Below are 230,686 nucleotides of genomic sequence, written 5' to 3'. Positions count from 1 at the left end.
TTCGTTTTTGATGAACGATTTAACTCCATCGAGCTGATCTATAAGACCTTGAAAATGATTGAAAAGACCTTTGATGAAAAGGATGCAGGTCTTTGGGAATTTAGAAATCTGGCTCAGCATCATTGCTACACCTATTTATTTCACTGGGCTGGAAGTAGTGCAGCTATTCAGATAGCCAGAGCACTTAAAGATGAGAAGATAGGCGAACTAGCAACCAAGTTGAAAAAGAAGTCGGCAGCCATGATTGAAAAATGCTACGTAGGAAACAAAAAAGGATATTCACAAGCGGTTCGTGTTGATAGAATGGATGCAAGTACGCTTCAGCTTATTATGATGAATTATTTATCTCCGGAATCGGATAAAGCCAAAGATCATCTAAAGGCACTTGAGAAAGAATTGCATGCGGGAGATGGTCTTTTCTATAGGTATAAACATACTGACGATTTCGGTGAGCCAGAGACAACATTTTTGATCTGTGCTTTTTGGTATGTGGAAGCACTGGCTTGTACTGGAAGAATGGAAGATGCAATTAACTATTTTGAAAATTTGTGCAGCTACAGCAATCATGTAGGACTTCTAAGCGAAGATGTAAAAGCCACTGACGGAAGTATGTGGGGTAATTTTCCACAAGCATATAGTCATGTAGGGTTATTGAATGCTTCCAGCAGAATCGCTAGAAAGTTGGACAAGCCTAACTTCCTAAACTAACCATCAGCTTCAAAATTTCACGTATGTCATGGTTGTCTTTGACCCGGTAATTTGCCGAAGATGATGATGTTCCTACCTTAATGGTGAAAGCATCTGCCGGCATTACCTTGAAAGTATCTTCATCAGTTCTATCATCTCCACATGCCATGCAGAAATCATATTGTTTACCTTTTAACCAGTTAGTCGCAGCGTTTCCTTTATTAACCTGCGAATCTTTTACTTCTACTATTTTATGTCCCTCCATGATCTGAATATCCTTTTCAGAAGAAATGTATTTCAAATGGCTGGTGAGTTCTCGTGTCCTCAAATCACCTAATCCTGTCTCCACTTTCCTGTAGTGCCAAACCAAGGAATAATCTTTCTTCTCCACAAATGATCCTGGTGTTCGATCGACGTACATTTCCAGAATTTTTAAAAATTCATGCTGCCAGGATGTATCCAGTTCTGCGAATTGCTTCCATTCTTCATTATACTTTTTGTACCAAACTCCATGTTCGCTAATCAAGTCCAAACTCAATCCATCCAACCAGGAACCTAAAGTATGACGATCACGACCACTTATAACAACTACCTTATTTTTAGCATTATCACATAATTTTTTAAGTAGTGAAATCAATTCCTTGTCTGGTTTAGAATCTCCTGGATTTGGATGGAATCCAACAAGAGTTCCATCATAATCAAGAAAAATAATTCGCTGTTTCGCTGATAGGTAACTTTCCTTGATAAGAGTCTTTACTTGCTCATCAAGTGGTTTCGTTTGAAGGTTAGCCTGCTCATTCTTGATAAAATTCAATCGCTCCATAAAAAGATTTACCCAGGCATGAATATTATATCTTTTCAAAGATTTTTGCATGATGTCCATTCTTCTTATCTGCTCCTCTTCAGGCATTGTTAAGGCTTCTTTCAGGACATAAACCATCTGTTCAATGTTGGTAGGGTTGATAAGAATTGCATCAGAAAGTTCTTTGGAAGAGCCGGCCATTTCACTCAAAATAAGTACTCCTTTTTTATCCAACTTACTCGCAATGTATTCTTTGCAGACGAGGTTCATTCCGTCTCTCATAGGTGTCACTAAAGCAACATGGGCCATTCGATAAAATGCACTCAAGGCATTCAGAGGGAAACTTCTGTAGAAATAATGAATAGGAGCCCAGCTTATTCGACCAAACCTTCCATTGATCCTTCCAACCAATAGTTCAATTTCCTCTTTTAGTTGAGCATATTTTGGAACATTATCTCGAGAAGGAACCACCACCATGAGAAGAGAAACAGACCCATGAAATTCTTCATTCTCCTCTAGAAACCGTTCGAATGCAACTAGTCTTTGTGGTATTCCTTTTGAATAATCTAAGCGATCTATTGATAAAACGACTTTTACATCACCCAATGAGGTTCTATATCTTACCTCTCTGTCAAGCGTATCAGGTTGTGCAGAAGCATTTGCATACTTATCATAATCAATACCCATTGGAAGGGCATCTGCAAGTACAGGTCTGTTACCAACCGTGATCTGTCCATTCGTATTGCCAATTCCTGCTAGTCTATTCACACTTGACAGAAAGTGGCGCATGTCATCATAGGTATGAAATCCTATAAAATCTGATCCCATCATCCCGTTGAGTAACTCTCTTCTCCAAGGCAATAATCTGAAGGACTCGTAAGATGGAAATGGAATGTGCAGGAAGAATCCAATGCTTAAATTTCTTTTAATCTCCCTGATCATTGCCGGAAGTAACAATAATTGATAATCATGAATCCATAGCGTATCTCCCTCCTCCAGATGCGATTCTATCTCTTTAGCAAACTTTCTATTTACCTTTTTGTAAGCCTTCCACATTTCTTCATCATAGACAGTGTATTGATTGAAATAGTGGAAATTTGGCCATAGCGTTTCATTACTAAAACCTTCATAGAAATCATGAATTTCCGCTGCAGTTAGGAACACAGGACTCATATTTTCACCTTTCAACCGCTCAATGATTTCATCCTTTTCCTTTGATTTATTGATTGGAAGGCCAGGCCAACCAATCCAGATGTTATCTCCTTTTTTGTAAATGGAACCAAGGCCTGTCGCAAGCCCTCCCTCACTAGGTAAGTAAGTAAGTTCACCTTGGTTATCTCGCTGAATTTTAATTGGTAATCGATTTGAAACAATAATGGTCTTAGGCATTGAATTGAAATTTAGATTGGCTCAAATCGCGCGGAAAAGTGGGGTGAATCCACGAACATCTGATTTTATAACTGAAAAATAATGTGTTCATTTTCAATAAGTTAATAAATAACTTGATTTTTATTTCCATTAAAGTTTGGAGAAACCAAATTTCCTGCTCTAGGTTTGCATCATCAAATCGATAAGGTATCGATTTATAGAGAAGCGCCGAGAGACAGGCTCTATGACGCGCTAGCAACCCCCAGTAAAATGGCTGGAAAGGTGCTAATTCCTGAACGATAAATTGATTGCTATGAACAAACAAATTCACATCGTTCCCAAGGTAGCTGACAAACTGGTCAGACAGGGAAATTGCGTTTCCTCATCGATATTCCACCTCATGTGCATGTGTTGCTGTTGCAGCAACAGGTAATTCACATTTGATCCATCAGGGTTTGCGATCATCTAAGGACTGAAGTGTGCCTTCATCCGGAAAAATCCCTTCATAAATCAACTTGACAGTTATTTATGATAAATCCACTCTTCTCATTTTATCAATCAAAGAATTACAATCATGTCACACGAATTAAAATACGAAACATTACAACTACATGCCGGACAGGAAATCGATGAAACTACACGCTCCAGAGCAGTGCCTATTTATCAGACTTCCTCTTATACTTTCAAGGATTCTGAGCATGGGGCGAACCTGTTTGCTTTAAAGGAATTTGGAAACATCTATACACGGATCATGAATCCAACCAATGATGTTTTCGAAAAGCGCATTGCCGCTTTGGAAGGTGGGGTGGCTGCACTGGCAGTGGGTTCCGGACAAGCGGCTCAGTTCATCGCATTGAACAACATCCTTCAGGCTGGAGATAATTTCATTTCCACTTCCTTTCTCTATGGCGGAACCTACAATCAGTTTAAGGTTGCGTTTAAGCGACTGGGAATTGAAACTCGTTTTGCAAAAACAGATAAAGCCTCCGATTTTGAACGGCTGATCGATCAAAATACGAAGGCGATTTACCTGGAAACCATCGGAAACCCGGGATTCAATATTCCTGATTTTGAGGCCATAGCTGAAGTTGCTAAAGATCACGATATCCCCCTCATCGTTGATAATACATTTGGCGCTGCAGGCTACCTGTTTCGACCTCTGGAGCATGGAGCGTCCATCGTAACTGCCTCGGCTACCAAGTGGATTGGCGGACATGGCACTTCCATTGGTGGAGTGATCGTCGATGGAGGAAATTACAACTGGGGCAATGGAAAATACCCTCAATTTACCGAGCCATCAGAAGGTTATCATGGATTAAAATTTTGGGAAGTATTTGGCGAGGGCAATCCATTGGGCTTACCAAATATTGCTTTTGCAATAAGAGCACGAGTGGAAGGTCTCCGAGATTTCGGACCTGCGTTGAGTCCATTCAATTCCTTCCTATTACTGCAGGGATTGGAAACACTCTCGCTTCGGGTACAACGTACGGTAGACAATGCATTGGAACTGGCAAGCTGGTTGGAACAACATCTACTGGTAGAGAAGGTAAACTACCCGGGTCTCGCTTCCAGTCCATATCATCAGCTTGCTAAGAAATATCTGAAAAATGGATTTGGTGGTGTGTTTTCATTCCAGCTTAAAGGAGAAAAAGAAGAGACCACACAGTTTGTAGATAGCTTAAAACTGGTAAGCCACCTGGCTAACGTTGGAGATGCCAAAACGCTGATTATTCAGCCTTCCGCAACCACCCATCAGCAGCTATCGGAAGAAGAGCAAAAGGATGCAGGTGTTTTGCCAAACCTTTTAAGAGTGTCTGTTGGGATTGAGCACATCAATGATATCAAGTCTGATTTTGAACAAGCATTTGAACAAGTCTATGCAAACGCTGCTAACGTCTAAGTCATTTGGTTTTAAGGTTGAGGAACCTTTGGTCCTGGAGTGTGGAGAAATGCTCCGGGATCTTAGGATCCAATACACTACCTGGGGTGAGTTGAACATCAATAAATCCAATGTCGTCTGGATTTTTCATGCCCTCACCGCAAATAGTGACCCTTCCGAATGGTGGGAAAATTTCTTCACTGAGGGTAGTCCAATCAATCCGGCAAAAGACTTTATTGTGTGTGCTAACGTGCTTGGGTCTTGCTATGGCAGCACAGAACCAAAAGGTTTTGATTTTCCATTGATCACCCTTCGGGATATAGTGGAAGTACACAAACGGTTAAAGTATCATCTTGGAATTGATAAAATCCGCCTGGGAATAGGTGGATCACTAGGTGGTCAGCAATTACTAGAGTGGGCAGTACAAGATCCGGATCTTTTTGAAGTAATTGTGCCAATAGCAACTAATGCCAAACACTCGGCTTGGGGCATTGCATTCAATGAAGCCCAACGAATGGCCTTACAAGTTGATCCAATTAATGGATTGGAAACAGCAAGAGCAATTGCAATGCTTTCCTATCGACATTACGATACGTATGAGGTGACACAGACAGATCAAGATGGAAGAAAGGATGATTTTTCAGCTTCCTCCTATCAGCGCTATCAAGGAGAAAAGCTAAGCAAACGATTCAGTCCGTACAGCTATTATTTCTTATCCAAAGCAATGGATAGCCATGACGTAGGACGACATTTCGGAGGGGTAGAAAAAGCACTCAATCGAATTCAATCCAGAACAATTACCATCGGATTGGATACTGATATTTTGTTCCCGATTCATGAGCAGGAATTTTTGACTCAACATATATCAAACAGCTCGGTGCATTTGATATCTAGCCTTTACGGTCACGATGGATTTTTAATAGAGACGGAACAGATTAATGACATTTTAAAAAAGGAATTACAATGAAGTCAGCCCGAAAAATAGGTCTATTTGGTTTTGGGACGGTAGGAAAGGGATTTTACGAGAATCTAAAGAAACATCCGCATTTGCCTGTGAGCATAGAAAAGGTTTGTGTGAAGCGATTGGATTTGCCAAGAATCGGTCACGAGCTTTATTTCACGGATAATCCGGATGAGCTGCTCTCTGATCCTGAACTTGACATCATTATTGAGTTGATCGATGATGCTGAGGCAGCTAAATACTATGTAGAAAAAACCTTATTGGCAGGCAAAGATGTAATTAGTGCCAATAAAAAAATGATTGGAGAATCCCTCCAGGATGTGGATAATTGGCATCAGTCTTTTGGTTCTCATTTTTTGTATGAAGCTGCTGTAGGTGGCGGTATTCCCATCGTCCATTCTGTTGATGGGTTCCTCCGTGATCAGGAAGTAAAAGAGATCAGAGGTATTCTCAATGGGTCTTCCAATTATATCCTAACTCAAATGCAGGCAAACCAGTGGGATTTTAATAAAGCACTCATTGATGCTCAATACAAAGGATTTGCTGAACGAGACCCATCATTAGACGTTAGCGGCATTGATGCATCCTACAAGCTTGCAATTCTTGCTTATCACGCATTTGGAGAAATTCTTTCAATGAAAAGTTTTGAGATTGAAAGCATCGAAAGCGTCACCAAAGAGAACATAAAAAAAGCTAAATCAAAGGGAAGAAAAATAAAGTCGGTCGCTACCCTTAAAAAAACAGATCATGAGATCATTTGCTCAGTGAAGCCTGAGAGTGTTAGTCCGAATGATGAACTCTACGCTGTTGACTTTGAAAACAATGCAGTAAGTGTAGAAACACTTATTAGTGGAAGACATGTATTTGTCGGGAAAGGTGCTGGATCATTACCTACTGGTTCCGCAGTACTTGAAGACCTGAAGCGCCTCCTCGACGGCTACAGTTATCAGGTTAGTAAGAGGGCTAGAACTGTAGCATAAAAAAGCCCCTAACAGAAATGTCAGGGGCCTAATCTATACTTTTCTTTCAATTACAAATGAATCACCTCATCATAAGCCGCTGCTGCAGCTTCCATCACCGCTTCACTCATTGTAGGGTGAGGGTGAACAGTTTTGATGATTTCGTGACCGGTTGTTTCTAGTTTTCTAGCTGCTACGGCCTCAGCGATCATTTCAGTCACATTAGCTCCAATCATGTGAGCACCTAGCCACTCACCATATTTTGCATCAAAAATCACTTTTACAAAGCCATCAGAAGCTCCAGCTGCTTTTGCTTTCCCTGATGCAGAGAATGGGAACTTACCAACCTTGAGTTCATATCCAGCTTCTTTGGCAGCTTTTTCAGTATATCCTACAGAAGCAATTTCCGGAGAGCAATAGGTACATCCAGGGATATTATTGTAATCCAAAGGTTCAACGTGCATCCCTTTGATTTTTTCCACGCAAATAATACCTTCAGCAGAAGCAACGTGAGCAAGTGCCTGACCTTTTACAATATCGCCAATGGCATAAACACCATCAACGTTGGTCTTATAGTAATCATTAACTACTACCTTCCCTTTGTCTGTCTTAACGCCAACATCTTCTAGGCCAAGGTTTTCAATATTTGTAGCCACTCCCACTGCAGAAAGTACTACATCACACTCAATCTGCTCTTCACCTTTTTTCGTTTTCACGGTTACTTTACAGCCTGTTCCTTTTGTATCAACCTTAGTCACCTCGGAGCTAGTCATGATTTTCATTCCAGCTTTTTTGTAGGTTCTTTCTAGTTGCTTACTCACTTCTTCATCCTCAACCGGCACAATCCGATCCATAAACTCAACGATTGTCACTTCTGTGCCAATGGATTTATAGAAATATGCGAACTCCACCCCTATCGCACCTGAACCAACAACTACCATTTTCTTTGGTTGCTTATCAAGAACCATCGCTTCACGATAACCAATGATCTTTTTACCATCAATTGGCATTGAAGGAAGCTCTCTTGCTCGTCCGCCAGTTGCTAAGATGATGTGATCTGCATTGTAAGTAGACACTTTTCCATCTTCAGCTTTCACTTCTACTTTCTTACCCTTCTTCAGCGTACCATGACCAGCAATATGATCAATCTTGTTTTTCTTGAAAAGGAACTGAATGCCTTTGCTCATTCCACCTGCCACATCTCTGCTTCGCTTCACCATGCCTGAAAAATCAGCTTTGGCATCTTTTACTTTGATACCATAATCTTCTGCGTGATTGATATACTCAAAAACCTGCGCGCTTTTCAATAAAGCTTTTGTTGGAATACAACCCCAGTTTAGACATACACCTCCAAGCTCTGCTTTTTCCACTACACCTACCTTCATTCCAAGCTGAGAAGCCCGAATAGCTGCTACATATCCCCCAGGTCCGCTTCCAATTACTATAAGATCATATTTTGACGCCATGCTATAAAAGATTTATTTGTGGCGCAAATCTAAAACTCTTATTGCTTTTTACTAACCGAATTGCTTTGAACTGAAGCCGGACCCGCTGAGTTACCAGAAGAGCTGTTGCCAGAACTATTTAATTGACCTTTTGAGTTTGCATCTTTAGACCTGAATTCTGAATTACGTTCACCTCGGTTATTAATACGTGCATTAAATTTTATATTACTTGAAACATCAGAGCCTTTAGATATAACTCTTGTCTCCGGATAGTTGAATGGAGTATTCTTTAATCCAACTTCTTGCATCTTAAATCTTTCCGGATCATATGCTAATTTTCTTACATCTGAATCTGATAATCGAACTAAGATTTCTGACGGATAAATATCAAAAAGACTTTTGTCCATCACATAAAGCATCATATTAAGGTTATCCTTAGTATCGTAGAAATACTGATAGACATATGGGCTTTGAGAAAATCTATACCAATGTTTTTGTGTAAACCACAAATAATAATCTGCCCATGATTCTACGGAATAATAGGTGTTATTGTGCACGAGCCATTCACCTCCATGAACAGATTCAAGTGAATCACTTAGTTCGCCCTTGGCTTTTATAAAAGGAGCTGGAGATAACTCGAAGGTGGTTGGGTTATCCCAGTTATACTGATTGATCTCCTGGTTCTGGGCTAAAGATGAAAAGGAAATCAAGAAGATTAAAAAAATTGAGGAATAGATTTTCATAATGTTTAAGATTTGGCTTGGACCATTAAGAGCCAAATTCATGCCATTATACTTTTTATGTACTTTCCTGGATTGGATACCGAATGAACGTAATCAATATTTATCTTCGCATGACAATCTAATCAGAAGACAATGAAACTACTTGAAGGAAAAACGGCGCTCATCACAGGAGCATCAAAAGGAATAGGCAGAGCAATTGCTGAAACTTATGCTGAGCAAGGTGCTAATGTTGCATTTACCTATTTATCTAGTGTAGAAAAAGGAGAGGCACTAGAGAAAGAACTAGCATCAAAAGGAGTTAAAGCAAAAGGATATCGCTCCGATGCGTCTAACTACCAAGCTGCACAAGATCTGATCAATAACGTAGTTGAAGAATTTGGTTCGCTAGATATCTTGATCAATAATGCCGGTATTACAAAAGACAACCTCCTTATGAGAATGAGTGAAGAGGATTGGGATGCTATTCAAAATATTAACATGAAATCATGTTTCAATACAGTAAAAGCAGCCTGTAGAACCATGATGAAACAAAGAAGTGGCTCAATCATTAATATGTCTTCAGTGGTTGGTGTAAAAGGAAATGCTGGTCAAGCGAATTATGCTGCTTCAAAAGCTGGAATTATTGGTTTTACAAAGTCGGTAGCATTGGAACTCGGCTCAAGAGGTATCCGGAGTAATGCAATTGCACCTGGTTTTATTGAAACAGAAATGACAGATGCACTTGATGAAAAGACTGTTCAGAGTTGGAGAGATGCAATTCCATTGAAAAGAGGTGGTTCACCAGAGGATGTTGCAAATGCATGTGTCTTCCTTGGTTCAGATATGTCTTCCTACATTTCAGGCCAGACCATTCAGGTAGATGGTGGAATGCTGACCTAATTGAGCAATATTAAAATAACATTTCTAACCCGCCAATGAGCGGGTTTTTTATTGCCTTAACAATTAATTAAACTATTTCAATATTTTTTATCATTTATTTTATAATAAATGAATTACTTTTAGTGTTGTAATATCAAAACAGCTCTGATGCCATTAAATGTACTAACCAGCACATTGGGAAAAAAGAGAGCTGCTCACCTTCTTCGACGTACGTGTTTCGGAGGATCAATTACTGAAATTGATTCATTCGCTTCACTTACTCCTTCAGAGGCAGTTGGTCAGCTTTTCAATACATCATTACCTGATCCAACTTTACCGGTAGATCCCCTAACAGGTAATGAATGGATTACCACAGGTAATGCGCAAAGTGAAGGCTTTGAATTAGAAAGGTATTTTCTTGCCTGGCACCTGGGACAGATGCTGGGAAATGGAATTGATCCCACGGTAAAGCTATCCTATATTCTTAGAGAGCGGTTGGTCTTCTTCTTTCATACTCATTTTACTACCAAACGTTCTGTCGTTAATAGTTCAAGAGGACTGTATTATCAGCAAGCGTTATTCCGCTTATTTGCATTTGATCTGGAAGATATCATCATCCCCCCAGAAGATCCTGATGATCCCGATGCTATGGATACCATTGTGCCAAGAAACTTTAAAGAGCTTACAAAAAAGCTAAGTGTTGATAATGCAATGCTTGTTTTCTTAGATGGTCGTTTTAATGTAAAAGGAAGCCCTAATGAAAATTATGCCAGGGAGCTTTTAGAACTGTACTCCGTGGGACGTGGGTTAGAAGGTAATGTACCGGAACCAGAATTCGCAGGGGATTATTTCTATTTTACTGAAGAAGATGTGCAGGCTGGTGCTCGTGTGTTATCCGGCTTTAATGTAGATCCAAGCTTTTCAAATATTGATCAAGATACGGGACTTCCACGTGGTGTCGTGAGGGGTGGAAATATAGCTTCAAGCCATGAAGAGGGCGACAAAACATTCAGCATTCGGATGGGCAATGGAGTGGTTACCCCTGATCCTAACATAGAATTTGCTGGGAATCCTACAGAAGAAAGCGTTTTAGATGAAATCAGTCAGTTTGTGGACCTCATCTATGATCAGCCGGAGACTGCACGAAGTATCTGCAGGGAAGTCTATCGTTTTTTTGTTTACCATCAAGTAGATCAGACACTTCAGGATGATATCATTCAGGAAATGGCAGATATTTTCACAGTCAATGAATTTAAGCTGCAACCAGTATTGGAAGCACTTTTGACAAGTGAGCATTTCTACGAAGCAGGCTCAGGATCAGACGAAAACAACTTTGGAAGCATCATCAAGTCTCCTATGGACATGGTTTGTGGTTTTATCCGAAACTTCGAAATCCAGCTACCTGATTATCAAAGTGATCTCAACACGTATTATGAATTTGCTGGTGGTCTTTTGAATGAAATCAATCTACAAGGGATGGATTACTATGAACCATTTGAGGTGGCAGGATACGCTGCTTACCATCAATTCCCAATTTTTAACAGGAGTTGGATTACTACAAACTATCTAACGAATCGATATAATTTCATTCGAGGGTCAATCACAGCTGATCCAATGGTAGAAATGGGTGAAGTAGATATTGTTCAGTTCGTTCAAAATAATTTTTCAGGTGTAGCCAGCAATGCTCGGGATTTGATCATTGCAATAGCTGAATATTTTCTGCCTACTACAGAAAACCTATCCTTTGATACTCCTGATGTGGGAGAGCTCACTGTTGAGCGGCTCAATTATTTCTTATCTGCATTTTTATTTTCACCTCAAATTGACCCGGATCCAGAAGCTTCATGGACCTTCCGTTGGGATAATGGAATAGACATGGATACAGTTAGAAATCAACTTACAGGTCTTTTTAATGCGATGTTGCAATCACCGGAATATCAATTGATGTAAACAAGATGGGGCATTGATATGAAAAGAAGAAATTTTATAAAGAAGATCGGTTTTGCAGCAGGGGCTCCAATTGCTTTTCAGGGTGTGCCTTTGAAATTGCTTGGCTCTCACCAAGAAATCCAGCATTTGGCTCAACAAAGCACCAATGATCGGGTACTGATTATACTACAACTTCATGGTGGCAATGACGGGCTAAACACAATCATACCGATTTCCAACTATGATGAATACTACAGTCGTCGTGCAAACATTGCAATTCCATATAAAGTAGGTAATCGAACACTCATTCCATTAGACAGCACGGTTGCCAGTGAAGAACAAGTTGGACTGCATCCGGATATGCATGACTTTAAAAGACTTTATGATTCTGGTAAAGCAGCTGTTTTTCAAGGAGTTTCCTATGAAAACAACAATGGCTCTCACTTCAGGGGACGTGACATTTGGTTTATGGGTGGCGATGCAGATGATTACTTCAGTTCCGGATGGATTGGAAGGTATCTTGGAAAAGAGTATGAGCCTTTGTCCTACCCTGCAGATTTTCCAACTGAAGAAATGCCGGACCCGCTTGCGTTAGAAATGGGCAATGATGTATCGTTGTTGTTTCATCAAGAAGGAAATATCCCAACATCTATTTCTCTTGGTAGTAGTCCAGGTAATCTCGCAAACCTCATTGATCAATTAGAAGGATTTGTTGATGAAGGAGTAGATCCACGAGGTAATCCACCAGAATTTCTAAATGCCTCACCTTATGGCCAGGAAATGAACTGGATTCTGGGGCTGGAAGACAAATCGGAAACTTATATAAAGAGGCTAGCTGAAATTTATGATTCTGCGGCTGAAACTTCCGTGACTTATCCGGAATTATACCCGTTCAATGCTCCGGAAGGAGCGAGAAGAAACCCACTTACCAGTCAACTACAATTAGTTGCAAGATTATTAGCAGGAGGTGTAAAGACCAAAGTCTTTCTTGTTAAAATGGGAGGATTTGATACACATGCTTCCCAAGTAGAAGATTATGACCCTACAATGGGCGTTCATTCCGCATTGTTATATCATATATCCTCCGCTATGAATGCCTTCCAAAAAGATCTACGTTCTAGAGGATTGGAGGATAGGGTGTTAACCATGACCATGTCTGAATTTGGTCGACGAGTAGGTTCCAACGGAAGTTATGGAAGCGATCATGGTACTGGTGGCCCGATGATGATGTTTGGTTTAGGAGTAAAGCCAGGAATTTATGGTACTGTCCCAGACATGGCTCAAAGCAACGTTGGATTGCAGTTTGACTATCGGCAGATTTACGCCAATGTTTTATTTGAATGGATGGGAGTTGAACAATCGGTCATAGCAAACGACATTTTTTTTAGAGATTTCATCAATGGTCCAAACCCAGAGGGAGGTAATTATGAGCCAATGGACCTAATCAAGGAGGTCATTTTAGGTGAAAAAGAATACCTAAAGAAAAATTACCGTATTGAATCAGTATATCCGAATCCCGCTTCAACTTATGCTCAGGCTAAAATATTTGTTAATAATTACCAAGATGTAAATGTTGAATTAATCAACATTCGAGGTGATATTGTAGCTAGGCAAAACAGAAGGGTTCCTCCAGGTGATCATTCATTTACATTTATGTTAGATTCGTTAAGTCCTGGATTTTATTTTATTAAAGCTAAATCTGAAATGCTCGATGATACTAAGAGGCTCATCATTCGTAAATAGACTTCAAGGATTTGTTTTCCTGATGTTATTATGCCCATTGCTAATGGCTCAAATGAAGCCAGAGAAAAACCCGCTAGAAGCTTTTCTGGACACACAGTTTTGGCTTGGCTTAAAGATGGGAATCAATTACACTCAAGCTTTTCCAGAGACAAGAAATACAGGTTTCAGCCCAATAAATTATTCAGCCGATACTCTTCAAAAAAGTTATAATGACTTTGCGCTTCCAGGTGCTCACATGGGTCTAGAAATGAATTTTTATCATCGGGGCTTTTCCGTATCATTCCAACCTGCTTATAAAAGAAGTAATTATAAATACAATAGTCTGCTTGCGTGGAGTGGAGATAATTCCGGGAACAGATTTGAGACTCGATATGATATTGTACAAAGACTTGATTTAATTGAATTGCCACTAATGATAAAATACGATGTGATTCGATCGGGTAAGATTCGCCCGTTTGTAATGCTGGGGGGATTTAATACACGGATACTTGCCGCTCAAAAAGAAGTAGAAATCACGCAAATTGATTATTCATCGGGAAATCCATTGATGTCAGATGGAGGATCAACATCATTAGGTGTCAAAGATGCATTTAAGGCGTTTTCAGGAGTTGCTGGTGGTGTTGGTTTAAATCTGGATTATTGGAATATACGAACTGTTTTTGAGATTAATTACAAGCGATCGCTTACTTCAGCAACACAGCCTAACGTACAGCAAAATGAATTAGCTTCATTAGGAGAAACCAACGATGAAGTCTTTCTTAGAGATTTCAATGTTTCATTAAGCTTTGTTTTTCCATTCAGATTCATTGATTCTCAGTTTAAAGCGTACTAGTCGCTCATTTATTCAAAACAAATGAAGAAATACTATCATATCGTAAGAATAACTAGCTTTTTCGCTCTATCTCTTGCGTTACTTTCATGCACAGATGACGAACCTGCTTTAAATGAATCATTCTTTAAAATCTATGACGACTCTAATTTGGATGTCAGCTACCGTCCCATAGATGTGGTGGAGACCGTGGATGGATTTATCATTTTGGCTGGGACTGAGCTTTCCAAATCTGACTTTATGGGAGTCAAGTTGATAAAAATTGATGAGGAAGGCAATTATGAATTTGAAAGCGACCTGGATGACTATGTGGTTCCTGTTGGAGACATGTATCTAAATGATGCCGATAGCAATAGCTATTTCTTTGCTATGAATCCTGCGAATCTTGAAGCAGTATTAATTGCTGTCAATCCTCAGCTTGAAATACAAGTTGAATCAGCGATTGGCAATATAAATTACCCGCTTTCATCAGCCATATTAAGCAATGGTAATCTCTTACTTCAAAGCTATGACCCACTAACTCAAGAAACAGAAATTTCAGAAATAGGCCTTGACGGATCTCTTATAGCTGGAAATAGCTATTCCATTGGGCCTGGAGATGATGTTCAGGAAGAAATAATCAATCATTACCTAAATGCAAGTGAACGTCCATTGCCATTTTTATGCGGAGAGGTTTCTTCTGGGAACTATTATTTTAATGGATTCTACAATTATAGTTTTTCTTTGGTATTCACGGACTTTACTGCAACACCAACAGGCGTAGTTCAAGGGCAGTCGAGCAACGCCGGATTACGTGCAGTAATGCCACTTTCTGACGGCAACTTTGCAGTGGCAGGGTTTCAATTTGATGCTAACTATCAATTAGCTTCAACTACATTATCAACCAATGGTACTACTTCAAGTGTAGACCTATTTCCAGGGAATATGGCTGAAATAAAACCGTATACTCCTGCAAAAATTATCAACTATTCTGACGCTTCATCGTATTCAATATTTGCCTCAGAAACCAAAAGCAGGCAAATACTCCTCAATTTTTATACAGAAAACGGTGAAATAAGTGGGATGCACAAAATTGGCTATTTAAATCCCTTTACATTTTCCTCGATCAAGGTGGGTAGTGATCATTCACTATTAGTACTTGGGACCACTTTTGTAGCAGGTAGGTTTGAAAGAATTGCCTTGAACAAAATTTCCCAAACTGAACTTACCGGATATTTAAATTAACCACTCAACAGAAAATAGTATCTATCAAAATACTGCATCGTATTGTTCTTTGAATTAGTTTTCAGGCTTTCAGGTAATTTCCTCATGAATAGAAGCTTTCTTCAATTAGAATATTCGTCTTGGTGGATCATTCTCATCATTCTGGCAGCTGCCATAGGATCATATGTTCTTTATACAAAAAAGAAAGTACCATGGACCAATCTTCAAAACTGGATTCTTGCTTCCGTCAGGTTTCTTGGTATACTTTCCATTGCCATACTATTACTTTCGCCATCATTTAGACAGGTAGAAAATACAATACTTGCTCCGGTTGTTGCAATAGCATTAGATAATTCTGAATCAATGGTTACCCGAGGTGCTGATGAAACATCCATCAATGGGCTCATCAACCAATTGCAAGAAGAAATCGATGAAATTGGACTAGAATCAACTATTGTCAATTTTAACGACTCAACAGGTTATAATTCATCTACTTCCAATCTGGCTAATCTATTAGACAGAACTCTTGAAAAGACTGATGACCAACATTTGATCGGAATCGTTTTAGCATCTGATGGTATTTACAACAGAGGGAGTTCACCGCTCTTTAAAAATTATATCACTCCAATTTATACACTTGGATTAGGCGACACGATTCCTCCAAAAGACATTAGCATCTCCCGAGTATTATTTAATAAAATTTCATACAAGGATAATGTCACACCTATTCGTTTGGAACTACGACAAGATGGATATGAAGATAAAATTGTATCGATTGAATTAACCGAGAAAGGAAAACTACTTGACAAGAAAAACATCACCTTACGCAACAAGCTAACAAATGTTGAATTCACTTTAAAGTCAGAGGACGAAGGGCTAAGACATATTGTAGCATCAGCTACCGCGTTTGAGGATGAATCAACTCTAGAGAACAATAAATCTAACATTTTCATGGAGGTGGTAGATGGTAGTCAAAAAGTATTAATTGTGGCTGATGCACCTCATCCAGACATCAAAGCTATTCGAAGCACCTTAGATAAAACTGGCAACTACCAGACGGAAATTTACATCCCACAAATACATGACGACAAACCCAATGAAATCTTTGATGTAGTCATCTTTCATGGGGCATTTACTTCAGGTGTCAATTTTACCCCTAAAGAAAATCCCGGTAAATGGTACATTCTGAGTAATGAAAGTTCTATTACATCGGCCAACAAAACATTGCCTTTTATAAATATTGAAAGACGTGGATCTCAACCAGACAAAGTGGTAGGATCTTTCAATCAAAATTTTAGCAAATTCAAAATTGAAGATGTTTCTGCGTTTGAAGATTATCCGCCAATTCAGGTTCCATTTGGGAACTATAAAATAAGCGGACCTACAGAAATAGTTATGTTTCAGAAATTAGGAAGCATCATTACTGATAAGCCCTTAATGGTAGTTTATGACGATGGAGATGAAAAAAAAGCGGTACTTCTAGGTCAAAACATCTGGCAATGGAAACTTCAAGAAGCAGCAGTTAATAATAACTCAGATCAATTCAATAATTTAGTTACCAAAACAGTACAATTTCTTGCCATCAAGAATGACAAAAAACAATTTCAATTCACCATAAGGAAGCTAAACATAACTGATACTGAATCAGCTCAATTTGATGTGGAAGTTTATAATGACATCTACGAAAGGATATATAACAACAGAATTTCGATAGCATTTACTAATGAAGATGGTGAAGTACAAAATTTTAATTTCACAGACTCTGAATACAATTCAACATTCCGATCCCCTATCCTAAAACCCGGCATTTATCAGTATTCAGCTGCCGTAAATATTGGTAATAAACAGTTTACAGATGTAGGAGAATTTTCTGTTCAAGACATAAATCCTGAATACATCAACCTTACCGCTGATCATAAATTATTAAAAAGTCTATCGGTTAAAACCGGCGGTGTTTATGCTCACTCTAATGATTTTGAAACACTTGTTAATGCATTGGAAGAGAAAGATTTTAAATCCAGAATAAAGACTGAGGAAAGTTTAAAGCCACTCTATAAAATGTGGTGGTGGTACCTTATCATCTTTATTCTTTTCTCTTCAGAGTGGTTTTTAAGAAGGTACTGGGGCGGTTATTAAAAATTAATTACTATCCCTAGGTAGCCTGTTCTCCTTGAATAGAAGTTTTGATCTCTCTCGGAGTAATCAAAATTATAAGAGAAGTTTCGTGGATTTTTTCTATCCAATACATTATTGACACTTGCAAAGGCAATGACATTAAACTCAGCCGATAAAGCGAATATCTTACTGACTGAAATGCCTACATTGGCATAATTCTCAAAACGTTGGTTGTTTTCACCGAAAAAAGGTTGATAGGCATCTAAACCTGCATTATAATCTGAGCTAAGTACAGGAGAGTAGGAAGAACCTTGACGAGCTACCAATGTGGATTCTATTGTCCAAAATCTTCCTGGAGAATATGATGCATTGCCTCGAATAAAGTATGATAAATCATAGGTGTAATCGTCTGAATCATTTTGCGCATCCAAAAGAGTGATCGAACCTGATACTCTAATCCTGGAAGAAAGTCTATAGTCAGTGAAAATTTCGACACCTCTAGCATGATAACTTGAATTGTCCACTTCCCCTTCCTTATCAAAAAGACTTACTGCAATTTCTAATCCATCTTCTTTCCGTTTAACATCAATGGATTTTTGAAAATTTTCAGCTTGGAACGGTTGACCTGTGTTTTCGAAAAGTCCATATTTATTGTATAGCCCTGCACCTATCGTGATTGTCCATACCTGATCCGAGTAAGAAAGGTTTGCATGGCTACTTAAATAACTTCGGTCATCCTCAAAAGGAAGATTTTTACGCAACCCTGTTCCAAATGCGAGTTTATCCGATAAAAAATATTTGAAATAGCCAAAGCCTTCTAAAATTCTTACATCAGCATCTTCATTTAATGTAATTGTTGGGTGATTAGGTCCTAGTGCATAGAAAAATTCATGAACATCACCTCTTACTTGAGAATATCTATGATCATAGCTAATACCTGTCTTGACACTAAAGTGACTATTATTCAACAGGTAGTTGATTCCTGCAAAAACATCTTTCTTGTCCACTTGAAAAGCAACATTGGAATAAGCATAATTTCCTGCACTATAACTTATTCCATTATTTAAAGTAATTGACCCTGCACCGAATGGTGATGTTAAAGATGAAATTAGAAAACTTCTTTGCTTGCTTTGATCAAAAATTCCTTGGAACGTCGGATGCTCGAAGTTGAACTGATAGCCTTCTGTCACTGAATAATTCAGAATTTTCCACTTCAATTTTTCATTTGACCCATACCAATAAATCCCCAAATCATTTGATGTAAATGATTCAATATCTTCCAATGCTTTTTCATTAAGCTTCTTGATAGCTCCGCTTGGTTGCCAATTCGAAAATATTTTCAGGCTCTGATTTTCATTGATTGCTTGCTCACGTGAATACCCCACATTAGCCAGACTTAAAATCAGGGAGTTTGTATTATCCTCAACAACCATGTCATCAGTTTCCATGGAAATAATGCCAGATGTAGCATTTCCGAATTCCAATGGTGGGTTTCCAGGAAAAACAGTGACATTTTTAATGATGGCCGTATTGAATATACTGAACGTCCCAATTCCATTTAGTTGTGAGTAGCGAATTCCGTCATAAATAGGAACATTATTCAAAAACACTCCTGTTTCAATAGGGCTACTTCCTCGTAAACTAATATTAGCTGACTCATCAGTAGTGGTTGATGAAGGGAGAGAATTCACAGCCAATAACGGGTCAGCCTTAGCAGCAGGGTTTGTATAAATGTCAATCTTTTTAATTTCCATGTATTTGAATTCCTCTGCAATCAATGGTTTCGCTGTAACGACCACTGTCTCACCTTCCTTTTCCATTGGTTCCATAACAATCGTTACCTTATCTGAGACTGGAATAATCACTTCACGAAATCCAATATATGAGATTACCAGCGAGTCATTTTTTTCTGCATCATCTAATATTAATGTGAAGTTCCCTTCTACATCAGTGATTGCTCCCTTTCTCCAATTATTTAGCAAATACACATGAGCACCAATTAAACCCTCTCTTTGATCAGCATCGACAACTTTTCCTGTTATCGGGTGCTGACCATAAGAAAATAGGCAGGCACTAAATACCAATATGAATAAGTGAATTTTAATATTCATGACTTATCAATCTGACTCAGTACAGACTTAGCCCAATGGTATTGTGGCTCAATAGACACTGCATGTTTCAAAGTCTCTTTAGCCGCTTCGTTTTGATCTGTTTTGCGGTAGGCCATGGCCAATCCCATCATTGTATCCAGGTAAAGCCAATTTTCTGCTGTATCAATGGTTTCAAAAATTTCCAAAGATTTTGTGAATGCCTTAATAGCAATCTTTGGGTCACCACCAAACATTTCTGGCGTGTACAGTTTAGAGCCTCCATACAATTTCTGAACAAGTGGTGATTCTGGTTGTAATCTCATAGCTTCATCCATTAGAGATGAACTTTTCATTCCTAAAAACATGCCTTTCATAGGGCTATAAGCCATTACCAAACCATAAGTGGATGATAAGACGGCACGAGGTTCTCCCCAATCTGGGTTCTCCTCAATCAGTGTTTCCAAAAGCTCGATTGTCGCATCCTTGTAGTCATCAAAAGTTTCCTCATCCTGGGTGGCCATTGTATTATTTAGTAGTCCATACATTGCCATAGCAACCATGAAACTATCATTACCACTTTCCTTTTTAGCCTGCTCTATGCTCCTTTCCCACATAGTTTTACTTGCCTTTAGATATGCGGCATACTGGGTTTGTTTAGAAGTTTGAGCATAGGTGCTTATTGCCAGCACCACCATTAAAATTTTTACTAGTGTTTTCATAATTCAGATGTTTTTAATATTAATAAAATTTGTATAAACTAGTTTATTTTATAAACTATAAATTCAAAAAAATTTATTCTATGTATTGCTTAAGATTATTTACATAATCTTCAAATGCCTTTATTCCAACTTTTGTAATGCTACAAGTAGTTACAGGTTTTTTACCTTTAAAAGATTTAGTAACGCTTATGTAGCCAGCATTTGAAAGTTTGTCCAACTGTACACTTAAGTTACCCGCTGTAGCTCCAGTTTTTTCTTTAATAAATACGAACTCAGCAGAGTCTACACCAATTAACAGAGACATGATTGCCAATCTTAATTGCGAATGTAATAGTGGATCTAATTGTGCAAAATTCATTTTTCGGCCTTTCTAAGTAAATATCCAGGAATCAAATATCCTGCTAAAATTCCGATAGCCCCTACTATATATTGATCTATCGGATTTAAATTAAATGCCACAATACTTGCAATCCAAAGTGCTATTCCACCCATAGAAAGCGGATTAAATCTAAGTGCCTGACCAGAAATAAAGGTTCCTATTCCTGCAAAAGTCAAAATAATTGCATTGACGTTATAATTGACATTATCCATGAAGAATAAAATAATCAAGACACCAATAAAGACCGCTAGCCATATTTGGCTATAAACTCTATCCAGATGGCTTTTTACTTGTGCAGTTTTGCTTCTTCTCGCTCCATGAACCATAGATACTATAGCTGCTGGTATGGTTAATATCCAAACAATGTATGGATGTTCATACCAAGCAAACTTGGCAATCAAGTAATGACCCAAGTTTGCAATCAGTACAACCCAACCCCAAAGCAAGAAGTAGAAACTTCCCCCTCTGGCTACATTCCTTTTTGCCTGACCAATCATGTCAGTGATTAAGGCCAAACTTTCATCTTTAGTTAATTCTTTATTACTCATAATTTTTATAGGTTTTACTATAAATACGAAACAAATATAAATTAGTTTATATTATAAACCTAATATTCATAAAAAGAGGGACTTAAGTGTCCCCCCTATTAATTTATTTCTCTTTCTTATCCTGGGTCTTGGAACTCTTCTTCTTTTTCAGCTTAATGCTAAGTTCTTCTTTCTTGCCATCCCACTCAGCTACTAATGTATCCCCCTCTTGAATTTCACCTTTAAGGATTTCCTCAGCGACAGGATCTTCCAGATGTTTCTGGATAGCACGAGCCAAAGGTCGTGCTCCATACTGCGGATCATATCCTTTGTCAGCTAAGAATTCTTTTGCCTTCTTAGTTAACTCTATGTTGTAACCAAGGTCTGTAATTCTTGAGAAAAGCTTACCAAGAGTAATATCAATTATTTTAAAGATGTCGTCTTTCTCAAGGGTATTGAAAATGATTACATCATCAAGTCGATTTAAAAACTCTGGGCTGAAGGTTTTTTTCAAAGCATTTTGAATGGTTGATTTCATAATGTCATCCAGGCTGTCTTTTCTACTTTGGGTCGCAAAACCAATACCTGCTCCGAAATCTTTCAAATCCCTAACTCCAATATTGGACGTCATGATGATCAAAGTATTTCTGAAATCTACCTTTCTACCTAGACCATCAGTTAATACTCCATCATCCAAAACCTGCAAGAGAATATTAAAGACATCCGGATGAGCTTTCTCGATTTCATCCAGAAGAACAACACTGTAAGGCTTTCTTCTTACTTTTTCTGTTAGTTGACCACCTTCTTCATAACCTACGTATCCCGGAGGCGCTCCTACTAAACGCGATACAGAAAATTTCTCCATATACTCACTCATATCTATTCGAATGAGTGAATCTTCCTTATCAAATAAGAAGGTTGACAAAACCTTTGCCATTTCGGTTTTTCCTACTCCTGTTGGGCCAAGGAATACAAATGATCCAATAGGCTTTTTAGGATCTTTCAATCCTACCCTTGTGCGTTGAATGGCCTTTGATAGCTTTTTGATAGCTTCTGCCTGACCGATGACATTTAGTTCGAGCTCCTTACCCATTGTAAGCAACTTAGCGCTCTCATTTTCGGCAATTCGCTTGGTAGGAATCCCTGTCATCATTGCAATCACATCTGCCACGTTATCTTCTCCTACTTCATATCTTTTTGTACGTGTCTCTTCTTCCCATCTAGTCTTTTCTTCGTCAAGCTGAGCGATTAGTTTCTTTTCTCTGTCTCTCAACTGAGCCGCCTCTTCATATTTCTGGCTTTTGACCACTTTGTTCTTTTCCTTCTTCACATCCTCAATCTGATCTTCAAGCTCAGTGATGATTTTTGGTACATTAATGTTATTAATATGCACTCTTGCACCCGCTTCATCTAAAACATCAATGGCCTTATCAGGCAAGAATCGGTCAGAAATATATCTATCAGATAATGTCACACAAGCTTTCACCGCATCCGGTGTATAATTTACATGGTGATGGCTTTCATATTTATCCTTGATGTTATCTAGGATTTGAAGTGTTTCTTCGGGAGATGTAGCATCTACCATTACCATTTGAAATCTTCGAGCTAAAGCACCATCTTTTTCAATATACTGTCGATACTCGTCTAGCGTCGTTGCACCTATGCATTGAATTTCACCTCGTGCCAGTGCAGGCTTAAACATGTTGGATGCATCCAATGATCCAGATGCGCCACCGGCTCCTACAATCGTGTGTAACTCATCAATGAAGAGGATAACTTCTGGAGACTTTTCAATCTCGTTCATCACGGCCTTCATTCGCTCCTCAAACTGCCCACGGTATTTCGTTCCAGCTACAAGTGAAGCTAAATCAAGAGTTACCACTCTTTTTCCAAAAAGAATTCTTGATACTTTCTTCTGAACAATTCTCAGAGCTAAGCCCTCAGCAATAGCAGTCTTACCTACACCAGGTTCACCAATAAGAATTGGATTATTTTTCTTTCTTCTACTTAAAACCTGAGCAACTCTTTCAATTTCTTTTTCACGGCCAATTATTGGGTCAAGCTTATCTTCTTCAGCAAGTTTTGTAAGATCTCTTCCGAAATTATCTAAAACTGGAGTCCGCGACTTCTCAGCACCTTTTTCTTTACCCGAAGGAGCTCTTCCTGATCCTCGAGGACTACTTGAATATAATTCATCTCCTTCATCATTAGGATCATCAGTATCTGCTGAAGCAATTGGATTTTCAGTCTGATACTCAAGCATCTCTTTTACCAGATCGTAGTTCACTTCAAACTTTTCCAAAATTTGAGTAGCCAGATTATCTTCATCTCTAAGAATAGAAAGCAATAAATGTTCAGTGCCAATTAATGCACTCTTGAAAATTTTAGCTTCCAGATATGTGATTTTTAAAACTTTTTCTGACTGCCGAGTAAGTGGAATATTCGCAAGATTTTTTACGTTGCTTGTAGCAGTCCCTTTAGTAGCTTGTTCTATAGCTGAGCGTAATTCTTTCATGGATAAGCCCAGCTTTTTCATAACACTTACTGCCACCCCTTCTCCCTCTCTAATCATTCCTAATAGGAGATGTTCTGTACCAATATAGTCATGACCCAGACGCAGGGCTTCCTCCCTGCTAAGGGAGATAACTTCTTTGACTCTATTTGAAAATTTTGCCTCTTTTGACATGCGTTTTGCCTTTCGCTTTTAAGTAAAAATATAGGATATGTGAATCAATATCCTTTAATGTAGATGAAAAAACGTGAGCAGTTTCAGATTTGTTCATTCTGTAGTCGAAATACTTTGATCTTCGACCAACTGCTAATCAATTTCATCATTATATGAGCTCATCAAAATATGTGCCGCATTAGGGCCCTCATTCATGATCAAATCAATGATGCTAAGATTAGGAACAAATGTATCACCAAAAAGCTGCTGATAAGCGTTTGAATGATATATTTTTCGATCAGAGAAAGGTTTCTTAGGATTGATGATATCACGAAAGTCGACATCTGCATTTTTGTCATACTTTTCTGTTGATGTCAACAACAAATCACTCTGTAAAATTTTAAAAGTGAGTTTCATGAATGCCAAATTCAATTCGCATAGGCTTTCAAACCTAACATCCCAAATTGCTTTAAAATCATCGGCAAAATATTCAAAGAATGGTGCCTTGCCATATCCTGAATAAAATGCCCCCCAATGATCTTTTACCCATCGCTGAGAATAGTCAATGGTGACATCCTTGGTCTGACATCCGGTTGAATAACGTAATGGAACAATTAGTGGTTGAACCTTATTGGATGTTAAGAAATACGCTCTGTTGCGGAAGGTTTGTTTCTGAAAAACATCACAAACTTCCAACTCAACTTTATCATATTGAAGGAGTAGTGCGTAATATTCAAGGCTACCTAGATAATGTGGCTCAATAATAAGTTTACTCATCCAATAATATTGATATCACCAATTCCCTCTCTTACTAGAGTTGGCTGAGCACCTGTGCAATCAATCACTGTACTCGGATGAACTTGACCATATCCACCGTCAATAACAACATCGACAAGATTCTTAAATTCATCATAGATCAGTTCTGGATCAGTCGCATGTTCATGTATATCATCATCATGAACAGACGTTGTGATAATTGGATTACCAAGCTCGTTAACTATATCCCTCGGAATATTATTATCAGGCACTCGAATACCTACCGTCTTTTTCTTTACATTCAAAATTTTCGGAACTTTAGAAGAAGATTCCAGAATGAATGTGTAAGGACCTGGCAGTGCTTTTTTCATCAACTTGAATGTTGGTGTATCTAAGTGTTTGGTATACTTTGAAATATGACTAAGATCATAACAAATGAAGGAAAGGTTAAGATGTTTCCCTTTTATTCCTTTAATCAGTCTAATTCGCTCTATTGCTTTTTGATTGAAAATATCACAACCTAATCCATAGATAGTGTCTGTTGGATAGATAATAACTCCACCATTTCGTAGCACTTTCGCTATCTCAACAATCTTTCTTCTTTCAGGATTTTCGGGATATAGCTTTATAAATTCTGCAGTCATAAATTCTTCTGATCAAATGAAGATACAAAAAGGTGCTAAAATCAGCGATTTTAAAATCAAATTACTGATTTGTAAGATTATCCGCTGCGGATTAATTTATTTTGCGCAAAAATTCTGATCAATTTAGGGTGGGTGACTTCTCTTTTATGACAGATAGTAATACGCACGAAGTTTAATAGAACACACAATGTCAGATAAAAAAATCCAACAACCTAACGGCAAACTAGGAATTCTCACACCCGGAATGGGCGCTGTAGCCACTACATTTATGGCTGGAGTATTGAGTATTAGAAAAGGTTTGTCTGAGCCAATCGGATCTCTTACCCAAATGGGAACGATTCGTTTAGGCAAGCGAACTGAAAAAAGAAATCCACTTATTAAAGACTTTGTGCCTCTAGCTTCACTAGAGGATGTGGCCCTTGGTGGGTGGGACATTTTCGAAGATAACGCCTATGAAGCTGCCATGCACGCAAAGGTGTTGGATAAGGATTTGCTTAATGATCTCAAAGATGAACTAGAGCAAATCAAACCAATGAAGGCAGTCTTTGACAAAAATTACGTAAAGCGACTGGAGGGCGTCTATTATAAAAAAGGTGCTAACAAAATGGAGCTGGCGGAAATGTTGATGGAAGACATTGAGAACTTCAAAAAAGAAAATAATTGCGAACGAGTAGTAATGGTATGGTGTGGATCCACAGAGATCTACATCGAGGAAGGTGAAGTTCATTCTACAATTGAAAAATTTGAAGAGGGTTTAAAAAATAACCACCCGGACATACCTCCAAGTATGATCTACGCTTATGCTGCAATTAAATTAGGTGTTCCTTACGCGAATGGTGCTCCAAATCTTTCTTGCGATGTGGATGCACTTGTAGAACTTGCTAAGCAAACAGGGGCTCCAATCGCCGGTAAAGATTTTAAGACCGGTCAAACATTGATGAAAACAATTCTTGCTCCGGGTTTGAAAGCAAGATCCTTAGGAATAGATGGCTGGTTCTCAACGAATATTCTAGGAAATAGAGATGGAGAGGTCCTTGATGATCCGGATAACTTTAAAACCAAAGAAGTTTCAAAACTAGGTGTATTGGAGCAGGTGCTTGAACCTGAACTTCACCCAACACTTTATGGTAACCTTTATCACAAAGTAAGAATCAATTACTATCCGCCAAGAGGAGATGACAAAGAAGGATGGGACAACATTGACATCCGTGGATGGTTAGGGTATAAAATGCAGATCAAAGTCGATTTCCTTTGTAAGGATTCGATCTTGGCAGCCCCTTTAGTTCTTGACCTGGCACTTTTCTTAGATCTTGCCAAAAGATCAGAAATGAAAGGAATCCAAGAGTGGCTTTCTTTTTATTTAAAATCGCCACAAGCGCTTAAAGGGCTAAAGCCACAGCACGATATTTTCGTTCAGTTAATGAAGCTCAAAAACACGCTTCGCCACTTAGCTGGTGAAACGCTTATAACAAACTTAGGATTAGATTATTACGATTGATTTCTAAATCAATTTTCGCCTTTTTATACTAAATCCCTAAAGGGAAAGGCGAAAATTAAATTTGGCACCCTTTAGGATTGGCGTATGCCAAACTCGATTGATCAGAGTCTTTTCTGATCCATTAAATCTTTAGTACTTCGGAGGTCATCTGGATTGTCAACGTCATTCCAGGTGTACCCTTCCACAAGTACTGATTTGGCTTGTTTATCAGCAATCAGTTTTGATACAGATTCTGATATGGTATACTCTTCCTGATCAAAGGATTTTTGAAATACATCGAATATCTCTGCTTTTAATCTGAACAGCCCTGTATCGTATCGGTTGTACTCTGGTATCGTTTTACTGATAGACTTTATGAAGTCAACATCGTCTACAAGAACTTTAGTTACATCATCAATATCTATGTGTTTATTAGATTCCCCCGGCATATCTACAGCAAGCTGAAGTGTATTTTCAAGAACATTAGATTTTCTCACAAATTCGCCAACAAATTCAGGATCGAAAACGTGATCTCCCATTGTTAGAAAAAAATCACTCATGCCATTATTCTCCACCCACTCTTTTGCTCGAAAAACAGAAAAGCCATTTTCCAGATCAAATCGCTCATTGTGAAGGATCGTTATATCAGCGTCATGTGCTTCTTTAAGTTTGGGCAAAGCCACTTCCAACTTATCCGCTCCATAACCACTGATAATGCAGAACTTATTTACCCCATGCCGCTTAAAAATTCTAATGTGCCGAGACATCAGGGTTTCACCATTTAAAGTGACTAAACTTTTTGGTATGCCTGTGTCTAAACGGGTATTTTTACCAGCAGCGAGTATTACAAGATTCAAAATGAAATGATTTTCGTTTAAAAATGAGTTAATCTTTCGATTCAAATCTCAATGTTACGAAAATGTTTCCAAGTGATATAACTATTTTTGCGGAATGGGGAATTTTCTGAGAGAACGATTTTCAAGCTTTAAGCTAGCAGAAGATGCTAAAAAGAACGGATACTATGCTTTTTTCCGAACTTTTCAGTCAAAGCAGGAGACAGAGGTAAAAGTAAATGGTAAGGATGTTTTGATGTTTGGTTCAAACAGTTACCTGGGTCTTACTACCCACCCCAAAGTAACCGAGGCTGCCGAAGCGGCCGTTAGAAAATATGGCTCAAGTTGCTCAGGTTCCAGGTTCCTCAATGGTACCACTGACATGCATGAAGAGCTCGAATATCGATTAGCTAAATTTCTAAACAAAGAAGAGGCACTTGTTTTTAGTACTGGATTTCAGGTGAACCTTGGTGTATTGCCTTCAATTGCAAAACAAGGTGATGCGCTACTCCTTGATCGTATGAATCACGCCTCAATTTATGAAGGGGCAAAATTGAGTGATGCGTCAACGATCATTTTCCGACATAATGATATGCAGTCACTTGAAAAGCGGTTATCCCAGCTTCAAGATGCCAATAATCGCATAATCGTAGTGGATGGCATTTACAGCATGGAGGGGAATATTGCTAAAGTTCCTGAAATTGTTGAATTGGCGAAGAAATATAAAGCATCAGTCATGACCGACTGTGCGCATGCAATTGGTGTTCTTGGTGATCATGGGAGAGGAACTCCGGATCATTTTGGATTAAATGATGAAGTAGAATTAATTGGTGGGACATTCAGTAAATCACTGGCATCATTGGGTGGCTTTGTAGCTGGAGATAAGGAAACTATTCAGTACATCAAACATATTGCTAGGTCGCTCATTTTTAGCGCTAGTATGACGCCATCCTCTACTGCGGCAACACTTGCTGCTCTTGATATCATGGAGTCTGATGATTCCAGAAGACTTAAACTCTGGGAAAATACGCATTATTCTTTAAAGAGATTAAAAGAACTAGGCTTTGATACTGGTCATGCTGAAACTCCTATTATCCCAATTTATATCAGGGATAATGAAAAAGCTTACAAAATGACCATGCGTCTATTTGAGGAAGGGGTTTTTGTCAATCCTGTAGTAGCGCCTGCAGTTGCACCAACTGATACATTAATACGCTTCTCGTTGATGGCTACTCATACCATTGAACAGATAGATATCGCTATAGATAAAATCCTCAAAGTAGCGAATGAATTAGAAGTAAAACGTCAAACTGAAGCGGCATAAGTTGAAAGTTGCGATAACTGGTGCCAATGGTTTTTTAGGATCTTACTTAGTAAAAGAATGTCTCCGTCAAGAGATAGAGGTATATGCTTTAATACGGTCCGGTGCAAACACATCACTACTCTCTGAAAACAGAAACCTTCATATAAAGGAGGTTCATTATAAGGGTGATTTGACCGAACAATTTCTAAGCCTCAAATCGGAGGTAGGTCAGCTTGATTATTTCATTCATAATGCAGGAATGACAGTAAGTCTAAAGAATGAAGAATATTATCAAGTGAATGTTGGCTTAACCACTTTGATTTGCGATTCTCTACGAACATCTAAACTTCTAAAAAAGGATGGTGTATTTGTCTATACATCATCTTATGCCGCACACGGTCCTGCAAATACAAAGTCGCCTGTCTCACATTATGGGCATAGTAAACTCCAAGCCGAAAAAGTAATTCAGGATAAAATGGAAAACTATCTTCTTGTACGGCCAACTGCCATATATGGTGCTGGAGATGAAGCTTTCTTACCTTTATTTAAAGGCGCTAAAATGGGTCTATACCCAGTAACCAATAGTAAGCAGCGAATGAGTATGATCCATGGTGCGGATCTAGCGCGTATGATTGCCTATGATATGCAAACGGAAACCGGTCCTTTGCATTACAATGATGGGAACACTTACCTACATCAAGATTTCATTGAAATCTTTCAAGAGCTATTTAAAAAGAGAATCCGCAAATTACCTCTTCCAAAATGGGTTGCTAAATTATCAATGGGGTGTTCTGATGTTTGGCATAAAATAATAAAAAAACGCCCTGGCATTACTTTGGAAAAGTTTGAAGAAATTTCACAAAATTGGGATCTTCATGCCACAGAAATAAAGCACACATCAGTAAAATCTGAAATATCTTTGAAAAATGGATTTCAAGATGCCTTGAACTTTTACAAAGAAAATAACCTAATCTAAATGTCACTAGAAATTAAGGAAATCAATACCAAAAAGGAATTGAATCACTTCATTAAGTTTCCTTTTAAACTGTATAAAGAAAACCCTTACTATGTGACCCCCCTTGTTGACTTTGAAATGAGCACTTTGCTCAAAGAAAAGAATCCTGCATTTGATCATGCAGAGGCTAAATATTGGATTGTTGAAAAAGATAATCAAATAGTAGGCAGAATAGCTGCAATAGTTCTAGAAAAGGAGTTGAAAGAAAAAGGGCTTGCAAGGTTTGGTTGGATAGATTTTATAGATGATAAAGAGGTGTCCCATCTTCTTTTAGAAACCGCCAAAAGTTGGGTTTCATCCAAAGGGGCAAAAGGAATTCATGGACCGATGGGTTTTACCGATCTTGATTTTGAAGGCGCATTAATTTCAGGTTTTGATCAGATTGCGACTCAGGCGACCATTTATAATCATCCTTACTACATTGATCATTTTAGAGCGTGGAACCTTGAAATTGCTGCTACTTGGGTAGAGTTTCGTGGAAAAGCTCCTGCGAATAATCCTGAAAAAGTCACTCGCGCAGTAAACTTGATCCAAAATCGATATAATGTGAGAGTGAAGGACTTCAAGAACACGAAAGAGATGGTGAAATATGCTTATAGTGTCTTTGAAGTACTTAACCAAGCCTATTCTAATTTATATGGTTACGTCCCTTTGACTCAAAAACAAATCGATTATTATGTCGACCAATACTTTGGTTTCATTCGAAAAGAATTTGTTTGCATTGTCGTCAACGACGCGGAGGAAGTTGTTGGATTTGCGCTTACATTCCCATCCTTATCCAAAGCATTTCAAAAAGCAAAAGGGTCTTTATTTCCATTTGGGTTTATACACGTTTTAAAAGCATTCTTTATTAATGACACAGCCGATTTATTCCTTATTTGTGTTAAGCCTGAATATCAACGATTAGGAATTCATGCGTTAATATTCGATTATCTACAAAAGGTTTATAAAAAGAAAGGAATCAAATACATGGCTTCAGGACCAATGCTTGAAGACAATAAAAATGTTCTTAATACCTGGAGAGAATTTGATCTGGACATAGGAAAAATAAAGCGTAGTTGTTTTGTTAAGCATTTCTAATCTGAGTTTAGTAGTTTCACTGCATGGAAATGAAAGATAAAACAGCGTTGATTATAGGAGGATCGAGTGGGATTGGTCTTGCTTCAGTAAAAAAGCTGGCATCACATGGATGTGATATAATTATCATTCATCGGGACCGAAGGCAAGGTGTAATGGATTTAGAGGAGATTGTTCATTCACTTAAGCAAGCAAATAATGTATCAATCATTTCCCATAATATTGATGCAACAAATCCTGAGAAAATTTCTGAAACTGTTCGATCAATTAAGAGCTCCATTTCGCAGATTGATGTTGTGATACATGCAGTTTCGAGGGGTAATCTCAAACCATTCATATCAGATGGAGCGAAACTATCCATGCAGGATTTAAGTCTGACCATAGAAGCTATGGGTATCAATCTTAAAGTGTGGGTTGATGAGTTACTGGATTCTAATCTTTTGCAGAATGGCTCGAAAATACTCACTCTTACTTCTGAGGGAAATGATAAATTCTGGGAAGGCTATGGAGCCGTAGCTTTAGCAAAATCAGCCTTGGAAACCTTGTCTCGATATTTATCAATTGAATTAGCTACGAAAGGAATTACTGTTAATACTATTCAAGCAGGAGTTACAGACACCCCTTCACTGAGACTAATTCCTGGATCTGACAAATTAATTGAGCAATCAATAAACAGAAATCCATATAAAAGGTTAACAACACCTGAAGATGTTGCAAATACAATTTTCCTATTAGCTCAACCTGAGGCAAACTGGATAAATGGTGCACTTATCCATGTAGATGGAGGTGAACATTTGATATGAAGGCTTACGATAAAATCATAAAATTACTGCCGTACGAACGCCCGTTTTTATTTGTAGATGAAATCATTGATCTCAATGATGAAGGAGCAATTGGGAGTTATACTGTTCGAAAAGATGAATTCTTTTTAGAGGGACATTTTCCTGGAAATCCAGTAGTCCCGGGTGTGATTCTCACAGAGATCATGTGTCAAATTGGGTTAGTTACCCTTGCCATGTTTTTATTAAATCTCGATGAAGATTCAAAAGTTCTTCCTGCGTTTACAAGTGCTAATGTTGACTTTCTGTCAAAAGTAAGCACCGAAGACAAACTTATTGTTGAATCAAAAAAAGTCTATTTTCGCTTCGGAAAGTTAAAGTGCAATGTAACCTGCAAAAAGGAAGATGGAACTGTAGTTGCAAGAGGTGAGTTAGCAGGTATGGTTGTCAAATCAGAATCGTAAATTTTGAAAAAACATAGAGTTGTAATCACTGGACTAGGAGTTGTAGCTGCCAATGCAATTGGAGTTGATAACTACGAAAAAGCGCTCAGAGAGGGAAAATCTGGAATAAAACGATGGGAAGAATTAGAGAAACTTAATTTCAGATCTCAAATTGGAGGAATTCCAGATTTAGATTCTGTTAACCTAAGCGATCATTTACCTCGTTTATTAGCTGAAAAAATTAGCAATAAAGGCATTATTTACGCGATGCTTTCGGGTTTGGAAGCATGGTCTGATGCAGGCCTTGAACCTAACTCTGAAAATACAGATTTCAATTCGGGAATTATTATTGGAGCCGGAGACCTAAGTTTCGACACCTTCATAAATAGAGATTTTCCAGCGTATCCCATAGACAAAGGAGAAAGCAGAAAACTTGGATCTCGTACAATTTCAGAATGTATGAATAGTGGAGCTGCTGCCTATTTAAATACAATTCTGGGCTTGGGAAATAGAGTACAGTCAAATTCATCTGCTTGCATAACTGGTTCAGAAGCTGTCCTAATGGGGTATGAGTATCTTTCTGAAGGAAAAGCAGATCGAATGATATGTGGGAGTACCGAGGGAGATGGACGGTACATATGGGCAGGTTTTGATGCCATGCGAGTATTATGTTCAGATTCCAATGATAACCCTGAATATGGATCAAGACCCATGAGTGAAACATCCTCTGGATTTGTTCCATCTGGTGGTTCTGGAGCATTAGTTCTTGAAACTCTTGAAAGTGCACAATCAAGAGGCGCTAAAATCTATGGTGAAATCTTAGGAGGACACGTTAATTCTGGCGGTCAACGAAATGGAGGGACGATGACAGCAGCAAATCCAGAAGCAGTTCAAGATTGTATTAAGCGTGCCATCAAATCTTCCAACATTAATGCTCAAGAAATTGATCTGATAAATGGCCACTTGACATCCACAAAAGGCGATCCAGCTGAAATAAGAAACTGGGTTGCGGCCTTGAATAGATCTGGAGAAGATTTTCCTCTGATCAATACACCAAAATCGATGATCGGACATGCTGTTGCCGGAGCTGGTTCGGTAGAACTTGTAGCAAGCGTATTACAACTCCACAATGACTTTGTTCATGCCAATTTAAACGTTGAAAATATTCATCCGGAAATTTTATCAGAAATTTTTGGGGGTAGCATTCCTACAACTTGCCTAAGCAAGGAAGTAAACACTATTATCAAAGCTAATTTTGGTTTTGGTGATCTAAATTGCGCGCTTGTTTTAAGGAAATACAAAGAATAATGACAAGAGAAACTGTAAAAACCGACCTGATCAATATAATTAAGCCTTATTTACCTGAAGAAGTTAGAGATAATGAAGTATCTGAAGATAAGCACTTGATCAATGACTTAATGATCAACTCAGCACACATCGTTGATATCGTACTTGATATTGAAGACAAATTTGATATTATGATCGACGATGATGTAATTGGGGAAATGAATACTGTACAGGATTCAATCGATGTAGTTTTACAAAAAACTGCCTAAGAATTCAGCTCATTTAATAATTTCTGATCGTATTTCCGCTGCAACATGTTAAGGGGCACATAACCTATTGTCCAAATCAAGCTTGCAACCAAGTATATTTCGTATCTTCCTAAAATAGCAGATACTATCATCGCATTTCGGTGAGTATTGCTTCCTCCTAGCCACGCCCACCAAAAAAGTGTCCTCATATTCATTCTTGAATACAATGGATCAAATTTTTCAGGCATCTCTTTCGATAATTGTCGCATCCTTTTTCGGTCTTCAACGGTACGTGTTGTTGATCTGATTTGCTTGCCTGTGTAATCTAAATTGATGTAATGAATGATTTTATGAAACAGCTTATCACCTGTTGGCTTTATTTCATCTTTTGTTAGCGGAATAAAGCCAGCGGGTGATTTCCCTACCAAATAGAGGTATTCAGACTTATAAAATTCATACAAACCAGCTTTATAGCTATGTGCCAATCCTGCAGCAATCATTAGGAGAATCACCCAATAACCGTATTGAGGTATTAGATAAAGGGTACCCCCTATATAGCAGGAAATAAAAACAAGATTATCAATTAGTCCATCGATTTGACGCCCGATCTCCGAGGACTGACCGGTCATCCGTGCAAGTTGACCATCTGAGCTATCAAGAATACCTGCCCAGATTATCAGAAAACCAGCCAGTAGCGCAATACCAAGTGTTTCCTGATAATAAAAAAGAGCTCCGCCAATGACTCCAATAATGAGACTGATGACAGAAACATTTGTTGGAGTAAGATTTAACCACTTAGCAGCTCTGGCAAAATATAATCCATAAAAGCGGCTGAAATGCAAATCATATCGCTCTTCGATATCAATAAGCTTAATCGTAGATAATACCTCGTCCAGGTGGTTTTTATACCTCCTTTTTAAATATTTCAGCATCAATTACTTATTACGCTTGACACGAGAAAAAAGTGAGATTTTGTTATCAAACAAGAATTGCCAAATTACTTTTGAATAGCTTTTATGAGCATATAAAGTTTCATAATGTTCAGGCGCAATCTTTTTGAGTTCTGGAAGTTTAGAGCCAGGTATGGTAGGAAAATCATGATGTTCGTTATGGTACCCTACATTCCATATTAGCTTATTCCACCAACCATAGTATGAATAAGTCTCCTGGCCGTCTTTATATATGAAATGCTCGGCAACAAAATGTCCTGAAATAGGATGAAGTCCGGTGGCAAGAACAGTTGAACATCCTAGGTAGAGTAAACCTCCCCACCCTGCTAAAAAATATAATCCAACCATAGCTCCAATCTGCATTACTGCATTGATTATTTGCCATTTATCAGGCACCATTGGATGTACAAATAATGGTCTTACTGCATAAACAGGGATTTGAATGATCAGCCAAATAAATTTTCCAATTGGTCCTCGGAAAACTTTCGCTTCCCACTTTACCGCAAGATCTGTATCCACACCTTCTTTTCCTTGATGCCAGTGATGCTTTGCATGATAGGCCTTAAATGCCATAGCAAAAGGAACTAGCAATGGGAAATTCACAATTATCGCTAGCCAATTATTCAAAACTTTCTTTTTGAAGGCAAGGTCATGGGTGATTTCATGAATGGCTAATACAATTATATGAGTTAGAGTGGTTCCAACTAGGATTACCAAAAGTGCAAACAGCAAGGGATTTTCGGGAAGAAAAAATATTGGAATGATTAGTTGTAAACTAGCTACAAACAATGTCTTAATAATCAAAGATGGATCATTCCCAAATAATTTTTTCACTTCAGGGTGTTCCTCCATGATCTTCTTCCTTCTCAGAAAGTGAGGTTCTTTCTCTTCGCTCCAGGTAAAATCTTTTTCCTTCATATCAACCGCAAAATTAACTAATGGGGACGTAAAAAAGTTCTTGATGCAAGACCTCCAACTTTATTAAGCATTTTCATCAAAAAGTCTGCTTTTCGTTTTCCAAATGCAGAAACAGACTCTGAGTCAAAAACTTCTACATCTTTCAGTACTTTTTCTGTGAAATCTCGTACTAAGTCGCTCTCTTTTGAAACAAATACCACCTCTTGCTCAAAGTAATAACTAACCAAATCATAATTACTGCTCCCGAAAATAAGTTTTTCATCATCTATTAAAATAGCCTTCATATGTGACATCCCAGGATATTTTTTTAAATGAAAATATCCTTTCTCCCACTCTGAAAGAATAATGTTTTTAAAGATGGACTTATTATTCTCTTGCGGAGAAATTACAGTAATCTCTATACCCTTGTCAGCTAAAAATCTTAAAACCCCTAAGAGCGGCTCAGAAATATATGGTGAAATAACCTGAACACTCTTTTTGGCATTTTTGATATGCTCGAAAAACTCTTCATAAAGTTCTTTGCTTTTTGATCCATTAAATAGATACAATTGACCGAGTTCAGTATTGATGAATTTTGATTGGTTGTGATTCTTCCAGGTCATCTCAAAATCCTCTATCAGGCTAACCCCTAACTTTGGATCTGCAACTTCAACCATCATGTCATGCCAGGCAAAATTATGATCACTGAAATTGATGCCGCCTAAAAAGCTTATCTCACCATCAATGATGACCATTTTTTTATGATTGCGCAAAGGATATTTAAGTCCTAGAATGCCAATTGGATTGGTGAATTGAACATGAATTCCATTCTCCTCTGCTTTCTCAACTAGTCGTTGAGTTTCTTTTACCTCATCTCTAAAATCTCGATCCCTTAAGTATTTAATTGAAGGAATGAAATGATCATTGATTACCAGCTTCGAATAGCTATCAATAAGTAGTCGTTTTTCTTTTGCAGGGCTTGAAATCATCACATCTATTAACCACTTTCCTGCGTCATCACCCTCAAATGTCATCGCCTGAGCATGAAATGATTTACTAGCACTAGATGCTATTTCTTCCAGCCTTTGCATGAAGGCTTGCGAACCCAACAAAATTTGAGATTGTGCCAATGAAAATCTTTTGTATGGCAAAGTTAAAGGATGCTAATCCATATACTCTACTTTCTCTAAGTCAAATACAAACGAACCTACGGTCATATCGATTTCAAGCCTTAAAGGATACCGATTTGGATCGTCACTCATTATTACCTTGCCTGTTTTCCCGCTATCAAAATATTCTCCCTCAGGGAAATCCAAGCCGAATTCAAGTGCCCGAACTTTACGATTATCATATTTATGAGTCGTATTTTTCCCAGGCAACATTCGGAATTCGTAAAGATCATTTGAGAAAAATGTTCTTATCTCTACGGTTTTAGTGAACTGAGATTTGTCTCTACTTCTTAGCCACATATATGTGCTTAAAGCGTCACGAACTGGGGTATTTCCTGATGGAAACTTGTGATATCTCCATTCGTCGATATCCTCGATATACGCCTTTACTGAAATGGAATCTGCATAAGAGAAATAATCATGTCTTATATCGATTTTACCCTTCCCTTCCATGTCTCTATCTGACCTCAAAGGTTGAAGCTTATCCGCTTCTATCAATGACTCCATACAGACACTCAGCTTAGAGAATACTTTAAACCAACTTGCAGTCGCCACTGTAAATTGAACTTTATAATGTGGTTGATTCTTTGCCTTTGGATATTGGAATTCCGGATCAAGCCAAACGACTGCCTCACCTATATTAAACCAACCAAACTTCATGTTATAGGTCAGTTTCTCGCCCGGTTTAAAAGGATATGATTTATTTTGGGCCTTGATTTGGAAACTGGCAGAGATCATAAAAATCATCATCAACACCGCCACCTTCCATGCTCTAAAAAAAGTATTGAATGAAGATAGCTCTGGTATGTCCGTATGATTTCTCACGCCCCGGTGGTGTAAAGTCTCATATTTTGAGTTTGTCCAAACATCTTGCAATAATAGGTCATCAGGTCAAAATTATTGCTCCCAATATTAATGCCAGTTTGGTAGAAGAGAAAAATGTCCATTTTTTTGGTCGCAATAGATCTGTAAATATTGGTGGTACCAAGATAGATGTAAATATTGCCTTAGGAGAAGAAAAGAAAATTTTAAAAGAATTTTTAAAAGAAGAGGCGTTTGATATCATTCACTATCATACCATTTGGAATCCTTTTGTGCCTTTGCAGGTATTGAAACATTCTAAAGCCAAACAAGTAGCAACTTTTCACGATACACCTAAAAGTCAATTTGTAGGAGACTGGATAATGCCTGCCGTTGCAAAAGGCATATTTAAGTTCTTAGATCAAATTATTAGTGTATCCAAAAGCCAATCACAATTCATTTCACGCTTTTCAAAACGAAAAATACACATCATCCCCAATGGGATAGATTTGGATGAAATCAAGAAGCTTGCCCCAAAGAATTCCGAAAGACAAGATGAATCTTTTCAGATGTTTTTCATGGGAAGATTAGAACCTCGAAAAGGCGTCATGCACGCTTTACAAGCCTTTCATAAGTTAAAAATCCGATATCCGAAAATGAAACTGCTTATTGCCGGAGATGGTGATGGACGAGCTGAAGTGGAACAGTATATTAAAGACCATTCCCTGGTTGATGTGGAATTGCTAGGTTTTGTTAGCGAAGAAGAAAAATATCGATTGCTTAAAGAGTCTGACATATATCTGGCACCTGCATTATATGGAGAGAGTTTTGGTATTGTTCTCCTTGAATCAATGGCAGTTGGAACACCCATGGCTGGTTATGCTAATGCAGGCTACAAAAACGTAATCACCGAGGAGATGAACATTGGATTTGCTGAACCGGGTAATCTGGATGAGTTTGCTTCCTGCATTGAAAAATTGATTCCCTCTTCCACTCGAAAAGAGCTTTCAACACATGGCCTGAAAGAGGTTAAAAAATATGACTGGTCGGAAGTATCGAAAGAAGTGAACGAGGTTTATTTGAAATGAAACATATTATCATTCCCTATTCACTTGCGAGAGCGACGCGAACGAGACTTGGGAATCCAGTCAATCTGAAGTAAATACCATATGAGATTCCCATGACTCGGCTTACCTTCGCTTAGCCTCCCAAGAGAATGAGGTCATAAAATTTATTTAAAATAAGCCTTCACCTTCTCCATCACATAGTCCATATCCTCCTCATATAGGTCTCCAATCACAGCCACACGGAACGTTTTGCTTTCAGGTATTACTCCTGGATAGATGGTGATTCCATGCTCATAGAGATAATCATGAAAATGATTGAAATCCAACCCCGGCTTATCAAGGTTTAGAGCTAATAAAATTTTTGACTCTTGTTCTAATGGTAGGAATGGTGTGAATCCAAGTTCCTTAAATCCATCATACAGTTTCTGCCAGTTGGCCTGGTAGCGTTTCCAGCGATTATCTAATCCTTCTTCTTCGTGCTCTTTAATTGCTTCAAGAAACGCGTAGCTTGTTTGCACCGGAGGAGTAAATCGAAGCTGATCTTTTTTCTGCAGGTTGTCCCACTGCTTGTATACATCAAAGTAGAAGCCGGTACCATTGTTTTTTAAATCTTCCAATCGATCCTTATGGAAGATCACAAATGAAAGTCCTGCCATGCCATGGATGCATTTATTCGAACTGGAGAATAAATAGTCTATCTCAAGCTGCGCCAGGTTCATTGGGTACGCACCAAAGGAGCTCATCGCATCCACAATGTATTTAACGCCCGTCTCTTTACAAATCTCTGCGACTTCCTCTAACGGATCCATCATACCTGTAGAGGTCTCGTGGTGCACCATCGCCAGATGCGTGTATTCTCCTGAGGCAAGAGCTTTTTTGATTTTTGCTGGTTCCGGGTAATCACCGAACTCAAACATGGAGGAATTTTTCAATCCGTATTCATCGCAAATTGCTTTGATTCGAATACCATATGCACCATTTGTGATAATCAATACATGATCATCCTTACCGATGGCCGATACCATACAAGCTTCCATTGCACCGGTTCCACTCGCTCCAAAAAGTGATACGCAGTGAGTATCCTGCGCACTGCCTACTTTAAGGATACCATCACAGATGTCGTGCATCACTTGTCCGAACTCCTTTTCCCTTGGGCAGATATCTGAAACCAACTGCGCTTCTTTCACTCGCTGTGAGGTGGTGGCTGGGCCGGGATTCAATAAAATTTTACGATCAAGTTCTTTTTTGTGTAGCATCTTACTTAGTTGCTAAGGTTTTTCATGAAAGCTTTCTTGTTCTGTACAGGTGTGGTTGTCGGCCTACCCAAGTCAGCTCTGGAAGCTTCTGTGGTTCTTACTTCCAGCATCACCGGTCCGTCTCCTTGCTGGAACTTCTCCCAAACAGCAGGTAAGTCATCCATGTTATCCACTAACCAGGTTTGTTTGTAGCCTGATGCCTCTGCGATTTTCTGAAAGTCAATTGCAAAGCCCACAGTCGCTTGTCCACCCACTGATTCGTGGCAGCCATTATTGATGAGAATATGCTTGTAGTTAATTACAGACTGGTTGCCAACAATCGCACCAGCTCCCATATGCATGATCATCGCACCATCTCCATCCAGGCAGTAAATCGGTCGATTCTTTTTACCTAAGGCAATACCTAAAGCAATCTGCGAAGCATGCCCCATTCCTCCAACTGTTAGGAAGTCTTTGCCATGACCCATGTTGTTTCGTGCCCTGATCTCAAACACTTCACGGGAAGATTTTCCGGTAGTAGAAACAATTACTGCCTCTTGCTCCATCTCCCTTAGCATCCATTCAATCACTTCCTCGCGGTTGATCGTATATGGATTCTCTACTTTCGTTTGCAGCTTGTATTTCTCAAACGTCCCTTTTCGTACGAGCAGTGCAAAAGGAGCATTCGTTTCTCCCATTGTCTTTACTGCGTCTTCGAGTTGCTTTTCTGCTTCATTCTCCTCCTCGGAAAGAATGGCGTATGGAATCTCCATTGCCTGAAGCAACTCCTCAGAAATTCTACCTTGCTTTACATGCTGAGGTTCATCCTTTACTCCCGGCTCTCCCCTCCACCCAATCATTAAAAGCATCGGGATAGAATACACATCACTATCTGCAAGGGATGTTAAGGGGTTCACGCAGTTCCCAAAACCGGAATTCTGCATGTACACCAACGGAATTTTACCAGTTGCGAGGTGATGACCCATTGCTAATGCAATAGCTCCTCCTTCATTTGCTGCGATGATGTCTGAACCTTCGTCGGTCATCACTGAACAAAAGTCTTTCAGCAATGAATCAGGAACACCGGCTGAAAACTCAATGCCCTGAGATCGGATTGCTTTTAAAAAATTCTGAGGGTTTAGCATTGTTTAATTAGGGAGTATAGTCAGGATTTCTTTGATCGACATGCAAAACTCATCAGCTTCTTTCGAGCGCTTGTTTTCCAAAATCGATTCCGCCGTTTTCTTCATCGCAGGGAATGCCGCCCGAAGCAAATGGTTTGCATAAATCACAATACTGAAACCTGCTTCTTTCAGTTCATCTTCTGTAAACTGATTGTACGATGAAGGCACTGATACAACAGGAACTTTGTATTCAAACTCCTGATAATGCTTCATGAATTCCATGATCTCAGAACCGTCTTTATGACGACTATGAATCATGATTGCATCTGCACCAGCCTCGATGTAAGCTTTCGCCCTTGTCAAGGCATCTTCCATGCCATGCTCAGCGATAAGGCTTTCCAGTCGCGCTATGATCATGAAATCTTCAGTAACCTGAGATTTTTTTCCGGTATTGATCTTCTCGCAAAACCCATCAATTGTATCTAGTTCCTGCTTTACCTCTGTTCCGAAAAGTGAATTTCTTTTAAGACCTACCTTATCTTCGATGATTACCGCAGAAACACCTAATCGCTCCAGGTTCTTCACCAACAACGCGAAATGTTCCGTAACACCCCCAGTATCTCCATCAAGGATGATTGGTTTGGTGGTTACATCCAGAATATCATTTATGGTATTGAATCGAGAAGTTCTGTCAACATACTCAGTGTCAGGTTTTCCTTTTGCCGTAGAGTCGGTCAGTGAACTTACCCACATCGCATCAAACTCACGTGATTCATTTCCTGCATCCACTTTGGTATCCTCAACAATAAGCGCCGAGATGCCATTGTGTGCTTCAAGTACACGAACGATATCCTTAGATTCAAGAAGTCGTCTCAACATTCTTCTTCGGATGTCCGGGGTTGTGCCTACTTCTTTCAATGCCTGTCGAAGGCCCGTTGATGAGATACCTGAAGTATATTCCGGCTCTACCAGTTCTCCTCCCCACTCGTTGAGTAGTTTGATCACTTTTTCGCGTATATGTTTCTGTGGGCCTGTTTTCCAATCAGTTCCGTGAACCACATAATCGGGCTTAAGGTCACGAAGATTTTTTTCGTAATCCAAATCTTCCTGAAGAATTACTTCCTTCACTCCCTTTAGATTCTCGAGGATTTTCTTTCGCTCATCGTAAGATAAAAACGGCGTTCGGCTGTATTTGCTTACTGCTTTATCTGAGAGTAACCCTACAGTTACCTCTCCAAGCTCACGAGCGACTTCAATAATATTTATGTGTCCATGGTGGATGAGGTCTGTCCCCATTCCTACGTATACTTTCTTCATTTAGCTATGAAAATTTTCTAATAGGTGTTTGTAAATTCATTTACCCCTAAACAGAATATTTTTAATTATGAATTTATGCTCACCTATTGCGATTTAGAATATTCTATCTTCGCGCAAAAGTAATTGGAAACCGAGGGAATCTCCTCCTTATTTTCTAAGAGATGACGCAAACGATTGAAACTGCCGTAATATTAGCCGCCGGAAGAGGGACCAGGCTACAACCATACACTTTTGATATTCCAAAAGGATTTATGCCAGTAGGTGAAGAACGGTTGATTGAACGATCTGTCAGACTTTTAAAGGAAAATGGGATCAAAAATGTAATCATAGGAACCGGTCACCTACATGAGCATTACGAGAAATTTGCGAAAGAACATGGTTTGACAACTTTCTTAAGTCCTGACTATGCGACTACTGGCAGTTTCCACACTTTGATCTATGGATCGGCTTTGATTAAAGGAGATTTTCTCTTGTTGGAGTCGGACTTGCTTTACCATTCTGATGCAATAAAAAGTCTGATCGATGCAGATCAAAAAGACATCATTCTGTGCAGTGGATTTACACAATCCAATGACGAGGTTTATGTAGAGGTGAAAGATGGAAAACTAAAAAGTCTTTCAAAAAAGAAAGAAGAGTTAGGCTCAGTGGATGCCGAACTGGTGGGAATTTGGAAAATCTCAATGGCCCTGCTTGAAAAATTGAAGCAGCATCATAAAGAAGCCGAAGATGGCACGAAAAAAGACTATGAAATTGCTATTGCACAGCTTTCTGATGATCATAAAGTAGACGTACTAAAACTAGATAACCTAGCCTGGTGTGAAATTGACAACCAAGATCACCTGGAGCGCGCGAAGGAGAAAATCCTTCCTCGATTAGATTAGCAGAGATTCGATGTAAAATTCCATTTTTTTTGCCTTTAATTTCTGTCTTTTCGACCTAAAGGAGAAATAATTATTAATTCATAGGTCTGATATTTTAGCTAGGAAAATATTTCTTGCCAAGAAGAAATCTCAATTTTTCGATTTGACAGAAATTAAGTGGTTAGAATTTAAAAAAAATCAAAGTTTATTAAGATTTTGGTGGGTGCCACAGTCCCGTTTTTTGATCTCTCCATCCCCCTGTTCCTAAATAACCGTACATGAGCTCTAGGTAGCCTAACGTATCGTTAGGAACGGTTACTTTTTCTCCCAGAAAAGAATCCTCCTTCAATGGAAAAATCAGCTTCTTGGGAATATGCTGACGCTCATTAGGGTAGTTGGCCTCTACAAATGTGCGGACAGAATCGCCTTTATCTTCATAAAAGAAAATGTCAAAATCATAGCCTTTGTATGAAAAGTAAACCTTTGGCCCTTCATGATTTGCTGAAGTATCATAAAACTGTAAGCCATTTGGCATTTTATCCTTTAATTTTTTAACGGATTCATAAGCACTTTCCATCATTGCCACATCAATGTCAATGTCATGTGGGATAATACCACCCGTCCGATGATAGCCAAGCAAAGTCCCGAAATCCAGCCAGTAAGGTTCTCCAGATTCTTTGAGTACACTTATGGACTTTCGAAACATCTCCTCCAAAATCTCAAGCTTTCGCTGGCGGTATTGACCGGGCAAAGCGAATAAAACTACATTTGCAACGCGTTTGAGATATTGGATGAGGCGTATCATGACGCAAAAAAAGGTAATTCAAGTAAACTAATTGATTCTTTGGGTAAACAAGTGTTAGATAAGCCAATAGACTTAGTATATACATGGGTAGATGGCAATGATCTGGAGTATCAAAAATTGGTCAATAAATACTCTAAGAAGCCGCTGGATCTAAACCCAGAACGTTATCGTGATCTCTTTCACTTAATGAAATATAGTTTGCGATCAGTGGAAAAATTTGCCCCATGGATCAACCACATTTACATTTTTACCTGCCGACCGCAAAAACCTGACTGGCTAAACACTGATCATCCGAAAATCTCAGTAGTTCATCATGATGAGGTCTTTGATGAACAGGATGTACCGACATTCAACTACAATGTAATCGAAAGCTACATTCATAAAATCCCGGGATTATCCGATGATTTCATTTATCTCAATGATGACTTCTTATTTGGTAATGAAGTACATCCTCAAGATTTCTACACTAAAGATGGAAAGGTATTGATCCATGGAACACTCTTTGGTGAAAACCTTGGATGGCGTATTTATAATAAGAAAAATGATATTGTAGGACTTGGTCTTATTGAACACTCCCCGCTTTTGATTCGGAAAGAATGGTGGCAGGGAATGCAGAATGCGCGTCCGGAACTAATTGATGAGATTAAATCCCATAAGTTTCGGGAAGGTACAGATGTGATGACATACAAGTTGTATCGATGGTATACACTTAAACATCAATCCGAGCACTGTAGACCAATTAAACTGCCTGAATTACTTAAAATCCATTCTTTTCATAAGATCACCAACAATCTGAAAAAACAACAGAGAGCCTTTAAATGGCTTGAAAGAAAAAAGCCGAAATTTTATTGCTTAAATGATGATCAGGGAGAAAATCCAAATTTAGAGGTAGTGAAAATTGTTCAGGAATTTCTTGCTTGGTTCTACAATGAAAATTCTTCATTCGAAAACTGAAAACCATAATTTTTGAAAATCCCAATTAACAAAAAAGGTAAATATGCCCAAAGATTCATACCATACATGTGGCCATGGTCTCATCCTGATGGGATTAAATATCCAAATTTTTGGAGTTGGGTGATGTCAAGAAAGTTTAGCCTATTTTATACGTTGACCATTTGGGTTCTTTTGGGAATTCTGGGGTATGCTGCAAGGAGAAATTGTGATGAAGGACCATGGCAAATCGTTTTTCAATGTGATTGGTCTGTTTGGATGGGAGAATACAAAACAAATTTTTGGCATTTCTTAGGCACAAGTTTTACTGCTCCATGGTTTCATAATGATCTCCCTCATTTACTTTTTGTGACCTTTTTTGGATTCTTTTTTCCAGTGCAATCCTTTGAAGCTCAACATGGCACCAAAGCAACAATTACTATTTATTTCTTATCATATGTTTTTGTCTTACTATTTGTTGGCTGGCTTTTTAACACACTTTTAATTTATTGGCCAGATGTACATGGAATTTCTTATCCATTTACTAGAGCCTGGATGGGGGGGTCCGTAGGAATTTTTGCCTTAATAGGTGGGCTGTCCTATTTCAGCAAGAAAAAATGGTTTACACTTAGTCTTGTTTTAGTATTTGAGCTAATCAATCATTTTATCATTGGCATGAACTATTACATATCACTTTACCATATATGTGCAAGTTTGTTCGGATGGTTTTCTTGTTGGATTTGGGAGAATAGTGTGCGTTTCAAGCTAAAATCCTATTAGAAATTGCATAACCTTACCAATTGAGGCTGTCATTTTCGACCTGATATTGAAGCTAAAGGATTAAAAACGTAACCCAAATTGAGAAATGAGTGGTAACAAACGTATTTTTGCACTATGAATGATCAATTCCGTGAAAGATTCATGGCCTTTGATGAGGCAAAGAAAATCCAGGATAAAGGGTTATATGCTTTTTTTCGGCCATTTAAGGCTAGACAAGAAACGATAGTTAATGTCAATGGAAAGAATGTTCTCATGTTTGGATCAAACAGTTACCTTGGTCTAACCACTCATCCCGAGGTTATTGAAGCATCAGAGAATGCTCTTAGGAAATATGGTTCAAGCTGTTCAGGGTCACGATTCCTAAATGGCACCACCGACTTACACCAGGAATTGGAACAAAGAATGGCCAAATTTCTCGGTAAAGAAGAAGCTTTGGTTTTTAGCACCGGTTTTCAGGTAAATCTTGGAACTATTCCCACGATCACAAGAAAAGGTGATACAATCTTTCTAGACAAGTTAAATCATGCATCTATATATGAGGGTTCTAGAATATCTGAAGCCTCTTATCTGAGATTTAAGCATAACGATATGCAATCTCTGGAAGAAAAACTTGGTACCTGTAAATCTGAAGGTATTAAATTCATCATTGTGGATGGCATTTTTAGCATGGAAGGTGACATTGCCAATTTACCTGGGATCGTTAGCCTTGCAAAAAAATATAATGCTGTGGTTATGAGTGATTGTGCTCATGCTGTAGGCGTGCTGGGAGAGAATGGACGAGGAACAGCAAGTCATTTCAATCTAACCAATGATGTTGACTTAATCGGCGGAACATTCAGCAAATCGCTAGCATCTGTAGGTGGCTTTATCGCTGGCAATAAGGAAACTATCCATTATATAAAGCATAAATCCAGAGCATTAGTTTTTAGTGCCAGTATGACTCCTTCTGCTACAGCTGCTGCTTTGGCTTCATTAGATATCATTGAAAAAGATGACTCTATACGACAAAAGCTTTGGGAAAATACTCGATACGCGATGGAACAATTAAAAGAAATTGGATTTGATACCGGAAATACTGAAACCCCAATCATACCAATTTACATTAGAGATAATTATAAAGCATACGAATTTGTTCACAAGCTTTTTGAAGAAGGACTTTTTGTCAATCCTGTTGTATCTCCGGCTGTTGCCCCATCAGATTCCTTGATAAGGTTTTCGCTAATGGCATCACATACTTTTGATCAGATCGATGAAGCAATATCTATGATGGTCAAGGTTGCAAAACAAATTGGCATCCGCTTACAATCAAAAGCAGCCTAACTAAATAGTTTTAAACTTTTATAAGATGAAAGTCTAATTCAAAGATTAGATTTAAAATATCTTACAAAAACATTCCTTTAGAAGATTTTAGAAATATTTTTGGGTCTTTATCCTGAAAAATTGTTTTAATGTCAATTCAGATCAAAGAGGTTACGTCTAAAAAAGACCTCAAAAAATTCATAAAGTTTCCATTTGAACTATACGAGGGTAATAAGTACTATGTCCCTCCAATGGTCCAATTCGAAATGAGCACCCTCTTGAGAGACAAGAACCCCGCCTTTGAAAATGCTGATGCAAAATACTGGGTAGCTGTAAGAGATGATAAGATCGTAGGTAGAGTAGCTGCAATTGCTCTTGATTTGGAACTAAAAGAAAAGAAGCTAGCACGATTTGGATGGATCGATTTTATAGATGACAAAACTGTATCAGGAGCGCTGATTAGCACGGTTGAAGAATGGAGTAAACATAAAGGAGCTGAAGCAATTCATGGCCCCATGGGATTTACAGATCTGGATTTCGAGGGTACTTTAATTAGTGGATTTGAACAAATGGCTACTCAAGCTTCCATTTATAATTTCCCATACTACCAAGAACATTTTGAAAGTTTAGGATTTGAAAAGACAGTTGATTGGATTGAAAAAAGAGGTCACGTTCCAAAAGAGATTCCAAAACGATACGAAAGATTGGCTGATGTTATATCAAAGAGATTTGGCATTAAGGCGTTAAAACTTAAAAAAGCAAAAGATGTAAGAAAGTATGCTGAGGAAATGTTTAAAGTGCTGAATGAGTCATATAGTCACCTCTATGGTTATTATGAATTAACACCCAAGCAAATTGATTATTATGTTGAGCAATACCTGGGGATGGTTCGAAAAGAATACATCTGTCTGGTTGTCGATGAAAAGGATAAAATAATTGGTGTTGCAGTCTCTTTCCCATCGCTATCCAAAGCATTCCAAAAAGCCAAAGGATCCCTTTTTCCTTTTGGATTTATTCATATTCTCAAAGATTTTAAGTCAAATAAGCATCTGGATCTATTGCTAATTGGAGTTAAGCCAGAATATCAAAAAAAGGGGGTGACTTCATTAATATTTAACGAGTTATTCAAAAGTTATATTGAAAATGGTGCAGAGTACTTTTCTACCGGCCCCATGTTAGAAGACAATGCTACTGTCCAAAACTTGTGGAATGAGTACAATGATATTTTAGATGACGTAAATATCAAGAGAAGGTGTTATCAAAAAATAATTATATGAAGTTAGAATAAAAAATAATCCGATTCATCTATTCGGCAGTAAACTATATTGCAATTTGTTTTTCACAGAAGGTTAAATATGGAAAGTAAAAATATTCATTCTCAACTATCACAAATCATTGGCCTGTATTTACCAGACGATATTAATGCCGATTCTATAACCGATGATCAACATCTAATTAATGACCTTAGAATTAATTCTGTACATATAGTAGATATTGTATTAGATATTGAAGAGCAGTTTAATATTACAATTGACGATGAAGCTATCGGGGAAATAAACACTGTCGGTGATGCCTTAAAAGCTATTAAAGAAGCTACTAACAATTAAATATATTCAAAAGGTTGCTCAGCAACTAAATTTTGATCCCACGTTTTATTCAGGTTCATAGTTGCCCTAATGGACGCATAAAGCGCTAAATAATTGAGTGCATGTACGTTAGCATGTGGGTTTTTAGCTAGCATCTTTATAACCCTCTCATGCATAATGGCCTCTCTATCTCCCATCCTTTTTACTTTTCGAATGATTTTGAATAATTCTTTATTCACACTTCTAAAGGTTTTCAAATTTGCAATTTGATGCGTTCCGCCCAGGAGTTCGATGAACTTACACAATCGATCACCAAAATTGTCCGGTGCATACATGTTATTCATCAGCCATTTTGAACCGATTTGAGCCTCTTCTTTGGAAATGTTTTTAAAATCAATGTTAGTTTCATATGCATTTCCTGCAACTGTACCATCTTTTTCGAGTATTAGTCGATTAGCTTTGTTTAGCCTGTCATACAAAGGAGTTTGATCAGGTGCATTAAGTAAACCGTAGGTTACATAAGGAATAGAAGACTCTGTCACAAATTCAAACTGTCTTTCAAAGATTTGAGGAGTGTCATTATCAAAGCCAACTATCATTCCACCATATATACTTAGGCCATGCTCAAATACTTTATGGATTTGATCGACTAAATCAATTTGAAGATTTTGAAACTTTCGAGTTTCTTTTAAGCTCTCAACGTTAGGTGTTTCTATTCCAATAAATACTGCAAAAAGACCAGAATAGGTGCACAGTTCTAACATTTCTTCATCCCTAGCAATGTCTATAGAAACCTGAGTTCTAAACAACATTGGGCCGTCTGGTTGCTTACGATTCCAATCACCAACTGCTTTAAGAATTCCTTTAGCTTTTTTGCGATAGACTGTCAAATTATCATCTGCAATAAATGCTTCTCGGTAGCCGAATTTATAGAGAGCATCTAACTCTTTGATGATATTTTCTATTGGCTTATGCCTCTGCTTCCTTCCCAAATATTCAATTACATCACAAAACTCACATTGAAATGGGCATCCGCGTGAAATTTGAATGGATCCCATTAGAGCTCTCTCATTTGGATAAAGATCCCATCGAGGTACTGGAGAAAAAGACATGTCTGGTTGTGTTCCGATATACTCTGCCTTCCAATTTCCAGATGAAATTTCAGAGAACACTTGATCCGCTATCTCTTCAATCTCTCCTCTTATCAAGATATCACAAAAGGGACGTACTTTTTCGAAAGAAAGAGATGCATATGAACCGCCTATTATTACAGTTTTCCCTCTTTTCTTAAACTCTAAGGATAGCAATTTCATGTGATTCCACTGACTTATTTTGCCTGTGATCGCAATAAAATCAGCATCCGTATCATAATTAATTGGATATAGAGAAGCTTCGCAGATTTCAACTTCAAAATACGGTTCCATTAACCGTGCAACTGTTGTTGTTGCTAAGTCTGCTATATAAACATAATCTGTAAGACCTCCTTCATCATTTGGCCATTTGAAATATCCAACATCTGCTTCGATAGGATTGATTAAATAGACTTTTTTCATACCTACATCTATTATAGTTTGGAAGGTAATAGTAATCTAAACATAAAAGCCCTAATTCTTAATTAGGAGAATTATAACTTAATCAGATTGAAGCACAAAGAAGAATCTCCCTACATCACTCGAAATTTGAGCTTTAAGGGGAAGATTTTTGCTGTTAGCTAGAACATAATGATCGTCATTGGCAATGTCTGCAACACCAGGAAACTGTAAGTTGAATTTCTTAACCAAATAATCATCCTTTACCAATACCTCATCTGAAGGTGATATCTCTACTTCGTTGAGTCTATTATTAAGGTAAAAAAATATGTTCTGTTTAGAATAGAAAATATCTTTCTGTCTAAACCAGATGTAAGCACTTAGTGCATCTTTTACTACTTTATCTTCAGCGCTAAACATAAAATTTCTTACCCTTTTTTTTCGAAACTGTCTTGTGGTAATTTTTACAGAATCTGAATAGCCGAATTTATCATGTTGTATATCTACGGTTTTACCATGATATATTTCTCTCTCAGAATAAGTTGGATTAGAATCTACAACTGATATGTATGATTCATAACAAATATGTAAATCAGAATAAAAAAACTTAAGAAGTCCGGTAGATGAGGCTTTGAATGTAACCAGATAGTAAGCACTATCATCAATATAATGCAACTCGGGATCTATTTGCATCACAGCCTCCCCAACTTTGAATATGCTATATTTCACATCATAAACTGTCTTTTCTCCCAATAACATATTGGGATCATTCTGTGCATGAAGGAAAGTAAAAATTTGGAAATAAATGAGAAATAAGAAGAGTCGCATGTGACTAATTGTGTACCCGGATTTAAAAGCTTTCTTCTATAACGAAAGTTTCAGCATCTTATGTTTTTCACTGCTTGCTATCTTGTTTTTTTCCTGTAGAGTTGAAAATAAAATCCCAAAGTCCGGAGCTCACACCGTATTTCGAATTTGATTTTTGATAGTGGTGGCTCATATGATATCTTTTTATTGCACCAAATAATTTACTCTCTGCTGATATTGCATGAGTTGCAAAATGAATCATATCATAGCATAGGTAGCCTAAAACATAAAAACTATAGAAAATTGGGTGAAATGCATCAACACCCCATGGTATTAAGCCAAATAAAAAATACACAATCACTCCAAGTGGAATACTTACAGTTACTGGAAATACTAATCGTGTCAGATCATTCGGGTGGTCATGATGAACTCCATGCACAACATAGATAAACCTTTTCCAGAATTCTGAATCTGCTTGGTAGTGAAAAAGAAATCGATGTGTAAGGTATTCAGTCAAAGTCCATGACATAAATCCAGCAACAGCCACTAAACCACCTTCAATCAAGTATTCTTCACTTAAAGATTTGAAACCTTCAAAGGAAAAATAAGACACAACAGGAATAAAAATCACCAATGGCAACCACCATGGACTTCTAGATAATGCCTCTAAAACATTGTTTTCATAAAGTCGAGTTGTTTGATTTTTGGTAGTTTCCATAGTCTGATCCTTTATGCAAAATTAGAAAGGAAAAATCATACCTAGTTATAATTCAATTCAAACCGTCTATTCAAGACAAGCTACCTAATAGCGTTTCTATAGATTTCGATCAGATCTGAAACCATTTTACTCCAGCTTTGAGATTCTGCATACTGTCTTGCCTGTTTGCTCATTTTAAAGAGCAATTCTTCATTTGATGTCAAAAATTCTATTTTTTCAAGCATTGCATCTATGCTTTTAGGCTTAACTAAATAACCAGTTTTTCCAACTTGAACTATGCTTTTGGGACCACCTCCTTCTGCTGCAATGACAGGTAATCCTGATGCCATGGCTTCCAAAACCACATTTCCAAAGGTTTCACTTATAGATGGGAAAACAAATAGATCACAAGATGCGATAGCTTCTGCCAGCTCTTCTCCTTGCAGCCACCCTAAAAACCGAGTATTAGCCGGGTTGCTTTCCTCGATCATTTTCTTTTTTTCTGGTCCTTCGCCAATTACAAAAAGATCTAGATTGTTAGGTAAGACATGGCTTAGTTTAATTAGTGTGTCTGTCTCTTTATAGTTTACTAATCGACTTACAAAAAGCAATTTTTTATTCCTATTTAAATCATTGAAATAAGATTCATTCCTTTTTGTTGGATTGAATAATCGACAGTTCACTCCTCGACCCCATATTTTAATTTTATCTTCAGGTAAACCTATTGAAATCAAATAATTCTTCATTTCACTAGTAGGTGCTAATACCGAAGAGGTCTTGTTGTAAAACTTCCTTAAGATCTTATTTGCACGTTTTGTTAAAAATGATTTGAATGGTAGCCATCTGAAATAATCTGCATGACTTACAATGTGTGTATGATAGATCGCAATGTTAGGAATTGAACGCTTTATAGAATAAGAAACCGCAATTTTGCCAAGCAAAGATGGAGTACTCCAGTGAATAAGGTCAGGTTTGAATTCATCAAGTACTTTAAAAATCCTCTTTCTACTAGGAATAGCTAACCGGAGATCTTTCCAATACGGCAATGGTATATATCTCGTCTGGTAAACTCTGTACGGAAATTTTGGATTTTCAGGAGGTAACCCTGTTATGAATAATGGCTCAATAGCGTGTTCGCCTAACCTTTCAATGATTTGGTGAGATGTGTTAGACACTCCATCAAGACCTTCCTTCAGGGTATCAATAAAAAAGGCTATTTTAATTTTCTTCAAAGTGAATCTCTCTGATTGATCATTTCTCTATAAAACTTGCTTCATTCACCAACCAGAAAGTTAGAATACAACATGTATTCCTTTTTCGTTGCACTTTTGTTGTCAATTTTGAAAGCATTAAAGGTAGAAGCCGAAATATTATTGTTCCTAACAAATATCCCCACTCCATGGGTGGTATGCAAAAACAAGTTTTGAATCAACTAAAAAATGCATTCCCAAAATGTTTAGAAACTAATTTTGATTCTATCGCCATGCATAAAATTGCATGCGCCTATTATTTAACTTAAGGTCAAAAACACTTTATTCATGATAGTAAATTCCATTGGATGCTTTCTATAGTCGACTGTAACAATTTCTGGAGCCCTTCTGGAGGTGGTGTTAGGCGCTACCACCTAGAAAAAATGGAGTTTTATAAAGACAAACCTGATATCAAATATATTTTCATCATGCATGATGAAAAAACATACACTGAGCAAATTGGTGAAAATGCGTTTATTGAACATTTGAAAGTTCCAAGAATAGATAAAAGCGGTGAATACCGTACATTATTCAAAAAATCTATCATAGAACCCTTATTAGTAAAATTAAATCCAGATGTTATTGAAGTAGGATCACCATATTTTATGCCCCGAATTGTTAATTCTGTCGTTTCTAAGCATCAATTGAAATCAAAAGTTTTTGGGTTTTGGCACGCAGACTTTCCAGTAACCTATGTAAAGAGATATCTTCAGAAATTAGGTTCACCAATTGCTAATGCAGGTGAGCAAATAGCGTGGGCATTCGCTCGAAAACATTATAATAAAATGGAAGGCGTGCTTGCTTCTAGTGAAGCTATTATCCGTAGAATGGAAAGCAACGGAATAAAAAATGTTCATTTTGTTCCTTTAGGGGTGGATCATAACCTTTTTAATAAAGAGCGATTTAATCAAAAGCTACTGGAAGAATTAAAAGCTGGAGATGATGACAGACTAACCATGTTGTTTTCTCATAGGTTTAGCAATGAAAAAGGAATCGACTTATTAATAGATGCATATCCCTTGCTTTGTCAACAATTAAATTGTGAACCAGCCTTAGTCTTTGCGGGTAGTGGTCCTCGTATTAATAGAGTTACCAATATGGTTGAGAAGTATAGAAACGTCCATTTTGTAGGCTTCATTGAGGATAAAGTTAAGTTGGCAGAATATTACGCTAGTGTTGATCTTGGTTTTGCTTTAAGCGAATGGGAAACTTTTGGACTTTCACAATTAGAAGCATTAAGCTCCGGTTTACCTATACTCGTAGCAAATGATGGCGCAGCGTTAGAACATGCTAATAATTCCGGAATTCCCATCATTCTTAAAGAGAGGACCCCCACTGAATTAGCAAAAGCAATTGTTGCTTTTGCTAAAAGCCCAAATCCATCATTTAAGAAAAAAGCCGTTACTTATGCCAAAAAGTTTAGTTGGAGAAATTGCTTTGAGAGACAGCTTGAGATTTATCGTTCGATTTAATGAATCCAAAGTTATTCCCCATGAATAACTTCATATGCTCTGTATTTGCTACCAAAAACCGCCGAAATTGATCCTTTAGCTATTGCCAATTGCCGGGCGTTAAAGATGCGATCAGACTTACGAAAAAAGCCATTTCTAATATTAAGAAAAAACCACTTCAGTAAAAAAAATAAAACATGCAGAAGGCTTATAACAGAGGCTAGCATTTTTCCAAATCGGATTACATTCCGTAAATGGGTAGTAAAACCAGTCTTAAATGCTCTTTCCAGGATGTAGCTTTTTGTTAGTCTCTGTGGAGGAACAATCTCATATGTCACTGCCTCCTCGCACCAAATGGCTTTGCCACCTTTTCGTATTAACCTGTGACAAAACTGGGTGTCTGAGCTACCCGTTTCATTTAGTTTTTCATCAAAATAAACGTTGTGCTGTAGAATAAATGGTAGAAAATACATAACATTATTCGTGCTTGCACTGGTGACTCTGTCTCCCGTTTTGTGATATTTTAACCCATAGAAATCTCGTTCCTTTATCCAATTTGGGCAATCCTCAGGTATTTGATATTCTACCTTTCCTGCCACTATCTGGGCATCATATTTCACTATGGATTGGTATAATTCTTCTATCCAGTCGGGTGAAGCTGTTTCATCATCATCAATGAAGGCTAGGTAGGTTCCCTCTAAATCATTTGCAACATTTAATATCTTATTTCTAACATGAACAATCCCCCTTTTCGGCTCACAGTGATAGTGAATTTTAAAGGGCAGTTTGTTTGTTGCTTGATGAACAATATTGCGAGCATTTGAATTTGCTTCATTATCTACAATAACAAGTTGAACAGACAAATCTGCTGGTACTTTAAGTTCCTGCAATGATTCCAAAGCATTTCTCAGCATTTTGGGACGTTTATACGTCCCAATTCCGATAACTATCAACTCTTTATCCAATTGAGCTCGGTTTATAAGCTTTCATTTCTCCCGTAGAATCCATCTTCAACAAACGTTCAGATATGCCATAGCTTCCATTGTTAGCTACTAATAAACCCTTTCTGATATTTCGTTTCGCCTGTCTTTCATTCAATTTATTCATCTTTTCAAAAGACATATTCTTTGGCTTGTATTTTTCATGTTTAACGGCCTGATTGAATTTTTCGTCATTTTTTTTAAGCAACTTTAAGCCCACCGCTTTTGCTCTTCTTATCAAATCATTATCCTGCCAACCCATTTCAAGAAGGGACTCATCATAGCCTCCTATTTCTTTAAACACTTTAGAAGAAATGGAAATTCTACCAAAAGATCCACCGTATTTGACTCCAGAGTATTGCCAAAAAATAAGCTCTTTGTCCGAGTTTTTGAATTGATCAATTACAAATTCAGCTCCGTTCTTGCCTACAAAATTATCGCAATCGAGATTTGTCAAAATTGATCCATCAGCAAGCATATGAGAGGTGTTTTTTGCTATTGAGGCTGACCATTTTTTTAAGGTATCTGTTTGAAAAAACTTAAGGTATCCAATTTTAATGTCTTCAATGAAATTGCTAGCAATCCAATCTCTGATATTCTCATCCAATGAAAAATCGACTAATACAAATTCAATTTTTTCACTTAAGCTCCTATTATCATCAAGGTTCTTGCTTAGTGTTTCTTTAAGGTATTCAAATCTGTTTTGATGCGTAATACAAAAACTTAGTAGCTTTTTTCCTGGATCAAAATCGATTGACTTTCTAAATTTTTTTTTGCTAAATAGCTTCATTGGTTATGTTGCAAATCTCAAAATATCATTTCTTTGATATTCGTTGGGATTCAAGTTAGTGACAAGGTTATTAAAATTATTCTTCCATGTTTAGAAAAAAAGCAGGGAAATTATTAGGAGCGATATTTATTGTTTACGTCTCACTAGTTGCTACTCATGATGGTGAGTTTTGGCCATTTAGCATTTATCCGATGTTTTCTCAGGCAGGAAATCCTTGGGCTCGAGCAGTTTTAAGAGATGTCACTGATGTGTCTGATTCTATACTATGGGATACATACAATTATCCCGATTTGCCAGGAAAACCTATCGATGTAGAAACTATAGGAATCAATCAAATTGATTTTTCCAACTTCATTCTTAAGACACAAAATTGGGACAGAATAAGATGTCAGGCTTTGATACAGATGATGAATGCTGATCAACTTGAAGTGAAAAAGCTAATGGCTTGTATTATTAAAGGTCAATTAAAGGATAATTCTGTTGAAGCAAATGGACTTCCGTTTATAATGTTACATAGGAATGAATATTATTTTAACCCTACCATTGATTCATCTTTCTACTTTAAAAAGTCAAAATGAAAAAGCTGACTTACTATTTATTTGAAGAAGAAAAAGAACTGAGCGTAGGAAGACACTTGCACTTTAGAGTATTAGAACTTGCTGTTATCTGGTTTGCTTACAAATTCTGTTGGTATTGGATATCTTTTATGGACAGAATATCCGATGTTGTGCTTCCTCTGGGCATAGCTAAATACATTGACATCAGTTTTATGTTTGGGAGCCATTATCCAAGATATATCGGTATTGCATTAACCACATCTTGTATTCTGGGATACCTCAGAATAGGCACTAAGTACATGTATTCAATTGGGTTTATTTGCTTCCATTTACTTTTTGTAGCAAGGTATTCGCTTGGTGAGATTCCACACAGCTCAAACCTTACTGGAATAAGTCTATTATTAATTGCTCTTGGTTTTATGTTTTTTAAGAAAAAAGAAGAGCGAATTGCATTCATTTTTGGGTCGATATTTTTTTTTACAGGCCTGGCATATACCTCTGCAGGTATCACCAAATTAATAGGTACAGGTATTAACTGGTCAGATGGGAGACATCTATGGTTATGGATGACTGAGAAAAGTGTTGATCATCTGGGCATATATGGGTTTCATGAATTTAATTTCTTACAGCAGATCGCATTTGAATACATCCCATTTGCAACTTTGATTCTTACAATTGGCCTACTTACAGAGCTTAGTGGATTTTTGTTTTGGTTTCGAAAGACAAGACCATTCATAGTTATAGGAATAATCGGACTTCATGTAGGAATATTCTACTTCATGAATATTTGGTTTCATGCATTTATGGTTGAACTCCTCATTTTGGGATTTCCATGGGGAAGATGGGTTGATTGGCTAATGAAAAAGTTAAAATTTATTAGATCCTAACTTCCATGCACATTCTTGTACTCCGTTAGACTGCCGCCTGTCATGGCAAATACAATTCCTTTCAGTCTATGCCATTCCCTTTTTGTTCTTACTCTCATCGGTAAATTATAAAAAGGCCAGAATAGTGAACTGAATATTGACTTGGAGAAAATACTAACCACAAGTTGAATTAGACTTAGATTGGCAACAAGAGGTTTTTTACTCAAAAAGTATCTTTGTGCTTTAACATAGCCGAACATAAAACTACGTTCATATAACCATGATATGGTTGCTCGTGACTGAGGCACCTCTTCAAAAGTGATTGCTTCTTGACAGTGGACTGCTTTGCAACCTTTATTTATTAACTCCTGGAAAAAGAACGTATCCTCGCCTCCAGAGAATCTGAATTCACTCCTAAACCACACATCATAATAAGCAATCCTTTTCAGATTTATTAAAACATTGCCTGCACCAATGATTTTTCTTTCAGACCCTGTTACGCGAGGTTCTTTATTATAAAAACCCGGCAATTGCATCCACTCAGGGGTATTTTTAGGTAGCAGATATTTTACATAACCCGCTACAATTTCCGCATGATAATTCTGAGCCGTTTCATAAAGATTTATAATCCAATCAGAATCAGCGGTTTCGTCATCATCAATAAAGGCTAAATAGTCACAATTCAGGTTCATCGCTTCTTTGAGAGCTCGGTTTCTAACAATATCTAAACCGTTAGATTTCTCAGAAAAGTAAAAGCTACTTAAACCAATTTTTCCTTCTTTTAAGACAGGTTCAGCTGTTTTATTTCTATCATTATCGATTATTAAAATAATCGTTTCAGTATCCTTCGGCTCTTTAAGGTATGTGAGGGACTGCAATAATTCCTTCAGCATTTTAGGACGTAGATAGGTGCAAATACAGATACCTATTTTGGTTTTTGATTGCTCCATATTTCACCTCTTCCTAAATAAAGTATTATTTCCCATCTGTTTCATTGTAATATTCAAACGGCCTCCCCATTATTGAATGCACTCTTCCCTTTGCCTCTGAAAGCTGCCTTTTTATCCATGCTCTATTCTTCGGATTTCTATTAAAAAAGCGGACACCACAATCCATCCAAATGCTTAGACATCTTAAGATGGATATCCGTATCGCAGAATGCTTACCATATAAAAGAGCATCTTTATTGAATGAATTATAACCCACTTTGTACCGGCGATTGAAAATATATTCTTCGTTTGTTCTTGCAACATCTACGTCAGAATAAACAATTGCCTCATCGCAATGAACAATTTTACCGCCTTGTATCGATAATAGTTCAAAAAAATGAGCGTCCCCTCCCCCAGTCAAATTGAATTTAGGATGAAATGTTAATTTATTTTCAGTCACAAAACCTAAATCAATTAAGACATTTCCAGATCCGCATCTTTTAAGTAAAGTGCCTGTTTTAGTTTTTCCAGCTGCTAAAGCATAAATTCTTTTTACTTCATCATCCAAATCACAATCAGATGGCCACTTGAATACCATTCGGCCAGCGGATACATGAGAATTATATTTTTTCATACACACCCAAAGCGAATGCAACCAATTTGGATCCGGGTAATCATCATCATCAAAAAATGCCAAATAGTTTTGATGCCTTTCATTTGCATAACTTAATGCTGCATTACGTGCGTGTGAAATTCCTTTGTTTGATTCCTTGATATATTCTGATGGGATTTCAAGCTTTTTTACTTCACTATCAAAGACTTGCTTAGACTCTAACAAAGAACCATTATCTACTACCAATAGAAGAATATCCAAATCAACCGGAAAATGCAGCTTTGCTACAGCCCTAATTGATACGCTAAGTCCCTTTGGTCGATTATGTGTACAAATTGCAATTGTGCAGCTATATTTCTTTTCAGCTTCCATGAATTTGCTTGTATTCTGCGAATGGCACACCCATCATTGCATAAAGTACACCCTTGGCTCGATTGTACCTTTTCCATCGTTGAAATCCGGGTTCATCAACAGGTTTTTTTCTTAAAAAAAGAATGACCAGTACTGTTCTAATGGATTTAAAAAGATAACCCAATTCAATCCAAATAGCTTTTGGTTTACCATGAATTTCCATAGAAATCAGGTATTTGGAAAAACCATTTCTAAAGCATCGCGAGAGAAGCCACTCAATGGTTGATCTAGAGGAAGGAATTGTTTCTGACGCCTCAGCCTCTCTGCAAAAAAATATTCGAGCACCTTTATTTTTCAGTTGCATAAAAAAAAGAGTGTCTGATCCTCCAGTCAAATTAAACCTGTTGTTGAAGCGAACATCGTACTTATATACTATAGATAAGTCTATAAGCACATTTCTTGTAGAGGCTACTTCCAACTCTGCACCAGAATGTATGTCAAGGCTTCCTGGAAAATGTTTCACTACAATATTATCTACATCATCTGAAATGAACTTTTGCTCTACATAGCCTTGAATAACATCTGCGTGGTATTTTATTCTTGCATTGTTAATTTGTACCAACCAATCTTCCTTTACCACCTCATCGTCATCAAAAAATGCAAGAAATCCAACATTAGCTTTTCTTGCCTCATCCAATATTGCATTGCGCATGTATACAATGCCAACTCTTTCTTCTTTAATATATGAAGCTGGAAATGGGAGCTTACTTTGATACTTCTCTACAATTTCTAGTGCTGACGATGAACTCCCATTTTCACATACCAACAATATCACCTCCAAATCACTTGGAATATGAATCCTCGATAATGATTCAAGAGCTTGTTCCAGCATTTTTGGTCGCTCCTTGGTCCCCAACCCTATAGCAATGAGTGGCTTCATTTTTTTCTGGGTCATTAAAGACTTTTAAAGGTCACATTTAAGAATGAAAAATTTTTTCAATACCCATCACCTGATTCATATTCTTTAAAATCTTTACCAATGATTACTTGAATCATGCCTTTGGCTTTAACCCATCTTTTTTTCAGTTCTATTTTTCGTTCGTGATCTCCACGATAGAAGAAATACTTCCTCCACAATTTAAATCCTCTAAAAATTAGTCCAATCTTCTCTATGGTGCCTTTCTTACCATTAAGTAATTCTTCTTTTAAATAAAGTGTTTGACCTATTCGAAATATTCTCTTCCAAATAAATTCTTCACTGTTTCTATCAGGGATAACTTCAGCAAAAACCAAGGCCTCATTACACCAGACCAGTTTACCATTGTTTTGTCTGATCTGTTCAAAGAAAAATGAATCTTCACCCCCGAGTAAATTAAACCTCATATTGAAGCGTAATTCATGCTTTCTTACAAAATTTAAATCAATCAATACATTATTAGTTGCTAATCTCTCCCTGACGTCCCCTGATTCTCCAGATACAGGGTTATTATCAATAAATGCTTTAACATGAGAATCCACATGAGTTCCTTGAGGCCATTTCATAATTACCGGTCCTCCTATGGCAGCTGAATCAAATTTTTTGATGCCATCATAAAGTGAAACTATCCAATCTTGATGAACAACTTCATCATCATCGAAATAAGCTAAGTAGTCTGCCGCTAATTTATTGGCCTCATCCAGAATCTTATTTCTCATATACACCAATCCTTTTCGAGGTTCGTGCAAATAATGTGATGCCATATTTAAGCTCCCTTGCAATGAAAGAAACAACTCCTCGGATGCAGGTTGAGGCTCATTATCACAAAGTAAAAAGACTACATCAGCATCTTTCGGTAAGGTCAAGTCAGCAATTGATTCCAATGCTCTCTGCAGCATATTAGGCCTTTTATAGGTACCTAATCCAATACAAATAATTGAACGCTTATTATTCATCATTCAAATGCCTATATAGGGGTTTGTAATATCTTTTTTCATGATTATATACTTCAATCATGGTTTTGAATTTTATCCAGGAGGCTGTCAGTCCATTCAACGAATTTTCCCTTTTAAATTTTCGTTTTCTCTTCTTAGCATAATTTGCTAATTCCTCCCTTTTCCCTCTGTTCTGAGGGTTTAGATATGCTCTCAGAAGTTCTTGTTTAAACTCCTTTTCGGGCTTATGCTTTAAGGGATTAAAAGATTTGATCTCATGATCATGATAAATGATTGAGTTGGAATCTACTCCGATTTTTAGCCCCTTATCATGCAGACGGTGCACATAATTGTCGTCTTCACCATAATGAAAAAACAGCGGATGAAACAATCCGACCTTCTGCAAAGCAATTCTAGAAATCATCCATGCAGCCGCGTTCACAAAGTCTACCTCATATAGCTCATTGTTTAGACGACTAGATTCATAATGTTTTAAAAAATCACTGGCTTCATTTTTTTCCATGAAAAATTTGAAGTCATGTTGCAAGCGGTCTCCAGTTCCATTCAAATGGATTGGAGAAACGATACCATAGGATGGATTCGTTTTCAATGCAGCGATGATTTGCTCTATAGCATTACCCTCAATCCAAGCATCCTGATTTAATAGAAAAAAATATTGATAACCCTTCTTGTAAGCTTGTATTAGACCAATATTATTAGCTTTTCCAAAGCCCAGGTTTTTTTTGTTTCTTATAACTTCAACATTTGGAAAATTATGCTCAATTATCGAAACTGTTTGATCTTTTGAATCATTGTCGACGACCAATATATGTAGATCTTGAGAATGCCCTTGAAGCGATGAAAGGCATTTCATAATGTATTCCTCACCATTGTAGGTGACGACAATTACACACACTTTAGGCATAATTCTCTTCTACATTTTTGAGTTTTCCGTCTTTGATTGTCAAAATCCTATCTGCCACAGAATAAAACTTATCATCATGAGAAATCAATATGACAGTTTTTCCATTGGCCTTTAACCCAGGGACAATTTCTGTATAAAATTTTTCCTTGAAATAAATGTCCTGATTAGCCGCCCATTCATCAAAGAAATAGATTTCTTTCTTTTCGAGTAATAACCTTAAAAGATTGAGCCGCCCTTTTTGTCCATTGGACAATTCTGTCTTTGTAATCTCGAATTGCTCATTGATTCCGGTTTTACTACTTAGCCCTAAAGATTCCATCAAATTGGAAACTTCACTTTTATTCTTGTTTAAGTCCAGATAGCTAAGATTATCGAATAACGGCGAATCTGTGAAGTAGCATGAAAAATAGTCGCGATAAGATTTAAGATTTTTCTGAGTAACTGGTTGATTTTGAAACAAAAACTGACCCGAATCCGGAGTATATAGACCTGTAATCAATTTAAACAATGTGGATTTACCACTGCCATTGTACCCATTAATTATTAGGATTTCATTTTTAAAAACTTTGAATGAATCTACGTGGAGTTTGAAACCATTTTTCTCTTTGTATTGAAATAGCATATTATCTACTTCTACTAATGGATGGGCACTATTCGGATCATAAGGAATCTTCTCATCGGATTCCATTTCATGCTTTCTAATGTCAACGTTTAGAGCATCTACCTGCTCTAGTGCATTCTCAACATTTTTCACCTGTTTGAAGAAATTCGCTATCTGATTCATGTAAGGACGGATATATAGAATCAAAGCGAGATATTCTATCAATTGAAGTTGGTTGAAACCATAAGTTGTAATTGACAAGAGTAAGATTGTACCAAAGCCAATCAAGACAAATGCATTTACTGACTTGGTAATAGAATTACGAATGGTGTAATTCTTAACACTCAACCTTGCCAGCTCATTGCTATGTGATCCAATTGACTTATTCACATAAGAATTGGCATGTGTTCGATTTACAGCTAAATTTTTAAACCCTTTTTCAAGTCTATCTAAAGAAAAGTGTATTTTGAACCGAACCTCCGACATTAATTTATCTAATGCCTTGAACATCGGTAGTGTAAATACATTAACCAAAGTGACTACCAAAAACAGAGGAATTAATATGAGTGTCAACTGCCATGAAACATAAAATAAGTAACCAATAACAACCACAGTCTGAATAAGGGCTACCATTACAATAGGAATCTGCCGGCCAAATCCTCCGATAGCACCTATCTCAAACAGCAACACCGGAACTAACCTGTCTAATTTCTCTTCAATTTCCTGATAGTTTGATCGTAAGACTCGATCTGACAACTCTTTTCGGTAATTCGAGATTTTGAATTCATAATGCTTTGTCACTATGTACCCAATTATAAAACCTATAATTGATGAAAGTGTAATTGATACTATAGCATAGACCAGCGATAATTCTGGGCTTAATTCTGGGCTTTTAATAATATCTCCCAAAAATTTTATTCCCAGCAAATTGAGACCCGCGGCAACAACACTTCCCACAGTTGCCAACACAATGATTTGCCATGATGACTTGAAAAAAAAGCTGATTACTCTAAGCATACCTTCCTACTCCTATTAAATTCAATAATCTTAGCTGAGAAATATCTTTAAAGTGCAAGATTACTAATTAATATTAAGCCTTCAATGCCTGCTGGCAAATCAAAAGGAGAGACTGAATGCACTTTCTATCAGTTGTAGCTATTTTCAAAGATGAAGCCCACTGCCTAAAGGAATGGCTTGATCATTACTTAAACGAAGGAGTGGATCACTTCTATTTAATTGATAATGGGAGTACGGATAACAGTGAAAAAATTCTATCTAACTATCTCCAGAAAAATCAAGTGACCTTAGTTAAAGACGAAACTCGCTGGGCTCAAGTAGCTCTTTACAATAAATATTTTCTAAAGGAAAGGAAGAACAATAGATGGTTTATTGTCTGTGATATGGATGAATTTATCTACTCAAGAAGAGGGTTCAAAACCATTCGAAGATTCCTTAAATTTTTACCTCCCCCGATTGGACTTGTCAGAATTCCATGGAAGATGTTTGGATCATCCGGGCTTGAAAAACAGCCTGATCAAATCATTCCTAATTTCACAAAAAGAAGTAATTATAATGGAGTTAAAAATCAGGGAATGAAAGATGAGCAGTACGGACTTGGAAAAGTAATCGTTCGGTCTTCTTGTTTAAAATGGTTTGATATTCATCACTGCGACACAAAGAAATTTTGCTTGTCGATCACGTCAGATTTGAAAATGTACTTTACGAACGATAAAGATTTTCAAAAAATCAATGAAGACATTCTACGAAAGTCATTTCTACACCTTAATCATTATCCAATTCAGTCTAAGGAATGGTTTCTTAACGTTAAAGCGAAGCGAGGAAGTGCAGACTCAAAAGACAGTGAAAATATAAGGGACATAGAATACTTTGAGATCTATGACCAGAAATCCAATGAGTTATCAGATGTTGAGTTAGCTGAAAAAAGCTAGATCCAGTATTCAATAAAAATCTTCAATAATTAATCTGGTCAGCCTTAACTATTCAGAAATACATTGAGACATCCTTCTTTAGGGCCTTAATCTTAACCTTGAGTGGCGGATTAAAATATTTCAAAACCTCTGAACCAATTTTTTTCTTCATTCTAAACCACCCATTTTTCTCAAGCTTAGATTCAACCAGTGGAGAAAGAAGTGCCATGACATTTTGTGGCCCAATAAAATTTCTAAGTTTCTCATAATTTGAATCCGTACAAATTTTATGGGCCATCAATACCATATCTAGATCAGATACATTTATTCCCTCTCGACCCATGTTCTTGGCACCTTGTGATTTAGAATGAACTCTAAATTGATGGAGTTTCTCAGCAATAAAACCAGTTTCTATATTACTCATTAAGCGAAACCAAAATTCAAAATCTACCAATTGAAACATCTTTTCCTCAAATTTTCCACATGTATCAAGTACACTCTTATTGAATAAACCCAATATTGGTTCTCCAATAAAATTATGTTCAATTGAAAGTTTAGAAAACAGCTCTGCTAAATCCTTAGGCTGAATGACAGATGCGCTTTCAAAATGGTTTGATAATCGTTGCAATTTTTCATAGTAATCACTGTCCATGCCGTCTTCAAAAAAATACTCGCGATCAGAAAGTACAAATTCAACATTTTGTTGCTTGGCAAGGGTCAACATCTTTTCAATCGTATCATTAACCATCAAATCATCTTGAAAATGTAGCTTTACCCAATTACCTTTTGCAAATGAGATGCATTTGTTCCAATTACCCACCAATCCAAGATTTTTTTCATTTTCAACCAATCTTATCCTATTATCTCGTTCCATAAAATCGTGAATGATGCTGACTGTCAGATCAGTAGATTGGTCATCGACAATTAGTATTTCTATATTTGCATGCGTTTGATTTATAGCAGATTTAATGGATGCTTTTAAATGATTTTCTCCATTGTAAGTCGGTATGCAAATTGAAACGAGTTCGTCCATTTTAACTGTTTAATGAAACTAATTCAGATTTTTTGAGTGTGGAATGTTTTTTGATTGCCTAACAATCAAATCATTTAAATAATTAGAAGCAATGATATTGAAAATTGTATTTTTAATACTTAATATTTATCCTTCGCCAACTTGCGATCAAGCTAAAGACTATACTTTTATTTTTGAAAAAGTAGACAATAGAGTAGAGATTCTAGTAAATGATTCTATCATATACGACAGTGGCACAATCAATGACCCACATTCGTTCAGTGGTAAAAAAATATCAATAGGCCCTTATTTAAAACATGCTAATAATAAAGTCGTCGTAAGACTATATAATGGTTATGAACCCTACGAAAATCAAATAGATCGGAGTTGGCAAATTAAGTATGCGCTCATGGAGGGCACAGATGAATATGAAAATTACTGGGAAAAGGGAAGGGATTATAGAGTAGGTCTTGTACTTGAAGAAGCGTATTATCTATGAGCTTTAGGAAAATAATTCTCGCAATTTCTCATTTACTTTTTATTTCTTCCATTTCAGGTCAAATCTATATTCCAGGTGATTTTTTTAATCGAATAGATAAAACTGACAGCACCACTCTTACTCTATATAAAAGTATACATCAAGATGGGCAAAGTCAATTTAGTTTGATAAATCCATTTGCTAAATTCAGTAACAACTCCGAATATGCACGAGGATATAATGACGGACCAGTCTGGAAAGGAAAGGCATGGACGGTGGAAGCACATGCGGGGATGCAGGGAAAGGTTGGTAAATTTCACTATACATTTTTCCCTGTTGCATTTTATTCAAGAAATATAAAATTCAGAAAAGCCTTATCCTCTGATGAGGTTCGTTATCAGTTTTCCAATCAAATAGATTGGGTCCAACAATATGGGTTTGATCAATTTGTGAAATTCCATCCCGGGCAAAGCGAAGTAAAATTTCAATTAAATAAATTTAATATTGCTTTATCCACTCAAAATTATTCACTCGGGCCTTCCATTTTTAATCCAATCATTCTTAGCAGACAAGCTGGTGGTTTCCCTCACCTACGCTTTGGATTTGATGCGACTGATTTGAACATAGGAAAAAGCCAGATTGGAAAAGTTGAAGCCAATATCATCATGGGGCTCCTTAATGAATCTGACTATTTTGATGATATAGAAGAAAATGATAGACGATACATTAACATCCTCGCACTAGGATTTTCTCCAAATTTTCTACCCGAATTGACTCTTGGACTAAACAAATCATTGTACAAGCAAACAAGATATTTCGAGGGTGCCGATCTATTATCTCTTTTTTATATTCTTGATGATGGTGTATTAGACGGTGATACATTATCACCAAATGATGCCTTTGATCAGATGGTTTCAATAACAATGGATTGGAATTTTAAAAAAGTAGGATTCCGTGCTTATGCTGAATTTGCAAAGAATGATTTTACGTCTGATGGAGGTGGGTTAAGACCAACAGCCATTGAACCAGAACACACCAGAGCCTATACTATAGGTTTTGAAAAATCAGGTTCCACCAGGAAAGGTCGGGCTTATACTTTTGGTTATGAACATACCAATCTATCTGCTAACCAAGCGCCTCTCTGGAGAGCAACGCCTTCATACTATACACATAGTGTGAATAGAAACGGATATACACACGATGGACAAATACTAGGTGCAGGAATAGGGCCAGGAGGAAATAGTGATCACTTCCATTTTAAGATTGATTACGGTTCATTTTTAGCTGGCTCTTTAATCCAAAGAATTGAACATAATCGTGACTATTTTGTAGCAAACATTGCAAATTTCTTCTCACATGATATTGAATATTCTTTAGGGATTTTCTTTCAAAAAGAAACCCCAAAATTTATCTTTTCAGCGGAAGGAATATTTAGTTATAACTACAATAGAAATTTTGGAGGAGATAGATCCAATAGATACCTATCACTCGGAGTTCGGTATAAGCTCGATTAATATTTCTATTCTCAATAGAAAGTTTAACTAATCCCACCCAACATTATCCAGCAAATCCAACATGCTGGTGTCTTCTATATCGTTACATCCCCTATTTTTCTCATCAAACCCTTCTCTTCCCACAGGTCTTCCCCCAGACACATTTTGTCGGGAAAGATATTCCTCAAGAGACTTGGTGTAATAATGATTGATTCGCCAGCCCATTTCATCAGTATTAGTAAGCATTTTACCAAACTTATACCACTTATAATGCCACCAGTGAGCACTATAGGCGAATCTATTGCTGGAAAGAAAGTCACCATTTCCTAAGTCTTTATGATCAGAGTAATTCTCTTCTCTTTTAATGTAAGCCTCCAACACCGATTTTTCAGGCTTGGTATCGTAACCATTATTACCAAAATTGATACGAGGTAGCTTTATTCCCTTAATCTTCTTCACATCAACTGTATTTAACCAGTTATGCAAATGGGTGCTCCCGTCTATTGGAAATAAAAATTCATCCACATCGATTTTCATCAACCATTGAAATTCTTTGCGATAGTTCTTTGCCGCATGTGCAAAGCCCATATGATTTTTATTTCTCTGCCACCATTTAGTAGCTCCATCGAATCTGGTGCCATCTAGATGCGTCCATGGATGTCTAGTCACTATTCCTTTCTCCTCATATGGCCGCAGAATCTCTTGAGCCTCCTCTCCACCATCTTGATCATACAAGTAAAAATGATTGACACCCACTTTTACATGGTATTCTATCCAATCCTTTAGATAAGGATTTTCATTTTTGAAATTTGTTGCGAACGTTAAGAAATGCTTCTTAGCCATTTAGGAATATTTAGTTTCCAGTTCAAAGTTATACAATGCACTTTCATCAAAGTCATGTACACGCTTTCTTAGTTTAAAAAACTCTTTGACAGCCCAATAGGAAAAGCCAGGGATTTTGTAGAATCTTATCTTAGTTGATATTTCCAGAATTTTTGCAATAGCTATTAAGAAATCATGGATTAAAGATCGGTTTTTCAAAGGATTTGATAGGCTTTTAACCGTTTCCCTCTCAAAATCTTTTGTGGGTGAGTATGCGTCATTTCGATACTCCCTATCATGATATATTATTGATTCTTTAACTATTCCTATTTTGAATCCTTTACTTAATGTGCGATGACAATAATTATTGTCTTCGGCATAGTGATAAAACAAAGGACTAAAGACCCCCACTCCCTGAATGCATTTTTTAGTGATCAGCCATGCTGCAGCATTTATGAATCCTACTTCAACAAGTGTCTCATGTTTTGAAATTGTTTCTTCATTAAATGGGACATCAACCACTTTATATCTTCTGACAAACTTTTTAAAATTCTTATCAAAAGCGGTCATTTGTCCATTCATGTGAATGGGTGATAATATGCCAAAATCAGTATTTCTTTTGGACTCAACAATGAGTGCTTCAATTGCATCCTCTTCCACCCACGTATCCTGATTTAATAAGAAAAAGAAATCAAATCCTTGATTAAGAGCCATCTTCATCCCAATATTATTGGCCCCTCCAAATCCTAAGTTTTCTCCAGTCTTAATTAATTGAATTTTTTCTCCAAACTTTTCAAGTAAAGGAATTGTCTGATCAGTTGATCCATTGTCAATTACAATTATTTCGGTTGGATAGCTTGACTGAAAAAGTGTCTCCAGGCACTTATTTATCCATTTTGCTCCATTGTATGTTACTATGATAGTGCAGCATCTAAGTACATGCTCCCTTTGCTCCGATAGACTATTATCCATAGTAATTTGTTTGCGGCTGCAAGTTGTCGTTTTTTTGCGATTTAAACTAAATGCACAGTATTTGAAACTGCTCTATTACTTACTCCGAACTTCCAAAAGGAATTTCATCATCGCCTCTCTCGGCAGTGTAATAACTGGCGTTTGCTCAACCTTACTTATCAAGACGATTCACGAAACGCTAAACAGTGGAATTGAGGATATCCTTACTTTTAGTTTAAAGGTTGGAATATTGCTTATCGCTTACCCTCTTTTCGCTGTTTTGAGTTCCTTCATGTTGGCGAAACTAACTCAGACAATTATTCATAATCTGCGAGTACAGCTTTCTACAAAGATTCTCAACGCAGAATATAGCGCCGTAGAAAAGAATAAAGAGCGACTGCTGCCCATGCTCACGCATGATATCTCTACTATATCCGTAGCGATAAACCGTTTTCCTGGAATAGTAACCGGCTTAACCACAGTAATCGGATTGTTCATTTACATGATTTGGTTATCTCCGATTCTGTTTGGTTTCACCATAGTTGTTTTTGGGTTGACATTTATCATCGTATCGTTCACTCTTCCCCTTTTGAAAAAGTACACCCACCAGGCCCGTATGAAATGGGATGAGGTTTTTGTAGAGCTTGAAGCAGTCGTAAAAGGAATTAAGGAGCTAAGCCTAAATCAAAAGCTAAAGCACACCTTTCTAGATGATCAACTAACTAAAAAAAGTGATCAGGAAAAAGATTTAAAAGTAAAAGAGAGCGTCATTAACTCCCTCCTGTCAAGGATGACAGATGTAATGCTGCTGTTTGGAATAGTGATCTTAATTTTCGTAATCTATAGTACACAGATTGTGGAATTTGATCTATTGGGTGAATTCCTGTTAATTTCCCTCTTCACGGTATCTCCACTGTCATCGGCAACAGGCTTTTTGGGTAATATTAAAGCCATTGAAGTTGCCCTGAATAACATCGAGGAAATGGGGCTGAAGTTAGTGATCACTGATAGAAGAATTCATACACTTGATTCAGACACAAGCAAGCCAGGAACTGTAGAACTGAAAGGCACCACCTACACCTATTACAATGATACGGAGGACGACCAATTTCTTTTAGGTCCCATCGAGTTGAAAATTCAACCCAATGAGGTAATTTTTATTGTTGGCGGAAATGGGAGTGGTAAAACAACATTGTCAAAGTTACTTTTAGGGCTATACAAACCTCAAGAAGGTTTCATTGAATATAATGGAGAGAAAATCGATGATTCCAACATCAATGGATATCGAGATGAATTTAAAGCCATCTTTGATGACTCTTATTTATTCAACAAACTACTGGTTCAGTCTAAAGATTTACCTGAAGAGTATGCATCAAACCTGATCAAAGAATTTAGAATAGATAGAAAAGTAAGTATTAAAGATGGCGTCTTCTCAACCACTAGGCTATCACAAGGTCAAACCCATCGATTGAGGTTAATCAGTGCGCTGATGGAGGATGCCAACATCTATCTGTTTGATGAATGGGCAGCTAATCAAGACCCTTCATTCAAGAAAATATTCTATCGTGAGATCATTCCTGACCTAAAGCGAAGAGGTAAAACAGTCATTGCTATTACGCATGATGAATTATACTTTGACTGTGCCGATCGAGTGATTAAACTCCGAAATGGAAATCTTGTTGAGCAGGCTTAGGATTCAAGTTTTTGCTTGAGCTCATCAAAAGTTATCAGGTTCATTAATTCTTTTCTATTTGCGTCAAGCAAACTGTATTCGTAAAACATGTTTGTCTCTGGAATAGGATTCCCAATCTTATGTTTCTTTGATAGAATTCCCACACCCCAGTCTGAATCAATGCAACAGGATTGAAGTTGGGCATTAAACCTCCATCGCAAAAAAGCTTTCCAGGTGGTTCCATTCCAAAATCCACCCGCTGGTGTATCTGCATAATAGTATGATTCTCGAGCATGCCACTCAGTTGGAGGATTGCAATCATGAAGAACAATAAAGCCATCTTCAGCTAAATACTTAATTGAGTTTTCAATGTCTTTATTTACTTGCTCTGCCAAGTGAAGGCCATCAACGAAAATTACATCGAATTTTATGTCATGTGTTAAAACATCTCCTTTTCCCAGTTTATCAAAAAATTCGTCGCTGGTCACCTTAAAATCTGCAAGATTTACTTTCGCTTCCAATCCCGGATCAACACTGTATTTTGTAGAGGCAACTATATCATTAAAATTCTCATGTGGATTTCTTACACCTATTTCTAGATAAGAAACGTCTCTTTTTAAATAAGAAATTAGATAGTTGATTACTTCTGTTCGCTTTGGTGATTTTGCTCTCTCTTCTTTCGTTTTCCTTTTACCTCTGAAATGAATGGAATCACTCGTTCTTGTCTTTCTTGATGGCCAGAAGGCTCTAAATCTTAAAAATGGTAATCTCAAATCTGTATTCTTCTATAGTTGCAGCCGTAAAAATACTCTAGGAATAATCAATTATGTTGCATTGTCCCAATTATGGCATCCTATTTGGGTGTATCCACATGAGAATGATAAGCAATTACTTACTTTTGCATATAGTATTCTAAAACTGAACATTCAAACGTTAATGAAACATTTATACCTCGTTCTCGCTATAGTTATCTTTAGCTGTGGAGCACCATCTAATGAAAAAAAGGAAGTTGCCGAAGAGTCAGAAGTTAAAGAGACTGAAAACAATTCTTCTCCAGGCTACATGATTGCAATTACGGAAGTGGACAATAGCGTAAGTGTATTTGTAGAAGATTCCTTGATCTTCACATCAGGAACTATTCATAGTAGTCCAAAAGTGGATTTCAAGGTTGATTTAACCCAATTCGTAGTAAATGGGAATGAAACTGTAAGAGTTGAGTTATATAATGGTATTGAACCCTATAACCCTCAACATGATCCAAAATGGGAGGTTAGATATGATCTAATCATTGATGGAGAGATTGTGGATTTTGTTCATGAATTTGGTGATGATAACGCCATAGGAAAAGTTTGGGAAACCGAATACAATCTTGCTGAGTGGTAGACATTTTGATTAGGCATATTTCTAAATCGATTCTTTAGACAACAGACACAATGCTTGGAATAGACATAGTTGACCTCAAAGACCCCACGTTTAAGGAACGAAATAGCAGGAGCCTTGATCTCATCCAAAACGAAGAGGACTCTATCATCGATCATCCAAACTTATTTTGGGTTTTGTGGTCGGCAAAAGAAGCAGTCTTTAAGTGCAAACGAGAGCCTCTAAACTTCGCACCCAAAAAAATACCTATAACTATTTCTCAGGAAAATGATGGAATATCTTTTGCATCGGAAGGGATAAAAGGTCAAATCCTTGAAAAGGATGATTACATGTTGGCTATTTGTGGCGACCTTGACCAAATTGATTTCCATGTGTTTGAAGATTCAAATGAGAATTGGGGTGAAGGTGTCAGATTCATGATTATCAATTATTTCCGGGATTACGGCTGTGATTACCACATAGGCTCAGACGAGTTAAATCTACCAACTATAGAGCCAGATCAAATTGAAATATCCATTTCTCATCATGGTCGTTTTGGTGCCGTTGCATTTCCCAAAAGTCTACTTTAGACTAGCTAGCTAAATCCATAATAAACAATGCGTAAAAAATATTTCATTGCCATTTTTCTCGTGGTTTTTACCATGATGCTATCCTCATTTGCCTTTTATACCTATCAGATTATTTATACCCCCAATGTATTAATTGAACAAGAGGACAGATATTTTGCTATCCCTAAAGGAACAACTTTTAAAGAGCTTCAAAACAAGCTTGCTGAAGAAAGAATTGTGAATGATCTGGTATCATTTAGTTTTCTGGCTAAGCTCAAAGATCTGGATGTAAATGTTAAAAATGGCATGTATCTCATTAAGGGTGACATGACCAATGTCGAGCTGATCAATCTCTTAAGGTCCGGAGCTCAAACACCAATTTCTTTGACTTTTTCAAATGCTCGCATCCTCACTCAGCTTCCAAAAATTCTAACTCATAATATAGAAATTGACTCTGCTGATTTGGCGCCTCTTCTGCTAGCTGATACAACCGCCGAATATTACGGTTTTAGCAAAGAGACTTTTATAAGTATGTTCATTCCCAACACCTATGAAGTCTATTGGACCATTACACCTAGAGGACTTTTAGATCGTATGAAAGCAGAATATGACCGGTATTGGACGGAGGAGCGCAAACAAAAAGCACAATACTTAGGCATGTCTCAAGTAGAGGTTTCTACATTGGCTTCCATTGTACAAGGAGAGACTAACAAAATGGATGAAGCTCCCACAATCGCTGGTGTTTATATTAATCGATTAAAAAGAGGAATCCCTCTCCAGGCAGATCCAACCCTTGTTTTTGCAATTGGAGATTTTAGCATTCGTAGAATATTGAATAAGGACAAAGAGTTTGACTCGCCTTACAATACCTACAAAAATCGAGGACTGCCTCCCGGGCCAATTAACATGCCTGGTATTCCTGCATTAAATTCCGTATTGAATTACGAAGATCATAATTACTTATATTTCTGTGCGAAAGCTGATTTTTCAGGCTACCATGCTTTTGCAAGAACGCTAGGTGAGCACAATGTAAATGCCCGAAAATTTCAGAGAGCACTTAATCAGGAACGGATTTATCGCTAATGTATACGCACGAAATTCAACTTAGAGTTAGATACGCTGATACCGACAAAATGGGGTTTGCCTATTACGGCAACTATCCCCGCTACTATGAAATAGCTCGTGTTGAATCATTTCGTTCCCTAGGATATCCATATAAGGAAATGGAAGAGTCAGGTGTTGGAATGCCTGTTTTGGACATGTCAGTGAAATATCTTGCTCCAGCGAGGTATGATGATCTTTTGACAATCAAACTTATTATTCCTGAAATGCCTCGAGCACGAATGAGGTTTTTGTATGAAATAAGTAATGAAGAAGGTAAACTGATAAACACTGGCGAGACCATTCTTGCATTTATGAATCTAGAGACTGGCAGACCGGTTAAGATGCCAGATCGGATGCAGAAGATGTTAATTCCATTTTTCCAAGATCCTGCTTAATAGAATTTATCCGTTTGATGAATACTGACAGGAGCCTTTCTGCTTAAAAGTATTTTACACTTTATCAAAACGCTCAAAACCTGACCTGGGTAATCAGGATTGCTTTCTCGATGTAAAAAAGGCAGACTTTTTACATCCATTTTTATATCTCCTTTAGGTAAGTTTTCATCCGCAGGATTCTCAAGACTAAATGTATGATTTGGCCAGTTGAGGCAAGCAATGGATAGCCCTTTTTTCATAATGCCATAACTAAGTCCTATTTCACCTTCATCAATAATCTCAAGCCTTTCCGTAGCATTTTGTCCTGGAAATTTCGTTACAAAATCAGAGATAGTTTCCCATTTACATAGATACTGATACGTCTGCACATGAGTGACTGCATGTAAATAAGATCGATCAAGTGACCCGGTAAAATTGATAGTGGTTCCTACAAGCCCTATATGTGGATTACTGTCAATAAGCTTCAAATAACTTGAATACCAATTCTTTTTGAAGGGGCCATATGCACTTCTGTTTCTTATCATCACCATATCATGATCCTTCGCATCATTTTCTATTTCAGACAAAAAGAGCTGTGCAGAACTAAAATCTCTACCAATATTTCCCTTAATCATGATTTTATTTAGGGATAACCACTTGCACCCTGCCACAAGAGAACTCATTTGATTTAATGCATTATGATTGGTCTTATGTGAATCTAATTCGCTAACAACAATATACATTTCGATTTTATGAACCCCAGGATGCTTTTTAGTCATCAAATACAGGTTGGCCAAATCAACACGAAAATCAGAATCATTGGCTGTGAGATAGCCAAGAAAATATTTTCGATCTTTTGTATTGCTATGCTGCATATAGTCTTAAGTAGATGTAAAATTGAGGGGTTAGCAGGACAATATTAAACTTAATTGCTTTGGCTAACTTTATCAGTAGTCATACTATAATTTCATTTGGCAGTTTAGGGAAAACTACTACTTTTGCGGTTCCAATTTTTCGCAAAGAGCGAGAAAACTAGCAGAGACCCAGAGGCGTGGCAGAGTGTCCTGGCCGGACGCGTACGAATGCGGCGGACCCGCCTCGAAAAGACATAGCAGAGTAGAAAGCTACTCGAAAGATATTGCAGAGACCTAGAGGCGTGGCAGAGTGGTCGAATGCGGCGGTCTTGAAAACCGTTGTACCGCGAGGTACCGGGGGTTCGAATCCCTCCGCCTCTGCAACCAAAGCCCAGTGCGAAAGCGCTGGGTTTTTTGTTTTTAGAACCAATGGAGATTTACTCCAATGAGTGGGAAAACAAAAAATGACGCTTCGAATGCAATGAGACGGGCTTTGGTTGACACACCCTCAAATGGGATCATGTGAGTAATCCCACCGCCTCTGAAAATAAGAAACTCATATTACAGTAGCCCCATCATGTAATAAATAACCATTACCAGTCCTGTCAAAATCAGTAAGATTATAGCATTCCGAGACATTTTACGGTTTTTCCTTCTGCGATCATAGGAATCTCTGAAGGAATCAAAATCTCTTTGTTCCCTAAGTTGACTTCTGAATAAGTTTCTTCTCGCTCTAAAGTCTCGCTTTGTCATCTTCCTTTATCAAACGTTTCTTCAGCTTATCTAATAATCGGTATAACCGCATCTTGGTGGCACTTATCCCAATACCCATCAAAGTGCTTATCTCTTCGAAACTACACATCTCAAAGAATTTCAATTCCAGCAATCTTAAATCGTCTTCCGGCAATTCGTCCAGAATGGTAATAAGGAGTTGCAAATAGTCCGGCTCTGATAGTTCCTGAAAGTGATCACAACAATTTAGCTTGTCTTGCTCAATGACAAAAATTGGTTTTCTATCTCTGTAATGTTTTCTCAGCTCATTCTGGCCTATTTTAAATAACCATGCTCCAAAAGGTTTTCCTTGCCATTGGTAGCTGCTTAGACTATCAAGTGCTTTGAAAAATGTTGTCGAGCACAAATCAGCACATATCTCTTCATCATCGGTTCGTCGAACAAAAAATCTAAAAAGTGCATCATAATATTTTTCATAAAGAGGCTTGAATGCAGTGATATCCTTCTTGGCTTTTATAATCCAAATTCGCTCTTGCTCAATATCAGCATTCAAGTCAGGCATTCAACACTTTTTCTATAACAATCCAAAAATTCTGCCAAGTCACATGTGACTATTCCCAAATCCCGGATTGTATTAGAAAAAATGATCAGATTAAAGAAGCCTAAGTCAGAACCCAAAGTGTCTGCCGGATCAATGGCAGATATTGCATTCCTATTATTGATATTCTTTCTAGTAGCAACTACACTCATGCAGGACAAAGGCCTCATGTTGCAACTACCGCCTGATGTCCCTCCTACAGAAACACCAATAAATGAAAGAAATCTTTTCAAGATTAGAATTAACTCAACAAACCAGTTTCTTATTGAAGAGAAGGTTGTTGATGATCTTCATAATCTAAAAGAGGAAATCATAGATTTTGTATTAAACCCTAACACTAATCCATCTTTATCCGAGTCGCCAGATAAAGCCATCATTTCAATCAAGACTCAAAGGGGAACATCTTATGCTAATTTCATAGATGTATTGGATGAAGTGAAAGAAGCTTACTATACCATGTATGGTGATCGAGTTGGCCTTTCATCGGAAGAATTTAGAGCACTTGATAAGAAGAATTCATTACAAAATGAGCTTTATCTAACAGCTCGAGAAGGGCTCCCTATGAATATTTCAATCGCAGAACCTGATAAAATCAACTAATATGAGACTGAAAAAAAGATCAAAAGCAGACACAGAGATATCCACAGCCTCCATGCCCGACATAGTATTCCTATTACTCTTCTTTTTTATGGTATCGGCAACAATCAAGACTCAAGATGAAAAATTAAAAGTTACCATTCCTAAGGCGGAAGCTATTACGAAAGTGGAAAAGAAGTTTTTTATCCGTGAGTTACATGTTGGTTTCCCTAAGAACCAAAAGTTGGGATTAGCTCCGAAAATATCAGCTGACGGAAAATTGCTTGAACTAAGTGCACTTGGTAATTGGGTGCAAGAGCAAAAAACAAGTTTAGGAGAAGCATATAGTGATCAAATGATTATACTACTTCGTGCGCATGAGGAGGTTGACATGGGTATTATTGGAGACATCCAAAGTGAACTGAGAAAAAACAATGCAAGAAAAATTCTTTACAGGACATTAGAAGAGAGTTAGTTTAGAATCCCTTTTAGATGTAGTTGAACTCTACATTCTGAAATGCCCACACCCCCTCAGCCTTTGTTGGTGTTGTCACCAACAAACACGCCTCTATAAATAAACCGATGAGTCTTTACGTATTATATTCAACGCATGGAAATAATCCAGGACCATGCGCAGTACTTTACTGCGACTGTTAATAACTGGAAACATGTATTGCAGTCTGATACTACCAAACAGATCATTGTCGATAGCCTTTCTTTTCTTCACCATCAGCACAGGGCATTTATCTATGGATTTGTTATTATGAGCAATCATATTCATCTGATATGGCAAATACGAGACGGGCACATGCTCAAAAATGTTCAACGAGATTTCCTAAAATTCACAGCTCAGAAAATCAAGTTCTTTCTACAGGAATCCAATCAGGAACTTCTGACCGAATTAGAAGTAAATCTCACTGATAGAAAATATCAGATTTGGCAAAGAAACCCTCTTAATGTACCATTATACAGCCCGGAAGTATTTCAACAAAAGCTTGAATATATCCACTATAATCCGGTGAAAGCTGAATTGTGTCAACACCCGGATGAATATCATTATTCATCCGCAAAGTTCTATTTGAAAGGTGACTCATCCTTTGATTTCCTGAGACATCATAATGGATAAGTCCTGCATATCATCACGCTAAAAGTGTAATGGATAATCCTGAAGTTCTTGCTTAGCTGCTTGGGTAAAGTGTAGGTCTGTTGGTGACAACACCAACAGAGGCGAAAAATGGGATCACGCCAGTAATCCCTCCGTCTTTTTTAAATTAGATAACCTCTCTCCCATTCCTACACCTCCTTTCCCAAATCGAGAATTATTTTCATTCCTGAAAATAGATTTGGGGGTGCTATATCATTTGGAACACTATTTGAGTTAAAGAGGTAGTATTTAAGAAGAACAAACATTCAAATTAGAAAACGATAAAAATTCATATGAAAACGACAAAGAAATATGCAAAATTCCCTCTATCGCTAGTGGTCTTGCTAGCTATGGTTTTAGGGTTCTCCGCATGTAAAAATCAAAAGAAAATGGCCGATATGAGTAGCCCTCAGGAAGACCAAACTCAGATCGATGAAGAGGAGATGACTGAAGAAGAAATACCTGACGAAGAGCCTGTGGAACGAGTGGTTGTAAAAGAACCATCTAAGGAAACAAAACTTAACAATTACTTCTCAGCCATTGCATCTGCATCAAAAACCACGTCAGCAAATGCAAGCATCCAGGAAGCACTAACCATGTTTAGTAATTCAGAAGCACCGGTACTAATCGTGATATATAAAGATGGAAGCAAGCCAAGCTACGATGAACCAACCACTATAGTCAAGTATCTAAACTACCTAAAGGATACCAAAAACAATAAAGCTAAAGTGGAAGAGGTGGTTTATGACACCAATGGCAAAATCAAAGAATTAGTACTTAGAAAATAAAAGTAGAACAGACATGAATAACATAAAATATATAATCTTATCCCTAATGATTCTTTCGGTATTTGTGGGGTATTCTCAAAACAACGTTGATCCGAGAAGAAAGCAAGCGATCGACTCGCTGGCACTTGAAAAAGTGAAAGACCTTAGCAAATACATCAGCATCATTGGTAATAAAGAAACTCAATTTTCAGAAGCGCAACGAGTGATGGATCGTGCAGAAGAACTTTTCGCGCCGGATAGTGAAATGGGAGTTTCTTCGCTTGAAAGAGAAGAAATCAATTACTACAAAGTTCGTGAGTACTTTGATCGATTGATGGCACTTAATTACGATAAGGTAACCATCAAATGGTATGACATCCACTATGTAAGCGATTTAGAGCAACAACCTGATGGCACATATGTAGGCGTTATTACTATCTATCAGCGATTTGAAGGAACGTCCAATGATGGCCTCAACTATAAGGACACAACTAAGAAAGACATCACTATTTATGTGAAGAAAAAAGAAACTCAGATTGCCGGAAGAATCATTGAGTTCTGGGATGTGTTGTTAGGAGACATCAGAGTGACAGAAACATCTGCATGAGATTACTAATAGGACTTATCTTTTTAACCATATTTTTTCATTCATCGGTCAGTCAATCCGGACTTACCGATGATATGAAAGAAACAGAAAATCAATTAGCGGCTTCTAATAAGCAGATCAATCAATTTTTCAGAAGGTTTAACGGTGAAGAAGATGAGAATGGCAAACGCTTTTATTCCTCAGATAAGAAATATCGAGAAGCTTCGCTGCGCAAAAAATACCTTCCAGCACTTTTTGATTCAGAGACTAGCCAAATTGACGCTGCTACAGCCAGTGAATTCTTAAAACAAATCACAGATAAAAAGAATCCGGAGTTTCTGGATTTTCATAATGATGACTGGCTTGCGGAAGTAAACACGGAGTTTATTTACAAAGGAAAAAATATTTCTGGTTTATTATATATGAGACTGCAACAGCAAGGTCAGGGATATGAATGGATCATTGAGGACGTTGCTTTTGATCAGTTTCAAAATCTATTTGATAAGGACACATCTGCTACTAAAAAATTTATGCATCCATTGAGTCATGAACTGGATTTTATGACTATGCGTAAAGCTTTTAAGGATAATAATCACATTGAGCAGTTTACCGCACGAAATTATTCACCTGATTTTCTGACAGTATTCATATATGAAATGAATCAGGGAAACATGAAATTCAAAACGATCAAAAATGTAAAATTTCATTTCTTTTCCATTGATGGCTGGTATTTCTCCCTTGCCAATTTTAACCGTCCCGGCTACAATTCCGGATGGCTTATTTCAAGTTTGGTGCAATTGCAAAGCGATTCACACAAACAACAATTGAAGAACTACATTTATAATAAAAACTGAAATTGATTAAGCAATTCACATACATTCTAACCTTCCTTGTTGGACTTACAACCCTTGCGCAATCCTCTTCCGATTCAACCAACTTTGAAGAGGTCAGGAGCTTAGTGAATTTTTATGAGTACATGCTCAATTCGGTTGGTTCACAAAAAACTTCCACAAGAGATAAAGAAGTCATAATCACTCAGAGCTATAAAAAGATCTTTGAAGATGATCGTGTGCAAATTGAAGATGACTTGCTGGATGATCGCAAAGTCATTACCAATAAGGATGTAACCGCATATTTGAGAGATGTTAACTTTTTCTTCAATGACATTCAATTTGATTTTGAAGAGAATGAGATTCAAAAACTTGAGCGACCAAATGGTCTTGCATTTTATCTGGTTTCACTTGAATGTAGTATTGAAGGGGTGACCATTGAAGGAAACCCTTATAAAAAGAATCAAAAAAGATTTCTTGAAATCAATGTGGATGAAGCTGAAGCAGATCTCAAAATTGCTAGTGTTTATAGTACAAAAGTCAGTCGGGAAGAAGAACTCCGCAATTGGTGGTTCAATTTATCCTTTGGGTGGAAAAACTTGCTCGAATCATATGTGCCATTTGATAGCATTTCTTTTCCTATACTTGAAAAAATAGCTGCTATCGATAGCTTGAACTTATCTGGGGATCCCTACATACAGGATATTGAAGCCTTAGTGGCCCTTCGCGAATTGCGCTTTTTGGATATCTCAAATACCAAGATTGATAACCTTGAACCTCTCAGGTATTCGATGGGCCTCAAAACACTGATCGCTAGAAATTCATCTGTTGAAAACATTGAAGCACTTCGATATTTTGACAAGCTAAAGTTTCTGGATATTTCACAAACCAGAGTAGATGATCTTACTGCGATTGGGAAGCTGAGTGAACTTACTCATCTAAATGTATCTGCAACCTATGCCTTTTCATTCGAAGCGTTAAGCAATCTCAAAAACCTAGAGTATATCAATTTAACTGATACTGAATTTTCTGATTTAAAGCTGCTCTCTCAAAACAAAAATCTGACAAGCGTTTTTGTTGCACAATCTCAAGTAGGTTCATTGCTGCCTATTCAAGACTTATCTAAGATACAAGAGTTGGACGCATCAGAATCTAAAATTACTAATCTGAACGGCCTTGAATCACATCCAACTTTAAAAAAGGTATCACTAAACCTTACGGAAGTCTCGACACTTAACCCTTTAGTAGAATTGCCAGCACTCAGGAAGGTATATGCTGATTACACGAATGTCTCAGAAGATGCTGCTGCTTCATTTATGAGCGAAAGGCCAAATGTATTGGTCGTTACCAATAGCGAAAAAGTACTGGAGTGGTGGGCAGGATTGTCGGCAAATTGGAAGCACGTACTTGGTCAAATCGGTGGGATCAACGCACTCACACCAGATAAGGATGATCTCGTGAAACTTATTAACAGTGATAGTTTAAATCTGAGTAATAAAAAGCTATATGAGCCAACTCCTTTGAGGAAATTTAAGAGAGTACGCTATCTAAACGTGAGTCAAAATCTTTTTACTACATTCGGGTTTACCGATGAAATGCCGGAGCTCAAAGTTCTTAATGGAGCAGACTTACCTGTAGAATCCTGTGCAGGACTGGATAAGAATCCTAATCTTAGAAGGCTCATTTTAAAAGGAAGTCTTGTCAAAGATCTTTCAGACCTTCATACACTTAAGGACCTTCAGTATTTGGATGTTGACGATACACCTATTGGTGAAAAAGAAGTTGCCTCGCTCATAAATGCGAATAAGAATGTCACAGTACTTTTTAAATCAAATGAATTAAAAACCTGGTGGTTACAATTGCCTGCTCCCTGGAAACAAACATTTGGACTCAAAGATCCAGATAGCGAAAGTCTTCATCGACTAATTGAAAGTTCCAAGATCTCAATTAAAAATCAACCGATTACCTCTCTTGAACCTCTCGATGTTTTTATCAATCTGAAAGAAGTGATTTTAGAAAATGTAAGAATGAATTCACTCGCTGAATTATTCAAGCATACTTCAATTGAATCTATCACATGTACTAATGGTCCTTTACAGTCATTAGAGGGGATTACGAAGCTCACTTCTTTAAATTATTTAAATTTTCAAAACACTGCCATTGATGATCTAAAAGATTTGGAAGGAATGAAGTCCTTGAAGCATTTAAATTGTGCAGGAACAAGTATTAAAAATTTAAAAGGAATTGAAGGGATTTATAACCTCGTAAGTCTCGATGTAAGCAATACACGAGTGTGGAAACTGTCAAGACTAGCAGAAATGAAAAGCTTAAAAAGGTTGGTTTGTTTCAATACTCGTCTGAGACAACATGTCATTGATGATTTTCAGAAAATGAATCCTGATTGTGAAATCAATTATTATTGACTCATAGAAAGTCTGCTCTGCATGAGATGAATTTCTTCATCGGTACATAACTGAGCCTGGGATAGAAAATGGAAAATGTACTTACTGTAAGATTTATCAAGCTGCATAGAACTCATGCTTGACATATTCTGAATAATCACCTGAGTATCATCATTGATATGGGTACTCATTCCCAAGAAGGATGGTAAATTATATTCTATCGCTAGACGCAGGAAACGAATCTCAATATTTGTAGGGTCACTATCAACTGCTTCCTCAATTTGCTTGTCATACATCATAACCTGCTTCAGCTTATTGAAAGGGTTCCACACCACTTGTGCAAGCAAAGCTTCAGAAACAGCCTGATATGCTCTTATAGTTGCATCCGGATTATCATAATCTTTCAAATAATTATGAAAATCTCTTGAATCATCAGGATTTAAAACCACAGAATGAAATTCTGCTCGTACGTCCGCTAAATTTTGTGCCGAAACTGATAGGCAAAAAGCTAAGAAAATAAATGATATTAAATGTTTCACATCTACTAAAACTAAGAGTAGATGAAAGTGTTTGATAAATCAATGCAATCGTCGGATGTTTGACCTTTTATTTCAACTCGAAATCATCTGAATCTTTCTGAAATGGAAACGATTTCCGGTATTCTGTCAATTCATTAGCTGATAGAGTAACCGTCATAATTTTTTCTTCATTATTAGAAAATGCTAATTCCTCTCCTTTGGCATTATAAGCGGCAGAGTGACCATTATATTTCTTTGAGACTCCATCTTCTCCAATCCTATTGACACCTGCACAGTAAGACTGATTTTCAATTGCACGTGCTTTGAGTAGCGTATCCCATGCATTGACTCGCGTATCTGGCCAATTGGCTACATAAATCAACAAGTCGTACTCAAACAACTGATTTGAGTTCCTTTGAGATCTTGCCCAAACCGGAAATCTTAAATCATAACAGATCAAAGGATGAATCCTCCATCCTAAATATTCCAAAATCAAACGCTCCGATCCGGGTGAATAATGATCACCTTCATCCGCTAGATTAAACAGGTGTTTCTTGTCATAAAAAACAGACGTACCATCCGGAAAAACAAAGTATAACCTGTTGTAATACTTGCCTTGAACTTTTGTTATATAGCTACCTGTCAACGCAACTTTTCTCTGAGTAGCCATCTGCCTCATCCATTTGAATGTTTTGCCACCTGGTGGCTCAGCCAGTCGTTCCGGATTCATGCTAAATGCCGTGGTAAACATCTCAGGCAGTACGATTAGATCGGTATGATCAATGGACCAGATCATCTCTTCAAACATGGCAAGATTGGCGTCTACCTCCTCCCAATGTAGATTGGCTTGAATCAAAGAGATTGTTAGGTCTTTCATGATTTGAATGAATTAATATAAATCTCAAAAGTTGTCATTTCGATGATAGGAGAAATAGCTATAAAAATATTAAGAAGATATTAAAGATGGAGATTTCTCGAGTTCTCTTAAAACACAAAAAAGAACTTTTGAGATACCTTTGGTCTTACCTCGGCACCTTCACTCTATACTCAGCGTCTGTTTTCCCTTTGCTGATGTTCGCAAGTTTCCCCTTGATCAGTCGCTTTTTAAAGGGCGTTAGATAATCAGTAAATAACTTCCCTTCTATATGATCATACTCATGCTGAATTACTCTGGCTTTCATCCCATCAAAGGTCTCTTCATGAAGCTCCCAGTTTTCATCAAAGTATTCAATTTTTATTTGAGGCTTTCTATTTATATCCGCCCGAACCCCTGGGATGCTTAAGCAGCCTTCTTCAAATGCCCACTCTTCACCAATTTCCTCTATCATTATGGGATTGATAAATGCTCGCTTTAATCCATTCTCTTCATCCTCCTCCATTGGCGTTGTGTCTACCACAAAAATTCGAATAGATTCTCCCACCTGAGGGGCAGCCAGACCAACACCCTGAGCAGTATACATCGTCTCAAACATGCTATCTACAAAATCTTTAACAGAGTCGTCTCCTTCTTCAACTTCACTAGCCTTTTTCTTTAAGACTGGATCGCCATACAGTACAATTGGAAAAATCATGAACTACTTTCTAAATATGATTGCAAAATAATTGTTGCGCTTACTTTATCTACATTGCCTTTATTCCTTCTGTCCTTCTTCTTCATTCCTCCGGCAATCATGGCATCCATTGCCATTTTTGAAGTAAAGCGCTCATCATGCAAAATTAATTCCCTTGCAGGGAAAACCTTTTTGAATCGATTAATAAATGCCTGAACCAATGGTGTCGCATTTGTTGGTCGTCCATCTGTGTTTTTAGGCATACCAATAATTACGCAGCTGACATCTTCTTTGTTAAAGTACTCTTTTAAGAAATTTTCCAAAGTATGACTAGGGATTACATCCAAAGGAGAAGCTATTATCCCCAATGGATCTGTAACGGCTAAGCCAGTTCGCTTAGCTCCATAATCTATTGCCAGTATCCTTGGCATTAATTAAGGGTGGATAGATTTTTTATCTTTCTACCTACAGCCTCTTCTAATTCAATGGCTTTTGGAAAGAATATCTCGTTTTCGATCTCTGCATGGTAGATCATCTCCCGATCAAAGGCATTTATTTCATGAAGAAGTATATGATCATGTAAGTCTACCGGTTTAATCGAAGTAGCTAGAGCACGAATACCTCCAAATTCATCCTCGTGTTGATGTTCTTCAAATTCAATTTTAAGAGAATAGTCTTTGAATCCACACATCAGATCTAAAGAAGCAGAAACAGCTCCTTTTTTAATTTTGCATAATAATTCGATGTATTTGAAGGTCGAGTCTTCTTCTTCATAAATGTGTTTGATAAAATCTTCGACAAATTCAGGAAGCAAGTTTTTAAGTCCTTCTTCTTGTCTGCATTTCCTCACTAAGTGAACGATGTAAGGAAGTTTCTCTTTAATAAAAATGTGGTGTGTGTGTTTGAGGTAAGCTATTAGAAGCTCTATGGGGTATTTTTCAATCTCAGAAAAACTCAATCGATGACATGAATCAAATGAATAAAAGCTTTTAATAACTGTCTTTCTATCAAGCCCCCGTTCAAGACACACCTCTTTTAACTTCTTATTAGGCTCTTCAAAAAAGTCCACTCCGAGATAATGCAATGCTCGAGCATACACATAATTCTCATCTACAATTTGCCCGACAGTTTTTTCGAAGACCATATACAAAAATAACTCCTTATTCGACTCAAGTCAACACTTTGATGCTCAATGCGTTCTTTCCTTTTAAATAAGCTTTATTTTTGAATTTTAAGATAACTATGAGCACACATAATAATTCCAAAAGAGCAGTAAGACTTCCATTATATATTGCCATCACACTTTGTGTTGGTGTTTTCATTGGCGCCAACATGGCAGGAACTTCTTCAACACCTACCTCCAGCTTTGTCAAAAGTCTAAATAAATTCCGTCAGGTCCTGACTCATATAGAGAATGATTATGTGGATGAAGTGAATAGCGAAGAGCTCGTTGAAAGTGCGATCACTAACATGCTTGAAGATCTTGATCCTCACACTTCTTACATCCCAGCCAAGGATTTGGATTTAATTCAATCAAGACTTGATGGCAATTATGAAGGTATCGGAATTGAGTTTAACATTTTTAAAGACACCATTCACGTGGTATCTCCTTTAAGTGGTGGGCCATCAGAGAAGTTAGGCATTCGCGCAGGCGATAAAATTGTCAAAGTAGACGGTGAAAGTGTGGCCGGTGTTGGAATGACAAATCAAAAAGTGGTAGAGCTTTTAAGAGGGCCAGGTGGTTCAGAAGTGACCATTAGCATCAAACGTGATGGAGAAGATGAATTGATTGACTACCAAATTGAAAGAGATGTAATTCCTCAATATTCTGTGGATGTATCCTATATGGTAGATGATGAAATTGGATACATTAAAGTGGCTCGTTTCGCAAACTCAACCTATCTGGAGTTTAAAGAGGCGTTATTAAAACTGAAGGATCAGGGCATGAAAAAACTGGTCATCGACCTAACGGGTAATCCTGGTGGCTATCTTAATAGAGCAGTTCAAATTGCTGATGAACTACTAGGAGATCGACAAATGATCGTCTATACCGACGGTAAAGAAAAGCGATATTCAGAAATGCATTATTCAGGAGATCCTGGAGATTTTGAGGAAGGATCATTGGTAATAATGGTGGATGAAGGATCAGCCTCCGCTTCAGAGATTGTTGCTGGAGCGGTACAAGATCATGATAGAGGACTTATTGTTGGAAGAAGATCCTTTGGGAAAGGATTGGTGCAAATGCCAATAGATCTGATTGACGGATCGGAGTTGAGACTCACGATTTCAAGGTATTACACTCCAAGTGGCAGAAGTATTCAAAAAACCTATTCCGGTGGTAATCTGGATGAGTATTACAGAGAAGCCTATGAGCGTTATCAGAATGGAGAGGTATACTCTTCAGATAGCATCAAAGTGAATGATTCCCTCGAATTTAAAACTGATAAGGGAAGAGTCGTTTATGGCGGGGGAGGCATCACCCCAGACATTTTTGTTCCTTTAGACACAGCTTACAATACTAAATACCTAAACCGACTCTTTAGTACAAATTCACTTCAGGAATACACCCTCAGGTTTGCACAAGAAAACAGAGCATCCCTTGAAGAGATGGGATTTGAAAAATTTAGAGCTGATTTCCAAATTTCAGAATCAATGCTCAATGATTTGGTATCAGTTGCTGACGAAAATAAAGTCAAATACAATGAGTCTGAATATAATCGATCTAAGAAGTTGTTGAAACAACTAACTAAGGCTTATATTGCTAGAGGAATTTGGGATAATGACGGATTCTATCCTATTTTCAATGAACAAGACGAGATTTTTCAGCAAGCCATCAAGATGATGGACGAAGCGGATAAAATAGTAAGGAGGTAATATGACATTCTATCACAGACTTGGTGAAATACCACCCAAAAGACACATTCAGTTCAGGCAACCAGATGGAAGTCTATATGCTGAAGAATTAGTATCCTCAAGGGGATTTTCAGGAATTTACTCCAACCTCTATCACATCAATCCTCCAACAAGGGTTGAAAAAGTTGGAAAATCAATTAAATGGAAATCTGAAATAGCTAAAGAATATTCCTTAAAACAAACTCATCTAAATACGTCCAAAGTAGAAACAACAGGAGATGATTTTCTTGAATCCAGAAAAATTCTTTTGAAAAATAAGGATGTAAGCATGGCCATCTGCCATCCAACATCTCGTAAGATGGATTATTACTATAAAAATGGTCAGGCGGATGAAGTGATTTTTATTCATGATGGGAATGGTTATCTCTATTCCCAATTTGGTAAACTTCGAGTCAAGCAAGGCGATTATGTAGTCATTCCCCGCACCACAATTTATCGATTGGAATGGGATGAAGGTCCTTTGAAATTGCTCATAATAGAATCCACTAACCCTGTAGAGACAGTAAAAAGATATAGAAATGAGTTAGGGCAACTTCTGGAGCATTCTCCGTATTGCGAACGTGATATCCGCCCTCCTAAAGAGATGGTCACAGAAAAAGAAGAGGGAGATTATCTGGTGAAAATCAAGCATGATGACATGCTACATGATTACCATTACAAACATTCACCTTTCGATCTAGTGGGTTGGGATGGTTATTTATTCCCATATGCACTTTCTATCCATGATTTTGAACCAATTACGGGTAGAATACATCAACCACCACCCGTCCATCAAACATTTCAGGCTTACGGTTATGTGATTTGTTCTTTCGTTCCCCGATTATTTGATTACCATCCACAAGCAATTCCAGCTCCATATAATCATTCAAATATTGATTCTGACGAAGTGCTGTATTATGTAGAAGGCAACTTCATGAGTCGAAAAGGAATAGACAGAGGTTCATTTACACTCCATCCCGGCGGACTGCCTCACGGACCACATCCAGGCACTGTAGAGGCTAGTATTGGAGCTAAAGAGACTGAAGAACTTGCGGTGATGCTAGACACTTTTGGTCCTATCTATGTAACAGAGGAAGGGATGGAATATGTGGATGAGAATTACCCAATGAGCTGGAAATAGTAAGTCCACTTTGTAACCTTCTGTACTTCCCAAGGTAATTCCTGCACAATTCGGGTTTTAAAACGTACCATTATTAACACTTGAATTCGTAAAATTTGAAAGTGTTGTGCAACTTTTTAATAGTCACACACATCTTTAAGACAAGGTTAGGTTTTCAAGCATGAAGTGATAGACGCTCATTAAGAAAAAAGGACTAAGACTAATGAATCATGAAACCCAAGTTCAATAAACTCATAACGTTACTGCTGCTACTTGGAACTTTTGCTTTCTTAATGGAAGCAGAAAGAAGAGTCTCAACATTGGCACATGAAGAACTTTCTAAGTGGGCGTCTTTACTTCCTGTGACTCAAGAACAAGAAGTAGAATCTATCAATCCTTACAAACAAAAAACTTCTATCCTACAAGTTCTTTTAGCGGATACCGCTGATAAAAAACATAATTCCGTAAACAATTAGGGAACATTATTTTCGTAGTGTTTTTAAGAAACTATGGCGGTTTTTTAAATCGTTTTATTTTTGTCAAAACAAATCATCCGTATGAATAATGATTTTTACCTCGATTTTCTAGCCAAATGGCAGCAAATCGTATACATCCTAGTGTTTGTTGTTTTAGGAATAGGCATACTTAATTATGTCTTTTTTAAGATCTCCTTCGCTACTAAAAAGACCTATAAAGAAAGGTATGACCTGGCCAGTGAAAAAGAGTCTAAAAAGCTCCTTACAGGGCATATACTTATTGCAATAGCTCTTTTTCTTTTTTGTAACACGCTCGAGTATGAGACCATGAAGCTGGATCCGCTATGGTTTTTCATTCGACTATTTGTGTCTATGTGTATTGGTGTCCTTTATGGATATATCGCACAGTTGATTTTAAAGTTCTACTACCCAAGTATTCTTGAAAAGAAACTGAAAAAACTTCGCTTCACTCCTCGCATTAATCCTGAAAATGGAAATAAGATGAAATTACTGAGTGAAGATGAAGAAGACGCATACCTTGATGAAGGCATGCAGGCTGAAGAAAATGTTTTCTCTGTAGACTATGATGTGTGGATTGATGAAGATACAGGGTACACCAAGATAGAAAAATACAAAGGACATCTAAGTGCGCTCGAATGTGATCGATGTGGATTTCAAACGCTTAGATTGCAAAAAGAAGAAATTATTAAAGAAGCAACTGAAACCGAAGACGGAGAGTTGCTTAAAGAATTTAAATGTTCTTATTGCAACAGGATTAAAAGAAAGAACGTGGTGTTGGCTCATAAAATCAAAGATCGCACCACTGGAAAGCTTATTGATGACCCGTTAGCACATGATTCAAGAATTTCTGTGGTCAAAATTGAGATCCATGGGAATAAAGGAGAAGTCAAGGAATATGATTTTCAGAATCTTGATCAAGCTAAAAATTTCTTAAATGAATTTGATTTTGAGAAATTACAAGAAGAATCATTCTGATCTTAATCCATGATTAGAAAAAGAATTGGGCTCTTAACAGGGCCCATTTTATTTTGTATCGTTTTCTTAGGTCAGCCTTTTGATGGGCTTAACCCAGAGGCTAATGCTGTTCTGGCTAGCACACTTTGGATCGCAAGTTGGTGGCTATCAGAAGCATTACCAATCTCTGCGACTGCACTTTTACCGATTGTTTTATTACCACTAACAGGTGGTGCTCCAATAGCCCAGACCACTGCTGCCTATGGAGACAAAATGCTCTATTTGTTTGTAGGTGGTTTTATCATTGCCATTGCTATGCAACGATGGAATCTACATCGACGAATTGCGATTGAAATTATCTCTGCAATCGGAACTAATGCACGGCTGATCGTCTTAGGTTTTATGTTGGCTACCGGACTATTATCCATGTGGATTTCTAACACCGCTACCACGCTGATGATGGTAACTATAGGGACAGCACTTATTACGGAAATGAAAGAACTAACCGGTAAATCCGGGAAAATGTTTTTTAAATCTCTGCTTTTGGGTATTGCATTCTCAGCGTCTATTGGAGGCGTTGCAACACTTGTTGGTACCCCTACTAATCCAATATTTGTTTCAATTGCAAACAAGCTATACAATCAGGAATTTAGCTTTGCTACCTGGATGGCTTTTGCACTGCCATTTTCGTTGGTCATGCTATTCATTTGTTGGATAGTTCTGACTAGGCTGGTGTTTCCGCTTCATAAAGTAAACATTACCATTGGCAGGGAGATGATTCTCAAAGAAAAGAAGGCATTGGGAAAAATGAGCCACGAGGAAAAAGTGATTGGGATTGTTTTTGTGACCACTGCCATTTTGTGGATCACTCGTTCATTTGTTTTAAATGGAATTATCCCGGGTATAAATGACACAGTAATAGCGATTGCTGCAGCGCTTACCATGTTTATTATTCCATCCAAAGAAAAAAATGGCAAGCCCTTACTTACCTGGGAAGAAGCAGAAAGATTGCCATGGGGAGTAATCATTTTGTTTGGTGGCGGATTATCAATAGCTGCTGCTTTTCAAAGCTCACAGCTTGCCGAATGGCTAGGGCTTCAGTTAACTGGTGTAGCCGAACTTCCTTTGTTTGTGATCATTTTGATCATCGCCTTATCCGTTAATTTTCTTACCGAAGTTACCTCGAATGTAGCAACTGCCTCAATTATGTTACCGGTGCTCGCTTCATTGGCTGAAGCAATTGGAATACATCCGTTTTTACTGATGATTCCAGCAACAATGGCAGCTTCGTGTGCATTTATGCTACCTATTGCTACCGGTCCGAATGCAATAGTTTTTAGTTCAGGGGAGCTTAAAATGATGGATATGGTACGATCTGGAGTCTGGCTAAATATTGTTTCTAGTATCCTAATTAGCGCTCTAGTCTATTGGGTATTACCTTACTTTTTATAACGATTCTTATTGGCAATGTAGACACCAATTCCTACAGCCACCATCCCTACGTAGTGCATTAAATAAAGCTTCTCCCCATCAAGTACCCCCCACATTACTGCAAAAATGGGAATGATATAAGTGACAGAGGATGCAAACAAAGCATCTTTCATCTGCAAAACCTTATTGAAAATAATAAGTGCTATAGCTGTTCCAAATACTCCAAGAAGGCTGATATAAAATGTAGATATACCAATTTCAGGAGCCCCATTCATAAGCTTTTGAAAAAAGTTAGTAAATCCAAAAAGATAAGTAGCAGCAACAGGACCTACCAAAATCAATGAAACACTTGTCACAGTAACCGCATGCAAATCATTGAGTCTTTGCTTAATTAAATTCAGGTTAGAAGCGTAGCAAATGGTAGCTAGCACAATTAAAAATGCATATGCATTTATGCCATTTAAAGAGTTACCTTCCCCTGCTGATATCAGTATCGCTGTACCGATGAATCCTACTATAACTCCGGCATAAACTGCCCTTGTTTGTTTTTGTCTAAAGACAAACAAAGCAATCAGAATTGTGAAAATCGGCACAAGACCATTAAGAACTCCAGTTACTGCACTAGCAATCTGAGTCTGAGCAATAGCAAATAAAAATGCTGGTATCAAACTTCCAAGGAAACCTACAGAAATCAGGTACACTATTCTCTTCTTTTCTACATACTTAAACCGCTTGATTGCAGAAGGAAGAAGAAATATTGAAGCCGCAACAATCCTCAAGGATCCAACCTCTTCCGGGGTGAGACCGATCAAACCTTTTTTAATAAGTATAAATGAACTTCCCCATATGAATGCTAAGACAAATAAAAGCACCCAGGCTAATAGCGATGATTTTTGCATGTTTTATGGGAAGGTTAAAGATGAATTTTAGTGGCCTTTTAATAAGCAACAACCTCTTCAAAAAGTTCTGGAATTTGCAATAATGTCTCCTTCACTTCCTGATATGATTCTGATTCAACCAGTATGGTTCGAGTAGGTTTGAAATTTCTAATCCCTCTGAAATAATTGGTATAATGTCTTCTCATTTCAAAGAGCCCTTGTCGCTCTCCTTTCCAATCCATTGAAAAATCTAGGTGCTCAACAGCAACTTTTACCCGTTCTTCCAATGTAGGTGGGTCTAGTTTCTCACCGGTCTTCATGAAATGTTTGATCTCATTGAAAATCCATGGATATCCGATTGCTGCACGTCCAATCATGATTCCATCTACTCCATATTTGTTTTTATACACCAGAGCTTTTTCTGGCGAATCAATATCTCCGTTTCCAAAAATTGGGATATGAATTCCAGGATCATTTTTTACTTCAGCGATAGGTTCCCAGTCGGCTTCCCCTTTGTACATCTGCTTTCTGGTCCGTCCATGAATACTAAGAGCATGGATTCCTACATCCTGTAGCCTATGTGCCACTTCTTTGATCTTAATGGTTGATTCATCCCATCCTAAACGAGTTTTAACTGTAACAGGCTTATTTACGCGTTTAACGATCTCTGCTGTCATTTCCTGCATCTTCGGTAAGTCAAGCAAGATTCCTGCTCCGGCACCTTTGCAGGCTACTTTCTTAACAGGGCAACCATAGTTTATATCAATGATTTCTGGATTGGCTTCCTCGGCAATAGAAGCTGCTTCACGCATAGACTCAATCTTATCTCCAAAAATTTGAATCCCTATTGGACGCTCATAATCGTAGATATCTAATTTCTGCACACTTTTTTCTGCATGCCGTATCAGGCCTTCAGAAGAAATAAATTCTGTATACATCAAATCCGCTCCATTTTGCTTACAAACAGCACGGAATGGTGGATCGCTAACGTCTTCCATTGGTGCAAGAAGCAATGGAAACTCTCCAATTTCTATGTCACTGATTTTAACCATTGTGAACGGTTATATTTGTCGGCAAAGTTAGCCATATGCAGGACATTCTAAGAAATAACGAAGAAGATAAACAAAGAGCACGCGCATGGGCCTTTGGATTGGGGCTGACTGCCTACATTTCTATTGTCATGATGTTAGGAAATGATGGTGAGGTGGATACTTCTATGATTTTAGATATAAATCCTACATTTCTACTAGCTGTTCAGGGTGTAGCATCAACAATTCTATTTATTGGTGTTCCGGCAATTTTCATTGCCATTGCACTCAAAATACCATTCTTAGAGTTTTTCCCAAAAGTCTCATGGTCTGCAGTAGGACTAACCGTTCTAATTTCCATCAGCTTTATGGTGGTAAATAGCGCCATTGGTGAATGGAATATGAGTCTGGACTTTGGTAATTCTGATTTTGCAGAGTGGGCTGAAAGATCAGAAAAGCAACTTAAAGTTCTTACTGAACATTTAACCAATTTTACTTCACCAACCCACTTTATTCTCGCATTGGTAGTTGTTGCAATAATACCTGCAATAGGTGAGGAATTACTTTTCAGAGGTTTGATTCAAAACATGTTTGTTCGAGCATTCTCAAATCATCATATAGCCATTTGGGTTACCGGTTTCATTTTCGCTACAATCCACATGCAGTTTTTTGGAGTAATGCCACGTATGCTCCTTGGCGTCCTTTTCGGATATCTTTATCATTGGAGTGGTAAGTTGAGTATAGCCATGATTGGTCATCTGATCAATAATGGGTTTGCTCTTATTGCTCTATACCTGGCTCAAATGGAGGTAATTGAGGTAAGTCCTGAAAAAATGGAAGAGTCCGCACCCTGGCCAGCAGTTCTCATCTTTGGAGTTATCTGCTTTTTCCTAATGAGAACATTCTACAAAAAATTTAACCATGCGTGATTGGCAAACGGTATATTCCGATAATCAGGAGCACCGAGCTGATATTGTTTTAGCTGTTTTAGAAGACAAAGGCATGTCTCCTGTTAAAATCAACAAGCAAGTTTCACAGCATGGTTTTGGAAATTTTGAAATATTTGTGTCCCCTGATCATGTGATCCGGGCAATTAAGATCATTAAAGAAGAAATAAAGTTTGAGTAAATATCCGGATCTCGCACCTCGTTTGTTTTCAGCTGTCATCGGCGGAATGATAATTATCCTCTCTTTGCTGTGGAGCGAATGGGGTTTTTTCGCAGTTTTTCTGTTCATTTCCTGTATGACCATGTGGGAATTTTACCGATTAATGAGGCTACAGAGTTTTGTCCCAATACGACTTTTGGGTGTAGGGATTGGAGGACTTTTATTCGTTTTTACTTTCTTGATTGAGGCGGATTTACTGCCTCCCAAATATTACATGGCTTTGTTCCCATTGGCATCATTTGTCTTTCTCATAAAGCTCTACAAAAAAAGTGACGTCCACCCATTCATCAATATTGCGCTATTTTATCTGGGCATTCTTTATGTAGCAGTTCCATTTGCTTTGATAAACATTCTCGTATTCTACAGTGGAGAATACTCATATGAAATCATTTTAGGATTACTATTTCTTACATGGGCTAATGATGTTGGGGCATACTTTTCTGGCATCTTGTTCGGCAGAAGAAAGTTGTTTGAACGGATCTCACCAAACAAATCCTGGGAGGGCAGTATTGGAGGAGCCATTACAGCAGCATTGACTGCCATAGTAATCGGTTTCTATTTCGAAGGTTTAAATTCCATAGAATGGATCAGCGTATCCATTATTGTAGTGATTGCAGGAACTTATGGCGATCTTGTTGAGTCGCATTTTAAGCGCTCCATTCAGATAAAAGATTCCGGAACCATCATTCCTGGACATGGTGGATTTTTAGATCGATTTGACAGTTTTTTAATAGCTGTACCATTCGTTGTAGTTTTCTTAAAATTATTCTAAAGAGAATCGGAATTCCCTTTAGTTTTGCGCTGAATTAACAACAACCCCATTTTATTCTATTCCTATGGGATATATAGAACCCGCACCAATTAAAGACAGAGACAATCCGTTTGAATCGATGATGTCTCGCTTCCAAATCGCCGCAGAACATCTTGGTTTGGAACAAGAGATATATGATGTTTTGAAAACACCTGCTAAGCAGGTGATTGTATCACTTCCAGTAACAATGGATAATGGTTCAATCAAAGTATTTGAAGGATATCGTGTAATTCACTCGACCATTCTTGGACCATCAAAAGGTGGTGTGAGATACGATATGGATGTGAATATCGATGAGGTGAAAGCATTAGCTGCATGGATGACGTGGAAATGTGCTGTGGTAGACATCCCATACGGTGGGGCAAAAGGTGGAATCAAATGTAATCCTCGTGAAATGTCTGCCGGAGAGGTTGAGCGCTTAACACGTGCATTCACTCAAGCAATGCATGACGTCTTTGGAAAAGACAGAGATATTCCCGCTCCCGATATGGGTACCGGCCCTCGTGAAATGGCATGGATGATGGACCAGTATTCAAGAAATCAAGGAATGACTGTAAACTCAGTGGTGACAGGTAAACCGCTTGTACTTGGTGGATCATTAGGAAGAGAAGAAGCTACTGGTCGGGGTGTGATGATTTCTGCGCTCGCAGCGATGGAAAAACAAAAAATCAATCCATTCAAAGCAACTTGTGCCATTCAAGGTTTCGGTAATGTAGGATCATGGGCGGCTCAACTTCTGGAAGAAAGAGGAGTCAACATTGTTGCAATTAGTGATTTATCCGGTGCATATCACAATGCTGAGGGAATCAATATCAAAAAAGCAATGGAATACCGAAACGCCAATAATGGCAGCCTAGAAGGTTTTTCTGGTGCAGAAAAAATTGATCCTGAAGAATTGCTTCTACTTGAAGTAGATGTATTAGTTCCTGCTGCTATTGAGGATGTAATCACTCAAAAGAATGCAGACAAGATCAAAGCTAAAATGATCGTCGAGGGAGCAAATGGTCCAACCTCAGCTAGAGCAGACGCTATTCTGAATGAAAAAGGCATATTAGCTGTGCCTGACATCTTGGCCAACGCTGGTGGTGTAACTGTCTCGTATTTCGAATGGGTACAGAATCGGTTGGGTTATGGTTGGACCAGAGAGCGTGTAAGCAGGCGTTCAGACCGAATCATGAAAACAGCTTTCGATAAAGTATATAAAACTTCTCAGGACTATAATGTAAGCATGCGTATTGCTGCATACATTGTAGCTATAGATAAGGTGGCTAAGACTTACAAATATCGAGGCGGTTTCTAAATTTATTTGAAAAAATAAAAAACATCCCCTAACCCCTTTCAAAAGAGGGAATATCCCATTGAGGGGATACTTAGGGTGTCAAAACGAATGAGACTACACAAGGAAGGCATAAAAATGATCCCTTTGATGGCAGTGCTAACAGGAGGCCTGTATGCATTGCTTTATTGGTTGATTCCAATATTCATCATCCAATTGATCTTGGGGATTGCAGCAATCATCTTTATGATCCTTGTCATTCGATTCTTTAGAGACCCGAAGGTGATTACACCACCAAAAGAAGGAGTTGTTTATGCTCCGGCGGAAGGAAAAGTAGTAGTTATCGAACGAGTATATGAAGGAGAATATCATAAGGATGATCGCATTCAGGTTTCTATCTTCATGTCCCCATTGAATGTTCACGTAAACAGAAGTCCGGTTAAAGGAAAAATAGACTTCTTCCAATATCATCCAGGCAAGTTCTTAGTAGCCTGGCATCCGAAATCGAGTACAGACAATGAACGTACCTCAGTAGGCTTTAAAACAGAATCTGGGGTAAATCTCTTAATGCGTCAAATTGCAGGGGCAGTGGCACGCAGAATAGCCTTCTACCCGAAAGTAGGAGATGCAGTGGAACAGGGTACCTCTGTTGGCTTCATTCGCTTTGGTAGCCGTGTAGATCTCTTCCTCCCACTCGATGCTGAAATCAAAGTCAAGATTGGGGATTTAACAAAGGGTGGCGAGACTGAGGTGGCTTTACTGAGTCATTAGAAAGAAGACTTTAGACAGGTTAAGTCTAAAGTCTAATATCTTAAAATCTAAATCACTTCCTACTATAATTCGGTGCTTCTCGTGTGATATGAATATCATGCGGATGGCTCTCGGCATAACCGGCAGCTGAAATTTTTACAAATTTTGCTTTGTGTAAATCTTCGATTGTTCCTGCGCCACAGTATCCCATACCTGCCCTTAGTCCTCCAACCATTTGATAGAGTACTTCCTGAACAGATCCTTTGAATGGTACGCGACCAACAATTCCTTCAGGAACTAACTTTTTGATATCATCTTCAGCATCCTGGAAGTAACGATCTTTTGATCCTTCTTCCATGGCCTCCACTGAGCCCATGCCTCGGTATGATTTGAATTTCCTTCCCTCATAAAGAATCACTTCACCTGGTGCTTCTTCTGTACCTGCAAGTAGTGAACCTATCATAACCGTATTTCCTCCTCCAGCTAATGCTTTCACAACATCACCAGAGAATCTGATGCCTCCATCTGCTACGATTGGAACGCCGGAACCTTTAATTGCCTGAGATGATTCATAAACTGCTGAAAGCTGTGGAACACCTACACCTGCAATTACTCGTGTGGTACAAATACTTCCTGGCCCCACTCCAACTTTTACTGCATCTGCACCTGCTTCTACCAATGCTTTAGCTGCTTCGGCTGTAGCTATATTTCCTACAATTGTTTCCAGATCAGGAAATGCCTTTTTAATTCTTTTTGCCATCTCGATCACTCCTTTTGAATGACCATGCGCCGTATCAATTGACACCAAATCAACACCGGCCTTAACTAATGCTGCAATTCTATCCTCTATATCTGGTGTTACCCCCACTGCCGCACCCACTCTTAATCGACCATATTCATCTTTACAAGCATTCGGACGATCCTTGTTTTTAAGAATATCCTTATAGGTAATCAAGCCGGTCAGCTTCCCATTTTTATCGACAATAGGAAGTTTCTCAATCTTGTATTCCTGAAGGATTGCCTCAGCTTCATTCAGTCCTACCTCTGCAGTTGCTGTGATCAGATTATCTTTCGTCATGATGTCCTTCACCGGCTTTTTTGGCTTCTTTTCAAAGCGTAAATCTCTGTTAGTTACAATGCCAATGAGCTTATCATCTTTATCAACGACAGGTATACCTCCAATTTTATTTTCCTTCATGATTGCCTCGGCATCACTCACGGTTGCATCCACATGAAGTGTGATTGGATCGAGTATCATTCCACTTTGAGATCGCTTTACCTTTCGAACCTGAATGGCTTGCTGATCGATGGTCATGTTTTTATGGATAATACCAATCCCACCTTCTAATGCCATGGCGATTGCCAGCTTAGCTTCAGTAACGGTATCCATAGCAGCAGAAACTAATGGAATATTCAATCGAATATTTCGAGTAATCTGAGCTGATGTGTCTGTGTCTCGTGGAAGAACTTCTGAATAACCAGGGAGAAGAAGCACATCATCGTAGGTAAGTGCTTCAAAGATGAATTTTTCGTTTGTCGTCATGGCAAATAATACTGAACTGGAATGATTATTTGCCGTGCAAAATTATGTCGGATACTTAGAATAAGTACTATGACAAGACATATTTTTACAAAACGGATAAGCATGGCTTATTCTACTTATTGAGCCAAGTCAGTGACAAATTGTTGATTTGTGCAAACATTCCTTTTATAATATCAATATTATGGAGATATGGAGTTCATTTTATGATCAATTGCTTGAGACAACCTGGCTCGAGTTTATTGCTGTTACAAGTGGCATTTTGAGTGTTTGGTTTAGCAAGCAGGAAAAAATTCTGGTTTATCCTTTTGGGATAGTTAGCGTGCTTATATTCATTTATCTGACTTATGAATATGGACTTTATGCTGAAACCGGGATTAATGCTTACTATTTCTTAATGAGTGTATATGGTTGGTGGAACTGGAAAAACACAAAAGATATAGGGAAAAGTCAAATCCCTATTACCAGAAGTTCCGGATGGGGGCATATCATTAATATATCCACCTTCATTTTTGCAACGATCTTTATATACATCTTGCTGATAAAATTTACTGACAGTAATGTCCCACTCTTGGATTCAATTACGACTGGATTGGCGATCACAGCAATGTATTTAATGGCATTGAAAAAGATTGAGCACTGGCTTTTCTGGATTGCATGTGATTTAATTGCTATACCTCTATACATATACAAAGGTCTGCCATTTACAAGCTTTCAATTCATGGTCTTTACCTATATCGCCGTACTTGGATGGTTATCGTGGAAGAGAAAATTATTAATGGGTGAGAATGAATTATAGCAAAATCAAAGCGTTTGCTAGAGAACTGAGAAAGAATCAAACTGAAGCTGAGGCTTACTTTTGGGCAAAAAAAAGGAATCGTAAGTTTTTAAACTGCAAAATCAATAGACAGTATATAATTGAACATGAAAGTAGATCTTATTTCATAGCAGATTTTTTTTGCTTCGAAAAGAAACTCATTATAGAGTTAGATGGAAACATCCATAAACTTCAAGTCCAATATGATAGAATTCGTGAAGATATTTTGAAAAGTATGGGCTATTCAATTGTTCGATTTTCAAATGAAGATGTCCTTAAAAACTGGGATAAAGTGTCTGACAGATTAGAAAAAGAACTCTCCCCTAACCCCTCTCTTGAAAGAGAGGGGAAGAAATTTCTCCAAAATTTCAGGGGTGAGTTAACAGCTGAAAATGATTAAGAGAATAGCCATTCTTGGACCGGAATCCACAGGTAAAAGTGAGCTTTGTCAACATCTTGCTAGACATTATGACACAGAATGGGTACCAGAATATGCACGTTTCTATCTTGATCGGTTAGATCGAGATTATGAACAACACGATCTTAAAGCGATTGCTGAAGGTCAACTATCGTGGGAAGATGAAAAAGCCACTTATGCCAATCAATATTTGATATGTGATACAAACTTGATTGTGATCAAAATATGGAGTGATCACAGATTTGGAAGTACAGATGAATGGATTGAAGAGCAACTCAATTCTCGAACATACGATTTTTACTTGCTGAATAATATTGATATCCCCTGGATACCAGATCCACAACGAGAGCACCCAAATATGCGCAAACATTTCTTTGATATCTACAAAAACTATCTAATAGAACATGACCTTCCTTTTTCCATTGTTTCAGGTATTGAAGGAGAACGTAAGAAGTGCGCCGTAGATGCGATTGAGGACTTTTTTAGATAAATCCACAGCCCTTCAAAAGACACAAAAAAAGGTTAATTTGATTTCAATAGATCCTTAAACTTCTTGGCTACTTTCTCGATTTTAGGACGGGATACATTCACGATATAGCCATTGTTAGGATTTTTTTCTTCGTAATCCTGATGATACTCCTCTGCCCTATAAAAGCCTTCTAGCTTGCTTAATTTAGTAACGATAGGATCGGTAAACTCAGAAGCAAGCTCATTCATCTTTACTTCGGCGAGCTTCATTTGTTCCTCATCGTGATAGAAAATCTCAGATCGATACTGAGTCCCAACATCAGGACCTTGCCTATTTAATTGAGTAGGGTCATGAGCCGTGAAGAAAATCTCTAAGAGAGTTTCATAATCGATCACTGAAGGATCATAATAAACCTGCACTGCTTCTGCATGATCTGTTCTACCTGAACTAACTAATCGATAGTCTGCAGTCGACTTTTTCCCACCAGCGTATCCTGAAACAGCCTCTATAACTCCTTGTATCTGCTCGAAAGAAGCCTCAACACACCAAAAACAGCCGCCAGCAAATGTGGCGGTATCCAATGCTTGATAATTAATTTCTGAAACGTCTTTGGGTGATTTATTACTCTCATTCCCTTGGGTTTGACAGCTTAATAAAATGAAGCTTGCTATTAGTACAAAATATTTCATATCAGTGAATTTTTATAGAATGTACGATACATCACATCAAACAGATGCTGTATATATCAACAATGTAACCATGCTTACAATTCAGATGTTTAAAATTCTATTCGATAACTAAGATTTGGAAAAAAACTGATTTGAGCTTCTGATTCAATTCCACCTCCTCTTATATTATAATATCTAAAAAATTCATTTTCCCGTTGAGTTAAATTTTGAATATCTAAGGATATCACAGAGGTGGTTCTTTTCTTATTTTTCCTGTAGCTAATTCCAAAATCCATTCTAAAATATCCGTTTAGTTTAAGCCCATAATTATCCTCATATCGATATACCGTATTACCTTCATTAATAGAGGCAGAGACATTAATTGGAGCCTGTCTCTTTCCACCGGCAAAAATCAGTTTACCATTTATTCCTATTGAATTATTTCCATTCCTGCCAACTTTATATTCCTTGCCAGCCAGGAAATTGAAAATATATCCTCCATCAAATTGAGTGCTTCTTTCTATTCCATCTGAACCTGTGTAAAGTGACCGATAAAGCGATGTGGTAGTTAGCATATAAAATCCGTTGGATAAAAATTGTTCCAACGTAAATTCAAGTCCGTAATTTTTGCCTGTGCCATCATTTGCAAGTTCATCTGGAGTATACCCATCAAATGTATTCAAAGCAGAAAACGTAAGAAGTCTATGATTAGATGTTGTATCATTTGGCCAGACAGGTACATTGAACAAGTATTGATAATATATCTCTGATTTGAATCTCAGCTTAGGTTTCAGCATTTTTTCATAGCCTATTGCAGCGTGTAAGGCTTGAGTGAAGCCAAGGTCTTTGTTGTTTTGAACGATCCTTCCATCACTTGTGATCTGTCGTGCAGTATAGAGCGCCACTGTCTCCATCCTACTATGCATACCTAAGCCACCTGAAAATGTGTGTGTTCCTCTATCCCATTTAAATCCCAATCTTGGTTCCACGTAAGATTTACCATTCAAAGCAAAATGAGAAAAATGCAATCCAGTGTTTAAGGTGAACTGATCACTTGTTCGTATTTGCCAATTTCCAAAAGCTTGATAGAATCCAGCATGATCTTTTTCATCAAGAGGAGTCATGTATACTTCGTTTTCTCTATCCCAATAAGTATTTGTCAGATCATATGATAGTCTACTAAGAATTGCACCAAACCTGAGTGTATGACGCGCCGAAAGCTTATGATTGTAAAACGTAGAAAAACGAAGTTGCGATTCTACAAAATCCTGCTCCTCGTAGGTCAGTTGTTCCAATGAATCGTACTTATTAGTAATCAGATTGTATGAAGTAGAAACGATGGTTTCAAAAAATGAATCATCAGAAACATAAATCACATTAGTCATCCCGGCTACAGCTGTGGTTTGATCTTCACGATCATTTTCCCAGTCTCCATTTGTTAAGTCAGGCAAAAATCGATATGAATTCTTTCCTCCCAATCCCCAAAAAGAAAAGGTACCTATTTTCTTACTTGGTACCTTTATTTTAAAAGAGAGATCCTGAAAGTTGATTTCCTCCTGCTCCCCAAGAATCTCAAGACCTAATTGGGTCAGCATTGCTAATGTTGAATACCTGTAATTGAAAAGGTAGGAAGCTCTACTATTTCCTGCCATTGGCCCTTCTGAAGCTGCTGCTACTCCCAACAATCCAAGCTGTACAGTATGCTCATGTCTCTCGAAATTTCCCTGCCTAAGCTGAAGATCAAAAATTCCGGAGGTTGCATTTCCATATTGTGATGGGAAGGCTCCTGTAAAGAAGTCTGAATTGGCCAGCATATTGTTACTAAGCATGCTAATCCCACCTGCGGATGATCCAATAGACGTGAAATGATTTGGATTTGGGATTTCCACGCCTTCCAGGCGCCATAAAATACCTTTCGGAGAGTTGCCTCTAATTACAATTTCATTTAGTAAATCATCTCCTCCAGTCTGAACTCCTGCATACATCAATGCTGCACGTGCAGGATCATTAAAAGTAGCGGGAAATCGACTTATTTCATCCATTCCAAGCGAAATAGCTGAAACGGTTGCCAGTTCATTTTTAGGTTGACCTTTTTGTTGCTCTGAGATTGTAACAACTACTTCATCAAGTTGCTCCAACGATTCTCTAAGCTTACCATTAACAACAACCTCCTTACCAGCTCCCACTAGAACATTTGGAATAGTGATGGGCTCATATCCTAGGTATGAAATTCCTATTGATTGTCTGCCAATCGGAACATTTTCAATTTTAAAGAATCCTTCTGCATCGGTAATGCCGCCCATTGGAGGGTCGCTCTCTAGAATGAGAACAGTTGCACCAATTACTGGTGCTCCAGACTGTTCATCTGTGACTTGGCCTTTAATTGTTTGTGTAAGTGACTGTGAGTAAGCTGAAAGGAGCCATAGTATCCCTGTAATACTGCAAAGTATTTTAATCATTAGTAACGCATTTTGAGTAGTGACTTTTTAGAAGACGCAAAAATTTTCATTAGGCTTCATTTTGATAACATTTTTATTTAAGTGGTCCCTCATCTTATTTAAAGTGTTGGTTATATAATTTTGAAAAATGCTTGAGTCATTCTTTCAAGAAGAGAAAATTGAAGCCGGTTGTGATGAGGCAGGTAGAGGTTGCTTGGCTGGTCCTGTGGTCGCCGCTGCTGTCATCCTTCCAAAAGACTTTTCACATGAAGTACTCAATGACTCTAAACAACTAAGTGAAAAGCAGCGACTTGAAGTAAAAAAGGATATAATAAAAGGCTCCTTGGCATGGAGTGTTGGTGTTGCGTCACCTGGAGAAATTGATGAAATCAATATCCTTAATGCAAGCTATCTGGCCATGCACAGAGCAATTGAACAGCTAAGAATAACCCCAGAGTTATTGTTAATCGACGGTAACAGATTCAAACCTTTCAATGAAATACCTCATGAATGTATCATTAAAGGTGATGGCAAATTCTTATCAATCGCAGCTGCATCAATTTTAGCAAAAACCTATCGAGATGACCTGATGCGTCAACTAGCCATTGACTTTCCTGGCTATGGATGGGAAACTAATGTAGGATACCCTACCAGAGCCCATCGCGATGGAATTAAAGAAAATGGGAGTACCCCTCATCACAGAATGAGTTTTCAGCTTTTACCAAGTCAATTGGAATTGTTCCCAGATTAGGATGCTAGCGTTTGAGCAATTTTTGATCGGTCGAGGGGCTTTTCAAGCATAGATGTAACAAACGGGTTATCATCGGCCTTTCTTTGATCAGAGGGATCTATGGAGGAAGTCAATACGTAAATACGCTTTCCGTTTTTTTCAACTGTCGGGAAGGCTTCTAAAAACTCCCAACCATTCATCACAGGCATATTTAAGTCTAGGAAGATTATATCTACTGCTTGCTTTTGCAGAAATTTAATAGCTTCTTCTCCATTCATTGCTTTAAAAATCTCTACAGTAGCATGCTCTTTTTTAATTGCGAGCTCAGCTAAGGTCAAGAATATTGGATCATCATCTACTAGTAATATTTTGTTTGCACTATGCATTAAAAATATACCTTAAATATTGTGCCTTTGTTTAGTTCACTTTCGACCTCAATACGAGCTCCTATAGCTTCTACCTGCTGTTTGGTCATGTAAAGTCCCATTCCATGTCCACTTTCTTCATCTGCATGGAACCTAGACCCAAGCTGAAACATTTTACCTTTGTATCTCTTCAAATCGATACCCCTTCCTTGGTCTGCTACCGATAAAAGTACTCCTTTTGATTCTTTTTTTGCACAAATTTTAATTTTTCGTTGATCCTCAGTCACTCCATACTTCATTGCATTAGTTATCAAATTGTGTAAAATGCTCTGAAGATAAGCTGGTAAGATGCGGAGTGTCAGGTTTTTAGCAATGTCAACCTCAAATTCTATGTTCTTATCAGTTGCTGATTTTCTATTCAACAGAATGATATCTTCGATCACTCCTCGAAGATTAATTTCTTCCTTTTCAAGAGTAGATATGTCTTTTTCAAAATTTAGAAGATCATTAATAGCATCAATTGCTAAGTTCAACTTGAGTGCGGTAGATTTCAGCATATCAAAATATTCTTTATTGCCAGGATCATCTTCAATTACTGAAAGTAATCCTACAAGATTGGCAACAGAAGATCTGAAATTATGAGATGTGATATATGAAAAATCCTTTAATCGTTGATTTTGCTCAATGGTCTTGTCGAATAGTTTACGCAGTTCACGCTCATTTTGTGATCTGATTCTGATGTTAACCAACATTTCTGAAAAAAGCTCAAGAAGGATAACTTCCTTTTCACTTGCAGAATGAAGCTTGCTGACCCAGTCAAATCCGACGAATCCAACACATTCTTTGTTGTGAATCATTGGCATTGTAATCAGACTTTTTATGCCTTGGTCTGTCAATAAATTTTTAAAATCCTCCTTCTCAACCTCTTTTACATCACTTACAATCATGGGAACACCTTTAAGATGAGCGCTTACGAGCTCTGGCATAATTTCAAGGGGTAAATTCTGATTGTTCTGAATTTCTGGACTTATTCCATTGGCACACCATTCGAACGTATTGCTACAAATGCCTTGTTCAAGATTGAAATCAAAAACGTAGGACCTATCTGCACCTACAAATATTCCAAGTTCTCTCAATGAGTCATTGATTGCCTGCTCGACTTCTTCAAGGGGCAGATCAATATATTTTGTGGATAGATTTATTAGAATACGCTGCATTTCAGCATACTTCATAAGGGCTTGCTCCGCCTCTTTCTCTCGTGTAATATTTCTTACAGCTCCATCAAAATAAACTTTTCCGTCGACCCCTTTTACTTTAATAGAATTCAAATAGCCCCAAAAAGTACTTCCGTCTTTACGTCGAAACTCTACCTCTTTGTTTTCTATTGATCCTTTACTAAGAACTTCATCCCCAATTTCAGCTCTTTGAGATGGGTTTTTGTATAGATCCATAGGATCCATTTCCATGATTTCCTGCTCAGAATCATAGCCAAACATCCTGATAAATTCTTCATTGACGTAAATGATGCCATTACTGCTCTCACTTCTGTATATGGCTTCATTTATATTTTTATTGATGCTTTCAAGCAATTGCTCTCTTGACCTGATTTTATTGAGAAAGTCTCTCTCTCGCGTCACATCTCTGATCGCTCCATCCCAATAGGTTTCCCCACTTTCCCCCTTATGCATAATCGTGCTTACTAACCCTACAAACTCAGATTTATCTCTTCTTAAGAAAGTAACTTCCTCATTTTCATATGAATGGTCTGCACTCAGCTTATTAATCAAGCGAGTACGATCACGTGGGTCTTTGTACATGCTTGCTATTGAAAGTTGCCTTAGCTCCTCATCCGAGGAATAGCCAAACATCTTCATGAAAGCATTATTAACATAAATCAATCCGTCTTTATCACTCCTGAATACTGCTTCGCTAATATTCTGATTGACGGATTCCAATAATTGGTTAAAATCCATAGTTACTGCAATGCTGGTTGCCATACGTTGATATAAAGAATCAAGAATTAGATTTTAATCATGGTGAGATCTCCTAACACCTTGATTTCTTTATGGTTAATCTTAAAAATAGGTCTTCCAGAATAATCCAGAATTCCCCAAAATCCATTTTTAAAGACCAAAATTTGATCTCCAAAATCTTCTAAATATTCAAATGAAGGCCTCAATATAAACCTGCCAGACTTATCCAACAGTCCAAACTTACCTTCAATATTTTCCACAATATAGTTACCTGTTTCTAATCGGTAAATAGAACGCCAATTTAGCTCTACGACTTCCTCGCCTTCCAAATCAATCAAACCAAACTTTTTTCCTACTCTGACAATCGCTATACCATTTTGGTGGGGGTAAACTTCATCGTAGTAGGGTTGCACAACTATTGTCTCATTTTTATCAATGAACCCCCATTTTTCTCTCAATTTTATTGGAGCCAACCCATTTTGATACATTCTGGCACTATCGTATCTGTTACTAATTCTTAATCTTCCTTCTTCATCGACAAACCCCCACCTACTTTCTTTCATCACAACAAAATATTTTTCACCAAATTCAAAAACTTGTTGGTAGTTGTCACTTTGATCAATAATGGTATTTCCTGTGATCGTGATAAGAGTAGAAATTCCATTCCTTGATAATTCATAATAGTCATCGATCATCCTAATTTCATTGTAAATAGGAATCACTAATAGTTCTCCATATTGGTTTAGAAGGCCGTAACCGTGATCACTTTTTATGAGAAGATTAGATCCTAAATCCTTAATTGGGATATACGTAGACTTAAATAAAGGTTTAGATTGATTAAAGTAGGTATATCCTTCACCCTTTCTTCCAACGAAAAGATCATTGAACAATTTGATCTCATGATATTCCGGCCTAATTAGCCACTTGCCGTCTTGCTCCATTAGTCCCGTCATATTGAGATAATCGACCAAATAAAAGTCGTTTGCGCTTGTTATTAGATCATATTTGAAAACGCTCAACTCGTCTTTTTCAAGATCTAGAATACCCCATTGGTTATTCCTTTTGGCAATGTATTGATCATTTACACCCCTTTTTAATTCTTGCAGTGAGAATCGAGTTTGTCGGTGACCTGTTGAATCGAATATCCACCATCCCTTTTTATCTAAAGCAGCGTATGTGTGATTATGAAAGAAAAGCGAATCATAATTAGAAAGGATGGCAGAACCAGTCTTATCCAAGATTGACCATTTCCTGGTTTTGCTATTCTGAACTACCATTTGATTGTTTTGAAAATCTCTAAGGATCAAATCACGAGAATCAAGTACGGTATTATTTTTTAAAAGTAAATGTTGTGCTCCATTCAAATAGGCTATCAAAAGTTTATTAGAACTGGCTGTAAGGGAATCACATTCCCATTTCATTATCTCGGTCCTATTTTTGTAAATGGTCCACTTTGGGAAGGGAATAGGTTTAATTTCATTATTATCCAGATTAATAGTTTTGTAACTAAAATCATGAATTAGGTCCCCCGAAGTAGACAAAAATCCTGCGTATCCATCTCGGTATACAAGGTAGCCTTGGTTGAATTTCAATGAATCCAAACCAAGTTCCAGGGTGTTCCCCTGAATCCCAAATAAATCTATTTTTCCATTTTGTTTTCGTGCTACAAAGAACCGATTAAGTTCTGTTATGGAATGATATTTTGTAGGAACAATGAGTTCGTTTTGAAATGAAACAATACCAAAATATCTGTTCTTTCCATCAAAATCACTTACCAGCCAATTTGCACCAATTGACTCAATGGTGAAGTAATTGAAACTAATAACTGTATTGCCTTTGGAATCAAGAACTCCGTGAAACAAATGATTGCTGAATTTCCCTTTTATCGAAGCTTTTATATAAGAATTATCGAATGGCTGAATCGTGTAAAATTTCTGCCCGGTTAGAGGTTTATTTCTTGCGGTTATTAGTCCCCAAAGATTGTTTCTTCTAAAACCTATTACACCATTTATTACCCGATTGGATCCATCAGACCATCCTAGCTTTTCATACACTGCTGGAACAGTAACATTGCCCGTCTGGTCTTTAATGCCAAAATAGCCATCTTTCTCAAAGACGGTGAAATCATCAGCTACAATAGCCGAACTGATTAATACACATAAAATTGATATGAGATTCCGCATATGCCCCACAACAAATATAAAGTGGGTCTATTTTTTTTCTATTTCAGCGGATTCAAGGTTAAATAAGTCATTAAGCACCCCAACCAAAGTTTCCGCATCTCCTCGCTTGCATGCCGCCTTAAGTTGTAATACCGGCAGCTTAATAACTTTTTGGATCATGCTCTTAGTTACAACCTCGAGCAGCTCCATTTCATTTTCTGATAATTTTTTATGTCTTGCTAATTCCTCTCTCCTTATTTGATCTAAAGCATTCTTTAACTTTTGAATCGTTGGAGATACCTCCATTTCGGTCTTCCACTTGTTAAAACTGCTTAGTTCTTCTACTATAATTCTTTCAGCATCGGGAATCGCCTTTTCTCTCGTCTTTCTGGCTTTTAATGTTTTTTCAGTAAGTTGATCCACATTATAAAGAGAGATTCCCGGAACATTTTCAAGATCATCATCCATGCTCCGAGGTACAGATAAGTCGATCATTAATTTATGAATTACACCAGACTTAAGGCTTGAAGAAGAGATTATAGGTGTTTTTGTGGACACTGCTGAAATGATTACATCATTCGATGCAATCACCTGATCCAGGTTTTCAAAATCACTAACTAATATGTCCTTCCCTTCAGCAAGCTTTACTGCTTTCGATCTTGTGCGATTAACAAGCGTGATAGAAGCATCATCAGAGTTTAAATTTTCAAGCACATTTTGACCAATCTCACCTAATCCGATCAAAGCTATTCTTGGAGATTCTATCTTTTGGATAAACCCTCCAATTAAATCCACAGCTACAGAAGCTACAGAAGCCGTTCCATCCTGAAGTCTAGTTTCCTGTACCACCCTTTTGTTAGCAAAAAAGATGGTATGCATTAAGCGGTGGAGATGAGGTCCTGCAAGATTAAGGTCTGCACTTTTCTGATAAGCCCTCTTTACTTGATTGCTAATTTGTATGTCTCCTAATACCTGAGATTCTAAACCTAACGAAACTCTGAATAGATGTTTAGCAGCCTCCTGTGAATCATAACCATTAAGATACTGCAGTAAAAGATCTTTTGTAAGAGACTTGAACGTTGAAATAAGACCGATCAGACCCTTTGTTACATCAGTTTCGGATGTATAGTATAATTCAGTTCTGTTACAAGTTGATACCAGGAGGGCTTCATCAATATTGAAAACCTCCTTAAGTTTTGTAAGAAACTGGCTTGCCTCCAATTCATTAAAAGCTAACTGCTCTCGAACATGAATCGGTGCATTCTTATATGATAGTCCTAAAGCCTTAAATCCTTCCATCTCAATCAATTAGGAATGCAAAAATAACAGTGGGTTTGGTATATTGGCCCTGATAAAAATCAAGCAATTCTTATTTAGAATCATTTTAAATAATGTTGAAATTTATAATAAAAGCTATTTCCAGAGGCCTTGGCTTTACAAAGACAGAAGCAAAAGGAACAATAGTACTGATATTTATCATATTACTAGCGATAATTTCTACTCAAACTAGAATTTCCTATTTCAAAGATCAATTAGTAATTACACCAGATAGTTCCGCAATAGCATGGATAAATGAGGTACATAACTCATATTCTGTGCGGCAACCGGAAACTTATGATGAAGAGGATATTTCAGAGTTAAAAAAAGTTGTTGATAACACTCAAATAAAAAAGCAGTATCCTGAAAAGAATAACATCAAAAAAAATATTGATAATAAGAAATCAATTGTTCTTGATATTAATACAGCAACAGCAGGTGAGTTGCAAAAAGTGAAAGGAATAGGGCCAACATTTTCAGAACGAATAATTAAATATCGTGATCTTTTGGGTGGGTTTTCAGACACTACCCAGCTTTACGAAGTGTATGGGTTGAAAGAACCTGTCATTAAAAACATACTCAGGTCCTTTAAAATTGATGCTCCGGTTGTTCAATTAAATATCAATAATGACTCAATAAAATATCTTGCAAGGCATCCATACATTTCATATGATCTTGCTCAAGTAATTGTCAATTATAGAAAAGAACATGGAGATATAAATTCAGCTGATGACCTATTGAAAATAAAAGCCCTTGATGAGCGTACTTTCATGAGATTAAAACCATATTTGGAATAATCCATGCAAAAAGTTTTAAAGTCATATCTAAGACGTCTAAGTAATTTATCTGGCAACAATCGATCATTGTTACTTCTTCGATTATTGAAGGATCAGTTCATTGATGTTCATGACTTTGACTATGCCGAAAATGAAGCCAGTTTCGGAATCATAAAAAACCTGATTGAGAAGCAAAAAAAGATTCCTCTTTGCTCAGAAATTGATAGTCGAGATAAATCGACAAACGATCTCAGTGTACGTCTAAAAAAGATCAAGAGAATTGAAAAATTTATATTCGAAGAAAGGGGCGCTAAAGATTTATACATTGGATGGCCATTTGTAAAAGGTAAATTCTCTGATGAGACCTTAGTAAGATGTCCATTGCTGTTTTTTCCTGTCTCAATTGAGAAAGAGGGTAATGAATGGTATTTGTCGAGAAGAGAAGATGTCAACATTACACTTAACAAATCATTTTTACTGGCATATGCATATTATAATGACACACAATCAGATGAAGGGCTCATTGAGACTGTCATAGATGATTATGACAGAGATGCTACCGTATTTCGAACACAGCTTTACGAACTTTTAAAAAACAGTGGAGTAGAAATACACTTTAATCAAGACAACTTCGCAGACGAGCTCAAGAGTTTTCCCGATCTTAAAAAATCTCAGCTTGAAGGCATTGAAAAGACCGGCAAACTCAAATTATTTCCTCATGCTGTTTTAGGAATTTTTCCACAATCTGGATCCTATTTAGTTCCTGATTATGTCAAACTTCTTGAGGATCAAAAGGAGACTGATCTTGAAGAGTTTTTTGTTAAAAAAGTGCAGCAAGAAAATGAAAATCAACTTGCGCTTTTCGATCGTGTCAATGAAGAGAACACATTCACACCTTTTCCATTAGATGCATATCAAGAGCATGCCTTAAAAGAAATCAAGAAAGGAAACTCATTGGTGGTTCAGGGACCTCCTGGAACAGGCAAATCTCAGCTTATAAGCAATCTCATTTGTGATTTCATTGCCCGTGGCAAAAACGTATTGCTGGTCTGCCAGAAGAAAGCTGCACTGGATGTTGTGTATGAACGGTTGAAGGAAAAAGAAATGCATGATTTTGTTGCATTGGTGCATGACTTCAAAAATGATCGTAAACCTATCTATGAACAAATTGATCAACAGATTGAATCAGTAGAAGTATACGAAAAGAAAAACAATAGTCTGGATGCTATTCAATTAGAACGAAGCTTTTTACAAGCAAGCAGAAGAATAGACCAAATCGTAGAAGAACTGCAAGAATTTAGAGAAGCTCTTTTTGACGAATCAGAGTGTGGGAAATCAGCAAAGGAATTATATCTCACAAGTAGCCCAGATCTCCCGAGCTTCAGTATGAATCTTGAGTACCGCGCCTTTCATTTTTCTACCCTTGATGAGACGATAAGAAAATTTAAAACCTATCTTTCCTATTTTGATAAGTTTGAAAAAAGAACTCATTTCTGGTCCAGGGGTCCCTCCTTCGCAGAATTTCAGACAAGTGATCTAATAAAAATAAAGGATGTACTTCATGAAGTGCCGGCGTTTAATCAGATGCTGATTGATACTTCTAAAAACTTTTGTTCGCAACCTGTTGACTTTGAAATAGGTAACTACCTTTCGAGCAAACTCCCGGAGCTCATCGAACTCTATGAGGGTTTGAAGGAGGGCGTTGTATTTAAGGTTTACCAACAGCTTCATGCTGATGCTCCAACTAAAGAACTAAACTGGCTTTCGCAAACTGAGCGTACTATGATGGCGTGCTTTCGTGGTGTTGGTTTGGAAAGTACATTAAAATCTGAGCAATTAGGTAGATTCCAAGAGGTACTTCAATCAGCTATGCGGGCAAGAAAAAATCCCTTTAGCTGGATTAGGTGGAGCGTCTTTTCAAAAGAAAAGACTTTCCTAAAGCGAATAATCGTTGCTAATGACCTTAAAAGCAACAAACGTGGATTCAAAGTTCTTGTAGAACGTGTGGATAACAGGCTAAATTTTGAGCATTCACTTTCACTGATTCAGGAAAATCCATGGCTTCATAATTTTCCAACTGGTTTCAGAAAAATCGATTTACAAGATTGGTTTTATTGGCAGAAGATGGGACTCAATATGTTTATGGTTGGTCAGACTATCAGATCTTTGAATGAATACATTCCTGTTGGTAAACTTGATCATAAAAACTATCACAAAAGGCTTGATCATCTCATCTCATTGGTTCACAAAATCCCACAACAACTCACTTTATGGAAAAGATACATTAATATTCATCAGATCAGAGCCATCATTTTAAAGAAAGAAGATCCACATAAGCTTGAAAAACTTCTCAAGAAAGACTTTGATGCCATCTGTGAATACCATCAATTGAAGTCCGAAATATCTCGAGAGGAAGAAAAGGTTCTATATGAAATAACCTCGAGCGATGCGGCTAATATTGATGATGGGATTGAGTTTTTTAAGAATAGCCTAGCGCTAGCTTGGATTGATCATATCGAATCTAAGTATCCTGACTTAAGAAATGTTGCCTCAGGAAAGCTTGATGCTAATGCAGATGAATTGAGGGATCAGATAGAAACAAAACGCCTTGCGAGTAAGGAGATATTATTGTTAAAGTCGCGTGAAAAAACATATGAAAACATTGAATACAATCGATTAAAAAATCGTGTGACTTTTAGGGATCTTCAGCATCAGGTTACTAAAAAGCGCAGAATTTGGCCCATAAGAAAAGTTATTTCCGAATTCTCCGAAGAGCTGTTCACTCTTCTTCCTTGCTGGATGTGTTCACCAGAAAGTGCCTCAGCTATTTTTCCAATGCGTGAGATGTTTGATTTAGTGATTTTTGACGAGGCATCTCAATGTTTTGCAGAAAGGGGTATACCTGCTATGTACCGAGGAAGGCAAATCGTTGTGGCTGGTGACAGCATGCAATTGCAGCCTAGTGATCTTTATCGAGTAAGATGGGACGATGAAGAGGATGATTTGCCTGAATTAGCCATAGATTCACTTCTAGATCTTACAAACCATTACCTTCCACAAGTAAGCCTTGCAGGTCACTACAGAAGTAAGTCTCTCGAGCTAATCGATTTTTCAAATGAACATTTTTATAATGGTAAACTAAGATTACTTCCTGATTATTCATTCGTAAACAAAGATGAACCAGCTATTGAGTATATACAGACCAACGGAATTTGGGAAGACGGCATGAATGAGTTAGAAGCTAGTGAAGTAGTGGCTCAGACTTTAAGCTTAATTAAAAATCATCCGGAAAAAGACATTGGGATCGTAACCTTCAATTATCGTCAGCAAGGATTTATTCTAGACCTCCTCGAGGAAAGATCTGCAAAGAAGAGCATTTTATTGCCAGAATCGCTTTTTGTGAAAAACATTGAAAATGTTCAGGGAGATGAAAGAGATATCATCATTTTTAGTATTGGATATGCTCCTGATAAAAAAGGGAAGTTAAAAGTTCAGTTTGGTAGTCTAAATGTTGAGGGTGGAGAGAACAGACTTAATGTGGCGATCACTCGAGCTAAAGAAAAAGTGCTGGTTGTAAGTAGCATCCTTCCTCAAATTTTAAAAACTGAAGACACCAAAAACCAGGGTCCGAAACTGTTAAAAAAATATCTGGAATATGCTTGGAATATAAGCATTGGGAAATGGACCCCTCATCTTCCAGCCTATGAAGAACATAACGTTGACTGGTTTTTGAGAAATAAAATTCAAGAGAAATCATTTCATGAATTTGATGGCTATGAGCTTGCCAAAGAATTACCTTTCGCGGATCTCTCTGTTAGAAAGGGTAAAATCTATACGGGGTTAATACTTACAGATGATGAGCGCTATTATCAGGCACTTTCTCCAAAGCAGATCTATGCATTTCAGCATTTTCATCTAAAGATGAAGAATTGGCCACATGTGAGATTTCATAGCAGAGAGTTTTGGCTTGATCCTGAAAGTGCGAAAGAAAAAATGAGAAAGTTCCTATATTCCAACTAGGTATCATCGCCTATTTACATATCTCTTATGAAATAAGTTTTTGATCAACTTGAATGATTATGGTTTGGCAAACTCCACTCTTGCACCTACAGATAAAATGAAAGGCAATGTATCTCTTCTCATATATTGCTCAAAAGAAAGGGTATACTCTCCGCTATAAGGGAAAGAATAGTTTTCTTCTAAAGGAAAGGAATGATCAAATAAATCTCCTAAACCGCTTCCATAAGGCTCACCTGTTTTAGGATTAAAAAGATCTACTTCTTGCAATCTTTGGACAAGTACATTTCCTGTTGAGTCCGCCAGGGTATATTGAAAATACAAATTATAGAAAGGATAGGATGAGGCATTTCTAAAAGAAGATTTTAAGACATAAGACTTTGATGTGTCTTCGATATTGAAAGAAAATGATTGAATAGAATCCTGATGCCAGAAGGCTTCTTCCATATCATTAAAGTCCTCATAAACTCTATTTGAGTCACAAGATGTAGCTATGATGAAAATAAAAATAATAGCCAGATATCTCATACGTTTGGATTATTCGGATTTTTCTGTTTTGGTTTCTTCCCTTTAAACTTATTCCTTTTCTTCTTCTTTTTCCCTTTGCCACTGAATTTCCTGTCCATGGCCTCCAGATCACTGTTGATTGAGCTCGTGTCTGCCAATTCAACCTCTATTTCGTCTTCTTGTAAAGATGCTGGCTTCATGCCCTTTTCGTTGAGTTTCTGTATTTCTTTTACCCTTTCTATATCTACAGCGTGCCAGTTATTATCATCGTCATAACCAAACCACATGATCTTTCGAAAAATATCGGTTTTTTGGAGTTTTGCTACTCCTCGTTGTGTCTGAATTGGTTTTTCTACTTCAGGAATGTCAGATAGTGCCTCCATGTAAGTATCTAACTCATAGTTTAGGCAACACTTTAACCTTCCGCATTGACCAGAAAGTTTACTAGGGTTAAGTGATAAATTCTGATACCTAGCCGCAGATGTACTCACATTTTTAAAGTCAGTTAACCATGTAGAACAACAAAGTTCTCTTCCGCACACTCCGATCCCTCCGATTCTTCCCGCCTCTTGTCTAACACTGATTTGACGCATTTCAACACGAATTTTGAATTCGCTTGCTAAAATCTTAATGAGCTCTCTGAAATCAACTCTACTTTCAGCTGAATAAAAGAATGTCGCTTTGGTGCCGTCCGCTTGAAACTCTACATCTGTAAGTTTCATTTCCAGTTTTGTATCTTGAATAATCTCCTTTGTACGATACATCACTGAGTCTTCACGATTCCTTGCTTCATCCCATCGTTCCATATCTCGAGAAGTCGCTTTGCGATAGATCTCCCTTACTTCATCATCGTCTTTAATACCTTTCTTAGACATCTGAAGTCGTACAAGTTCTCCTTGCAGCGATACATATCCAATATGGTGGCCATTTGGTACATCTAGAACTACCGGATCTCCAGTAACTATATCCAGTTTCTTTAAATTTCTGAAGAAGTCTTTTCGCCCATTTTTAAATCGAACCTCAACTACATCAAATCGATGCATGGCTGGTACATCCATATTTGACAACCAGTCAAATACGTTCAATTTATTGCAACCACCAGTGCTGCAATGGCCATTATTTTTACATCCGGCGGATCCTCCTGTACCACAACTAGCGCATCCCATAGCCGTAATCTAATAGATATCTTTAGGAAATTGAAGATTGGATGACATGAAATTATTGACCGAGCTCTTTTAGATCAAAACCAATATCCTGACGAAACTTTTTCCCCTCCCAACTTACCTCATTACCACCTGCATACGATTTACTTAACGCTTCACCTAAATTCTTACCGAGCCCCGTTAAGGCAATCACTCTTCCTCCATTGGTAACAAGTTTGCCGTCCTTCATAGTAGTGCCTGCATGAAATGGTAATACAGTTCGAATATCACCTATGGATATTTCATGACCTTTCTCATAAAATTCAGGATAGCCACGGCTTACATAGACTACCGTAGAAGCTGTAAACCGCTCATACTCAATTTCAGTATCGACCAGGTTTTTATCAGCGGCTGCTATAAGTAATTCAAGAAAATCTGTTTTTATTCTTGGCAGTACAACTTCAGTTTCAGGATCTCCCATTCTTACATTGTACTCAATCACATATGGATCTCCTCCTACATTAATGAGGCCAAAGAAAATAAATCCGCAGTAGTTGATTTTTTCTTTTTTTAGACCTCCCACCGTAGGCTTAATGATCCGTTGATTGACTTTGTCTTTAAATGCTCTATCGGAAAACACCACTGGAGAGACCGCTCCCATACCTCCTGTATTTAGGCCTGTATCTTTTTCACCAATTCGTTTGTAATCCTTGGCTTCAGGAAGTATTCTGTAATCTTTACCATCGGTTATTACAAAAAAGGAAACCTCAATACCTTTTAAAAACTGTTCTAAAAGAACCTTTTCACTGGCCGATCCAAATTTCCTATTCTCAATAAGGTTTCGTAATTCTTTCCTCGCTTCTTCTAATTCCTCAGTTATTATTACACCTTTCCCCCCAGCAAGTCCATCAGCCTTTAAAACATAAGGAGGTTCCATACGCTCCATGTACTTTACCGTTTCTTCCAGATTGTCTTTGGTGACAATTCTGGCATCTGCTGTAGGAATGCCATATTTTTTCATGAACTCTTTGGCGTACTCTTTACTTCCTTCCAGCATCGCTCCCTTAGCGGTAGGACCTATTATTTTTAGTTTTTTAAAATCCTTGATTGACCTGAGGTGATCCACAATGCCATTTACTAAAGGATCTTCCGGGCCTACAATTAGCATTTCAATTTCATGAGTTCGAATGGCCTCTTCTACTTGATCAAAATTTTTCGGATCAAAATCGAGATTTGTACCCACTTTATGGGTTCCTCCATTTCCAGGTGCAATGAAAATTTTGCCGCATTTTGGGCTTTGCTTTACTTTCCAGGCTAGTGCATGTTCCCGACCTCCGGAACCAAGGATTAGAATGTTCATTGAGTGTGTTTTTGAAAACTGGTGGCTAAGTTCACCGTATTCATTCTTTTTTCAAAGTAATAACACTAATGAGCATATTCAGACATAAACTTCACCCTCATTAATCTAACTTCGTCTTCTGAATAATATTCCCCCAGCTCTTCCATCGCCACATTGAGCTCATCAGTTTCGGCATTTAAGAAATAATCATAAATATCATCCTGCCGATCATCATCCAATAATTGATCTATGTAATAGTCAATATTGAGTTTTGTTCCAGAATAGCAAATATTCTCAACTTCTCCGATTACTTGCTCATAAGTCATCCCTCGAGCTTCAGCTATATCCTCAAAATCCATTTTTTGATCAATGTGCTGAATAATATATATCTTATTTTTTGACTTTGTCCCAGCGGATTTAACCAGTACATCAGAGGCGGTGACAATATCATTCTCCTCCACATACTCCTCAATCATTTGAAGAAATGGTTCACCGAATTTTTTTGCTTTACTTTCTCCAACACCAACAATCTGCTTCAAGTCATCCATAGTGGTTGGATAGACAGTACACATCTCCTCCATTGAGGGATCACTAAAAATCACATATGGAGGAATATCCTCTTGATGTGCAATGTCCTTACGGAGCTTTTTCAAAATTCCGAAAAGGGTTTTATCATAAGCTGAGACATTTACTGGCGCCTTATCCGCTTCTTCTTCCGTATCAGCCTCTGTTGTATAATCATGATCTTTGGAAAGCTTGTGAGAGTATGGATTTTGTAAGAATTCCTCTCCCTTTTTTGACACTTTAAAAACAGAAGGATTTTCAATGTCCTTCTTTAAAAACTCATTTAAAAGTGTTTGTCTAATCACTGACCTCCAGAAATTTTCATCTTCATCTATTTCCTTGCCTTTCCCAAATACTTCGAGTTTGTCATGGCTATAGCTTTTAACATGTTGCGTTGCTTTCCCAACCACTAAGGCAGCTATATGATTGATATCAAATCGTTCATTCGTTTGCTGCACAGCTTTAATGACAAGTTCAATGATTTCTTTTCCCTCAAACTGTTCTTTCGGATGCACACAGTTATCACATTGTCCACAATTGTCCTCCTTAAATTCTTCACCAAAGTAATGAAGTAGCTGCTTCCTTCTACAGATGGCAGAATCTGCATATGAAGCCATTTCTTCTAACAAGAATCTGGCGTTTTCACGTTCAGTTACTGCTTTATCCTTATTAAATTTTTCTAGTTTAAGGATATCATTATAGGAGTAGAACATTAAGCAGTTACTATTTATACCATCACGTCCTGCTCTTCCTGTTTCCTGATAATAACCTTCAATCGATTTTGGTGCATCATAATGTACAACAAACCTTACATCAGGTTTATCAATCCCCATACCAAAAGCTATCGTTGCAACAATTACATCTATATCTTCATTGAGGAAGCCATCCTGATTTTTCATACGCTCTTTCGACTCCATTCCTGCATGATATGGTGCCGCATTGATGTCATTAACCTTAAGAAATTGAGCTATTTCTTCTACCTTCTTTCTGCTTAAACAATAAATAATGCCGCTTTCTCCTTTGTGATCTTTTATAAACTTGATCAACTGTTTTTTCGCATCTTTCTTAGGCCTGACTTCATAATAGAGGTTCGTTCTATTAAAAGAAGATTTGTAAAGCATTGCACCATCCATTGAAAGGTTTTTCTGAATGTCAAGCTGTACTTTGGGAGTTGCCGTTGCAGTCAAAGCAATCATTGGAATGTCTCCAAGTTTCGCAATAATGTCTTTGATTCTTCGATACTCCGGTCTGAAATCATGCCCCCATTCTGATATACAATGAGCCTCATCAATGGCCACAAATGAGATCTTAGCTTGCTTTAGAAATTCAACATTTTCTTCCTTGGTCAAGGATTCTGGTGCTACATAAAGGAGTTTTACTATCCCGGAAATAGTGTCTTTTTTTACTCTATTGCTTTCAGATTTAGTTAGTGTTGAATTGAGAAACCTTGCATGAATACCAACGGCATTCATTTGGTCTACCTGGTTTTTCATTAAAGCAATTAGTGGTGAGATTACAATTGCTGTACCATCTTGAACAATGGCAGGTAATTGGTAGCAAAGAGATTTACCAGCTCCTGTCGGCATAATAACGAAAGTATTATTCCTGTCAAGGATATTAAGAATAATATCCTCTTGCTTGCCTCTAAAGTTGTCGTAACCAAATACGCGCTTAAGGCTGTCTTTAAGACCGACTTCCAAAGTTGTCTCCATCAATTAATAGATGTAAAGTAAAAAGTTAATCAAAACCATGATCGCAAACAAATACTTGGTTAAGGTTGGCTCGCTGTATCCTCATCATCCTAGAGGATAAATGTATATTTGCGACGTTCAATTCTTAACGCGAATTTCTCACCAAAATCTTATGAGAACAAATATTTATGTAGTGATTATGGCAGGTGGTAGCGGAACCCGATTTTGGCCATACAGTAGGGACGCAAGACCAAAGCAGTTTTTAGATGTATTAGGAACTGGAAGGTCACTTTTGCAAATGACATTTGATCGATTCACTGAGATAACAACCCCTGATAAAATATGGATCGTTTCCAATGAAAAATATGATCAACTCATTCAAGAGCAACTTCCTGAACTTGAATCACACCAAATATTATTGGAAACAGAAAAGCGTAATACTGCTCCCTGTATAGCTTATGCTGCATACAAAATCATGAAAAAGGATCCGAATGCAGTGCTGGTTGTAAGTCCTTCAGATCATGCCATTTTTAAGGAGAAAGAGTTTGTCAGTGTAATATCCACATCCGCAGAAAGTGCCGCAAGTGATGAGAAACTAATAACCATAGGTATTAGGCCAAATCGACCTGAAACCGGATATGGATACATTCAATATATCAGTGATCCTGGAGTCCCAATAAAAAAAGTCAAAACATTTACAGAAAAGCCAAAAGCTGATCTTGCAGCAAAATTTTTGGATAGTGGTGATTTTTTGTGGAATTCAGGGATTTTCGTCTGGTCCATAGATTCTATCATCAAAGCTTTTGAAAAACATGAAGATGAAATAGCTGGGATATTTGCCAGTGGACTTACCGAGTATTATACAGAAAATGAACAATCATTCATTAAAAAAGCATACAGTCAATGTAAGAATATATCCATTGACTATGCAATAATGGAAAAGGCTGATAATGTCTTCGTTGTGCCGGGTGATTTTGGGTGGTCTGATTTGGGTTCCTGGAATGCGCTCCATGAAATCAAAGACAAAGACACAAATGACAATGTCACTGAAGGGCCTGTCATGATATACGATTCAAAAGATAATTACATTAAAGGGAAGAAAAACAAAATCACCGTAGTTCAGGGATGTGAGGGAATGCTAATAGCAGATTTTGATGATGTTCTACTAGTCTGTAAAAAGGAGGACTCTTCAGTATTCAGAGATTTCATTACTGATGTTAAATCTGAGAAAGGCGAAAAGTACGTTTAATTTTTTCTTTGGCGTTGTGCTTCGTAGAGAGCCATTCCGGTTGCCACTCCTACATTAAGGGATTCTATTTCTCCGCTCATTGGAATTTTTGCAATCTCATTAGATAGGGCAAATAATTCTTCTGATATTCCGCTCTCTTCTGAACCCATAATGATGGCCGTTGGGCCATCAAAGGATACCTGGTCGAGCGTTTTCTTTGTTTTCTCAGAGCATGCAACGACATTAATTCCTGATTCCTTAAGGAAGCGAACTGCATCAGAAAGATTCTTTTCCCTGCATACAGGTATGTAATTAAAAGCCCCAGCAGAAGTCTTTACGGCATCTTCATTGATCTGTGCACCTCCACGAATGGGTATGACAATTCCATGCACGCCTAAACATTCTGATGTCCTTGCGATTGCGCCAAAATTTCGCACATCTGTAATTTCATCAAGTAATATTAGTAGTGGATTCTTACCTTCTTCAAATAATTTAGGGATTAGGTGTTCCAGTGTATGATACTGTACAGGAGAAATAAGAGCTACAACCCCCTGATGATTTTTACGAGTGAATTTGTTTATTCGCTCAACAGGAACTTTTGAAATAGGAGTTGAAGAATTGTGAAGCTCAAACATGAGCTCTTTGTATAGGTCTCCTTTAAGACTTTTTTGAACAAATACTCGTTCGAGATGTTGGCCTGACTTTACAGCTTCAATCACTGTCCGAATGCCATAAATAATATCTGATTTCTTATTCATTAATATCACGACGTAGAGCCGCTATTTGATTGAACCACACCTCTTCCAAAGCTTTACTTCGTCTGAGTGCATATGTTTTTGGTGCAAAAAAAGTAGAGATAATCGTGAACTCAAAGGCATCTCCATCATCATAATACCATTCTTCTGAATTCCTACTTCTGTAAACTTCGTCAGGTCTTCCGAAAACAATAAAGATCATTCCTCTATCGGTTTTCCATCCGGGCTTAAAATCAGTAAACAATCGATTTGAATACTCAACCTTATTGTAATATTTTCTAATTGCTAGTCTGGCACGAGACTTGGTCGAATAGGTGTTCATCCAAAAAGAGTCAAATGCTTCTTTAGGATTTGGAGACTTAATGATGGCTTTCATTTCTTGCTCACTGGTTAAATAAAACATGGCTTCAATTAATTCAACCAATTGACGATACTCGGGAAAATAAGGTGGAACTCTTAATATTGTTACGCCGGTAGTGGCCAATGAATCCTTTCTTACTGTATAAAAATAATTTTCTAAAAATTCGGCTTTATTTCTAAAAGCAAAAGTAGAATCAACATCAACTTGCGGGGACAAAGGTTCCATCTCAGCCATAGGAGGTTTTGCCATGGAGAATTTTTCCGCATACTGCATGGCCAGCATGGAGTTTGCACCCCACCAGGAATTGCCTGAGCGATTAAAATAATTCTCCAAAATTGGAAGCCCGTTTGCATTCACGGGGTATACTTCAGGAAAACTTAAAAATCCAATTTTTAGACTGATATCATAATAGTAGAAATTTTCAGGTTTATTGAATTTCACCACTAGTAAATTATCCTTTGTCTCTGGCAATGATATTTTGACTAACACACCACTTTTTGTGCTTAATAAAGTATCAATTGCAGTCGGTGAAAAAGACCGATGAGCTTCGGAATCGTAATCTCTTTGCATCAAAAATTCATACTCCCATTCGTTAATATTTTGTGATGATATGTTTAAAAATACAACATTACCTGCATCAGTTTTGACCACACGATGCGACATTTTCACTGAGAATGTTAAGTCGTACTGCCAAGCTAAATTCACTCTGGAAAAGTCGATAGCATTAGCTGAGTAACCATATAAAAGGGCAATAATGCTTAATAATAAGAGATGCTTTCTCATTAGAATCCAAATTAGCTATATAATTGATTTTCTTTGTGCTCTTTAAACAAAAATAGCATTCGATACCCTTTAAAAAATGAGCGTTTATACAACAGAAATTGCATCAGATAAAATCCCTTCTGATAACGTAATTCATCAGCGTCTACTTGCCGCATATTTTCAAGCTAAGCCATATATCAAAGGTGACTTATTGGAACTTGGCTGTGGTGAAGGTCGTGGTGTCGAATTGCTTGCTCCCCTTGCAGACTCTTTCATTGGAATAGACAAGATCAAAGCTGTTATTGATAAACTCGAAAAAAAATATCCTGATTATAAATTTATGAGTGGTGTGTTTCCACCTTTCCCTTTTGAGGATAACTCATTTGACACTATCGTCACTTTTCAGGTAATAGAGCATGTAAAGGATGATGAAGGGTTTATCAAAGAGATTCATCGCGTACTAAAACCTGGAGGAACTGCTCTAATTACTACTCCAAATATCATAATGACACTTTCCAGAAATCCGTGGCATGAAAGAGAGTATACCGGGGATGAACTATCTGAACTGTGTAAAAAGTATTTTGACAAGGTTGAAATGAAGGGTATTGCCGGAAACGAAAAAGTGATGGAATACCACGAAAGAAATCGAGCATCTGTTCAACAAATCATGCGATTTGACATCTTTGATTTACAATATAAATTACCAGCAGGATTGCTACGGATTCCTTATGATATTTTGAATCGAATGAATCGAAATAAGCTTAAGGAGACAGATGACGAACTAGTAAAATCAATAACGGCTAATGACTTCAAACTAGCTGATCAATCTGAACAAAACCTTGATTTATTCTGTTTATTAACTAAATAAAAAGGGAATCAAAATTTTATTCTGAAAATGAACAACAAATTAATACAAGAACTAAATCAACTATTGTCGGATTTCCATCTGTATTATCAAAATACTCGTGGAGCTCATTGGAATATCAAAGGTCCTCGTTTCTTTGAATTGCATGCAAAGTTTGAGGAGTTATATACGGAGGCTCTAGAAAATATTGATGAGATCGCTGAGCGTATTTTGACTATTGGAGGGAGGCCGGATCATGCGCTGGAAACTTACCTTGAAAAATCAAATATTAAATCTGTAAAGGATGAGTCTAACGATGAAGCACTAGTAAAGATGATTGTCAATAATCTTGAAACACTGGTTTCACAGGAAAATAAAGTAAAGGAACTGGCCGTTGAGGCAGAAGACAATGAGACGGAAGACATGATGATTGGGCTAGTTAACGTACAAGAAAAAACCCAGTGGATGTTTAATTCGTGGTTAGGTAAGTGAGCAATAGACAATTAAAATATTTTAGGTACCTGCTGTCAGCTTTTTTGGTAGCAGGTATTTTTATTTCAGCCCCAGCTCAAAACAAGAAGAAACGCCGAAAAATTGAGTCGGTCATAAAAACCGGACGTTCCTACATTGGCACACCTTACCAATGGGGCGGCATGTCACGATCAGGCATTGATTGTTCAGGACTCATTTATCAGTCCTACAAAACCATTGGAGTAAGCTTGCCACGAACTGCCAAAGAACAATCCAAGGTTGGTAATAAAAGAGGATGGAATGGCATACGCGAGGGTGACCTGGTCTATTTCAAGTTCAAAAAGAAAGGAAGTAAGTGGTTTCATAGTGGTATGATCACTTATGCTGGAAAAGACAAAATTCTGTTTGTTCATGCCTCCTCGTCAAATGGTGTGGTTGGATCCAATCTTCTTAGTGACTATTATAAGAAGAATGTAAAGAACTTTCGAAGAGTGATTAAATAGGATTTATTTATTTTCGCTCACTCTTGGGGCTATAGCTCAGTTGGCTAGAGCGCTACACTGGCAGTGTAGAGGTCGCCGGTTCGAGACCGGCTAGCTCCACTTTTTTTTATCGATGAAAAAATTATTCACCCTACTCCTGCTCCTGATTGCAGCAATCTCTTACGCTCAGGAAAGCGTTATTTTGTCCAAAAATCAATTAATCATAAACATCTCACCACTGGCTCTTTCCTATGAAGGAAAGGTTGATGATACTAAATCATTTGCCATATCAGGAGGTCTAGGGTACGCATTTAATTTTGAAGCAAGTAGAGAGGCAGGTATGGAAGGGAGCTTTATAACCGCACCGATCACATATGGGTCATTTAGGAATTACTATGCACGGAAAAAGGTGAAGAATAACAACCTCAAAACCAATTCAGGTAACTATTTTGGATTATTTGCATCGAATCAATTTGAACCATTAGAAAGGTTTAGTTCTGCTTTCCCTGAAACAATTTTGGAGTCATCCCATGTATTTACTTTTGGACCTGTTTGGGGAATTCAACGGAACTATGTAAGCGGACTTCATCTTGGCTTAAGTTTTGGACCTGGTCTGAAAATGGGAAAATACATTGATGACAGCTTCACTATTGTAGGAAGATTTGAAATAAGGTTTCTATTAATCTCCAAATAGCGCCTGAATCTCATCAGGCACTCTTTTTAGTTTCTGCGTCTCCCGCTCTATCAAACACCAGTTAGATTTCACCTCTACCAGGAGTTCGTCCCCTTTATAAATCTTGACGATTCGATCTGAAAAAGGCCCACGATAACCCTCCACATACGTCTTGACGGTAATCTCATCCCCTAGAAATGCCTGCTTCTTATACTCAGCATGATGTGTGCGGACCATCCAGAAATACTTTTCCTTGATTTCTTCAGTAATCTCTGAAAGCCAATGCTCACGTGAAATGTCTAATGCCCACTGCATATACACCAGGTTGTTTACATGATCGTTAAAATCGAGGTGATCTTTTGTAACGAAGATATTTTTCGTAAACTCTTGCATTGACACAAAACTTAGTTTGCTTGAAAGGATTGAATACTGCTATGTGATGATATTATTAATTTTAAAAATTACCTAAAATAAAATGAAACGACTTTTACTTCTCCTGATTGTTCTTTTCCCATGCGTGCTAATTGATGCGCAACAAAAACCACTCTTCGATGTAAGTATTGGTAAAGGAGCCAATTCCGAGGCAACTCTTGAAGAAGTGCAGCAACTCATTTTGGATAACTACTATTTCGATGGGATTACCAAAGATGACCTGAACTGGGCAGCTATTGAAGGGATATTGAGACATATCTCTCCACCACAATCACCCGAGCTAGCAACTCTTTGGACGGACGAAGAGTATGAAAAAATCCTCAACTCGCTTAAAGGCATTAAGGTCACTTTAGGCTTTAATAGCAGCTTTAATGCGAATGATGGAAGTCTCACAGTAACATCAATAACGAAGAATTCCGAAGCTGAAAAAAAATTAGCTATTAACGATCGAATCCTTAGAATAGATAATAAACCACTTAAAGGCTTAAGCATCAATGATGTAAACAAACTGATTGATGGTGACCTCAATCAAACTTCAACGCTCAAAGTGGTTCGAGATATAGGAATTTTTGATATCACTCTGACAAGGGATTCATTGGAAGTAGAAAATCTTATTGTCACTGAAATTCCAAATAGACCAATCGCTCTCATTGAATTAAAGAAGATTACCCTGGGAATGGCAGACGAATTAAGCAAAGAGCTAGATCGACTTCAAAAAAAGGGTATAAGTACTTTAATTATTGACTTAAGAAATAATACCGGAGGCGTGTTAAACGAAGGTGTGAATATTGCAAAACTTTTCATGAAAAAGAATGATATCGTTCTCAGAACACAGGCTCGTTCTGGTGGAGTTAATAACTATGTAGCAGAGTCAGATAAGTATTTCAATCACAAGATTGTTGTTTTGATTAATGAAAACACTGCATCATCTGCTGAGATTATTGCCAGCGCTCTCCAAGATCATCAGAGAGCTGATTTAATAGGTAAAAAGACTTTTGGGAAGGGCGTTATTGAAACAACATTTACTCTTCAAAACAACTACAGACTAAAATTTATAACAAATGCCATGTACAGCCCAAAAGGCATTTCCTGGCAGACTAAGGGTATTCTTCCAGACTACTTTGTAGATCAATCACAGGCTAATTTTAACGAAGTAAGTAATATGGAAATATCAAATAGGCTGAGAAATGACCTTCATTTAAGTACCGCATTAAAAATATTAGACTAGCGTGAATTCAGCGATCAAAAATCTATTCGATCAAAACTTCGGAAAATACACGTCACTTACCCGCACAGAATATGATTTTCTAGAGCAGAATTTTCATGAATTTGAATATTCTCAACGAGAAATGATTGTTGAAGGCGGCAATTATTCTAAATATTTTTATTTCGTTCTATCAGGTGTGCAAGCACTATATCTTATCAATGATAAAGGGGAGAAAGTTGTTCTTGGATTTTCGTTTCAAGGATCTCCATCAGGCGCATTTGATTCATTCGTTTCTGGGGAACCATCACATTTCTTTTTGGAGGCGCTTACTGATTCGGTCATGATAGGGATCAACAAGACAAAGTTTGATGAGTTATTCCAACAGTTTCCTGCGTTTTACAAATGGAGAGCGCATTTTATGGAGAATATATTGTTAGGCCGTATTTCGAGAGAAGTGGAAATGATGACCCTTTCAGCAAAAGATCGATTTAATGCATTTATAAAGAGATGTCATCCTGAATTACTTCAAATTCCACAAAAATTTTTGGCTAGCTACCTGAATATGAAACCAGAAACATTTAGCAGGCTAAGAGCAATTAAGGATTAATTGACCTAGATCAATTTTTATCTGAATCATATCTAAGAATTTTGAGTTGTCAAAAACAAAATAATCATGGAAGTGAACTACGAAAAGCTTTTGCAAGATTCAAATCAGATCAAGAATTATATAAAAGCAGATATAGCAGCAAGACCTGCAGAACAACTGACTCATAAGGTTTCACTAAAAAAATGGTCGGCCGTTGAGGTCGTTGAACATCTCAATAAAGTGTACGATGTTTATCTGGACAACTTTCAAAAAGCTATTGATGATGCCGAGGAGCTAACTGAGCAAGCAAATCCACAGATGAGACGTACCATTCTTGGTAGGTTGTCTATTTATGCAAACAAACCCAAAGGAAAGAAGCGTAGGTTTAAAATGAAAACATTTGATTTTTTCAGACCAGCAATAAGTCCGGATACCATGCATGAAGTATTTGAAACATTCCTCACAAAAAAGAACCGATTCAATGATTTGATTAAGCTTGCCCGAACAAAAAATCTCAAAGACTCAAAGATTCCTACAGCTTTGGGTGAAAAGGTTAAATTTTATGTCCCAGAGTGCTTTGAATTCTTGCTTGTTCACGAGCAAAGGCATATGATTCAGATTGAAGAGGCGATTAACTTGAGTAAATTGTAGGTGATTTAAGGTACCGAAATAACTATTTACAGTCAATACATTGATAATAATCATATACTCAAGAAAGTTGACAAGCTATTTTGGCACAAAAAAAAACACCAATGCCCACAGAAAATATAGACCTCAAAATAGCCCAATCCGTTTCACCAAAGCCAATAGAGGAAATAGCGAAAAAAATTAATCTCACTAATGGTGAAATTGAACAATACGGGCGCTATAAGGCTAAAATTCCGCTTTCATATGTTGATGAGGAAAAGGTGAGTAAGAGCAATATGGTTCTTGTCACTGCTATTACACCAACACCTGCAGGAGAAGGAAAGACCACCGTTTCGGTAGGACTTACGGATGGACTGAATAGAGTTGGCGAAAAAGCAATTGCAGTTTTAAGAGAACCTTCTTTAGGGCCGGTCTTTGGTATCAAGGGAGGTGCTACAGGAGGTGGACACTCTCAAATAATACCTATGGAGGATATTAACCTTCATTTCAATGGGGACTTTGCAGCAATAGAAAAAGCTAACAACCTACTCTCTGCACTTATTAATAATAATATTTATTCTCGATCAAGGAATCTTGGTATTGATCCTCGTACAGTGATATGGAGATGGGCCATGGATATGAACGACCGATCACTTAGACATATAATCACTGGATTGGGTGGTAAAACGGGAGGATTTCTGCAAGAGTCAGGATTTAATATTACTGCGGCATCTGAAATTATGGCCATACTGTGTCTTGCAAAAGACCTGCCCGATTTAAAAAAGAGAATTGGCAATATTTATATAGGTGATACCTTTTCAGGTGAAGCAATTTTTGCAAGAGACCTAAATGCGCATGGTGCCATGACAGCACTTCTTAAAGATGCCATTAAACCAAATCTCGTTCAAACTCTTGAGGGCAATCCAGCCATTATTCACGGAGGTCCATTCGCTAATATTGCTCAGGGTACTAATTCACTTATTGGCACAAAAGTGGGCCTTTCATTGGCAGATTATGTAGTTACGGAAGCTGGGTTTGGAGCAGATTTGGGTGCTGAAAAATTCTTCAATATCAAATGTAGAACTGGAAACATTAGCCCCAAGGCTGTAGTACTCATTGCAACAGTTAGAGCGCTCAAATATCATGGAGGAGTGAAAAAAGATAGCCTCACAGAACCCAATGCGGAGGCAGTTGAATTGGGATTGGAAAACCTTGAAAAACACATCGAGAACTTAAAATCATTTGACGTACCTGTAGTAGTTGCAATTAACAAGTTCAAAGCAGATACCGAACAGGAGATTAATCACATCATTGACAGGTGTAAATCCCATGCAGTAGATGTATCAATCTCCGATGGGTGGGCAAATGGTGGAAAAGGAATGGAAGATTTGGCAAAGAAAGTGGTCCAAGCAGTCAAATCTTGTACAAATTCTTTTACACCGACGTATAATTTGAGTGATTCCTTTACCACTAAAATTAAGGCCATATCTGAGCGAATTTATGGTGCGAATAAAATCAATTATAGCCCAAATGCTAAAAAGATGCTTAAAAGGGCAGAAGACCTTGGCTTTGGTGAATTCCCAATTTGCATGGCCAAAACACAGAATTCATTTTCTGATGATGCTGCATCTTATGGTAGGCCCACAAACTTTACGATAAATGTTCGAGAAGTTGAAATTGCTGCGGGTGCTGGTTTTATTATTCCGATTACTGGCAAAATGTTACGTATGCCAGGACTTCCAGCTAAACCAGCAGCAGAGAATATAGACATAGATGAAAATGGAACAATTACAGGTCTGTTTTAGCCTTTATAATATTTAAGTTATGATCTACTGGAGGGTATTATCGCTTACTATTGCAATAGGGGTTATTGTCAACGCACAAGCTCAAAACGGATCTGCAAATTATCACCAAGTAAAAATAACCGCTAGTTCAATCACCATTCATGGGGAGACAAACGTTAACAAGTTTGCATGCAGTATGAACCAGCCGGCAATCAATGATTCCATATTGGTAAAAAACATCTGGCTCAATCAAAAGCTCGAATTTGAGGGGTTAAGGCTAAAGTATCCAGTCAATCGATTCGATTGCGGTATTAAAGCAATGAACAATGACTTTCAGGAACTACTGAAAGTGGATATCGAACCTTATTTATTTCTGCAGCTCAATTCAATCACATTGCATCCAGGTAATAATGACTTTGAAGAACTTAATGTAGATGCAGAGGTAGAAGTATTCCTAGCAGGAGTAAGGAAAAAAGTCCAAATAATGGGTGGTAAAGTATACAATCAATCCTCTGCACATATGACCTTAAATGGAGAAAAGGACCTTCTCATCACAGACTTTGAGATAGAACCACCTACCAAAATGTTTGGTATAATCCAGGTCACTGATAATATTCGGATCGAGTTTTCAATAAGCATGGTGGTATCTGCATTATAGAAAAAGCCACTCAATTACTTGAGTGGCTATCATCCATTAAGTCTGAGCTAGTCTAGAAACCGATTGTTGCTTCCAATACGATTCCATCGAACTGAGCACCCTGAAACTTAGTACCGTTCCAGCCGTCACCTTCATATTTGTTGGTGACATATTCCAATTTAGTTGCTACGTTTTTAGTTAAAAACCAGCCAAAACCTAGATTGGTCCTGTTAATTTCTTGAGTTGGAGCACCGTCAGCAGGCTCACCGCTCACAGAGTTAAATCGACCTCCAATGAATAAGTTCTCAGTACTTCCAAATCTGTATAGTAACTCAGCACCTAATTGTGTGTAGCTACCTCCGGTATCAGCTCCATTAGAAGATTGTTCAAATACTCCAAAGAATTCAACTCCTCCAAACTTCACAAATGGGTTGATTTGGAATGCAGATTGATAAGCGAATCCAGGATTAAATCTTGGAAGGAAGTCACTCACTCGAGAATCATTTTCACCCTCTAAGACACTATAGTATCGTGCACCAGCTCTGTCTCCATTGTATAGATAGTCCCTGGTTCCTTGATCACTACTGCTATAAAATGACCCGGTAATTCTAAACCTTAGATCGTCATTCATTTGCTTATCGTACCCAAGCTTACCATAGATAACTCGGCCATTATCACCATCAGTTGGAGATTGATTTAGTCTACCATTAGACATTCCTAATACCCCAATTATTCCATTATTTTGAATGGTCACTTCAAGGTGCGGCTCAGTAGTAAAGGAATCCATTATATAATTTCCTACAAATGGATTATAGATTGCACGTGCATTATCAGAGCGTCTAAAATGAGTATCTCCATAATTGATTTCATCCATACCAACTTGGATTGTCGCTATTTCCATGAAACCTCCCAAAAATCCGGGGCTAATGAAATCCAGCTTATCAAATTGTAAATAACCACCTTTTACCCAAGCTTCCGGGTGATGTCGAGAAGATAGATACGTTCTTAAGTGCAATCTTACTCCATCTTCTAATTGCATATCAAAGTTGAGGTTTGCTGTCGGCAAAGCGAAGTTGTTTGCCAAGTCTATTAGCGTGTCTCCTACAAGGTCATTACTTTGAGATAATCCTTGAAATATCATTGAGAAATCACCACCGACGCGTAGTTTAATTCCTTCATATTTAACAGTATCTTCTTTGCTTGTTTCAAAGACATTTATGCCTCTCTGATCATTATACCTATAGTATTGAATAGAAGGCAACTGAGCGTAGACTGCTATAGTCCCGAACAAAATCACGCCCGTTAATATTAGTTTAAAAATCGAATTTTTCATGATTCAGGTTGTTTTAATGAATTAATTATTTAGTTAATGAGATGTCGTATTTGATTACTATTTCATCTCCTGTTTTTAATGTGCCAAACATTGCCGTAGGAGGAGTGATATTGAAGTCAGACATTCTTAATGGAACCAATCCAACCAACTGGATTTCTGATGCTCCATTTTTAACAATCTTGACATCCAGGTCTATCATTCTACTTTCTTCAGCAATCTGAAGTGAGCCTCGACCGGTGATTCTTTCACCACCGATTTTTAGAGACTTAGCAGAAAAGATTATCTCTGGATAATCATCAGCTTCTACCGCGTTGTAAGCCTTATCATCCATAATGGATTTTCCACTCTTCATTGATTTAGATTTGATAGTTACCTCGAGGTTTTGAACCTGTGTATCAGTGATTACTCCTGTTACGTCAAATTCTTCAACTGTCATTTCCCAATCGTGTAAAGAGGAAGTACCTTCAATAATCAGGGAACTCTTATCTGTGTCTAACTTTAGTTGGCCAAAGGCGAAAAATCCACCTAATACCGTCATTATCAATAGGTATTTCATTACTTATTACTTCTTATTTTCAATGCTAAATTAGAAGTGCGGTAAGTAGCCTATTATGATATTATGCAGAGAGACGCATGACCTTTAACACGCCGATAAGTGATATATATTAGGGTAAAGCATGACGAATGCCACCCGGGAAAAATGATTCAACCTAATGAAGCCGTTTGATATCGAAGTTATTTTTTTAAGAAAAAACTACAACGAATAAAGAAAATCCGAAACCCAATAAAATGTAAAGAAAAATAGATAACACACTTAATAGAAGGTATTTGATAAAACTTCCGAATGATAGGCGTTGATGAAACGATATGGCTGAATAAAATAGGTAGATAAATAGAAATATCGTAGCATATTGAGGTGTTACAAATGAAATGGTAACACTGTATATCATTAGCAGCAATCCAAAGATCAAATAAATACCAGCTATGAAAAAACCGATTGTAACATACTCTGCAAGAAGATATTTTTTACGAAAAAACAGCTTGTGCGAAAACCCAATTGAAAAGACTAGGAAGAACATAATGTTATTAATGTTAGCTACCATGAATTTCCCAGCCTCTATAAATGGTTTTGCCTTTTCATGAACACCTTCACCATTCATCTGGGACTGATTCTGAAATGGGTCATATCCAATTCCAGATCTAACGATGATATAAATAGCAGTAAGTAGGACAAAAAAAGCAACAGGCTTATAATAAGACTTTCTTTTACCACTCAAAAATTCTCGGAAAAGTCTTCCCGGATTAAGTGTCAATAACCTAATGGTTGACATTAATGGGCCCTCAAGCGCGAAGGATGAGCTAAAGAAATCGTTGAATGTTTCACGAAAAGTTATTCTGTGAACGGATGTGGACTGCCCACAATTGCTACAATAATTAGCATCAATAGGCGCTTCGCAATTGAGACATTTATGTAAATTAGGTGAGTTCATTGGTATTAAACGACATTGAAAATTGTTTGAATTTAATCATTCATTGTAATATTGATCTTCCCGTTAAAGCCATATGATTTAGATTGCTTAAGATGTTATTTCAGATCGATTCAGATTAAGATATTTTTCTATGGCCTCACTACCTGAAATCAAACAACATGTTAAAGACATCATAGCCGAGGAATTAAGATTAAATCCACAAGACCTTGACGAGCTTAGAAGTTTTCATGATCTGGGGCTTGATTCTGTTAATAGTATTTTTTTGCTAGCCAAGATGGAGGAGAAATTGGATATATATATTGATCCTCTGAGTATTTACGATAATCCAACAATCCTATCATTTTCTGAATTCATTCATAAAGAATTATCATGACTGTTGCGGATCTTTGGAAACCTACTAGCAAAGACTTCATACGTGACCCCTATAGTGCCTATAAGGAAATCAGAAAGGTGAATGAAGTTTTCAAAGCTAGCACTGGAGACTATGTGGTTTTGGGTTATCAAGAATGTAAGCAAGTCTTACAAAATCCTTCCTTTGAGACCGGTCTTAGATTATCCTGGGTTGAAAAAATGGTGAATGAAGCGTCTTTAAGGGGTCAAGACCTGACACATTTAGTAGACTCTGTTTCAGGCATGCTCGTTCAAATAAACCCTCCTGATCAACAAATAATCAAATCAGACATGGCTAAGTCCTGGCCTGGAATCGCTGAATTAAAAAAAGTATCGGATGAGGTGATCACTGAAATATTGGACGAATTGCCTAATCAGTTTGATGCCATTGGCAGTCTTTGTCGAAAAATCCCCTTAAATGTGATTAGTACATTATTGGGTCTACCGAAGGATGAAACCGAACGCTACGCCATGGATGGAATTAATCTGGTCCAAATACTTGGTCCATATCTCTCTTACAGGGATATTTTAACAATTGCGGAATCTTCTCAGCGGCTACAATTATTCATGAAAAAAAATATTCTAGCCAAGGGATATACTCCAACGAAGCTCACTCAGCTCATGATCCATAAGTATCCTGAAAATGAAATGATCAATTTACTATTATTCATTTTCATCGCTGGATACGAAACAACTTCCAGTCTGTTGACTCTTTGTATTTATCACCTTCTAAACAATAAAGATCATCGGAGTAATATTGAAACGTATGGTGTAAAATCTTACATAAACGAAATACTACGACTTTATTCACCTGTACAGATTACTGGTAGAACCAACACAGAATTGATCGATTTGGGAGGCCAAGCGATCCCTGCAAATTCTGCACTCACCGTTTGTATAGCTGCAGCGAATGTGGACCCTTCTCAATTTGAAAAACCAGAAGAAATCGTATGGGACAGAGCAAAGCGAGAGCATCTATCCTTCGGTTACGGTATTCATTATTGTCTTGGAAGCCAACTTGCTGAAATAGAAGCAGAAGTTCTTATTGAAAAATTATTACCTATGATTGATCGATTGAGTATTGAAAATGAACCAATCTTAAGAGATCAGTATACGATCAAAAGCTATAAGTCTTTTAACCTACGTTTAAAGTGAGTTCACAAAAAATTACAATACATAATGTTTGGGTTGAGAAAACAGATGAGCTGATTCAGGAAATCATTTCATTCTGGAATCAGTACAATGCAATTCCGCCTTCTGAGGATATTGTAAAAAGAGCAAAACAAGTTGTGATTGTAGCCAGAAACGCAAATAATCAGATCATCGGTGTGACAACTTCCTACTTAACTGATTATCCCACGCTCAAGAATAATTTGTTTGTCTTTCGAGGAATGATTTCGCCTGTCTATAGAGTGCCAGGTCTGTTTATCAAAATAACTAAAGAAACGATTCAAGTTTTAGAGACCTATTCAAAATCAATTGGTGAAGAGGATAGACCTATTGGTTTAATTGCTGAAATGGAAAACCCTCATTTGAAAAGTGTAGGTTCCACTAAAACTCCATCAGGCATGACACTCATTGGATTCTCAAAGAAGGATAATCCAATCTATGTTTATTATTTCAAAGGGGCGAGATTCAATTAAGTATTTCAATCCGATAGTTTTTTATAAGAATAGTAACTCATCTATGAAAAATGTGCTAATCGTATTGACAATATTACTCCTTGGATGTAGTGAAAGATCTAAGCTTAAATCAATATTGAGTGAAGGATCAGCAACTTTTCAAGAAACTTTAACTTCAGAAAATCATGAAGTTCAAATCATATACGGAGAAATAGATAGTGATACAATCATTCACCATATTTATGGCGACACTTCCCAATATTTCTATCCGGCAAGTAGTATCAAAATACTTAATGTCTTTACATCGGTACAATGGCTGAATGAAAAAGGGTTGTCAATAAATACAGTTCTCAAAACAGATTCAAGTGAACACCATCCAAGAAGTTTGTTTTTTGATTCACTTTTTCAAGATTCAATAATGGTGAAAAACCTAATCCAGAAGATTTTTGTGTACAGTGATAACCAAGCCAGCAATATCCTTTATAACCTAATGGGCAAGGATTACATAAATAACACACTTTCAAAACTAGGTGTAAAATCAAGAATCATTCATCAACTAGGAGAAAGTGCTTTTGCTCATACACCAGAGTCTAACTCATGGACATTCAAGGGCACTGTAAAGGATGAAGATGAGGTGCTTGAGTTAGAATCAACAAAGCAACATTTCATTAGCAATCTCAACCCTCAGAATCAAAAAAAAGGAAAGGGATACATCAATCAATATGGTGAGTTGATTCAGGAACCATTTGACTTTACTGTGAAAAATTATGTGCCTGTCTCAAGCTTGCTGTGTGCTTTAGAAAGAGTCATCAAACCAGAGGTTTTTGATGAGGATCAAAGATTTTCATTCAAAGAAAGTGATCAGAATGAATTGATAGAAATCATGAAGCTTAGACCAAAGGATTTGCCTAATCCCATTGATACACTTGCTGATAATTATGTGAAATTTCTAGTGTATGGTGATGCTGAAAATACAAATTACCCTGAAACAGTGACAATCATGAATAAAGTAGGCTGGGCATATGGTTACCTGACTGATATTGCCTACTTCCGAGATTCCGAGAATAACATTGAATTTTTCCTGGCAGCAACTATTCATGTCAATGAAAACCAAATCTTCAACGACGGCATCTATGAATATGACTCAGTTGGTCTGCCTTTTTTAGGTGAGCTAGGTAGGTTGGTGTATGAGTATGAATTGAATTCCAGATAACTAATTATTTTAATCTAAAAAAAAGGAAATATGGGCGGTTTTGGAGTAATGGACAATATGGTCAAATCCTACAGGAGCAATAGAAATCTACTGAAGGGTGGAAAAAAGTCCATGAAGAAGATTTATGAAGAGAATAATTACTTCTACATTAAAAAGAAAATAGCTGAAAGAACAAGAGAATTTGATCCTGAAATGAAAAGAATATTTCTCCAAAAATTCTATGCAAAACAAAAAAAGGTCCGTAAGCGACAGACCTTTTTATTCCTTTCAATTATCAGCCTTTTTGGGCTGATTATCTTTCTTCTTTACTAAAGCTCAAACTTGATTCCCTGAGCCAAAGGCAACTCAGTGGAATAGTTAATTGTATTCGTTTGTCTTCTCATGTATGCCTTCCATGCATCTGAGCCAGATTCTCTTCCGCCTCCGGTTTCTTTCTCACCGCCGAATGCTCCACCAATTTCCGCTCCTGATGTGCCGATATTCACATTGGCAATTCCACAATCAGATCCTGCTTGAGACAAGAATAATTCAGATTCACGAACATTAGTTGTCATGATTGCAGAAGAAAGTCCTTGTGGTACTGCATTCTGCATTTCGATGGCCTCTTCTATCGTTGAGTACTTGATCATATAAAGGATTGGTGCAAAAGTCTCATTGCAAACAATCTCAAAATCATTTTTGACTTCATAGATAGCCGGCTTCACGTAGCATCCGGACTCATAACCTGGTCCAGAAAGCACTTCTCCTTCTATGACAGTCTTACCTCCTTCTGCTTTTACTTTTTCAATCGCAGACTGGTACATTTTTACTGCATCCGTATCGATAAGTGGTCCAACATGATTGTTTTCATCCAAAGGATCTCCGATTCGTAATTGTCCGTAAGCATTCGTGATTTTCTCCTTCACTTCTTCATATACACTCTCATGTATAATGAGTCTTCGGGTGGATGTACATCTTTGTCCAGCTGTTCCCACCGCACCAAACACTGCGCCCGGAATCACTAGATTTAAATCTGCATGCTCAGAAATAATGATGGCATTGTTTCCACCTAATTCAAGAATATGCTTTCCAAGTCTGGCTCCTACTACCTCGCCCACTGCTTTACCCATTCGAGTTGATCCAGTCGCAGAAATTAATGGCACTCGGGTATCAGCAGCTAATTTTTTGCCAATTTCAACATCACCAATTAAGAGACCACATACTCCTGGGTGGATTCCATTTTTCTCAAATACTCTCTGCGCTATTTTTTGGCAAGCCACTGCCGATATTGGCGCTTTTTCAGAAGGTTTCCAAACGCAAACATCACCACATACCCAAGCCAAGGCTGCATTCCATGACCATACCGCCACAGGAAAGTTGAATGCAGAAATGATTCCTACTATGCCCAGTGGATGCCATTGCTCATACATCCTATGTGAAGGTCGTTCAGAATGCATGGTCAATCCGTAAAGCTGACGTGATAGACCTACAGCAAAATCGCAGATATCAATCATTTCCTGCACTTCTCCAAGACCTTCTTGTAGTGATTTACCCATTTCATAAGAAACAAGCGATCCAAGCTCTTGCTTATACTCTCTCAGCTCATTGCCAAGCTGACGAACAACCTCACCTCTTTGAGGAGCAGGTAACAACCTCCATTCTTTAAAGGCAGATTGTGCTTCGTTAATCACCTGCTCATATGCTTTTTCATCAGCCAGTTGGACATTAGCGATCACTTTACCATCTACGGGAGAATAAGAAGCTAAATTCTCTCCTGAGGAGCTAAGCCAGTTGCTGCCATATGCTGCACCTTTATTATTTGCTTCTACCTGAAGCTTATTTAAAATTGATTGGATATCCTGGGACATATTATTTGATAGGGTTAATAATTGGGGTGCAAAGCTAAGAAATGCGTGGAAGGCTGGAAATATTTTTGTAAATTGTGATACAATAAATGGGGAGCTTGACCACCACACAACCCAAAAGCCTCCGATTAGTGTTCTCAGAAACGCAAAAAAAGAAGGTTCATCACCTCTTCAATGTGCTGGATATCGATCGGAATGGGCAGTTGCAACCAATTGACTTTGTTAATGTTGGGAAGAAAATTGTTGCCCAATTAAAACTTAGCGAAGACTCTCGGTGCGCAAGAATGATCCTTTTAAAGTCACATCGCCTTTTTGTTCAGCTGCTTACAGACCTTCATAATCCAGAGCTTAGCCTTACTTTATGGGATTGGATAGCGTTTTTTAGAGATCAAATAGAGTCTGATGAACCAGGCATTCTGGATCATTATATCCAGAGAACCTCAAGGCACATTTTTGATTTGTTTGATATGAATAAAGATCGCCTGATCTCAAGAGATGAATATGCCAATATGCTCACTATTTACAATATTTCACACAATGTAGCTGTTCAAGGGTTTGAGGAGTTAGATGAAAATGGTGATGATTACATATCCGCCGATGAAATGGTTGCCGGACTTAGCAATTTCTTTAGGTCAAATGACGAGCAGGCTAAAGGCAATTTGATTTTCGGTGATTGGAAATAACTAGAAAATAAGTTTCCATCTAAACGCCCACTTCCATTCCAATCGATATTCATTTATTTCTGCACCTTTTAATATCTCAATTAATTCCTTTTTCCTAAATCCTCGAGCTACAGATATAGTGGCATCATTTCTGACCATTTCTGATTTTGAAAAGAGTGAGGTTAACAACCCAATGCTCCAATATGCCAATGGATGTCTGTGGAGATCATTTATTATTACCCCTAACCTTGCTTGCTTCTTAAATTGAGCAAATAAGTTAATTAATTGATCTGATGTAAAATGATGAACAAACAAGCAGCAGTGGATGATGTCGAATGTTTGATTTTTAAATTTATCGCTAAATATATTTATTGCTTGATACGCTATTTCCGAATACTCACTTGTATTCTGCTGAGCATAATCTACAATATTCTCATTCGCATCAATTCCAATGAATGTAGCTTTAATTCCCTGCTTTTTGCTCCATTTAGCCATATCAGCCATGATGTCTCCTCCTCCACATCCTAAATCAACTAATTCAATTGAATTTTTACCAGCTACCAGATTTTTAAATGCAGAAATGCTAATCTGATTACCTCCTAATCGTCTGTTAATGGTATTGAGCTCACGTAAGGTTTGATTAACCACTTCGCCAGAAATGGCAAGATCATCCATTATTTCTGTTTCGTCAGATCTATGCTCAAGCACGAATATGAGTTTTAAGAACTGCGCTTTCCATAGTTAGTCCCGGTCCGAAAGCAAAGGTTAGCAAGTGTTTTTCAGTATCTGATTCCTTTAGAGAATCAAAGATTTTTTTAATGACAAATAGCACGGTTGGAGAAGACATATTTCCATGTGTTCTAAGAATATCTCTTGCATCCTGATTTTGATCTTTAGTGATGGAGAGTTTTTCTTCAATCACATCCAATATTCTCTTTCCTCCCGGATGAATAGCAAAAAAATCTATATCTGATACCGAAAGCTTAATACTGTGCAATAAGCGCTGAGTGAGTTTGCCAATTCCTTCTTTTATTACATCTGGTACTTTGGAACTAAGATGCATCTCAAAACCATGATCTCCAATATACCAGCCCATTTCACCCCGAGCCTGAAGGGCTAAATCACTAAAGAAATTCTTTAGTTCAAGTGAGCGATTTGAAACCTTTGATGATATTACCATTGCAGCTGCACCATCTCCGAATATGGCATTAGCAAGTAAGTTTTCATCATCCGTTTTGTCTTGTAAATGAATACTGCATAACTCAACACAGACAATTAACACCTTGGCATTACTATCTGAATTAATAATACTGTTTGCTACTTTCATTGCATTAAAAGCAGCATAACACCCCATAAAATTGATTGACGTCCGCTGCGTTGAAGTAGGCATGCGTAATTGATCAATAAGTTCTATATCTAAACCCGGGGCATACATTCCGGTACAGCTCACAGAAATCAGGTGTGTTAATTCTGATTTTTTTGTTGATGCTATATTTATGGCTCTTTCACACGCCTCCTTAGCAAGACCTATAGCATACTTTTGATAAATCATCATTCGAGGCTTTGCAGACGGAAACGCTGCATCCTCTTTGAAGAAACTTTGGCCATTTAAACGCTGGCTGAAGTCCTTCAATACTGAATATCGTTGTTTGATGCCGCTTGCACGGTATAAAACCCTTAATTTCCTCTCTTCCTGTTCTGAAAGATTCAAATGTTCGGCCATAAAATCAGCAATTTGATCCTGACTCGCCAGATTTGGTGGTAATGAGGTCCCTATCGATTGAATAAATGCGGCCATCTGCTACTAGTTCATTAATATTAACCAACATTTAGTCAAGATGATCTATTCCTTTTGAAAAAATCCACATTTCTCCACCTGCGTATTCCATTCTCATTTTTTCTGCTGCCAGTTTTTATGTTGGCATTAGCCGTTTCAAATGAAATCAACTTTCGTGATTCATTCCTAGCATTTTTTATCCTTCACTTTCTTGTATATCCAGCAAGCAATGGATATAACTCCTACTTCGATAAGGATGAAAAAAGTATCGGGGGATTAAAAAACCCTCCAAAAACGACAAAAGAACTTTATTATATTTCTCTTTTACTTGATTCTATAGCTCTTCTCCTTGCATTAACTATTTCTCTTGAATTCACTGTGATGATATTCGTTTATGGAGCTATTTCAAAAGCATATAGCCATCCTAATATCCGGCTTAAGAAACATGCAGTAATTGGTTGGCTTTCTGCTGGAGTCTTCCAGGGATACTTTACTTTTCTTATGAGCTTCTTAGCCATTAATGAAACTTTAATAGCTGAAACCTGGAATTGGAGCATTCAAATGCCAGGCATTTTAAGTTCTCTACTTTTATTGGGATCCTATCCAATGACCCAGATTTACCAGCACGATGAAGACGAAAAAAGAGGAGATATTACCATTAGCTTGAAGCTAGGGGTTTTAGGAACATTCCACTTTACTTCAATAGCATTTCTCATTTCAAGTGCAGGATTTGTTTACTATTTCATGAACTATCATTCCATGACAGAAGCTGTGGCTTTTCTCATATTTATGGCACCTGTTCTATTTTATTTTACTTTCTGGTATTTGAGAGCAAGAAATGATTCTGCAAATGCTGATTTTGAATCTACGATGCGATTGAATCTAATATCTTCACTTATGCTCAACGGATTTTTTGTCTTCCTCTGGCTTTCCTAGAATGGTTGGCCATGAGTTTGTCTCATGAGCACCTGAGCAAATGGGCGAAATTTTTGAGCCAAAACAACTGCTGATTTTGATACCCACTCTGAGCCAAATAGTTTTTGAATACTTCGACCCATTGCCATTCTATTAGCAAACTGCCTATTCCAGGCTATTGAATACTCTTTTTCCAGTTTTTGTCTATCAAAACTTCCATCCAAATTCTCAATTATAAGCTCACATAAAATTTTAGCTGAGTGAATAGCCATCGCCATCCCATTGCCACATAGAGGAGTAATCATACCTGATGCATCACCACTCATTAGTATATGATTAAAAATTGGTTCTTTCTTCTCAAAAGTGATCTCGTTTATCACCTGAGGCTTCTCAAATAAGAAATCAGAATCTGAAAAAATCTCCTTCAAAAATGGATTTTTCATTAGAACTTTTTTTTCCATTATTGCTATTGATCCATGATTCTTTAAATTTTCCCGATGTGATAAATAGCATAAATTAAATACATCATTTTCAACTCGACTTACACCACAATAGCCATTTCTGAAGTTATGCAGAGCAATTAAATCATCATCAACCAAGTCTGTTTTGATGTGGTATTTCACTCCCACGTATGGGGACCTTTTTGTTATAAACTTTCTTCGAAGACTTTTATCAAATGTGCTTCTTTTTCCAAAAGCACCAATTACAATTTTTGCTTGGTACCTATCTCCACTTTTATCTTCAACAGTATGCCTATCAGATTCAAACCCACCTTCGATGATTCTTCGATGTGTAATTTCTACCCCTTCACTTTTTGCTTTATTAGCCAACCAATGATCATATCTATACCTGCTGATGCCAAATCCTCCTAAATCAAGTGGCATTTCCAAACTTTCACCAGAAATAGCGCTTAGTTGAAATTGGGTAATATTGGATGGTTTTAATTCACTCGGAAATAAATTATTTGATTCAAGAAATGGAATGACTTCATTGGATATATACTCACCGCAGACCCGATGGAAAGGGTATGGTTTCTCTTCGAATAATCGGACACTTAAACCAGCTCTATTCAAAAGAATAGCATTGAAAAGTCCTGCTAACCCACCCCCAATAATTATCACATCTTTCACATCTCCGAAATTATGGAAATAAATGCCTTTATTCATTCAATAATCGAACACAAATAAAAAGGCCTGCAAATATTGCAGGCCTTTTTAGTGCCGATTGATTTTAAAAATTTACAATCCTAATCCGTAATGAGCTTTGCTCCCATCTGGATAAACGCCCTCAATGAGGATTCCATCAGTCCGTGGACGTTTGAAATAATTTTCTAAATCTCGAATATTTCTGATTTTCTCATTATCAATACCTGTAATAATAAATCCTTCTTTCATTCTTACTTCACGCCATTTTCCAGGACCAAGTTCCGCTATTTGAACTCCTCCATCAATGTCTAATTTTGATTTAATGTCATCAGATACATCCACAAATGTGGCTCCTTCAATTCGATAATCTGAAGCTAACTCAACCACATCGATGGTGCCAGCTTCGTTTCGGAGTTCAGCAATTACACTTTTTTCTCTTCCATCTCTGATGAACTTAACCGTGACCTCATCTCCAGGTCTTTTGATGGCAATCTGTTCTTGTAATTGTGCGACACTGTTTACAGGTCTGTCATCAATGGCAACAATTACGTCACCATCTTCTAAACCTGCTTTTGAAGCAGCTCCTCCCTGCATGACACCTCCAACATATACTCCCTTCAAAATGTCCAGATCAAATTGTTCGGCTACTTGTGCATTAACATCTCGAATAGAGATCCCCAATAAAGCTCTTTGAACCGCGCCATACTCAACCAAATCGCTGACTACTTTTTTTACTAAGGATACCGGTACTGCGAAAGAATATCCAGCAAAAGCACCTGAAGGTGAAGCTATCGCGGTGTTGATTCCAACAAGCTCACCATTTAAATTGACTAATGCCCCTCCACTATTTCCAGGATTCACTGCTGCATCTGTTTGAATAAATGATTCAATTCGATAGTCTCCATCTAGTATATTAATATTTCTTCCTTTGGCACTAATAATACCTGCAGTCACTGTAGATCTAAACTCATAAGGATTTCCGATAGCAAGTACCCATTCCCCTATGTTTATATCATCTGAATCCCCGTATTTAGCAGCAACTAAGTTCTCTTCATCAATTTTCAACACTGCTAAATCCGTGTCTGCATCTACCCCAATCACTTTTGCCTGATAGCTTCGATTATCATTCAAGACAATCTCTATATCGTCCGCATTTTCTATTACGTGATTATTGGTCACAATATATCCATCAGGAGATATTACAACACCAGAACCAGCACCTCTTGAAGGTCCCCCCCTTCGATCATATCGCTCTCCAAAGTAATCCTTAAAAAATTCGTTAAATGGGCTATTTGCACGACTACCATCTGAATAGCTTGTTCTTATATGAACCACTGATGGCGTGGCATTTTTTGCTGCAAATACGAAATTTAAGCCTTCAGGAACAATGAAGTCTGCTGAATCAAAAACATAATTAGTAAGGCTTACTGGATTAGCTCCACCAGAAGTTTGCTGAATAATTCGTTCTTGAGGTGAAATTAAGGTAAATCCAACCACGGCAACAATGCCTCCAAAAAGTGAAGAAAACACCATGGCTAGTATAAAACTTCTCTTACTCATATTAAATCCTTTTTAAACTTACTCTTTATACCCCTAAACTGCATCTATGGTTATAGAAAGAGAAAAGAAAGTGATAAGCTTAACCATAATTAACAAAAAAAAGGGCATCCGCCGGCTGGCGAACACCCCAATCACCTACTCAAAACACTACTTAACTGCTATTTGCTTTTTAGTGACTTTCTTCTCATCCTTAGGTAATGTGATTTTAAGAATACCATCCTGATAAGAAGCATCTACTTTGTCTTTGTTTACCACCTCTGGTAGGTAAAAGGTTCTACTAAATGATCCATAGTAGCTTTCTACACTGTGATAATTTTTGTTTTTCTCTTCATTCTCAAATTTTCTCTCACCACTTACAGTGATTTGATCGTCATTCAAGTCAATGTTGAAATCACCCTTTTTCATTCCTGGGACATGTAACTGAACTTCAAATTCCTTATCAGTTTCAGCAATGTCCACTTTAGGTGAGAAGGTCGGCATTGATCCACCTACAAATTCATCATTGAAAAATCTGTCAACTAAGCTTCTAAAGCTTGTCGGTCTGTAATCATTTGTGTTGTACTTTATAAGTCCCATTTTCCTAAGTATTTTGGTTTTACATGTTCAAATTCGAATAGGGAATAATCGAATTCTGTACCAATAGCAAATTTTGATACTTTTCATGTCATTGTGTCTTCTTTTGATTCAAAACAAATGATTAAGCATGTCATTATGTCTTCTTTTGGCATTATGCGATTATTTCAAATTTTTTTAATAGGAGGCATTGAGAATTGCAAATTGGATGTTTACATTTGCACTCCTTTTTAGGAAATCTTCTCCCTTAGCTCAGCTGGTCCTGACGCGGCTAAGCCGATCAGGATGCTGACCGAAGCGTCAGCATTAGAGCAGAGAAGACCTTCATAAAAGGGTTATGTTATAAAAAATTCTCCCTTAGCTCAGCTGGTTAGAGCATCTGACTGTTAATCAGAGGGTCCTTGGTTCGAGCCCAAGAGGGAGAGCAACTTTAAGCCTGGTTTTAATACCAGGCTTTTTTTATGTCTTTTGTTTTGATGACAACAACCCGGTCCTTGAGTGGAGCGCCACTCCGACCGTTCGCCGCAGCGATCGGCCCAAGAGGGAGAGCAACTTTAAGCCTGTTATTTATACTCGGTTTTTTTTGTTTGAATCAATTATTGGTTCAAATGTGCGTTTAGAGCAGATCAAAGCAATCATTCAAATCAATTCAAAAAAAGACATCACTAAAATCAATATTCAATAGGCTTTTTTTAACTTTAAGGGTTATAAACCGTCACCAACCTTGGAAAGATTTAAAAAGGTACTACTCGTAGATGATGATGATATCGTCAACTCAATCAATTCAGTCATCATTAAACACGCAAAATTTGCTGATGAAGTTGAAACCATCAACAATGTTCCAAATGCTATCGAATTTCTAAATAAAGCGAAATCTAATGGTGAATCTCCTGATATTATTTTCCTGGATTTAAATATGCCCGATTACGATGGCTGGGACTTTATGGAGGAGTATGAGAAGCTTGGAATGAATGGGGGTACCAAAGTAATAATGCTTACCTCATCCATCTCAGCAAAAGATGAAGAAAGGGCTTCATCATCAAAACAAATAGCCGCCTTTATTTCAAAACCATTGTCTCCTGAACTTCTTTACAAGATTTATGATGATCATCTAGTCAATCACTAGTTGAGTCTCAAAGCAAAAGTTGCACCTTTTTTTGGCTCGCTTTCTACTCTTATGCCTCCTCTATGATAGTCTATGATCATTTGAATGACATAAAGACCAAGACCAGAACCATCAACATGTGAATGCAGCCTGATGTATGGCCTGAAGATTTCATCCCGATGTTTGATCGAGTCAAAACCTAAACCATTGTCTTTAAAAATAATTGTTGTATGTCTATTGACGCTTTTGGACTTAACTCTAATTTGAAGAGCCTTTTCAGGATCTCTATAGGCCAAGGAGTTCGTGAGTAGGTGCTTAAAAATCATTTTAAGCTGTGATTTAGGATAATCTATTTCAGAACATTCTGAGAAATCCTTTTTTATAGCTGCGTTTGCATTTTTTACTTTGGTTATATTACTAGCTACCACTTCCTTAAGAACCTCGTCAATGTCTAACCGCTCACTATCACTGGCTAATTCCTCCCGAACTTTATTTACCTCAACCAATGAAGTCACCGTTTTTTGAAGCTGTTGATTTGTTTTTCGAGCATTATTAAGAATAGCCTTAAAATTTGAGGAGTTCATATTATCCTTGCCCAACATGTCAAGCAAAGAGCCAAGATTAGTAATTGGCGCTTTTAAATCATCTGCAGTACTATAGGAAAAGTGTATGAACTGATCAATTTCTTTCTGTGAATAAGAGAGGCGATCTGCCATCTCATTAAATGATTCCACGATATCACTTGTGATGCTGTTCGATGATAGCTTAATTCTTGCATCCAAATTACCTCTCCCAATTTTCTCAGCACCTGACCGGATATCCTCCAATGGACGCCATATTTTATAGCTAAATGTGTAAACAGCAAGCAAGGAAAGAATAATAAAAAGCAGTGTAAGAGTAACAATCCACTTCATGGAGAGTACTTCTTCTTGTTCAACGATTTTTACCAATGCTTCAGTAAACATCTCATGACGCATGAGCACACCTTCTACTTGTTTATTAAATTGATCCTCTTCAGACTCCACTCTTTCTGATGCAAATACCGCCTCTTCAAGTTTGCCTTCCTCAAGCAAATCAACAACTTCCAGTGCATGAGCTTCATAACTTGTGTGATCGCTTTCTAACTTTTGAATAGATAAAAGGAGCCCTTTAAGCTTGATTCGTTGGGCTTCTTGATTCGTCTGTTTAAGAGCATCGATCACTGACTGTTCTGCATCAAGCAATAAAATATCGACTAGTTCGGCGAGGTAACGAAATGTGCTGTCGGCTTCTGCAAATCCCTGAAGTGCAATGTCATTCCCAGGTTCTATTTCTTCTGCGTACCGAATAGCTCTTTCAAACGCAATTGCTTGCTCTAACTGGTAGGTTTCAATTTGGGTGAGTACTTCAATGATCGGTAAATCAATATTCGCAACATCATCTATGTCCTTGTGTGTAGTAACTATTCGAAGAAGCCCAAATGCACCTAAAATCAATATTAAGAAAATGATGAAAGTACTTCTCTTAAGAATAACTTCTTTTATTCGATTAGTTTTTCTGGTCATTGGGTGATTAAAAACTTAAACTTTAAATAAGTCGACTAATCTAATTCAATTTTTGCCGTCATCACTCTAATGGCATCATCCAAATTCATGGTTTCGATCTTTAATTGCTGCAATAGCTCTTCATAAGCTTCTCTGCTTTCCCAGTTCAATTTGATCAAGTCAATGAGTGCCAATATAGTTGCTAATGGATGGCGAATGCTGTGAGAGGTATAAAAAGCATGATCCGATAATTTTTTTGCTAGTTTTTCCTTTTCCTTCTCTTCTACTTTCAATGAGCTAACTTCATTTCTATGAAGAAAATCTTCTTTTAATCTAAGTAAAGCGTCGTAGCATTGACTAATCATAGATGCTGCAGCAGTCAAAATCAATTTATCAAGATCAGCAAAGTCTTTCTTTGACTGCCATTCTATTGTGATTATCCCAAACAACCGATTATCATTCCACACCTGAATTGACGCCCATGATCTCAATCTGTTTTTGAGGAGATAGTCAACTACAAACTCATCATATTCTTCAGAATCATCATTATTCTCTATATGCATAAAAAGCTTAGTCTTTAAAGCATTTTTAAAGACAGGCATTGTTGAAACATCTACAGCAATACCAGGGGATTTCTTTTTTGTTTCCCCATCATAGCTTTGAATGCACTCAAATTCATCATTCTCTCTTCTGTACAACCAAAATGAGGCGCGTAAAGCATTTGTAGATGAGCATACCACGGGTATAAGTTCAGAGATAAAATCTTTGAATTTTCCGCTCTGTAACGCTTCAGATTTAGTCAAATGAAGGATTGATTCTACCTTCTTTCCTTGATTCTCACTCATAAGAACTTTGAAAACGAATTTGAATGTAGAGAGATTTTTAATAAATGGAAAGAAGAAACCTATTTAGCAAAGATCTGATCATCGTTTTTAAATGCTTTAAATTCTAACGCATTCCCTGATGGATCTTTAAAAAACATGGTCGCCTGTTCACCAACCTGACCTTCAAAACGAACATAAGGTTCGATAATGAACTTAATTTCTAAGTTTTTCAACTTTCTAGCCAGTTCTTCCCAATCTGACCACCCTAGAACTACACCAAAATGAGGAACAGGGACTGCATGTCCATCAACTGGATTAGTCTCGGTCCCTTCATTTTTATCCACCATATGGATAACAAATTGGTGACCATAGAAACTAAAATCTACCCACTTATCGGATGATCTTCCTTCTTCGAATCCCATAACATCCCGGTAAAAAATTCGGGTTTGATCCAAATCTTTTACCGGAACAGCTAAATGAAATGGTCGTAATGCCATTATCCTAGAAATGGATATCTGTAATCAGTTGGAGAAACGAAAGTTTCTTTTATCGTTCTGGCACTAACCCAACGAAGTAAATTCATCATGGCGCCTGCCTTATCATTGGTTCCCGATGCTCTTGCACCTCCAAATGGCTGCTGACCAACTACGGCACCAGTTGGTTTATCGTTGATGTAAAAGTTTCCAGCAGCATTCCTTAATTTATATGTTGCAAGGTCCACCGCGTACCTGTCTTTGCTGAAAATGGCACCAGTTAGTGCGTATGGTGAAGTCTGGTCAACTACATCAAGTATTTCCTCAAACTTATTTTCATCATATACATGTATTGTTAAAACTGGCCCAAAGATCTCTTCACACATGGTTTTGTACTTTGGATCCTTCGCTTCAAAAACGGTTGGTTCAACAAACCATCCTTTTGAATCATCATAGCCCCCTCCAGCTACAAGCTCTACATCCTTTGAGGACTTAGCTTCATCAATATATGAGGTTATTTTCTTAAATGCAGTTCCATCAATAACCGCATTCACAAAATTTGATGGGTCTTCTGGTGAGCCCATTTTTATAGACTTCAAGTCCTCAATCATATATTTTTTGACATCTGCCCAGATATTAGAAGGAATATAAGCTCTCGAGGCAGCACTACATTTTTGTCCTTGGAATTCAAAGGCACCTCTTACAAGTCCAGTGGCCACTTCTTTGGCATCTGCAGATTTGTGTGCTACCACAAAGTCCTTTCCTCCTGTCTCACCTACGATTCGTGGGTATGTTTTATATACATCCAAATTGGCTCCTATTGTTTTCCAGAGCGTTTTAAAAACACCGGTACTTCCGGTAAAGTGTAATGCAGCAAAATCAGGATGATTAAAAATTACATCTCCTGCTACCGGCCCGTCAACATAAATGAGGTTAATAACACCATCTGGTAAGCCAGCCTTTTTAAATACCTCCATGATTACTTGAGCTGAATAGACCTGAGTATAACTTGGTTTCCAAATGACCGTGTTACCCATCAATGCAGGTGCTGCAGGAAGGTTTCCTGCAATCGCTGTGAAATTGAATGGAGTAATGGCAAATACAAATCCTTCAAGTGGACGATATTCCATTCTGTTCCAGATGCCTTCCGATGAAATCGGCTGCTGCATATACAGCTCTTGCATGAAAGCTGCATTAAATCTTAGGAAATCAATGAATTCACAAGCCGCATCAATTTCTGCCTGATGAACATTTTTGCCCTGGCCGAGCATAGTTGCTGCGTTAATTTTTGATCGGTATGGTCCAGCCAATAAATCAGCTGCTTTTATAAAAATGCTGGACCTATTCTCCCATGTCATATTCTCCCATTGCTCTTTTGCGCCCAATGCAGCCTCAATCGCCTCTTGTACATGAGATGCATCTCCCTCTGAAAAATGACCCAATACATGCTTGTGATCATGAGGACAAGTCATCGGGATTTTGTTATCTGTGTAAACCTCTTTACTTCCAATGTACATTGGTGCATCAATTTGCTGATTGTACATCTCTTTATATCTAGCCAATAATTCTTCTCTGGCAGGAGAACCAGGAGCATAGCTAAGAACAGGTTCATTAATTGGCTTAGGTACGAAAAAATTTCCTTTGGACATCTCTCAATATTTTTATGAATGGAGCGCAAAAGTAACCTGAATAGTTCAAAAACTATCCGAATTTTAACAAACACACAAGCTCTATTATAGCAACTTAAGTAATTCCATATGAGATTGAATGGTAAAGTCTGCTAAGGACCTTTTTCTCCCCGAAGGATCATAAAATACCGTTTTCATGCCAAATTCTTTTGCTCCATGAATATCGGTTCTTGGGTTATCACCAATCATGATGCTCTCATTTTTTAAAGCCCCTGCTTGAGAAAGTGAGTACTCAAATATCTCAGGGTTCGGCTTGCGTGAATTACTACATTCCGATGTAACCATGACCTTGAAATATTTTGTTATTCCTGAGCTATTCAATTTTCTATTTTGAGCATCAAGAAATCCATTTGTGATGATATGAAGTTGATACCTACCTGACAGGTAATTTAGTGCAGTAAGAGCATCTGACATCAAGTATGGTTTCAATGAGCAATGACTCATAAAATAGGTCGATGCTTTTTTTGATAGTGAGACATCCAATCCTGTCGCTTGAAAAATCTCATTAAAACGCTCGTTTTTAATGTACTCTCTATCAATCAGTCCATCATTGTACTTAACCCAAAGTTTATTATTGACTTCATAAAAAGTTCCAATAAATTTTTTTGTTGACAGTTCAGTATTTGAAAGCTTAAGATCTCTGTAAATCTCTAAAAGAGTCTCTTGTGCACTTCGATCATAATCCCATAACGTGTGATCAAGATCGAAGAAAATGTGTTTTATTTCCTTCACCTATTATACTTTTTCGCCTCTATCTTGTTCTGGGCCAGTGCTAAATTTGCATTCATTGTTTTATAAACCTCAAGATCCTTACGCAAAACAGGATCCTTGCTTAAAAACTCAAATATCTGGCTTACCATATCATAACCTTCCTCCTTTATACTATAAAAAACCCACTGATCATATTTTCTAAATGTGACCAAACCAGCATTTTTTAAGTACGTTATATGTCTGGAGGTTTTTGTTTGAGTAAAGTCCAAAATTGACTCAAGATCAGAAATGCAAAGTTCATCCTGACGATATAGAAGGTGAAGTATGCGTGTGCGAGACTCATCGGAAAATGACTTGAAAATCTGTGTGCCAAAAGTTAGATTAAAATTCTTGAGCCTCATTTTTTCACTACTTTTACCGAAGTTAAACTTTTATTGGTTAAAACTCTTTTAATAGACAAAGGAACTTGATTTGAGATATTATCTAATACTTATACTTTTTTCTCTAACACTATCTTGCTCTTTTGCGCAAGGGCCAATTAAAAAAGTGATTCAATTCACTGGGGTGGTCTTTGGGGCTGATAGTACATCAGTGGTTCCCGGAACCCACGTCTATATCCCCAAGTCTGGCCGTGGTACAACCACCAACCCATACGGATTTTTTTCACTTCCAGTTTTGGAAGGAGATAGTATAATTTTTAGTGCTGTCGGATATAAACGAGCATACTATATAATCCCCAAGCATGATAGCGAATCAAGTCTGAGGGTAATAATCGCCTTACAGGATGACATTACTTTTCTTGAAGAGGTTGAGATTAGACCATATCCTACAGAAAGGATGTTTAAAGAGGCTCTGATTACCATGGAGCTTCCTAATCAAAAAGAATATGCGAACATTTATCAATGGCTCAATAGCCAATATATGCAAGAAGCATATTACAGTCTTCCGGCCTCAGGGGAAGAAAATCATGAATATTACATGCAGCTTCAAAGACAATCATACCTCAACCGCTACTCTCCGCCGCAAAATCAATTATTAAATCCTTTCGCCTGGGCGAATTTTATCAATTCACTCAAGCGAAAGAATTAGTTTTTATCAGCTAGATTGTAGCTCTTGTGCTACTTCCTGAACTTTTTCCCAAACTCTGAAAGTATTCTTGTAGCAGATTTTTTCAATATCTTCAGGAGAGTACCCTCTTTTAAGTAGCTCTTTGATCAGGTTAGGATAAGTTGAAACATCTTTAAGTCCCTTAGGAAGGCTGTCCCCCACACCATCATAATCAGATCCTAATCCAACATGATCAACACCTACTAAACTCACTACATGGTCGATATGATCAGCAACTTTTTCAACGTCTTCATACACGTCATTATCAGTCGTGTACTGCTTTGCGTAAGCTTTATAAATGGAATCTTCTGGAGATAAACTATTTTCTGCTCGGTAATTTGTTAAGTCTTCTCGCATCTTTTGAAATTTATCTTGTGATTCCTGAGACAAGAAGCTTGATCCAAAATTGATATGGATGACTCCTCCATTCTGAGCCATTGCCTTGATTAAGGTATCAGGCATATTTCTCTCCCATCCTGGAGTGAATTTTCTGCAAGAAGAGTGAGAAGCTATAACTGGTGATTTTGTTAATCTTAGTGCGTCGAAAGCGGCACTGTCAGTCACATGAGAAATGTCAACCATAATTCCCCACTTGTTCATTTCTGCAATTACCTGCTCTCCAAATGGGCTTACTCCATTCCATGTGTAAGTGGTGTCGTAGGATGAGTCGCAGATTTGATTGTCCTTAGAGTGAGTTAGTGTAATGTATCTGATCCCTCGATCAAAGAAATACTTCACGTTATTAATATCATCTTCAATAGGAGCACCATTTTCCATGCCCATTGGCAAGGAAATTAATCCCTGATCAAAATTTGTTGTAATGTCGGCTGGAGTATTTGCCATCGCAAACTGTGATGGAAATGTTACAGGTAGCCTTGACACCATATCAATTAAGGAATCAGCAAAATCCTTGGCTCCACCTGTTTCTTGATATCGTGACGGAACATAAATGGACATGAATGGCGCGTCAAGTCCGCCTCTTTTTGCTTTAGGATAGTCAAAGTTACCAGTCGTTTCTACTGATACATCCTCTACAGTTTTAGTAATCATAAAACCTTTGACGTTCATTCGAAAGGGTAAATCCACATGTCCATCTACAATAATGTAGGCTTTTGCTAGTGAATCTGCTACTGCCTCAAGCTGGGCATCAGTCATTGAAGTATAGTCAATAGTTTCCTCTTTTGTGGGAGTACAGCTAAATAGGATACTTATTGCGAACAGTATTGCTGATAATTTTTTAAGTGAAAAATTCATATTTGGTTTCAAATTGATTGATTTCGACAAAAATACCTAAACCTAATAATACCTATGCTGTACAAAATTAGGATTGTTGGTATTACATTTTTTTGATATTTTACAAGAAAATAAGAGGGATTTAAGTGCTTCTTATTTTAATTTGGTACGTTGAGTTTTTAAAAAATTTGGCATTTTTGTATAAGGAGTATTTCCGATTTAATAAACAGACGCTATGACTGACCCTATTTCACCTGAACTAATGAGTAATTGGAACACTTATGGAGGATACCTCGCAATGGCTGTAGCCGGTGTTGGAGTGTTGATTCTAATAGGCCATTATTTAAAGCTACTAGCCACGAGTGATTTTAAAACTCGCTACGACTACATAAACATGCATGAGATCAACATGCTGTGGAATGGAGCATTGCTAATTATTGTTGGTGCTACACTATACTTCAACACGATGTTTAGTGAATCAACCTGGCTTTGGTTCTTTGTAAGATTATTCATGAGTTCCATGTTTGCAGTGATTCTCGGAGTAATTATCCAGAATGTGCTGAAATTCTATTACCCATTTTTCATTGAAAAGCGTCTTAAGAAATTAAGGTATACTCCAAGAACATCCCCTGACGGAAGAAAAATGAAACTCCTTAGTGAAGAAGAGGAAGATGTTTATCTGGATGAAGGTATGCAAGCTGAAGAGGATGCATTCTCTGTAGATTACGATGTATGGATAGATGAAGAGTCAGGTTTTACAAAAATCGAAAAATACAACGGTAGACTTCACGCACTACAGTGCAGCAACTGTAACTATCAGACATTGAAAGTGGATAGAGAAGAAGTTATTCAAACTGCCACTGAGACAGAAGAAGGTGAATTAATGAAATACTATGCTTGTGGCTATTGTGGACACAAAGAACGCAAATCCTTTAAGATAGCCATGCTAAAAGCTGGAGAAACTGCTTAAGAAATATTAAACCGAATAGACTTTGGCCCCTGACGATATCGTCAGGGGTTTTTTGTTGATTATAGTTTTATGCAGACATTTTGTGGTTCAGAAAAAAACCTCAACGCTTCATTTCCTCCTTCTCTCCCTATGCCTGAATCCTTCATTCCGCCAAAGGGTGTTCGTAGATCTCTAACTAGCCAACAGTTTACCCAGATGATTCCAGCCTGAACAGCATGAGAAACACGATGTGCTCTTTTCAGGTCTGATGTCCAAATAGTACATGACAAACCATACTTTGTGGAATTAGCTATTGAAATTGCTTGCTCTTCAGATTTGAAAGGATTCAGAGTTACAACTGGTCCAAAAATTTCTTCCTGGTTTGTTCTACAATTTTCATCCAATCCTTCAATTACAGTTGGCTCGTAATAGAACCCCTCTTTTTCAATTCTTTTACCTCCATGGATAACTGATCCCCCTTCTTCTTGTGCTAGTTTGACATAAGAATCAACTTTTTTAAGATGATCTCCTGACACTAAAGCCCCCATTATTGATGATGGATCAGCTGGATCTCCTACTTTAATCTTTTCGCATTCCGCCAAGAATCGAGATTTAAATTCTTCATAAATGGATTCTTCAATCAATATTCTCGAACCACAAAGACATATTTCTCCTTGATTAGTAAATGAACTTTTTACGCTGGTCTTGACTGCCTCATCCAAATCACAATCTGCGAAAATGATATTCGGGTTCTTTCCTCCAAGCTCCAACGAAACTTTCTTGAACTGCTGAGCAGCAGTAGCTCCTACAATCTTACCGGTTGTTGTTCCTCCGGTAAAAGAAATGGCCTTGGTGACCTCATGCTCAACGATTGCCTGTCCTATCCTTTTTCCCTCACCATGAAGGATGTTTAAAACACCCGGAGGCATTCCTGCCTCATTAGCAAGTTTTCCAAGCAAAAATGCAGTCATTGGTGTTAATTCAGAGGGTTTAGCTATCACACAGTTACCCATTGTTAACGCTGGAGCTATTTTCCATGAAAATAAATAGAGTGGCAAGTTCCATGGTGATATACATCCAACTATTCCGATAGGAGCTCGACGCGTATAATTAACCATAAACCCTTCTGAGACCTGTGCCTCTGTTGAAAAATTAACAATCGCAGATGCATAGAATCTGAAATTTGAACTAGCACGAGGAATATCTACCGCCTTGGCCAGCCATAATGGCTTTCCATTGTCCCGGCTCTCCATGATAGCTAAATCATCAAGGTTCTGCTCAATCAAATCAGCTAGTTTATGTAGAATTCTACTTCGCTTATCCACTGCCATTGTGCTCCAAATCGGAAAGGCATTTTTTGATGCTTCTACTGCCTTATCTAAATCCTCTTGTGATGAGTTTGGAATTTGAGCAAATATCTTTCCTGTAGCCGGCTCTATGTTATCAATGTATTGGCCTTTGATAGGGTCTACATATTCGCCATTAATGAAATTCTGGATTTTCTGCATAATTAAATTGAGCCTGTTCGGCCTCCGTCTATACGTAAACTAGTTCCGTTGATGTATGCACCACTATTGCTACTAAGCAAACCAGCATAGGCTGCTATTTCCTCAGGCTCACCAAATCGACCGGCGGGGATTGTATTTTTCATCTCTTTTTCAACTTCAATCTCTGATTTACCAAGTTTCTTAGATTTTCCCGCGACCAAACTTTCAATGCGAGCAGTATTGATAAATCCAGGTAAGATATTATTTACAGTAATTCCAAAGCCTCCTAACTCGTTGGCCAATGTCTTGGCCCATGAAGCCATAGCTCCTCTTACTGTATTACTCACCCCCAAACCTGCAATTGGCACCTTTACAGAGGTTGAGATGATATTCACGATACGTCCATATCCTGCATCTTTCATCCCCTCAAGTAACTTTTGAACCAAAATATGACTTACATGAAGATGTCTATTCATTGCAATTTCAAAGTCTGAAAGGCTAGCGTCCGCTAATGGTCCCGGTGCTGGTCCACCTGAATTGTTGATAAGAATTTGATAAGGAGCTTTTGATAGACCTACGTCAATCGCATTTTTCACGGCTTCTAAATCGTCAAAATCAGCAACCAAATAATCATGATCACCAGGAGATAACTGGTCAAGAGCTTTTTTAAGCGACTCTTCATTTCGAGCGAACAGCGTAACATTCGCTCCCATATCACTTAGTTCTTTTGCTATAGCAAGTCCCATTCCCTGAGAACTACCACATACCAAAGCTCTTCTTCCTTTCAGGTCTAAATCCATAAATTTTTTCTAACTTTTCTTCAAAAATAAACATCTCCGACATGGCAATAAAAAGACCCTTTAATCTAAAAAAATGGATCGACGACAATCGAGATCTATTAAAACCCCCGGTGGGGAACAAAAACCTATATACAGATGCAGGAGACTACATTGTGATGATTGTTGGCGGACCCAATGCACGTAAAGATTATCACTATAATGAAACAGAGGAGCTATTCTACCAACTGGAGGGAGATATTGAAGTGACTATCCAAGAAGATGGGAAAGCGGTGAAAGTCCCTATCAAAGAAGGTGAAATGTATCTTCATCCAGCTAAAGTTCCACATTCACCAGCACGACCTGCCAATTCAGTTGGTCTTGTTATCGAACGCAAAAGAGAACCTACACATCAGGATGGTCTACTCTGGTATTGCGACAATTGCAATCACAAACTTCATGAGACCTATTTTCAGCTTACAAACATTGAAAAAGATTTTCTTCCAAGATTTAAAGAGTTTTTCAATTCTGAAGAGTTAAGAACTTGCGATAATTGTGGTGAAACTATGGAAACAGACCCTAGATTCACCGATTAAATAAACGTTTTGAAGGAAGAAGCATTAAAACAAGCTGCTCAGCTGGATGAGCAAGATCAATTAGCAACATTTCGAACCCAATTTTATTTTCCTCAAAGAAATGGAAAGGATTGTATTTATTTATGTGGTAACTCCCTGGGGTTACAACCCAAAATCACCAAAGATTTTGTAAATGAGGAGTTGAAGAAGTGGGAAGAAAGTGGAGTCGAAGGGCATTTTACCGGAAATAGGCCATGGGTGAACTATCATAAAAACTCTAAATCGGCATTATCTAAACTAATAGGCGCGCATGAACATGAGGTTGTAGCAATGAACAACCTGACCACCAACCTCCATTTAGCTCTGGCTTCATTTTACAGGCCAAAAGGGAAAAGAACTAAAATATTGATTGAACGTGGAGCGTTTCCTTCTGATTTCTATGCGGTGCATTCTCGAATTCATGTCAGTGGGTTTGATCCAGTCGATAACCTAGTGGAATTGAATCCGGCAGATGGATCTGACTATTTGAGCACTGAAGAGATTGTTAGTAAAATCAAAGAGTTGGATGATGAACTAGCACTAGTAATGTTTCCAGGCATTCAGTACTACACAGGACAGCTATTTGAAATTCAAAAAATTACAGAAGCTGCACATGCCGTAGGAGCTTATGCAGGTTTTGATTTGGCTCACGCAGCTGGTAATGTTCCATTGAAACTACATGATTGCAAGGTAGATTTTGCAGTTTGGTGCACTTATAAATACCTCAACTCAGGCCCAGGCGGTGTAGGAGGACTTTTTGTGCATGAAAAACATGGTGAAAACAGGGAAATACCTCGACTTTCAGGATGGTGGGGACATAATGCAGAAAGCAGATTCAAGATGGACAATGAAATCAATCCAATTCCAACGGTGGATGGTTGGCAGTTGAGCAACGTCAACATACTTTCTCATGCTTCACACTTAGCTTCTCTTAAAATCTTCGATCATGCTGGTATTAATAATCTGAGAGCCAAAAGCCTCAAGCTTACCGATTTCATGGAAAGTTTAATAGAAAGCTCGGAAATCCTGGCAAAAGAAATAAGGATAATAACGCCTCGAAATCATCATGAAAGAGGAGCGCAACTATCGTTATACCTATTGAATTATGGTAAAAGTGTATTCGAATTTCTTATTAAAAAAGGAGTAATACTCGATTGGAGAGAGCCTAATGTGATTAGAGTAGCACCGGTTCCACTATACAATTCTTTTACTGATGCTGTGAACTTTATCTCAATTCTAGAAGAAGCAATTATCAATGAAAGATAAAATAAGTATAGTAGGAGCAGGACTTGTTGGGTCCCTATTGGCAGTTATCCTCAAACAAAAAGGATTTGATGTTCAGGTTTTCGAAAAACGAAAAGATCCGCGTAAATCGGATGTTGCAGAGGGAAGATCTATCAATTTGGCACTTAGCAATCGAGGAATTCGCCCGTTAAAAATGGCTGGTGTTTATGAAACCATCGAACCATTCCTTATTCCTATGAAAGGTCGGATGATGCATGCTGTGGATGGAGAGCTAACCTTTCAGCCCTACGGAAAGGAAGGTCAATTTATAAATTCCGTTTCAAGAGCTCAATTGAACGAATTACTTATTGAAAGTGCCGAAAAGTCTGGAGTAGAAGTTCATTTCGATCATAAGTGCACAAATGTGGATTTTGAAAAAAGCACATTGACCTTTCAGAATGGATCGACTATTCAATCAGATTTGATAGTAGGTACTGATGGTGCTTTTTCAGAGATTCGAAAGAAACTCCAATTAACTGATCGCTTCAATTTTTCACAGCATTACATTGAGCACGGATACAAGGAGCTCGCCATTGAACCTGTCAATAATAAATTTCTAATGGAGCCTAATTATCTACATATCTGGCCCAGAGGGAACTTTATGTTAATTGCATTGCCAAATAACGATAAAACATTTACTTGTACTCTTTTCTTTCCTTTTGAAGGAAATCCTTCTTTTTCACAGCTTAATACTAAAAAGGAAGTTGATGATTTTTTTGATAAGTACTTTAAAGATGCTAAAGCCTTAATTCCGGACTTAACTGATCAGTTTTTTTCAAATCCTACTTCTTCCCTTATCACGACAAAATGTGACCCCTGGTTCAAAAACTCAACTATTCTATTAGGTGACGCTGCACATGCCATCGTACCATTCTATGGCCAAGGTATGAACTCAGGATTTGAAGATGTACGCTTATTTATAGAATTAGCTGAAGAGATGGATTGGAATTGGGAACAAATCCTACCAAAGTATTCATCGAGCAGAAAAAAAGATGCAGATGCAATTTCTGAGCTTGCGCTTCATAATTTTATTGAAATGCGAGATCATGTAGGCGATCCTGATTTTTTGAGAAGAAAAGAGATTGAGTCCAAAATTCAAGCTAAATATCCCAAGGAATGGATTCCTCTATACAGCATGGTAACTTTTTCAGACATCCCTTATTCTGAGGCTTTAAGGCTAGGAAAAATCCAAAAGAAAATTATGGATGAGATACTTAATCAGGAAACTGAAATAAATCTGGAAAAAATTATTGAACGCTTTAATACTCTAAAGAAAGCCTACTAGAAAGTTTATCTATTGTTCGCTGTTCATCAGCAGAGATTCCATCTGCAGCATTAGCAAAAAGGTACATTGCCTCATAAACGAATTCCCTATCGTCAGGGTGTTCCTCAAGGTAGCTTTTAAGGGTATTTAAAAACTTTTTCTCCCATTTATCGATATTCTCCAGTAGGTACCTAAACTCTGTTCGAAAAAGGGTTTCTACCTTTTCTGCATTTGTATTAGGCATTTGATCCAAATAGAGTAAAGCAAGCCCTTTAGAAATATTTAGTACTCCGTCCCACTCCTCCTTATCTAGTTTTCCATCACTCATACACACGAGTAAGGATGGATATATTTTAAGGATGTAAGTGAATTGATCAAGGCCAAGCTCGGACTTTCTTACTTTATGATATTCTTCAAGAAGTGTCTCGTGCTGATTTTTCATTTTTAAGGTGAATTGGTGAGTTCTGCCTCCTAAAGATAAGTCTGATTATTCGAACTGCCTCAATAATACCGCTCCTCAAATCTATTTATTCAATTGATGGTGATTTTCAAGGCATAATGGCATCCAACTCGCTTTCCTGGACAAGAATTTTATAATTACTATAGATATCCAGAATCCGATCTACATATTCTACAGGTTCAGAACCTCTGCAATATCCGTATTCAACAACAGGATCATTGAAGTACTTAGAGCGTGATTTTTTTAACAAATATTCTCTTACGTCTTCCCAACTTTTTGTATCTCCACCATATTTTTCTGTCAATCTAACCGCATCCTGAAGATGCCCCAATCCAACATTGTAAGATGCCAATACAAATTTCAATCGCTCATCCTCGTTATCAATTTTCTTTGCCCACTGGCGTTGGAGCCATTGTAGATGTTTCGTCCCCGCATAAATATTTTGCTGTGGATCATACAAATCCCTGACTCCATATTCTCTGCCGGTTTTTGGCATTATCTGCATTAGTCCTATGGCGCCTGCCCAAGACTCAGCATTTTCATTAAACTTTGATTCTCTAAACACCTGGGCAGCCAATAATAACCAATCCCATCCCAGTTCATCAGCTGCGTTTTGAATTAAACTGTCATAAGGTGAAATTGATCCTCCTCCTCTAATGGAAGAATATTTGCTTCTAGATCTTCTTAAAGCTGATTTAGAACTTCTAAAATACTTATCGTATATCACGTAATAATCAGTTGTTTTTCGCATTCTTAATATCCAGTCATTAAGTTCGTTGAGTAACTGATCCGCATTTTTTCTGACACCCCAGGCTATTTGAGTCGAAAAACTAATTGGTGTTTTTACATCTAAATTGGGATAGTACGTTGAATTCACGAGAGCCACATCTTCCTCTGCCACTGTATAATCTATTTCACCTTTTGCAACCATTTTGATGAGTTGCTCAGTTTCTACATTGGTCTCTCCAGGAATGATCAGGATATCACCTCCAATTTCTTCTGAAAGGTTGACCATTCTATCATAATATGATGAATAAGGTCGTACAACCACCTCTTTTCCAATCAAATCGACAGGATTTCTAATTAATTGTGCTTCTATTTCATGAAGCTTCATCTGCCTCCAATTGTCAGGTTTACGCTGAATCAAAACCTGCTTTTGCAAGTTATGGTAATGAGTAAATGCTATTCGTTTTTTACGTTCTTTAGTTACTGTTAGATTATAAGCAAGTATATCTCCTTCTCCAGTATTTAGCTTGTTAAATGCTTCTCCTAAATTTTGAGTAATGTTTATTCTGAGCTGAATTTCTTGTTCTTCGCAAAATAATTTGAGCAGTTCGTACTCGTAACCCATTGTTTTGCCTTTATAAACAAAAAGCCCTGTTGAGCTATTATCCATAATAGCCGTTATGTAACCTCGTTCTTTGATCTTTGGCAGATCTAGATCAATAATAAATTCTTCTCGTTCTGGGTAATCAGCTGCACTTTGACTAGAAGATGATTGCTTACATGAAGCTATTAGCAATAGAAATGTAAAAGAAAGTAATGTGGCTTTAGATTGGTAACCCATATATCACTTTAAAATACATAATTTCCAGAAAATGGATTCAATTTTTTGGTTACCGTACTGCTTCCTTACTGGAAACAAACTGGAGGGCAGCATGGGTAATCGCTTCAGTGTCATACCCACATTCTTTGTGCAACTGCGGTTGCTCGCCATGTTCGATGATTGTGTCTGGTATTCCCAGTCTCTTTATTGTCGAATTGTACTCATTGTCAGCTGCAAATTCCAAAATCGCTGATCCAAAGCCTCCCATAATGCACCCGTCTTCAACAGTAATTACATATTTATGATTTCGGAAAATTTCATGAAGCATTTCTTCATCCAAAGGTTTAACAAATCGCATGTCATAAACAGATGGATTTATACCCTCTGTTTTTAGCTCTTCAGCGGCATTCAATGCATAATTCCCAACTTGACCGATGGAGAGAATGGCAAGATCTTCTCCATTTATTAATTTTCTGCCTTTTCCGATCTCTACTTTTTCAAATACTGTTCTCCATTCCGGCATCACACCAGTACCGCGAGGGTATCTGATTGAAAATGGGCCATTATGCATACTTGCCGTAAACATGAGGTTACGAAGTTCAGCTTCGTTCATTGGTGCTGATACCACCATATTTGGAATGCATCTCATGAATGCAATGTCATATGCTCCATGATGAGTTGGTCCATCGGCTCCTGCCACTCCTGCCCTGTCCATACAGAAAACAACATGCAAATTCTGAATACATACATCATGGATGACCTGATCATAGGCCCGCTGCATAAACGTACTGTAGATATTACAAAATGGTACCATGCCTTGAGTAGCTAAACCTGCGGAAAATGTAACTGCATGCTGTTCCGCAATCCCAACATCATACGATCGGTCAGGGAAGGCTTCCATCATAATCTTCATTGATGAACCTGATGGCATTGCAGGAGTAATTCCTACAATTTTCTTATTCTTTTCAGCTAGCTCAACTAAAGAATGCCCAAAAACATCCTGAAACTTGGGAGGTTGAGGAGTATCATGTTTCTTCTTATTTATTGCACCAGTAATCTTATCAAAAGTGCCTGGCGCATGCCATAAGGTTTGATCTTTTTCGGCAAGGTCATAGCCTTTCCCCTTAACGGTCAAACAGTGAAGAATTTTGGGTCCGGGAATCTTTTTAAGATCTTGCATGACGTCCACCAGATGGTTAACATCATGTCCATCAATTGGCCCAAAGTATCTTAAATTAAGCGACTCAAATAAATTGCTTTGCTTTAGTAGCAAACTCTTCATTGAGTTTTCAACCTTAGCGGCTATTTCCTGTGCATTCGGTCCAAATTTGCTGATTTTGCCTAATATTTTCCAGACTTCATCTCTGAATTTGTTGTAGGTCTGGCTTGTAGTGATATCAGTTAAATAATCCTTAAGAGCTCCAACATTTGGATCAATTGACATACAATTATCATTCAGTACAATGAGTAAATTTGAGTTACTCACTCCGGCATGATTCATTGCTTCAAAAGCCAATCCACCAGTCATTGCACCATCACCAATTACCGCAATGTGTTGCTTGTCTTTTTCATTTTTTAAACGGGAGGCCTCAGCCATTCCAAGTGCTGCAGAAATTGAAGTAGAAGAATGACCAACACCGAATGTGTCATATTGGCTTTCGCTTCTTTTTGGAAAGCCAGAAATGCCTTTATATTTTCTATTTGTGTGGAAAGATTCTTTTCGACCTGTTAATATTTTGTGACCGTATGCTTGATGACCGACATCCCAAACTAACTGATCTTCTGGTGTATTGAACACATAGTGTAGAGCAACAGTCAATTCTGTGACTCCTAAACTTGCACCGAAATGACCTCCATAGACAGAAACATTATCGATGATAAAATCACGTAGCTCCTGGCAAACTTGTGCTAACTGTCTTGTATCTAATTTTTTCAGATCATCTGGTGAGTCGATCTCTGATAGAAGTGGTCCAGGTTTAATCTCCATGATTTAATATATTTCTTCAAAACGCCGCTCAGCTCAAATTGTTTGACGCTTTGTTTAACGACAGTCAGACTGCAAAACTAAACATTAGGTAGAAAGGTAAATTAATTCAGTGTGAAATTCCATAATGTCGTAATTTTGGACAGTGACAATTGATCAAAAATTTGAGATAAAACTTCCTCTTTTCGAGGGTCCATTTGATTTACTTCTTTTCTTCATAGAAAGGGATGAGTTGGACATCTATGATATCCCTATTGCTAAAATCACAGAAGATTTTTTGAATTATCTGGAGCACCTTGAAAAACTTAATGTTGAAGTTGCTAGTGAGTTTATACTCGTAGCTGCTACTTTGATGCGAATAAAAGCCAAAATGTTACTGCCTCGACCAGTTATAGATGAGGAGGGTAATGAGGTTGACCCGAGAGAAGAATTGATTAAACACTTATTAGAGTATAAAAAATACAAATCCGTTGTAGCGACACTTTCAGAAATGGAATCCGAACGTTTGGATAGAGAACGAAGGGGAAACCTTAAGAAAGAAATCAAACATCTTTCAGAGACTATAAATGTAGAATCTGAACTCCAGGATCTTGACCTTTATAAAATGATGAAGGTGTTTCAGAAGGTGATGAAACGGTATGAGTTTGAGCAAAACAAGCCCATACATCAAGTAGTACAGTATCCATATACGATAGAAAAGCAAAAGGCTAAACTTATGGAAAGACTGGTATATGGGAAGAAACTTTCTTTCACAGAGATGATTGTAGAAAAACCAGATAAAATCCTTGTAATATTTAATTTCTTATCAATACTTGAGCTTTTACAGCTTAAGCAAATTGTTATCTCATTAGGAGAAGGATTCAATAACTTCTGGATTGAGAGAAGAGATGAAACTGCATTAACTAAAAGTAAATAAAAAAGCCTGTGATTTACACAAGCTTTTCAATGCTATCTCAATTATTTTTTTAGAATCTCTCTGTTGCTGAGAAGAAGAAGCTTGCTTCAATCGCTGAATTTTCATCAGAATCAGATCCATGGATCGCATTTGCTTCAATTGATTTTGCAAATTGCTTTCTGATAGTTCCTTCTGCTGCTTCTGCAGGATTAGTTGCTCCAATCAAGTTTCTGAAATCTTCAACTGCATTATCTTTTTCCAGAACCATTGCTATAATTGGTCCGGAAGACATGTATGCTACAAGATCATTATAAAATGGTCGTTCCTTGTGTACTTCGTAGAACTGTCCAGCTCGATCAGCTGATAATTTGGTCAATTTTGCTGCCTCAATTTTAAAACCTGCATCTTCGATAATTTTAATGATCGCTCCAGAGTTACCAGCTGCATAAGCATCTGGTTTAATCATTGTAAAAGTCTTTTTTCCAGCCATTATTCGTTTTTTGTTTAACTCTCTAAAATCGCCGCAAAAATAACGGAATCATAAAGAGTTTACTCAGCATTACAAGGTTTTATAAATTCTACTAATTTTGCGGTTCACTTTTGCCCGTTCAGGGCATTTTTTATGAAGGACATACGAGCGTTACAGGACTTCTTGCAATCCCCTAAAAAGATCGTTATTACAACTCATGCTAATCCAGATGCTGATGCACTTGGATCTTCTCTTGGTCTTTATCATTTTCTGAAGAGAAAAGGCCATGAGGTCAATGCCATTGTTCCCAATAGCTATCCTGATTTTTTAGAGTGGATGCCGGGTAATTCTAGCGTGATTAATTATGAAAAGTCAAATTCAAAGGCAACAGAGTTAATTCGCGATGCTGAATTATTATTTTGCCTGGATTATTCAGGATTTGGAAGAATTAAAGGCATGAAAGATGTTGCTCAACAAGCCTCTGCTAAAATTGCTTTAGTGGATCACCATCTTAATCCTGAGATTAAGCCAGATTTCAATTTCTGGAATGATAAGTCAGCTGCTACAGCGGAATTGATCTATGATCTGATCATAAACTTTAGTGGGAAGGATGAAATTGATGTGAATATAGCAGAATGTCTGTATGCTGGTATTATGACGGATACAGGATCTTTCAAGCATCCGTCTACAACATCTAAAATCCATCGGATTGTCGCAGATCTTATAGATTTAGGTGCCAATGTAAATAAGGTGAGTCGTCTAATATATGACACAAACTCCCTCGAAAGATTAAGATTTTTAGGACATGCACTTGCAGAGAGACTCAAAGTTGATGAGTCTTCCCGAGTGGCGTATTTTGTAATCGGTGAGGAAGATTTTAAGGATTTCAAACTTAAGCAAGGAGATACGGAAGGACTTGTTAATTACGCGCTCTCAATTAAAGGAATTGCGGTTGCAGCGATCATTATTCAGAAGGATAATGAAATAAAACTTTCATTCAGAAGCATTGGAGACTTTGCAGTTAATAAATTCGCGGAAGAATACTTCAGTGGTGGTGGACATAAAAATGCTTCAGGTGGCATGTCTGAGCTTAGCCTTGAAGAAACAGAAAAAAAATTCAAAGAATTAATAGATAAAGACATTTTAAAAACAAGAATCAAATGAAGAAATTAGGATATATCATTTTAGCTATCGTTCTGGTAGCGTGCGGGTCAAACTCTTTTGAAACAGAAAGTGGCACAACTGTTACATATTTAAAGAAGGGTAATGGCGATACTCCAGTAGATAGTCTGGTTTCTATGTTCAGAATAAAATACTCAACTGAAAATGGATTTGTTATGATGGAGTCTGATGAGCCTATGCCATTAAAGATTGACCCAAATAACGTATCTGAGCAGGGAGAATTATTTGAAGTACTGACGCAACTTAGAACGGGAGATAGTGTTGGTTTTGAATTAGTCGCATCAGAACTTTTTGAGAAAACTTTCCGAGCTCCTATTCCAGACACTATTCCGTCAGATAGTAAAATTAAATTTGAGGTTGCTTACGTTGATCAACTGACTGAGCAAGGATACTATGACATGGTTGCCAAAAAAGCTGAGGAAGCAGCTGAAAAGCAAATCGTGATAGACAATGAATTGCTTGACAATTATTTATCAGAAAATAACATTGATGCACAAGCAACAGAAAGCGGCTTGAGATACGTTATAAAAGAAGAAGGAAATGGTCCTAAACCCGAAGTAGGTCAAAACGTAAGGGTCAATTATGCTGGTTATATTCTAAGTGGAGAGTATTTTGATACAAGCTTGGAAACTGTAGCTAAAGAACAAGGAATTTATCAAGAAGGAAGACCTTATCAGCCATTTACATTCCCAATCGGTCAGGGAAGAGTAATCAAAGGATGGGATGAAGGAATTGGCCTGTTAAATGTTGGAACAAAAGCAACTCTTTACATACCAAGTACTCTTGGTTATGGAAGCAGAAGTGCTGGTGCAGTTATAAAGCCAAATTCAATTCTAGTCTTCGACGTTGAGTTATTAGAAATAGTTGATTAATAATATGAAATCAGGATTATTAGTTGGAATTGGAGTTGTTATCCTTTTCCTTATAGGATGTGGGGATGGGGATGTAGTTATCCAAGAAGATCCAGATGTACAACTTGAAAATGACAGTATTGCAATTGCAGAATACATGTCTGAAAAAGGGTATGAAAACTACTCTACCACTCCTTCAGGAGTCAGGTATTTAATTCTGGATGAGGGTACCGGGGATCCAATTGATGAAAGTGATATTGTCACTTTCGACTACATTGGAATCCTTTTAAATGATACCATTTTTGACACAACAGTAAAAGCTGTGGGAGACAGTATACGAGCTCACTTTCTGGAAGACAGTGTTGGATTGGCAGATAAAACTGTTCACGAAACATTCCTTGCCCTGTATTATGAAGATAAAATCTATTCCCCTTTGACATATACATATAGCGTATCAGGGTGGACAATAGATGAACAGTTTATTCAAGGATTTACTGATGGGATTACAGTAACTTTTAATCAAATGAATGTAGGTGGTAAAGCAATTATTGCTCTTCCTTCTGCAATAGCGTACGGAACGAGGGGGTCTGGATTGCTTATTGATCCTAACACCCCAATTACATTTGAACTTTATCCAATCAGTGTAACTAAACAATAATGAAAGTGTGCTTTGCCTCGCATAATGCAAATAAGGTAAAGGAACTAAATGAGATGGTACCTGACCATATCTCTATCTTAGGATTGGAAGAGTTAGGTATCAAAGAGGACATTGAGGAAAGTGGAAAAACACTAGAGGAAAATTCGCTTATCAAAGCAAGGTATGTTTTTGAAAAACATAAGATACCTGTGATTGCAGATGATAGCGGATTGGTGGTCCATGCGCTCAATGGTGAGCCTGGGGTTTATTCAGCCAGGTATGCCGGTCCTGAGAAAAACGATGATATGAACATGGATTTGTTGCTTAAAAATCTTGAAACTGTTTCTGATAGATCCGCAGCATTTCAAACTGTCATTTCTTACATAGATGAAAGTGGTCAATTGAATCAATTTAAGGGAGAAATCCAGGGTAAAATCATTGATGTAAAAAAGGGGAATAATGGATTTGGTTACGATCCAATATTTCAACCGATTGGATATGAAGGAACATTTGCAGAGCTTTCTTCGGATTTAAAAAATCGAATTTCTCATAGGGCTAGAGCCGTGCATAAACTATTGGAATATCTTCGTCAAGAGCTATGAAAAAACCAATAGTAGTAGGAATAACCGGTGGTAGTGGGTCAGGGAAGACCCTATTTATGAGTGAGCTTTTAAAGCAAGTACCTCATGCTGCCCTTCACTCTATGGATAACTACTACATTGAAAAGAGGCATCAGCCTAAGGATGAGGAGGGAATCGAAAATTTTGACACCCCACAGTCTATAGATCAAAGAAAATTTGCTGATGATCTCAATAAACTAATAGCAGGCAAGTCAATTGAAATCACAGAGTATACGTATAACAATGACCGTGATAATCCAAGTCCTAAAAAAATAAGCATTCAAAGCAGTCCGATCATTCTAGTAGAAGGAATATTCACTTTTCATATAGATGAAGTTCGCGAATTACTTGATCTAAAACTCTACATTGAGGCACCAGACTATTTGATGATGAAACGTAGAATCATTAGAGATGCCCAAGAGCGTGGCTATGATTTGGAAGATGTGCTATATCGATATGAGCATCATGTTACACCTGCTTATAAAAAGTTCATAGAGCCTTCTAAGGACTATGCTGACCTTGTTATACCAAATCATGACCACTTTGAAAAAGCCCTAAAAGTAATTATTGCTTTTCTTAATCAGTGATTTTGCTACATTTGCCTCCACTTTGAAAATATCAAGGGTCATATCGAAGAAATTTTATCAGGCTGCCTTCGGCATAATGATTGGGCTATTTGTACTTACTCAAGCTGCAGTAGCTCCTCAATATAGCGCTGACAAGCAAGAGCAAAGTGATTCCAAAGCATCTGAAAATCAACAGATCACTAAATCAGCTGTTGTACCAACATCTACTCTTCAGATAAACCTTGATTATCAATCGTACTTAGTTTCTGAACTTTTTTATCAAGATGATGAAGATGAAAAGGTTCCAGTTGTTAAGACATTTCTACCCGCTACTCAAAAAGCACTAAAAATACTTTTCAGTAGAATCATCTCGCCAAATGCACCCTGAGGCGGTGTTTAAATAACTCGCTTCATTTAAATCAAAATTTTTACAACAAAAACTCATTGGGTTATCCAATGTCATAATCTATAAAATCATGAAAAATAAAGGATTTATAGTCTTTTTAACGATACTGATCTCATTGCTCTGTATCTACTATTTGTCGTTTACCTACGTTTCACAAAACATTCAGAAAGATGCTAGAGCAGCTACCGAAAATGCTGATGGAACTGTTGACGTTATCGAAAAACAACGATACCTCGATTCTATTTGGAATGAGCCTGTTTATAATCTTTTCGGAATCGATTATACCTATAAAGAGATAAAGGAAACTGAGCTTAACCTTGGCCTTGACCTTCAAGGTGGAATGCACGTAACTTTAGAGGTTTCACCAATAGACATCCTAAAAGGATTGAGCGGTAACAGTACAGACCCTGATTTTTTAGCTGCTTTGGATCAAGCAAAACAAAATGTCAGAGGAACACAATTAAATTTTGTAGACGAATTCTATAGTCAATTCAAAGAAAGAGCTCCAGGCAAAGAGTTGGCTCAAATTTTTGCTACTGCCTCAAATAGAGGAAGAATTAGTCTCCAAAGCACCGATGCTGAAATATTGGAAATCATAGACATTGAAGTTGAAAGTGCCATCGATCGATCCTTTAATATCCTTAGAACAAGGATTGATAGATTCGGTACTTCTCAGCCAAATATTCAACGACTTCAAGGAACCGGTAGAATTCAGATCGAGCTTCCAGGAGTCGACAATCCACAGAGGGTTCGCAAACTTCTTCAAGGAGTAGCAAAACTAGAATTTTGGGAAGTGCATCAGCAACAGGAAGTTGCTCCTGTGTTAATTTCCATCAATTCATTGATCGTTGAAGAGATGAAGAAAAATCCAACTTCAATTGATTTAAATGAAGATGATAAGCAACCAAAAGATGATATCACCGCATTATTAGAAGGAAGTGAAACTGATTCCTTAACTATAGCAGAAGAAGATTCCCTTCAAAATGATCAACTTGATTCACTAATTAACACCCAAAACTCACCCCTCTTTGAATTATTAGTAAACTCACAATATGGTGGGCTTATCTACAATGCAAAGGATACGTCAAGAATCAATCGAATACTTGAACGAGATGATGTACAAGAGATAATTCCTGCGACGATGAAGTTTCTTTGGGATGTAAAGCCTAAAGACAAGGGTGAAGATGTTGGTGGACCGGATTTACTTGAGCTTTATCCAATTAAAACCAATAGAAGTGGTAAGGCTTCATTAACCGGAGAGACAATCTCTAGTGCAACTGCCTATCTAAACGAACGTGCTGAGCCTGAGATATCCATGCAGATGAACGCTACGGGCTCCAGAACGTGGGCAAAAATGACTAGTGAAAATGTGGGTCAAAGAATCGCAATTGTTCTTGATAATTATGTGTTTTCAGCCCCAAATGTAATTGGTGAGATACCAAATGGTAGATCATCTATTTCAGGCGGATTTCAAACCATTGACGAAGCGAAAGACTTGGCAAACATTCTGAAAGCTGGTTCTTTGCCAGCACCAACTACTATTGTTGAAGATGTTGTAGTAGGTCCTACATTAGGTAAAGTGGCTCAGAAACAAGGGCTTAACTCAATCCTAGTAGGTTTAGTCATAGTAATTGTATTTATGGTGGTCTACTATGCGAAAGGTGGATTAATTGCTAACCTGGCCTTATTCTTCAATGTATTCTTCATCATGGGTATTTTAGCACAGTTTGGCACATCACTTACCTTACCAGGTATTGCTGGTATTGTGCTTACAATCGGTATGGCAATTGATGCGAACGTTCTAATCTTTGAAAGAATTAAAGAGGAATTAAGAAATGGTTCTGGATTAAAGGCGGCAATTTCTTCTGGTTACTCGAAAGCATACTGGTCCATATTTGATGCAAATGTTACTACACTAATTGTAGGAATTATACTTTTCACATTGGGACAAGGTCCTGTTAAAGGATTCGCTATAACCTTGATGATAGGTATCGTTTGTTCATTCTTTAGTGCGGTATTTATCACACGCGTAATTGTAGAAGCCTTCTCTAAGAAGGGTGACAATGCAAAGATTTCATTTGCAAATGCATTTTCGAAAAATGCTTTAACAAACTTGAATATTGACTTCTTAAGTAAGCGTAAGTTGGCATACATGTTCAGTTCGATTTTCATTACGATTGGAATTATCGCAATGGTTATCAAAGGCATCACTTTAGGTGTTGACTTCAAGGGAGGCCGGTCTTATGTAATCACCTTTGACGAGGCTAAAAGTCCTACTGAGATTAAGACATCTCTTGGTAATTATTTTGAAAATGCTGGAACCGAGGTTAAAACGTTTGGAGCACCGAACGTTTTGAAAATTACTACTTCATACAAAATAGATGAAGAAAGTGATGAGGCTGATTTAGTAGTAAGAGATGAGTTAATCAATGGGTTGACTGAAACTACAGGACTTTCCTACATAGAAGACGGATCTCAACTAAGTGAAGGAAATTTCACAATATCAAGTTCTTCCAAGGTAACTGCCACAATTGCAGATGATATCAAGAATTCCTCTTATAAATCAGGAGTTATTGCACTGATATGTATCTTCATCTATATCGTATTCCGATTTAGAAAATGGCAATTTGGATTAGGAGCTATCATCGCCCTATTCCATGATACCTTATTTGTATTGTCAGCTTTTGCGATTGCCAATCTGGCAGGTATATCATTCGAAGCTGATCAGGTCTTCGTTGCAGCTATCTTAACCATTATTGGTTACTCAATTAATGATACGGTAGTGGTATTTGATCGTATCAGGGAGAATATGGGAATTAAATCTGGATCTGAGTTAATACCTGTATTCAATGAATCGCTTAATAATACAATAAGCAGAACATTTATTACCTCAATTACAACATTGATTGTTGTAATCGTTCTATTTCTATTTGGAGGTGCTGTTTTGCAAGGGTTCTCATTCGCATTGTTGGTGGGTATTATCGTAGGTACATACTCTTCCATTTTTATTGCAACGCCGATTGTAATCGACCTTAATAAGAAAGAAAACTAAGTTTTCTCAAACAATATAATCAGGCCCACATCCAACTAAGATGTGGGCTTTTTTGTGCTCTATAACCATTTTCGCATTTGAACCGGTCGAGCAAATCTTCTTTGATGTTGTCAATTGTCAGATTAACCTTTAAATTCAGGTAACCAAATCACGAATATGTCAAAGGGTAAATTTCCTATCTACTTCTTTATAGCAATTGTTTTTTTAGGGCTAGCCAAATTGCTTCAAGTTGCTGTTTTCGATGCAGATAAGTATAAAAAAAGTAAAGAAAAGAGCTTTTCAAAAAATAATAAAGTAGCCAAAACCATTACTAAAGAGCCCAAAAAGACTGAGTCACTTAAAGATACTTTGACTGTATCTACTCAGACTGAGATTATTTCTGATACCTTAAAGGTTGAAGAATTAGAAGCTGTTCAAACCGAAAACAATTCAGAACCATCCACAAGCAGTTTTGAGGGAAGCAACAATTCTTATAAAGGGTTATCAGATCTTAAAAACACTTACCTAGCTCCAATCATTGCCAATTTACCTTCAGGACAACTACGTGAAGATCTTGTAATAAGATACTATCGGCACGATCAAGATGGTGATAAAGTTTTTTCACTGAAAAAGCTGGGTTACTACATCCATGAAAAAGAAGCGACAGAGACCGCTGGTCTTGGAAGTAATGTTATTTATTATGGAGATGATGTGTCTATTGAGGATATTCAGATAGTGGCTTACACATTAATTGATGAGGGGTTACCGCTTAAATCTATACAACCAACAAGTTTCAATTGGAAGTCCAACGCCATCGAAATTGGGACAGATCCTGACTTGGATAATTATTCAAATCTGACGGCTGAAGATATAAGTAACTTTAGAAAGTAGTTAAAATCTTACCTCAAAGGTTGAGAACCCCTGCTTTGGTATTTCTTCGACCTTAATGCTTTCTACTATTGCATTGGGTGGGCCGATTGTACACCACTGCTTAAATTGGCTAATTGCTTCTTGCTTTCCCTCCACCTCAATGATGACAGATCCATCTCGTTCATTTTTTACCCAGCCTTTCAACCCCAACTTCTGGGCTCTTTCTTCGGTCGAAGCTCTAAAGAAAACTCCCTGGACTTTGCCGGTCACTTTAATTCGAAAGCTGATCATATAGATTGTTTAGCTAGTTTTTCATGCAATTCTCCCATCTTCATGAGTCCCGCACTTCCATACCATGGGTGTAATTCCATGATTAACCTGCCTGCCTGTACGGCAGGATCAGTTTTGGTTAATTCTTCTGCCTCCTCTACTGATTCTACTGCAAAAATGTAAATTCCTCTAACCTCCCAATCATCAAAAAAAGGTCCGGCCATTACTAATTTCCCCTCTTCAGCCATTTGGGTAATATTATCTAAATGTGCCCTTTGAATTTGTGCAGCTTCGGTAGAATCTTGATTGCGGTTTGGCCCTTCTTTTAATAAAGCCAAGACATATTTTCTCATACCATAGTCATCAGCACCTGTTTCTACAGCTAACAAAGAATCATATACATTCTCATCTTCTAAAGGATCTTTAGAAGATATTTCTTGATGCTGTGAAGGTTGACACGAAAGGATAACAAAAAATAGAATGTTGATTATAAAAAAGTTCTTCATTGGAGAGGCATTTTCTCCTAAAGATCCTAAAATCAACCTTCTTCTGCAACCACTTCTTTTACCTCCGGCACCATCCGCTTGAGAAGGTTTTCAATACCATTTTTAAGGGTAATTGTTGAGGAAGGACATCCGCTGCATGAGCCTTGAAGTGTAACAGTCACTACACCATCCTTATATGATGAAAGCTTAATTGCACCTCCATCCATTTCTACAGCAGGTTTAATATATTCTTCAAGAACCCCTTTGATCTTAGCTTCAGCATCATCTCCAGTTAATTCTTCATCCAGATTATCTGTGATCTCCTCAGTAATTATCGATTTACCTTCAGTGAGAAAATCTTTGATGAAGTGTTGAACCTTGGATTTAACTTCAAACCATTCTGTTGCTTCTTTTTTGGTGACAGTGATGAAATTACTCATGTAGAATACACCAGTAACAAAATCAAATTCATTAAAAAGGGCTTTAGCAAGAGGAGCTTCCGAAGTACTCTCGATGTTTGGGAAGTCTCTGCTAATGCCTTCTGGCATTAGCATGAAGTTGGCTACAAACTTCAAAGAATTCGGGTTTGGATTAGATTCCGTATAAATATTGACCACTCTAGGTTCCTCAGTCATCTGCATAGTTTGAATGTTTAGCAATACAATTACAAAGTTCGTAGAAAAGTTCGAAAGAAGCCCAGTTATCTACGTTATAACACCTACCATACTTGTATAATCGTTATTTATCACCCTAAATCAAAAAGTCATGGTAACCAGAAAAGTACAAATAACTATTGTAGCCACGCTAACAATAGTAGCATTTGCTCTATGTCTCTATCTTTCTTATGTAATGCTTGCCTGAGCTTCGGGACTGAGCTCGCCCTCTGTGCCTGCAACGAGAGTTGCCACCGTAGCATCTCCTGTCACATTTACTACTGTTCGCAACATATCAAGTGGTCTATCTACAGGAAAAATAATGGCAATCCATGCAGGGTTTAACCCTACGGATCCCAATACAATCATCATCATAATTAATCCAGCACTAGGTACTGCAGCTGCTCCTATAGATGCGAGAGTTGCCGTAAGGACTATCGTTAACTGCTGTCCAACGGATAAGTCAACCATGTGTAATTGAGCCATGAATATAACAGCCACGGCCTGCAATAAGCTTGTTCCGTCCATATTCACAGTAGCACCGATGGGTAAAACAAAGCTGGCTACATTTTTAGAAACTCCCATGTTGTTTTCAACACACTTCATAGTAACAGGGAGAGTAGCAGCACTTGAGCTTGTAGAGAAAGCCATTAATTGAGCAGGGCTGATATTTCTAAATACTTGTTTATACGTCATTCCTTTTACAAAAAGTATGAGAATGATCGGATAAACTATGAAAATCAATGTTCCGAGCCCAACGACCATAGTAAGAGCATACGAACCAAGGCTTCTAAAAATTTCTAACACTTCAGAAGGAGAATCAGCCATTTTAGCAATAACTCCTGCCAATAATGCAAAGACAAAATATGGAGCCGCTTTCATTACCAATTCCACCATCTTTAGGAAGATTTCATTGATACTAATTATGAACTTCGCTACCGGCTGTGCTTTATCACCTACAATGGCTATTGAGATACCAAAAAAGATTGCAAAGAATATCACTTGAAGCATTAAGGCATTATTAGAGATAGAGAAAACAAGATTCTCCGGAACCATATCCACTAAAAACTGTAGTGGAGAAGCTTCTTTTGTTGATTCCGCATTACTCTTAAGTTGCTTAACTTTTTCATCTATTACTTGCTCGGAACCAGAAACCTCCAATACCAAATCAGCATACTCTGGATCATTCAGGAAGTTTTTATTGTCCTTTATTTCATTTCCAGATTCGTTTGCCCAGAGCTCATATGAGATCCTATTCTTGATTCGCTGAGTTTCGTCCAGAAATGTACCTGGCTTTACTGTATTAACCAATAATAAACCAAGTGTAACTGCCAAAACGGTTGTCACCAGGTAGAATCCCAAGGTTTTTGCACCCATTTTACCTAATCTGGAAATATCACTTAGACCTGATATCCCACTTATGATAGAAAACAATACCAATGGCACTGCAATAAATTTTAATATGCGAATGAAAATGGTGCCAAAAGGATCAATCCAATTGATGGTAAACTGATTCCATCCAAAGGCACTTGAGATAAATGCATAAACCACTCCGGCCACCAGGCCGATAATAATTTTTACATGAAGGGGTAGATTTTTCATATTTTCAATTCGCTATTGAACTAATTTTTAATAAGTCCGTTAGCCTCGCAATTTATTGGTTTGTGCTAATAAACAGAAATCTGCCATCACCAGGGCTGACATAGCTTCGACAATTGGCACAGCTCGTGGCACCACACATGGATCATGACGGCCTTTGCCTTTGACAATGGCTTCATTACCGTCTTTATCTATTGATTCTTGGTCTTGCATAATGGTAGCAACTGGCTTAAATGCTACATTAAAAAAAATGTCTTCTCCATTAGATATTCCGCCCTGTATTCCCCCAGAGTGGTTTGTTTTCGTAGAAATATTATCTTCTTGCTTTCTAATAATATCGTTGTGCTCCGACCCCCTCATTCTAACGCCTTCAAATCCACTTCCTAGTTCAAATCCCTTAACAGCATTTATTGATAACATTGCATGTCCCAAGGCAGCATTCAGTTTATCAAAGAGCGGCTCACCTAAGCCAACTGAAACACCGGTAATAACACCAGAAACAACACCTCCAATGGTATCTCGATCTTTTCTCACTTGATCAATTAAGGCAAACATTTTTGAAGCCATTTTTTCATCAGGGCATCTTACCTCATTCTCATCGATTTTAGAAAGGTCCAACTCGGAATATGGTGTCTCCAATGAGAGGTCGCCGACCTGAGAAACATAGGCCTGACATTTCGTGCCTATTTGATCTAAAACCAATTTAGCAATTGCGCCAGCGGCCACCCACCCGGCAGTAATCCGAGCAGAACTTCTGCCTCCTCCTCTATAGTCGCGAATACCATACTTTTCCTGATACGTAAAATCGGCATGAGAAGGTCTATAGACATCTTTTATATGATCATAGTCTTTACTCTTTTGATCTTGATTGTGAATCAAAATTGTTATTGGAGCCCCAGTAGATTTTCCTTCAAAGACGCCCGAGAAAAAAGAAAATTCATCTTGTTCTTTTCTTTGAGTGGTAATTCTTGATTGGCCAGGCTTTCTGCGGGCTAATTCATTTTGAATAAATTTTTCATCTAAATCAACCCCTGCTGGACATCCGTCAATAACTACACCCACTCCTTGACCATGGGATTCTCCGAAAGAAGTGATCTTAAAAATGTTTCCGAATGTATTTCCCATGCAGTTATGCCGTTTTTTTAAACAGCAGGTAGGCTGTAAATCCTAAGGTTAAAACGATAAAGATATTAACTAAGATCGTAAACCAACTATTTCCATCAATGGCTTGAAGGTCATTATCGGCGGTTGAAATTTGATCGTAAAAATCTCCTAAGTCATTTGAAGCAATCGATAAGTTTTTTCTACTATCGCCAGTGACTGAAATACGGTACTCTGAAGTAAGTGTATCGTATCTGTCAAGCGATGGATTATAGTAAACCCATGAAAAGAAATCAGATAAATTATAATCTCCTGGCTCATTTGGAATTGCATAAAAGTCAAAGCTTTTGACTCCTGTTACTTTTCCAGCGGCACGATTTACTCGCTGTGTCACATTAGGTGCATAGAAATCAAAAACATCGTTTTCTTTAGGGCTAGGGGGCTCTATTGCACTAATATTTCCTTCACCAACTATATTGAACGCATAATTGAAACTTTGGCCTGTTTCTAAACGGTCAGTGCTTAGCTCTTCATCAAGTTGATAGTTGCCTACTACAACTTTATCCTTCAAAGGATGTGGAGGTAGATCTTTCACCTTGACTGTCTTTTCCTTCGAGTAAAATGTTTCATAATCCTCCTGCCTATTTCGACCAAAGAATGATGGATTCTTAGCCACATTATACTTGATCATCTTTAATCCAATGGATGGAAATTCAATGTCTTGTTGGGTGAGCGGATAGTATGCGGTTTGGTAGATTTTGTATCTAGTATAATTTCTTCCGCCAATTGAAACTGGATCACCGGATATCTGATCAATATTAAAGTTCTCCTCCCAGCAATTTGGTGGTTTTACTGTTTTTACAATCTCCGTTATTTGATTGGCTAAATCATAAAATCTCATTTCTGCACGATTAGATTCCGCAACATAAAATGCCAGAGTGGCTGTAAATCCTTCTCCCACATAAACCTCATTTTTATCAAGGGCCAACGCCACAAATGCATCTGCTTTCACATCAACAAATTCCTCTGCTTCACTTCTTCCTCCAAAAAATTCATCGAATGGATCACGGCCAAAAGGGCTTTTCCGTGCTTGCCGCTGAACTGCTTCCCCAACAATAATTTGAGTCCCTTCGGATTTAACTTCCGTACCATTGATAGTCATTTCAAAAGGTGCAAGAGTGAAGGTGCCCTTTTCAGTAGCTTGATAGTTTTGCGTAAGACTTTGGGTGGATGACATTCTCCCATTTACATAATTCGTAGTGGTAGAGGAAGAAGTACCTCTTTTGATAAATCCATCAATATTAGGAAACTCGCTGTACTGCTTAAGCCTATCATTCTCAACCTGAACAGTAATCGTAAAATACTGATTGATTCCTATCTCATTTTGTCCTATCTTAACGGAAACATCCTGACAAAAAACGGAGGTAGAAAAAACCAATACGGCAGCACAACCTATGAGAATCTTGTTCGTTAATTTCATGTAACCCTCGTTATTTTACTCAAACTAAATGTTAAAGATTATTATCCATCAAACCAGAACGCCAAATTTAAGGTGTGGGTTTGATCATTAACAATTATTCACATGCTAGAGTACTTTAAAACTATTTTATCGAAAGTAAGCTTTGATAAACGGCTATTTGAAAAGGAACTAAAGAAGGCAATCAAGGCTCTTATTCCGGATGAAGTCGTTTTACTCAAAGAATGGTGTTATCGAAAATTTGGCAGGCAGTATCAACCAATTTTAGCTTCCTGCTTCACATAATTATAAAGCCCCGAATCTTTATAAGGTCCGGGGCTTATTTTTTTATTCAGTTTTCTTTATTTCTTTCCCTGAAATTTTTTCAGGATTTCAGCCATATGCTTACCAGCAGCTTCTCTACCTCCAAGCCCGTATGACAATGCCACAGCCACTGCTATTGCACCGAGTGTTAGACCAAAGGCCAATTCCACGATACTGTTTGCAATGCCCATAGTTCTAAGCGCAATGGCTAAAAAAAGTCCAATGATAGCAACTCGTGCTATTCCTGCTACAAAAGTATTTTCTCCAGAGCCGTTCATGGATTTGAAAATAACGGAGCTGAGGAAATTACCCATTACTAATATCATTAAACCAAACAGTACATTACCAGAAAGATTGAGAATTGTGTGCAATACTTCCGCCAGGCGATCTAAGCCAAGCATCTCAACTCCAGAGATCACTCCAAAAAACACCATGAAAAAGAAAATGATATTGGCAACTATTGAAGATAATTTCTGATCTCCTAATATTGATTTTAGCTGTAACTTATCAATGAAGCTGTCCAGGCCAACATTTGCCAATAAATCTTTAACAAATGAGGTAATGAACCTTCCTCCAATTGCAAAAATTGAAATTATTAATATCGCTCCTATGATATTAGGAACAGAATCTAACATTTGATGCAGGACATTATTCGCAGGATTCGTAATGGCTTCCAATTCAAGCGCGTTAAGTCCTTGAATAATGAATGGAATTAATACAATAAAGAACACAACTTGCTGAATGAAATAGACAAGTTTTTCTGTTTCCTTGAATCCAATTTTATTAGCAAGCCTATCAATTACGCTACCTGCCATTTTCACAATATTCGACACAAATTTTGCAATAACATATCCTACAAAAAATGTTATAATACTGATGATTATTTTAGGAATAAACTCAATAAATCCTTCATACATACCCTTGATTGGATCCAGGATATAGCTTACACCTAGCATTTCCAGGACAATAAGAAGTATTATGAACAGCAGGATGTAGTAGACGAAATTGGCAATAAATTTATTTGTGTCTACAATTGTATTACCTAGCAATCGCTCATCCCACTCAGTTCTTTTCATTAACCCATGGACGATTTTCCTTATAAGAAGTGCAAAGAGCCATCCAATAATAAAAACTATAACAGCACCAACAACTCCTGGTAAGGAATCATTAATGGAATTTATAAGGCCTTCCAAATAATCTGGCATATTCATGGTTAGATAGGTTTTGTTAAAATTAATCTTCTATTAATCCAAATATAAGGATTTTAGTAACCGATCTAAGCCACTAGTTACTGAAACTTACGATACCACTCGACCATCCTCAAGCTGGACAATTCGGGAACCATATCCTGCAAATTTCTCATTGTGGGTCACTTGGATGATCGTCATGCCCTCACCATGTAATTGCTTCAAAACGTCCATAACCTCCTCTCCTTGAGATGAATGTAGATTACCGGTAGGTTCATCTGCTAATAGAAGCTTTGGCTTTCCAATAATGGCTCTTACAACCCCGACGAGTTGTTGCTGACCACCAGAAAGCTGCTCCGGGAAAAGATCTTTTTTAGCTACCATGTTAAATCGATCCAGCATTTCTGCAATCATGCTGGCTCTTTCTTTGCCTTTTACACCACGGTAAATAAGCGGGGTTTCAATGTTTTCATAAACAGTGAGTTCGTCAATGAGATGGTAAGCTTGGAAAATAAAACCTATGTGTTCTTTATGGATTCTGGAAATTCGTTTTTCTCTCAATTTATGAACGGGCTCATCCATGAAATAATACTCCCCTTCTGATGGCTTATCCAGCATTCCAATTATATTGAGTAGGGTTGATTTACCTGAACCGGAAGGACCCATAATGCTTACAAACTCTCCTTGATCTATTTCAAGATCTATCCCTTTTAATATGAATGTCCTCTGATATTTAGATTCAATGAATTTGCTAACGTCTTTTAGGTTGATCATGTAGTCGAATTGTAATGATTAGTTCGAAAATACTATTTTCTTGGTGATCACTCCATTTTTAGAGTGAACCGAAACTAAATAAACGGTATTATCTTCAAAAGGATAAGGTAAATCTATTTTTGAGTTTTTCTTCGTTTCCAATTGCTTTAGTATGATTCCATCAAGACCATAAAGATATACTTTGCAATCTTCCAAATTCTCTAAGTTGATCCCGATTCGGTCTTTATTGACATCAAAAAATATGTCTTGATCCAACACTGAGCTAACTAATTTATTTTCATCACAACCCACTCCTATCATCGTATTCGTTGAATACTCTACGTAATCAATTGCTTCATTATTCAAAGTTCCTCTTACACTAAAAATGACACTACTTAAACCTAATGATGTAAGGTCATCACTAGCTATCTCAAGATTCAATTCAACCAAATCAGCAGTAAATGTTACTTCTTTATTTTGATCATTCCACTCTGAAACGTTAATTCCATTTATCATTAAAGGATTTAAATCAGTTATAAAATTCAGTTTAAGTGACATTTGAGCTGGATTTCTGATCGTTACCTTTCCATTGAAGTCTTGGTTTGAATCTAAGCATATTAAAGATGGAGCTTCTAAAGAAAAGAGCGGTTCCTCAATTTCAATCACATCAATTAATACATCAAGTACACTGAAGCCTATGAGCATTGGTGTTCCATTTACTTTGCGCCACTCCTCTACCTTAATTGCAACCGAATAGCTTCCAACCGATGCAGGACTATCCCAGAGTAAATCACCAGTTAAGCCATTTAAATCAAAGGTTACATCACCTCCATCCCTTAACTTTTCACTACTTGGTAAAGTGTATCCTTGTACTTTAACTCCTGACTCTTGTAATGGAGTAATTAGTTTATATCTCAAACTGTCTCCATCACTATCTAAGTGAGCAAATGTTGACATTAGTTTTTCACCTGCTACAGCATTAAAGCTTGAATTAGTTGCAAGAACAGGAGAGGAATTTCTTATCAGAGGATCTACAATTACAGATGCCTCAACGTAAAAACTAGTTGAAATGGAACCTGAAATATTATTAACATTAGCTGTTCTAAAATCCTCGGTATAAGATACTATTGGATTGCTCCCTCCCGCATATTGATGATATAGGGTAAAGGTCCACCTCTCAGTTCCATTGCCTAAATCTTCTACCGTCTGCCAGGGTATTTCTTCACTCTCATCATCACCATAAAATTCTCCATCTCCAAAATCAAAAATCCCGCGACCAAACGGTACACCCTCTATATCTCTATACCCAACGAAAGTATACTTGACTGTGAAATCGTCTGTAAAACTGTAGTAAATCTGCCCTCTTTTTAAGTGCGTGGCACTTAATTCAAGACAGGGAATAATAAGAATAAGTGTGAGAAGCTTTTCATAGCTTAAAAAACTAGCAAAAATTGATCCTAACTCATTCGTACTTATAACCTCCCGGATTTTCTTCTAAACTCACACCTAAACCAAGGACAATTCTATTAACGAAATTGAAGTAAGCAATCACTAATGTTGCATCTAAAATTTCCCGATCTGTAAATCCTTCATCCTTGAGTGGGTTTATTAATCCAGCGTCATTCGATTTTTCAGGATGCATGGTTAGCTCCTTCGCAAATCGGCAAAGGGCTTGTTCTTTTTTGTTTAGTGGTGCTCTTTCAAAATCAGTTTGAAATGCTGCTAATTTTTCATCGTCTTTCCAGAAATTTTTGACCGCTTCCAAATGGTGTATTTGACAATATTCACATTTGTTAGCAATGGAAACGATCACAGCCATCATTTCCCTATGGACCCTCCTCAATGGAGACTTTCCAAACATGATCGTCATGTAGAGGTCCATGTGATTGGTGATTGATTCCGGATTGAGTGATTGTATCTTATGAACCTCGGCAATCTTTCCTCTGCTTTTTACCAGCCCATCATATATTTCCTTAAGAGTGCCTTCTGCCAGTTCCGGTTGAATTACATCAATATAGGGCATTACAATAACTCATTAGCAAGATTGGCAAGCTCTGATCTCTCACCTTTCTCAAGGGTAATGTGAGCAAACATTGGATGATCTTTAATTCGATCAATCAAGTAGGACAATCCATTAGACTGTGAATCCAGGTATGGTGTATCGATTTGATAAATATCTCCAGTGAAAATGATCTTTGTATTCTCACCAGCACGAGTAATTATCGTTTTCACTTCATGAGGTGTAAGATTTTGAGCCTCATCTACAATGAAGAAAATATTGGACAAGCTTCTCCCTCGGATGTATGCCAATGGAGTAATCATTAATTTCTCCTGGTTTACCATATCTGTAATACGTGTAAACTCTTTATCGTTTTCTCTGAACTGATGCTGAATGAATTTTAAATTGTCCCAGAGGGGTTCCATATACGGATTGAGCTTGGATTTAATGTCTCCAGGTAAATAACCAATGTCCTTATTGCTCAATGGGACAATGGGCCGTGCCAGGTATATCTGTTTGAAATTTCTTCTTTGCTCAAGTGCAGAAGCTAATGCCAAAAGTGTTTTCCCAGTACCCGCTACACCATTTATGCTCACCAATTTTATCTCTGGATTAAGCATGGCATGCATGGCAAAAGTCTGCTCTGCATTTTTTGGCTTTATTCCGTATACCGCCTGCTTTTCAACTTTCTCTACACTATCCTCAATGGGATTATAATAACCGAGAACTGAATTCTTTTCGCTCTTTAAAATGAAGTAGTTGTTAGCTGGGAATTTCTTCCTCTTTAGGATTTTTTTTCTATCTACTACATTCTTCTTAAATAATTCATCAATGTGCTCTGAATTAATATCCTCCAACTCCGTCATTCCGGTGGTTAGCGTATTTACATTTTTGATTTTACCGGTTTCGTAATCCTCAGCCGGCAGTTCCAATGATTTTGCCTTGAGCCTTAGATTAATATCCTTTGATACCAGGGTTACTCTTCGTTTTGGTTCTTGCTCTTTTATAGTCAAAGCAGCGTTCAAAATGCGATGATCATTTTTTCCATCATTGAAGACTTGAGTTGCATCCAGAGTGCTGTCAGTATCCATGATCACTTTGAAACATCCTTTGGTTTTGCCATTTAAAGGAATCCAATCTTGCAGACTATGATCTTTTGCCAATCGATCAATCAGTCGAATGAATTCTCTAGCTTCAAAGTTTTTAGTGTCATTGCCTTTTTTAAACTGATCTAACTCTTCGAGTACAGTAATGGGTATTCCTACATCATGTTCAGCAAAATTGAGAATGGAGTCATGAGAGAATAGAATAACTGAAGTATCAAGTACAAAAATTTTTTTCTGCTTGGAAGTTTTAGCCATACGAAGTAGTGGTTTACTGTTCCTAAAAGGATAGTCTGTAATATTGGAGTTTCGCTTCAAAAAAAGAAGTGAAAGTGAATGAAATTCTATAAAATTATTCTACTGGCATATAGATGTCGCCACCTTTTCTAGGTTCAATTTTTAAAGCACCAGATAAAGCCAAATGGATTAACTTATTAGATGCAAGCTTTTTATTAAGCCCACTTAGCTTTGTGTACTCATTCAATGTAATGCTTGTATTGTTTTCAAAATATTTAAAGAGCTGACGTGCCTTGTCTTCAAATTCTATCGGCTGGTTAGCTCGCTTGCTTCTCTTTAGAATTTGTCTCAACTCATAACTCGCTTGAATTGACTGATCCTCAAAGCGAACAAAAGCTTTTCCGTACCTGTGCTTTTTTTCAAGAAATGCGAAATGTGGTTTGTTATTACTTTCAGGGATCTGATAATGTAAGATTTCAATATCTTCTTTCACCAGTAATATTTTAACAGTGAAATCAATGAGAGGTCTACACAATTCATTGATGGCCTTAGTTAGCACAAACTCCTCATCTTCTGGATATTTTAAACCAGCGAGAGAGCCATTATCTTCTACCCCTACAAATAAATTACCCCCTTGACTATTCGCAAATGCGACGACTTCACGGATTATTTTTTCAGGGTGATTGGCCTTCTTTTTGAACTCTACAAATTGGCCTTCTCCTTGTCTAATTAATTTAAGTGCTGCTTTGACTTCCTCATTCATCGTCCCCCATTTCTGGCATGGAAAACATGCTTGTAAACAAATCTTTGAACTGCATACCTTGCTCCAACTGATGTTTGCTGAGAAGGCTATATTCTGCCAATCCAAATAACGCAAATTCCATCAAAAAGTATTTAAATCCTTCGTGAGAAGTTTTTTGATACTTGTCTATTAAAGACTCCAGTCCAGGAATATTTTTCAACTCCTTTCTGTATTCTTTTTCTGAAGCAGAAAAAATCAAATCCACCATATTCCCTTTTTCAAACCATTCCTTAATCGGTTCATACGGATTTCCTTTTTCTTTTTTTCGCTCTTTCTCAGGGTCAGGGAAATAGTTAATGAATTGGGATCTAATTGCTTTCCCAACTAGGTTATTTGCAACAATGCCCGGCCCTTCTTGCTCTCCCTCATATACCAACTCAACTTTTCCGGTAATTGAAGGAATGACTCCTATAAAATCTGTTAGTCTGACAGCTGTTTTTGATTCTCCACTTTCAAGCATCCTTCGTTCACACGCACTAACCAGATTTTCATATGCGGATATAGTCAAACGAGCGGACACACCACTTTTCGCATCCACATACTCACTTTCGCGGGCCTCCAATGCTATCTGCTCCACTAGATCTTTAGCTAAATCAAATAATTCAATTGCATCTTTTTGATCTTCTGCCAGCATTGCTTCTTGCTGAGTGATCTTCTTACCAATCTCGATCGATGAAGGATAATGCGTGATGATTTGACTATCGATTCGGTCTTTAAGAGGTGTTACGATCGACCCTCTATTGGTATAATCTTCCGGGTTTGCGGTGAATACAAATTGAACATCCAGCGGCATTCTCAGTTTAAAACCCCGAATCTGGATGTCTCCTTCCTGAAGGATATTAAAAAGAGCTACTTGAATCCGAGCTTGTAAATCAGGAAGCTCATTTATTACAAACAGACCCCTATGAGATCTTGGAACAAGTCCAAAATGGATCACTCGTTCATCTGAGTAGGGAAGTTTAAGACTAGCCGCTTTTATAGGATCAACATCACCAATTAGGTCTGCGATTGTAACATCTGGGGTTGCTAGTTTTTCGGTATATCTCTCTTCACGGTGCATCCAGTTAATCGGAGTATCATCACCTAATTCAGCAACCTTATCTCTAGCAAATTTTGAAATGGGGTTTAATGGATCATCATTCAAAGGAGCTCCCTCAATAACAGGAATGTATTCATCAAGCAATCCTGTCATCATCCTTGCCATTCGTGTTTTGGCTTGTCCTCTCAGTCCTAAAAAATTGATGTTGTGACGAGATAAAATGGCACGTTCTACGTCAGGGATAACAGTATCTTCATATCCCCAAATACCTTCAAAAACGTTACGCCCCTGTTTTTTACTCTGAATTAAATTAGCTCTTAGCTCTTCTTTGATGCTAATCGGTTTATAACCAGTATTCTTCAATTGACCCAATGTGTTAATCTTCAACAATTGGTCAACACTTAGTTCTCTATAATTCATTAGAATTTTTTTCTTCTATTTCTTCGATAATCTTCAAATATGAGGTTGCCCAATCCTTGCAAGCTGCTATAGTAGGCATTGCCATTATTTGCTTCAGTAAAATCTCTTACAAACTGTTGTAGATAAGGATCAGATGCGATCATGAAAGTAGTAATTGGAATGTTGATCCTTCTGCATTGAGCCGCTAGATTCATTGTTTTGTTTATGATCTTAGGATCTAACCCGAAGCTGTTTTTATAATACTTGATCCCTTCCTTTAAGCAGGTAGGTTTTCCATCAGTTATCATAAAAATTTGCTTGTTTTTATTCTTTCTTCTGCGCAAAAGATCCATGGCCAATTCTAAACCTGCAACAGTATTGGTATGGTAAGGCCCAACATTCAGGTATGGTAAGTCTTTTACTTCAATTTGCCATGCGTCATTTCCAAAAACGATGACATCCAATGTGTCTTTGGGATATTTCCGTTTGATCAGCTCCGCCAGCGCCATAGCCACTTTTTTAGCAGGTGTGATGCGATCTTCTCCATATAGTATCATGGAATGACTAATGTCAATCATTAATACTGTGGAAGTCTGGGTCTTATACTCTCGTTCACGTATTTCCAGATCATTCTCAGTAAGTGTAAGGTCATTCAGTCCATGATTAATTTGCGCATTTCGAATGCTTTCTGTCATTTCGATTTGCTCAATCGAATCGCCAAATTGAAACTCCCGATAGTCAGATGTAATCTCATCTCCAATTCCTGTGTGATCAGACCTGTGATTGCCCTTACCTGATTTTTTTAATTTCCCGAAAATCTCTTCGAGGGCACTTCTACGAATTTCCTGCTCACTTTTTGCTGTAATTCTCAGCTCTCCTTTTTCGTTCTTGTCGTCAATGTATCCCTTGTTTCGCAAGTCGTCTATGAAATCGCCAATACCATATTCCGAATTAGAAATATGGTGTTCACGATCAAGATTGGTCAGCCAACTCAATGCTTCATTCACATCACCAGATGTGATTACCAGCAATTGAAGAAAGATATTGAGCAAATTATCAAACGTATTTTGCTCGTGATTCTTTTCAGGTATAAATTCAGTAAATCGGTATCCGATCATAACATTAACTTAACTAAAAAGGGGGAAGAATGATTTCCTTCTAATGAGAGAATAATGAAATCAGAATTTTTTGCGTTAAATTAACCTAAGAATAATGACCAGAAATGCCAGGCAGACGTCCCATATTCGCGACATTGATCACTAACCTTTTTTGGGGAACTAGGGATTTTTTATTTAGAGCTACTCTAGAGCCTGCTTCGCATGAAAAAAGAAAAGCCAAAGAAGCCAAGAAAGAGGCTAAGAAAAAAAAGGAAGAGAAATAATTATTTCTTTGGCATAGTTCCAAATACCAAATCCCAGAATGGCGATGAAACTCCAAAAGCATTGCCCGGATCTTTATAGTGGTGAATGCCATGATGCACCCACAGCACCTTCCAGAAGTTCTTAGGTGGCTGGAAGGCGTGTACCATATAATGTACCCATAAGTAGGAAGCATAGCCAATCAAAAATCCTGGTAGAAATGCGTAAACGCTAGCACCCATAATGAGCTTGAACAAGAAGTAAAATGCTGTAGCAAGCGCTAAACTCAATGGGATTGGCATTGCTAATCGATCTTTATCCTTTGGATAATCATGATGGACGCCATGTACTGTATAGGCAAATTTCTCTTGCTTTTCATTTTTTGGGTGCAGATGAAATACGAATCTATGCATCGCATATTCAACAAGCGTAAATGCCAAAAGACCTGCGAAAAATAACAAGGGAGCACTTAAAACTGTGAGGTGAGATTCTATGAATCCGTAGATCAATAAACCAGTAGAAATAATTGAAAACAAAGTTAACGGAATTGCAATGTGTGTTCTCGTCAGCTTTTCCATGAACTTGTTCTTGAAAAGTGCCTTCGTCCCCTTTATGTGTGGTTTATTCTTTAATTCCATTGCTTTCTTTAATTGTGACAAAATTATTAAAAAGAAACCCTAATTTTTCACAAACTTTCTGATAAAGACTTTTTATGTTTTTCTAAAACTGTATTGTAAAATGCTTCGTATTTTGGTAAAATATTATTGACATCAAATTCCTTGGCTCTCGCCAATGCTCCGTTCTTGAACTTCTCAAGATTGTTGTTATCCAAAACATGTATTGCTCGCTTCACCATTGTATCAATATCCCCTACATCGCAGACATAACCAGATTTACCCTCTTGATTTAATTCCGGAATTCCTCCAGCATTGGAAGATATCACGGGTACTTCACAGGCCATTGCCTCAAGTGCTGCCAAGCCAAAACTTTCTTTTTCTGATGGCATCAGGAACAAATCTGCAACCGACAGTACTTCTTCTACCGCCTCTAGCTTACCAAGGAAACGAATATCTTCTGTGCAAATTTCTCGAGCCATATCTTCCATCCTTTTTCTCTCAGGTCCATCACCTATTAAAAGGAGTTTTGATGGTACAACTTTTCGAACCTCACAAAATACTTTTAGAACATCATCGACTCTTTTGACTTTTCTAAAGTTGGACGTATGTACTAACAACTTCTCCCTATTAGGACATATTGCTTTTTTGAAATGCTCTTTGGGCTGTTTCTTAAACCTGCTTAGGTCAATAAAATTAGGGATTACTTCAATTGGCACTGTTATATCAAAATGCTCAAGTGTATCGTTTTTCAAGTCTTCTGATACGGCTGTTACGCCATCAGACTTATTGATTGAAAAAGTAACAACAGGTTCATTCGTAGCATCTTTTCCTACGATTGTGATGTCCGTACCATGCAAGGTGGTGATGAATGGCACTTCATTTCCTTTTGTTTTTAATATCTGCTTTGCCATATATGCTGCTGATGCATGCGGGACAGCATAATGCACATGTAAAAGATCCAATTTCTCGTTTATCACAACGTCCACCATTTTACTAGCTAGTGCTAATTCATATGGTGCATATTGAAAAAGTGGATAGGACTTTACACTTACTTCATGATAATACAGGTTTGGATTAAAGAAGTCCAGTCTGGTGGGTTGTGAATAAGTGATAAAATGTATTTCATGGCCCTTCTTGGCAAGCGCCTTTCCGAGTTCTGTAGCTACAACGCCACTTCCACCATATGTAGGATAACATACTATTCCAACCTTCATGCTAATAGGTAAATTTCTTCAAGTGGATTTAACCGCCACTTAGCTAAATAAGTTTCGTTAATTTAATTTTTTGAGGGATTGATAAATCACATCATGAATCTGAGTCCTGGTATTCAATTCACCAAGTCGCCAGTTATTTGCATCTGGATAGATTCGATTGGAGAGGAAAATGTAGATCAAATCTTGCTCTGGATCAGCCCAAACCATCGTTCCTGTAAATCCTGTATGACCGAAACTCTGGTCGCTTGCATAGGAGGATGCAGAATCTTTTTCGCCATCCTTCTTGTCCCAACCAAGACCCCTTCTGTTATCATCAAAATAACGGACATTCAACTGAGATAGCGTTTCTTTAGAGATGTATTGATGCCCGCCAATATAGCCGTCATTCAAAAACATGTACATCATTTTTGCCAGGTCTCTTGCTGTAGAAAACAATCCTGCATGCCCAGCAACTCCACCAAAAACAAGTGCATTGCGATCATGCACTTCCCCCCAAACCTGGTAATTTCTATACCTGTTATCATATTCGGTGGGTGCAATGTCTTTAGGTGAAATCCCATTTTTTATTGGTGAAAATGATGTGCGACTTAATTCCATCGGACGATAGAATTTTTCACTTAAATATTGATCAAATGGCTGATCTGAAACTTCTTCAACTAATAAGTGAAGAATCATAAATCCCAGGTCACTGTAATTATAGTTTTGAGGATTTTTAATAAGCTCAGATCTTACGATGAAGCTTTTTAGAGAATCCAACATACTTGGGTGTGGTTCAAGTCCATATGTCCGAATATCTCTCGCTTCATCTTCAGGTGTTTGATAATAGAATGCATCTAATCTATCTCCAGTCATCATCATGCTCCAAAAAGGCACATATGAACGCAATCCTCCATTATGAGCAAGTAATTGTCTAATGGTAATTTTTCCTTTATTTGATCCTTTAAAAGCTGCCAAATGCTGACTCAATGAATCATCAAGATCAATCTTTCCATCATCAATTAAAGAGGCTATGGCTGGAAGTGTAGCCATTACTTTTGTGACGGAGGCGATATCGTAAACCGTATTTCTAGAGACTTCTAAAAGGCTATCATAGGTATAATAGCCATATGATTTCTCTAAGACAATTTGACCGTTTTTTACTACAGCTAATTGAATTCCAGGGGTAGCATATTTTTTTATTGCTATCATTGCTAATGAATCAATACCTAGGTGTGGTTTCACGTGAAATCCAACCTGCTCAGGGTCTGTAAATCCGAGTAAGACAGAACGATCTACTTGCCGCATGCTTTTTAAGCTACTTCGTCCACTTACATTCATTGCTCCAAATAGCATCTGCGCTATTAAAATATCAGAATGATCTGGTTCAATTTGAGGGAAAATAAGTGCAGAATTATGATGATTCAATTCTTTGGTAATAAGTATATCATCGCTTTGAACTTTCCTATCACCCTCCCTAAGATCTACAATGCATGGAATGCCTGGCACCCGATAGTCGAGTACTTCAACATACTGTCGTAATCTCATTTTCAAAGGAAGATCTAGCCCTAGGTAGGTAATTACATCTGTTTTAATTGGAAAAATATGCCCTGGATCATGTGCAAGTGTCCCGGAAGAGAAAATTGCTTTTGTAAGTGAATTTGGTAAATCATACGCTGGCAGGAATTCTGTCCTTTTTGATTGCTTCAAATCCCTATAAAATGATTCTTGGGATTCTCTGGAAACCTTATCACTCCATTTTGAGATTTTTCGAGTATTTGCATCTTGACTTGCTACCCAAATCGTAGGTTTGATACCTGAAGCTGACTCATAATCTTTTCTATTATCAGGTACTGAATATGACAATATTGATTTATGAATAAAGTAAAATGGGGAGTGTTGGTTTATTTCCAGGATCACCTCTTTTTCAAAATCAGTATGATCTAAAGTATCCGGTAGGACCATGTGGCTGATCCCATACGTTCTCCCAAAACTTTCTAGAAATCGATAGTATTCTTTTCGCGTATTCTTGTCAGATACAGCAGCTAATGTGGCTAGGGATGGTAACTTTTTGTCGTCTAAAGGGAGTGGATCAAATTGCTGATCCAACTGAAGTGCTACAAAATAATTGTCATCTTCCAGAAACTGAGAAACATAATTAGACCATTTTCCAAAGTAAATGGTTGATTGTTTTTTATGCCGAATCGATTTATAAAAAGTGTCACCATCAATCCACACCTCCTCCTTTGCTTCATTTTCAGATGCGATAACACAAAAGTTTAAACCCATTAACAATATGAAGAGGCGGTTTTTCATAAATCAATCTTTACTTCTATCATAATTTTAAACAAATTATCGGTGGTTCGAACGTTATTTATTGTCAATCATCAGGATTAAATTTGAACAATTTTTCATTCTTGTCGTGTTCTTTTTACACAACATTTCGATCAATAAATATACCCAATGCGATTTCCTTCTCTTTTTCGTCTTCCAAGACACCAACAATTTCGGATCCAACCACGGTATTACGATCCTGTTAAAGAAGAAATCCGTGAGAGAACCGAACGAATTAAAGAACAAATGGAGGGCAGTGATACGGGAGAATATCATTCGACCAAAATCAATTTCAAACGAAAAACCAAATCAGCGCCTGCCACTTCTATGCTTCAGTTGGGAATTGCCGCTCTATTAGGATTGATGGTCTTAGGGTGGCTCCAGTTTGGCAATGAAGTATTCTACTACATTTTATGGATTATCCTGCCTGTATATCTCCTGTACAGACTTAAAACATTGAAAAGAAAAAGATGAGTGATGTTATTCACTTGCTACCGGATAGCATTGCAAACCAAATTGCAGCAGGTGAAGTAGTACAGCGACCTGCTTCTGTAGTAAAAGAAATGCTTGAAAATAGCGTAGACGCTGGTGCTACTAATATTAAGCTTATTGTTAAAGAAGCAGGAAAATCGTTGATACAGGTTGTTGACGATGGATTTGGGATGAGTGGCACTGATGCCAGAATGAGTTTTGAGCGACATGCAACATCTAAAATCAAAACTTCAGATGACTTATTCAAAATAAAAACGCTGGGCTTTCGAGGAGAAGCGATGGCTTCTATAGCGGCAGTAGCACAAGTTGAGCTTAAAACCAGACAAGAAGATGATGAATTGGGGTCTCAACTTATTATTGAGTCATCAGAAGTGAAAAGCCAGGAACCAATCGCATATTCAAAAGGTACCTCTATTTGTGTGAAAAATTTGTTTTACAATGTGCCTGCAAGAAGGAATTTTCTAAAATCAAACCCGGTGGAGCTCCGCCACATCAACGATGAGTTTCAGAGAGTGGCATTGGCAAACCCTGATATTTCATTCTCAATGGTTCAAAATGATCTTGAGACATACAAACTTGACGCTGGAAAATTAAGCAAACGCATTGTTCAGCTTTTTGGTAAAAACTACCAACAACAGCTGGTACCATGTGCAGAGGAGACAGACTTAGTGAAAATTACCGGATATATTGGTAAGCCAGAGAACGCAAAAAAGACAAGGGGTGAACAGTTTTTCTTTATAAATAATCGCTTCATAAAGAATAGCTATCTCAATCATGCGGTCGTTCGGGCCTATCAAGGATTACTAAAGGAAGACTATTTTCCATTTTATGTTCTTTTTATTGAAATTGATCCTATTCATGTGGACATCAATGTTCACCCGACAAAAACAGAGGTGAAATTTGATGATGATCGCATGTTGTATGGTGTTATCAATTCAGCTGTTCGCCAGGGGCTTGCTTCTTTTAATGTTACGCCTTCTCTTGATTTTTCTGCTGATGTGAGTTTTGAACACCTCAATATTCAACGGGAAAGTCAAAATATTTCCAATAAAAAAGATCGAGATTATAGTTCCTTTAAGTCACTAGAAAGTAATCAGCAGCGTCTGGACAAATTGAATGAGTTGTATGCTTCAGCATCACAAGAGGAAATAGCCACCATAGAGGAGGCAGAAAAAGAGCGGGTGGTGCAGACTACTTTTAGTAGTTCTATCAATCAAAACGTAGAAGCTGAGGAAAAAAAGCCAACTTATCACCTTCACGGACGTTATTTGCTTCGACAGGTCAAAAGTGGCATGGTAGTACTTGATAAGGTTTCTGCATTAGAAAGAATCCTTTTTGAGCAATATCAAAAAGCAATGAACAGTGGAAGTGGCACTTCACAATCGTGTATGTTTCCACAAGAAATCAGCTTGAATCCATCAGATTTTTCATTAGTCTCTGAACTCAAACAAGAAATCAATCAACTTGGATTTGAATTTGAACAAATTGGTGAAAGCCGAATTGTTATTCAGGGGATTCCTGCTGAGCTTGCGCCTTGCAACGAAAAGGAGGTATTTGAAGGTCTAATAGAGCAATATAAATTTAACGCTCAAAAATTAGATCTCCCTAAAAATGAAAGCCTTGCCCGTGCACTCGCTAAGCGAACAGCGGGCAGCAGGTGCAGCAAGTTGAAGGAAGAGGAAATGGATCAATTGATGGACAGACTTTTTGCCTGTGCTCAACCAAACTTTACACCGGATGGTAACCCAACCTATGTTTTGGTTAGTTTAGAGCAAATAAATGAATGGTTTAGAAAAAGTTAGAATATATAAAACGTGTTTAGAAGACTCACTCCTGTTGCAAAAAATATCTTAATCATCAATGTAGCAATATTGCTTCTTTCATCGATGATGAGGCTACCACTCAATGACTGGTTTGGTCTAAGAGTGATCTACTCGACTGAATTTGCCCCTTATCAATTCCTAACATACATGTGGCTTCATGGTGGCATGTGGCATTTGTTTGGCAACATGATCGCAGTGCTGGTATTTGCACCCATGCTTGAGATGGTTTGGGGATCTAAGAGGTTTTTAATCTTTTATCTCGTATGCGGAATTGGCGCTGGGATACTTTATGGTGCAGCTGATGCAATTGAAAAGTTGCCATTAAAAAATGCTGCTGAAGCCTACATGGCAAATCCGAGCCCTGAATCCTTTGAGAACTTTGTGATTAATAATAAATCATATATCAATGTTGCAAGGGCCGGTGAATTGATTGATTCATACTATGAGAGTTCCGCTTATGAAGCTAATACTGTAGCAGCGGTAAGAAGTATATATGATGGTGTAGTTACTAATGGAACCATGGTTGGTGCATCAGGTGCAGTGTTTGGAATTTTGTTTGCATTTGCATTCTTATTCCCTAACACTGAACTCTTTTTGCTTTTCCCACCCATACCCATCAAAGCAAAATATCTGGTTTTCTTTTACGCCATGTATGAGCTCTATGCAGAATTCAATAGGATGCCAGGAGATAATGTGGCTCACCTTGCCCATTTGAGTGGAATGCTAATTGCTTTTGTTTTGTTGAAATTCTGGAAAAATGATACCAAGAAATTTTACTAAGAAATGAACGGAGGAATAAAAGAAGAATTTAGCAAAGCCTGGAGTAAGCCAAATAATGCAGTTGTTCAGATCATTCTGATCAACCTGATTGTGTTTGCCTCAGCTCGAATCTTCAAAGTATTTTTTGATATCAGCAATGCGACCGATACGTTTTTCTGGGTTTTCAGAAAATTACAGCTTCCGGCAGATTTAGGAACGCTAATTCTTCAGCCATGGAGTTTAGTTACCTACTTTTTTACCCACTATGATTTCTTCCATATACTTTTCAATATGCTTTTCATGTTTTGGTTTGGACGAATCATTCAGGAATTTTTGAATAGCAAACGTGTGATATCTCTGTATGTATTGGGTGGTTTAGCTGGAGGTTTGCTGTACATTTTTATTTACAATTTTGTGCCTTTTTATGCAGACAGAGTAACAGAATCTCTAATGCTAGGCGCCTCTGCAGGTGTTTTTGCGATTGTGGTGGGAGCGGCAGTTTTCATGCCCAATTATACGTTCTTTTTGATATTCATCGGACCTGTTAAAATCAAATATATTGCCATATTCTATGTGTTTATGTCTTTCATTGGGTCGACTGGTTCGAATGCAGGTGGAGAAATTGCTCACTTGGGAGGAGCACTGATTGGGTGGCTCTACATCTCTCAACTCAATAAAGGCTCAGATATGGGTAGCTGGGTTATTTCATTTATCCAGTTTGTGAAAAGCATGTTTAAACCTCAGCCTAAAATCAAAGTCACCCATCGGTCAGGAAGTAGAAGGCCGACACAAAAGGCAAGCTCCCGTACTTCTGAAACCAGCAAGACTCCTCAAGCTGAAATTGATGCTATCCTTGACAAGATTTCGGATAAGGGTTATGAAAGCCTTACAAAAGATGAGAAGCAAAAGCTTTTTAACGCTAGCAAGAAATAGCACGGAATTTGTAGCGTATAAGGAAAAACCACTTTCGCTATGAAGAAAATTCTAACTCTAATTATTACAGTTTCCTTAATCTCCTGCAATGATGACGAACCAATATCAGATAATTTATTGGATCAAATGAATACTGTATATCAGGAAATTGAGGCATTGATTGATGTTTCTTGTTCTGGATCAGATCAGTGTGTTGCTACTCCAATAGGGGTTAAACCATGTGGAGGGCCTACGAAATTCATCGTTCATTCTAATAATACAGATGAAAATCAGCTTGGAATACTGGTTGAAAAATACAATTCGCTTAATGCTCAGTATAATGAGATCAATAATTTAGGATCGGATTGCTCCATTGAAACCCCACCAACTATCGAGTGTGTATCAGGGGAATGCCAGGGCGTTGAGGATAAAGCCTACTGAAGACGCTGAAAGAAGAGCATTTCTTGAGGCTTTCCTTTGTTCTTTTCACTGATGGTATAGAAATCCCCTTTGTACCAACAGATTGCCTCACCTTGAGGCTCTGGTAAGTAATCAATCGAAATCGGATTCTAATTTAATATCCGATCTAAAGCTCGTTCGTTTGACTTCTCCCAGTAGTATATCGCACTGTAGTGTTTGAGTAAGATTTCTCCATCTTCGTTCATATCAGCTGCAGTGAAAAGTTTTGATGGAACAGTGCCTTTAGACTTAATGTTAATCGGCTTTTGGTTGGGCACAAAAGGAAAGGAATAAACCATTGCATTTTCTTCCCTCTTAGTTACTAAAACGAACTCATCAAAATTAGTATCATACAATAATGCCTCTGCATCTCTTGCTCCTTCTTCATACCTAAAATTCATGGTTTTAAGCTCAGTCTCTGGTATTTCAACTTTTGCTTTGCCTGTGTATTTTGGTTCTTTCAAGCAAATCAATTGAACATTTTCGTAAATAGCTCTATTATCTCCCGTTTCCGCTACATAGATCAAAGACTCACTCCCTTTATTTACGGTCACAATCTCCTCCCAATCTCTATTTTCAACTCCGTTTAACCTGACCTCCATTACGATTAATCCATTTGGGCCTATTAGGTATAGGATCGCTTCACTTCCACTGTCATTATGCGTCCAGAAATATCCAGGATTCAAGTAAGATTCTTCAAGGCCAGAAGCCTCAATTAATCGATCATCTGTAATGGTCGCAGAGACTTTTTGAGATGAAAATAACTGTATGAATGAGCTACTAGAAAAGAGAAAGAATGCTATTACTAGCAGGGCTGGACTTATGTTCCGCATCCGTTTTAAATTGAAGCATGCAATGATAATGATTTCTGAGCGGACACATTCAGCTCCTCAGTAAAAATTAAGCCACCTTCGATTTATTTGCAAGTTGTCCACAAGCTGCATCTATATCTTTTCCTCTGCTTCTTCTCACACTTGTATGAATCCCCCCCTTGATTAAATGATTTGCGAAACGGTCAATCGTATCAGGATCTGCTTTCGTGAAAGATGCCTCGGAGATTGGATTGTATTCAATAATATTTACTCGTACGCCCGGGACTTTTCTCGCATACTTTAGCAATTTATCTGCATCTTCAATTGAGTCATTGAAATCGTAGAAAAGGATGTACTCAAAAGTGATTCTATTGCCCGTTTTATCATAAAAATAATTGAGTGCCTTCAACAATACATCTAGTGTATTGGTCTCATTAATCGGCATAATGCTATCTCTTTTTTTATCATCTGCTGCATGAAGTGATAGTGCCAGATTGAATTTCACCTCATCATCAGCAAGTTTTTGAATCATTTTAGCAATACCTGCTGTAGATACAGTTATACGCTTCGGAGACATATTCAACCCTTCTTCAGATGTAATCCGGTCAATGCCTTCCATCATCCCTTTATAATTGAGCAACGGTTCTCCCATTCCCATAAAGACAATATTAGAAAGCGGCTTTTGATAGTGTTCTTCAGCTTGATCACGAATAGCTACGACCTGATCGTATATTTCTCCACCGTCCAGGTTTCTCTCTCTTTTCATGTATCCGGTAGCGCAAAACTTGCAACTCAATGAGCACCCAACCTGAGAAGAGACACAGGCTGTCATTCGATCATCAGCCGGAATGAGTACCCCCTCAATTAAATGTTTGTCATGCAATCTAAATGCAGATTTTATGGTCCCATCGTTTGACAGTTGAGAGTTGTCAATTGTTATATGGTTGATCACAAACTCTTTGTTCAGCTTATCACGTAAGGGCTTGGAAAGGTTAGACATTTCATCAAAAGTTTTAGCAGACTTAGACCAAAGCCACTCCCATACCTGCTTAGCACGAAATTTCTTCTCTCCATTTGATTCAAACCAGGCAATCAAGTTTTCCAACGACTCTTTCCGAATATCCTTCATTCTGCAAAGGTATGAATATGATTTAGCTTCTTATTACTATTTTCGTCATGTGACCCCAATAGATACTTTGAATAAGGCGATTGGCAAGGCTGTTTCATGGCTGACGCTAATTCTCGTACTTGTCATTGTTGTTGATGTAATTCTTCGATATACCTTAAGTATCACTTCAGCGGCATCATTTGAAATGGAATGGCACCTTTTTGCTGCAATATTCTTAATAGGTGCGGCTTATACGCTCAGTGAAGACAAGCATATTCGAGTTGATGTCTTCTATCACCGGTTTTCACCCAAATCTAAGGCGTGGGTAAATTTAATTGGCACATTTTTCTTGCTTCTTCCTTTCTCTTTTGTTGCTTTTTGGGAGTCGTTATCCTTTGTTCAATCTTCATTTCTGCTCAATGAAACCAGTCCACAACCAGGAGGATTGCCTGCAAGGTGGATCATCAAATCCACCATCCCTCTCGGGTTTTTGCTACTAGGCCTTCAGGGAATTTCATTAATGATTAATTCGGTAACTATCATAATCAATGGACAACAAGAGAAAGCATAATACAGAAGAAGAAGTGACTCCAAGGTGGTTGAAAACCATCCAACTCAATAGTTGGGAGGCAGAGCTTCTAATATCTGCATTGGTTTTGTATGCCTTGTTTCAGGTTCCTGATTACCTTGAGCAGACTTCCCTTCAAACGTTCGACAGAGGAAGTCGGATACATAAACTATTTGGCTTACTCGAAAACGCGATCCAACTACTTAGCTATGGATACATCTTACATATTTTGGTTCGGGGTATTTGGGTCGCTTCAGTAGGACTCAGTTATGTATTTCCCAGAGGTGTAAATCAGGAGTCACTGAATTTTAAAGGTAATTTCAAAAAAGAGCTGACTAAGAATGGCTCTTTGGTGAAAATGGTGCTACGCCTTGAAGAACTCTCCTCCATTATTTATGGTATTTCTTTCATCTTTTTTGGCACACTGGTGGGCTTTGGGGCTTTACTTTTTTCATTTCTATTCTTCATTGAATTCATGTTACCGTACATGAATTCCAATACCTACTTAGCTGTTCCACTATTCTTTTTTATCCTCTTCTACTTCCTACTATGCATCATCGTATTCATAGATTTTCTAACGAATGGTTATTTCAGGAGGAAAAATTGGTCTGCAGATTGGTTTTATTATGTGGCTTACTTTTTTCGCATTGTCACTTTATCATTCTTATACAGGAGATCACTTTTAGTTCTTATCTCAAATATTAAAGGATGGAAATCATATCTGATTCCTTTTATTGTTTTGGGTGTGACAGGTGGCTTCATGTATTTAAAAGATTCAGTGAGCGACAATAAACGTGATAACTACTATATCAGCAATGCTGATGGCGACTATAATGCTGCCAATTATGAAAACACAAGAAATACGAACGATCACCTAGTAACAACCATCCAGTCTGATATAATTCAAGGAAATACATTAAAGGTTTTCCTAAGAGACATAGGTTCTTTTGAGGCATTGTATAGTTTGGAGGGGAAATTGAACAAAACTAAATGGGATTTTCTATCCTCTGATTCAATCAGCCGGTTTTTTAATAATAGACTTTCTGTTTCCATCGATGATCAAAAAGTAGAAGATTTAAGATGGTTCAAAACTCAGCATCCAAGAAATTATGAATTTGGATACACCACGTTTATCGATCTGACTAAATATGACCGTGGTGCTCATTTTTTACGAGTAGGAATAGATACCACAGACATGATAACCGCTGCAAAAAATGTGGTCGAAAGGGAAAATTATTCTTTGCAAACAATCAGCAACATCTACTTTATCTATGATAATGAATGATTGAGTATTTACCACTTATATTATTTGGTGCAATATTTCTGCTTATCCTATTAGGCTACCCTGTTGCATTTACGCTTGGTGGACTTTCCATACTTGTTGGCCTTATCGTATTTGACATGGATTTTTTTTACCTCCTCTCCTTGAGAATTTATGGAACCATGCAAAATTTCGTTTTGCTTGCTGTCCCTCTATTCATCTTCATGGGGATGATGCTTGAAAAATCAGGCATAGCAGAACGACTTCTATACACAATGAGCATGCTATTTGGTCAAATAAGAGGTGGATTGGCAATTGCTGTCGTGGTTGTTGGTGCCATGCTTGCTGCATCTACAGGAATTGTTGGTGCTACAGTAGTCACAATGGGGTTGATAAGTCTACCCACAATGCTAAAAAATGGATATGGCCCTAGGATTAGTACAGGTGTAATAGCATCATCAGGAACTTTGGGACAAATAATACCTCCTTCCGTGGTATTGGTTCTTTTGGGGAGTGTTCTTAATGTATCTGTTGGAGACCTTTTTCTTGCTGCAGTGGTACCAGGGATATGCCTCGTAATTATTTATTTGCTTTACATCATTATTTATGGACAAATATTTCCTGAAAGGGTTCCTAAAGTATCAAAAGAACAATTAAAAGAGTTTCGTTCGGATGGGTTTACTCTTGAAGTACTCAAGTCATTCTTATTTCCTTTTATTCTTATCCTCATAGTACTAGGCTCAATTTTCGCCGGAATAGCTTCTCCGACTGAGGCCGCTGGTGTTGGTGCCTTTGGTGCGCTTATACTAGCTGTTGTAAACAAAAAGTTTAGTTTGAAAATACTTAAAGGAGTGATGAGAGAAACCACCATGATTACCTCAATGGTGTTTATGATTCTGGTTGGTGCAACTGCATTTTCATTGGTTTTTAGAGGATTGGAAGGTGATAAATTCCTTCTTCAACTTATTGAAAATGCCAATTTGGATGCTACCTCATTTTTAATCCTTGTGATGATCATCGTGTTCATTTCAGGGTTCTTTATCGACTTTATTGAGATTGTCTTCATTTTTGTCCCTGTTGTTGCACCGATATTTATAACATTAGGTGTAGATCTTATTTGGATTGGAATATTATTAGCCGTCAACCTTCAAACCTCATTCCTAACACCCCCTTTTGGCTTTGCTCTTTTTTATCTTAAGGGCGTGGCACCTTCTGAAGTGAAAACCAGCCATATCTATCAAGGCATCATTCCCTTTGTAATTATACAACTAATCTTTTTAACTTTTTTGATCCTATTTCCGTCGATTATTGGTTAAGAAAGATGTATCATAAAATATTATTTTAGTAATTTGAAGGTTGAAAATAATAGCCTTAGTCAACCAAAATTTCCCCATCAATCAGTATTCCATAAAATCAATTTAATATGAAAGTCTTTAAGCTTTTGGGTCTCATGGCCCTGGTTCCCTATTTGGCTTCTGCTCAAGAGGTCCAAATAACCAATATTCAGATGAAGGGGCCGGATATGATCATCTCTTACAACCTAATAGATGAGCGAATCGATCGAAGTTATTCCATGCATTTATACACCTCGTTAGACAACTTTATCCAGCCCGTAGAAAAAGTTTCAGGTGATGTGGGTGTGGATATTTCTGTGGGTGCTAACAAAACAATAACCTGGAATATCAAAGAGGAATTAGCAGATTTCAGTGATGGATTAAAAGTTGAAATCAAGGGTCAAATATATGTGCCATTCATTGAATTGGATGGGGTAGAAAAAGGAATGATAGTGAAAAGGGGCAAAATTTCAGATATACGATGGACCGGGGGTCGAGGAGATAACATCTTAAATGTTGACTTGTATCAGGGAGATAAACTTGTAAGAGGTCTTGGAGAACTGCCCAATACAGGAAATGCCATGCTAAAGATTCCAAATAATGTGCCTCCAGGTAAAAACTATCGGTATAAAATAAGTGATGAGAGAAACAGAGATGAAGTGGTATTCTCTCCGACTTTTGAAGTGAAACGGAAATTTCCACTACTTATCAAAATGGGTTCAGGTATTGCCATTGGTGTTTTCGGATACTATTTGGTAAAAAGCTTAATCCCTGTCAATGAACCAGACATAGCAGGACCCCCAGATTTACCAGAAAGATAATGAGAAGAAGTATGAAGAAGAATTTATTATTATTTGCTTTAATGAGCATGTCATTCTTGACCTGGTCACAAATTCCCACTTATAAATGGGTATCTGGATCTCAAACGTCAAGGGCTCGTAGCTCTCTTATTTTAAGTGGTCCAGGACCAAGAAATGGTGCGTCTACCTTTCAGGATAGTCAAGGTAACTATTGGGTTTTTGGCGGGTTTGGTAGTGACTTAACAGAAACTGAAGGATACTATGATGACTTGTGGAAATATGACCAAACCACATCTACGTGGGTATGGGAAAGTGGAAAGATGGTAACTGATAAGGAAGTACCGTCTTACAACAACTCATTATCATTTGATGGTATTAATGATATGGTAGTGTTAGATGACAATCCTGTAGATTATTTTGGCTCATTTACAGTAGAACTTTGGTTTAAAACAGATCAAAATGGTACGCTCATATCTTTCTCCCCATTTGTTGTTACTAATAATGCGGGCTGGAATATTGCGATCCAAAATGACAATCAAATTCGAATAAATAAATTTTATGACCAGGAAATTGGAACATTCAATACCAATACTTTAACTGATAATCAATGGCACCATGTAGCGCTTGCTAAAGTACCGGAAGATGAAAACTTCATCAGCAGTTCACTTTCTCAAAGGGAAGCATTCTTTGTTTATGTAGATGGTGAAAGTATTGGTTCAGAAGAGTTTGGATTTAGTGATGATCAAGACCCTGACGATAATCATACAACAATTATTGGTGCAACAACCACCGATTATGATACCGTCTTTTTTAAAGGTCAAATTGATGAAGTTCGTTTCTGGGATAGAGTGCTAAGTGCTGGTGAAATCAAATCTCTTCATACAATTCAATTGTCAGGAAACGAAAACGGTCTGGTTTCCTACTATCCATTTAATCAAGGTGTCGCCAATAGCGCAAGTAATAATGATAATGTATTATTTGATATTCAGAGTGATATAGATGGAAACTTAAGTCAAGACATCTATCGCCCTGGAGTATTTATTGGCGAGATGACTGATGTGCGCGTATGGAGCACAGCTTTAAGTGAAAATGAGATAAAAAATTACGCCAAAACAACCGTGGTTGGATCTGAAACTAACCTCGATTTAGCCTATGACTTTAATGTTGGAACAGCCGGTGGAGATAATACAACAGAAACAGAGCTCCCTGATTTAACTGGAACAAATAATGGATTTTATAACAACTTTGATCTTCAAGGCGAGATATCTAATTTATCTGAAGATACCCTTACCGTAACTCCTTCAATTGTACTCTCTGAGAATAATGCAAGAGCAGTGGTCAGCGCAGACTTGAATGGTGATACATATCCTGATGTTGTTACAGCCAACTATAACCCTCAATCTATTAATGTATTTATTAATGATCTGAGTGGAGATTTAAACACTCCAACGCAGCATGATGTAGGTTCGTATGCGAAGGAATTAGCTGCAGGAGATTTAAACGGAGATACTTATGATGATCTTGCCGTGGCTGCTTTTGGCGTTACTACCGGAGATGAGCGAGTAAGATTATTCTTCAGCGACGGATTGGGAGGATTTTCCTCCACAACAGATTTAAGTTTTCCTCTTGGTTCCGAGCCAAGTGAGGTGCGGATAGCTGATGTAAACAATGATACTTTTCAGGATATTGTAGTCCTTTTAGTAGGTGAAGATCGAATTGAAATCCATTACGGAGATGGATTAGGTGCCTTTCCTACTTCCTATTCATTTGACCTTATTGGAGATCATTATAATGAGGGACTTTTAATCGAGGATTTTACAAACGATGGCTATTTAGATATTGCTACTACAGTGCTCCTTGATGGCTGTAATGAAATCGGTTTTCATGAAAATGACCAAACTGGAGAGTTTTCGGCTGGAACATTCTTCCCTCTTGTAGGTTGCCTTGGCATTCGTGAAATGTTGAGTACAGACTTCAACAATGACGGACACAAGGATATTATTTTTTATGATGGAAATACTATTGGTTCCATTTTCGGAAACGGAGATGGCACTTTTGGTGAACTGGATCAAGTTTTCCAAGAGTTCATAGATTATTATGTTTCTGGTTTTACATTGTCGGATGTTAATGGTGATGATGTTGACGACATAATCATTAATACGGACAATCAACTTATAATATTCCAGGGTAGTAATGATGGTACGTTTGTTGAATCGTCCAAATTGAACATCAATTATGCTTCTGATGACATCATAACTACAGATATAGATAAAAATGGAATTGCTGATTTTGTTGTCTGTCATGACTGGGACCGAATCACTCTGATTAAGAGAGAGACGGATTACTTCAATCGAGCATCAAATTCGCGAACAATCAATTTTGATGGTGAGGATGATCATTTGGTCATTCCTAATCTTAAGATCTTTGATAATAATTTCACTTGGGAGGGTTGGATTAAAACAGAGGATAATGGCCCCTTGTTCTCATTCGCTAATCAAGATGAAACTTTAAGTTGGGGACCTGGAATGTTCTCTTTAGCTATTAAGTACAATAGGCTGGCTTTCATGGTGGAAGGATTTCCTGATATTCAAAGTCACGAAGAGTACAACCTTACAAATGGTGAATGGCACCACGTGGCTATTGTTGTTGAGCTATATACTGGAGTTGGTGAAAATGATGGTGTTCGTTTCTTCATAGATGGAATTGATGTTGGCGTTTTTTTTGATTATGATTTTCATGCAGCAATTGATAACGCCAACGGCTCATTTTATGCAAAACTTGGGTATGCATCAAACTACTTCAAGAATCAGCTTGATCAAATAGGAATTGCTCCTGAATCTAATTGGGTTGAGGGTGTTGAATTTCCGGAGAATAATATTGGCAGAGCATATGCTGCCGAATGGTCTGATGAAAACAATCTATATGTTTTTGGAGGACGAGGAGTAGACGGCATTTACAATACCCTTCGCTCTAGGTCAATTAAGATTATTGAGTGTCCTTCTGTTTCAGGTTCCAGCTATACCTATTTCACAACCAACTCTACTTTTGGACCAGAAGAAACTAACGGTAGCGGCACTATTTCCGGTTCACCCGAAAGTGGTTACTCTTTTAATGATGCTTCATTTGGTTTATATGACCTTTATTATGATGTAGGAGATGTCACAGGACCACTCTTAGAAAATTTTTGTACCAATCCCACATTCAATGGGACAGACCAATTCAACTTTGATTTTTCACTTGAATCGCCAATTACAAGAAGCGCAGACAGTACTGCTATCACTTTTACCTGGTTAAGTACTTTGGGCGTGGGTGGAACCACCACAATAACTCTGGATGAAGGCCACTGGCCTAAAATCGTAACTGCAAGTAAAAATTGGGAGATTTTAAGTGGGTCAGAGACACCTAATGACCCTGGAAATTATGGAACACTCAATGTCCAAGATCCTACTAATTCGCCTCCTGCCAGATATGCGATGAATGGAGCGGTTGATTCTGATGGCTATGTTTGGATTTTTGGAGGTGCTGCTAATATCGCACCAACAGAGTGGTATAATGACCTATGGAGATATGATCCTGCAACAAATGAATGGATGTGGGTGAGTGGATCATCTACAACAAATTCTTCGGCAACATATGGATCGATTGGTGTTGGATCTACAGGCAACATCCCCGGTCCGCGATCCAACCATAATATTTGGACTGATAGTGATGGTTATATCTGGATATTCGGTGGCTATGGATTCGATTCAGATGGATCAATTGGCCACTTAAATGACCTTTGGAAGTTTGATCCTCAGACACTTGAATGGACATGGGTAAATGGTGATGACCTGGTTGACGCAGGAGGTGTATATGGCACTTTGGATGTTTATAATGATGCCAATATTCCTGGCGCACGCTCAGCAGGACTTCAGTGGGTTGATTCTGATGGAATTGTCTGGTTATTTGGCGGAGATGGTTTTGACAAGTTTGGTATTGCTAATAATTACCTCAATGATTTGTGGAGTTATAACCCTTCTTTAAATCAATGGGCATGGCACTCAGGGTCTGATTTTGCTGGTAGCACAGGTAGCTACAATGAAACAGGATTGGCATCAAAAGATTATGTACCAGGAGCAAGGTGGCATAGTGGAGGTTGGGTCGATCAAAACAATGATCTATGGCTTTTTGGAGGTTATAAGTACAATCAATTAAGCACCGGCTACTACAATGATTTCTGGAAATACGAACCAGAATCAAAAGAATGGACATGGATTAGTGGTTATGGTACCACTGCTAAAAGAAACCAATTTGGAGTCTATGATGAGGAAGAGACTGGATCAAAGCCACATCCTGGATCAAGACATGGAGGACTTGCATGGAGTGACTATGAAGGTAATTTTTGGTTGTTAGGAGGCGCAGAAGTTGGTGGAACAGGAAATGGATTTTACAATGACCTATGGAAGTATGAACCCAAAAAAGATGCATGGACATATATCAAAGGAAGTACTGATTTAATCCTGAACGATGGAGTGTATGGTTCTAAGGGAATAGCAAGCGAACTCAATGATCCGAAGAGTCGCTGGCACGGAGCTTCATGGACTGCTCAAGATGGCAAACTTTGGTTCTTCGGCGGAATCAATCACAACCCAGAAATTGGCAATATCGCCTGGTTAAATGATCTATGGTACTTCGATCCATCAACAGAAGCGTATACATGGATTGGAGGAAGCACAACCATAGATGTCGCAGGGGTTTACGGTGAAAAAGGAGATCCAAGTATTAGTCATATCCCTGGAGCAAGAAGCTCTTCTGCTTATTGGTCGGATGAAGAAGGTAATTTTTGGCTTTTTGGAGGATATGAAAGCTTTGAATATAACAATGATCTTTGGAAATTCAATCCTAACACATTGGAGTGGACCTGGGTGAATGGAAACAACTTCCAAAATTCACCAAGTATTTATGGTGAATTAGGGGTGCCAGACCCAAATAATTCGATTGGAGCAAGAAGGTACACAGATGGAAGAATTGATCAAGAAGGTAACGTCTGGGTGTTTGGAGGAGATGGTCATGATGGCCAATCTCAAAGAGGCCTTTTAAATGACTTGTGGAAATACGACCCAAGTACCAATATTTGGACTTGGATGGGGGGTAATACTACCAGGAATTCTCTTGGAAACTACGGGACTAAGTACGTTGCTCATCCTGATAATTTACCTCCTCCAAGATACAGTCACTCCTCCTGGATTGATGATTCAGGGAACCTTTGGATTTTTGGAGGGTATGGAGATATTGATGGTGATGGTCCAATCGCTCGTGGGAACATGAATGACCTTTGGAAATATGATGTAAAAACTAATCTTTGGACGTGGATGGGTGGTTCAGATCAAATTGGTGATGCAGGTTCATTTGGTGCTCAGGGAAATTTTTACGAAACAAGTGTAATACCTGCTAAGGCAAGAGCCCTGTCCTTTGCAACCACTGATAAGAGCTTTTGGATTTTTGGCGGAAGAAATGGACCTAGTTTCAACGATTTTTGGGAAATTAAATTCACACCAGGTCTGCCATTTGTAGAATCCCCTCAAAATATTAGACAGGATGGGTTTTCATTTATGAGTGATGAAGCTTGGACTAGAGAATATCAGGTACAAGTTGACCTTAATGATGATTTTAGTGATCCATTATATGATGGGACTTCAAGTAACCCTGAATCGATCATTGATGCTCTGGATCCTGGAACTTATTATTACTATAGAGTAAATGCAATTAACGAAATAGGCAATTCAGGATTTACTGACCCATTATCAATTCTGACATTACCTGCCACACCAACCTTCTACTCATTAGATTCTGCAATTAATGATCTGACTTCTACTCAAGTATCGATTGATTGGGAGGTGACAGATGGTATTTTAGACGGATACTACTTAGATGTCTCACAAGATCCAACATTTAGCGATGCAACCTTAATTCACGAGGATTTTGATAACAAAATGATTGAAGTTTCTCAAAATCAGGCAATAATCGACTTGAACCCTGGCACCAAATACTATGCGCGTTTACAATCATACAATGCGTCAGGTGTTTCACCTTACTCTCAAGTAGTTCCATTTTTAACTAGACCTGAAGCTCCTTCCTTTGATCCTGAATTGGTGGTTTCGGAAGTAACCCAATCTTCAGCTTTAGTAACATGGAATGAAGTACCTGAAATTCTTACTGGATATCGGATTACTGTTTCTACTTTAGATGATGGCCTATCTGATCCAAATGGTTATTTGCCGTTATACTCAAATTTAAATATTGCCAAAACCAAGACGTCCTTGAGCGTTACCGGGCTTAACCAAGGAACTAATTACTATGCATATCTGGTTGCGATCAATGAATCAGGTTCATCTGAATTATCAGGAAAGATTAATATTCTTACAACTCCTGCATCCCCGGTTTTCAACCTCGAAACGGCTATTAATTCCATTACACAAAATGAAATCACTTTCAACTGGGAGTCTCCGGACGGGTTTTTTAATGGATACTATTTAGAAGTAAGTACCGACCCAAGTTTTGTTAATACCAACCTTATGTTAGCTGGATATGGTAAAGGAGGAATTCCATTCGAGTTGATCCAATCTGAGCTTACAACAACTGTTGGCGGTTTATTACCTGGGCAAACATATTTTGCAAGAATAAGAGCCTTTAATGACGCTGGCATTTCACCTAACTCAAATACATTGGCCTTCACCACAGTGCCAAAAGCACCAATTTTAGGACAGGTAAACAACATTTCTCAAACAGAAGCATCTATAAACTGGCAATCAACTGTGGGTACTGATGTATACTTGATGGACTTGAACACTTCTTCTGCATTTTCAGAGGATTCAGCAGTTTTTTTCAACTTCCCCTTAGCAGTTGCTTTTCAGGTCCTGGATGAATTAACACCTGGCACAAGGTATTATCTGAGGGTTCAATCTAGCAATGCAAGCGGAAATAGTGGGGATATGGATCCGCCTGACTATGGTCAAGGTAATTTCATTACTATCCCTGGCACGCCAGATTTAAGTGATGTTATATATGATCAAAATCAAGTAATAATTAACTGGCCGGATATTGAAGGTGCAGCTACTTATGAAATAGATGCATCGAATAACTTCTTCTTATCTTTTCTAACAGGTTTTGAAGCTCAGAGTACAACTGAGTCGGAAATCGTAATCGACGGACTAGATGCTGGAGAAGAGTATCAAGTACGAGTAAGAGCAGTAAATGAATCTGGAAATTCACCAAATGCCCAAATTCTTGATTTGCTAACCCTTCCTGGCACACCTACTGCACGAGATGCATCCAATTCTTCTTCAAGAGTATTTACAGCCAACTGGGACGCAGCAAGTGGTGCTGATCATTACATACTCGAAGTGTCTGTTGATGACTTTCAATCATTCCATTACAATGAGCAATTATCAGCAGCTAATCCAATTAAGGTTGAAAACCTTACGGCTGGCGAAACTTATAAGTATCGAGTGAAGGCGGGTAACGCTTCAGGTGAATCACCTTATTCGGAGGAGATAACCGTGGTAGCACAGAATACTGCACAATCTTTAAGTATCTCATCCTTGGAATTTAATGATGAGTTTGGAGAACAGTCTACTTCTGCATTGGTTACTATCACATTTTCTGGAGGTGCCGCTGAACCAATCGTCACGCTACGCCACAAGGAGACCTTAAGCACAAGATGGTCAGATTGGCTTCCTATGGAGAGAGTTTCTGCCTCTGAATTTACCTTCACAATACTTCCGAATATGCTCGACGAAATTGGGGTCGTATTTGATATACAAGCAGATGATGAAGTGACACTCATTGAATCAAATAATAATACCATCAAGCGCACCTTTACAGAAACGGAAAGTGAGACCTTACCTGAACTAGAGTTGGGGCAATGGAGCATAATAAGCATTCCGTACATTCTGGAAGACAATCTGGTACAATCCATCTTCAACGAACTGGGTGACCTGCAATACAAAAAAAGATGGAGGTTAATGACCTATTTAGATGGCCAATATCAAGATCAAGGTGTTGGGTTTACTCGAATAGATCTTGGAAAAGGATACTGGTTTAACTCGCTTAATGAAGTATCCATCAGCGTAGGTGCCGGCCAAACTAATAGTACCATACCTTTTGAGATGTCACTGATTCAAGGTTGGAATCAAATTGGAAATCCATATAATGTGACTATCGACTGGGACGAAGTATTAGACGAGAATAATTTACCAGTTAGCATTAGCAGGCTTATTATTTATGACCCATCCGACAAAGAATTTAAAGAGAGCAGAACGCTTGCACCATTTAGTGGCGCTTTTGTTTTTGCTGATTTAGATGCTGTTGTGGACGTCAGTCCTATAGCTGGATTGACCAATGCTCGTATTGAACAGTATGAATACGCGAGTGCTTTTGAGGGACAAAACTGGATTAAAAGTTTAACCCTCAACTGGAATGGAAAAAGTAAAGAAATTGCAGCGATAGGTATGCACAATCAGGCTGATCATGAAAAGGATCCATTCGATAAGCTAATAGTACCGCGATTTGAAGAATATCTAGAAATGTACTCTTTAGTTGATAGTTACTTTTATCCTAAATTCAGCCATGATATAAAACCTCATTCGTCGGAGCATGTATGGGTCTATGATCTGGAGTCTAACCATGTTTCGGGTTTGACTGAGCTCTCCTGGAATCCGGAAATCAACAATGCAGGCTATCTGTGGCTGGTTGATGAAACCAATGGTAAAATCATCGAAATGACCAATGTTGGATCTTATTCATTTGGAATGAATAGTAGTCATAAGTTCTCAATTCATTACTCTGAAGATCCTGGATATGTGGTTATCCCTACTAGATTAGGTCTGGGGGATATTTATCCAAACCCAGTAAACAACACAGCACAAATTACTTTGCTTCTTCCAAAACATAATGAAGTTTATGATTTGAGCATTAACTTGTATAATCTAAATGGTCAGCTGATTAAGACCCTAGCATCAGGTAAGTATGAACCTGGTATTCACGTTTTTGAGCTTGATATAGAAGAAATTAATCTCAAAGATGGTATGTATTTCTATGGTGTGACTTTCCAAAACATGGATTTCACAACAAATCAGAAGAAAATTATCATTAAGAGATAAAATAATATTATCATGAAAGCATTCATTAGCACATTCCTTTGCTCGCTGGCAATTTTTGCTAACGGGCAAATTGTATCGTCCAGATCCAATGAAGTCCAAATAGACCTACAAAGTGATCTATATGGTTCATTCGCTCAAATCGAATGGATATCTCCACGCTTGGAATACACGAATTCTGAAGAGAAGAAGCTAGAAATCAAAGCGAACATTACTTCTACCAACGCACTTGAAAGTGTGGTCCTCAATTTTAAAAGAAAAAAAGAAGGAGAACCGGTGGCCTCAAGAACAGCATATATCGAGGATGAGCACAGTACCAATTTCGACTTGACACTGCGAATGCTAGACGGTGATAATTGGATTGAGATTGTCGCAAAAACAACAACTGGAAGCATAACAAGGGAGTACAGAAATATTAAAGTAGGTATGGATGCCATTGGAGATGCCGTAATGGCTGATCGACAAGACTATGCACTTCTATTCGGCATTAACAAATATGACAACTGGTCAGATCTTGTTAACCCAGTATTTGATGTTGAGGCTATTGGCAAAGAACTGGAAGAACGATATGGTTTTAAGGTAGAAATTATAACTGATGCCAATCAGGACATGGTGATGACTAAATTGAGGGAGTATGCTCAGATCAATTACAAGCCTCAGGATCAATTACTCATCTTCTTTGCGGGTCATGGTCAGTATGATGATGTCTTTGGTGAAGGATTTTTGGTGGCCACTAATTCTTTAAGAAACGATGTGAGCAAAAACTCATACATCTCTCACAATAGGATTAGAAGTAATATTAATAACATACCGTGCGAGCATATTTTCTTAACCATGGATGTTTGTTTTGGTGGAACGTTTGACCCTTTGCTTGCATCGTCAAGATCTGCTGCGTATGAGGAAACAAACGATAGAGAGTATTTGGTCAGAAAGCTGTCTAAAAAAACGAGAAAATATCTGACATCAGGAAGTAAAGAATATGTTTCTGATGGAGTAGCAGGAAGTCACTCTCCTTTTGCAAGGAATTTCATTGAAGCATTGAAATCAAATGGTGGAGAAGATCGTATTTTGATTTTAGCAGAGATCAACGCATACATGGAACGACTGAAATCCACTCCGCGTTTTGGTGCCTTTGGGCATGATGAAAACGGCAGTGATTTTGTGTTTATAGCGAGGTAATTAAGCTTCATAGTGGGTTCTTGTAGGAATCCTTGATAGTATTCTGAAGGTTGGTTAATTTGGTTTAGATATCCACCTATCTGAAGCTTGTGCGAAAAACTATCATTATTACTTTCCTTGTGTCAAGCCAAAGATGTAGCAATTAATAATGCAAAGAAGCAGTATTTGGCTACTGCTAAGGGAAAAGCTCGTCACCCATTTTATAGGGGAGGGTTCGTCTTAATTGGAGATGGTAGTCCTGTTGAAAATGCTAATTTATTTGTTTATTTATTCCCTTCCATTCTTGGAATTGTATTAATTCTTACGGTTTATAGAAGAAAAAGAGCGTTTAACATATTCAAAAAAGCTTAATAAATCTGGCAAAAGAACACAGATTATTTGATTCAAACGCATCACTTTATTTAGTAGTTACTATATTGATTAGATGAATTTTTTCGCCAAAACCAGTGTATTTCTAATTGCATTTATACTTTACAACAAAATTCTTGCACAGCAGCCGGGTAAGGATTGGTACAACAAAGCTGACAGTTTGTATAAAGCTGGAAATATTACCGCCGCACTGAAAGAACTTGAAACTTCAGCTTCCTTTTTTGAATCAATAGATACTGCATCTTTTGTTCGGGCTAAAGTAAAACAAGGACAAATTCTGGTTACTCTAAAAGACAGTCAAAAGGCCTTATCAATCTTTGATGAAATTGAGAATTTAGCGGAATCTGGTGATGTGAAAGTCTATATCAATTTGCTAACTCAGAAGGGGTTTGCGCTAGCAAATCTGAGAAAAACGACTGATGCTAAACAAACATTGGAAAGCGCCAGAGATCTAATTAAAACTGACTCGTTGAATCACTATGCTTTGTCTTACATTGATGCTCAACTTCTGTCTTTTGCGCTTCAAAGTGGAAGAACTGACTTAGCAAAACTTCATCTGGAAAACACAATATTTCATGCTGAAAAATCCGAAAATGATGAAGCTATGCGAAATTCATTCAATAAAGCCGCAATGTTTCACTGGCGGATGGGAAACTATAATGAGTCATTAAATTTTTTACAAAAAGAAGAACTAATTGTTGCGAAAAAGTTTGGATCAGGATCTCCACAGATGGCTAATCTTTTAAGAAATATGGCGATAGTGGCCAGCAGTGGTTATGAATTGGAAAAGGCCATATTTTTAATCCACCGGGCACTAAATTTACTTGAAAGAGATAGAGACACTAGAACCTACTTTTTATCGCATTCAAGTTTATCAAACTATCACAATCAGCTTGGAGAATACCAAAAAGCATTGGCATATTCGGATACAGCACTTGCTGTAGCAAAAGAATATGAAATGGATGATGTCTTTCTCATTGAAACCATTGTCTACAAGATGACTAGCTTAAGAAAGCTAAATGCGTTTGATGAACTCAGATCAATCGTTGATCAACTGCTGAGTATACAGCAAAGCAACGACCTGCCAATTTTAAAGGAGGCAAATATTTATCGATCAGTTAGTAGAGCGTTCCTGAAAATGGAGGACTATGAATTAAGTGAAAAGTATGTTCATCAGGCAATTGAATTGGTTGAGGATGCTTATGGAGCTAAAACCAGATATTTAAATGACCTGCTAGTAGAACTTGCCGATATAAAAAAGAAGCAAGGTAAATATGAAGAAGCCATGGCTGTGTTGAACAAAGTCTTTATCAATGTAAGCGGTGATTCATCGATCAACACAGAGAATTTTTCATTCATAAAACTTGCCGAAAATTATGCAGCTGCATTACTGCAAAAGGCTGATGTTCTCTACCAAAAATCGAATCAGGTAAATCTTGAGTTATTAACTCAGACAATGGAGACGCTTAAAAGTGCTTCGGATTTTATAAATGCAAAAAGAAAAAACATAAGCGGCGAATCGTTCGGATCGAGCATTAGGGAGGGAATTAAGGAGCAAGCTATTGAGTGCCTATACTCTTTGTACTTTTTAACTCAAGAACAAAAGTATTTAAAAATGGCGCTGGGCTATTCAGAAATGGCGAGATCCGATCAATTAAGGGTGTGGTTGATGGAAGCTGAAAAGTTTGGGGATGTTGGATTGGAGCAGATTAGCTATGAAGAAAGAAAGTCAATCAAAGAGGATATTGCTATGTATGAGCAACTTTTGAACCGGACAGGTAGGTCAGACAGCTCTCGCTTAGTTCAATTGAATGATACGCTCCGTATTCTTAGAAATCGGTACGATGAAATCAATCTTTCAATTAAAGAACAGAATGCAAAATTCTATTCTACTATCTACGATGACCCTTTTTTAGATCTGATAAACAAATACGATTTTCTTTCAAAATCAGAGGAAACAACAATTATTTTCAATAAGTCACTAGATAATTGGTATGTAATAATGCTGGGTGAAAAGAATGATTTTATAAAAATTGATGGCCCCACGCCTGACTTGGAAGATTTCCGATCCTCACTCACCAATCCTAATGATGATTCCTATGAATGGAAATCAAAAGAACTTTATAGGTTTTTTCTAGAACCTGTACTTTCAAATGTATCCGGGAAAAAACTCAATTTCTTGACCGACAAAGGCCTTTCATTTATCCCATTAGAGCTTCTAATTAATCAAAATGATAAATATCTGCTAGAAGAAAACGAAATCCGGTATTCATACTCATTAAATTCTCAGGTCGTTCAGCAAAGTTCAGTTTCATTCAACCTATTGGCCATTGCCCCGGATTTCTCTGCCAATCAGGATATGATAGATCCAATAAGAAAGAAGCTTTCCAGCATTCCAGGAGCAGACAAAGAAGTAAACGAAATATCTTCATTATTTAGCAGCACCACACTGATCGGAGCAGAGGCCAGCGAGATCAATTTTAAAAAAAGAGCAAAAGATTATGGAATCGTACATTTAGCTACTCATGCGATAATCGACGACAATAATCCACAAAATTCACGATTGGTTTTTCAGAATTCTTCTGAAGAATCCCCAGAAGCTGACGGTTTTCTTCACGCTTACGAAATATATAACCTAAATCTGAAAGCTCAATTAGTAACTCTTAGTGCCTGCAATACGGGCTTTGGTAAAATCAAAAAAGGGGAAGGTGTAATGAGTCTGTCACGTGCCTTTGCATATGCAGGCGTACCGGCTACTGTGGTTAGTCTATGGCCTGCATCTGACAAGTCCACGCCAGAGCTAATGAAGTACTTCTATCAAAACTTAAAAGCTAGACAAACCAAAGATGTGGCACTTAACAATGCCCGAAAACAATACTTAGCTACTGCTAAAGGTAAAGCCAGGCACCCTTTTTACTGGGGTGGGTTTGTTCTAATTGGAGACAATAGTCCTTTGGAAGAGGATACTAACTTGCTTGTTTATATAATTCCTTCAATTCTTGTGTTCGTAATGATACTTACTGTTTATCGGAGAAAACAGAGTCGCAGCTCCTAACTAAAAGTGATCCATTGATAGTATTCTCTGGCTTGCTTAAATTAGGTAGATGAAAAATCGCCTATTAGCTCTATTATCAATCTTCTTTTTCGTTTTGTTCAAGTCTTTCGGGCAAATCCAGGAACTAAATGTTGCGAATAATTTTGTGCTACAGGCCGTTGAAGCAGAGCTAAACGTCAATTATAATTCAAGCATTGAATTAAGGAATAACGCTGCTAAAATATTTAGGGAAATAGGTGATAATGAAAAGTACCTAAATCAGCAATTTGAGATATCTAAGCTATTAATGATTAGCGGTAAGTATGACAAATCTTTGCAATTGGCTCAGAATGGTATGAATCAAAGCATAGAGCTTAGACTTAAAGATCATGAAGATTTTTTCAGGCAAATAGTTGGTCAATGTTACTTATCCCTTACCAGGTTGCAAAACTCTATTGAGCCCCTTGAACAATCATTGAATTATCGTAAAGTCAGATATCGATCTGATAACCTCATTTATGCTGAGGCTTTAAACAGCGTTGCGCGATTGAATTTGGCACTAGAAGAGAACCAAAAAGCGTATCAATATCTTGAAGAAGGACTTAGAATCATTCAATCTGAAGGGGATTCTAGCATTCGAACAAACATACGTCTCTTACACTCTTTAAGCACTTTTTATCAAAATGTTGCTCTCTATAAAAATATGCTTGAAGTAAACGAACAAGCCCTTGAAATGTGCAAAAAGTATTTAGGAGAAAATCATCCTCTCACAGCACAATCCTATTACAATCTAGCTTCATGCAATGTTTGGTTGCGTGAGCCAGGAAAAAGCGAATCAAACAATTTTAAATCCATTCAAATAAGAGAATTACTTTTTGGACCAGATTATCCAATTCTAGCAGCTAATCACAATGTCCTCGCATCCAATTATTACAATCAAAATGAACTTAATAAAAGCCTTGAGAGCGCTGAAGAGGCTTATCGGATTGCTTCACTCAATTTTGGTGAAAAGCACTCAAAAACATTGTGGGCAATGACATATATTGGAAAAGTCTTAAATGAGACTGGTAAACCAAAAGAAGGGCTTGAGCTGGCTCAAAAAGTTCTTGACATTAAAAAAGAGATTTATCCTGAAAATCATGGCGAAATAGCCAGTGCATATAGATCAGTTGCTGTTTCATACAATTTTCTAGCGGATTATGTTAATGCTAAAAAGTATTATGAGTTATATATTGAGATCGCTGAAAAAAAAGAAATTCGAGGAGCATCATTGGCTCAAATTTATTTTCAACTTGCTCAATTCAATACACGATTAGGGCTTTTTTGGCAAGGGATATCCGATGCAAATAATTCATTCAAAGCTAATAACCCTCTAGTTGATTCAGTTGAGAAATATGGCTGGCCTCTAGTAGAAGGATACGAGACCTTTCGTGAATATTACTGGGCGGGTGCATTTAAGATTTATTGTTTGTATTCGCTTGCAGACAAAATACCTGATTCATCAGATTTATATTACAAAGCTGCTTTGCAGGGTGCTTACTTTCTAGACTCTCTTGTGCTAAACGAGTTAAGAAAGGTTACTTACTCTGAGGATAAATTCCTTTCATCTTCAAATTCTCATCGCGCAATGGAACTTGGCTTTTGGTCAGCTATGTACCTGTATAACAAGACCAAAGATCCAATTTATCAAGAGAAGATGTTGTACTTTAACGAAAGGTCTAAAGCAAATGCACTTTTAATCCAATCTCAGAGTAGAAATGCAAAATCTTTCGCTGGAGTACCTAATGAGCTAATAGAGGAGCAAAAACAGGTTTTTAAAAACATTGAGCTTAAGAAATCTGAATATTTATCATTGATTTCAAATGATTTTGCTGACCGTCAACAAATCTATGACATACAGAATGCCATCTATGAGGAAGAGAATAAGCTGATTGAATTAACCTCCAGAATTAAAAATAACCATCCTCAATATTATTCAGTAATCCATGAAACAACTCCCGTAACTCTTACAGCAGTTCAAAATTATTTGAAGCAGAAAAAGAAGAAAACAGCCATTTTAGAATATTTAATTACTACCGGCAATGCCTACTATACGCTCATACTAGATGATACTGTGAAAAATATCAATGTCAGATATGAACAAAGAATATCGATGCAAAGCAAGGTGATGGATTTTCGGAAAAGTGTTCTGAATGTTGAAGACACCACTTTCTCTGCCCATTCAAATCACCTATATCAACTTTTGTTTGACTCCATTAGACATATTTTGAATGACAAGAATGTTCAATCAATAACCATTGTGCCTGACGGGGCACTTTTTTACCTTCCTTTCGAAATACTACCAGCTAATGAGGATCAGTACCTTATGGAGGTTTTTGATATCAGTTATGCCAATTCAATTACACTCCTTCTTAAAGAGAAAAAAACTTCTGGTTCCAAAGAAGTAATAAGTTTTGCTCCGGAATTTACAAGCAGTACTATAGCATCCAATGATGTTGTAAGGGGTGAATTAGCCAAGCTACCCGGTGCATTAGAAGAAGTAAATACACTTTCAGAAATTTTGAATAACAAACAATACCTGAAGCAAGAAGCCACCGAGACAAATTTTAAGAAAAATGCGCATGACTATGGTATCATTCACTTAGCTACTCATGCAATTGTTGATGAGGACAGTCCAGAAAGTGCAAAACTTGTTTTTAATCTAGAAAATGATTCCTTAAACGACGGGAATCTCTATCCTCATGAGATTTATAATCTTAACCTGAATGCACAACTTGTAACATTAAGCGCATGCAACACTGGATTTGGAGCTATCAAAAAAGGCGAAGGTGTAATGTCCCTATCTCGAGCTTTTGCCTATGCAGGAGTACCCGCAACTGTTGTTAGCCTATGGCCTGCATCTGATAAGTCAACCCCAGAGTTAATGAAGTATTTTTATCAAAATCTTAATGAAGGTCAGACTAAAGATGTGGCACTTAATAATGCAAGGAAACAGTACCTTGCTAACGCTCAAGGCAAAGCGCGACATCCCTTTTATTGGGGTGGATTTGTTTTAATTGGAGATAATAGTCCTATTGAAGAAGATACAAATTTGCTTGTGTATGTCATCCCATCAGCACTGATTATGGCCATGATCTTAACTGTTTTTAGACGTAAGAAAAAATCTGCTTAAAGTTTTGACAACAGTTCTGCCGATATAGAAGCAAACTCTGACTCACCTTTACTCAATTCTTCAAGTAATGAGATTGCAGACGCTTCGTTTTCAAGTTTTAGATGAATTAGAGCAGTATACCAAGATGCCGCCGTATTGTAATTTTCATCCTTGATACTAATTACCTGATCGAGATCTTTAAGCGCCAATTCATAATTTGTCATTTGAATGTGTGAGATGCCTCTAAAAAAATAATCGGCTGATGACATGGATTCAAGCTTATTAAAAGCTTGAATCGCGCCACTGAAATCACCTTGATCATAAGCCAAATAGGCTCTTTCGCGATTAGAAGGGTCTTCCTCTCCTCTTACAGTAGTTACTTCATAGTTTGGATAGGTTTCGTAATACTGATCAAATAGTGTCGTTTGATCTTTGGTGAAATAGAGTACAAGTGAGGCTACCAGAAACAATGAGGCTGCAATACTGATATATGCTGGATTGATTCTTCGGACCCTATTTCTACGTTTTTCAAAGCCTGCCACTTTTTCTTTTAACTCATTCCTGAAACCACTCTCCAGACCTGCCCGGATTCCAAGTTCAGAAGCCAGCTCTTCTCTGTCTTCAGATGACAACCCCTCCTCGAAAGCCTTTTGATCAGCCTCCGTCATCTTTCCCTGCAAATATTTTTCTCTTAGCTCATCCATTAGCTAATGGTTTTTTTACCTCTGACCTGATTTTTTCCAGGCATCTTTTCTTGGTAGTGCGAGATACTCCTTCGTTCTTATGTCCCATGATACTCGCTATCTCACTCATTGATCTTTTTTCATAATAAAACAGTCTCAAAATCTCCTTACAGCCCTCTCCTATTGAATTAAACAATTCGGCTGTTTGTCGTTTGGCCTCCTCAAATATGACTGCTGCATCACTATCTTCAGCCAGAAAACGATAATGCTCCTGAAGGCCATCTCCGTGCTTCTCTTTTCTTGCTGCTTCGTCAAATTGTTGTCTCACTTTGTTTTTCCCAATACTGAAGAGGTACGTCTTTAGGCTACTTTCAATTTCAGTCAAACTGCCATTCATGATTTTTTCAAAAAAGATCGTCATCGTATCCTGGTAATGATCCAGCGCGTCATCCTCTGATATCCCAAACTTCCCCTGGCTCCAGTTTACAAACTCCTTTCGGTATTTGAAATACACATCTTCCATCACTCGCTGGTCTCCCTTCCGAATGCTTGTCAAGACATCTCCTATACTTTTTCTAAAACTGACTTTCACTGATTAGTCGTCAAAACATGATTTTGTGAACACACCATCAAATAAAAATAAAAAAACATGAAATGATCCGAAGGACGATTCCATAACACATATAAAAACAGAAAAAATTATGAAATGATGTTCACATTTTAAGAATGACATGACTAAGGGTACAAACCAAATCACAATAGTCATGACAAATGTCTTAGTAAAAAAAACATTACTACTCGCCTTTATGCTCACAATGATGGCAATGGCAAGTGCGCAATCCATTTCATATATTGAAGATTTTAATCTATCTAATCTTCAATCCTTCAATGGAACACAACTTAACATAGGTGCTCAAGAGGGGATACCTGAAGGAATCACATTTAGTCCAAATGGATTGAAAATGTTTGTTGCAGGTCAAAGTGGGGATGAAATCAATCAATACAGTCTTTCTTCCCCTTTCAACACAAATAGTGGGGTGACTCATGATGGGTTTTACAGTGTTGCTGCTCAATACACAAGTCCTCGAGTATACGGTGTTGCCTTCAGCAATGATGGACTAAAAATGTTTGTTACAGGTACATCGGGCAGTGAGCTTACGCAATACAACCTTACCACCCCCTTCTCCATTACTTCCGGCGTTACTTACAATACCAGTTACAATCTGCCCACCTCCGGAGATCCTGGTTTCATTACTTTTAAAAATGATGGAACAAAAATGTATGTTCGTAATGGTACAGGAATAGGGCAGTTTTCATTATCTGCTGCTTTTGATATTACGTCTACAATTACCCTCGAAGGGACTTACACACCAAGTACATATGCGCCTGAAGAAGCGGTATTTACAGCCGATGGATTGACGATGTTGGTCATCGAACCTTCAGGGGATATTCATCAATACGATCTTACAACACCTTATGAAATCACTTCAGGAGTGATTGATAATTCAATAACATTTGATGTGTCCGGTGAGGAAACACATCCGTCTGGATTAGCTATCAGCAGCGATAATTCTAGTGTATTTGTGTTGGGAAATGCCTCTGGTAATCAGAAAATTAGTCAATATGAAATGTCTATTCAAGGTTTTTCCGAAAGTGCTGCCAATGATGGTACAGTAGATGGTTCCATATCAATCAAAATTTATGGAGATACTTTTACAAATCAAGGTGGTTCTTTATCTGAAGGTGTCGATTTCAATATCGCTAACCTCCCGTCTGGGCTAACACCTTCCATCAGTGTGGCAGCAGATGGATCAAGTGCTACTTTGACATTCTCAGGAAATGCATCCCATCATCAGGCTGCTGACGATATATCTTTTCTGGAAATTGTTTTCGAAAACTCTGCTTTTACAGGCAATGATGCTTCAGTCATTTATAACTCTGACGGTAGTGCAACACCAGGAATCTCTTTTGAAAACAACAAAATAATAAGTTATGGAAACCAATTCAACTTATCGAATGGAGCAACTTATGACCTATCCTATCCCGTATCTTCCCGCCAGCCATTGCCAAGAGATGTTGTATTTAGTAGTGATGGACTCAAAATGTTCACAATTGGAGCCGATGGGGGTGCAGAAATAAATCAATTTACGCTTGCATCTCCTTTCAATATTGGATCTACCATTACATTCAATGGTAACCTGAATGTTTCTGCTCAAGAATCAATACCTACAGGGTTTCAATTTAGCAACGACGGAATGAAGTTATTCATCGTTGGTGGAGAAATCAATGAATATGATTTGAGTAGTCCCTTCACCATTACCTCTGGAGTAACGCATAGTGGCGGGTATTCCATTCCATCTGGAGTCCAAGCTATCTCGTTTAGTAGCAGCGGAAAAACTTTGTTTTTGCTTACCAACACAGTAAATGACTATGTCTATCAATATTCCTTGTCATCCGCGTACAACATAATAAACATCGGAAGTCCAGATGTAACTTATAGTGTAGGAAGTCAAGAAATACACCCCGCTGGTTTGGCATTTAATACCGCTGGAACTCAAATGTTTGTTGTAGGAGCTGGGTCGGACGCACTTCATCAATATAGTCTTAATGATCCATTTAATATGGTCAGCGGAGTTACATATGATGGCGTCTTTTACGATTTAAGTAGTGAAGTAGCTAGTCCAAGTGGAATCACATTCAATGCAGAAGGGAATTATTTCTTCGTGTCAGACTTTTCGGGTCAACAAGACATCAGTCAATACAAATTATCTTCGGATGGCTTTAAAGAATCATCAAATAATAATGGAGCTGTTGATGGCTTTTTAACCATTCAGATTTCAGGGGAAACATTTTCCAATAGCTCAGGGTCATTGACACATGGGGTAGACTACTCTGTTACTAATCTGCCTTCAGGATTAACGCCAGACTTACAAATTAATAGTAATGGTACTATTGCTAAACTGGTTTTCACAGGCAATGCTTCGAGCCACCAAAATGTTGATGATCTCACAGTGCTTGATTTAACATTTGAAAACTCCTCATTTGCAAGTAATAATGCAAGTGATATACAAGGCCTGAATGACCTCACTGAGGTTGGGATTGATTTCAGAGATAACAACCCATCTATATTTTATGGAGATGGTTTCAATATTAACAGCGCTTCATACACCTATAACTCAATGGACATCTCATCTATCGAGAGTCAAGCTACTGCCATTCGTCTTAATAACGACGGAACAAAGCTTTTCTTAATAGGCAGGACAACAAATGCTATCCACCAGTATAGTCTTTCAGCCCCATACGTAATCGACGAAAACATGACCAGTGATGGTGCTCCATATGATGTATCCGGCGTTTTATCTGACCTCTATGGATTGAGTTTTAACAATGATGGAACTAAAATGTACATCGTATCAAACAGCACTGACGATGTTCATCAGTTCTCACTTATCACCCCGTTTGATATTACCGGAACTGTTAGCTATGAAGGATCATATATTATTAGTGAAGATGGTTTTCCAGTTAGTGTATCATTTAACTCTGATGGTAGCAGGATGTTCGTCATTGGAACAAATGCTGATAAAATACTACAATACAGCCTGTCCACTCCTTTTGACGTAACAGGTACTGTAAGTTTTGAGGGAGATTTTAGTGTGCTTAGTGAAGAACAATCACCTCGTAGAATTCAATTTGCTGCTGGTGGAACCAGGATGCTGATTATTGGTAGTCTTGGTGATGAAGTCAATCAATATGATCTGTCAGTTCCCTACGAAATCACCTACGGAGCGACATTTGACACTAACTTTTCTATGGGTTCAGAGGACTTTGGTCCGATAGACTTTGTGTTCAGTCAGGATGGCTCAGTCATGTATATGCTCGGTATTGGTTATGACAACATTTATGAATACAACATTGAGAAAGGCGGGTTTTCAGAGGTAAACAGCAATGATGGAAGTGTAGAGGGCAATTTCAATGTATATCTGTTAGACGAAACTTTCACGAATGTTAGTGGAACACTGAGTCCGGGAACGGATTATTCGATCAGCAACCTACCAGCTGGCTTGACACCCGAGTTGACGATTTCTGCTGATGGGCTATCTGCCTCTTTATCACTAAATGGCAATGCTCTAGATCACCAGAATGTTGACGATTTGACAGAAATTGTAATCACATTTGAAAATTCTGCATTCACCGGAGGTGATGCATCTCAAGTGGAAAATTCATCTTCCATTAATACTGGTCTTGGAATAGACTTCAGAAATAACAACCCCACAGTCTACTATGGTGATGCATTAAGCCTGGCCGACATGAGCTACTCCGGAAACTCGTTCAACATCGCGGCACAAGATGGTTATGCAACTGGGATTGCATTTAACAATGACGGAACCAGAATGTATATATCGGGATATAACAATGGATTTGTTTACGAGTATAGCCTGACCGAGGGATTTGATTTTTCCAGTACTGTGGCTTACACTGGAAATTCACTAGATATTTCTTTAAACGCTCAATATCCGGAGGACATCTATTTTTCATCAGAGGGGAACCGACTTTTCCTACTTTCCACTAACAATTATGAAGTGGTACAATACAATCTGACTACTCCATTTGATCTTTCAACTGCGTCTTTTAGCACTACCCTGAACATTGCTGAACAAGATGACAGTCCGTATGGTCTTACATTTAGCTTAGATGGAAGTAAAATGTACATGATTGGGACCAATAACTATAATATTTATCAGTATAGTCTATTAACACCTTATGAGATTTCTTCAGCATCATACGATGGTAGTCCATTTTATGTGGAAAATGATCAAGATAGCCCGACCGGTATACATATTTCTGCAAATGGAAGAAAAATGATTGTTGTAGGTGATAACGGAAGCGCAATTAGCTATTCTTTGAATGTACCATTTGATTTGACTTTTGGAGCAACGCTTGACGGAACGGTATTTGATCTATCCAGCGAAGATTCTTCTCCCAGTGGTGTGACATCAACACCAAATGGTGACAAGTTGTTTGTCATTGGATATGGCATTGGTCAGGTAAGTGAATACACCATCGATGTTGGAGGATTCACTGAGGCTTTGGCCAATGACGGTACAGTAGAAGGTTCGATAAATATATACATCGCAGACGATACGTTTACTAATGCCGGTGGTTCCTTAACTCATGGAGTTGATTATACCATAAATAATCTTCCAGAAGGCCTAAATCCATCATTAAGCATAGCAAGTGAAGGCTACTCGGCTCAAATGACTTTATCAGGATCATCAACAATACATGGTGATAATGAAGATATAGATGGCTTAAATTTCACTTTTAATAATACTGCTTTCACGAACTATGCAGCAAGTCAAGTAGGTAATGTCAACAATCATTCAAGTATTATTGGGCTTGATTATTTGCCATATACAGATAATGATATCCTTTCATTTACTTTTAGTGAAGTCGAAGGGTCTGCAACAGTTAACAACACCGCTCATACTGTGGTGGCTGAAGCAGTTGCTGGGACCGATGTTTCTGCAATTACACCAACAATTGGGCTTTCTCAAAACGCAACAATCTCACCTGATACTGGGATTGAACAAGACTTCACTTCAGCTGTAACCTATACAGTAACAGCTGAAGACGGTACTACGCAGGATTGGGAAATTACAATAACAGAAGCATTAGCTGCTCCGACAGATATTGTACTATCCAATTCAAGCATAGATGAAAATTTATCAACTAATTCACTGGTAGGAACATTCTCTACTGATGATGCTAGTTTCAATGACTCGTATACTTATTTGTTTATTTCTGGAGAAGGAGATGAAGACAATGGATCATTTGGAATAACCATTGACGAATTGACATTAACTCCTTCTGCAGATTTTGAAACAAAAGACTCATACAGCATTCGCGTAAGAACGGATGATGGCAATGGTGGTCTGTTTGAAAAATCATTTGTAATCTCTATCAATGACGTAAATGAAAGTCCTACAGATATGGCATTAGATAATAATACCATCGATGAAAGTAATCCTGTGGGAACTGTTGTTGGATCATTGAGTACAACAGATGAGGATCTTGGTCAAATACATACTTATTCATTCGTTGCGGGTAGCGGTGATACCGACAATACCTCTTTCAGTATATCTGGATCAGAACTGATTTCAGCAGAGGAATTTGACTTTGAAACCAAGAATTCCTACTCCATTCGAATTCGAACAAGTGATGGACAAGGAGGAACATTTGATAAAATTTTCACAATCTCAATCAATGACCTGCCGGCTCAGATTACGTCAATTACTCTTAGTAATCAGTCAGTTAATGAAAATGAATTGAGTGGTGCATTGGTAGGGGATTTTTCCACTTCAGGCGAAGACTTGTCCGGATCATACAGTTATAGTCTCGTAGCTGGATCTGGAGATAACGATAATGGTTCATTTAGTATCTCAGGTGATCAGCTTCTAACCTCAGAAAGTTTCAATTTCGAGAATAAGAACAGCTACAGTGTTCTCGTAATGTCTAATGATGGAAGTCTAACGGAAACACAAGTCTTTTCAATCAGTGTAAATGATATTAATGATGCTCCGACTAATATCACATTATCTGGTAACACGATTGCAGAAAACAATCAAATAAATGATGTAATAGGTAGCTTCAACTCGACTGATGAGGATTCAGAAAACACTTTTACATACAGCTTAGTAAATGGGGCTGGCGACACAGACAATGCTTCATTTGATATTGTTGGAAATGAGCTGCAGGCAGCAGAAGCTTTTGATTTTGAAACTAAGAACAGCTACTCAGTTCGAATTGAAACAAACGATGGAAATGCAGGCACTTTCAGTAAGTCATTCACGATAGCGGTTGCAAATCAAAATGAAAGCATACTGGTAGCAAACCCAATTGCCGATCAGGATTTGGATGAAGGGTTTGCATCCATAGAAATTGAAATAAGCGGAGTTTTCACAGATCAGGATGGGGATGACTTGACCTATGAAGTGTCAAGTTCTGATGAAACGATCGTTACAGTAAGTAATTCAGGTGCAATTTTAACAATAACAGAAGTTGGTAATTTCGGACCTTCCACTGTGACAGTTACTGCAGATGATGGATCAGGTATTACCACTTCAGATGAGTTTATTGTCACAGTCAGTAATGTGAATGATGCCCCGATTGTAGCAAATGCCGTTTCTGATCAGAATGTGAATGAAGGATTTAGTAGCCTTGAAATAGACTTTTCCAACACATTCACAGATGAGGATGGGGATGACCTGACTCTGAGTGTTTCCTCAAGCGATGAGACCGTATCTACGGCAAGTATCAGTGGTACTATCCTTACCTTAACTGAGGTAGGTATCGGATCTACCACAATAACTGTCACAACTAATGATGGTAATGGAGGTTCTGTTTCTGATGAATTCATCCTATCCATCAATAATGTGAATGACGCTCCTGTAGTAGTGAATGCAATTGCTGATCAAACACTGGATGAAGGATTCGCAAGCATCGAACTAGACCTTTCAGCTACTTTCTCTGATGAAGATGGGGATGACTTGACTCTGAGTGTTGCCTCAAGTGATGAGACAGTATCAACGGCAAGTCTCAGTGGTACTATCCTTACCTTAACTGAAGTAGGTATCGGATCTACCACAATAACTGTCACAGCTAATGATGGGAATGGAGGTTCTGTTTCTAATGAGTTCATCCTATCTGTCAATAATGTGAATGGCGCTCCTGTAGTAGTGAATGCAATTGCTGATCAAACACTGGATGAAGGATTCGAAAGCATCGAACTAGACCTTTCAGCTACTTTCTCTGATGAAGATGGGGATGACTTGACTTTAAGTGTTGCCTCAAGTGATAAGACAGTATCAACGGCAAGTCTCATCGGTACTATCCTTACCCTAACTGAAGTTGGTATCGGATCAGCAACAATAACTATCACAGCAAATGATGGGAATGGAGGTTCTGCTTCTGATGAGTTTATTCTTACAGTAAATGAGTTACTTAATGATGCGCCAGTAGTCGTAAACCCACTTGATGATCAAACCGAAGAAGAAGGATTCGGTGCTGCTCAAATTAACTACGCTGATGTATTTGAAGATCCGGATGGAGATGTACTTACTATATCTGTAAGTAGCAGTGATGAAACAGTAGTAACTGTTGAAGTAATCACAAATGATCAAATTCAGATCAATGAAGTAGGTGTTGGAACAGCTACCATCACATTAACAGCTGATGATGGAAACGGGGGGTTGGTTTCAGATGAATTCATTGTCACTGTAAATGAGGCACTCAGTAATGAAACGGATATTATAGAGTTTTCCGAACCAACACAAACTGAGCCTGCTGTGATAGATGCAGTTAATCATACAGTTTCTATTACAATTCAGCCTACATCTGACTTAATAGAATACAATCCTACAATACTTGTTTCAGAGGGAGCAACCTATGAGCTGATGAATGCATTCAATGGATTAGATGATCTTATTTATACAGTTACCGCAGAAGATGGATTAACAACACAGGATTGGATTGTCACGGTCATCGTTGATTTTAGTTCTACTAATGGTCTTGAAGATGAAATTGATCTACAGATCTATCCGAATCCAACAACTGATTTTCTGAAAGTCAACACAAGTGAAACCATAACTGCTGAAGTTACTAATCTGGAAGGCAGACCGGTTATTTCCCGAGTTTCAGGAACAAGCTTAAAGTTGGACGTAACCTCTTTAAGTTCAGGAGTTTACCTGCTTGTAATTACAAAAGATCAAAAAACCTCAGTAAAAAGGTTTATTAAGGCAAACTAAGGCAGCATTAGCTATGGCTAGCTATTGCGATGGGTCGGCTCCAGGAGTCGGCCCTTTTTTATTCACGATCCAGAAAATGGACTTCCTGAATTTTGTTTTCTGCCACTTTGTACATGACAATTGCATAGATTTTTCGATCACCAAAAGTCACTTCCTCGTGCTCAATCACAGTACTTCCAACTGATATTCTATTCAACAGATTACAGTTTAAATTGGGCGTCCGCTCGAACATTCCAGCATATTGAGACCGCATGGTTTCCTTTCCTTTATA

209 protein-coding genes, 3 tRNA genes and 1 riboswitch (2 of these 213 only partly in view) are annotated in these 230,686 nt (G+C 37.7%); of the genes, 110 read left to right on the top strand and 102 right to left on the bottom strand.

What is annotated here, in order from left to right:
- Positions 1-708, top strand: the end of a protein-coding gene (locus tag ACOMC3_RS01250; RefSeq protein WP_420317704.1) for a glycoside hydrolase family 15 protein. It extends 1,080 nt beyond the left edge of the window; only the last 708 of its 1,788 coding nucleotides appear in the window; its start codon lies off the left edge, out of view; its stop codon occupies positions 706-708.
- On the opposite strand, the gene ACOMC3_RS01245 is transcribed toward ACOMC3_RS01250, so the two are convergent.
- Positions 692-2,878: a bifunctional alpha,alpha-trehalose-phosphate synthase (UDP-forming)/trehalose-phosphatase gene (locus tag ACOMC3_RS01245; RefSeq protein WP_420317703.1), complete on the bottom strand. Its 2,187-nt coding sequence runs from the start codon at positions 2,876-2,878 to the stop codon at positions 692-694. The two genes, ACOMC3_RS01250 and ACOMC3_RS01245, sit on opposite strands and share 17 nt — an antisense overlap.
- A 191-nt stretch (positions 2,879-3,069) precedes the next feature.
- A riboswitch (SAM riboswitch) is annotated at positions 3,070-3,177 on the top strand.
- A gap of 254 nt (positions 3,178-3,431) precedes the next feature.
- Between ACOMC3_RS01245 and ACOMC3_RS01240 the strand changes: the two genes are divergently transcribed.
- From ACOMC3_RS01240 to ACOMC3_RS01230, 3 genes are read left to right on the top strand one after another with little or no spacing between them, the layout of a single operon-like run.
- On the top strand, positions 3,432-4,757 hold the full coding sequence (locus ACOMC3_RS01240; protein ID WP_420317702.1) for an O-acetylhomoserine aminocarboxypropyltransferase/cysteine synthase family protein: 1,326 nt from the start codon (positions 3,432-3,434) through the stop codon (positions 4,755-4,757).
- Positions 4,735-5,703: a homoserine O-acetyltransferase family protein gene (locus ACOMC3_RS01235; protein ID WP_420317701.1), complete on the top strand. Its 969-nt coding sequence runs from the start codon at positions 4,735-4,737 to the stop codon at positions 5,701-5,703. Before ACOMC3_RS01240 ends, ACOMC3_RS01235 begins: the two co-directional genes overlap by 23 nt.
- A complete protein-coding gene (locus ACOMC3_RS01230) occupies positions 5,700-6,677 on the top strand; it encodes a homoserine dehydrogenase (protein ID WP_420317700.1) in 978 nt (325 codons plus the stop codon). The genes ACOMC3_RS01235 and ACOMC3_RS01230 overlap by 4 nt, the downstream gene beginning before the upstream one ends.
- Before the next feature lie 50 nt (positions 6,678-6,727).
- Here ACOMC3_RS01230 and lpdA read toward each other — a convergent pair whose 3' ends face one another.
- Together lpdA and ACOMC3_RS01220 are read right to left on the bottom strand one after the other, a co-directional pair.
- A complete protein-coding gene (lpdA, locus tag ACOMC3_RS01225; RefSeq protein WP_420317699.1) occupies positions 6,728-8,122 on the bottom strand; it encodes a dihydrolipoyl dehydrogenase in 1,395 nt (464 codons plus the stop codon).
- Between the two features lie 38 nt (positions 8,123-8,160).
- Positions 8,161-8,844, bottom strand: a complete 684-nt coding sequence (locus tag ACOMC3_RS01220) for a hypothetical protein (protein ID WP_420317698.1) — start codon at positions 8,842-8,844, stop codon at positions 8,161-8,163.
- A 132-nt stretch (positions 8,845-8,976) separates the two neighbouring features.
- On the opposite strand from ACOMC3_RS01220, the gene fabG reads away from it, so the two are divergent.
- The 6 genes from fabG (at position 8,977) to ACOMC3_RS01190 (ending at position 17,542) form a co-directional block, all read left to right on the top strand.
- Positions 8,977-9,723 (top strand): 3-oxoacyl-[acyl-carrier-protein] reductase, encoded by a 747-nt coding sequence (gene fabG, locus ACOMC3_RS01215; RefSeq protein ID WP_420317697.1) that lies wholly within the window; start codon positions 8,977-8,979, stop codon positions 9,721-9,723.
- Positions 9,724-9,870: 147 nt separating this feature from the next.
- Positions 9,871-11,652 (top strand): DUF1800 domain-containing protein, encoded by a 1,782-nt coding sequence (locus ACOMC3_RS01210; protein ID WP_420317696.1) that lies wholly within the window; start codon positions 9,871-9,873, stop codon positions 11,650-11,652.
- Between the two features lie 18 nt (positions 11,653-11,670).
- The gene (locus ACOMC3_RS01205; protein ID WP_420317695.1) at positions 11,671-13,374 is read left to right on the top strand and encodes a DUF1501 domain-containing protein; all 1,704 of its coding nucleotides are present in this window, start codon (positions 11,671-11,673) and stop codon (positions 13,372-13,374) included.
- 52 nt (positions 13,375-13,426) lie between these two features.
- Positions 13,427-14,206 (top strand): outer membrane beta-barrel protein, encoded by a 780-nt coding sequence (locus ACOMC3_RS01200; protein WP_420317694.1) that lies wholly within the window; start codon positions 13,427-13,429, stop codon positions 14,204-14,206.
- Between the two features lie 21 nt (positions 14,207-14,227).
- On the top strand, positions 14,228-15,427 hold the full coding sequence (locus tag ACOMC3_RS01195) for a hypothetical protein (protein ID WP_420317693.1): 1,200 nt from the start codon (positions 14,228-14,230) through the stop codon (positions 15,425-15,427).
- An 84-nt stretch (positions 15,428-15,511) separates the two neighbouring features.
- Positions 15,512-17,542, top strand: a complete 2,031-nt coding sequence (locus tag ACOMC3_RS01190) for a hypothetical protein (RefSeq protein WP_420317692.1) — start codon at positions 15,512-15,514, stop codon at positions 17,540-17,542.
- Here the strand turns inward: ACOMC3_RS01190 and ACOMC3_RS01185 are convergent.
- The 7 genes from ACOMC3_RS01185 to ACOMC3_RS01155 all read right to left on the bottom strand — a co-directional run bounded on the left by ACOMC3_RS01185 (position 17,539) and on the right by ACOMC3_RS01155 (position 25,301).
- Positions 17,539-19,632 (bottom strand): carboxypeptidase-like regulatory domain-containing protein, encoded by a 2,094-nt coding sequence (locus tag ACOMC3_RS01185; protein ID WP_420317691.1) that lies wholly within the window; start codon positions 19,630-19,632, stop codon positions 17,539-17,541. The genes ACOMC3_RS01190 and ACOMC3_RS01185 overlap by 4 nt on opposite strands.
- Positions 19,629-20,330, bottom strand: coding sequence for a tetratricopeptide repeat protein (locus ACOMC3_RS01180; protein WP_420317690.1), 702 nt, complete (start codon positions 20,328-20,330; stop codon positions 19,629-19,631). The genes ACOMC3_RS01185 and ACOMC3_RS01180 overlap by 4 nt, the downstream gene beginning before the upstream one ends.
- 73 nt (positions 20,331-20,403) lie before the next feature.
- Positions 20,404-20,688, bottom strand: coding sequence for a winged helix-turn-helix domain-containing protein (locus ACOMC3_RS01175; protein WP_420317689.1), 285 nt, complete (start codon positions 20,686-20,688; stop codon positions 20,404-20,406).
- On the bottom strand, positions 20,685-21,257 hold the full coding sequence (locus ACOMC3_RS01170) for a hypothetical protein (RefSeq protein ID WP_420317688.1): 573 nt from the start codon (positions 21,255-21,257) through the stop codon (positions 20,685-20,687). The genes ACOMC3_RS01175 and ACOMC3_RS01170 overlap by 4 nt, the downstream gene beginning before the upstream one ends.
- Positions 21,258-21,360: 103 nt before the next feature.
- Positions 21,361-23,922, bottom strand: a complete 2,562-nt coding sequence (locus tag ACOMC3_RS01165; protein ID WP_420317687.1) for an ATP-dependent Clp protease ATP-binding subunit — start codon at positions 23,920-23,922, stop codon at positions 21,361-21,363.
- Positions 23,923-24,054: 132 nt separating this feature from the next.
- Positions 24,055-24,678 (bottom strand): WbqC family protein, encoded by a 624-nt coding sequence (locus tag ACOMC3_RS01160; protein WP_420317686.1) that lies wholly within the window; start codon positions 24,676-24,678, stop codon positions 24,055-24,057.
- Positions 24,675-25,301: an L-threonylcarbamoyladenylate synthase gene (locus tag ACOMC3_RS01155; protein ID WP_420317685.1), complete on the bottom strand. Its 627-nt coding sequence runs from the start codon at positions 25,299-25,301 to the stop codon at positions 24,675-24,677. Before ACOMC3_RS01155 ends, ACOMC3_RS01160 begins: the two co-directional genes overlap by 4 nt.
- A gap of 187 nt (positions 25,302-25,488) precedes the next feature.
- Between ACOMC3_RS01155 and ACOMC3_RS01150 the strand changes: the two genes are divergently transcribed.
- Entirely contained in the window at positions 25,489-26,799 is a 1,311-nt protein-coding gene (locus tag ACOMC3_RS01150; RefSeq protein ID WP_420317684.1) for an inositol-3-phosphate synthase, read from the top strand.
- A 101-nt stretch (positions 26,800-26,900) separates the two neighbouring features.
- On the opposite strand, the gene ACOMC3_RS01145 is transcribed toward ACOMC3_RS01150, so the two are convergent.
- Entirely contained in the window at positions 26,901-27,635 is a 735-nt protein-coding gene (locus tag ACOMC3_RS01145) for an NTP transferase domain-containing protein (protein ID WP_420317683.1), read from the bottom strand.
- Positions 27,636-27,729: 94 nt separating this feature from the next.
- Between ACOMC3_RS01145 and ACOMC3_RS01140 the strand changes: the two genes are divergently transcribed.
- From ACOMC3_RS01140 to ACOMC3_RS01110, 7 genes are read left to right on the top strand one after another with little or no spacing between them, the layout of a single operon-like run.
- Positions 27,730-28,935 (top strand): aminotransferase class I/II-fold pyridoxal phosphate-dependent enzyme, encoded by a 1,206-nt coding sequence (locus ACOMC3_RS01140; RefSeq protein ID WP_420317682.1) that lies wholly within the window; start codon positions 27,730-27,732, stop codon positions 28,933-28,935.
- Between the two features lies 1 nt (position 28,936).
- Positions 28,937-29,890: an NAD-dependent epimerase/dehydratase family protein gene (locus ACOMC3_RS01135; protein ID WP_420317681.1), complete on the top strand. Its 954-nt coding sequence runs from the start codon at positions 28,937-28,939 to the stop codon at positions 29,888-29,890.
- Complete coding sequence (locus ACOMC3_RS01130; protein WP_420317680.1) at positions 29,891-31,009, top strand: hypothetical protein; 1,119 nt, start codon at positions 29,891-29,893, stop codon at positions 31,007-31,009. It abuts the gene before it with no gap.
- A gap of 29 nt (positions 31,010-31,038) precedes the next feature.
- The gene (locus ACOMC3_RS01125; protein WP_420317679.1) at positions 31,039-31,809 is read left to right on the top strand and encodes an SDR family oxidoreductase; all 771 of its coding nucleotides are present in this window, start codon (positions 31,039-31,041) and stop codon (positions 31,807-31,809) included.
- Complete coding sequence (locus ACOMC3_RS01120; RefSeq protein ID WP_420317678.1) at positions 31,806-32,249, top strand: 3-hydroxyacyl-ACP dehydratase FabZ family protein; 444 nt, start codon at positions 31,806-31,808, stop codon at positions 32,247-32,249. The genes ACOMC3_RS01125 and ACOMC3_RS01120 overlap by 4 nt, the downstream gene beginning before the upstream one ends.
- Before the next feature lie 3 nt (positions 32,250-32,252).
- A complete protein-coding gene (locus ACOMC3_RS01115) occupies positions 32,253-33,536 on the top strand; it encodes a beta-ketoacyl-[acyl-carrier-protein] synthase family protein (protein ID WP_420317677.1) in 1,284 nt (427 codons plus the stop codon).
- Entirely contained in the window at positions 33,536-33,784 is a 249-nt protein-coding gene (locus ACOMC3_RS01110; RefSeq protein WP_420317676.1) for an acyl carrier protein, read from the top strand. The genes ACOMC3_RS01115 and ACOMC3_RS01110 overlap by 1 nt, the downstream gene beginning before the upstream one ends.
- Here the strand turns inward: ACOMC3_RS01110 and ACOMC3_RS01105 are convergent.
- The 4 genes from ACOMC3_RS01105 to ACOMC3_RS01090 are packed head-to-tail and all read right to left on the bottom strand — an operon-like array spanning position 33,781 to position 37,604.
- Complete coding sequence (locus ACOMC3_RS01105) at positions 33,781-34,695, bottom strand: CDP-alcohol phosphatidyltransferase family protein (RefSeq protein WP_420317675.1); 915 nt, start codon at positions 34,693-34,695, stop codon at positions 33,781-33,783. The genes ACOMC3_RS01110 and ACOMC3_RS01105 overlap by 4 nt on opposite strands.
- A gap of 3 nt (positions 34,696-34,698) precedes the next feature.
- On the bottom strand, positions 34,699-35,631 hold the full coding sequence (locus ACOMC3_RS01100) for a fatty acid desaturase (RefSeq protein ID WP_420317674.1): 933 nt from the start codon (positions 35,629-35,631) through the stop codon (positions 34,699-34,701).
- 17 nt (positions 35,632-35,648) lie between these two features.
- Complete coding sequence (locus ACOMC3_RS01095; protein ID WP_420317673.1) at positions 35,649-36,761, bottom strand: phospholipase D-like domain-containing protein; 1,113 nt, start codon at positions 36,759-36,761, stop codon at positions 35,649-35,651.
- Between the two features lie 12 nt (positions 36,762-36,773).
- Entirely contained in the window at positions 36,774-37,604 is an 831-nt protein-coding gene (locus ACOMC3_RS01090) for a DUF3108 domain-containing protein (RefSeq protein WP_420317672.1), read from the bottom strand.
- Between ACOMC3_RS01090 and ACOMC3_RS01085 the strand changes: the two genes are divergently transcribed.
- Positions 37,568-38,668 (top strand): glycosyltransferase family 4 protein, encoded by a 1,101-nt coding sequence (locus ACOMC3_RS01085; RefSeq protein ID WP_420317671.1) that lies wholly within the window; start codon positions 37,568-37,570, stop codon positions 38,666-38,668. The two genes, ACOMC3_RS01090 and ACOMC3_RS01085, sit on opposite strands and share 37 nt — an antisense overlap.
- A gap of 143 nt (positions 38,669-38,811) precedes the next feature.
- On the opposite strand, the gene ACOMC3_RS01080 is transcribed toward ACOMC3_RS01085, so the two are convergent.
- The 3 genes from ACOMC3_RS01080 to aepX are packed head-to-tail and all read right to left on the bottom strand — an operon-like array spanning position 38,812 to position 42,323.
- The gene (locus tag ACOMC3_RS01080) at positions 38,812-39,903 is read right to left on the bottom strand and encodes a 2-aminoethylphosphonate aminotransferase (protein ID WP_420317670.1); all 1,092 of its coding nucleotides are present in this window, start codon (positions 39,901-39,903) and stop codon (positions 38,812-38,814) included.
- 5 nt (positions 39,904-39,908) lie between these two features.
- Entirely contained in the window at positions 39,909-41,027 is a 1,119-nt protein-coding gene (gene aepY, locus ACOMC3_RS01075; RefSeq protein ID WP_420317669.1) for a phosphonopyruvate decarboxylase, read from the bottom strand.
- Positions 41,028-41,030: 3 nt separating this feature from the next.
- Positions 41,031-42,323 carry a phosphoenolpyruvate mutase gene (aepX, locus tag ACOMC3_RS01070; protein ID WP_420317668.1) on the bottom strand — a complete coding sequence of 431 codons (1,293 nt, stop codon included), beginning with the start codon at positions 42,321-42,323 and terminating at the stop codon, positions 41,031-41,033.
- Between the two features lie 161 nt (positions 42,324-42,484).
- On the opposite strand from aepX, the gene ACOMC3_RS01065 reads away from it, so the two are divergent.
- Complete coding sequence (locus ACOMC3_RS01065; RefSeq protein WP_420317667.1) at positions 42,485-43,204, top strand: phosphocholine cytidylyltransferase family protein; 720 nt, start codon at positions 42,485-42,487, stop codon at positions 43,202-43,204.
- 187 nt (positions 43,205-43,391) lie between these two features.
- Here ACOMC3_RS01065 and ACOMC3_RS01060 read toward each other — a convergent pair whose 3' ends face one another.
- Positions 43,392-43,988, bottom strand: coding sequence for a LicD family protein (locus ACOMC3_RS01060; RefSeq protein ID WP_420317666.1), 597 nt, complete (start codon positions 43,986-43,988; stop codon positions 43,392-43,394).
- Between the two features lie 39 nt (positions 43,989-44,027).
- Between ACOMC3_RS01060 and ACOMC3_RS01055 the strand changes: the two genes are divergently transcribed.
- The 5 genes from ACOMC3_RS01055 to ACOMC3_RS01035 all read left to right on the top strand — a co-directional run bounded on the left by ACOMC3_RS01055 (position 44,028) and on the right by ACOMC3_RS01035 (position 48,604).
- Complete coding sequence (locus tag ACOMC3_RS01055) at positions 44,028-44,942, top strand: Stealth CR1 domain-containing protein (RefSeq protein WP_420317665.1); 915 nt, start codon at positions 44,028-44,030, stop codon at positions 44,940-44,942.
- Between the two features lie 12 nt (positions 44,943-44,954).
- Positions 44,955-45,698 (top strand): rhomboid family intramembrane serine protease, encoded by a 744-nt coding sequence (locus ACOMC3_RS01050; protein WP_420317664.1) that lies wholly within the window; start codon positions 44,955-44,957, stop codon positions 45,696-45,698.
- Positions 45,699-45,812: 114 nt separating this feature from the next.
- Positions 45,813-47,018 (top strand): aminotransferase class I/II-fold pyridoxal phosphate-dependent enzyme, encoded by a 1,206-nt coding sequence (locus ACOMC3_RS01045; RefSeq protein WP_420317663.1) that lies wholly within the window; start codon positions 45,813-45,815, stop codon positions 47,016-47,018.
- Between the two features lie 128 nt (positions 47,019-47,146).
- Positions 47,147-48,274 (top strand): GNAT family N-acetyltransferase, encoded by a 1,128-nt coding sequence (locus ACOMC3_RS01040; protein ID WP_420317662.1) that lies wholly within the window; start codon positions 47,147-47,149, stop codon positions 48,272-48,274.
- A 78-nt stretch (positions 48,275-48,352) separates the two neighbouring features.
- A complete protein-coding gene (locus ACOMC3_RS01035; protein WP_420317661.1) occupies positions 48,353-48,604 on the top strand; it encodes an acyl carrier protein in 252 nt (83 codons plus the stop codon).
- Here the strand turns inward: ACOMC3_RS01035 and ACOMC3_RS01030 are convergent.
- The 4 genes from ACOMC3_RS01030 to ACOMC3_RS01015 form a co-directional block, all read right to left on the bottom strand.
- Positions 48,601-50,136, bottom strand: a complete 1,536-nt coding sequence (locus ACOMC3_RS01030) for a radical SAM protein (RefSeq protein WP_420317660.1) — start codon at positions 50,134-50,136, stop codon at positions 48,601-48,603. The genes ACOMC3_RS01035 and ACOMC3_RS01030 overlap by 4 nt on opposite strands.
- Before the next feature lie 78 nt (positions 50,137-50,214).
- Positions 50,215-50,940, bottom strand: coding sequence for a DUF3108 domain-containing protein (locus ACOMC3_RS01025; RefSeq protein WP_420317659.1), 726 nt, complete (start codon positions 50,938-50,940; stop codon positions 50,215-50,217).
- Positions 50,941-51,007: 67 nt separating this feature from the next.
- Positions 51,008-51,637 carry a sterol desaturase family protein gene (locus ACOMC3_RS01020; RefSeq protein ID WP_420317658.1) on the bottom strand — a complete coding sequence of 210 codons (630 nt, stop codon included), beginning with the start codon at positions 51,635-51,637 and terminating at the stop codon, positions 51,008-51,010.
- A gap of 80 nt (positions 51,638-51,717) precedes the next feature.
- Complete coding sequence (locus tag ACOMC3_RS01015; protein WP_420317657.1) at positions 51,718-52,848, bottom strand: glycosyltransferase family 4 protein; 1,131 nt, start codon at positions 52,846-52,848, stop codon at positions 51,718-51,720.
- A 401-nt stretch (positions 52,849-53,249) separates the two neighbouring features.
- On the opposite strand from ACOMC3_RS01015, the gene ACOMC3_RS01010 reads away from it, so the two are divergent.
- Positions 53,250-54,338 (top strand): glycosyltransferase, encoded by a 1,089-nt coding sequence (locus ACOMC3_RS01010; RefSeq protein WP_420317656.1) that lies wholly within the window; start codon positions 53,250-53,252, stop codon positions 54,336-54,338.
- Between the two features lie 11 nt (positions 54,339-54,349).
- On the opposite strand, the gene ACOMC3_RS01005 is transcribed toward ACOMC3_RS01010, so the two are convergent.
- Together ACOMC3_RS01005 and ACOMC3_RS01000 are read right to left on the bottom strand one after the other, a co-directional pair.
- Entirely contained in the window at positions 54,350-55,282 is a 933-nt protein-coding gene (locus ACOMC3_RS01005) for a glycosyltransferase (RefSeq protein WP_420317655.1), read from the bottom strand.
- Positions 55,275-56,087 carry a glycosyltransferase family A protein gene (locus tag ACOMC3_RS01000; RefSeq protein WP_420317654.1) on the bottom strand — a complete coding sequence of 271 codons (813 nt, stop codon included), beginning with the start codon at positions 56,085-56,087 and terminating at the stop codon, positions 55,275-55,277. Before ACOMC3_RS01000 ends, ACOMC3_RS01005 begins: the two co-directional genes overlap by 8 nt.
- Positions 56,088-56,173: 86 nt before the next feature.
- On the opposite strand from ACOMC3_RS01000, the gene ACOMC3_RS00995 reads away from it, so the two are divergent.
- Both ACOMC3_RS00995 and ACOMC3_RS00990 read left to right on the top strand, forming a co-directional pair.
- A complete protein-coding gene (locus tag ACOMC3_RS00995; protein WP_420317653.1) occupies positions 56,174-56,665 on the top strand; it encodes a hypothetical protein in 492 nt (163 codons plus the stop codon).
- Positions 56,662-57,531 carry a hypothetical protein gene (locus ACOMC3_RS00990; protein ID WP_420317652.1) on the top strand — a complete coding sequence of 290 codons (870 nt, stop codon included), beginning with the start codon at positions 56,662-56,664 and terminating at the stop codon, positions 57,529-57,531. Before ACOMC3_RS00995 ends, ACOMC3_RS00990 begins: the two co-directional genes overlap by 4 nt.
- On the opposite strand, the gene ACOMC3_RS00985 is transcribed toward ACOMC3_RS00990, so the two are convergent.
- The 6 genes from ACOMC3_RS00985 to ACOMC3_RS00960 are packed head-to-tail and all read right to left on the bottom strand — an operon-like array spanning position 57,528 to position 63,857.
- Entirely contained in the window at positions 57,528-58,460 is a 933-nt protein-coding gene (locus ACOMC3_RS00985) for a glycosyltransferase family 2 protein (RefSeq protein ID WP_420317651.1), read from the bottom strand. The genes ACOMC3_RS00990 and ACOMC3_RS00985 overlap by 4 nt on opposite strands.
- Before the next feature lie 25 nt (positions 58,461-58,485).
- The gene (locus tag ACOMC3_RS00980; RefSeq protein WP_420317650.1) at positions 58,486-59,424 is read right to left on the bottom strand and encodes a glycosyltransferase; all 939 of its coding nucleotides are present in this window, start codon (positions 59,422-59,424) and stop codon (positions 58,486-58,488) included.
- Positions 59,414-60,358: a glycosyltransferase gene (locus tag ACOMC3_RS00975; protein WP_420317649.1), complete on the bottom strand. Its 945-nt coding sequence runs from the start codon at positions 60,356-60,358 to the stop codon at positions 59,414-59,416. Before ACOMC3_RS00975 ends, ACOMC3_RS00980 begins: the two co-directional genes overlap by 11 nt.
- A 41-nt stretch (positions 60,359-60,399) precedes the next feature.
- Positions 60,400-61,335 carry a glycosyltransferase gene (locus tag ACOMC3_RS00970; protein ID WP_420319332.1) on the bottom strand — a complete coding sequence of 312 codons (936 nt, stop codon included), beginning with the start codon at positions 61,333-61,335 and terminating at the stop codon, positions 60,400-60,402.
- Entirely contained in the window at positions 61,328-62,239 is a 912-nt protein-coding gene (locus ACOMC3_RS00965) for a glycosyltransferase family 2 protein (RefSeq protein ID WP_420317648.1), read from the bottom strand. The genes ACOMC3_RS00970 and ACOMC3_RS00965 overlap by 8 nt, the downstream gene beginning before the upstream one ends.
- On the bottom strand, positions 62,232-63,857 hold the full coding sequence (locus ACOMC3_RS00960; RefSeq protein ID WP_420317647.1) for an ATP-binding cassette domain-containing protein: 1,626 nt from the start codon (positions 63,855-63,857) through the stop codon (positions 62,232-62,234). The genes ACOMC3_RS00965 and ACOMC3_RS00960 overlap by 8 nt, the downstream gene beginning before the upstream one ends.
- A 116-nt stretch (positions 63,858-63,973) precedes the next feature.
- Here ACOMC3_RS00960 and ACOMC3_RS00955 point away from each other — a divergent pair, with 116 nt between their 5' ends.
- Positions 63,974-64,789: a glycosyltransferase family 2 protein gene (locus ACOMC3_RS00955; RefSeq protein WP_420317646.1), complete on the top strand. Its 816-nt coding sequence runs from the start codon at positions 63,974-63,976 to the stop codon at positions 64,787-64,789.
- Positions 64,790-64,841: 52 nt separating this feature from the next.
- Here ACOMC3_RS00955 and ACOMC3_RS00950 read toward each other — a convergent pair whose 3' ends face one another.
- A complete protein-coding gene (locus ACOMC3_RS00950) occupies positions 64,842-65,801 on the bottom strand; it encodes a glycosyltransferase family 2 protein (protein ID WP_420317645.1) in 960 nt (319 codons plus the stop codon).
- A 91-nt stretch (positions 65,802-65,892) separates the two neighbouring features.
- On the opposite strand from ACOMC3_RS00950, the gene ACOMC3_RS00945 reads away from it, so the two are divergent.
- Complete coding sequence (locus tag ACOMC3_RS00945) at positions 65,893-66,279, top strand: hypothetical protein (RefSeq protein WP_420317644.1); 387 nt, start codon at positions 65,893-65,895, stop codon at positions 66,277-66,279.
- Positions 66,276-67,772 (top strand): hypothetical protein, encoded by a 1,497-nt coding sequence (locus ACOMC3_RS00940; protein WP_420317643.1) that lies wholly within the window; start codon positions 66,276-66,278, stop codon positions 67,770-67,772. The genes ACOMC3_RS00945 and ACOMC3_RS00940 overlap by 4 nt, the downstream gene beginning before the upstream one ends.
- Positions 67,773-67,799: 27 nt before the next feature.
- Here ACOMC3_RS00940 and ACOMC3_RS00935 read toward each other — a convergent pair whose 3' ends face one another.
- Both ACOMC3_RS00935 and ACOMC3_RS00930 read right to left on the bottom strand, forming a co-directional pair.
- Entirely contained in the window at positions 67,800-68,594 is a 795-nt protein-coding gene (locus ACOMC3_RS00935) for a glycosyltransferase family 92 protein (protein WP_420317642.1), read from the bottom strand.
- On the bottom strand, positions 68,595-69,545 hold the full coding sequence (locus tag ACOMC3_RS00930; protein ID WP_420317641.1) for a glycosyltransferase family 2 protein: 951 nt from the start codon (positions 69,543-69,545) through the stop codon (positions 68,595-68,597). It lies immediately after the preceding gene.
- 34 nt (positions 69,546-69,579) lie between these two features.
- On the opposite strand from ACOMC3_RS00930, the gene ACOMC3_RS00925 reads away from it, so the two are divergent.
- Positions 69,580-71,217 carry a cyclic peptide export ABC transporter gene (locus ACOMC3_RS00925; protein WP_420317640.1) on the top strand — a complete coding sequence of 546 codons (1,638 nt, stop codon included), beginning with the start codon at positions 69,580-69,582 and terminating at the stop codon, positions 71,215-71,217.
- Here the strand turns inward: ACOMC3_RS00925 and ACOMC3_RS00920 are convergent.
- The gene (locus ACOMC3_RS00920; RefSeq protein ID WP_420317639.1) at positions 71,214-71,969 is read right to left on the bottom strand and encodes a class I SAM-dependent methyltransferase; all 756 of its coding nucleotides are present in this window, start codon (positions 71,967-71,969) and stop codon (positions 71,214-71,216) included. The genes ACOMC3_RS00925 and ACOMC3_RS00920 overlap by 4 nt on opposite strands.
- A gap of 163 nt (positions 71,970-72,132) precedes the next feature.
- Here ACOMC3_RS00920 and ACOMC3_RS00915 point away from each other — a divergent pair, with 163 nt between their 5' ends.
- Genes ACOMC3_RS00915 through ACOMC3_RS00900 form a run of 4 tightly spaced genes read left to right on the top strand, consistent with a single transcriptional unit; the run spans position 72,133 to position 74,623 of the window.
- Positions 72,133-72,579 carry a hypothetical protein gene (locus ACOMC3_RS00915; protein ID WP_420317638.1) on the top strand — a complete coding sequence of 149 codons (447 nt, stop codon included), beginning with the start codon at positions 72,133-72,135 and terminating at the stop codon, positions 72,577-72,579.
- A 50-nt stretch (positions 72,580-72,629) separates the two neighbouring features.
- Positions 72,630-73,145 carry a 4'-phosphopantetheinyl transferase family protein gene (locus tag ACOMC3_RS00910; RefSeq protein ID WP_420317637.1) on the top strand — a complete coding sequence of 172 codons (516 nt, stop codon included), beginning with the start codon at positions 72,630-72,632 and terminating at the stop codon, positions 73,143-73,145.
- Positions 73,146-73,172: 27 nt separating this feature from the next.
- A complete protein-coding gene (gene mltG / locus ACOMC3_RS00905; protein ID WP_420317636.1) occupies positions 73,173-74,207 on the top strand; it encodes an endolytic transglycosylase MltG in 1,035 nt (344 codons plus the stop codon).
- The gene (locus tag ACOMC3_RS00900; RefSeq protein ID WP_420317635.1) at positions 74,207-74,623 is read left to right on the top strand and encodes an acyl-CoA thioesterase; all 417 of its coding nucleotides are present in this window, start codon (positions 74,207-74,209) and stop codon (positions 74,621-74,623) included. The genes mltG and ACOMC3_RS00900 overlap by 1 nt, the downstream gene beginning before the upstream one ends.
- Here ACOMC3_RS00900 and ACOMC3_RS00895 read toward each other — a convergent pair.
- Positions 74,620-75,477, bottom strand: a complete 858-nt coding sequence (locus tag ACOMC3_RS00895; protein WP_420317634.1) for a hypothetical protein — start codon at positions 75,475-75,477, stop codon at positions 74,620-74,622. The genes ACOMC3_RS00900 and ACOMC3_RS00895 overlap by 4 nt on opposite strands.
- A gap of 275 nt (positions 75,478-75,752) precedes the next feature.
- Here ACOMC3_RS00895 and ACOMC3_RS00890 point away from each other — a divergent pair.
- Positions 75,753-75,837 (top strand) — tRNA-Ser (locus ACOMC3_RS00890).
- Positions 75,838-76,189: 352 nt separating this feature from the next.
- On the opposite strand, the gene ACOMC3_RS00885 is transcribed toward ACOMC3_RS00890, so the two are convergent.
- Positions 76,190-76,750 (bottom strand): RNA polymerase sigma factor, encoded by a 561-nt coding sequence (locus ACOMC3_RS00885; RefSeq protein ID WP_420317633.1) that lies wholly within the window; start codon positions 76,748-76,750, stop codon positions 76,190-76,192.
- Positions 76,751-76,831: 81 nt separating this feature from the next.
- On the opposite strand from ACOMC3_RS00885, the gene ACOMC3_RS00880 reads away from it, so the two are divergent.
- The 7 genes from ACOMC3_RS00880 to ACOMC3_RS00850 all read left to right on the top strand — a co-directional run bounded on the left by ACOMC3_RS00880 (position 76,832) and on the right by ACOMC3_RS00850 (position 83,112).
- The gene (locus tag ACOMC3_RS00880) at positions 76,832-77,386 is read left to right on the top strand and encodes an ExbD/TolR family protein (protein ID WP_420317632.1); all 555 of its coding nucleotides are present in this window, start codon (positions 76,832-76,834) and stop codon (positions 77,384-77,386) included.
- Between the two features lies 1 nt (position 77,387).
- Entirely contained in the window at positions 77,388-77,837 is a 450-nt protein-coding gene (locus ACOMC3_RS00875) for an ExbD/TolR family protein (protein WP_420317631.1), read from the top strand.
- A 135-nt stretch (positions 77,838-77,972) separates the two neighbouring features.
- Entirely contained in the window at positions 77,973-78,488 is a 516-nt protein-coding gene (locus ACOMC3_RS00870) for an REP-associated tyrosine transposase (protein ID WP_420317630.1), read from the top strand.
- Between the two features lie 311 nt (positions 78,489-78,799).
- A complete protein-coding gene (locus ACOMC3_RS00865; protein ID WP_420317629.1) occupies positions 78,800-79,294 on the top strand; it encodes a nucleoid-structuring protein H-NS in 495 nt (164 codons plus the stop codon).
- Between the two features lie 46 nt (positions 79,295-79,340).
- Positions 79,341-79,880 (top strand): hypothetical protein, encoded by a 540-nt coding sequence (locus ACOMC3_RS00860; protein ID WP_420319331.1) that lies wholly within the window; start codon positions 79,341-79,343, stop codon positions 79,878-79,880.
- The gene (locus tag ACOMC3_RS00855; RefSeq protein WP_420317628.1) at positions 79,877-80,713 is read left to right on the top strand and encodes a hypothetical protein; all 837 of its coding nucleotides are present in this window, start codon (positions 79,877-79,879) and stop codon (positions 80,711-80,713) included. Before ACOMC3_RS00860 ends, ACOMC3_RS00855 begins: the two co-directional genes overlap by 4 nt.
- Positions 80,714-80,715: 2 nt before the next feature.
- Positions 80,716-83,112, top strand: coding sequence for a leucine-rich repeat domain-containing protein (locus tag ACOMC3_RS00850; protein ID WP_420317627.1), 2,397 nt, complete (start codon positions 80,716-80,718; stop codon positions 83,110-83,112).
- Here the strand turns inward: ACOMC3_RS00850 and ACOMC3_RS00845 are convergent.
- The 5 genes from ACOMC3_RS00845 to ACOMC3_RS00825 form a co-directional block, all read right to left on the bottom strand.
- A complete protein-coding gene (locus ACOMC3_RS00845; protein WP_420317626.1) occupies positions 83,106-83,630 on the bottom strand; it encodes a hypothetical protein in 525 nt (174 codons plus the stop codon). The genes ACOMC3_RS00850 and ACOMC3_RS00845 overlap by 7 nt on opposite strands.
- 67 nt (positions 83,631-83,697) lie before the next feature.
- Positions 83,698-84,486 (bottom strand): amidohydrolase, encoded by a 789-nt coding sequence (locus ACOMC3_RS00840; protein ID WP_420317625.1) that lies wholly within the window; start codon positions 84,484-84,486, stop codon positions 83,698-83,700.
- A 145-nt stretch (positions 84,487-84,631) separates the two neighbouring features.
- Positions 84,632-85,180 carry a peptide deformylase gene (gene def, locus ACOMC3_RS00835; protein ID WP_420317624.1) on the bottom strand — a complete coding sequence of 183 codons (549 nt, stop codon included), beginning with the start codon at positions 85,178-85,180 and terminating at the stop codon, positions 84,632-84,634.
- Positions 85,177-85,590, bottom strand: a complete 414-nt coding sequence (gene ruvX, locus ACOMC3_RS00830; RefSeq protein WP_420317623.1) for a Holliday junction resolvase RuvX — start codon at positions 85,588-85,590, stop codon at positions 85,177-85,179. Before ruvX ends, def begins: the two co-directional genes overlap by 4 nt.
- Complete coding sequence (locus ACOMC3_RS00825; protein WP_420317622.1) at positions 85,590-86,303, bottom strand: iron-sulfur cluster repair di-iron protein; 714 nt, start codon at positions 86,301-86,303, stop codon at positions 85,590-85,592. The genes ruvX and ACOMC3_RS00825 overlap by 1 nt, the downstream gene beginning before the upstream one ends.
- A gap of 98 nt (positions 86,304-86,401) precedes the next feature.
- On the opposite strand from ACOMC3_RS00825, the gene ACOMC3_RS00820 reads away from it, so the two are divergent.
- From ACOMC3_RS00820 to ACOMC3_RS00800, 5 genes are all read left to right on the top strand, one after another.
- Complete coding sequence (locus ACOMC3_RS00820; RefSeq protein WP_420317621.1) at positions 86,402-88,033, top strand: S41 family peptidase; 1,632 nt, start codon at positions 86,402-86,404, stop codon at positions 88,031-88,033.
- Between the two features lies 1 nt (position 88,034).
- Positions 88,035-89,192 (top strand): homogentisate 1,2-dioxygenase, encoded by a 1,158-nt coding sequence (locus tag ACOMC3_RS00815; RefSeq protein WP_420317620.1) that lies wholly within the window; start codon positions 88,035-88,037, stop codon positions 89,190-89,192.
- Between the two features lie 209 nt (positions 89,193-89,401).
- On the top strand, positions 89,402-89,647 hold the full coding sequence (locus ACOMC3_RS00810) for a hypothetical protein (protein WP_420317619.1): 246 nt from the start codon (positions 89,402-89,404) through the stop codon (positions 89,645-89,647).
- Between the two features lie 60 nt (positions 89,648-89,707).
- The gene (locus ACOMC3_RS00805) at positions 89,708-90,643 is read left to right on the top strand and encodes a hypothetical protein (RefSeq protein ID WP_420317618.1); all 936 of its coding nucleotides are present in this window, start codon (positions 89,708-89,710) and stop codon (positions 90,641-90,643) included.
- Between the two features lie 9 nt (positions 90,644-90,652).
- On the top strand, positions 90,653-92,074 hold the full coding sequence (locus ACOMC3_RS00800) for an SLC13 family permease (protein ID WP_420317617.1): 1,422 nt from the start codon (positions 90,653-90,655) through the stop codon (positions 92,072-92,074).
- On the opposite strand, the gene ACOMC3_RS00795 is transcribed toward ACOMC3_RS00800, so the two are convergent.
- The gene (locus ACOMC3_RS00795; protein ID WP_420317616.1) at positions 92,062-92,952 is read right to left on the bottom strand and encodes a DMT family transporter; all 891 of its coding nucleotides are present in this window, start codon (positions 92,950-92,952) and stop codon (positions 92,062-92,064) included. The genes ACOMC3_RS00800 and ACOMC3_RS00795 overlap by 13 nt on opposite strands.
- Positions 92,953-92,990: 38 nt before the next feature.
- Positions 92,991-93,983, bottom strand: a complete 993-nt coding sequence (dusB, locus tag ACOMC3_RS00790) for a tRNA dihydrouridine synthase DusB (protein WP_420317615.1) — start codon at positions 93,981-93,983, stop codon at positions 92,991-92,993.
- Between the two features lie 35 nt (positions 93,984-94,018).
- Here dusB and ACOMC3_RS00785 point away from each other — a divergent pair, with 35 nt between their 5' ends.
- From ACOMC3_RS00785 to ACOMC3_RS00765, 5 genes are all read left to right on the top strand, one after another.
- Entirely contained in the window at positions 94,019-94,888 is an 870-nt protein-coding gene (locus ACOMC3_RS00785; RefSeq protein WP_420317614.1) for a CPBP family intramembrane glutamic endopeptidase, read from the top strand.
- Positions 94,881-95,087, top strand: a complete 207-nt coding sequence (locus tag ACOMC3_RS00780; RefSeq protein WP_420317613.1) for a hypothetical protein — start codon at positions 94,881-94,883, stop codon at positions 95,085-95,087. Before ACOMC3_RS00785 ends, ACOMC3_RS00780 begins: the two co-directional genes overlap by 8 nt.
- Positions 95,080-95,898 (top strand): phosphatidate cytidylyltransferase, encoded by an 819-nt coding sequence (locus tag ACOMC3_RS00775; protein ID WP_420317612.1) that lies wholly within the window; start codon positions 95,080-95,082, stop codon positions 95,896-95,898. The genes ACOMC3_RS00780 and ACOMC3_RS00775 overlap by 8 nt, the downstream gene beginning before the upstream one ends.
- A 64-nt stretch (positions 95,899-95,962) precedes the next feature.
- The gene (locus tag ACOMC3_RS00770; RefSeq protein ID WP_420317611.1) at positions 95,963-97,237 is read left to right on the top strand and encodes a Glu/Leu/Phe/Val family dehydrogenase; all 1,275 of its coding nucleotides are present in this window, start codon (positions 95,963-95,965) and stop codon (positions 97,235-97,237) included.
- An 87-nt stretch (positions 97,238-97,324) separates the two neighbouring features.
- A complete protein-coding gene (locus ACOMC3_RS00765) occupies positions 97,325-97,984 on the top strand; it encodes a phosphatidylserine decarboxylase family protein (RefSeq protein WP_420317610.1) in 660 nt (219 codons plus the stop codon).
- A gap of 52 nt (positions 97,985-98,036) precedes the next feature.
- On the opposite strand, the gene guaB is transcribed toward ACOMC3_RS00765, so the two are convergent.
- The gene (gene guaB, locus ACOMC3_RS00760; protein WP_420317609.1) at positions 98,037-99,506 is read right to left on the bottom strand and encodes an IMP dehydrogenase; all 1,470 of its coding nucleotides are present in this window, start codon (positions 99,504-99,506) and stop codon (positions 98,037-98,039) included.
- Positions 99,507-99,687: 181 nt separating this feature from the next.
- On the opposite strand from guaB, the gene pnuC reads away from it, so the two are divergent.
- From pnuC to ACOMC3_RS00745, 3 genes are read left to right on the top strand one after another with little or no spacing between them, the layout of a single operon-like run.
- Positions 99,688-100,302, top strand: a complete 615-nt coding sequence (pnuC, locus tag ACOMC3_RS00755) for a nicotinamide riboside transporter PnuC (protein WP_420317608.1) — start codon at positions 99,688-99,690, stop codon at positions 100,300-100,302.
- Positions 100,292-100,720 carry an endonuclease domain-containing protein gene (locus tag ACOMC3_RS00750; protein WP_420317607.1) on the top strand — a complete coding sequence of 143 codons (429 nt, stop codon included), beginning with the start codon at positions 100,292-100,294 and terminating at the stop codon, positions 100,718-100,720. Before pnuC ends, ACOMC3_RS00750 begins: the two co-directional genes overlap by 11 nt.
- The gene (locus tag ACOMC3_RS00745) at positions 100,713-101,228 is read left to right on the top strand and encodes an AAA family ATPase (protein WP_420317606.1); all 516 of its coding nucleotides are present in this window, start codon (positions 100,713-100,715) and stop codon (positions 101,226-101,228) included. The genes ACOMC3_RS00750 and ACOMC3_RS00745 overlap by 8 nt, the downstream gene beginning before the upstream one ends.
- Before the next feature lie 32 nt (positions 101,229-101,260).
- Here the strand turns inward: ACOMC3_RS00745 and msrA are convergent, their stop codons facing one another.
- Positions 101,261-101,896: a peptide-methionine (S)-S-oxide reductase MsrA gene (gene msrA, locus ACOMC3_RS00740; protein ID WP_420317605.1), complete on the bottom strand. Its 636-nt coding sequence runs from the start codon at positions 101,894-101,896 to the stop codon at positions 101,261-101,263.
- A gap of 89 nt (positions 101,897-101,985) precedes the next feature.
- Positions 101,986-104,334, bottom strand: coding sequence for a TonB-dependent receptor (locus ACOMC3_RS00735; RefSeq protein ID WP_420317604.1), 2,349 nt, complete (start codon positions 104,332-104,334; stop codon positions 101,986-101,988).
- A gap of 127 nt (positions 104,335-104,461) precedes the next feature.
- Between ACOMC3_RS00735 and ACOMC3_RS00730 the strand changes: the two genes are divergently transcribed.
- A complete protein-coding gene (locus ACOMC3_RS00730; RefSeq protein ID WP_420317603.1) occupies positions 104,462-105,064 on the top strand; it encodes a ribonuclease HII in 603 nt (200 codons plus the stop codon).
- Here ACOMC3_RS00730 and ACOMC3_RS00725 read toward each other — a convergent pair.
- The 4 genes from ACOMC3_RS00725 to hemA are packed head-to-tail and all read right to left on the bottom strand — an operon-like array spanning position 105,061 to position 110,842.
- Positions 105,061-105,429 carry a response regulator gene (locus ACOMC3_RS00725; RefSeq protein WP_420317602.1) on the bottom strand — a complete coding sequence of 123 codons (369 nt, stop codon included), beginning with the start codon at positions 105,427-105,429 and terminating at the stop codon, positions 105,061-105,063. The two genes, ACOMC3_RS00730 and ACOMC3_RS00725, sit on opposite strands and share 4 nt — an antisense overlap.
- On the bottom strand, positions 105,429-107,405 hold the full coding sequence (locus tag ACOMC3_RS00720) for a PAS domain S-box protein (RefSeq protein WP_420317601.1): 1,977 nt from the start codon (positions 107,403-107,405) through the stop codon (positions 105,429-105,431). The genes ACOMC3_RS00725 and ACOMC3_RS00720 overlap by 1 nt, the downstream gene beginning before the upstream one ends.
- Positions 107,406-107,428: 23 nt before the next feature.
- Positions 107,429-109,564, bottom strand: coding sequence for a WG repeat-containing protein (locus tag ACOMC3_RS00715; RefSeq protein ID WP_420317600.1), 2,136 nt, complete (start codon positions 109,562-109,564; stop codon positions 107,429-107,431).
- Positions 109,565-109,591: 27 nt separating this feature from the next.
- Entirely contained in the window at positions 109,592-110,842 is a 1,251-nt protein-coding gene (gene hemA / locus ACOMC3_RS00710; protein WP_420317599.1) for a glutamyl-tRNA reductase, read from the bottom strand.
- 92 nt (positions 110,843-110,934) lie between these two features.
- Here hemA and ACOMC3_RS00705 point away from each other — a divergent pair, with 92 nt between their 5' ends.
- Positions 110,935-111,657: a ComEA family DNA-binding protein gene (locus tag ACOMC3_RS00705; RefSeq protein ID WP_420317598.1), complete on the top strand. Its 723-nt coding sequence runs from the start codon at positions 110,935-110,937 to the stop codon at positions 111,655-111,657.
- Positions 111,658-111,660: 3 nt separating this feature from the next.
- The gene (locus ACOMC3_RS00700; protein WP_420317597.1) at positions 111,661-115,656 is read left to right on the top strand and encodes an AAA domain-containing protein; all 3,996 of its coding nucleotides are present in this window, start codon (positions 111,661-111,663) and stop codon (positions 115,654-115,656) included.
- Between the two features lie 57 nt (positions 115,657-115,713).
- On the opposite strand, the gene ACOMC3_RS00695 is transcribed toward ACOMC3_RS00700, so the two are convergent.
- The 4 genes from ACOMC3_RS00695 to recQ all read right to left on the bottom strand — a co-directional run bounded on the left by ACOMC3_RS00695 (position 115,714) and on the right by recQ (position 120,917).
- The gene (locus ACOMC3_RS00695) at positions 115,714-116,181 is read right to left on the bottom strand and encodes a gliding motility lipoprotein GldH (protein ID WP_420317596.1); all 468 of its coding nucleotides are present in this window, start codon (positions 116,179-116,181) and stop codon (positions 115,714-115,716) included.
- Complete coding sequence (locus ACOMC3_RS00690; RefSeq protein ID WP_420317595.1) at positions 116,178-117,326, bottom strand: PSP1 domain-containing protein; 1,149 nt, start codon at positions 117,324-117,326, stop codon at positions 116,178-116,180. The genes ACOMC3_RS00695 and ACOMC3_RS00690 overlap by 4 nt, the downstream gene beginning before the upstream one ends.
- A 52-nt stretch (positions 117,327-117,378) precedes the next feature.
- Positions 117,379-118,662, bottom strand: coding sequence for a phosphoribosylamine--glycine ligase (gene purD, locus ACOMC3_RS00685; protein WP_420317594.1), 1,284 nt, complete (start codon positions 118,660-118,662; stop codon positions 117,379-117,381).
- 65 nt (positions 118,663-118,727) lie between these two features.
- Positions 118,728-120,917 carry a DNA helicase RecQ gene (gene recQ / locus ACOMC3_RS00680; RefSeq protein WP_420317593.1) on the bottom strand — a complete coding sequence of 730 codons (2,190 nt, stop codon included), beginning with the start codon at positions 120,915-120,917 and terminating at the stop codon, positions 118,728-118,730.
- Positions 120,918-121,068: 151 nt separating this feature from the next.
- Between recQ and ACOMC3_RS00675 the strand changes: the two genes are divergently transcribed.
- Entirely contained in the window at positions 121,069-122,145 is a 1,077-nt protein-coding gene (locus ACOMC3_RS00675; RefSeq protein ID WP_420317592.1) for a mannose-1-phosphate guanylyltransferase, read from the top strand.
- On the opposite strand, the gene rlmB is transcribed toward ACOMC3_RS00675, so the two are convergent.
- Both rlmB and ACOMC3_RS00665 read right to left on the bottom strand, forming a co-directional pair.
- Positions 122,142-122,882: a 23S rRNA (guanosine(2251)-2'-O)-methyltransferase RlmB gene (rlmB, locus tag ACOMC3_RS00670; protein WP_420317591.1), complete on the bottom strand. Its 741-nt coding sequence runs from the start codon at positions 122,880-122,882 to the stop codon at positions 122,142-122,144. The two genes, ACOMC3_RS00675 and rlmB, sit on opposite strands and share 4 nt — an antisense overlap.
- A complete protein-coding gene (locus ACOMC3_RS00665; protein WP_420317590.1) occupies positions 122,875-124,023 on the bottom strand; it encodes a GWxTD domain-containing protein in 1,149 nt (382 codons plus the stop codon). The genes rlmB and ACOMC3_RS00665 overlap by 8 nt, the downstream gene beginning before the upstream one ends.
- Before the next feature lie 76 nt (positions 124,024-124,099).
- On the opposite strand from ACOMC3_RS00665, the gene ACOMC3_RS00660 reads away from it, so the two are divergent.
- The 5 genes from ACOMC3_RS00660 to ACOMC3_RS00640 all read left to right on the top strand — a co-directional run bounded on the left by ACOMC3_RS00660 (position 124,100) and on the right by ACOMC3_RS00640 (position 126,493).
- Positions 124,100-124,870, top strand: coding sequence for a class I SAM-dependent methyltransferase (locus ACOMC3_RS00660; protein ID WP_420317589.1), 771 nt, complete (start codon positions 124,100-124,102; stop codon positions 124,868-124,870).
- Between the two features lie 27 nt (positions 124,871-124,897).
- Positions 124,898-125,338, top strand: coding sequence for a Dps family protein (locus tag ACOMC3_RS00655; protein WP_420317588.1), 441 nt, complete (start codon positions 124,898-124,900; stop codon positions 125,336-125,338).
- Entirely contained in the window at positions 125,335-125,820 is a 486-nt protein-coding gene (locus ACOMC3_RS00650; RefSeq protein WP_420317587.1) for a C40 family peptidase, read from the top strand. The genes ACOMC3_RS00655 and ACOMC3_RS00650 overlap by 4 nt, the downstream gene beginning before the upstream one ends.
- A gap of 25 nt (positions 125,821-125,845) precedes the next feature.
- Positions 125,846-125,919: transfer RNA gene (locus tag ACOMC3_RS00645), tRNA-Ala, on the top strand.
- 13 nt (positions 125,920-125,932) lie between these two features.
- On the top strand, positions 125,933-126,493 hold the full coding sequence (locus ACOMC3_RS00640; RefSeq protein WP_420317586.1) for a hypothetical protein: 561 nt from the start codon (positions 125,933-125,935) through the stop codon (positions 126,491-126,493).
- Here the strand turns inward: ACOMC3_RS00640 and ACOMC3_RS00635 are convergent.
- Positions 126,479-126,865 (bottom strand): acyl-CoA thioesterase, encoded by a 387-nt coding sequence (locus ACOMC3_RS00635; protein WP_420317585.1) that lies wholly within the window; start codon positions 126,863-126,865, stop codon positions 126,479-126,481. The genes ACOMC3_RS00640 and ACOMC3_RS00635 overlap by 15 nt on opposite strands.
- Before the next feature lie 82 nt (positions 126,866-126,947).
- On the opposite strand from ACOMC3_RS00635, the gene ACOMC3_RS00630 reads away from it, so the two are divergent.
- The 5 genes from ACOMC3_RS00630 (at position 126,948) to ACOMC3_RS00610 (ending at position 131,766) form a co-directional block, all read left to right on the top strand.
- Positions 126,948-128,132 (top strand): S41 family peptidase, encoded by a 1,185-nt coding sequence (locus tag ACOMC3_RS00630; RefSeq protein WP_420317584.1) that lies wholly within the window; start codon positions 126,948-126,950, stop codon positions 128,130-128,132.
- A 1-nt stretch (position 128,133) separates the two neighbouring features.
- Positions 128,134-128,718, top strand: coding sequence for a Crp/Fnr family transcriptional regulator (locus ACOMC3_RS00625; protein ID WP_420317583.1), 585 nt, complete (start codon positions 128,134-128,136; stop codon positions 128,716-128,718).
- Between the two features lie 66 nt (positions 128,719-128,784).
- Positions 128,785-129,348: a DinB family protein gene (locus ACOMC3_RS00620; RefSeq protein ID WP_420317582.1), complete on the top strand. Its 564-nt coding sequence runs from the start codon at positions 128,785-128,787 to the stop codon at positions 129,346-129,348.
- Between the two features lie 101 nt (positions 129,349-129,449).
- Positions 129,450-131,129, top strand: coding sequence for a formate--tetrahydrofolate ligase (locus ACOMC3_RS00615; protein ID WP_420317581.1), 1,680 nt, complete (start codon positions 129,450-129,452; stop codon positions 131,127-131,129).
- Positions 131,130-131,148: 19 nt separating this feature from the next.
- Complete coding sequence (locus ACOMC3_RS00610; protein WP_420317580.1) at positions 131,149-131,766, top strand: hypothetical protein; 618 nt, start codon at positions 131,149-131,151, stop codon at positions 131,764-131,766.
- A gap of 52 nt (positions 131,767-131,818) precedes the next feature.
- On the opposite strand, the gene ACOMC3_RS00605 is transcribed toward ACOMC3_RS00610, so the two are convergent.
- The 3 genes from ACOMC3_RS00605 to ACOMC3_RS00595 all read right to left on the bottom strand — a co-directional run bounded on the left by ACOMC3_RS00605 (position 131,819) and on the right by ACOMC3_RS00595 (position 134,409).
- Positions 131,819-133,078: a hypothetical protein gene (locus ACOMC3_RS00605; RefSeq protein ID WP_420317579.1), complete on the bottom strand. Its 1,260-nt coding sequence runs from the start codon at positions 133,076-133,078 to the stop codon at positions 131,819-131,821.
- Between the two features lie 25 nt (positions 133,079-133,103).
- The gene (locus ACOMC3_RS00600; protein ID WP_420317578.1) at positions 133,104-133,634 is read right to left on the bottom strand and encodes a YceI family protein; all 531 of its coding nucleotides are present in this window, start codon (positions 133,632-133,634) and stop codon (positions 133,104-133,106) included.
- Between the two features lie 187 nt (positions 133,635-133,821).
- On the bottom strand, positions 133,822-134,409 hold the full coding sequence (locus tag ACOMC3_RS00595; RefSeq protein ID WP_420317577.1) for a DUF3667 domain-containing protein: 588 nt from the start codon (positions 134,407-134,409) through the stop codon (positions 133,822-133,824).
- A 289-nt stretch (positions 134,410-134,698) separates the two neighbouring features.
- Between ACOMC3_RS00595 and ACOMC3_RS00590 the strand changes: the two genes are divergently transcribed.
- From ACOMC3_RS00590 to ACOMC3_RS00570, 5 genes are read left to right on the top strand one after another with little or no spacing between them, the layout of a single operon-like run.
- Positions 134,699-134,941, top strand: coding sequence for an acyl carrier protein (locus tag ACOMC3_RS00590; RefSeq protein ID WP_420317576.1), 243 nt, complete (start codon positions 134,699-134,701; stop codon positions 134,939-134,941).
- Positions 134,938-136,113 carry a cytochrome P450 gene (locus tag ACOMC3_RS00585; protein ID WP_420317575.1) on the top strand — a complete coding sequence of 392 codons (1,176 nt, stop codon included), beginning with the start codon at positions 134,938-134,940 and terminating at the stop codon, positions 136,111-136,113. The genes ACOMC3_RS00590 and ACOMC3_RS00585 overlap by 4 nt, the downstream gene beginning before the upstream one ends.
- Positions 136,110-136,601, top strand: coding sequence for a hypothetical protein (locus tag ACOMC3_RS00580; RefSeq protein WP_420317574.1), 492 nt, complete (start codon positions 136,110-136,112; stop codon positions 136,599-136,601). Before ACOMC3_RS00585 ends, ACOMC3_RS00580 begins: the two co-directional genes overlap by 4 nt.
- A gap of 43 nt (positions 136,602-136,644) precedes the next feature.
- Positions 136,645-137,793 (top strand): serine hydrolase, encoded by a 1,149-nt coding sequence (locus tag ACOMC3_RS00575; protein ID WP_420317573.1) that lies wholly within the window; start codon positions 136,645-136,647, stop codon positions 137,791-137,793.
- A 30-nt stretch (positions 137,794-137,823) separates the two neighbouring features.
- Positions 137,824-138,105 (top strand): hypothetical protein, encoded by a 282-nt coding sequence (locus ACOMC3_RS00570; protein ID WP_420317572.1) that lies wholly within the window; start codon positions 137,824-137,826, stop codon positions 138,103-138,105.
- On the opposite strand, the gene ACOMC3_RS00565 is transcribed toward ACOMC3_RS00570, so the two are convergent.
- Positions 138,102-139,640 (bottom strand): aldehyde dehydrogenase family protein, encoded by a 1,539-nt coding sequence (locus tag ACOMC3_RS00565; protein ID WP_420317571.1) that lies wholly within the window; start codon positions 139,638-139,640, stop codon positions 138,102-138,104. The two genes, ACOMC3_RS00570 and ACOMC3_RS00565, sit on opposite strands and share 4 nt — an antisense overlap.
- 128 nt (positions 139,641-139,768) lie before the next feature.
- On the opposite strand from ACOMC3_RS00565, the gene ACOMC3_RS00560 reads away from it, so the two are divergent.
- On the top strand, positions 139,769-140,320 hold the full coding sequence (locus tag ACOMC3_RS00560; protein ID WP_420317570.1) for an EF-hand domain-containing protein: 552 nt from the start codon (positions 139,769-139,771) through the stop codon (positions 140,318-140,320).
- Here the strand turns inward: ACOMC3_RS00560 and ACOMC3_RS00555 are convergent, their stop codons facing one another.
- Positions 140,321-141,007 carry a methyltransferase domain-containing protein gene (locus tag ACOMC3_RS00555; protein WP_420317569.1) on the bottom strand — a complete coding sequence of 229 codons (687 nt, stop codon included), beginning with the start codon at positions 141,005-141,007 and terminating at the stop codon, positions 140,321-140,323.
- Positions 141,000-142,097 (bottom strand): type III polyketide synthase, encoded by a 1,098-nt coding sequence (locus tag ACOMC3_RS00550; protein WP_420317568.1) that lies wholly within the window; start codon positions 142,095-142,097, stop codon positions 141,000-141,002. The genes ACOMC3_RS00555 and ACOMC3_RS00550 overlap by 8 nt, the downstream gene beginning before the upstream one ends.
- Before the next feature lie 54 nt (positions 142,098-142,151).
- On the opposite strand from ACOMC3_RS00550, the gene ACOMC3_RS00545 reads away from it, so the two are divergent.
- A complete protein-coding gene (locus ACOMC3_RS00545; protein ID WP_420317567.1) occupies positions 142,152-143,012 on the top strand; it encodes a UbiA family prenyltransferase in 861 nt (286 codons plus the stop codon).
- Here the strand turns inward: ACOMC3_RS00545 and ACOMC3_RS00540 are convergent.
- From ACOMC3_RS00540 to ACOMC3_RS00530, 3 genes are all read right to left on the bottom strand, one after another.
- Positions 143,009-144,157: an NAD(P)/FAD-dependent oxidoreductase gene (locus tag ACOMC3_RS00540; protein ID WP_420317566.1), complete on the bottom strand. Its 1,149-nt coding sequence runs from the start codon at positions 144,155-144,157 to the stop codon at positions 143,009-143,011. The two genes, ACOMC3_RS00545 and ACOMC3_RS00540, sit on opposite strands and share 4 nt — an antisense overlap.
- 72 nt (positions 144,158-144,229) lie before the next feature.
- A complete protein-coding gene (locus ACOMC3_RS00535) occupies positions 144,230-145,696 on the bottom strand; it encodes a Do family serine endopeptidase (protein ID WP_420317565.1) in 1,467 nt (488 codons plus the stop codon).
- 147 nt (positions 145,697-145,843) lie between these two features.
- The gene (locus ACOMC3_RS00530; RefSeq protein ID WP_420317564.1) at positions 145,844-146,272 is read right to left on the bottom strand and encodes an Hsp20/alpha crystallin family protein; all 429 of its coding nucleotides are present in this window, start codon (positions 146,270-146,272) and stop codon (positions 145,844-145,846) included.
- Positions 146,273-146,620: 348 nt separating this feature from the next.
- Between ACOMC3_RS00530 and ACOMC3_RS00525 the strand changes: the two genes are divergently transcribed.
- Positions 146,621-146,694: transfer RNA gene (locus ACOMC3_RS00525), tRNA-Asn, on the top strand.
- 299 nt (positions 146,695-146,993) lie between these two features.
- Positions 146,994-147,395 (top strand): response regulator, encoded by a 402-nt coding sequence (locus ACOMC3_RS00520; protein WP_420317563.1) that lies wholly within the window; start codon positions 146,994-146,996, stop codon positions 147,393-147,395.
- Here ACOMC3_RS00520 and ACOMC3_RS00515 read toward each other — a convergent pair.
- The 6 genes from ACOMC3_RS00515 to ACOMC3_RS00490 all read right to left on the bottom strand — a co-directional run bounded on the left by ACOMC3_RS00515 (position 147,392) and on the right by ACOMC3_RS00490 (position 152,994).
- A complete protein-coding gene (locus ACOMC3_RS00515; RefSeq protein WP_420317562.1) occupies positions 147,392-148,918 on the bottom strand; it encodes a sensor histidine kinase in 1,527 nt (508 codons plus the stop codon). The genes ACOMC3_RS00520 and ACOMC3_RS00515 overlap by 4 nt on opposite strands.
- Before the next feature lie 35 nt (positions 148,919-148,953).
- Positions 148,954-149,742, bottom strand: coding sequence for a GAF domain-containing protein (locus ACOMC3_RS00510; RefSeq protein WP_420317561.1), 789 nt, complete (start codon positions 149,740-149,742; stop codon positions 148,954-148,956).
- A 59-nt stretch (positions 149,743-149,801) separates the two neighbouring features.
- A complete protein-coding gene (locus ACOMC3_RS00505; protein ID WP_420319330.1) occupies positions 149,802-150,221 on the bottom strand; it encodes a VOC family protein in 420 nt (139 codons plus the stop codon).
- Positions 150,218-151,843 (bottom strand): L-glutamate gamma-semialdehyde dehydrogenase, encoded by a 1,626-nt coding sequence (pruA, locus tag ACOMC3_RS00500; protein ID WP_420317560.1) that lies wholly within the window; start codon positions 151,841-151,843, stop codon positions 150,218-150,220. The genes ACOMC3_RS00505 and pruA overlap by 4 nt, the downstream gene beginning before the upstream one ends.
- An 84-nt stretch (positions 151,844-151,927) precedes the next feature.
- Complete coding sequence (locus ACOMC3_RS00495; RefSeq protein ID WP_420317559.1) at positions 151,928-152,614, bottom strand: YjjG family noncanonical pyrimidine nucleotidase; 687 nt, start codon at positions 152,612-152,614, stop codon at positions 151,928-151,930.
- Positions 152,611-152,994, bottom strand: coding sequence for an ArsR/SmtB family transcription factor (locus tag ACOMC3_RS00490; RefSeq protein WP_420317558.1), 384 nt, complete (start codon positions 152,992-152,994; stop codon positions 152,611-152,613). The genes ACOMC3_RS00495 and ACOMC3_RS00490 overlap by 4 nt, the downstream gene beginning before the upstream one ends.
- A gap of 145 nt (positions 152,995-153,139) precedes the next feature.
- Here ACOMC3_RS00490 and ACOMC3_RS00485 point away from each other — a divergent pair, with 145 nt between their 5' ends.
- Positions 153,140-153,682 (top strand): carboxypeptidase-like regulatory domain-containing protein, encoded by a 543-nt coding sequence (locus tag ACOMC3_RS00485; RefSeq protein WP_420317557.1) that lies wholly within the window; start codon positions 153,140-153,142, stop codon positions 153,680-153,682.
- Positions 153,683-153,688: 6 nt separating this feature from the next.
- Here the strand turns inward: ACOMC3_RS00485 and ACOMC3_RS00480 are convergent, their stop codons facing one another.
- Positions 153,689-154,954, bottom strand: coding sequence for a dipeptidase (locus ACOMC3_RS00480; protein ID WP_420317556.1), 1,266 nt, complete (start codon positions 154,952-154,954; stop codon positions 153,689-153,691).
- Between the two features lie 214 nt (positions 154,955-155,168).
- Here ACOMC3_RS00480 and ACOMC3_RS00475 point away from each other — a divergent pair, with 214 nt between their 5' ends.
- Positions 155,169-155,903 carry a hypothetical protein gene (locus tag ACOMC3_RS00475; RefSeq protein WP_420317555.1) on the top strand — a complete coding sequence of 245 codons (735 nt, stop codon included), beginning with the start codon at positions 155,169-155,171 and terminating at the stop codon, positions 155,901-155,903.
- A 59-nt stretch (positions 155,904-155,962) separates the two neighbouring features.
- Here the strand turns inward: ACOMC3_RS00475 and ACOMC3_RS00470 are convergent, their stop codons facing one another.
- Both ACOMC3_RS00470 and ACOMC3_RS00465 read right to left on the bottom strand, forming a co-directional pair.
- On the bottom strand, positions 155,963-157,390 hold the full coding sequence (locus ACOMC3_RS00470; protein WP_420317554.1) for an aldehyde dehydrogenase: 1,428 nt from the start codon (positions 157,388-157,390) through the stop codon (positions 155,963-155,965).
- 2 nt (positions 157,391-157,392) lie between these two features.
- On the bottom strand, positions 157,393-158,169 hold the full coding sequence (locus ACOMC3_RS00465) for an SDR family oxidoreductase (RefSeq protein ID WP_420317553.1): 777 nt from the start codon (positions 158,167-158,169) through the stop codon (positions 157,393-157,395).
- Positions 158,170-158,210: 41 nt separating this feature from the next.
- On the opposite strand from ACOMC3_RS00465, the gene ACOMC3_RS00460 reads away from it, so the two are divergent.
- From ACOMC3_RS00460 to ACOMC3_RS00450, 3 genes are read left to right on the top strand one after another with little or no spacing between them, the layout of a single operon-like run.
- Entirely contained in the window at positions 158,211-158,741 is a 531-nt protein-coding gene (locus ACOMC3_RS00460) for a 3-hydroxyanthranilate 3,4-dioxygenase (RefSeq protein WP_420317552.1), read from the top strand.
- Positions 158,742-158,750: 9 nt separating this feature from the next.
- Positions 158,751-160,025 (top strand): kynureninase, encoded by a 1,275-nt coding sequence (gene kynU, locus ACOMC3_RS00455; protein WP_420317551.1) that lies wholly within the window; start codon positions 158,751-158,753, stop codon positions 160,023-160,025.
- Positions 160,015-161,328 (top strand): FAD-dependent oxidoreductase, encoded by a 1,314-nt coding sequence (locus ACOMC3_RS00450; RefSeq protein WP_420317550.1) that lies wholly within the window; start codon positions 160,015-160,017, stop codon positions 161,326-161,328. The genes kynU and ACOMC3_RS00450 overlap by 11 nt, the downstream gene beginning before the upstream one ends.
- On the opposite strand, the gene ACOMC3_RS00445 is transcribed toward ACOMC3_RS00450, so the two are convergent.
- From ACOMC3_RS00445 to dxs, 3 genes are all read right to left on the bottom strand, one after another.
- Positions 161,303-161,749 (bottom strand): hypothetical protein, encoded by a 447-nt coding sequence (locus ACOMC3_RS00445; RefSeq protein ID WP_420317549.1) that lies wholly within the window; start codon positions 161,747-161,749, stop codon positions 161,303-161,305. The two genes, ACOMC3_RS00450 and ACOMC3_RS00445, sit on opposite strands and share 26 nt — an antisense overlap.
- Before the next feature lie 106 nt (positions 161,750-161,855).
- Positions 161,856-163,334, bottom strand: coding sequence for a transglycosylase SLT domain-containing protein (locus tag ACOMC3_RS00440; RefSeq protein ID WP_420317548.1), 1,479 nt, complete (start codon positions 163,332-163,334; stop codon positions 161,856-161,858).
- Between the two features lie 49 nt (positions 163,335-163,383).
- Positions 163,384-165,300 (bottom strand): 1-deoxy-D-xylulose-5-phosphate synthase, encoded by a 1,917-nt coding sequence (dxs, locus tag ACOMC3_RS00435; RefSeq protein WP_420317547.1) that lies wholly within the window; start codon positions 165,298-165,300, stop codon positions 163,384-163,386.
- Between the two features lie 142 nt (positions 165,301-165,442).
- On the opposite strand from dxs, the gene ACOMC3_RS00430 reads away from it, so the two are divergent.
- Positions 165,443-166,213, top strand: a complete 771-nt coding sequence (locus ACOMC3_RS00430; protein ID WP_420317546.1) for a segregation and condensation protein A — start codon at positions 165,443-165,445, stop codon at positions 166,211-166,213.
- Positions 166,214-166,262: 49 nt separating this feature from the next.
- On the opposite strand, the gene ACOMC3_RS00425 is transcribed toward ACOMC3_RS00430, so the two are convergent.
- Entirely contained in the window at positions 166,263-166,682 is a 420-nt protein-coding gene (locus ACOMC3_RS00425; protein WP_420317545.1) for a nucleoside-diphosphate kinase, read from the bottom strand.
- 132 nt (positions 166,683-166,814) lie between these two features.
- Here ACOMC3_RS00425 and ACOMC3_RS00420 point away from each other — a divergent pair, with 132 nt between their 5' ends.
- From ACOMC3_RS00420 to ACOMC3_RS00385, 8 genes are all read left to right on the top strand, one after another.
- On the top strand, positions 166,815-167,825 hold the full coding sequence (locus ACOMC3_RS00420; protein ID WP_420317544.1) for a DHH family phosphoesterase: 1,011 nt from the start codon (positions 166,815-166,817) through the stop codon (positions 167,823-167,825).
- Positions 167,822-168,715: an FKBP-type peptidyl-prolyl cis-trans isomerase gene (locus ACOMC3_RS00415; protein ID WP_420317543.1), complete on the top strand. Its 894-nt coding sequence runs from the start codon at positions 167,822-167,824 to the stop codon at positions 168,713-168,715. Before ACOMC3_RS00420 ends, ACOMC3_RS00415 begins: the two co-directional genes overlap by 4 nt.
- Before the next feature lie 4 nt (positions 168,716-168,719).
- Positions 168,720-169,352: an FKBP-type peptidyl-prolyl cis-trans isomerase gene (locus ACOMC3_RS00410; protein WP_420317542.1), complete on the top strand. Its 633-nt coding sequence runs from the start codon at positions 168,720-168,722 to the stop codon at positions 169,350-169,352.
- Complete coding sequence (rdgB, locus tag ACOMC3_RS00405) at positions 169,352-169,933, top strand: RdgB/HAM1 family non-canonical purine NTP pyrophosphatase (protein WP_420317541.1); 582 nt, start codon at positions 169,352-169,354, stop codon at positions 169,931-169,933. The genes ACOMC3_RS00410 and rdgB overlap by 1 nt, the downstream gene beginning before the upstream one ends.
- On the top strand, positions 169,930-170,538 hold the full coding sequence (locus ACOMC3_RS00400; protein ID WP_420317540.1) for a uridine kinase family protein: 609 nt from the start codon (positions 169,930-169,932) through the stop codon (positions 170,536-170,538). The genes rdgB and ACOMC3_RS00400 overlap by 4 nt, the downstream gene beginning before the upstream one ends.
- Positions 170,519-170,905 (top strand): hypothetical protein, encoded by a 387-nt coding sequence (locus tag ACOMC3_RS00395; RefSeq protein ID WP_420317539.1) that lies wholly within the window; start codon positions 170,519-170,521, stop codon positions 170,903-170,905. Before ACOMC3_RS00400 ends, ACOMC3_RS00395 begins: the two co-directional genes overlap by 20 nt.
- Before the next feature lie 88 nt (positions 170,906-170,993).
- The gene (gene secDF / locus ACOMC3_RS00390) at positions 170,994-173,975 is read left to right on the top strand and encodes a protein translocase subunit SecDF (protein ID WP_420317538.1); all 2,982 of its coding nucleotides are present in this window, start codon (positions 170,994-170,996) and stop codon (positions 173,973-173,975) included.
- Between the two features lie 156 nt (positions 173,976-174,131).
- The gene (locus ACOMC3_RS00385) at positions 174,132-174,845 is read left to right on the top strand and encodes a hypothetical protein (RefSeq protein WP_420317537.1); all 714 of its coding nucleotides are present in this window, start codon (positions 174,132-174,134) and stop codon (positions 174,843-174,845) included.
- Here the strand turns inward: ACOMC3_RS00385 and ACOMC3_RS00380 are convergent, their stop codons facing one another.
- The 6 genes from ACOMC3_RS00380 to ACOMC3_RS00355 form a co-directional block, all read right to left on the bottom strand.
- Entirely contained in the window at positions 174,846-175,115 is a 270-nt protein-coding gene (locus tag ACOMC3_RS00380; RefSeq protein WP_420317536.1) for an acylphosphatase, read from the bottom strand.
- Positions 175,112-175,600 carry a YciI family protein gene (locus tag ACOMC3_RS00375; protein ID WP_420317535.1) on the bottom strand — a complete coding sequence of 163 codons (489 nt, stop codon included), beginning with the start codon at positions 175,598-175,600 and terminating at the stop codon, positions 175,112-175,114. Before ACOMC3_RS00375 ends, ACOMC3_RS00380 begins: the two co-directional genes overlap by 4 nt.
- 32 nt (positions 175,601-175,632) lie before the next feature.
- The gene (locus ACOMC3_RS00370) at positions 175,633-176,220 is read right to left on the bottom strand and encodes a NifU family protein (RefSeq protein WP_420317534.1); all 588 of its coding nucleotides are present in this window, start codon (positions 176,218-176,220) and stop codon (positions 175,633-175,635) included.
- Between the two features lie 201 nt (positions 176,221-176,421).
- On the bottom strand, positions 176,422-177,834 hold the full coding sequence (locus ACOMC3_RS00365; protein ID WP_420317533.1) for a dicarboxylate/amino acid:cation symporter: 1,413 nt from the start codon (positions 177,832-177,834) through the stop codon (positions 176,422-176,424).
- A gap of 39 nt (positions 177,835-177,873) precedes the next feature.
- The gene (gene aroC, locus ACOMC3_RS00360) at positions 177,874-178,956 is read right to left on the bottom strand and encodes a chorismate synthase (protein ID WP_420317532.1); all 1,083 of its coding nucleotides are present in this window, start codon (positions 178,954-178,956) and stop codon (positions 177,874-177,876) included.
- Between the two features lie 4 nt (positions 178,957-178,960).
- On the bottom strand, positions 178,961-180,412 hold the full coding sequence (locus tag ACOMC3_RS00355) for a BatD family protein (protein WP_420317531.1): 1,452 nt from the start codon (positions 180,410-180,412) through the stop codon (positions 178,961-178,963).
- A 102-nt stretch (positions 180,413-180,514) separates the two neighbouring features.
- Here ACOMC3_RS00355 and ACOMC3_RS00350 point away from each other — a divergent pair, with 102 nt between their 5' ends.
- Positions 180,515-180,694, top strand: a complete 180-nt coding sequence (locus tag ACOMC3_RS00350; RefSeq protein ID WP_420317530.1) for a hypothetical protein — start codon at positions 180,515-180,517, stop codon at positions 180,692-180,694.
- A gap of 56 nt (positions 180,695-180,750) precedes the next feature.
- Here ACOMC3_RS00350 and ACOMC3_RS00345 read toward each other — a convergent pair whose 3' ends face one another.
- The 11 genes from ACOMC3_RS00345 to ACOMC3_RS00295 form a co-directional block, all read right to left on the bottom strand.
- Positions 180,751-181,917, bottom strand: coding sequence for a mechanosensitive ion channel (locus tag ACOMC3_RS00345; RefSeq protein ID WP_420317529.1), 1,167 nt, complete (start codon positions 181,915-181,917; stop codon positions 180,751-180,753).
- 93 nt (positions 181,918-182,010) lie between these two features.
- Positions 182,011-182,673, bottom strand: a complete 663-nt coding sequence (locus tag ACOMC3_RS00340) for an ABC transporter ATP-binding protein (protein ID WP_420317528.1) — start codon at positions 182,671-182,673, stop codon at positions 182,011-182,013.
- A gap of 18 nt (positions 182,674-182,691) precedes the next feature.
- Positions 182,692-183,609 (bottom strand): T9SS type A sorting domain-containing protein, encoded by a 918-nt coding sequence (locus ACOMC3_RS00335; RefSeq protein WP_420317527.1) that lies wholly within the window; start codon positions 183,607-183,609, stop codon positions 182,692-182,694.
- 505 nt (positions 183,610-184,114) lie between these two features.
- Positions 184,115-184,675, bottom strand: coding sequence for a peroxidase-related enzyme (locus tag ACOMC3_RS00330; protein WP_420317526.1), 561 nt, complete (start codon positions 184,673-184,675; stop codon positions 184,115-184,117).
- Positions 184,675-186,012, bottom strand: a complete 1,338-nt coding sequence (locus ACOMC3_RS00325; RefSeq protein WP_420317525.1) for a PhoH family protein — start codon at positions 186,010-186,012, stop codon at positions 184,675-184,677. The genes ACOMC3_RS00330 and ACOMC3_RS00325 overlap by 1 nt, the downstream gene beginning before the upstream one ends.
- Positions 186,013-186,106: 94 nt before the next feature.
- On the bottom strand, positions 186,107-186,754 hold the full coding sequence (locus tag ACOMC3_RS00320) for a helix-turn-helix domain-containing protein (protein WP_420317524.1): 648 nt from the start codon (positions 186,752-186,754) through the stop codon (positions 186,107-186,109).
- The gene (locus tag ACOMC3_RS00315) at positions 186,747-188,252 is read right to left on the bottom strand and encodes a magnesium chelatase (protein ID WP_420317523.1); all 1,506 of its coding nucleotides are present in this window, start codon (positions 188,250-188,252) and stop codon (positions 186,747-186,749) included. The genes ACOMC3_RS00320 and ACOMC3_RS00315 overlap by 8 nt, the downstream gene beginning before the upstream one ends.
- A complete protein-coding gene (locus tag ACOMC3_RS00310) occupies positions 188,252-189,349 on the bottom strand; it encodes a vWA domain-containing protein (protein ID WP_420317522.1) in 1,098 nt (365 codons plus the stop codon). The genes ACOMC3_RS00315 and ACOMC3_RS00310 overlap by 1 nt, the downstream gene beginning before the upstream one ends.
- Before the next feature lie 263 nt (positions 189,350-189,612).
- Positions 189,613-190,167: a sterol desaturase family protein gene (locus ACOMC3_RS00305; protein WP_420317521.1), complete on the bottom strand. Its 555-nt coding sequence runs from the start codon at positions 190,165-190,167 to the stop codon at positions 189,613-189,615.
- 107 nt (positions 190,168-190,274) lie between these two features.
- Positions 190,275-191,420 carry an N-acetyl-alpha-D-glucosaminyl L-malate synthase BshA gene (bshA, locus tag ACOMC3_RS00300; protein ID WP_420317520.1) on the bottom strand — a complete coding sequence of 382 codons (1,146 nt, stop codon included), beginning with the start codon at positions 191,418-191,420 and terminating at the stop codon, positions 190,275-190,277.
- A 57-nt stretch (positions 191,421-191,477) separates the two neighbouring features.
- Entirely contained in the window at positions 191,478-193,712 is a 2,235-nt protein-coding gene (locus ACOMC3_RS00295; RefSeq protein WP_420317519.1) for a serine hydrolase domain-containing protein, read from the bottom strand.
- 147 nt (positions 193,713-193,859) lie between these two features.
- Here ACOMC3_RS00295 and ACOMC3_RS00290 point away from each other — a divergent pair, with 147 nt between their 5' ends.
- Genes ACOMC3_RS00290 through ACOMC3_RS00270 form a run of 5 tightly spaced genes read left to right on the top strand, consistent with a single transcriptional unit; the run spans position 193,860 to position 198,157 of the window.
- On the top strand, positions 193,860-194,204 hold the full coding sequence (locus ACOMC3_RS00290) for a hypothetical protein (RefSeq protein ID WP_420317518.1): 345 nt from the start codon (positions 193,860-193,862) through the stop codon (positions 194,202-194,204).
- Complete coding sequence (gene mutL, locus ACOMC3_RS00285; protein ID WP_420317517.1) at positions 194,201-196,024, top strand: DNA mismatch repair endonuclease MutL; 1,824 nt, start codon at positions 194,201-194,203, stop codon at positions 196,022-196,024. Before ACOMC3_RS00290 ends, mutL begins: the two co-directional genes overlap by 4 nt.
- Positions 196,025-196,036: 12 nt before the next feature.
- The gene (locus tag ACOMC3_RS00280) at positions 196,037-196,825 is read left to right on the top strand and encodes a rhomboid family intramembrane serine protease (RefSeq protein ID WP_420317516.1); all 789 of its coding nucleotides are present in this window, start codon (positions 196,037-196,039) and stop codon (positions 196,823-196,825) included.
- 3 nt (positions 196,826-196,828) lie between these two features.
- Complete coding sequence (locus ACOMC3_RS00275; RefSeq protein ID WP_420317515.1) at positions 196,829-197,737, top strand: rhomboid family intramembrane serine protease; 909 nt, start codon at positions 196,829-196,831, stop codon at positions 197,735-197,737.
- A gap of 39 nt (positions 197,738-197,776) precedes the next feature.
- On the top strand, positions 197,777-198,157 hold the full coding sequence (locus tag ACOMC3_RS00270; protein ID WP_420317514.1) for a hypothetical protein: 381 nt from the start codon (positions 197,777-197,779) through the stop codon (positions 198,155-198,157).
- Positions 198,158-198,285: 128 nt separating this feature from the next.
- Here ACOMC3_RS00270 and ACOMC3_RS00265 read toward each other — a convergent pair whose 3' ends face one another.
- Both ACOMC3_RS00265 and rlmN read right to left on the bottom strand, forming a co-directional pair.
- Entirely contained in the window at positions 198,286-199,008 is a 723-nt protein-coding gene (locus ACOMC3_RS00265) for a hypothetical protein (RefSeq protein ID WP_420317513.1), read from the bottom strand.
- A gap of 67 nt (positions 199,009-199,075) precedes the next feature.
- Positions 199,076-200,116 (bottom strand): 23S rRNA (adenine(2503)-C(2))-methyltransferase RlmN, encoded by a 1,041-nt coding sequence (rlmN, locus tag ACOMC3_RS00260; protein WP_420317512.1) that lies wholly within the window; start codon positions 200,114-200,116, stop codon positions 199,076-199,078.
- Positions 200,117-200,183: 67 nt separating this feature from the next.
- Between rlmN and ACOMC3_RS00255 the strand changes: the two genes are divergently transcribed.
- The 9 genes from ACOMC3_RS00255 to ACOMC3_RS00215 all read left to right on the top strand — a co-directional run bounded on the left by ACOMC3_RS00255 (position 200,184) and on the right by ACOMC3_RS00215 (position 220,949).
- Positions 200,184-200,666 (top strand): TRAP transporter small permease subunit, encoded by a 483-nt coding sequence (locus ACOMC3_RS00255; protein WP_420317511.1) that lies wholly within the window; start codon positions 200,184-200,186, stop codon positions 200,664-200,666.
- Positions 200,644-201,948 (top strand): hypothetical protein, encoded by a 1,305-nt coding sequence (locus ACOMC3_RS00250; protein WP_420317510.1) that lies wholly within the window; start codon positions 200,644-200,646, stop codon positions 201,946-201,948. Before ACOMC3_RS00255 ends, ACOMC3_RS00250 begins: the two co-directional genes overlap by 23 nt.
- Positions 201,945-203,240 (top strand): TRAP transporter large permease, encoded by a 1,296-nt coding sequence (locus ACOMC3_RS00245; RefSeq protein WP_420317509.1) that lies wholly within the window; start codon positions 201,945-201,947, stop codon positions 203,238-203,240. Before ACOMC3_RS00250 ends, ACOMC3_RS00245 begins: the two co-directional genes overlap by 4 nt.
- Before the next feature lie 107 nt (positions 203,241-203,347).
- Positions 203,348-204,079: a hypothetical protein gene (locus ACOMC3_RS00240; RefSeq protein WP_420317508.1), complete on the top strand. Its 732-nt coding sequence runs from the start codon at positions 203,348-203,350 to the stop codon at positions 204,077-204,079.
- A gap of 11 nt (positions 204,080-204,090) precedes the next feature.
- Positions 204,091-213,198 (top strand): kelch repeat-containing protein, encoded by a 9,108-nt coding sequence (locus ACOMC3_RS00235; protein WP_420317507.1) that lies wholly within the window; start codon positions 204,091-204,093, stop codon positions 213,196-213,198.
- Between the two features lie 12 nt (positions 213,199-213,210).
- Positions 213,211-214,374 carry a caspase family protein gene (locus tag ACOMC3_RS00230; RefSeq protein WP_420317506.1) on the top strand — a complete coding sequence of 388 codons (1,164 nt, stop codon included), beginning with the start codon at positions 213,211-213,213 and terminating at the stop codon, positions 214,372-214,374.
- Positions 214,375-214,461: 87 nt separating this feature from the next.
- Positions 214,462-214,725: a hypothetical protein gene (locus tag ACOMC3_RS00225; protein ID WP_420317505.1), complete on the top strand. Its 264-nt coding sequence runs from the start codon at positions 214,462-214,464 to the stop codon at positions 214,723-214,725.
- A gap of 73 nt (positions 214,726-214,798) precedes the next feature.
- Positions 214,799-217,798 (top strand): CHAT domain-containing protein, encoded by a 3,000-nt coding sequence (locus ACOMC3_RS00220; protein WP_420317504.1) that lies wholly within the window; start codon positions 214,799-214,801, stop codon positions 217,796-217,798.
- Positions 217,799-217,847: 49 nt separating this feature from the next.
- Positions 217,848-220,949, top strand: coding sequence for a CHAT domain-containing protein (locus tag ACOMC3_RS00215; protein WP_420317503.1), 3,102 nt, complete (start codon positions 217,848-217,850; stop codon positions 220,947-220,949).
- Here ACOMC3_RS00215 and ACOMC3_RS00210 read toward each other — a convergent pair.
- Together ACOMC3_RS00210 and ACOMC3_RS00205 are read right to left on the bottom strand one after the other, a co-directional pair.
- On the bottom strand, positions 220,946-221,632 hold the full coding sequence (locus tag ACOMC3_RS00210) for a hypothetical protein (RefSeq protein ID WP_420317502.1): 687 nt from the start codon (positions 221,630-221,632) through the stop codon (positions 220,946-220,948). The genes ACOMC3_RS00215 and ACOMC3_RS00210 overlap by 4 nt on opposite strands.
- Positions 221,625-222,203, bottom strand: coding sequence for an RNA polymerase sigma factor (locus tag ACOMC3_RS00205; protein WP_420317501.1), 579 nt, complete (start codon positions 222,201-222,203; stop codon positions 221,625-221,627). The genes ACOMC3_RS00210 and ACOMC3_RS00205 overlap by 8 nt, the downstream gene beginning before the upstream one ends.
- Positions 222,204-222,375: 172 nt before the next feature.
- On the opposite strand from ACOMC3_RS00205, the gene ACOMC3_RS00200 reads away from it, so the two are divergent.
- Complete coding sequence (locus ACOMC3_RS00200) at positions 222,376-230,415, top strand: DUF5018 domain-containing protein (protein WP_420317500.1); 8,040 nt, start codon at positions 222,376-222,378, stop codon at positions 230,413-230,415.
- A gap of 58 nt (positions 230,416-230,473) precedes the next feature.
- Here the strand turns inward: ACOMC3_RS00200 and ACOMC3_RS00195 are convergent, their stop codons facing one another.
- Positions 230,474-230,686 carry the 3' portion of a nuclear transport factor 2 family protein gene (locus ACOMC3_RS00195; protein WP_420317499.1) on the bottom strand. It continues 177 nt past the right edge of the window, so only the last 213 of its 390 coding nucleotides appear in the window; its start codon lies beyond the right edge, outside the window; it ends in the stop codon at positions 230,474-230,476.

The sequence above is a fragment of the Ekhidna sp. genome (genome assembly GCF_965212185.1).
GTDB lineage: Bacteria > Bacteroidota > Bacteroidia > Cytophagales > Cyclobacteriaceae > Ekhidna.
Note: the sequence above shows the minus strand (reverse complement) of the source record. Positions and strands in the feature narration are given on the sequence as shown.

Coding starts and splice junctions, on each gene's coding strand:
- ACOMC3_RS01245 (WP_420317703.1), bottom strand. CDS start 2,878: ATGCCTAAGACCATTATTGTTTCAAATCGATTACCAATTAAAATTCAG.
- ACOMC3_RS01240 (WP_420317702.1), top strand. CDS start 3,432: ATGTCACACGAATTAAAATACGAAACATTACAACTACATGCCGGACAG.
- ACOMC3_RS01235 (WP_420317701.1), top strand. CDS start 4,735: ATGCAAACGCTGCTAACGTCTAAGTCATTTGGTTTTAAGGTTGAGGAA.
- ACOMC3_RS01230 (WP_420317700.1), top strand. CDS start 5,700: ATGAAGTCAGCCCGAAAAATAGGTCTATTTGGTTTTGGGACGGTAGGA.
- lpdA (WP_420317699.1), bottom strand. CDS start 8,122: ATGGCGTCAAAATATGATCTTATAGTAATTGGAAGCGGACCTGGGGGA.
- ACOMC3_RS01220 (WP_420317698.1), bottom strand. CDS start 8,844: ATGAAAATCTATTCCTCAATTTTTTTAATCTTCTTGATTTCCTTTTCA.
- fabG (WP_420317697.1), top strand. CDS start 8,977: ATGAAACTACTTGAAGGAAAAACGGCGCTCATCACAGGAGCATCAAAA.
- ACOMC3_RS01210 (WP_420317696.1), top strand. CDS start 9,871: ATGCCATTAAATGTACTAACCAGCACATTGGGAAAAAAGAGAGCTGCT.
- ACOMC3_RS01205 (WP_420317695.1), top strand. CDS start 11,671: ATGAAAAGAAGAAATTTTATAAAGAAGATCGGTTTTGCAGCAGGGGCT.
- ACOMC3_RS01200 (WP_420317694.1), top strand. CDS start 13,427: ATGAAGCCAGAGAAAAACCCGCTAGAAGCTTTTCTGGACACACAGTTT.
- ACOMC3_RS01195 (WP_420317693.1), top strand. CDS start 14,228: ATGAAGAAATACTATCATATCGTAAGAATAACTAGCTTTTTCGCTCTA.
- ACOMC3_RS01190 (WP_420317692.1), top strand. CDS start 15,512: ATGAATAGAAGCTTTCTTCAATTAGAATATTCGTCTTGGTGGATCATT.
- ACOMC3_RS01185 (WP_420317691.1), bottom strand. CDS start 19,632: ATGAATATTAAAATTCACTTATTCATATTGGTATTTAGTGCCTGCCTA.
- ACOMC3_RS01180 (WP_420317690.1), bottom strand. CDS start 20,330: ATGAAAACACTAGTAAAAATTTTAATGGTGGTGCTGGCAATAAGCACC.
- ACOMC3_RS01175 (WP_420317689.1), bottom strand. CDS start 20,688: ATGAATTTTGCACAATTAGATCCACTATTACATTCGCAATTAAGATTG.
- ACOMC3_RS01170 (WP_420317688.1), bottom strand. CDS start 21,257: ATGAGTAATAAAGAATTAACTAAAGATGAAAGTTTGGCCTTAATCACT.
- ACOMC3_RS01165 (WP_420317687.1), bottom strand. CDS start 23,922: ATGTCAAAAGAGGCAAAATTTTCAAATAGAGTCAAAGAAGTTATCTCC.
- ACOMC3_RS01160 (WP_420317686.1), bottom strand. CDS start 24,678: ATGAGTAAACTTATTATTGAGCCACATTATCTAGGTAGCCTTGAATAT.
- ACOMC3_RS01155 (WP_420317685.1), bottom strand. CDS start 25,301: ATGACTGCAGAATTTATAAAGCTATATCCCGAAAATCCTGAAAGAAGA.
- ACOMC3_RS01150 (WP_420317684.1), top strand. CDS start 25,489: ATGTCAGATAAAAAAATCCAACAACCTAACGGCAAACTAGGAATTCTC.
- ACOMC3_RS01140 (WP_420317682.1), top strand. CDS start 27,730: ATGGGGAATTTTCTGAGAGAACGATTTTCAAGCTTTAAGCTAGCAGAA.
- ACOMC3_RS01130 (WP_420317680.1), top strand. CDS start 29,891: ATGTCACTAGAAATTAAGGAAATCAATACCAAAAAGGAATTGAATCAC.
- ACOMC3_RS01125 (WP_420317679.1), top strand. CDS start 31,039: ATGAAAGATAAAACAGCGTTGATTATAGGAGGATCGAGTGGGATTGGT.
- ACOMC3_RS01120 (WP_420317678.1), top strand. CDS start 31,806: ATGAAGGCTTACGATAAAATCATAAAATTACTGCCGTACGAACGCCCG.
- ACOMC3_RS01110 (WP_420317676.1), top strand. CDS start 33,536: ATGACAAGAGAAACTGTAAAAACCGACCTGATCAATATAATTAAGCCT.
- ACOMC3_RS01105 (WP_420317675.1), bottom strand. CDS start 34,695: ATGCTGAAATATTTAAAAAGGAGGTATAAAAACCACCTGGACGAGGTA.
- ACOMC3_RS01100 (WP_420317674.1), bottom strand. CDS start 35,631: ATGAAGGAAAAAGATTTTACCTGGAGCGAAGAGAAAGAACCTCACTTT.
- ACOMC3_RS01085 (WP_420317671.1), top strand. CDS start 37,568: ATGAAGATAGCTCTGGTATGTCCGTATGATTTCTCACGCCCCGGTGGT.
- ACOMC3_RS01080 (WP_420317670.1), bottom strand. CDS start 39,903: ATGCTACACAAAAAAGAACTTGATCGTAAAATTTTATTGAATCCCGGC.
- aepY (WP_420317669.1), bottom strand. CDS start 41,027: ATGCTAAACCCTCAGAATTTTTTAAAAGCAATCCGATCTCAGGGCATT.
- aepX (WP_420317668.1), bottom strand. CDS start 42,323: ATGAAGAAAGTATACGTAGGAATGGGGACAGACCTCATCCACCATGGA.
- ACOMC3_RS01065 (WP_420317667.1), top strand. CDS start 42,485: ATGACGCAAACGATTGAAACTGCCGTAATATTAGCCGCCGGAAGAGGG.
- ACOMC3_RS01060 (WP_420317666.1), bottom strand. CDS start 43,988: ATGATACGCCTCATCCAATATCTCAAACGCGTTGCAAATGTAGTTTTA.
- ACOMC3_RS01045 (WP_420317663.1), top strand. CDS start 45,813: ATGAATGATCAATTCCGTGAAAGATTCATGGCCTTTGATGAGGCAAAG.
- ACOMC3_RS01040 (WP_420317662.1), top strand. CDS start 47,147: ATGTCAATTCAGATCAAAGAGGTTACGTCTAAAAAAGACCTCAAAAAA.
- ACOMC3_RS01035 (WP_420317661.1), top strand. CDS start 48,353: ATGGAAAGTAAAAATATTCATTCTCAACTATCACAAATCATTGGCCTG.
- ACOMC3_RS01030 (WP_420317660.1), bottom strand. CDS start 50,136: ATGAAAAAAGTCTATTTAATCAATCCTATCGAAGCAGATGTTGGATAT.
- ACOMC3_RS01025 (WP_420317659.1), bottom strand. CDS start 50,940: ATGCGACTCTTCTTATTTCTCATTTATTTCCAAATTTTTACTTTCCTT.
- ACOMC3_RS01020 (WP_420317658.1), bottom strand. CDS start 51,637: ATGGAAACTACCAAAAATCAAACAACTCGACTTTATGAAAACAATGTT.
- ACOMC3_RS01010 (WP_420317656.1), top strand. CDS start 53,250: ATGGAGTTTTATAAAGACAAACCTGATATCAAATATATTTTCATCATG.
- ACOMC3_RS01000 (WP_420317654.1), bottom strand. CDS start 56,087: ATGAAGCTATTTAGCAAAAAAAAATTTAGAAAGTCAATCGATTTTGAT.
- ACOMC3_RS00995 (WP_420317653.1), top strand. CDS start 56,174: ATGTTTAGAAAAAAAGCAGGGAAATTATTAGGAGCGATATTTATTGTT.
- ACOMC3_RS00990 (WP_420317652.1), top strand. CDS start 56,662: ATGAAAAAGCTGACTTACTATTTATTTGAAGAAGAAAAAGAACTGAGC.
- ACOMC3_RS00985 (WP_420317651.1), bottom strand. CDS start 58,460: ATGGAGCAATCAAAAACCAAAATAGGTATCTGTATTTGCACCTATCTA.
- ACOMC3_RS00980 (WP_420317650.1), bottom strand. CDS start 59,424: ATGGAAGCTGAAAAGAAATATAGCTGCACAATTGCAATTTGTACACAT.
- ACOMC3_RS00975 (WP_420317649.1), bottom strand. CDS start 60,358: ATGACCCAGAAAAAAATGAAGCCACTCATTGCTATAGGGTTGGGGACC.
- ACOMC3_RS00970 (WP_420319332.1), bottom strand. CDS start 61,335: ATGAATAATAAGCGTTCAATTATTTGTATTGGATTAGGTACCTATAAA.
- ACOMC3_RS00965 (WP_420317648.1), bottom strand. CDS start 62,239: ATGCCTAAAGTGTGTGTAATTGTCGTCACCTACAATGGTGAGGAATAC.
- ACOMC3_RS00960 (WP_420317647.1), bottom strand. CDS start 63,857: ATGCTTAGAGTAATCAGCTTTTTTTTCAAGTCATCATGGCAAATCATT.
- ACOMC3_RS00955 (WP_420317646.1), top strand. CDS start 63,974: ATGCACTTTCTATCAGTTGTAGCTATTTTCAAAGATGAAGCCCACTGC.
- ACOMC3_RS00950 (WP_420317645.1), bottom strand. CDS start 65,801: ATGGACGAACTCGTTTCAATTTGCATACCGACTTACAATGGAGAAAAT.
- ACOMC3_RS00945 (WP_420317644.1), top strand. CDS start 65,893: ATGATATTGAAAATTGTATTTTTAATACTTAATATTTATCCTTCGCCA.
- ACOMC3_RS00940 (WP_420317643.1), top strand. CDS start 66,276: ATGAGCTTTAGGAAAATAATTCTCGCAATTTCTCATTTACTTTTTATT.
- ACOMC3_RS00935 (WP_420317642.1), bottom strand. CDS start 68,594: ATGGCTAAGAAGCATTTCTTAACGTTCGCAACAAATTTCAAAAATGAA.
- ACOMC3_RS00930 (WP_420317641.1), bottom strand. CDS start 69,545: ATGGATAATAGTCTATCGGAGCAAAGGGAGCATGTACTTAGATGCTGC.
- ACOMC3_RS00915 (WP_420317638.1), top strand. CDS start 72,133: ATGAAACATTTATACCTCGTTCTCGCTATAGTTATCTTTAGCTGTGGA.
- ACOMC3_RS00910 (WP_420317637.1), top strand. CDS start 72,630: ATGCTTGGAATAGACATAGTTGACCTCAAAGACCCCACGTTTAAGGAA.
- mltG (WP_420317636.1), top strand. CDS start 73,173: ATGCGTAAAAAATATTTCATTGCCATTTTTCTCGTGGTTTTTACCATG.
- ACOMC3_RS00900 (WP_420317635.1), top strand. CDS start 74,207: ATGTATACGCACGAAATTCAACTTAGAGTTAGATACGCTGATACCGAC.
- ACOMC3_RS00895 (WP_420317634.1), bottom strand. CDS start 75,477: ATGCAGCATAGCAATACAAAAGATCGAAAATATTTTCTTGGCTATCTC.
- ACOMC3_RS00885 (WP_420317633.1), bottom strand. CDS start 76,750: ATGCCTGACTTGAATGCTGATATTGAGCAAGAGCGAATTTGGATTATA.
- ACOMC3_RS00880 (WP_420317632.1), top strand. CDS start 76,832: ATGATCAGATTAAAGAAGCCTAAGTCAGAACCCAAAGTGTCTGCCGGA.
- ACOMC3_RS00875 (WP_420317631.1), top strand. CDS start 77,388: ATGAGACTGAAAAAAAGATCAAAAGCAGACACAGAGATATCCACAGCC.
- ACOMC3_RS00870 (WP_420317630.1), top strand. CDS start 77,973: ATGGAAATAATCCAGGACCATGCGCAGTACTTTACTGCGACTGTTAAT.
- ACOMC3_RS00865 (WP_420317629.1), top strand. CDS start 78,800: ATGAAAACGACAAAGAAATATGCAAAATTCCCTCTATCGCTAGTGGTC.
- ACOMC3_RS00860 (WP_420319331.1), top strand. CDS start 79,341: ATGATTCTTTCGGTATTTGTGGGGTATTCTCAAAACAACGTTGATCCG.
- ACOMC3_RS00855 (WP_420317628.1), top strand. CDS start 79,877: ATGAGATTACTAATAGGACTTATCTTTTTAACCATATTTTTTCATTCA.
- ACOMC3_RS00840 (WP_420317625.1), bottom strand. CDS start 84,486: ATGAAAGACCTAACAATCTCTTTGATTCAAGCCAATCTACATTGGGAG.
- def (WP_420317624.1), bottom strand. CDS start 85,180: ATGATTTTTCCAATTGTACTGTATGGCGATCCAGTCTTAAAGAAAAAG.
- ruvX (WP_420317623.1), bottom strand. CDS start 85,590: ATGCCAAGGATACTGGCAATAGATTATGGAGCTAAGCGAACTGGCTTA.
- ACOMC3_RS00825 (WP_420317622.1), bottom strand. CDS start 86,303: ATGGTCTTCGAAAAAACTGTCGGGCAAATTGTAGATGAGAATTATGTG.
- ACOMC3_RS00820 (WP_420317621.1), top strand. CDS start 86,402: ATGAGCACACATAATAATTCCAAAAGAGCAGTAAGACTTCCATTATAT.
- ACOMC3_RS00815 (WP_420317620.1), top strand. CDS start 88,035: ATGACATTCTATCACAGACTTGGTGAAATACCACCCAAAAGACACATT.
- ACOMC3_RS00810 (WP_420317619.1), top strand. CDS start 89,402: ATGAAACCCAAGTTCAATAAACTCATAACGTTACTGCTGCTACTTGGA.
- ACOMC3_RS00800 (WP_420317617.1), top strand. CDS start 90,653: ATGATTAGAAAAAGAATTGGGCTCTTAACAGGGCCCATTTTATTTTGT.
- ACOMC3_RS00795 (WP_420317616.1), bottom strand. CDS start 92,952: ATGCAAAAATCATCGCTATTAGCCTGGGTGCTTTTATTTGTCTTAGCA.
- dusB (WP_420317615.1), bottom strand. CDS start 93,983: ATGGTTAAAATCAGTGACATAGAAATTGGAGAGTTTCCATTGCTTCTT.
- ACOMC3_RS00785 (WP_420317614.1), top strand. CDS start 94,019: ATGCAGGACATTCTAAGAAATAACGAAGAAGATAAACAAAGAGCACGC.
- ACOMC3_RS00780 (WP_420317613.1), top strand. CDS start 94,881: ATGCGTGATTGGCAAACGGTATATTCCGATAATCAGGAGCACCGAGCT.
- ACOMC3_RS00770 (WP_420317611.1), top strand. CDS start 95,963: ATGGGATATATAGAACCCGCACCAATTAAAGACAGAGACAATCCGTTT.
- ACOMC3_RS00765 (WP_420317610.1), top strand. CDS start 97,325: ATGAGACTACACAAGGAAGGCATAAAAATGATCCCTTTGATGGCAGTG.
- guaB (WP_420317609.1), bottom strand. CDS start 99,506: ATGACGACAAACGAAAAATTCATCTTTGAAGCACTTACCTACGATGAT.
- pnuC (WP_420317608.1), top strand. CDS start 99,688: ATGGAGATATGGAGTTCATTTTATGATCAATTGCTTGAGACAACCTGG.
- ACOMC3_RS00750 (WP_420317607.1), top strand. CDS start 100,292: ATGAATTATAGCAAAATCAAAGCGTTTGCTAGAGAACTGAGAAAGAAT.
- ACOMC3_RS00745 (WP_420317606.1), top strand. CDS start 100,713: ATGATTAAGAGAATAGCCATTCTTGGACCGGAATCCACAGGTAAAAGT.
- msrA (WP_420317605.1), bottom strand. CDS start 101,896: ATGAAATATTTTGTACTAATAGCAAGCTTCATTTTATTAAGCTGTCAA.
- ACOMC3_RS00735 (WP_420317604.1), bottom strand. CDS start 104,334: ATGATTAAAATACTTTGCAGTATTACAGGGATACTATGGCTCCTTTCA.
- ACOMC3_RS00730 (WP_420317603.1), top strand. CDS start 104,462: ATGCTTGAGTCATTCTTTCAAGAAGAGAAAATTGAAGCCGGTTGTGAT.
- ACOMC3_RS00725 (WP_420317602.1), bottom strand. CDS start 105,429: ATGCATAGTGCAAACAAAATATTACTAGTAGATGATGATCCAATATTC.
- ACOMC3_RS00720 (WP_420317601.1), bottom strand. CDS start 107,405: ATGGCAACCAGCATTGCAGTAACTATGGATTTTAACCAATTATTGGAA.
- ACOMC3_RS00715 (WP_420317600.1), bottom strand. CDS start 109,564: ATGCGGAATCTCATATCAATTTTATGTGTATTAATCAGTTCGGCTATT.
- hemA (WP_420317599.1), bottom strand. CDS start 110,842: ATGGAAGGATTTAAGGCTTTAGGACTATCATATAAGAATGCACCGATT.
- ACOMC3_RS00705 (WP_420317598.1), top strand. CDS start 110,935: ATGTTGAAATTTATAATAAAAGCTATTTCCAGAGGCCTTGGCTTTACA.
- ACOMC3_RS00700 (WP_420317597.1), top strand. CDS start 111,661: ATGCAAAAAGTTTTAAAGTCATATCTAAGACGTCTAAGTAATTTATCT.
- ACOMC3_RS00695 (WP_420317596.1), bottom strand. CDS start 116,181: ATGAGATATCTGGCTATTATTTTTATTTTCATCATAGCTACATCTTGT.
- ACOMC3_RS00690 (WP_420317595.1), bottom strand. CDS start 117,326: ATGGGATGCGCTAGTTGTGGTACAGGAGGATCCGCCGGATGTAAAAAT.
- purD (WP_420317594.1), bottom strand. CDS start 118,662: ATGAACATTCTAATCCTTGGTTCCGGAGGTCGGGAACATGCACTAGCC.
- recQ (WP_420317593.1), bottom strand. CDS start 120,917: ATGGAGACAACTTTGGAAGTCGGTCTTAAAGACAGCCTTAAGCGCGTA.
- ACOMC3_RS00675 (WP_420317592.1), top strand. CDS start 121,069: ATGAGAACAAATATTTATGTAGTGATTATGGCAGGTGGTAGCGGAACC.
- rlmB (WP_420317591.1), bottom strand. CDS start 122,882: ATGAATAAGAAATCAGATATTATTTATGGCATTCGGACAGTGATTGAA.
- ACOMC3_RS00665 (WP_420317590.1), bottom strand. CDS start 124,023: ATGAGAAAGCATCTCTTATTATTAAGCATTATTGCCCTTTTATATGGT.
- ACOMC3_RS00660 (WP_420317589.1), top strand. CDS start 124,100: ATGAGCGTTTATACAACAGAAATTGCATCAGATAAAATCCCTTCTGAT.
- ACOMC3_RS00655 (WP_420317588.1), top strand. CDS start 124,898: ATGAACAACAAATTAATACAAGAACTAAATCAACTATTGTCGGATTTC.
- ACOMC3_RS00640 (WP_420317586.1), top strand. CDS start 125,933: ATGAAAAAATTATTCACCCTACTCCTGCTCCTGATTGCAGCAATCTCT.
- ACOMC3_RS00635 (WP_420317585.1), bottom strand. CDS start 126,865: ATGCAAGAGTTTACGAAAAATATCTTCGTTACAAAAGATCACCTCGAT.
- ACOMC3_RS00630 (WP_420317584.1), top strand. CDS start 126,948: ATGAAACGACTTTTACTTCTCCTGATTGTTCTTTTCCCATGCGTGCTA.
- ACOMC3_RS00620 (WP_420317582.1), top strand. CDS start 128,785: ATGGAAGTGAACTACGAAAAGCTTTTGCAAGATTCAAATCAGATCAAG.
- ACOMC3_RS00615 (WP_420317581.1), top strand. CDS start 129,450: ATGCCCACAGAAAATATAGACCTCAAAATAGCCCAATCCGTTTCACCA.
- ACOMC3_RS00610 (WP_420317580.1), top strand. CDS start 131,149: ATGATCTACTGGAGGGTATTATCGCTTACTATTGCAATAGGGGTTATT.
- ACOMC3_RS00605 (WP_420317579.1), bottom strand. CDS start 133,078: ATGAAAAATTCGATTTTTAAACTAATATTAACGGGCGTGATTTTGTTC.
- ACOMC3_RS00600 (WP_420317578.1), bottom strand. CDS start 133,634: ATGAAATACCTATTGATAATGACGGTATTAGGTGGATTTTTCGCCTTT.
- ACOMC3_RS00595 (WP_420317577.1), bottom strand. CDS start 134,409: ATGTCAACCATTAGGTTATTGACACTTAATCCGGGAAGACTTTTCCGA.
- ACOMC3_RS00590 (WP_420317576.1), top strand. CDS start 134,699: ATGGCCTCACTACCTGAAATCAAACAACATGTTAAAGACATCATAGCC.
- ACOMC3_RS00585 (WP_420317575.1), top strand. CDS start 134,938: ATGACTGTTGCGGATCTTTGGAAACCTACTAGCAAAGACTTCATACGT.
- ACOMC3_RS00575 (WP_420317573.1), top strand. CDS start 136,645: ATGAAAAATGTGCTAATCGTATTGACAATATTACTCCTTGGATGTAGT.
- ACOMC3_RS00570 (WP_420317572.1), top strand. CDS start 137,824: ATGGGCGGTTTTGGAGTAATGGACAATATGGTCAAATCCTACAGGAGC.
- ACOMC3_RS00565 (WP_420317571.1), bottom strand. CDS start 139,640: ATGTCCCAGGATATCCAATCAATTTTAAATAAGCTTCAGGTAGAAGCA.
- ACOMC3_RS00550 (WP_420317568.1), bottom strand. CDS start 142,097: ATGGCCGCATTTATTCAATCGATAGGGACCTCATTACCACCAAATCTG.
- ACOMC3_RS00540 (WP_420317566.1), bottom strand. CDS start 144,157: ATGAATAAAGGCATTTATTTCCATAATTTCGGAGATGTGAAAGATGTG.
- ACOMC3_RS00535 (WP_420317565.1), bottom strand. CDS start 145,696: ATGAGTAAGAGAAGTTTTATACTAGCCATGGTGTTTTCTTCACTTTTT.
- ACOMC3_RS00530 (WP_420317564.1), bottom strand. CDS start 146,272: ATGGGACTTATAAAGTACAACACAAATGATTACAGACCGACAAGCTTT.
- ACOMC3_RS00515 (WP_420317562.1), bottom strand. CDS start 148,918: ATGACCAGAAAAACTAATCGAATAAAAGAAGTTATTCTTAAGAGAAGT.
- ACOMC3_RS00510 (WP_420317561.1), bottom strand. CDS start 149,742: ATGAGTGAGAATCAAGGAAAGAAGGTAGAATCAATCCTTCATTTGACT.
- pruA (WP_420317560.1), bottom strand. CDS start 151,843: ATGTCCAAAGGAAATTTTTTCGTACCTAAGCCAATTAATGAACCTGTT.
- ACOMC3_RS00490 (WP_420317558.1), bottom strand. CDS start 152,994: ATGAGGCTCAAGAATTTTAATCTAACTTTTGGCACACAGATTTTCAAG.
- ACOMC3_RS00480 (WP_420317556.1), bottom strand. CDS start 154,954: ATGAATTTTTCACTTAAAAAATTATCAGCAATACTGTTCGCAATAAGT.
- ACOMC3_RS00475 (WP_420317555.1), top strand. CDS start 155,169: ATGACTGACCCTATTTCACCTGAACTAATGAGTAATTGGAACACTTAT.
- ACOMC3_RS00470 (WP_420317554.1), bottom strand. CDS start 157,390: ATGCAGAAAATCCAGAATTTCATTAATGGCGAATATGTAGACCCTATC.
- ACOMC3_RS00465 (WP_420317553.1), bottom strand. CDS start 158,169: ATGGATTTAGACCTGAAAGGAAGAAGAGCTTTGGTATGTGGTAGTTCT.
- ACOMC3_RS00460 (WP_420317552.1), top strand. CDS start 158,211: ATGGCAATAAAAAGACCCTTTAATCTAAAAAAATGGATCGACGACAAT.
- ACOMC3_RS00450 (WP_420317550.1), top strand. CDS start 160,015: ATGAAAGATAAAATAAGTATAGTAGGAGCAGGACTTGTTGGGTCCCTA.
- ACOMC3_RS00445 (WP_420317549.1), bottom strand. CDS start 161,749: ATGAAAAATCAGCACGAGACACTTCTTGAAGAATATCATAAAGTAAGA.
- ACOMC3_RS00440 (WP_420317548.1), bottom strand. CDS start 163,334: ATGGGTTACCAATCTAAAGCCACATTACTTTCTTTTACATTTCTATTG.
- dxs (WP_420317547.1), bottom strand. CDS start 165,300: ATGGAGATTAAACCTGGACCACTTCTATCAGAGATCGACTCACCAGAT.
- ACOMC3_RS00425 (WP_420317545.1), bottom strand. CDS start 166,682: ATGGCTGGAAAAAAGACTTTTACAATGATTAAACCAGATGCTTATGCA.
- ACOMC3_RS00420 (WP_420317544.1), top strand. CDS start 166,815: ATGAAGGACATACGAGCGTTACAGGACTTCTTGCAATCCCCTAAAAAG.
- ACOMC3_RS00415 (WP_420317543.1), top strand. CDS start 167,822: ATGAAGAAATTAGGATATATCATTTTAGCTATCGTTCTGGTAGCGTGC.
- ACOMC3_RS00410 (WP_420317542.1), top strand. CDS start 168,720: ATGAAATCAGGATTATTAGTTGGAATTGGAGTTGTTATCCTTTTCCTT.
- rdgB (WP_420317541.1), top strand. CDS start 169,352: ATGAAAGTGTGCTTTGCCTCGCATAATGCAAATAAGGTAAAGGAACTA.
- ACOMC3_RS00400 (WP_420317540.1), top strand. CDS start 169,930: ATGAAAAAACCAATAGTAGTAGGAATAACCGGTGGTAGTGGGTCAGGG.
- secDF (WP_420317538.1), top strand. CDS start 170,994: ATGAAAAATAAAGGATTTATAGTCTTTTTAACGATACTGATCTCATTG.
- ACOMC3_RS00385 (WP_420317537.1), top strand. CDS start 174,132: ATGTCAAAGGGTAAATTTCCTATCTACTTCTTTATAGCAATTGTTTTT.
- ACOMC3_RS00380 (WP_420317536.1), bottom strand. CDS start 175,115: ATGATCAGCTTTCGAATTAAAGTGACCGGCAAAGTCCAGGGAGTTTTC.
- ACOMC3_RS00375 (WP_420317535.1), bottom strand. CDS start 175,600: ATGAAGAACTTTTTTATAATCAACATTCTATTTTTTGTTATCCTTTCG.
- ACOMC3_RS00370 (WP_420317534.1), bottom strand. CDS start 176,220: ATGCAGATGACTGAGGAACCTAGAGTGGTCAATATTTATACGGAATCT.
- ACOMC3_RS00365 (WP_420317533.1), bottom strand. CDS start 177,834: ATGAAAAATCTACCCCTTCATGTAAAAATTATTATCGGCCTGGTGGCC.
- aroC (WP_420317532.1), bottom strand. CDS start 178,956: ATGGGAAATACATTCGGAAACATTTTTAAGATCACTTCTTTCGGAGAA.
- ACOMC3_RS00355 (WP_420317531.1), bottom strand. CDS start 180,412: ATGAAATTAACGAACAAGATTCTCATAGGTTGTGCTGCCGTATTGGTT.
- ACOMC3_RS00350 (WP_420317530.1), top strand. CDS start 180,515: ATGCTAGAGTACTTTAAAACTATTTTATCGAAAGTAAGCTTTGATAAA.
- ACOMC3_RS00345 (WP_420317529.1), bottom strand. CDS start 181,917: ATGCCAGATTATTTGGAAGGCCTTATAAATTCCATTAATGATTCCTTA.
- ACOMC3_RS00340 (WP_420317528.1), bottom strand. CDS start 182,673: ATGATCAACCTAAAAGACGTTAGCAAATTCATTGAATCTAAATATCAG.
- ACOMC3_RS00335 (WP_420317527.1), bottom strand. CDS start 183,609: ATGTCAACATTTGCTCACTTAGATAGTGATGGAGACAGTTTGAGATAT.
- ACOMC3_RS00330 (WP_420317526.1), bottom strand. CDS start 184,675: ATGCCCTATATTGATGTAATTCAACCGGAACTGGCAGAAGGCACTCTT.
- ACOMC3_RS00325 (WP_420317525.1), bottom strand. CDS start 186,012: ATGGCTAAAACTTCCAAGCAGAAAAAAATTTTTGTACTTGATACTTCA.
- ACOMC3_RS00320 (WP_420317524.1), bottom strand. CDS start 186,754: ATGAATGAGGAAGTCAAAGCAGCACTTAAATTAATTAGACAAGGAGAA.
- ACOMC3_RS00315 (WP_420317523.1), bottom strand. CDS start 188,252: ATGAATTATAGAGAACTAAGTGTTGACCAATTGTTGAAGATTAACACA.
- ACOMC3_RS00310 (WP_420317522.1), bottom strand. CDS start 189,349: ATGATCGGATACCGATTTACTGAATTTATACCTGAAAAGAATCACGAG.
- ACOMC3_RS00305 (WP_420317521.1), bottom strand. CDS start 190,167: ATGGAAAAGCTGACGAGAACACACATTGCAATTCCGTTAACTTTGTTT.
- bshA (WP_420317520.1), bottom strand. CDS start 191,420: ATGAAGGTTGGAATAGTATGTTATCCTACATATGGTGGAAGTGGCGTT.
- ACOMC3_RS00295 (WP_420317519.1), bottom strand. CDS start 193,712: ATGAAAAACCGCCTCTTCATATTGTTAATGGGTTTAAACTTTTGTGTT.
- ACOMC3_RS00290 (WP_420317518.1), top strand. CDS start 193,860: ATGCGATTTCCTTCTCTTTTTCGTCTTCCAAGACACCAACAATTTCGG.
- mutL (WP_420317517.1), top strand. CDS start 194,201: ATGAGTGATGTTATTCACTTGCTACCGGATAGCATTGCAAACCAAATT.
- ACOMC3_RS00275 (WP_420317515.1), top strand. CDS start 196,829: ATGAACGGAGGAATAAAAGAAGAATTTAGCAAAGCCTGGAGTAAGCCA.
- ACOMC3_RS00270 (WP_420317514.1), top strand. CDS start 197,777: ATGAAGAAAATTCTAACTCTAATTATTACAGTTTCCTTAATCTCCTGC.
- ACOMC3_RS00265 (WP_420317513.1), bottom strand. CDS start 199,008: ATGCGGAACATAAGTCCAGCCCTGCTAGTAATAGCATTCTTTCTCTTT.
- rlmN (WP_420317512.1), bottom strand. CDS start 200,116: ATGAAGGATATTCGGAAAGAGTCGTTGGAAAACTTGATTGCCTGGTTT.
- ACOMC3_RS00250 (WP_420317510.1), top strand. CDS start 200,644: ATGGACAACAAGAGAAAGCATAATACAGAAGAAGAAGTGACTCCAAGG.
- ACOMC3_RS00245 (WP_420317509.1), top strand. CDS start 201,945: ATGATTGAGTATTTACCACTTATATTATTTGGTGCAATATTTCTGCTT.
- ACOMC3_RS00240 (WP_420317508.1), top strand. CDS start 203,348: ATGAAAGTCTTTAAGCTTTTGGGTCTCATGGCCCTGGTTCCCTATTTG.
- ACOMC3_RS00235 (WP_420317507.1), top strand. CDS start 204,091: ATGAAGAAGAATTTATTATTATTTGCTTTAATGAGCATGTCATTCTTG.
- ACOMC3_RS00230 (WP_420317506.1), top strand. CDS start 213,211: ATGAAAGCATTCATTAGCACATTCCTTTGCTCGCTGGCAATTTTTGCT.
- ACOMC3_RS00220 (WP_420317504.1), top strand. CDS start 214,799: ATGAATTTTTTCGCCAAAACCAGTGTATTTCTAATTGCATTTATACTT.
- ACOMC3_RS00215 (WP_420317503.1), top strand. CDS start 217,848: ATGAAAAATCGCCTATTAGCTCTATTATCAATCTTCTTTTTCGTTTTG.
- ACOMC3_RS00210 (WP_420317502.1), bottom strand. CDS start 221,632: ATGGATGAGCTAAGAGAAAAATATTTGCAGGGAAAGATGACGGAGGCT.
- ACOMC3_RS00200 (WP_420317500.1), top strand. CDS start 222,376: ATGACAAATGTCTTAGTAAAAAAAACATTACTACTCGCCTTTATGCTC.